We start from the raw sequence: 230,686 nt of genomic DNA on the forward strand, positions 1-230,686 counted from the left end.
CAGCACAGAGAAACAGGACTCAAGGCTTAATATCAACGATGCAATCGCCGGATTCACATTCTTCTGGCCGATAATCTGCAGAGTATACGCCACGCCGCAGGAGAGCACTCCCGCATACAGAAGGGGAATCCATCCGGCTGCCATTGCCCCTATTTGGGGCGTCTCCAACAGGAACATAAAGGGCAGAGACGCAATCCCGCACACAAAGAACTGGATACAGGACATCTTAACCCCGTCTACCTTGGGTGAAAAATAGTCAATCACAAGAATATGTACGGAAAATACCAACGCGCAGACAAAGATTAGCAAATCCCCTTTTCCAACGGTAAATTTCTCCGTCATACACAGAAAATATAAACCGGCAAGAGCCATAACAACCGCCGCCCACACCTTAACTCCTGTCTTTTTCTTAAGAAATATACCAAGCACAGGGACAATCACAATATAACAAGCGGTAATAAATCCCGCTTTCCCAGCCGTGGTATACTGGATTCCCACCTGCTGAAGGCTGCTGGCGGCAAACAAAAGCAATCCGCAGGCAATCCCTCCAAACACCAGATTCTTTCTGTCCTCACGAATATTTCCACCGCCGGCTTTGCTTTCTCCATTGCCTTTTTTATTCAACATCTGAAGCAGCGCAATACACGGAAGCAGCGCCACTCCTCCAATCAGACTTCTGACTCCGTTAAAGGTAAAAGGCTCCAGATAATCCATTCCCACACTCTGAGCTACAAACGCCGTTCCCCAGATAAATGCGGTCAATACCAATATTAATGCATTCTTTGTTTTCATTTTCAAATACCACCTCACAAAATTCTTGAGAGCTGCCACGGATATCCTTGACAGTCCCCTAACACAAGCCTTACTATTATAGCATACCTTAAATCATCTGTCATCATGGGAGATTCGCATGAAAAAGCATAGCATAAAATGTAAAAATTTTCTATTTTACTGCGGTTTATTGATGTTTCTAAGCGAGCTATGGAAACAATACTGCCTTACCTGCACCCTAAATCACGGCTCGTATAACTGGTGGTATTTCCCCTTTCAGTTGTGCAGTATTCCAATGTACATCTGCCTTATGTTTCCTATTATAACTTCAGAACGGCTCTTAAGCCTGATGCTGACATTCCTCATGGATTTCGGGTTGTTGGGCGGAATTTTTACATTTTTTGATACCACCGGCCTGTATTACGGTTACGCCCCACTGACCATTCATTCCTTTGGATGGCACATCCTTCTGATTATCATCGGGATTTACGCAGGGCGTTCAGGCAAGGCAGACATTTCCAAAAAGGGCTTTGCCAAAACTGCAGGCTTTTTCTTTGCCTGCTGCCTGCTTGCAACATTTTTTAACCTGGTTTTTCATCCATACGGGAAAATCAATATGTTCTATATCAGCCCCTACTACCAGATGGGTCAGATCGTATATCGGGATATTGCAGAAATGTTCGGAAATGCGTTTGGAATTGTATCCTACCTTGTATCTATTCTTATGGGGGCAGGGCTGCTTCACCTGCTTTGGACGCGTTATAGCGCACACGCTTGCAATCGTCAGGAATCTACTTGAATCTAATACTGAAGATTTGTATAATGAAAAAAGAATATAACAGCAAAAAACGGAGGTGCTATTATGCTGACAGAACAACTATTAAAATCCCCAGGATTCTTATACCAGATTGACTCTGCCTATTACTTTCTTGGCAAATGGATTTGCAGGAAATGTACGGAATTAGACGCAACCGACTGCGTCGTCATGTACCAGATGTGCCGCAATGGACAGGAGGAGCCTGACACCGGAATGTATTTCAACAAATTGCGGGCATACAGTGACTTTGCACTGGAGGTTCCCTGTAACCCTGCAAAGACAAGGACTGACATGACCGCACTCCTTGACAGCCTTTCCGATTCAGCCCTTGCCTCGCTTGACGCACAGTTTCAGCATTTTAAGGAGGATTACCAGAAATACAGCGCGCTATAACCGCTTCTCAAAATTACCGACTACCGCGGAGCCTTCCGTGAGAATCATAAACGCATTGGGGTCTATACTATGTACAATATGTTTAATCTGGTTCACCTCGTATTTTGATACCATAACGAACAGAATATACGAACGCATCTGTGTATAGGCTCCCTCTCCGTCCCAGGTAGTCACGCCTCGTCCGGTCTGCTCCATAATCGCCTTAGATATCCCCACCTTCTTGGTAAATATCATCACACTCGTATTAATATTCTGAATATGCACCTTGTCAACCGTCAGTGCAAAGACAGTGGCATAGATTAAGGAATATACCACAATTTCAATGTCGAACATAAAGAGACAGATTCCATATACCACCAGATTCAACAGGATATTGACCTGTCCCACGCTGATATTCCGGTATTTCTTCGCACAGCAGACACCAATAATGTCAGGGCCACCTGCCGTCCCCCTCCCTCTAAGAATCATACCGCTTCCAGCGCCTGCAATGATTCCGCCAATGATACAGGCTGTCAGATAGTCTTCAATAATCGGTGTCAGCGGCACAGGAACCAGTACCAGAAAGATACTGATTACAGTCGTACCAAACAAGGACTTCATCAAAAATCCCTTTCCCATTACCCGAAATCCCATGATAAACAAGGGCACGTTTAAAATATAGTATATGGCGCCCGCAATATCCATCCCCGGCGGCATCTGCACATGAAGCACGCTGACCAGGAATGTACGAATCAACTGGGCGATACCCATAAAACCTCCGTTATACAGGTCAAGCGGTGTAATCAGCATATTCAGACCGATTGCATAAGTCAGACATCCGAGCACGATATACCCATTCTGTATCAGACTTTCCTTCTTCTTACCATTCAATTTCTCCAACATAATTCCTTTGTCCCTCTCTTTTCTTTCGCATCCCCCGAAAATCGTTGAAACAAACAACCTTACCTCATCCTTTGTCTCTGTTCATTCCAACCCCTTTATCTTCGTTCATTCTAGCATCCATGAAGAAATTTTACAACTGTAATTCATGGAGAAAATTCTATTGGCGTTCCACACGAAACTGCAGTTCTGTAATATGCTCGTCCACTCTCGCAGACACATGGATATCCACCCACAGAAGCTCATACACATCACTTGCCATCCGGTATCCCTTCTCCTTGGCGTAATTAAGAAGCTTCGGCAGAAAATAATAATTCTGCCCGCAATCTCCGCGATAACTGAGGGTCAGATAATCCCCTCCCTGGATCACCGTATCCCCCTCCTCATCAATCATAAACACACCAGAATATTCTCTGCACCGGCTGTTTCTCGCACTTTCTTTTGGAATAACAGAGCCAATCCGGTTACTCCCTATAATATACAATGTTTCTGGATTCTTATTCAAAAGCTGTTTGATGAGCACATCCATCTCCTCATCCTGGCGGTATCCCTCATCAATATAATGGCAGCGACGAAGCCCTAGCCTTCGCAGCCTTACTTTTCCCATCTCCTGCTCGTCGCACTCTGACAACATCCGGATACGCTCATTTACATTTTTCTTAAGAAGCCTTAACTTCTCCTGCTTTTCCTGAATCATACGCAGCTCCTCCTCCAAAAGCATTCTGGTGGTGCTTACTGTATGGTCCTTAAGATAGACTCCAATCTGTTCCATAGAAAATCCCAGTTCTCTAAGCTCTCTTATCACATTCAGCCGCCAGATATCCTCTGTACGGTAAAGACGATACTGATTCTCCCCCCGCTTTGGGCTTAAAATACCGATCTTCTCATAATATCGAAGGGAGTCTGTACCGATATGGTACATTTTTGAAATCTCTCCTATTCTAAAATATTTGCTCATTTTCTACCTGCTCTCCTGTCTGCATCTCTAAAAATCAACCCTCACAAATTTTTAATATTTCTCTTGACCTTAGTATTATACTAAGGTTTAGAATATAAGGCAATAAGTTAGATTTTACAGGAGGTTTTATCATGAAATTAGAAGGAAAATCCTTGAAGCATGATTTCTTTCGCTTTATTATCCCATCGCTCATAGCCCAGTGGGTCTATGCCCTCTATACAATGATTGACGGACTCTTTGTCGCCAGAGGCGTGTCAGAGCTTGCTCTGTCCGGCGTCAATATCGCAATGCCCTTTGTGACCCTTTTATTCTCCGTGGCTCTGATGTTTGCCGTCGGCTCCTCCACCGTCATCGCAATCCTCCTTGGAGAAAAGCAGGAGCAGAAGGCAAAAGAGGTGTTTACTCAGAATATCATCACCATAATCCTTGTGTCAATACTGGTTACTGCCGCCGTCCTCTGGAAATCCGAAGAAATCGCCGCTTTCCTTGGCGCGACAGAGCTAACCTCCGGATACGTAAAGACCTACATCACCACTATTGCCTGCTTCAGCGTCTTTTTTATCTGCTCATATTCTCTGGAGGTGCTGATTAAGACAGACGGGTATCCCATGAAAGCCACTGTTATCGTCACGGCCGGCGCTGTTTTAAACTGTATTCTGGACTATATCTTTGTAATCCTCCTCCATAAAGGAGTCTGGGGCGCGGCATTTGCAACAGGGTTATCCCAGTTGATTGTGGTGCTTCTGTATCTGACCCATTTTTGCAGTAAAAAGACGCATATGAAGCTTACTCGATTTTCCCCATCCCTGTCCCTTGCCTGGCGGACCGTGAAGATTGGGCTGTCCTCCGGAATCACAGAATTTTCCGCAGGAATCGTCATCTTCCTTTTTAATCATGCGATTCTGGCATACCTGAACGAAGAATATATTGTCAGTTATACCATTGTTACCTATGTAAGCACCATTATCGTCATGTCCATGGCCGGCATTGCCCAGGGCATACAGCCGTTGGTCAGCTACTACTACGGCAGACGGCTTCCAGAGAAGTACCACCTTCTTCTCAAATATGCGCTCTGCTTCGGCGTTGTATTTTCCATTGCCTCATTTGTGATATCCAGATTGATTGCGTCTCCCTTAGTCAGCCTGTTTATCTCACCTGAGCTTTCAGAATTACGCAGGGAATCCGTGAGAGTTTTTTATACCTTCTCTTACTCCTTCCTGCTCTGCGGCGTCAACATTATCATAGGAGGTTTCTTTACGGCAATCGAGTATCCCAAGTCTGCCATGGCCATTTGTCTTGGCAGGGGATTCCTCTTTGTGGCCTTAAGCCTCAAGATTTTGACGTCTTTCTTTGGCGGAAACGGAATCTGGTGGGCGTCAGCGGTGGCAGAAGGATTGTGTCTGCTGCTTACGCTCATGCTATTCCTGCACTATAAACGCAGATGTCTGTTACAGATGCCGACATAATTTGACCAAATCACCTTGACGAAAGCTTCCTGCCATTCTATAATGAAGGACAGTGAAAAGCTTGTATAAGTTCATGATTGGATGAGCGTGTCTACCAACTGCCGTAACAGTTGACTACAAGTTCTGGGATAAGGAACTTATAGTTGTATTGTTATGGCTTTTTTGGAAAGGAGTAATAGAATATGAATTATGACGTAATTATCGTAGGGGCAGGTCCCGGCGGAATCTTCTCAGCATACGAACTAATGCAGAGGAACAGCCAGCTGAAAATCGCTGTCTTTGAGGCCGGAGTCCCGCTAAAGGACAGGCATTGCCCCATCGACGGCAAGAAAGTAAAATCCTGCATCAAATGTAAAACCTGTGCCATTATGAACGGCTTTGGCGGCGCAGGTGCATTTTCAGACGGAAAATACAATATCACTAATGATTTTGGTGGAACCCTTTTTGAATACATCGGCAAGGAGCAGGCCCTTGAGCTGATGCGCTATGTGGATGATATCAATACCAGCCACGGCGGGGAGAATACACGAATGTACTCCACAGCGGGGACCCAGTTTAAGAAGGTTTGTCTCCAGAACAAGCTGAAGCTATTGGATGCCTCTGTCCGCCATCTGGGAACAGACATTAACTATATCGTGCTGGAGCAATTATACAACGAACTGAAGGACAAAGTAGAGTTTCATTTCCATACTACAATAGACAGCCTGGAATGTTTAGACGACGGTTACCGCGTCCACTACAACGGGCAATCTGCCGACTGTAAAAAATGTATTGTGTCAGTAGGCAGAAGTGGAAGCAAGTGGATGGAGACGATCTGCAAAGACCTTGATATTCCTACCAAGTCCAATCGTGTGGATATCGGCGTCCGTGTAGAGCTTCCGGCGGTTATCTTCTCCCATCTGACCGATGAACTCTATGAGAGTAAGATTGTGTACCGCACCGAGAAGTTCGAGGACAATGTCCGGACCTTCTGCATGAATCCCTACGGCATCGTGGTAAATGAGAATACCAACGGTATTGTCACCGTAAACGGCCACAGCTATGAGGGTACAGAGCATCAGACCGAGAACACTAATTTCGCCCTTTTGGTAGCAAAGCATTTCTCCGAGCCCTTTAAGGACAGCAACGGCTACGGAGAGAGCATTGCCAGACTCTCCAACATGCTTGGGGGCGGCGTTATTGTCCAGCGGTTCGGCGACCTGGTGAGGGGAAGGCGAAGCACCGCGGGAAGAATCCGCGAGGGGTTAGTGACACCTACCCTTGCTGCAACGCCTGGGGATTTAAGCTTAGTGCTTCCCAAAAGAATTTTAGATGGTATCATGGAGATGATTTATGCCTTGGATAAAATTGCGCCTGGTACTGCCAACGATGATACTCTGCTCTATGGCGTGGAGGTTAAATTCTACAACATGGAGGTAGAGCTTGATGAGAATCTGGAAAGCAAATACCGCGGGCTCTACATTATAGGCGATGGAAGCGGGGTTACCCATTCCCTCTCTCATGCTTCGGCTAGCGGAGTTTATGTAGCTCGCCACATTGCTGAAAATATGTAATTCCAGAGTATCGGAGTACCCTTGGCTGCCGCATCTTAAGTATCAGTATGCGGCAGTCTTTTCATATCATTTTCTATTTTAAAAACAGCAGCCTTTCTTCTGGAAGCTTAAGATAATCCGGCATCCCTCTTTCTTTAAGCTCCGTCCACTTTTCTCTCTTAACAGACCAACAGACGGACTCCCCCGTCCCATGCTCTGGACGCAGATGATACTGCCTCTCAAAATGTAACTCCGTTATACTTTTCTCCTGCACCTTCATACAGTTTTTCTGACCTTCTCCCCACACTGGAACTAACTCGTGAGCGTGAACCCCAACATACGCCGTATCCTGTGGAATCCTCCTGTCCGTATGCAGAACAATGCCGAAATCCACCGCCTCCAGTTGATACGGACTTAGAAGCTTGGCTTTTGAAATATTCTTACATCCAGTCAGCCTTGCCGCCTCCAGCTTCACAGGATTGTCAAAAATCTCCCGACACTTTCCGAATATCGCCGTTCTTCCCTTCTCCATCACAAGCAGCTCGTCGCTGAAGCGATAGATTTCATCCCTGTCATGGGAAACCATAATCACCGTTCCCTCGTACCCTCTCAGCATCTCCAACAATTCCTGCTGTAATCTTTCGCGTAGGAATAAATCAAGAGCCCCGTATGGCTCGTCCAGCAGAAGCACCTCCGGCTCATACGCCATAATCCTGGCAAGGGCCGTCCTCTGCTGCTGTCCGCCGGAGAGCTCGTAAGGCATTCTTTTTTCAAGCCCTGTAAGGCCAAACCGTTCCACCATCTCCCTTACTTTCTTCTGCTTTTCCTCCCTCCTTCCCCTTAACCCTGCGGCAATGTTCTGCTCAACGGTCATCGTGGGAAATAAGGCATAATTCTGAAAAAGATAGCCAACCTTTCTCTGCTGGGGTCTGATATTAATTCTATTTACCGAGTCAAACAATACCCTGTCCCCAATCCGGATTCTCCCCTCCTTAGGCGTCTCAATGCCGGCAAGCATTTTCAGCGTCATGCTTTTCCCACATCCAGAAGCCCCAAGGATTCCAATTCGTCCTGAACTGCCCTCCAGCCGAAGCTCTATGGAAAAATCCTCTAATTTCTTCTTAATATCTATATATATTGCCATTTTCTACTCCTAAAAACCTACCAGCGGTTCAAATGCTTTGTCCCCCTTCCTGCCGCAAGATTCATCAGAAGCAAGACAATAAATGCAATCACCAGGACAACCGCCACCCACACTCCTGCTGCCAGGTAGTCGCCGTCCTGAATCACCATGGCAATTTTCTGGGCAATCGTTCCCGTCTTTCCTGGAATATTTCCCGCTAACATTGAAGAAGCCCCGTATTCTCCCAATGCGCGGGCAAACGTCAGTATCGTCCCTGAAGCGATTCCCGGCCAGGCCGCGGGAACCGTCACCCTCCAAAAAATCTTAGCCTCAGACATACCTAAGGTCCGCCCTGCATAAATCAGGTTCACATCCACCTGCTCGAAAGCTGCCCTGGCATTTCTATACATCAGTGGAAACGCGATCACAGACGCCGCAATGACACACCCAAGCCATGACTGCACCACCTTTACGTCAAAATTTTCATACAGAAGGCTTCCAAAAGGACGCCTTCTGCTAAATAACAGCAATAGGAAGAAGCCTGCGGCCGTAGGAGGCAGAACCAAAGGCAGCGATAGTATTCCGTCCGCCAACGCTTTCCTCCCCGACGGCAGCCTCATCACCCTTTCCGCCGCCAACAGACCGAGGAAAAAACATACAACCGTGGCCGCTACACCCGTTTTTAAGGAAACATAGAGGGGACTCCAATCCAAATTTTTTAAAATGTCAATTATCATCTATTCCACTTCCGTATCAAAATAATATGCCTCAAACACAGCCTTTGCCTTATCTGAGAGTATAAACTTCAGGAAATCATCGGCCGCGGCGTTCTGTGCCTCGTCTGCTTCTTCATTTACCACTCTTGCAGCGGGATAGAGCACATCTCCCGTCAAATCATAGCTTACGGCTTCCAGAATCGTAAGCCTGTCCTCATATCCATATGTATCTGAATAATATGTGGTTCCCACCTCACAGGAGCCCTCGATTACGGCGGTCAGCACCTTGCTTACACTGTCCTGCTCGCTGACTGGTACGCCCCCAAGGGCATATGAGATTTCCTCCGTGGTAATATCGGAAACATCTTCCACTTTATATAAAGTCCCAAGGTTCATCAGCGCCTGTCTCGTATACTGCCCCGCAGGAACGCCGCCTCCAGCCAACGCAACACTTTCGGCATCTGGTAAAGAATCAATTCCCTTCACCCGTGTACCGCTGTCCTTCCTTGTTACCACCACTAACTGGTTATTCACTACATTGGCCCGTGTTCTTTTTTGGGCAAGTCCTTCCTTCTCAAGCTCATCTATCTGCTTTGGGGCTGCTGAAAAGAAGATATCACATTCATAGCCCTCCTTAATCTGTGTGAGAAGCGTCCCTGAGCTGTCTGTATTGTATGTAATCTTTACCTCTGGGTGAGCCGTATGATATATATCCCCAAGCTCGGTCATTACCCTTTCAAGGCTTGCGGCAATAAACACCTGTATCTCCGTTTCATATGTTTTTTTCTTATTCATCGTGCTGTGTCCTGCACAGCCGGATAACGCGGACAGTAAGAGCATTACAAGAGCCGCTGTCAGAATTCTTCTTTTCAAACCTTTTCCTCCCACTATTTAGCATCACCGCAGAAAGCTACTTGGGAATGCTTCCCACCTTGCCCTATGCTCCCCCGCACTCTCCCTCAGTTCCCCTGAGAATTCCAAGTCCATGGCCCAGTGACGGCAAAATATACTCTAAACCTTCCCGAACCGCTTTTGGGCTTCCTGCAAGGTTGACGATTAATGTTTTCTTTCGTATCCCCGATACCGCGCGGCTTAACATTGCCCTATCCGTGATTGTAAGTGAATGTATACGAATTGCGTCCGCAATACCCATTGCCATCCGGTCACAGACCGCCTCCGTAGCCTCCGGCGTTACGTCCCGCTGGGAAAATCCCGTCCCCCCTGTGGTGAAGATTACACTGACCTGCCGCCTGTCTGCCAGACGAATCAGTTCTTTTTTAAGCCTGTCCTCTCCGTCCGGAAGAAGAAGGGCCTCCACCACCTCATATCCTGCCCCCTTTAGCATCTCGCAGGCCGCCGGCGTGCTCAAATCCTTTCGTTCTCCTGCATAGCACTTATCGCTTAACGTAATAACGGCTGCAGTAAAAGGCTTCTTCACATCAAAAGGAAGCCTTGTGATTTCATCCCCTGGATGAATCTCCCCGCCTTTTACCACCCTGGCAAATACACCCTCCCTTGGCATGATACAGTCTCCCATGGCTTGATGTATGGCACAATGGCTGTGACATTCCTTGCCAAGCTGGGTCAGTTCTACTAAAGCCTCCCCAAGCTGCAAACAGGTTCCCACCGGAATGTCCGAAAGGTCAAAGCCTTCTACCACCAAATTCTCTCCAAATGCACCGTAATCCACCCTGGCGCCTCTTGCCTTAAATTCTTCAATCTTCTCCAACGCCAGAAGGCTTACCTGGCGGTGCCAGGCTCCTGCATGGGCGTCTCCTTCGATTCCCCAACCCGCCCGAAGGACGGCGACTGGAGCCTCTGTTTTCTGTGTTCCTTTTTTCTTACTTGTACATATGGCCACGATTCTTCCCATATGCCCCTCAACCTCCCTATCTACATTTCTTTACCGTTACTCCTCTCACCTGTCAGCCGCCGATTTCAACCATCCTTCTGCACTCCGTCACTCCTTCCTCCGTCTCAAAACAGTGCATCTTAGGCTTACGGATAACAGCCTCCCAAATGGCGCCTTTAATCTCCTGATAGGCGCCCTCCCTAACCACACGTCTCAAATCTACACAATCTCCATAGCACAGACATGGCTTTAACTCCCCTTTGGCCGTAAGACGGATTCGATTACAGGAAGCGCAGAACTTTCTGTGGACAGCACAGATAAAACCAACACACCCTTCAAATCCTGGAATCCGGTAGTAAACAGCAGGCCCGTTTCCATGTATCCTGTCATCTTTCTCCATTTGGGGATATTTCTTCCGTAGCATAGAAAGTATTTCGTTTCCATCGACTCCTTTTTGTTTCTCTCCAAAACCGATTGGCATTAGCTCAATAAACCTCACATCCACAGGTATCTCCCTGGCAAATCCGGTAAGAGCCTCCCATTCAGAATCATTCACCCCTCTTTGCAGCACCGTGTTGATTTTCACCCGAAGCCCGCTTTCTACTGCCTTATAAATACCTTCCCTCACTCTCTCAAGCTCATCTAATCCTGTAATCTGCTGATATAGGTCTGCATTTAAGGTATCCAGACTGATATTCACCCCATCAAGACCATTTTCCAGAAGCTCATCTAAAAAATCTCCAAGAAGAACACCGTTGGTAGTAAGGGTTACCTGCTCAACCTTGGGAATTCTCCGAAGCCGCCCTATAAGCTTCGGGCATCCACGGCGAACCAAAGGCTCGCCGCCTGTAATCTTAAAGCGCCGGATTCCCAACTCTGCCGCCGCCTGACTGACCAGCTCTATTTCCTCGAAGGTAAGCAGCTCCCTTGCAGGCGACAAGGCAATTCCCTCTGGCATACAATACCTGCACCGCAGATTACACCGGTCCGTGACAGAGATACGCATATAGTCAATCTCCCTGCCCAAGCTGTCTCTCATAACTTCCACTCTTTCCGCCGGTCTTTTTTTCCAGACAGATATTATGTATCTCCATGCCTCTGTCCATAGCTTTGCACATATCGTATATGGTAAGAAGCGCCACCGATACTCCGGTCAGCGCCTCCATCTCCACCCCCGTCTTTCCTGCCACCCTTACGGTGCAGACCGCCTCAATCTCACATTCTTCCTTCAGCAAATGAAAATCAACGGACGCCTTGGTTATCTTAAGGACATGACACAAAGGAATCAGGTTTGCTGTCTGCTTTGCTGCCATAATTCCCGCAATCCTGGCAACTCCCAGTACATCACCCTTGGCGGCGGTTCCCTTTTCCACCGCCTCGTACACCGCCTTGCTGACTCGGATTCTGCCTCTTGCCTGCGCTGTACGGTCAGTGACCTCTTTTTGGGTCACATCCACCATAATTGCATTGCCTTCCCTGTCAAAATGACTTAACTCCATCTATCAAGCGCCTCCCTTCCCAAACCCACAGTTTGGAAACGTACATACTGGGCAGGACAGGCATAACCCGCCTTCGCCCAATACAGAAATGTCCTCTGCCTCCAAGGTTTCTCCTGCCATAATCCGCGGAAGCGCCAGATCAAAAATGGTACGTTTCGCGTACATCACACATCCTGGAAGTCCCATAATAACAATGTCCCCCGCAGAGCCGAGCTTTTGTTCTTTGCACTTATCTCCACAGACAGGCGCCTCCTCTCTTTCCAGGTACGCCAACAGAAACATAGCCCCCGGCAGCACAGGAGCGCCGTAAGTCACAATTCTTGCCCCTGTATTTCTGATGGCGAGAGGCGTGCGGTCATCTGGGTCTACACTCATACCTCCTGTACAGAGAATCAGGTCAGTCCCCTGGTCTGCCAGCCTTCGGATACAGGCTGTAATCCTTTCGTGATTGTCGTCGCTTAACTCATGTCCCACAAGCTCTACGTCGTATTCTGAGAGTTTTTCCTTGATTACAGGGGTAAAGGTATCCTGAATCCGCCCATGATAGACCTCATTTCCCGTGGTTACAATCCCCGCCTTCTTATGCAGATAGGGCTTCAGCTCAAAAATCGGGCCGCCGCAAACTGCCTTTGCCTGCTCCATCTTCTCTTTCTCAATCACAAGGGGAATAATCCTTGTCCCCGCAATCTTATCTCCCGCCTTTACAGGAAAATTCCCATGTCTGGAAGCAATCATCATCTCACCTAATGCATTGACATGGTTCAGGCGTTCTCGGTCCACCTTCAGCAGTCCATCGCAGCTTGCAATGACCTCAATCTTACCCTCTTTTACCTCTGACGGATGCATATGCTCATTTTCACAGAGAGAATAAAGGAGCAATGCCGCCTCATTTTCATGAAGCATGTTTTCCTCTTTTTCCCAGATATAAATATGATCTTTTCCCATACTCAAAAGAACAGAAATATCCTCTTCTCGAATCACATGCCCTTTGCGAAATACTGCATCCTTCGTCACACCTCTGATAATCTGGGTTACATCATGACAGAGCACCTGTCCTACCGCGTCCGTGGTCTTAATCTCTTTCATCGTATTCTCTCTTTTCATCTGTTTCGTATCTTCATCTTCTGTTTCGTATCTTCTCAATTATCCGCTGAATCTCCTCAAATCCGGCTGTTTCCTCCTTGTATTCTGTCCTGTCTCTGTCCGTCACAATCAGAAAACGCCCCATCGGATTGGAGACGGGAGCTCTTGAAATTCCTTCTCGGATTACCTCAATCTTGGGATAACTGCTTTCCTTCATCCCCTCTATGAAAATAATATCAGCCTCCGGAAACATTCTGATCAGGTCTTTCTCATTCTCTTTGAAGCCTGTCTTATGGACAAAAATACGAAAATCTGAAAAAACCGCCGTTCCATAGGCGCCGGCTTCCTTGAGCCGGTAACTGTCCGTCCCGCAAGCGTCGCAGGTAAAGTCATGGCCGTCATGCTTAATGACCGCCACTTTCATTCCTTCTTTTGACAGTTCTCCCACAAGCCTTGACAGTAATGTGGTTTTTCCTGAGTTCTTCACTCCGCAGACAGCCACAAGCCTCTGCCTTTTCTTTTCCGTTACAGCAGTATCACCCATACCCTGTCCCCCTCTGAAAGTCTGGGCGTCCCTGCGGGAAGCTCAATCAGGCAGTTACAGCCGCACATAGAGCTTAAGATTCCCGATGCATTTGAGCCATTGGGAATCCGTACCTTACCGTCCTCGTAGTATGCCCGTACATATCTGTCCACTGTGCTTTTTTTCGGAAACGTACTTTCTGATACTGCCTGGCTTCTCTTAAGCATCAGTTCCTTTTTTTGAGACATTTTCCCAAGAAGGGGGCGAACCAAGAGCTCAAGATTCACCGCAGCGCCAAAAGGATTTCCTGACAGACAGATTAGAAGCCCTCCCTGATACTGCGCGCACAGGGTCGGCATCCCTGGTTTTACGGCAACCCGCCAGAAAATCCGTTCACACCCCAGACGTTTTACTACATCATGCATAATATCTTTTTTCCCCACAGACACTCCGCCAGTAGTCACAATGATATCCGCCTGCTTTTTTGTTTCTTCAATCCATGCCGCCACGTCCTTCGCATCGTCCCCCAACCGTCCTGTGCGAACCACATTCATCCCAAGGGTTGTCAATCTTGTCACCAGTGTATACAGGTTGGAATCATAGATTTTTCCTTCTAAAAGAGTCTCGCCTGGAAGCAAAATCTCATCCCCTGTGGTAAGCACCGCCACTCTCGGCCTTCGGTACACCTTCACCTGCTTTAGACCAAGGCTTGCCAAAATCCCTGCCTCCACAGAGCCTAACGCCATGTCCTTGCTTAAAAGCTTTGTACCTGCCTTGTAGTCCTCGCCTGCATAGCAGTAATTCTCATATGCCCCAATAACTTCATAGAACTCTGCCACCGCTTCGCCGTAGTCCGTATCCTCCTGGCCGACAACACAGTCTGCCCCCTTGGGAATGGGCGCGCCTGTCATGATACGCACCGCCGTCCCACTGGTTACACATCTTCGGCTGACACAGCCTGCATTTACTTCGTCAATGACAGTCAGCCTTACGGGACATTCCTTTGACGCTTTTGCGATATCCTCGCTTCGCACCGCGTAGCCGTCCAAAGGCGAACGGGGAAAGGGCGGCTGGTCATGCCCTGCAAAAATGTCCTCGGCAAGCACCCTGCCTTCCACATCCCATAAAGGAATAGCTTCTGTCTCCTCTATCTTCTTTACCCTGTCAAGCAGCAGGCTTTGCGCCTGCTCAAGTCTCAATATCTGTCCTGCCATCTTAGCCTTGTATACTCCTCCATTGTATTAATATTCTGAAGCATTTCTTCAAAACAGCTCATTCCTGTGACGTCTGCGTATAAGATATTCAGACGCTTAAGCGCATTCCTGACCCGATAATCGCCTTCTTCAAGCTGCACCTTTAGCACATCCCCTATCTTTGTCTGATAAATAGCCGCCAGCGGATGGATACATCCCCCAGTCACAGGAACCACTCCGTCGTAAACTGCCACAGCGTCTTTCTTTCCTTGAAGCTGATTTTTTAAATAACGGAACAACTCTATTTTCAAAAAAGGCATGTCGCAGGCTGCAATCAGCATCCAATCACAAGTACACGCCCTAAGACCTGAGTACAGTCCGCCTATTGGCCCACAGTTTGGGTAAACGTCCATGACAATGGGACATTCACTGTGGTTCTCCTGTATTTCCTGCCCGTAAGACAGCCATACGCATGAAACCTCTTTTTTTAATTCCTTTCTTAGAAGCTGTGTGAAGGTTTCATTCTCATATGTAAAGCTTCCCTTGTGTCTGCCTCCCATTCTCAAGCTCTTGCCGCCAGCCAGAATCAGTCCTTCTGCATCCATGGCTACACCACCCTTCCCAAACTCCCCAATGGCTGTCATTTTATTTATCATAACATATTTTTCTAAATCTCGACATGCTTTATCTGAAAAAGTAGATTTTTCTAAATCCTCTTGACCTTAGCCCTCATTCTATCTATGATTGTAATATATCAAGATTCGGAAAAGAGGTATTCCTATGCATATAGCAGATTTACATATTCATTCCCGCTACTCACGGGCAACCAGCAAGGACTGTACTCCGGAAGTCCTGGATTTGTGGGCAAGACGAAAAGGCATCAGCATTGTGGGAAGCGGAGATTTCACCCATCCAGCATGGCGCCATGAGCTTGAGGAAAAGCTTGCGCCCACAGGAAACGGACTCTACGTGTTAAAAGACGAGTACCGACTCAAAGACCCTTTCCTTGGAGATACCATACAGCCTCATTTCGTCATTACCGGAGAAATCAGCTCCATTTATAAAAAATATGATAAGGTGCGGAAGGTGCACAGCCTGATTCTGCTGCCTGGTCTTGAGGATGCCGAGAACATTTCCCACAAACTGGAAGCCATCGGCAATATCCACTCCGACGGACGGCCTATCCTGGGCTTAGACTGTCACGACCTGCTGGAGATTCTTCTGGAAATGTGCCCTGAAGCAGTATATGTGCCCGCCCATATCTGGACGCCTCACTTTTCTCTGTTCGGCGCTTTTTCAGGCTTTGATTCTGTGGAGGAGTGTTACGGGGATTTGTCCTCACATATCCATGCAATGGAGACAGGGCTTTCCTCTGACCCGCCTATGAACTGGCGGGTTTCTGCCCTTGACCACTACCAGCTTATCTCGAATTCAGACGCTCATTCCCCTGCTAAGCTTGGGCGGGAAGCCAACCTTCTGGATATCCCTTTGTCCTACGAGGGGTTAAGGGACGCGATTCAGACCGGAAAAGGGCTTAAGGGAACCATTGAATTTTTTCCGGAGGAGGGCAAATATCATTATGACGGACACCGGAAATGCGGCATCTGCCTCGCCCCTGGGGATGCGGAAAAATATGGAGGCGTCTGCCCTGTATGCGGACGGAAGCTGACCATCGGGGTATCCCACCGTATTGAGCAGATGGCTGACAGAGCTGAAGGCTATGTAAATGACCATGCCGCCCGCTTTGAAAGCCTGGTTCCCCTGCCTGAAATCATCGGCGCCTCCGCAGGTTACTCTTCTGCAAGCGTCAAGGTACAAAGAGAGTATCAGAATATGCTTAAGAAACTGGGGCCAGAGTTCTCTATACTGAGGGAGATTCCCCTTGAGGAAATCCGCAGCGTGTCTGGTATCCTAATCTCAGAAGGCATCGGAAGGCTAAGAGAAGGACAGGTGACCAGAATTCCTGGCTTCGATGGACAATACGGCACCATCCGCCTCTTTACCCAGGAAGAAATAGACCGTCTGGACGGACAGTTGAGTCTGTTTGACGGGCAAACGAACCTTATTCCTGAAGGCGAGACAAGCACTCAGTCCTTAGGACAAGCTCTAAAGCCGGATATCCTGCCGAAAAAGGCGGCATGTGAAAAGGCTTTAGAATCACTTCAAGCTTCTCTAACAACTGAACGCCCGCAGAAAACTGTAAATGAGAGCCAACGACAGGCCATAGAGGCCATTGACCGTATTACTCTGGTAACGGCAGGTCCTGGAACCGGCAAGACCCACACTCTCGTCTCCCACATTCTGCATCTTCTGGAGACAAGGAGGATCAAGCCCTCCTGCATCACGGCAGTTACCTTTACCAATCAAGCTGCTTTAGAAATGCGGGAGCGTATCCGAAAACAACTTGGAAAAAGTACTGCCCCAAGGAAGCTTACCATTGGAACTTTCCACTCTATTGCCTGGAAGCTTCTTGAAGAAAACGGTAACGAAGCATTCCTTGCAGGAGAAACAGAAACAAGGGATTTGGCAAGACAGCTTATAAAAGATTTCGGTCTGGATATGAGTGTCTCCCGATTTCTGAATGTCGTATCAAATTACAAAACAAAACCTTACCGGCCCTTAGGCGCAGAAAATGAGGCAGCAACACCTCACCTTGCAGACGCATTGGAGGCATATCAGAATTTTCTTAAGGAATGGAACTTACTGGATTTTGACGACATACTAATAGAAGCCCTAAGCATTGCCCGAAACAACCCTCGCTTTTCCTATCTTCTGGTGGACGAGTTTCAGGATATAAGCCCTCTTGAGTATGAACTTGTCAAGGCATGGAATGAAGGCGGAAAAGAGCTATTTGTCATTGGAGATTCCGACCAGTCTATCTATGGCTTCCGCGGCTCTGACGCAGGCTGTTTTAAACGCCTGACAGAAGATTTCCCCAATGTCCGCCAGATTGTCCTTGAAGAAAACTATCGCTCAACGCCTCAGATTCTAACCTTTGCGTCAGAAATTATTTCAGAAAATCCAGGGGGTATCAGAAGCTTACATCCAAACCGACCGGACGGTAAACCAGTCAGGCTTGTAACGGCGGACAGCGCTGCGTCTGAAGCTATTTTCATAGCCAAAGAGGTCAACCGTCTGGCAGGAGGAATCGGAATGCTGGAGGCCCAGGAAGTCTTTCCCGAAAATGAAGGCCGTATCCAGAGCTTTGACGACATTGCAATCCTGTACCGAACCCACCGCCAGGCGGAGCTTTTGGAGAGCTGTCTTAGAAAAGAGGGCATCCCCTATCTTGTCCAAGGAAGGGACGATTACCTGACTGAACCTGCTGTCAGAGGAACCATAAGCTTCTTTCAAAGCCTGCTGCATCAGGGAAACCGTCTGGCAGGGCAGACAGCCTTAAAACTTCTATGGAACCTTGAGGAAGGGGAGTTGACGAATAGCATCTTTGATAATATGGCAGAGAAATATATGCCGTCGCTGAAAAAGAAAAAACCTATAAAGATCCTGGAGGAGTGGGTATCGGATTTGCATCTGGAAAAGGACAAAGCCCTACAAAAGCTGTGCCAGACAGCTATCTACTATCCGACAATGGCAGATTTTCTGGAGGCATTGGAGTTTGGGGTGGAAAGCGATTTGAAACGCTGCGGAAATAAACAATACAAATCCGGCGCTGTCACACTTATGACTCTCCACGGCTCAAAGGGTCGGGAGTTTCCGGCGGTTCTCATCTTCGGAGCCAGGAAAGGACTGATTCCATTTGAAAATGGACAGCATACAACGGACATAGAGGAAGAACGCCGTCTGTTCTATGTAGGCGTTACCAGGGCGAAGGAAACTCTGATTCTCACCACCTCAAAAGAAGAATCATCATTTTTGAAGGATTTGCCGAAAGAGCTGGTTCAAAAGGAAAAGGCCAGACAATATAAAAATGAAGGGAACGGTAAACAGATGAATCTGTTTGATTTTATGAAATAAAAAAGTCATTACTGACCACAGTGAAAAGCTGAAAAAAATTTTATAATGTCAATCGTGCAAAGTCTATTTCCCCTGACTTTGCACGATTATATTTACAGGCTATTCCTCCGCCTTCAGAAGCCTTATAAGCCTGCTGGTTCCAAGTCTATCGGCGCCAAGCCGCACAAATTCCTCTGCGTCTGCAAAGGACGAGATCCCTCCTGCCGCTTTCACCTTAACCCCTTTCCCTACATGCCGCTTCATCAGCTCTACATCCGCAAATGTAGCCCCTGCCGCAGAAAAACCGGTAGACGTTTTGATATAATCCGCCCCCGCCCTGGTGACAATCTCACACATCTTAATCTTTTCCTCCTCTGTCAGAAGACAGGTCTCGATAATCACCTTTAAGATTCTATCTCCACACGCCTCCTTGACGGCACGAATCTCATCTTCCACCTCTTTATACCGCCGGTCTTTTAAAAAACCGACATTCACCACCATATCAATCTCCGACGCGCCCTTTTCAATGGCATCCCTCGCCTCAAATACTTTCACCTCTGTGGTACTGTAACCATTAGGAAAACCAATCACAGTACAGACTGGCAATTTCTGCCCTGCATACTGGGCCGCCTGCTTCACATACGCGGCAGGAATACATGCGGACGCCGCCCCATATTTCATGGCGTCCTCCAGAATCTCCCTAATCTCCTCCCAGGTTGCCGTCTGAGAAAGAAGGGTATGGTCAACATATTTCATTATTTCCTGATTCATTCTCTACCCTTTCAAAGCCTTAGCTCAAACTTCTACATGCTCACAATCACTTCTGTTACAAGCTTTTTAAAATCAGCCGATACACGGTCCGCCGTCTCCTTAACCTCCTTATGGTCTAATTTCACGTCCGAGACGCCTGCAGCCAGATTAGTAATACAGGAAATTCCGCACACCTCAAGTCCCATATGCCGTGCCGCCATGGCCTCACATGCGGTACTCATTCCTACCGCGTCGCCGCCCCAGCCTCTGCACATTCTGATTTCCGCAGGCGTCTCATAATTGGGCCCCGTAAACTGCACGTACACACCTTCCCGTATCCCAATCCCACATTTTTTTGCGGCATGCCGGATAACCTTGCAAAGACGTCTGCTGTATACTTCGCTCATATCGGGAAAGCGCTGCCCCAGTTCATCAATATTCGGTCCAATCAAAGGACTGGGAACTCCTGTGGTAATGTGGTCTGTTATCATCATAAAATCCCCTGGTTTGAAATTCTCATTCACACCGCCTGCCGCATTGGTAAGCATCAGCTTCTTTGCCCCAAGCATCCCCATCAGACGGATGGGGAGAACCACGTCTGACATGGCGTATCCTTCATAATAATGAACCCTTCCCTGCATGATTACCACTGGCGTCTCTTTCACAAAACCAAACACAAAACGTCCCTTATGCCCTGAGACGGTGGATACCGGAAATCCCTGGATATCCGTATAGTCAACGACTGCTTCTATCGTAATCCCGTCTGCATAATCCCCAAGCCCAGAGCCTAAAATTACCCCTACCTCTGGTTTGAAATCCGTTTTTTTACGTACACTCTCTACACAAGCCAGTAACTTTTGATACATACCTTACCTCCTGATTCTTTTGCCTTTTATTTCAGAAAATGAAGAAGCGACGTGCCAATCGTATTCTTCGGCATACTGACGCCAAAATTCTCGGCAGCCGTGGCGCCGATTACCGCAAATGTTTCCTGTTCAGGCAATCTACCGCTGCCCTTCATAGACTTTGAATACGCTAAAAGAGGAACCTTTTCCCGCGTATGGTCCGTCCCTGTATACGTTGGGTCTGTCCCATGATCCGCAGAAATCATCAGAAGATCCTCCTCCCAAAGCGTTTCCAACAGAAGCCCCAGCTTCTCGTCAAACTTCTCCAGCTCGTCCCGATACCCCTCAGGATTCCTTCGATGTCCCCATTTCGCGTCAAAATCCACAAGATTTACAAAACAAAGCCCGTGAAAATCCTTCTGTGCTAACTCAAGCGTCTGTTCCATGCCATGAACAGAAGATTTAGACTTATGAGCCTGCGTTATCCCCTCTCCGTCAAAGATATCAACAATCTTCCCTACAGAAATCACATCAAAGCCGCTGTCCTTAAGCACATTCAACGCCGTCGCGCCAGAGGGCTTCAGCGCATAATCATGGCGGTTGCTTGTGCGCTCGAATTCCCCCTTCTTCTTACCGATATAGGGTCTTGCAATAACGCGCCCTACTCTCCACTCCTCCCGCAAGGTCAACTCACGGGCAATCTCACAGCATCGGTACAATTCCTGAAGATCGAAGGTTTCCTCATTTCCACAGATTTGCAGTACAGAATCCGCCGACGTATAGACGATCATATGACCTGTGGCAATCTCCTCCTCTCCAAGCTCGTCAATGATTGCCGTTCCGCTGGCGCTCTTATTTCCGATAATCTTATGCCCTGTCCTGCGCTCTAACTCTGTAATCAACTCCTGAGGGAAGCCATGGTCCGTAAATGTCTGAAAAGGAGTCTTTGTCTCAATTCCCATCATCTCCCAATGACCGGTCATGGTATCTTTCCCATTGCTCGCCTCCCGCACCACGGCCTGATAGCCCAGAGGGCTTTCAAGCGCCTCAACCTGCTTAAGAGGCGTCAGGTTCGCAAGCCCAAGCCTCTGCAGGTTCGGAATGCGAAAGGAGTCAACCGCCTCCGATATGTGGCCCAGTGTATTCACTCCAATATCACCAAATTTTTCCCCGTCCGGCATCTGCCCGATTCCCAGTGAATCGATTACGATTACAAATATCCTCTTATATTTACCCATTATTTCCACCCCCAAATTCTTTACAGGTACATAACAATACATATCTCTGCATATACCCTTTATGTACTGTCTCTCCTAAACACTTTTATAGATTCTCCGGTCCAACCCCCTGAGGCAGCAACTCCTTTAAGGTATAGACCTTATAATCCTCCGTGTCCTTTGCAATTAGTCTCCGAAGGGCTCCCACAGCCACGCGGACAGCCATATCGGTATCATGGACCACAGGATTGTCAAGCCCGGCCTTCTGCCTCTCCTGATTTGCCACAACAAGGAAACAGGCGCCCACCCTGACGCGCAGATGGCTTCCGGCCACAAATAATGCCGCCGACTCCATTTCCGAGGCCAGACATCCTAACTTCTTCCACGCCTCCCATTTGTTCAGCAATTCATAGCTGACCGGCTTGGTTTCCGGAGAGTGCTGTCCATAGAAGGAGTCCTTGCTCTGAACCACTCCTACATGATACTCCTGCCCAAGCTCACCGGCTGACTCCATCAACGCGTTAGTAATCCGGATATCCGCCACGGCAGGGAATTCCAAAGGCGCATACTCTCGGCTGGTTCCCTCCATCCGTATTGAACCGCTGGCAATGACGATGTCGCCGCTTTTTACCTCTGTCTGCATACCTCCGCAGGTTCCGACCCGTATAAATGTATCTGCCCCTGACATCACCAACTCCTCCATGGCTATGGCCGCTGACGGGCCTCCAATCCCCGTGGACGTCACACTCACTGCCACTCCGTCCAAATATCCTGTGTAGGTGACATATTCCCTGCTGTCTGCCATAAGTCTTGCATCATCAAAATACTTCGCAATCTTCGCACACCGCTTGGGGTCTCCTGGAAGCAATACATATCTCCCCACATCACCTCTGCCCACTTGAATATGATACTGTTTATCCGGATTTTCTGAATAGTTCATAAAATCTTCCTCCTTTTCACAGGTTGAATGAAGCTGTACATCTATGGACATCCTATTATCAACCATGAGTTATCTTTTGTATTCTTCCAACTTTTTCAAAGCCTCTCGAAGCTCTGCTTCCATCTGCTCAATCTTTTCCTTCTGTCTCTGATTCTCCTCCTTCTGTCTCTGATTCTCCTCTTTAAGCTCATCAATCATATACTGCACTGTATTCCTGTCCAGTTCATACAATTCCTTTGAAAACATCCCCATCACCTGCTCAATATTCTGACAGATCTCATAGACCTGCTCATACATTGTTTTAAAGTCCGGATACTTTTCAATCAATGCAATGATATCCTCCGGTTCATCACTGCTTAGAAAAGTAAGCCATCCTTCTAGCCGCTTCTTTATACTCTTATTTTGATGGTTTTGCTTATAGATGTCAAGCGCCACAAAAACAAATTCCTGCAAAAGATTTATTTTCAATCCTGTATCAGACTTCTGCTTAAATTTATGTAGATATTTGTCTGGAAACTGGTGGAACTCTCAGGAAGGAGGTGTCAACGTTGGGTGTTTTCATTTCTTTTTTTATCGCTATTGCGGCTGGTGTAGTTTGCCACTACATCATCAAATGGTTAGATAGCGATGATAAGAGCAACAAATAGCCTACTGGGTGCTTTGCCAGTATAAAAGTAAAGAAGAATCCCTACACTGTACTGCAATACAGTGTAGGGATTCGTTCTTTCGTCAACGTGGACTTTTCATTTCATTTTGCCTATTGGCATTATAGCATATGCAAAAATGTTTTTCAATATGCTTTTATTCAAAAATTTTATCCTTATCTGGTATCAATCAAATCAGCGTATGTAACATACAGAAAAGCGGGCGAAAGAGAGCGACAGCCTTCAGCGATTTATCGACAGGGTAAAATGCATCACATAGCTTACGGAATTAACCCCCGAAATTGTACACGAATTTATTAAGAAGATTGTCGTGTCCAATTCAGAATATATTGACGGTCAGAGATGCAAAACAGCGTAGCCGCAGGGTTGCACTGTCAACATAGTAGCATATTAAGATATTTCAGTCTTTGGGGCAACTTCCTTATGGAACGCTATCCAAATAACGGGGCTGTCCAAAAAACAACCCCGCTGGCTTTTATTTATCCTTCAATCAAATGGCAAGCCGCCATATGCCCCGGCGCAACCTCCCTAAGCTTTGGCATCTCACTAAAGCACCGGTCCGTCGCAAACTGGCATCTCTCCGCAAACCTGCAGCAATCCTTTGGATTAATCGGGCTTGGAATCTCTCCCTTAATCGGGATACGCTCATTGGCCTTCGCCTTCTTCGGGTCAGCCTCCGGAATGGCTGATAATAGCGCCTTTGTATAAGGATGCAGCGTATTCGAGAATAATTCCTCCGTCTCCGCCGTCTCCACAATAGTCCCCAGATACATAACCACTACCCTGTCAGAGATATATTTCACCACGCTCAGGTCATGGGCAATAAACAAGTAGGTAAGCCCCATGGTCTCCTGAAGGTTCTTAAGCATATTGATTACCTGCGCCTGAATCGACACGTCCAGCGCAGAGATTGGCTCATCACAGATGATGAACTCTGGATCAACGGAAAGCGCCCTGGCAATGCCGATACGCTGTCTCTGGCCGCCGGAGAATTCGTGTGGGAAACGGGACATATGGTCCTTATTCAAACCAACAGTCTCAAGCAGCTTCTCCACCTTTGCATCCACCTCGGCCTGGGACATGCCATGCTGCTTCAATCCTTCGCCTACAATCTCCTTAACCGTCATACGGGGATTCAAGGAGGAATACGGATTCTGGAAGATCATCTGTACCTTCTTGCAAAACTCCTTCTGCTCTGCCCTTGACAGCTTCATAATATCCTTTCCGTCATAGAGCACCTCTCCCTTTGTGGGATTGTACAGACGGATCATACAGCGTCCGGTGGTGGATTTTCCGCAGCCGGACTCGCCTACTAAGCTCACCGTCTCACCTTTGTTGATGGTAAAACTGACGTCGTCCACCGCTTTTAAGGTCTCCTTGCGGCTTATGTGAAAATATTTACATAAATGATTTACCTGCACGAGAGGCTGATTTGTCTCATTATTTGCCATTATTTCACCTCTCCTTTCTTTGCTGCTCTTTTCATATCTGTATCCGGCGCAAACTCATGCTGCAGCCAGCAGCAGGTCATATGCTCGTCGGAAAGCTGATACATCTCAGGCGGCGTATCAAGGCACACATCCATGCAATATTCACACCGCGCTGCAAACGGGCATCCAACCGGAGGGGAGAATAAGTCAGGAGGTGTCCCTTCGATCGGTTTTAATTTTTCTCCCTTCGCCGTATCCAGCCTTGCAATGGACTGCATCAGTCCCTTTGTATACGGGTGGCTGGTTTCATAGAAAATCTCATCCACAGTGCCTCTCTCCACAACCTTCCCGCCATACATAACAAGAACACGGTCGCAAAGCTTCGCAATAACCCCCAGGTCATGGGTAATCAGGATAATCGAGGTATTCAATGTTTTCTGAAGATTCTTAAGCAGATCCAGAATCTGGGCTTCAATCGTAACATCCAGAGATGTGGTAGGCTCGTCTGCAATGACAATACTTGGACTTCCTACCAACGCAATCGCAATCATGACACGCTGCTTCATACCGCCGGACAGCTCATGGGGATACTGCTTATACCTGCGCTCTCCATCAGAGATACCAACTAATTTCAGAATATCCAGCGCCTTCTGCTTCTTCTCGGCGGCGCTCATATTCTTTTTTCCGACGAAGACCTCTTCAATCTGCTTTCCAATCCTCATAGTCGGATTCAGAGAAGTCATAGGATCCTGGAAAATAAAGCCAATCTCCGTACCACGCATATTGCGAAGGGCTTTCTTATCCATCTTAAGTACATCGTCGCCCTTATAGAGAATCTGTCCGCCCTCAAAGAATCCCGGAGGCTCCGGATTCAGTCTCATAATACAGGAGGACGTAACGCTCTTGCCGCAGCCCGACTCTCCTACAATACCAAGAATCTCGCCTGGACGTACTTCAAAACTAACATCACGAACCGCCTTTACAACACCCCCATAGGTATGAAAGGAGAATGTCAGATTCTTAACTTCTAATAAATTTTCCATCTTCTTACTCCTTTCCTATTCTGTTCCTCTAAGCTTCGGGTCAAATGCATCGCGTAATCCATCGCCTAACAGATTCAGCGCCAACATCGTGGTACAAATCAACGCTGCTGGAATGACAACCTGATAAGGATGGATACGAAGCTGAGCGATCCCTTCTTTTGCAAGTACACCCCAGCTACATCCCGGCGGCTTAATACCAAGACCGATATAGCTTAAGAATGCCTCCTGGAAAATCGCACCCGGAATCGCCATAGTCAGATTCGTAATAATCAGACCCATAATATTCGGCAAGATATGCTTCACAATAATCACAAAGTCCGGCACACCAAGAATCCTTGCAGCCGCAACAAAATCAGACTCCCGAAGCTTAAGGACTTCACCACGGACAAATCGGCAGCTTCCAATCCATCCCACCATACACATCGCAATAATCAGACAGTGTACGCCGTTACCGATAACAACCATCAGAAGAATGGTAACAATCATACTGGGAATACCATACAGCACGTCTACCACACGCTGAATCAGCATGTCCACCTTGCCTCCGTAAAAGCCTGAGATACCTCCCATAATTGAGCCCACCAATGCATTGATGATACTCGCCGCAAAACCAATGGTAAGGGACACTCTCGCACCCATCCAGGCTCTTACCCACAGATCACGTCCAAGGGCATCTGTACCAAACCAGTGCACCGAAGAAGGAGACTGGCTCATCTTCTCCACACTCTGGGTGGAATAATCATACTGGCTGAACATAGGTGCAAATATTGCCAGCAATATATATATACTAATCAGACACAAAGAAAAAAACGCAATCTTATTCTTACAAATACGTCTCCACGCATCCTGCCAGTAACCGATATTCGGGCGGGAAATGGACTCCATACTCTTTGTATTTTTTCCAATAACTTTAAATCTGTCTTTTGCTATCTCTGCCATATCCACTCACCTACCCTTTCTTTCCACTGAGACGGATTCTCGGATCTACGATACCGTACAGGATATCTACAATGAGAATTGCTATGACAAGGAAAGCGCCATAGAAAATCGTCATTCCCAGAACCAACGTATAATCAGACATGTTAATACTGTCAACATAGTGCTTGCCCATGCCCGGAATTGCGAACAACGCCTCAATTACGAAAGTACCCGTAAGCACAGAAGCAACTGTGGGTCCCATAATGGTAATAATCGGTGTAATTGCATTACGAATCTGATGCTTGAAGGTAACACGGAATTCTGATAACCCCTTTGCCCTGGCTGTCTTCGTATAATCAGAGGTAACGACTTCAAGCATACTGGAGCGCATCAGACGCGACACAGACGCAAGAGTATAGAATCCTACCGCAATAGACGGCAGAATGGTATGTTTAAAGCTGGTATACTGCGCAACCGGAAGAATCTGCCACTTAATTCCAAAGAAATACTGCAGAAGTGAACCCATAATAAAATCCGGTATGGATGTTCCTATAATCGCAATCAAAATACAGACAAAGTCCAGCTTCTTTCCACGATTAAGGGCCGCTATAATACCCAATATAATCCCAAAAAAGAACGCAAAACATAACGCTCTGATTCCTAAGTCCGCAGAATACGGGAAAGATTCTGCGATAATACGGTTGACCGTACGTCCTTCATATTTCATGGAATATCCTAAATCCCCATGAAATACATTCTTCATATAAGTAACATACTGCACCGGCAGCGGTTTATCAAGTCCGTAATATGCTTCCAGATTCGCCTTAATCTCTGGTGTCATCTTCGGGTTTGAAAACGGATCACCAGGCAATAACCGCACCAACACGAATACAATACTCGTCAGCACGAACAAAGTTACGATTGCAAGCAGAACTCGTTTTAGAATATATTTTGCCATGTGCTTCTCCTTTCTCTCCATAGGAAATGTACAGTTATCTTTTAGCACATCTCCTTACCATTTGACAATTTTGATTATCCCACACCTCCGTCGTACTCAGGATAATCAAAATTGTCAAAGAGGGGGGACCACAATACGGGTCCCCTCGCTAAAAACTATTCTGCTAAATCTGCATATACAAGGTTAAAGTCGTATCCAACGAAATATACATTGAAGTTCTCAATCTTCGGATTCACAAGATATGTATCCTGACGAAGCTGAAGTGGTACTAACGCAGCATCTTCTTCGAGGAAGATCCTCTCGGCTTCAAACAGTAAATCCTGTCTTGCCTTAGCATCCGTCTCTGTATTGGAAGCCTCAAGAAGCTCATCATACTTCGGATTATTGTATCCGGAGTGATTGTACTGTCCGTCACTGATCCACAGCTCAAGATAAGAATATGCATCAGAGTAATCCGGAACCCAACCTGTAACTACCATGTCATAATCCAATACCTGTTCTCTTTCCAGTCTCTCTTTGTATGTTACCTGGTCAATCTCAACCTTAATGCCCAAGTTCTTCTCATACTGCTCTTTCAGAACTTCTGCCTGCCTCTTTGCGCCTTCTGTATCTGTTGTCAGAAGATTAATCTCAATGTCTGCCGGTGAAGAAACTCCAAGCTCGGAAACTGCTTTGTCAAGGTACTCTTTTGCTTTTGCATTATCGTTCTCAAGTGGGAACGGCTCAAACGGATAAGCCTCTCCATATGTAGTGTCTGCTGACGTTACATCCGGAAGGACAAGTCTCTGAGCAGCTACATAAGTATCGTAGTTTACAAGTGTGTTATACTCTTTTCTGTTAAGACCATAGTTCATCGCAAATCTTAAGTTCTTATTGGCAAATGGCTTACCCTCTGTCTGGTTCAGCATGATATAATCATCTGCTCCTGTGAAGTACGCCTCTGTATTAAATTCACTGTCCACATACTGAGATACCATCTCTGAAGGAACAACGGTAATATCAACCTCATCCTGCTCGAACATTGCAACGCCAGTCTTAGCCTCTGCTACGGTCTTGATGCAGATCTCATCAAGCTTAATGCTGTCAGCATCCCAGTAATTCGGATTCTTGGTCATGATCAGTTCATCGCCATGCTTCCACTCAGACATAACGAATGGTCCGTTATAAGCAGCCTTCTCTGGATCTGCCGCATACTCTGCGCCGTATTCCTCAACAAGATCCTTTCTTGCCGGTCCGAATGAACACATAGATACCATTGCTTCAAAATAGACTGCCGGATGCTCCAGCGTAATCTCAACAGTCTTATCATCCAGAGCCTTTACGCCCAACTCTTCAACCGCTACGTCACCAGTGTTTACGGCAGCGCCGTTCTTCAAAATATATCCGATAAACGCATAGTCAGAAGCAACCTCTGGGTCCATCAGCCTCTGCATACCATACACATAATCCTCAGCCTTTACATCCTGGCCGTCACTCCATTTCAAACCGTCGCGAAGGTGGAAGGTATATACAAGTCCATCGTCAGACACTTCCCATTTCTCTGCTGCATCACCCTTTACCTCACCCTCAACATTTCTTGTCAGACAGGCAAGGACATGAATATTCGCGGATGAAGCACTGATTGAGTTACTGTTCTGCGGGTCCATAGATGGAACGTCTTCACGCAGCGTATAAGTAATTCTTTTCTTTCCGCCGGATCCACTTCCTCCGTCATCAGAACTTCCTGAATCGGAATTCCCTTTTGATCCTGGCGTACTACAGCCCGTAGCCAAAGCGGCTGTCATAGCCATTGCTAAAATTGCGGCTAATACTTTCTTCTTCATAAGAATCCTCCTTTTTATAGTTCTATTAGCTCATGTGTAGCACCTATCAGGTTCTTATATCCGTCCTTAGTAACGATGCCCTGATCTTCAATGCGGACACCGCCCCATTCCGGAATATAAATCCCTGGTTCTACCGTCAACACGCTGTCCTTTGCAAGAACATTGTCACATCCCGAACCAAGGTTCGGAAGCTCATGCACGAACAGCCCTACCCCGTGGCCAATGCCCCGGTAATGATACGGAAAATACTCCGTATCGCGAATTGCCCTAAGAGACGCCTCATAACACGCTGTTCCGGTCACTCCTGCACGAACAGCATCTTCTGTATCCTCTGTCATCTGTCTACATAGGCGGTACACTTCCCTTTGTCTTTCACTAGCCTTTCCCACAACCACTACACGGGTCATGTCCGACAGATACCCCTGATACTGGCATCCATAATCCAACAGGACAAAATCACCATATTCTATAGCCTTATTCCCAGGAATTCCGTGAAGCAGGGACGTTCTTGCCCCTGACAACACGATTCCTCCGTAAGGCTTCGTATCTGCGCCCTCCGTCACCATATGGTGCATCAGCTTAGACGCAATCTCTTTCTCCGTTATACCGACGCGGATATCCTTTAAAATCTTTTCAAATGCCCTTGAAGCAATATCACACGCAACGGTCAGCTTCCAGAGCTCCTCCGGCGTCTTGACCGAGCGGAAACCTTCTATAATATTAGATGTAGGAACAAGCTCTGCATCCACATCCTCCTCAAATGCCTTCCATGTACGGTATGTGAGATAATCCTCCTCAAACCCAATCCTTTCGACGCCATTCTCTCCGGCAAGCCTCTTTACCGTCAGTCCCATGTTGTATCCGGACTTTGTCCTCCAGTCAACAACCTCATAGTCAGGACACTCTAACGCCGCCTGCTCTGTGTATCTTGGGTCCGTAATAAAATACTGCCTGTCCTCTGTAATAAACAGGAAAGAATCCTCCCCTGTAAAACCACTGATGCAGCGAACATTGGCAGGCTTGGCTATGTAGAACCCCTTAAGGCCCTCCTGCTCCATATAGGAACGCAGTTGTTCAATCCTTGTCATAAAAACACCTCATCATTTTCTATATACACTTCCCATATATAGCATCTATGTATACTAGACACCACAAATAACGTTAATCTATTAACGTTAATCTTTGTTAAAATATAAATAAATATTATTCATTTTACCATTTTAAAGCGATGTGGTCAAGAAAACAATGACAAACAATCTGTAATATCTGATGGAAAATTCATGAAAATAGCCAAAAATGGGGACTTCCAGCCTTGGCAGCCCCCATTTTTTAGAAAAATTTTAGAAAATTATCTGTTAAGATATGGCTCAGAGAAGCTGTGATTAAAGAATTCAATCAGCGGCCCCATAAAAAATGCGGTAATCAGCGTTCCCACGCCGGGCATCAGGCCGGCCAGCGTTCCCACCGTAACACAGATAAGGTCACACGCAATCCGGACGAATTTGAAGGGAAAACTCCATTTTCGTGCAATTACAATCGGTATGGCATCATAAACCGAAACTCCCAGGTTAGACGTCATATAAAGCGAGGAGGCAAAGCACATAACCAGAACGCCAACTGCAAGGAATACCACCCGAACCGCCAGATTCGGCTCTTTAGCAAAACTTGTAATGACTCCGCTGGCAAAATCTACAATATACCCTGTCAGAAACATATTCACCAGGGTAGCCACTCCCATATAGCTTCTGGCTACAAACATATCTACAACGAGCATGAGAGCGCACACCACTGTATAGAAGATACCGTAAGACATATTTGTCTTAAAGAAACGCCCCCAGACGCCTTGGGCAAAGCACTGAAACGGGTCTACGCCAAACAGCGAGCACTTAAAGAAGCCCACGGCGATTGCACATAACACGACGCCTACTGTCGTCATTACAACCCGCCTTTTAAAATTTTCCGGTATTTTCATAATCCTCCTCCTTTGCAATTTAACTGTAAATAATTTAATACACACTCCATTTACTGTCAAGATAAAATATCACTGAACTATTGAAATTCTTGCTGTTTTTATGTAAACTAGAGATATATAATAATCGTATTTTTTCATAGATAAGGAGAAAGCAAATGAAAAAGGCAATGAAACAATCTAAGCTCATTACGATTCTAAACGGTCTATCTATCTTTGCCCTCATATTGATGGCAATCCTTCTGTTGATTTACGCCAATGCGAATAACCAGCTCTCCGCGGCTAACAAGGTACGATATGACCTGACTTCTAACGCCAATCGGTTTATGGACGGCTCCACCTATTTAACAGAGGAGGTGCGCGCATATGCAGCCACAGGGGACAAGTCCCACTACGATAACTTCCAGAACGAAGTTAATAATCTGAAAAATAGGGAGGCAGGGGTTGCCGCCATGCAGGAGATTGGGATTACCGCAGAGGAGCAGGGGATGATTGACAAGATGTCCTCCCTTTCTAACGACCTGGTTCCCCTGGAAGAAAATGCCATGAAGAATGTACAGGAGGGAAATCTTAAGGCGGCGCTTGATTATGTTTATGGAGACGAATATAATACAACCATCCTTCAGGTGAACGAGTTGAAGGAGGAGTTCCTTTCAGTGCTGGAGACGCGGACCTTGAAGCAAATCCAGACATTGAATACGCGCTCTATGATTATACGAATATTTCTGTTTGCGGCCCTGGTACTGGTCATCATCATCCAAATGATCATCATGTCCGTTACTCGCAGACGCATCCTGAAGCCAATCATTGCAGTGCGGGATCAGATGGGAGAAATCTCCCGTGGTAATCTCTCCGCCGAATTTCTTTTGGAGCCGGATACCTCCGAGATTGGTATGCTGGTAGACTCCATTCATGAGACAAAGAGCGTATTAAAGCAATACATACACGATATTGATTCCAAGCTAGCTCAGATGGCGCAAGGCAGTATGAATCTTTCCATAGATACTGATTATATTGGAGAATTCCTGCCAATCCAGAATGCTCTGCGTCAGATCTTAGACTCTCTGAACCATGCCCTGTCCCAAATCAACCAGACTGCAAGGCTGGTTTCCGATGAATCCGAACAGGTAGCTTCTGATTCAAGGATACTCTCAGACGGCGCCATTGACCAGGCTTCTGCCATCGAGGAGTTGTCGGCAAGCATCCAGTCCCTATCTGGACAAGTGAATTCTACCTCCCTGGACGCTGACGAGGCTCGAAAGATTTCCGTGGATTCAGCCACGCAGCTTAACGCATGCAGCAAACAGATGGATAAGCTAACGTCTGCCATGGAGAAGATTTCCGAATCCTCACAGCAGATCAACGGCATCATTAAGACCATTGAGGATATTTCCTTCCAGACTAATATTCTGGCCCTCAACGCCTCCATTGAAGCTGCCCGTGCCGGCGTTTCCGGCAAAGGCTTTGCCGTGGTAGCCGACGAGGTACAAAGCCTTGCCAACAAGAGTGCGGATGCAGCCCAGGATATCACTAAGCTTATCGAACATTCCATAGAACTGGTAAAGTACGGAACTTCTCTTTCCGATGAGACTACAGAGGCGCTCTCTGTCGGTGTGTCAGGTGCACAGAGCACTGCTGACCTGATTCAGAAGATTGCCGACTCTGCACAGCAGCAGGCTCTGTCCTTGGAGCAGCTTACAGCAGGTGTAGAGCAGATCTCTGTTGTTATTCAGACCAATACGAATACTGCGGAGAAATCCGCTTCCTCTGCCAACGAGCTTTATAGGCAGGCAGGTGAACTCAAGCAGTCTGTACAGCGTTTCAAACTTCGCTGATTAAAGCTAAACGCCTTTTCTATATGATAATAAACAGGTCTGGCGGGAAATCCGATTTTAAATATTTCCTGCCAGACCTTTATTCTTTTTATCTCTCCTAATTTTTCTCCTGACTTATTATTTATCGTGGGGCTTTCCCTACATGGTATTCCGTCTTCATCATATACATAATACTCCTGGACGCAACATCCACAATGATAAATCCAAACGCAATCGCCAGACAGGTGGCAAACAATACCATCATTTCGCCAAAAGCCAGCTCAATATCCTTGCTCACGCATCCATACATCATATAGTATAGGTTGGGTCCCGGAATCAGCGGGAACACGGACGCCGTAAGAAAGATGGTAGAGGGCGCCTTATTAATTCTGGACATGAAAAACGCATAGAACGCAACGAATACCGCCGCCACCAGCGTGGCCAGAAAATTACTTGGCCTCAGGTCATAGACCAGGATATAGATGCCCCAGGTAAAAAATGCGCCGATACCTGAATAAAATACCTGCCGCCCTCTGATCTTAAACCAAAAAGCAAACCCGATACATGCAACCGTACAAGATATCAACTGAATTGGTATATTATGGTTCAGTATAAAACCTTCTGACGCCGCACCGTCAAGAAGCATGATAGCAAGGGCTATCCCAAACGCAATACCTGCCGCTCCTAACATAGAATTCATAATATGAAGCGCACCGGATATAAAATCTCTTTGTAATACATCACGGATTCCGTTTGTCACACCAAGACCACTAATCAGCAGCATAACGATTCCAATCATGACCCGATCCGGATGACCGCCGATTCCAAGGCGAATGGCTGTCAGAATAATCATTTCCGACAAGAAAGAAAGTATCATATTATAAACTAAGAGATTACTCTCCCTCTTGCCAAGCCAATCCCCCACAACCACAATCATAAGGGAAACAATCACCGCAACAACCGCATCCGTAAGATTACACCCAAAAAACACTGCAAAACCTGTTCCGCCCATAACGCCTGCGAAATACTTCACCGCCGGATGCTGCTGCTCCCTGTCCATAACCTCCTGAAATTTCTCTCGAAATACCTTCTCATCCGGTTTATTTGTACAGACGTACCGCGACAGGTTATTCAGATAATCCAGGCGGTCAAAATCTATGTCTGTTGACTCAATATGACGAATCTGTGTAATAATCTCCCCTTCCGGCGTCTCCACCGTTATTTGGAGATTACTTGGAATAGCATACACATCATATCTCTTAAACCCATAGCTCTTACACATTCTGTAGAGACTATCCTCAAGTCGGAAATTCTCCGCCCCGCTTCGCAGCATCTCCTCTCCTACGTCAAGGATCATCTGCACAATCCTGTTGTAATCCATGATAACATTCCTCCCTGAAAACAAACAAAATTCAAAACGGTTTTACTTTATCACAAATTCCGACAATATACAAGTAATAAAATTACTGTTTTTTTTGATAAATAATTGTGAACCAACTGTGTAAATGGTATAATTATAATATTATTATCATTTGAGATAAATCAGCCTCTGTATTGGGGACTGCGGAGCTGATTCGGACTTACAATGAGAATTAAGCAACATAATGTAAAGGAGTAATGCAAATGAAAAAAGCAATGAAACAATCAAAACTCATCGCTATCCTAAATGGGATATCTATTCTGGCCTTGATTCTGATGATCGTTCTTTTGGTATCCAATTCCAATGTAAACCAGAAGCTCAACAACGACAGCGAGGCAAGGTTTGACCTGACTTATAATGCTAATCGTTTTATGAACGGTTCCGCCTACCTGACCAACGAGGTGCGCGCATATGCAGCCACCGGCGACCAGGCACATTATGACAACTATTTTAACGAGATCAATAATCTGAAAAACCGTGATCTGGGAGTTGCCGCCATGCAGGAGATTGGTATTACAGAGGAGGAGCAGGCTATGATTGACGAGATGTCCGCCCTGTCCAACGAGCTGGTTCCCTTAGAAGAAAACGCCATGGCCAACGTTCAGGAGGGAAAACTTGACGAGGCTCTGGATTATGTTTATGGCAAGGATTACAGTACTGCAATCACTCAGATCAACGCAATAAAAGAGCAATTTCTGTCCACCCTGGATATAAGAACCAAAGAGGAGATCCAAAAGCTTAGCCGGCGTTCCACCATTATGCGGATACTTATCATTATCTCCATGCTTCTGGTAGGATGTATCCAGTTGATCGTAATGTATGTTACACGCAGGCGCATTCTGAAACCCATCATCGCTGTACGGGATCAGATGAGTGAGATTTCCACAGGAAACCTTTCCGCAGATTTTTCCCTGGAGTCAGACACCTCTGAGATTGGAATGCTTGTAGACTCTATCCATGAGACGAAGAATGAGCTGAAAAAAATATATATACGATATTGACTCCAAGCTTGCCCAGATGGCAAAAGGCAAGATGGATCTGACCATTGATAATAATTACCTGGGTGAGTTCCTTCCAATTCAAAACGCTCTCAGCCAGATTCTGGATTCCCTGAATTATGCGTTGTTACAGATCAACCAGACTGCTGGACTGGTTTCCGACGAGTCTGAACAGGTAGCGTCAGACGCACAAATTCTTTCCAATGGCGCCACGGAGCAGGCCTCTGCTATCCAGGAATTGTCGGCAAGTATCCAGGAGTTGACCGGACAGGTTAAGTCAACCTCCCAGGATGCAGATGATGCGCGAAGCTCATCTATTGACCTAGCGGAAAAGCTTAAGGCATGTAGCAACAAGATGGAGCAACTCACTTCTGCCATGGAGGATATTTCCGAATCCTCCATGCAGATTAGTGGAATCATTAAGACGATTGAAGATATTTCCTTCCAAACCAATATTCTGGCGCTTAACGCTTCGGTAGAGGCGGCGCGTGCCGGCAATCTTGGCAAGGGCTTCGCCGTTGTTGCTGATGAGGTACAGAGCCTTGCAAACAAGAGCTCTGTTGCCGCGAAGGATATTACCAAGCTGATTGAGAACTCCTTGGAGCTTGTCAGACATGGAACATCCCTGTCCGGCGATACCACAAAAGCCCTCTCTGTCGGCGTGACCGGCTCCCAGAACACAGCCGAGCTGATACAGAAGATTGCTGATTCTGCACAGCAGCAGGCATTGTCCCTTGAACATCTAACCGCAGGCGTTGAACAGATCTCTGACGTTGTTCACACCAATACGGTGACTGCCGAAAAATCTGCGTCAACTGCCAGTGAATTATTTAAACAGGCAGGAGAGTTAAAGAGATCTGTTCAGAAGTTCCAGCTTCGCAGGTAAGTCAGGTATAAAAGCCTTTTATCTGCAGGATGATAACCCTATAACTGCATATCGTTAAACAGGGGTGATTGGTAATGTTTTTTGCATTTCCAATCACCCCCTATATCTTTTATTCGCAGGTATAGCGTATTCCCAGAAGCTTCCGTATCCGATCCATCATCTCCATTACGGCTATGCTGTCTGAAAGAGGCATCTCTTTACACTCAGTCTCACCGTTTTCTAAAGCCCTTCGGCATGACTCCACTTCATATTCAAACCCTGTAATCTGCTCCGGTATCTCATACTGTTTTATCAGCTTTCTGTCAAGATCATAGGCGCTGATTGCCTCACAGTTATTGATATTCTCCACAACAAGATAGCCTTTATCTCCATGGATGATCCCCCTGCGGTCTGTAAGCGCCTCCATGTTGGAGTGCAGAAGCGCCATCCGCCCGTTTTTCCAGGTGAGAGTGATACTATTCTGCAAATCCACTCCCTGGTCGGAAAGGATCCCCTGCGCAGATACCTCCTGATAATCCTCCCCAAATACCATCAGCGCAAAATTAATGGGATATACCCCAAGATCCAGCAAAGCGCCTCCGCCAAGGTCTGATCTGACCAGACGTTCCTTATTTCCAATCGCATATCCAAGATTTGCAGTCAGAGAGGTAACCCTTCCAATGATACCGCTGTCCACAGCCTCGCGGATTAGCTCTCTTGAAGGCATATACCGAGTCCATATGGCTTCTGCCAGAAGCAGCTTCTTCTCTCTTGCTATTCTAACCACTTCTTTTGCCTGAGCACTGTTAATCATAAATGCTTTCTCACACAGCACATTTCTTCCATTCTCCAGACACAGCTTTACATGCTCGTAGTGATGTGAATGAGGCGTCGCAACGTAGACCAGGTCTACAGACGAATCCTTCACCATATCCTCATAGTTTCCATATGCTTTCGGAATATGATACTGCTTTGCGAAATCCTCTGCTTTTTCGAGGCTTCTGGATGCTACTGCGTATATTTCTGTTTTTTCCATTCTGCGGACAGTCTCCGCCATCTTATGGGCGATGCTGCCTGCTCCTAAAATTCCAATCTTCATTTCTTCTTCCCTCCTTCTGATTTTAAAATCCAAAATATTCATACCAACGGCTAACTATAACAGCTCTGTTAGCACAAATGTATTTTTGTATTTTCTTTAAATAGCTCTTAGGAATTCAAGTAAAGCTTTAGGCACTTTGCTTTTCACCTCTTTCTCCAGCAATCTCCCAAATCAAAAAGCTATTATTCTTTAAATATTCTTGCATTTGTAATAAATCATCTTCTGAAAATCCATAAGATTTATATATCTGATTCTCAGGTAACTTTCCCTCGGCAAAATCAAACCCACAATCATTAGCTCTCTCAAAACGGAACGTAATAGAATCAAATCCATATATATTTTTGCCAATTATACAAGGGAACCTTCCCCATGCAATATCCAAAAACATAACACAAGAAAAGTTCCCCATATAAACATAAACTATAAATTTTTTACCAATACACTATTTGTTCGCAATCGCTGCCTGTGCAGAACGTAACTTTGATAGGCGTTTTTTGCTGTCACACTTATATTGCTGTAATCCATACTTAGGACATATGTACGAGGACTTTCGTCCTCATCTTCATTCTCATCCTCAATAGTTGCATTGGCATGATTCTTTCTTCCCTCTACTTTGCAGACAAGTGATTGCGTTTCATTTGGCAGGAAATTCAAATCCCAACGATACCTACAATTATCTACGGGAATAATTTGCGAAACAAATTTATCAATGATACTGTCATCAAGTTTGGGATTGGAAAAATCTAATGTTTCCTCAAGTACGGCTCTTATTTTCTCTGTGTCAAATTCTATACCATCCTCACTATCGGATAGCTCATCCATCCGTGACTTTTCTTCCATATATTTATTAAGCTCTGATTCCGTCGTATCCTTCAGCGACCTAAATTCTTCTTTTGTAATTTCCCCATCAGCCCTCATGCTGATAAGATTATCAATCTTATTTTTTAACCTTGCTATTTTTCCCTCCAATGCTGAAACGGCTGCTTGATTGTTCTTGGTGTCTGATTGATAGTATTCATTCAAGAGCCTATAAACCTCTAATATCGCATCCCTACGCTCTTGCTCTGTCCAGATACCCTCGAAAATCTTCTTAGCCATAATTTCTAACTTCCAGTCGCCAACCATACGAATGTCGCAGTACCCTTCTGTATCAAGACCATTCTTTTCTCGGAAAGCCTTACTGCCATTGTTGACCTGATTATAACACTGATACCCAAAAACCTCATCGCCCCTCTTATTAGTCCGCCACTTGTTTTTTCGGAATGTTGAACCGCAACTGCAACGTAATTTTCTAAGCCATACATCTTGTGTTGATTTTTTTCCGTATGTTCTTTCTCCTTTGTTTACTATCATCTTTGTCGTCCGTGCCTTGCGTATTTCGCTACATTTATCCCAAACTTCCTCTGAAACAATCGGCTCAAAATCCCCTTTGACATACATATAGGTTTCTTCGTCAAGATTCTTTATCCGCTTCTGTTCCAAATAGTTATTGCTAAAGGATTTCAGATAGCAGTTATATCCTTTATAAGTGGCATTATGCAGGATACGCCCGATTTTTGAAGCAGACCAGCTCACCTGTCCATGCCCATCCTTTCTTCCAAGACGACAAAGCTCTTTTGCAATCTTAGTCTGACCTGCACCTTGTAAATACAAATCAAAAATAATCCTTACCGTTTCTGCCTGTTCCTCATTGATTACATAGGTGCTTCCCACACGGTCATAACCAATGATATTGCCGTTTCCATACAAAACACCATTTTCACGGCTGATTTTCTGTCCTGCCCGAACACGTTCAGAAACTTTACGGCTTTCCTCTTGTGCTAAAGTTGCCATTATCGTAAGTCTAAGTTCTCCGTCCCCATCCATTGTCCAAATGTTATCTTCCACAAAATAGACTTCGATTCCAAGATTTTTCAGCTCCCTTGTCGTTACCAAAGTATCAACCGTATTTCTTGCAAAACGGCAAACTTCACGGGTTACAATTAAGTCAAATTTTCCTGCCCTTGCATCCTCAAGCATCCTTAAAAATGCAGGACGTTTTTTTGCTTGTGTACCTGTTATTCCCTCGTCGATATATTTTTGCAGGACATTCCAGTTACTATGCCTTTCTGTCTGGTCATCATACCACTGTAATTGGTTTTCAAGGGCTGCAAGCTGAGCCTCATGCTCTGTTGAAACTCGTCCATAATACACAACCGTCCGCTCTCTGTTCCTATCCAAAAAAATGTAAGGATTATGCCTTGCTGCTATATTTTGCATAATGAATACCTCCTTGCTTTGTTTTCATAATCGTACTAAAAATCAAGCTGCTTGTGAAATGTGCAAATTATAGTGCTTGTAGATATTCATATATGTTTCCTTATTTACAAGCCCCTTTTCAAAAAGAAACTCAATTAACATAGCAGCAGCATACTCTTTATCAATCTTAATTTTATCCATTCTGATGCCCTCCTTTGAGAGAAATACTAATGGCAAGAGCCTTGTCTACTCTTGCCATTATGTTATCGGGCATCATTCCCATATACTGTTTTAACCGCTGCTTATCAATCGTCCGTATCTGTTCAAGCAGGATAATAGAGTCCTTATCAAGCCCCTCAAAATCCTTTACTGAGGTATGTGTTGGTAATTTTGCTTTTGTGTGTACTCGGCTCGTAATCGCTGCAATAATAACTGTCGGGCTGTGTCTGTTGCCTGTATTGTTTGAGATAATAAGCACAGGTCTTGTGCCGCCCTGCTCCGAACCAACAACGGGATTAAGTTCTGCGTAGAAAACATCTCCACGCCTGATTATTCTTTCCATAGTATCTGACCTCCTATCTGGAATAAGACAGGCGTAACCTGCCTATGTAGCAGCCAGACACAAGGAAGTATTTAAGGTCGGGAGAGCATAAAACAAAGCTCTGTTTCCATAGACCGCCTTGTATCTGGCATTATGATAGGAGCATCTCTATTTGTCCTCGACACCCCGAAATGCAAATGCGTCATAAACGCAGGGAAATCGCCAAACGGTCAGCAGCGAACTGACGCCACGGGAGTTCCACCCCAACTGTCGGTCTGACAGAGCCGCCCTCATTGCCTGCGACGGATTGAGTACCGTTCGGGCTGTGACTGGACGGGAGTACCATTATTCTCTTTGTGGGTCATGGCGAAATCGGGAGCTGCCCGATATTTTGAGTCGGTATTTGACCGCTCACCACCTTTCATCGCTATTCTGCTAATCGGCAGGTCATGGCGTACCGCTGCACACGCTTATGCTCATCACAATCACAAAGAGGAAGTATTTGGCGAATGACTATTCAGTTGTCAAGGAACAATCCCGTTTTCGCCATACAAAGGAAAACGGGGCGAAGGCTTTTTTTTTTGCCTTACACCCCATAGTCCTTGAAAACCTTCGATTTTCCCCTCTACTCAAAAAACTTTTTTTAATTTTTCTTTGAGCCTGTCCATCCGTCTGTAAACTGCTTTCTCCGTAGTATTGAGTTGTGATGCAATCTCATGTGTGGAATAGCCCTGTATTTTCATTACAACGATTTTCAGGGTAAGCCTGTCCACCATAATGAGGATTTGATAAAGCTGCTGATTTTCAATACTGTCCAGAAACTCCTCAACTGTCCTCACTTCGGGTTGTGCCGTATCCTCGGCAAATTCCTCAAGGTATGTATCTGCATCTAATAATCTGCGATAGTACCGTCTGTCGGAATTAAAGACCGCCCAATCGTGAATACGAAGCTGCTTGATGGTGTCCTCGCTAACGCCCAAGCCCCTCAACTGCTTTTCCTCGGCTTCTTTCCAGAGCCGCCATTTCTTTTCTTCTCTGCCATAATTGAATGACATTCTCGTTACCTCCAATCTGAATTTTTTGAAAATCCAAATTGGCAGGCGGCGAACGGCATCCAATCCCAGAAACAGCCTTGCGGCGTATTTCTGCAAAAAACGACAAAAGAAAAACCGCAAAGGCTGTCATACCTTCACGGTTTAAGGAGATTCTATTGCTAATATGTAGATATTTGACTTCTACTTGTTGGGTGCAAAGCCCCCTTGTGCTGACAAGGATTTTTTTAACGGCTTACCCATCCATCCTTTATATGGTATATGTAAATAGAAATCACTGCTTGCAGGCAATAAAAATCCCTCCAAACTTCAAAAAAGCGAAGTCGGAGAGATTTCAAAGTATGACAAATCAGCCCACCCGAACATCGTTTTTTTTATTCGGTGGGCTTGTCTCCTGTCTATGGTTATATAAAAAGCAGAGCCGACAAACTGTGATTCTCACAATTTCATCGGCTCTGCGTCTAAAGCGTCTGGCTCTTTGATGACTGTTACTTGTAAATTCTTTGCTTCAATCAATGTTTCCTGTCTGCATTTCGGACAGTAGAGAGGATAATTTATCAGAACAGTATCCTCCCTAACCCTATTACGGGTTTTATTTCCGCAAAGAGGGCATAATATCCATTCTGTTTTCTTCATTTTCCTATCTCAATCTCCCATTTCTTTTATTCATTTAATCCCTAAGATTCCAACTTGCATATAGGAACACCAGAAAATTTCTACATTCTTAAATCCACACTCTTGTAAAATATGAATTTGCTCCATGATAGTGATTGGATAATACTCTGTATTATATCTAAGAATATGATTTTGACATTCCTTTTCGCTCTTTCCATTATTGTACTGATAATTTTTCCACCGCTCCAAATACAGAGTTTTCATCATATCATTATTAGGTGCAAAATTTTCTACTGTGAAAAACAGACCGTTCTTTTTCAAGGCATTATAGCAATTTTTAATACTGATAATTCTATCTTCGTGTTCAAGATAATGATTAAGTAATATCGCTGTTATGACATCAAAATTTGAATCATACCCTAAACTTTGTATTGGAATTTGTAAAAACTCCATATTTGAAGAACAGATACGTTCTTTCGCTATTCTTAACATCTGGGGCGAATTATCACAACAAACCATATTCTTAACTTGAGGATTCTTGATTGCTATACTCGCCATTTTCCCTGTCCCGCAGCCTATGTCTAACCATGTGATGGGTGTTTGGAAAACAATCGTGACAATATCTGCTATTTGCTTAAAATATTCTTCATAATATGGCAAAGTAGCCGCTATACTCTTATCATATTCTTCTGGTAAAAATGCCTGCTTACAACACATAGAAACACCTACTCAAAATCATCTAAATAACACTGTAACTTTTCAGCAAATTTTCCGATATGTACGCCGTCAACAAACGAATGATGCACTTGCACTGAAATCGGCATCCATATCTTTCCATTTTTTTCATAGAATCTTCCCCAATCAAATAAGGGCGTTGCATTGTCTTTTTTCCCAGATTCCGTGTGGGAAATATGAGTATATGACACCCACGGAAAAGATGAAAACTGATAAATATCATTTGCCATCGGTGCAGTAAAATACTCCGTCTGATTCTCTTCCGTTTCCTTTGCCAAAGCAACATAATCTTCTATACTTTCCTGCATAGGGACATTGACTACCTTAAAAAGCTCTGTGTCTTTGTTAAGATATGTAAATGATGTATTGATAGTTTCAAAAATGGCGGGCTTCCCCTCCACAAAGCGGCATCGAAACGCTTCAATCTCATTTGCACATTTTGTCACCGCATAAACAAAAGAAAAAGTAAACGAATACCTTCTTTTCTTTACATACGATAAAAAATTTGTTATATCCACGTCAAAAGTCACGCAATACTGTGGCTGAACACTATTTCTAAATATTTCATAGTGCATCGCTCTTTCCCATGTAGATACATCAATGAACTGCATAAAACATCCTCCTTATACTGATTTTCTTTCTATTATACCCGATTAGTTGTATGATGTCAATACGTTGTATTATGTCTTTGGCTAAAAAAACGGCACTCGCTTTCACTTGCAAGTGCCACACAATAATCATTCAATATTCAATTCTTTTATAGCGTGCATAATATGAATCCTCATAGCGTTCTTTGCCCCTTCGGCGTTACGTTGTTCCAAAAATTCCATTATCATCCTATGGTCGCCTATCGTATCATTGATTGCCTTTTCACTCTGAATTGACAATACCACTCCTTTTGAAATAGCCTGATATAATATTGGCATGAGTTTATTCATAAATTCGTTATGGGTAGCTTGTGCAATCGCTTTATGAAAAGCATGTTCGTCTTTAGTTCTGTCCTTTCCACTCTTAATTTCATTTTCAATCTGCTTTCCATAATCAATTATCCTTTTTATCTCTGCATCTGTCCCTCTTATAGCCGCAAGATAAGCTGCTTCTGGTTCAAAAATCAGCCGCATTTCATATAGGTCTTTTGCATTTACTTTGACAGAAGAAAGTTGTTCCAAATCCTGTGGTTGTTCAAGTATTTTTTCAGTAACATAAGTTCCCTTACCACGTCGGATTTCCAGTATATCATAAGCAACTAATATTCTTATCGCTTCTCGCAATGTTGTCCTACTTACATTGAGTTCTTCCGATAAGTCTAATTCATTTGGAAGTTTATCCCCAACTGAAAAACGCTTTTCTATTGTTATCATCGACAAAATACTATCTGCAACGCTTTGGGAAAGCATTTTATTCTTCATGGCTGTACCACCTTTTTCTTTTTCTGAATATTATACTATGTATCATCCATAACTTCAAATGGAATCACATGCTATGTTTCATTTCCAAAGTCTCTCCATATAAAATCCCTCAATATTCAGCAATGCCATCCTCACATCTCGATTCAAATTCTTATAGATAATCCATTTCCCAATTTATACCGTTTGTTCTCCGATTTAGCATTTGTAGTTCCTATTCTTAGAGATTCTATCTCGTTTAATGAGAATTTCTATCTCTGTAAAATGGAACATGACAAAATTTAAGCATAGGCGGTGAACATATGGAATTTGTAAGAAACAAGAAAAACAGATACGGATTTGACTTCACTCCAATCGGTTTAGAAATCAAAAAAGCCCGTGAAGCCCAGAAAATAACACGGGAAAACTTGGCTGAAACACTCGACATCTCCCCAAGACACCTCCAAGCAATCGAACTTGAAGGAAAGCACCCAAGTCTTGGGCTTTTGACCTATATTGCTGAAATGTTCGATATTCCCATTGACCCGTACATATTTAAAAAAGAGACAGGCACAAAAAGCGTTATGCGAAAACGCTTAGATATGCTTCTGGATAAATTAGATGATAAGGATTTATCCATTCTTGAAGCAACTGCAACTGCCTTATGTAAGGCAAAAGAGCCAGAGGAATAAACCTCTGGTTTTTCTTTTGCCATATGCTTAATACTTTGGCACTCCATAACCGTAGATTGAACCGCCCCCGACAGGATATTGCTGCTGTTTGCAGGCATCTCCAGAGTTGCCCTCTACGGTGTAAACAATACCGTTCTCGCATTTCTCCACAATGCCCACATGGTCGATTGTCCCGTCGCCGTCCCAATCGAAAAAGATAATCGTTCCTGCCGATGGCTCATAGTTCTTGTCCTGCCATTGCCCGTTGCCGTTAAACCAATCAGCACCGTCCGAACAGAGGGAGAATTTCGGTATGATGCCGCTTTCCAGATAGCCGCACTGGTCGGCACACCACGAAACGAAGCAGGCACACCATTCCACACGCCCGTTGAAGCCGTACCAACTCCAATAGGGCTGACCGCCCTCATTGCCGAGCTGCGTCAAGGCAACCTCCACAATAGCTTGGTTGCCGCCGCTTGTAAATGCCCGTCCGTATGGATAGTACCGCAGCACATGGGCGGGATACTGCGTGTCGCCGTATTTTTCCCAACCTAACCTCTGTGCCTGCATGGTGGAAAACTCCACCGCATTGGCATAGGAATATCCGCCATAGTTGCTCTTTGCCCAAGAGATATAGCCATTCCCGAAGTTATATCCCTGCAAGGCGAGCTTGATACGCTCCATGTCAATGGGATTTTCCACCTCAGCGGAGATAAGGGCTGCCTTTAATTCCTGCACACCGCACTCAATGGAATACTCTGGGTCTTTAATCCCGTTCGGCTCATGGGGATACCTTGTGTTAAAGCTGCCCTCCGCCGCCTGCATGGGGTCAAGCCCACGCCCGCCGCTTTCCTGCATCATAACCGCCTTGATTAGCTCCACATATTCGGGGATGCCGTACTGCTTTGCATATTTCTGTATCAAAGGCTCGTAGGCTTTCACCTCCGCACTGACAGGGGTATAGGAAGTGCTGTCGCTGCCGCCGCCAAATAATGACACGGCACAGCCAAGCAGGACGACAATCAGAATTATCACGACAGCAACCCAACCGCCTGCGATAAGGGCGGAAATCAGAGCTTTTGTGCCTGCGATAATCGCCTTGACTGCGGCAATGGTAGCCCTTACCGTCGCTTTCGTTGCTTCGGCTGTTGCCTTTGCGGTGGCTTTCGCCGCCTGTGCCGCTTTCTGGGCGGCTTTGGCTGATGCCTTCGCCGTTTTCTGTGCCGCCTTTGCTGTCTGCTCGGTAGTCTTAATCGCTGTCTTAGAGGTCGCCTGTGCGGTTTTCACGCCTTTTTCCGTTGCCTTGACTGTCCCTCTGGCGGTAGTCTTTACCGTCTTTTCCGCATTTCTGGCGGTGGTCTTGATTGTCCTTTTTCCCTGCTGTCTTGTCTTTATCAGCGAATTTGCCGCTGTCTGGGGAACTTCGGGCTTCACAGGAACATCGGAAACAGGGGAACGGCTCACTGTCCCGTTTCGGATCAGAGAGCCGTTCTGTTCTGCAAACGCCTGTGCTTTTTTCTGCTCGGCAGCTTTCGCCGCTCTTTTCGTCTTAAAATCGGCAAGTTTATCCTTTGTCTTTCCGATATTCTCCCTTGTCGCCGCCACGCTTTTCTGTCCCTGCTTATTGAATTGGTGGATGCCCTCGTCTTTTATACGCCCCGAAGCATGGGAGAACTTATCGGCAGCATATTCCGTCGGGGAATTTTCCTCTGCGTAATAGCCCTGCTCCGCCTTGTCTTTAGTCTTGGCATAAGCGGATTTCATACGTTCGCCTGCAATGGCGGCTTTGTCTAAAGTTTTTATTGTGCCTTTGACCGCATCTCTGGTCTTTATATCAGCCATAAAAATCGACCTCCTTTCCCAGAGGATTTTGCGGTCATGCTAATTTACCTTTTTCGCCACGACTACAAGCCTGCCGTTCTGTGCGGAGTATTCGCAGGTAGAGAGAGTAATGAGCCTGTCGCCGTACTTGGCGGTCACGCCCGTATCATACAGGGCAAGCTCCTTACACTTCCCGACATAGGCGTTAAACTCGTCCTCATTCTCCGCATCCACAAAATCATAATAGCGGTAGCCCTGTGAGCTGTACGCAACGGTCTTGAATACGGCAACGATTTCATACTCTGCCTGCTCCGTGAGCGTGTCAAACTGGATGGTCTTGTGTCCCTCATAAAAGCTCTTGGATTTGTAATCTTCCAAAGCCCCGAACATCTTCTGTCCCTTAATGTGATGACCGTAAATAATGAGGTTGTCGCCCGTTAAAATGTCGCAGTCCTCTTGGATATAAGGCACTCCCAAATCGCTGTATTCCTTTTCAAAATTGTGCTTCAGATAAAAATTCGGGTTGTTCTTCGTCTGCATGACAGGGTAATTGACTGTCGTGCCGGTAATGGAAATCCAACCGACCATATCCTCATTCTGCAAATACAGCTCTTTGTATTTCGCCAGAATATCCTCGCCCTCGCTGACGGGCTTATCCTCTGGCGTTTCTTCCTCCGCAGGGGCATTTTCCACGACCTCGGCAATCTCCTCAAAGGCTTCCGTCTGCTCGTCCACCTGTGCATAGTGATGATAAATGTGGCAGCCGCAAAAAGCCGCTGCTCCTAAAAGGGCAACAGCGGCAGCAATACAAATAACAGATTGATACTTTTTCAAATTCATAGGCAATTTCCTTTCCTTATTTTCGCCCTGCTTTTTTGGCATACAGGGATACCCGCAGGGTGTTTCCTTGATTGATTGTTTTATTTACCTTGTTGGCTCTGTCTGCTTTTTAGGTGCGGGTAAATCCCTGCAATATTCGGGATACCTTACCTTGATGCCCTCCATGAAGTACGGGGCAAACTCGCAGCAGAACAATTCCTCTGGCGTGGAATATTTCTCACGCCCCTCCTCTGCATAGCCGTTCCAGAGGTTAAAGGCAAGGTGGCAGACCTTGACCGTGCCGCTTGTCTGCCATCCTGCGTGCATCCCCTCTGGCTTGATGCAGTCCGTCTTGAAGTCGAACATGGAATTGATATTTCTCCTTGTTTCCCCCGCAATCCCCATGACATAGAAAAATGCCCTGTGGTAGCAGTCGTTGACCTCGCATTTCATCATGTTCTCCAGAAAGAAATCACGGTGGGCTGTATTACGGAATCTTATCTCTGACATAAAAATCCTCCTTTCCTTAATTCCGCCCTGCTTTTTGGGCATAAAGGTATGCCCGCAGGGTACTTTCCTAACACTCCCCAAATTTTGTTGTCATCAGCTTATACAATTCCGTATTGCGAGGGAACTTATTGACAAAAGGCACAAGGGAACTGCCTACTTTCAAAAGTCCCTGCCCCGCACCGACATTCGTGATATAGCTCATCTGAAGGTCGGAGATATTCAGCAACTTCGCAAGCTCGATACGGTCTGTGGACGCTTGGTTGAGCATGATAATAAACTCGCTGTTGGCAAGCATCGTCCTCGCCGTATGGCTCTGCAACAGGTCGTCCACGTTCTGCGTGATTCCAGTACAGTACGCCCCGTATTTTCTTACACGCTTCCAGAGGGTAAAGAGGAAGTTAGCGGAGTATTCGTGTTGGAACAGCAGATAAATCTCATCAATGAAAATAAAGGTGTTCCTGCCTTTCGCCCTGTTCATCGTGATGCGGTTCAAGATGCTGTCAAGGACAACAAGCATACCGATAGGCTGTAACTGTTTGCCCAAATCAAGGATGTCATAGCAGATAAGGCGGCTGTGGGTGTCAACATTCGTATGCTTGGCAAAGGTGTTGAGAGAGCCGTCCGTGAAAAGCTCAATCGCAAGTGCGATTTCCTGTGCTTCTGGCTCGTTCTGCTTTAACAGTTCTTCTCTAAAGTCCTGCAAGGTCGGCGGTGTCCCCATATAGTTCCCCTGCTGATAGTAGCGGTACACGCTCGCCGTACAGCGGTCAATGATGGATTTCTGCTTTGCCCCCAGACTTGCACCGCCGATAAGCTGCTCGCACAAAGACAAAATAAACTCTGATTTTAAGATGACGGGGTTTGCACCGTCGCCGTAATCAGAGTTCATATCCATAGCGTTGATATGGTTTTCACTTGTCGCAGAAATGTGGATGACCTCGCCCTGCATGGCTTTTACTAAGGGAGAATACTCTCGCTCTGGGTCTATAATAATCACATCTGCGTTAGGGTCGGTCAGAATGATGTTCGTCATTTCCTCCTTTGCCGTAAAGGATTTACCCGCACCAGACACGCCGAGAATAAAGGAATTTCCGTTCAAGAGGTGGCGGCGGTTGGCGATAATCATATTCTTTGAAATAACATTCTGCCCGTAATACACGCCATCCTTGTGGTAGATTTCCTGCACACGGAAGGGGATAAACACCGCAAGGCTCTCCGTTGTGAGGGTACGCAGGGCATCAATCTTCCTTACCCCGAACGGCAGGGCGGTATTCAGACCGTCCATCTGCTGATATTTCAGCACCGCAAACTGGCAGAGATGCTTTCTCGCTGTCGTGAGCAGGGCTTCGGTATCATTGTCAAGCTGCTCTTTGGTGTCTGCGGTATGCACCATCGTCAGCACCGCAAACATCATCCTCTGGTCACGGGTCGTCAAATCGTCAAGGAACTCCTTGCTTTCCCTCCGCTGCTGTTCCAAGTCGTAGGGGATAACAGCGGAAAAATTATTGTTCTGGTTCTGCTTCCTCTGCCAGTTCGTGATATTCGTTTCCACCCCAAGCAGGCGGTTTTCCACCTCACGCACGGCTTCGTCCGTAGGGACGGGGACAACATCAACGGAGAGCATCATATTACGGTTAAGCTCGCAAAGCTCCGCCACCATGCTGTCCTTGATATAAGCGGCGTACTCTCTGAGGAAAATCACACGCCCGTATCGGTTGCCCATCTTGAAATAATCCTTCTCAAACTCAAAGGAGTCGGGGCAGATATAGTCCTTGAAATCGTGACCTTTCCGCATGGACTGCACCATATCAAAGGAAAACGCCGTTTCCTCGCCCGTGCGGTAGAAGTCATGGAAGATACGCAACTTATCATTTGCGTCCAGTTCCGTACACTTCGAGCCAAGACGGTTGAAATGCCCGATAAGGTCAGCACCGACACGGGCAAAATAATTCCTCGCTTCCTCGATGTTCTTCTTGCATACCGATACCGTCACATATTTGTCCTGCACGATGGAATTAGCCCCCGTCGCCTTGTCAAGCAGCATCTTGTTGTACTCCTTACGGTACTTATCCAGACTGTCCTCCGCCATTGGGATAAGGATTGTCTGCTCAAAATCCGCCTTGTTGAGCCTGCGGTTATTGATAGTGATTTTCGTGGTCGCCCCGCTGTCGAGGGCGTTTAAAAGCTCCGAGTATTCAAGGAACATCGCTTCCTTGTCCTCACGGCTCGCCACGGCATAGTTGATGTCCTCAAACTTAAAGGTCTTTGCATACTTGTTCTTTCCGACAAGGAAAATCCCGTCCTCCCAGATGGTTTTCATGGGGATGACCGCTTGTACCGATTTCGGCACGGCAAATTTTTCCTTGTCCTGCTTGAACAGGTTTCTAAGCGTTTTTATCATGTTCTGCCTCCTTACGCTTTTTTGATTTCTTTGCTTTCTTTTTTTCTGGTTTCTCCGCCCTGCGTTTCTGCTTCTGGGTCGGGGCGGGCAAGCCCTTTTCCCTTGCTTCGATATTCGGCTTCAACGCTTCATAGTAGAGGTTGTCTGGCACAAACAAAATCTTCTTCGGCATTAGGAACTCCGATTTAATCCATGCCCATACAAACTGCTCTGCGGTCATGCCGTTGTACCTGACAAACCCCATCATGGCAAAGGGGGAAGCCCCCAGAATACACATCCAACTGAGGGTTTCCGTGCCAAACCTGCCACGGAGCAGGAAATACAAGCCCACCGCCACGCCGCAGGCAAGGACAGAAAAAATGAACTGCCGCATGGACAGCCCGAAAAACATACTCTCCGTATAATTGCGGATTTCCTTATTTATCTTGACTTCCATATCAGCACCACCCCTCTTTTACATCTCCAGTCGATATAAAGAGGATGCTGCGTTTCGGGATATATGAAAATCCAGAAATGGCATCCCCAATTTCAAATATCTCGTTATCGTCAGCCTTTCCGAACCTTCCGACTAATCCTTTTTCCACGGGCAGGTCATAGGCTTCCGAAGTTTCAATGACTTCTCCATTTAACAAATGGATATGGTAGCTCTGGTAATACCTTGGTTCTTTTTTCATTTCGATTTTCCTTTCCTGATTGATAATTACAAGCCCATCATTTCCCTTACCACACGGTCTGCCATCTTGACCGCACCGACAAGGACGAGCATATTGAATACAAGCTCCCCGATATAGCTCCATACCATCGTGACCGCCGCCGCATCGGGATTGACGACAGGCGGGGAAGCCGCAAACACGGAAAAGATGATGCAGGCAAGCACGATGATTGCCCCCTCAAGGCACACGGCGGCATAGCTCTTGATAAAGCTCTTTCCGACGCTCTGGCTCGGCTCTCCCGCAAAGGCGGAGAGGGGGACAGGGGCGATGGCGGTATAAAGGTACAGCTTGAAAAACCTCCCGTACACCGACATAATCATAATGAACGACAGCACCGTAATGAACAGACCGCCGATGAGCGTGACCGCCCATAGGGGGATGCTCTCAAAAAAACCGCAGTCCTCAACGGCTGTCACAATCTCTGACGGAAGCACCGTCTGCTGTGCAGCACCGAAGCCTGCGGCGGTCATAATGGTTGATATGATGCCCTGCACAATCTTGAACAGAGCCATCATCAGCTCCAAGCCGTAGGTTACCGCACCTTTGGCAAGGGCAAAGCGGATAAAGAGCTTCAACGCCTGCTCTGGACGCTTGACCTCGGCAAAATTGCCGCAGGTACGCATCACGCCCACCACAAAGAACAGCACGAGCAGGGCAAGCCCTATCGCCTGCAACGCCCCGTGAATATCGACAATGACATTCCATATCGCACCGCCCTTGAAATTCTCTGGGGATTGGGTAATAAGCGTCCATATCTCGGCTAACTTCTCATTCCAAGTATTGAGGGCGTTCTCTAAATTCTGAACTACCCAGTTATCAGACACATAGACCACCTCCTGTTTTCTCTGGGTTATTTCCTATCTCGACATCACTTGCGACCTCATTGCCCCACACATCCCAACCGTCCGTTTTCTTCCTTGCGAACAGCTCCAGCTTTGGCAAATCGCCCATAAGCTCAACGATTTTCTCCCTTGCTTCATCGGGTTTCTCGCTATGCCCCCGCAGGGGGCTGATAAGGAACTGGTGTACCCTGTTGGAACTTCGGTGCGGTTTCCCTTTAGTGGCAAGCAGGCAGATTTCCGCATTGCCCCTCGTCCAGAAGCCCAGACCGAAAAACCATCCCCTGCCGCTCTTATTCTGCTTCAGCCATACAAAGGCAACGGTCTTATACTGGAAGCCCCATGCCTTAATCACCCGCAGGGCTTCCTGCAACTGTGGGAAAGTCGCCCACAAAAACAGTACGCAGTCATCAGCCGCCAACTCTGCAACGCCTAACTTGCAGATTTCATCAACGCTCATGGTCTGGTAGTGGTGTTCCGCAGCCCCCGAAAGGGTTTTCTGCTCATACCGCCACGGCGGGTCTGCATAAATGATGCCGTATTTCTTTACATTCTCGATAACTTAACCACCTCCTGATAAGGGATAGCGGGAGCAAGTCCCGCACTCGGCGGATCTGCTCCCGTTATCCTGTCTGTTATCTACCTGTCTGTTTCCATCAGCCTGTAATGAGGGTTAAAATCTCCTTCGCAAAGGTAATGACAACGCCGCCTGCAAGGGTCAGAAATCCGTTTGCCCTCTGGGATGGGTCGTGGGATTTCAGCGACAAGCCCACCTGCACGATACCGAAGCCGAGCATAATCATACCGACAGCCCTTACCAGACCGAAAATAAAGTCGGAAAGGTTGTTCACGACCTGAATGGGGTCGTTGGCGGCAAAGGCGGTCACAGATGTCCCAAGCATAAAGGTCATCATCATAACCGCCAGACAGTAGAAGCGGAAGCCCTTTCTAACCTTGCCAGTCATGGGCAGTTTCGTGGTTGCTTTCTTTTCGTTCTTCTTAAAAAGTTTCATAGGGTAAATCCTCCTTATAAATTAAATATTTCTTCCAAGTCCTCCTCGGACAGAAGCTCATAGGAAGTGCTGACAGCAGTTACGCTCACGGCGTCCTTTGGAATATCGCTGTCAAACACAAGGGTTGCGATAGCCTGCGTCGGCTCGCCGTGGATATAGGGCGGCTGACCTCCATCGGCTGTCAGTTTCACATTGGGGTGTTTCAAAATGTCGTACTTCAAATCCATGACGGGGCGTTCCCCACGCACAAAAAGAAGTGCGTAGCGGTTGTCAAGCATACGCACCTCGTCTGGGGTCAGAAGCTCACGCCCCGAAATCTGGTAGTTGGTCGAATAGTTCCCGCTGCGTCCCGTACTTTTCCCATAGGTGTTCGTGTCAATGGTCGCCTTTCCCAAAAGCTCCGACACATACTTATGGGTGCTTTGCTCGTTGCCGCCCAGATACAGAAATTCATCGCAGTTGCCCACGATGCTTTCCCACTGTTTCTCAAAAAGGGCTTTGAGCTGTGCCAGATTTTGCAGGATAATCGAAACCGACACCCCTCTGGAACGCATGACGCTCAAAATCTTGTCGAAGTCATCAGGCAGCGAAACATTGGCAAATTCGTCCATAATAAAATGGCAATGCACGGGCAGGCTCCCGCCGTACTTGTGGTCTGCCAGATAAAAAAGCTGTTGGAATAGCTGCGTGTATAAAATCGACACAAGGAAATTAAAGCTCGTGTCATTGTCTGGTATCAGTGCGAACAGAGCCACTTTCTTCTCGCCTAAAGACGGCAAATCAAGCTCGTCCGTGGCGGTGAGGGAAGCAAGGCTCTCCAGATTGAATTTCTCAAGCCTTGCGGCAAGGGTTATCTGGATGCTCTTTAGTGTCTTAGCCGAACCAGAATGATAATCACGGTAATACTTGAGTGCGATATGCTCTGGGTTTTCCATCTCCAGACGGTCAAACAGCTCGTCAAGGGGGCTGACATAGCTGTCGTCATCCTCACGGACTTCCCCTGCACGCAAAAGCTCCATGACCATCGGGAAATTCTGCTCGTCTGGCGGTGCTTCGTATTTCAGATAGAACACCAGAGATAACAGCAGCATACTCGCCGCCGTGTCCCAGAACGGGTCTTGCGACTGGCTTCCCTTCGGCGTTGTCGCCTTAAATAAATTCGTTACCAACCTCTGTACATCGTTATCGTTCCTTAAATATACAAACGGGTTATAGCAATGGCTCTTGTGCATATTGATAAGGTCGAGGACACGCACCTCGTAGCCTTTCTTTTCAAGCAGACCGCCGATGTCACGGACAATCTCGCCTTTGGGGTCAAGCACCACGAAAGAGGTGTTGCACTGCATGGCGTTGGGCTTGCAGAAAAACCTCGTTTTTCCCGCCCCGCTGCCACCGCAGACTAAGATATTCAGATTCCTTCGGTGCTTTTTCCCGTCAAGCCCGATACGGACATTCTGGGTTAATAGCTTGTTGGCAGACTGGTCTTTGTCACGGTATTTCTTATTCAATACTTTCGCATCGCCCCATTTTGCAGAGCCGTGTTCCTCGCCCCTGCGGTAGTTCCTGCGTGTGGAAAAATAAATGCCGATGCCCATCCCATAGGCAAGCAGAAAAAGAAGGACAGTCCTTACGCTGTCCTCACACACCGTTATTGCAAACGGGTCGCCTATTGCCACGGATAGGTTACTGACAATCTCCACGATGCCGCCGCCCACATAAGGGGCGGTCAGCAGGGCAAGCCACACAACAGGAATAATCCCGCAGAGGGCAAGAATTAAGCCCGTCCTATCATCGTTACCGTTCCTCATTGCACCTGCAATGCACCACCTTCACCCTTTTTGTCGGGGCGTGAGCCACCGTGCTTATCAGCTCGTCAACAGGGTCGGTGGGGCGTTCCTCCTGTATCTGCTGTGTCCGCAGGGTGTTGAGGGCATTAAGGACAATATTTTTATCATATTTATCCAATGCCAGATGGTATCGTTCTTCTTTCATGGTCTGCACCTCCCGTTAGCGTTCCTGCTCTTTGGATTTCGGCGGCTTGTTCTTCTCCATGCTCTTATACATATCGCTCTGGATTTCGCCCAGAACATCACGCATCGAGCCAAGCTCGCCCTTGAACGCCTGCACATCCATCCCGTCATATTCCTTCGGGAGTTTCCCGAAGCTGAAGCCTTTGGTATCCACGCCGTAGCGTGAGCTGACCATATAGGCGACGCAGAAGGATTTGAAGTCGGAAGCGTCACGGCTCTCATTATGCTTGAAATCAAACACCGCCGCCGACACTTCCTTTGCCATGCTCACAAAGAGCTGTTCCTCATTTAAGCCCGTGCGGATAAAGATGGTCTGCTGAGAGCTGTCATAAAAGGCGGGCAGCTCCAGTTCCTCCACGGGCTGAAAATTCACGGGGCTTGCGTCAATCATTGCCGACACAAGCTCACGCATGGTCTTTGCTTCCTGCGGCTGTCCCCTGTCTTTTGCCGAGGTCTGGGAAATGTCATAGACCACTTTGGCATTGTAGCCGACAGCCTTTGAGCCGTCGTCACGCTCATACTCTTTCCCCGGCTCAAGGATAGTGACTTTCTGTGCGTCCTTATCCACATAGACACGGCTCTGTTTCCAACTCCCGTAATCTTTAAGCTGCGTCGCTTCGGGCATCTGTGCAGCCACCAAGATGGCATTGTTTACCGAGTAGCGGTCAAACCGCCCCTGCACTTCAAGATACTGCTGAAACACCTTCCCGTCCGCCATCATTTCTGAACAGGTGGCGTCAATCTTCCCATAGGCTTCCTCCCTCTGGGCTTTCTTCTGGGCAGCCCATTCCTCTTTGTTAAAAGGGCGGCTGCCGCCGCTGAATACATCATAGATACTCATTTACCTTGCTCCTCGTATAATAAGTTTGTAAGCAAGAAAAACTGCTTACAGACTTATTCTTTTTGATTAGACAGAAGGATAATTCTAAACATCCTTTCCGAAGATTCTTCTTCAATCACGCTGGTTCATCCATTCTCTGTCTATTGGTTAATAAGTTACTTTATAGTCATGGTCCCAGATGTTACAATAAGTTCCATAAGAATTGTAGCTATGGTCATTGCTTCATCGCTCCTGCAAAGCGTTTGCTATTGCCAAGAAAGCATGCAACCCTAATACTGCGCTAAGACTTATTACACAAATGCTGCATCCTGGTATCTAGCCACCAGCAGGGTATTTCTTCCAGGTAATGCTCATAACGCGAGGTTTAGGCCGGCGTAGTGGTCTGGGATAACCCATGATTACTCTTCTTCACTTTTATTGAAAGGTGGTGATGATCCGTGAAAGAACATATTGATTACCTCTCAACACTGTTTGTTGGGATTGATATTGCATCCCGTGTTCATGTTATCTCTGCACTTGATTTCAACGAGGAATTCTACATCAGGATGAAATCTGTAGAAAACACTCAGGAAGGTGCAGCTTTTATTGAACAGATGATTTCTGATGTATTAAAACACAACCATCAGTTCAAATACGTTATGATCGGTATGGAAGCTACTGGTTTCTATGGTGTCCATCTGGCGAATTATCTTTCTGCCAGTGACCTGCTTGCTCCATTCTCTGTCAGAGTTTACTGTCTCAATCCGAAAGAAGTTAAGAACTACAAAAAGTCCTTTAACGATATCGGAAAAAATGATGGCATTGACTCTTATGTGATTGCCGATTTTGCCCGTGTGGGACGTATTGCAATCAAACCCTGGCGTGGCTCCCAATACCTTGCCTTACAGCGTCTTACCAGACACCGTATGCACATCACTGAATGTATCGCAAGAGAAAAGACTTACATGCTTAACAACATTTATCTCAAGTTCAGTGAATACGCATTACTCCGTGATGGGCAGCATCCATTCGCAAACAAATATGGTGCTACAGCCGAAGCCATTCTTACCGAGTACACAACGAATGAAGATATCGCAAAATCATCCGTAGAAGACCTCGTTGCTTTTATTAACTCCAAGAGCAAAGGCCGTATTGCTGATCCGGAAGAAACAGCAAAAATCTTACAGGCTGCAGCCCGCAACTCATACCGGCTTGATAAATGCCTCTATGAGCCGCTTACTATCTCAATCGCTTCTTCCTTTAACTGTATCAGTTCCTTTGAAAGAGAACTCAAAGCGATTGATAAAGCAGTCCTTCAAACAGTTCAGGGACTAAACCCTGACGAGTACACTGTACTGAATTCCATTCCTGGGATTGGTAAAGTTTATTCAGCCGGTATCTTGGCCGAAATGGGTTCCATTAAGGCTTTTCCTAATGCCAATGCCCTCGCAAAATACTGTGGTATCGTTTGGAACGATAATGACTCTGGCGATTTCGTAGCCGAAGACAAACACATGAGCAAAGCTGGCAACAGATATCTGCGCTACTACATCATAGAAGCTGCCGGAAGTGTTATAAGACACTGTCCTGAATACAAAGCTTTCTATGACAAAAATATGCTGAGACAAGAAACCATCAGCATAAACGAGCACTCGCGTTGACTTCCCGTAAATTTATACGTCTGCTCTTTGGTCTGCTGGACAAGGGCCAACTCTACTCTCCGGAAAAGAGTAGGTAATCCATACTGCATATCGAACTTACGTTCTTAATAGACCGTAGGTCTATTAAGGTTACCCTTTTCCAAGAAAATCTTTTTCATTTTCCTCTTGACATATTACCAAATTGCTTTCGATTTATTCGGTTTCTTCTGCTTCGGCGGCTGCTTATGCTCCGTCTTTCCTGCGGGCGGTTTTTTCGCCCTGTCGGAAGTTTTATCCCTGCCGACATTCGGGGAAACGTCCGCTTCCTGCTCCTTGCGGCTCTCCTTTATTTTCCGCAGTTCTTCCCTGACCGATGGCTTCTCATTCTTAGTCATAGTAGCCCCCTCTGCGGATTTCTTTGGCTGCTCTGAGGTAGGCTCGGACAGAGGGGATTTTCCTGTCTTTGCCACCGAGGGGTTTGGGGCGTTTTCCTCTTTCTGGGTCGGCTTGCCCATCAGGGCGTCCATGAGCTTTTCTTTCTCCGCTTTTTCCTGCACGCCGATGTCTGGCTCTGGCTGACCGTCCTTTGTGTCTTTCGCATCTTTTTCATTTTTAGCGTCTTTGGTGTCTTTCGCATCCCTGCTCCTTTCCGCTTCCGTCACAATCGAAGCGGTATCCACCGACGCAAGGTTGAAGCGTTCCACGATACGGCTGATTTTTGATGCGTCCTCGGCTCTGGCAATCACATCGACCTCCGCATTGGGGTCTTTGTTCTTACGGTCTGCAAGGACGCAGTAGAGTACGCCGTACTTTTTCGCTTCCTGCGTGAACTTCGGCAAATCGCCCTTCCTGACGGTAAAGACCTTTAACTCCTTGCCAGAGCGGAGCATATTCGTCAGCCTTGCTTTGCCTTTGGTTTTCTTTTCCTCTTTCAGAATGGAATAGAGAAGGATGGCGATGTTCTTCGCACCCGCCCCCGTGATTTTGGCTGCGACCTCAAATCCCTCCAAGCTCATCCTCACGACTTGTTCTGCCGCTTCGCCGCCTGTGTTCATGCTTCATCAGCTCCTTTCCTTTTTCTTTGTTTTCGTCTGCCCGTATGACCTTTAGGTTTTCCTTGAGGGTATCGCTGCGGGCTTCGATGCCCTCACACAATCTGACCTCCTTCCTTAAGAATTTCATACGCTCCGTGATTTCCGCAAGACGAGCTTTGACCGCTTCTTTTTCTTTGCCGCCTGCTTTGCGGCTCTGGGAATAAAGCCCCTTACGCTGTTCGGTCAGCTCCTTTATCTCGGATTCCAGAGAGCCTTTATATGACAAAAGCTGCCCCGCCGTGTCAATGTGGTTGCGGCAGAGCAGCCTTGTTTCGTTTGTGATGGCTTCCATCTTCATCAAATCGTCTTTGAGCAGATAGTGAAGCCGTGCATAATTCTGTTTCCTGTTCTTCGGCAGGATACCGAGCTTGTAGCAGTAATGGAGATATAGCCCACGCAAGCCGCCGATTTTCTTTGCGTCCTTCAGAGAGCCTTTCAGCCGATAGACCGTGACCTGCTTCTGCGGCTCGGCAAAGCGAGAGAATTTGACCGCATAGGAATTTTCCTTAATACGCTCCAAAATCCTCTCGTTGGTATAATCCTCTCCGAGCTTATAGAGCCGCTTGGGTCTTTTCCATCCTTTTCCGATGACCGTCCAGTATTTGCGGTTGGGGTCAAAGCTCATGCGGTAGCCCATCTCCGCCATCTGCCTGTCAAAGTCTTTGAGCGTGAACGATTTTGAGATGGCTTCGTCAATCGCCAGACGCACCACGTTGTCCCGTGTGGGTCGCCCCTCCTTTTCCGCTTGGTAGAGGGCATAGGGCTTTTTCTTCCCGCTTGGGTGTTCAATGACGGACAAAGAATACTCCCTGCATAATTCATCAGAACGCTGACGCAAGAGCCGCAGGTTTTCCTTGTTGTCGTGATAGTGCTTCCCGTCCGCAAAGGAAACGGAGTTGACGACAAAGTGGTTATGCAGGCACTCCGTATTCAGATGGGTAGCAACTATCACTTGAAACCTGCCGCCCCACATCTTCTCGGCTAACTTTACGCCCACCTCATGGGCGACCTCTGGCGTGACCTCCCCTGCCCTAAAGCTCTGGAAGCCGTGATAGCAGACAATCTCACTCGTGTCATTCCATTGTGCTTTGGCAATCATCATCTCGTCCCTTGCGGTGGCAGGGTCGCAGTTTACCCCCGTGACGAAAAACCGCTGCTCTGTCTTGTCCTTATTGGTGGCATACTCCATTACATCCACCATCGCCTGCAAGTCGGCGTCGCTGTACTTTGGGTTGGCGGTCTTTTCGGGATTTTCGGCATAGTCGATTGGGTGGTCGAGCCTGCCACGCACATCCCATATCTCGCAGACCGCCATCAGCCCTTCTGCTTTCTTGGGAGCAGATAACACTTGCTCACATCCAGACGGAAATCCCTCCACCTCTTGGCTTCCTCACGGAGCATGGGTGCGTCCACAAAGTCAAGGGCGTTTGCTTTCGCCGCAAGCTGGTTGATGCGGTTTCCGATAGCCGACAGCTCCCGCATGATTTTATAAAACTCTGGGTCTGGCTTCTCACAAAGGCGGTAGCCCATGACCATCGACTGGAGCAGTGCTTGTCTGGAATGACCTGACCTCTCGGCAAGGGAGCAGAGGTAGTCAGCTTCTTCCTCGGTCAGACGGAAAAGTATCTGCACATTCCTTTTTCGCATCGGCATCCTCCTTCCTCTCGGAGAGCCTGTTAATCTGCATCAGGCACATGAGGACAACGCCGACCATGCCGCCGAGCATCGTGCCGATGACAAAGAATAAAAACTCACTCATTCTTAGACTCCTTTCCTTATTCCTGCCGTGCTTCCCACGGCATACTTTGGCAACATCCTTTCCACGGGGTATTAGGGGCATCCCCTAACAAGCGAATTTTGTTTCCATCGCAAGATGGATAACCAAATTCAGTGCTTGGTAAGACGTGTTCTTAATCCCCGTCCTCATAACGGCATCCTCCGCACATCGGGCAGAAGTACGGACAGTCCGAACAGCAGCCGTCCTTTATATCCCCGTCCTCGGTGGTACATTCTTCACAGCCGTCCTCATTTTCGTCCTTAATATCGGCTTCGCCGCAGACAAAATCCTCATCAGAAAAGTCGATAAGGTCGGTGTCAAAGAGAATAATCTTTACCTTTTCCGCCGCCTGTTCGGGGCTGTCGGCATAGACAGAAATGGTCTTTTCATAGTGTCCTGTGAGCGTTACATCGAATTTCTTCATTCAAAAATTCCTTTCTTTTTTCATAATCGGGCTTCGTTTTCTGGCTTCTTTCTCTGGAAAAATCCTCACACAATCAACGGACATCACCCCTTTCACGGCAGGATTTTTGCTTTGCGATCCCCAGATAGGACATTAAAAAATCGTTGACATCCTTGCCGGCAGGCGGTGGTGCGTCAACGATTTTATAGTCTTTCTTCAGTAATTCCGTTAAGGCGGCGGTACAGAGCCTGCCAACCTTGTCATTATCCAAGTGCAAAACAATGGTCTTGATATGCGGGGTTTCTTCCAAAAATGTGGAGAGGGCAATGGGGATTTTACTGTCCTTTATCTCTTTCTTTGGCTGATACACGCCCGACAAAGAGAGCAGATTTTCCGCCTTGTAGTCCTTTCCCTCGCACTTTAGATAGGTGGCATAGGACAGTAAATCAATGGCGGCTTCAAATAAATGCACGGTATCGGAAGGCTCTTTTGCCAGAAGCCGAAACGAATACCGCTTGTCGCTGCCCGATGCGTCGCCCTTAAAGGAGCTTCCAATCGTACTCCGTAAAGCCGCATACTTTGGCGTACCGCCTGCGTCTTTCCCCACAAAAACAGCGTTGTGGTACTTCCTGCCCTCAAAGATAATGCCCTCGGCAATGCACTCTTGTATGAGCGAATAGTCAATGCCACGCCCGAAAAGGTACTCGGTCACTCGGTCTGCATTTGCGTTCTTCTGCGGCAGAAGCAGCACCTTCGGCTCGTCTTTCTTTGGGGCAGGGGGCGGCGGTTTCCAGTCTGCCAACGCCTGCCCTGTGAGGATTTCCACGGCTTCCACAAAGCCACATTCCTTGACTTTGATAAGATAATCAAGGGCGGAGTAGCCGCCGAAGCCCCTCGACCACCAGTACCATTTGCCGTTGGAAATCTTCAAGCTGTCGTGTTCTGCGGTGCAGTACACGTTGGTCGTGCCTTTGACCTTGATGAGATTGCTCGGCTCATAGGTGCGGAGATAGGAGAGCAAATCTATCTGCCTTGCCCGTTCCAACACATCAGGGTCAATCTGCACATAGGGTCTGTTACTTCTCATTCAATAAAATCACCTCCAGAAATAGAAAAAGCCGAGGGATTTTCGGGAAAGAAAACCTCTCGGCTATGTAAATCTGTATTTAATTTTAGATGTACAGGTCAGCGACATACGGGAATTTGCATTTTTTATAATTTTTCTATTTCTTTCAATGCTTTTTGAATATCCTTATAAACCAATGGCTGCATACTATCATCATAAATACATATATTTGCTTTATGAAGTGCGGAAAGTATATCATCCTTCAATTCTGGTTTATCCTTTGCAATAATCGGCAGCAGCTTAATACATTGTCTTGCTGTAATAGGTTTAACATCTGTTATGTGCTTTAAATAGTTATCAATGATTTCATCAATTTTATAATCTTTATCCCATTTTGCATTATAGGCAATCAGTGTAAGCCCTCTTGTGCGGATATAAGAATTATCACTGTCAAGCATTTCGCTCAATCTGTCCATATAAGGATAAACACAATCTGTTTCAATGCTTTCTTTTTGCAATTCCTGTAATGCCCTGTATGCAACATTATTATTTTTGTCGAACAATAATTCAAATGTTTCTGCTATATTACGTGACACAATATCCTCCTTCGCAAATCCCGATTTTCGATTCCAATCATACCATATATTTATGAAGATTTCCACTCTGCCAAGCGGTTTGAAAACTGCCAAGAGGAAACATATTCTCTATCTGGTTATGAAAAAGACAGCATCAGCTTCACGCCAACACCGCCTTTTCTATGGATACACTTATTGATTTTTGCCATTTCATTCCTTATTTTAGTCCCCGCAATCCACGCATCAGACGCACTTTTGCTTCTTTGAGTTTTGCAATGTAGCGGCTCGCATAGAGAAGTCCTGTGATTAAAGTGCCAACCACAAAACCAAGTGCAATACTGATGATAGTTTCATACGGCTCTGCCCCAGAAAGCCCTAAAAGGTCAATTCCTGCATAAACTGCCATACCAACAAGTGCAATAAGGAACATGGCACACATTCTTTTTGAAAAGAAATTCCTCTCCACATTATTATAATCTGCAATCTTCAACATCAGTTCCTCTGTTTTTGCATCCATATTATCTGTTCTCCTTTCTCCGTCCAATATCTCTCCAACCTCTACATCATAGTATTTCGCCAGTTCGATGAGCAAATCAAAATCTGGCATGGTCGTTCCGTTTTCCCAACGGGAAATACTCCGATTGGATACTCCAAGCAGTTCGGCAAGTTCCGCCTGTGTAACGGATTTTTCGCTCCGTAATTCTTTTAAGAATGAGCCTACCTTTTGTTGGTTCATATTTCTCTGCCTCCTTTCGCTTTCAAGAATAACATTTTTCGGAGATAAGTACAGGTCAGCGGCTGAGAACAATGCTTTTTCAGGCAGGACACAAGGTGAGATACCCGTGTTTTGCAGGAAAATTAGCTATTTTGAGCTGCAATGCTGTTTTCTCTGTTCTGATTTCCAGTCTTTATTGTATTTCCATATTGTGAATTTTTCAAGCCGCTTGGGGCATTACATTTCTGCCATACAGAAATTTTGTTTCCTCTCGGCTATGTAAAAGCGGCATCAGCTTCAACGCCAACACCGCCTTTTTTCTCGGTCAGTCCGTTATAAAACCCCTGCCTTTTTCAGATACCCCACGCTGTCATAGCAGCCACGGAAATAAATTGACTGCAACTCCATATCCATAAGCTGGTTTTTCAGCTCCATAATTCGGATAACAGCCGCACATTCTTCTCTGGTAAGCTCCGCCGCCTGCTCGCTGTCAAACACACCTAAAACGGTGGGGTATTTCCCATACAGGCTCTCAATCTCGTCCTGCACGGCTTTGTATTCCTCGTTTTCTTTCGGCAGCTTTGCGATAACAGAGCTGAGATATTCATTAAAAATATTGCTGTGGGCATCTACAAAAGTTTCAAATCTGAACGCACCAGACATCTCATACACCTCCGACATTCTCTAATTCTTCCCTTATTATACTGCCCAAAAATCAGCAATACAAATGTGCAAATCAGATTATCGCTCTCGGTCTGTATTTTTTCTTTCGGGCTGTCCTTCGTTCTGCTCTGGCTCGGAGTCTAAAACAGGCGTGTCTTTTTCGTCAAGGTTAAGCTCGATATTAAGGGCGTTGAGCCTGTCGGTCTTTTCCTTCAGCTCGTCCTCATAGGCAAAAGGCTTCATTAGCTCCGCCTTTGCATTGGAAAGCTGTTCAATGACCTCGGATTTCTGCCGCTTCTCAATCTCCAGATTGGGAGCAATCTTTGAGAGCATATTTTCAATTCGGGTCAGATTGCCCAGAGCGTCAGTGCCTAACTCTACCTTATATCTGCCTGCCCCGCACAGGTTTAGGCAAAAATGGGCGTTTACGGTATCATAAAAAACCTCCATCTTGAAACCTCGGTAGCTGCCGATTTCCACGGGATTTGACAGCGGATTTTCCTTGCAGACTGCAAGAAGCATTTCGCCTGCGTCCGCTTTTTCCTGATAGGTCACTCCCTTTAAGGTCATGGGGCAGAACTTGTCCTCGCCCTGCGGCTTGTGCTGTTCGGCAAGTGCCGCATCCTTTTCATAAGCGGCAATGCGTTCCTCAAACTTCTTGATGGTCTGCGGATAGTATTGCAGCACCCTGTCCTCAAGGTCGTAATGCTCGGAAAGATAGCTCTGCTTCAATACTTTCAGCTTGGAAACCTGTATATCCAAATCCATTTTTTCCTTGAAACGCTCGTCGCCTGTGGCAAGCATTTTTACCTCTGCAAAAGATAAAGCCACCTCGTCCACATCTTCGGCGGAACGCACGGGGCTTTTGCTCGTCATTATCTGGGAGATAAATTTCTGCTTGCCCTCCACCAACTGGTAGAGGTATGCGTCAAAGGTCTGCTCCGTCACATAGCGGTAAACCTCCACCTCTGGGAACATATTACCCTGCCTTTCCAGACGACCTTGGCGTTGTTCCAAATCCGAAGGTCGCCACGGGCAGTCGAGATTATGGATGGCAATGAGCCTGTCCTGCACATTTGTACCCGCACCCATCTTCTGGGTAGAGCCGAACAGCACCCGCACCTCGCCACTCCGTACCTTTGCGAACAGCTCTTTTTTCTGTGCGTCGGTATTGGCTTCATGGATAAAACGCACCTGCTCGGCAGGGACGCCACGGGCGATGAGCTTCTCTCGAATGTCGTCATAAACATTAAAGCTGCCGTCATTTTTCGGTGTGCTAAGGTCGCAGAACAAGAGCTGTGCCGCCTTTGTGTCGGCGTGTTCCTCCCAGATGCGGTACATATTGTCCACGCAGGCGTTTACCTTGCTGTCTGGGTCGTCTGGCAGCATCGGGTCAATCATCCTCTGGTCAAGGGCAAGTTTCCGCCCGTCATTCGTGATTTTGAGCATATTGTCGATTTGCGGCTCGACCTCCCTTGCCCGTACTTTCTCGGCTCGTTTGGCAAGCCCCGCCACCATTTCACTCTGGATTTCGCTCGGCTTCGTCTTGATATTGTGGTAATTCACTTTCGGCACGGGGAGCTTTAACATATCGGCGGTCTGGATGTCCGCCACCTCTCGGAACATCTGCATCAGCTCTGGCAGGTTGTAAAACTTCGCAAACCTCGTCTTGGCTCGGTAATTCGTGCCTTCGGGTGCTAATTCCAGAGCCGTGACCGTTTCGCCAAAGGTGGAAGCCCAACTGTCAAAATGCTGTAACCCATGCCTTGCAAGGGTGTCGTACTGCAAGTACCTCTGGACGGAATACATCTCCACCATCGAGTTTGAGATAGGCGTACCCGTTGCGAAAACTGTGCCACGGCTGCCCGTGATTTCGTCCAGATAGCGGCATTTCATAAAGAGGTCGGAGCTTTTCTGGGCTTCGGTCTGGGCGATGCCGCCCACGTTCCGCATCTTCGTGTAAAGGTAAAGGTTCTTGTAAAAATGGCTCTCATCAATAAAGAGCCTGTCAACGCCCAACTGCTCAAAGTCAATGACCGTATCCTTCCTCTTGGTGTCGTTCAGTTTTTTCAGCTTCGCTTCAATGCCTTTGCGTGTCCTCATAAGCTGCTTGACCGTGTACTGCTCGCCGTGCGATTTCTGCACCTCGTCAATCCCCATCTCTATATCGGCAAGCTGTTTTTCAAGCTGCTCCCTCTGGCGTTCCACGCTCATCTGGATTTTCTCGAATTGAGAATGCCCGATAATCACGGCATCGTAATCGCCCGTGGCAATCCTGCCGCAGAACTTCTTGCGGTTTGCCGTTTCAAAATCCTGCTTCGTCGTCACAAGGATGTTGGCGGAAGGGTACAGCCGCAGGTACTCGGAAGCCCACTGCCCGACAAGGTGGTTCGGCACGACAAACATAGATTTCTGGCACAGCCCCAGACGCTTGCTTTCCTGTGCTGCGGCGACCATCTCAAAGGTCTTGCCCGCCCCCACCTTGTGGGCAAGGAGCGTGTTGCCGCCGTAAAGGATATGGGCAATCGCATTGACCTGATGGGGTCTTAGGGTAATCTCTGGGCTGATGCCGCCAAAAGTGATATGGCTTCCGTCATACTCACGGGGTCTGGTGCTGTTGAAGGTGTCGTTATAATAACGGACAAGGCGGTTTCTCCGTTCTGGGTCTTTCCAAATCCAGTCCTGAAACGCCTGCTTGATGACCTCCTGCTTTGCCTGTGCCGCCGTGGTTTCCTTATGGTTGAACACCGCCTTTTTATTGCCGTTCTCATCATACACATAGTCAAAGATACGGGTATCCTTTAAGTTCAGCGTGTCCTCGATAATGCGGTAGGCACTTGCCCTCTTTGTGCCGTAGGTGCTTTCCGCCTTGACATTCCCGTAATCGGAAGTCTTATTCTCAATAAACCATTCGCCGTTCATTGGCGTGTAGCGTACTTTCAGCCTGCCTGCCGCAAAGCTCGACGGGGTTAAAAGCTCCGTCATAAACCGCTGTATATCCTCCTGCGGTATCCAAGTCGCACCCAGACGGACAGAGATTTCAGCGGCACTCAAATCCTTCGGGATGACCTGCTTTAAGGCTTCCACATTCACAAGAAGCCCCGCATCCTGCTTCGCCGCTATCTCTGCGACCTTCAGCTTTTCCCGCACATTGCCCGACAGGTATTCGTCTGCCGTGACATACCGTGCAGGCTCGGAGTTTGGCACTTGGTAGATAATGCCCTGCAAATCCGCTATGATTTTCTCCTGCGGCTTGCGTGTGAGCTGTGCCATATAGGGCAAATCCACACGGGCTTTCTCCCCGATGGAGAGTGCCAACGCTTCGCTTGATGTTTCCACATAGTCAACCTGTCGGTGGGGCTTTATCGTCCGTTTCGTGAACATATCCGCCTTGCGTTTGAAGTTCCCTTCGTCGTCAAGCACCTCAAGGGAACATAGCAGGAAGTAGCTTTCATCAGCGGCAAAGGCAAGGTAATTCCCTCGGCTATTGATAAGCCCGTATTTCTCCGTGAACGCATCATACAGGCGGTTCAGGTTTTCCTGCTCGGTCTGTATCATTTCCTCTGGGTAATCGTAGGTCTGGTAATCAATCAGCTTCCTCACGCAGTCCCGTATCTCCAGAAGCCCCTTCACTCGGTTTGCCGCCGTCATGGATAGGGCGGCGGGGGTCATGCGGCTGTTTTCACGGAAATAAATCTGACCGTCCACCAGAGCATAAGAAAAATTCCTCACGCTTGGGTCGGCAGGGATGGAAAGCTCCTGCTCGTCGGAGATTTCGTCAATCTCATTCTCCGCTTCTTTGATTTCCCCGTCTATCCGCTGCATTGCTTTAGAAAGAAGCTCGGACAGCGGCACATCCCGATAGGCTTTGCAGGCAGGCTCAAGCTTCCCGAAGCGGGTGCTTTCCAGTTTCATCTCGCCCAAAACCATCTCTGGGTGGGACACAAAATAGCTGTTCATCGTGACGCCGTTTTCATCTGTGTCAAGGTGTACCCAGTCTGGCTCTATATCTATCACACGGTCACGCTTCTGCAAAATAAGGATGTCGCTCGTGACCTCCGTGCCTGCATTTGCCTTAAAGGTATTGTCGGGAAGCCTGACTGCGCCTAACAGCTCGGCTCTCTGGGCGATATACTTCCGCACCTCTGGGCTTGCCTTATCCATTGTGCCTTTTGAGGTAATGAACATCACAACGCCGCCCGTGCGTACCTTGTCCAGAGCCTTTGCGAAAAAGTAGTCGTGTATGAGGAACTTCTGGGCATTGTAGCGGCTGTCCTCTACCTTAAACTCGCCAAACGGCACATTGCCAAGCACCACGTCAAAATGATTGTCGGGGAGCTTCGTGTCCTCAAACCCCTCAATGGCAATGCTCGCTTTCTGGTAGAGCTGCTTTGCAATCCTGCCCGATAACGGGTCAATCTCAATGCCGTGCAGCTTTGCTTTCCCCATGCTTTCGGGGAGCAGACCGAAAAAATTGCCTGTGGCACAGCACGGCTCTAACACGTTGCCCTGCTTAAATCCCAGACGGTCAAGTGCTTCATACATCGCCTTGATGACAACGGGCGGCGTATAAAATGCCGTGAGGGTGGATTCCATAGCGGCATGGTATTCTTCATCGGAAAGTACGGATTTCAACTCTTTATATTCATTCGCCCACGCTGCGTTGTTCGTATCAAATGCCATTGAAAGCCCGCCCCAACCAACATACTTTGATAAAGTTTCCTGTTCTTCGGGCGTGGCAAGGCGGTTTTCTATCTGAAGGTCATGGAGAAGCCTGATTGCCGCCATGTTGTTTTGGAACTTTTCTTTTGCACCGCCAACGCCTAACGCATCATCGGTAATGCGGTAATTCCTGCGTTCTTCAGAATGGGCAGGGGGTTCCTTGTCCTGTGTCTTTTCTGGCTCGCCAAAACGGATTTTTTCAACCACGATGTCATAGGGAAGCCCGTTCTCCACGGCAGGGTATTCCGCCACGGTTTCCGTAACAGGCTCTGCGGCGGCTTCTACTTTTTCTTCGGGCGGTAATTCCTTTTCCGCCTGCTGTTCCAGAAGCCTGCGGATATAGCTGATTTTCTCCACACGGTTTATCGGGAAGCCCACGTTATTCTGGAACGTGATGTCACGCAGCGACACATCGCCGCTGATTTCTCCCACGCTCTCAATGAGGTAGCTGCGGTTATCAATCGTGATTTTCCTGCCGATAAGGTCAGAATTATCCTGCTTTTCAGCCGTTTCGGATGGGGCAGGTTCTCCGTTTTGCTCGGTTTCATACTCGGCACTATTTAAGGTGTCGGCGTATTCCTGTGCTTTTTCCTCGGCAGGCACAAACCATTCCTTTTCAAAGGACATTATCTCGGTAAGGAGTGTTTCGTCCTCTGGGGTCAGCTCGGTATGCTGCATAAGGAACGGCACGAATACATCACGCCCCCAATGCAGGCTCTCCATCTTTTCTCGGTAGTAATCCTCGCCCTCTTTCTTCCACTCTGGGATAAACGGGCAGGCAGGGGAGAGGGAGTAGTCATAAAAATTTTTGATATGGGCAATCAAATCGCCCTCGCCGTCCCCAATGTCAAACCGTCCCTCATAGGTGTGTTCCTCGCCGCCGATAACGGCGGAGATTTCAAAGTCGGTCTTTTTGTACCAACCAACGCCCTTACTCTTATCCAGTCTTTCACGGTGCTGCTTTTCGTCCAGAACGCCAAGAAGCCTGTTTCCAAGGGCGAAGCTCAAATCGGTAAAGCGGTCATTCAAGTCCCTGTCATAAAAGGCAGGATGCTCGGAGAAGTCAATCGAAAGCCTGATGCTGTCTGGCTTTTCCTCGGCGGGTACTTCCTTTTTCTGGCTCTCTGTCACGATGACCTTCAGATGGTCGTTGGCAGGGTTTTCCTTTAACTTTTCCTCAAAATCGGCTCGGCTGAACTCTTTGCCGAACAGTGGGAACTCTGGGTTACGCAGGGACACGGCGTTTTCATCAAAGTCCGAAACCTCATATTTATCCGCCCCGATATACACGACATCGCCCTCGTGATAGAGGTAGCGGAGCGGGTGCAGCTCTCGTAATTCCTGTGAAAAACGCCACGCATTGCTACGGCTGTAAACATCGGTTGTTTTGCCCTGCACCAGAGAGAGGAAGTCCACAAGCTGCTGAACAGTGGCAGGGTCTGAGAGCTGCCCTTCCATTTCCCCTGCGGTCACATCGGAAAGGTCGGTGCGTCCCACTTCGGAAAGCAGACCTTTCTCATAACCGTCCAAGTCACGGATAAAATCGGACAGACGCAAAGAGAGCGTATCCCGCTTGTCGGCAGGCTGCAAATCCCGATGGGCATCAATAAAACGCTGCCTTGCCATTTTCCTCTGGGTGTCGATTTCATACTGCGGTGCTTCAATGCTTTCCAGATACTCAGCGTAATGGTCTTTCTCTTTGGCATTCAGATAGCGGTCATCCTTTATCAGCTCACGCAGACGCTTCTCCACCTTCGACCAACTGAGCCGCAGGTCGGGGTTGGTATAGGAGCCTTCCTTTTCAATGCCGATGCCTTTGCCATCGTGCCATTCGCCGCCCCTTGTTCCGTCTGGATAATCGTGTGTACCGCCACCGCTGCCATATTCCTTTTTAAGAAAAGCAATATTGCTTTTGCTGTCCTCGTGCTTTTGGAACTGGCGGTAGATGCGGTATTTGCCATCTTCAAAGCCGCTCCCCCTTACCAGAACGGAGTCAATATCCTCCTGTGAAACGGAAAAAGCAGAGGATTTTTCGTCCTCTGCTTCCGCTATCATTTCCATCTGTTCCTCTACTGTCGGGAGATTTGCCCTTATTTCTTCCTCGTTTGCAACGCTGCCCTGCCCATCAGCGGCAGGCTCTGGCTCTGCTAATTGAAGATTAGCTCGTTCAGGATTACTTCCTCCGCTTGGCTGCGGATGTTGTTCATCAGCCCTACCCACTGCATCGGTGCTTTCTCTTTGAGTTCCTCCGTCACTCCCTGCTCCTTGCAGAGCTGCTTCGTCAGAAGCTCCAACCTCTGCAATGCCGCCTGCTCGGTCTGGTGCAGGTGTTCGTTCAGCCTGCCCGACGTCAGCAGGTTGAGGTAGGTCACTCTCTTGTGCTGCTCCAGATAATCCCTGTGCATCATAGCGTACCTGCCAAGAGGAATTTCTGGCTCTGTCGGTAATGTGAGGTCGGGAATAAGGTAATCCCCCTGTCTGCTGTAAGTGATTCCGCTCATTATTATCGCTCCTTTCGGTTGGTGTCCTGTCTACATCATAACGGCTCTGGGGCTGCTGTGCAAAGGTGCGGTTTTGGTTTTTCTCCGCCATTTGCACATTTCGGATGGAGAAAGAGATTTCCCTGAGTGCCATTTCCGCAATGTCGCTTGTGGCGATGCCGATGGCGTTTAAGGTGGCAGGGGTATTGAAATCCGTAATCCCTGCAAAATCCTCACGCTCAAAGTATCCCTCCGTATCCAGACCGCAGCGGCTCATCAGCATGAAAGCCACGCTGTTTACGGCAAGCCGCCTGTAAATGACTTCGATATTATAGCCGTCCAGTTCCTCTAAAAAGCTGCCTTTCACACAGCCTTTCAACTGCTCCGCATAATCGGGCAGGTTGTCCTCCACGGCGTTCTCCGCCGTTTCCATTAAAACAGAAGCAAGGTCGCTCCCTTTCGTTTCCCCGAACCTGTCCGACAGCCGTTCCATGACAGCCTGCTCGTACCGCCTTTCCATCTGCCATATCGGGACGGGGCGGCTTCCATAGTAGCCCTCATGGGTGTCGGATATATCAAAATAATATTTCAGGGTGTTCCTGCGTCCTTTCGGGTCAAAGACCGCAATCCCCCTGCTGTCCTTGTTTACCCAACGCTTAAACTGCCTGTTCCAAGTTTCAAGCCCTGCAACGGCAACAGCATCGGGGCGTTGGGCATATATGAGAAGCTGCTCGTCAAAGCGGCACTTGTAATTGCGGCAGGCTGACGACAAAAAGTTCTGCCACGCCTGCGGGTTTCCCGTGACCGCCTTTCCCGTCCGCCGATACAGCTCCGTGATTAGCTGGTACTTTGCAGCCATCCTTTTTGCACCTCCTTATCGCTCCATATCCCTGTTTTTGTGTTTCCTGTCATATTCCCCGCACCTTGCGGAGATTTCCTCATACATCCTGTTCCGCATTTCACGCTCATAGGCTCGGTATTCCTTTGCCTTTTCGGTAGGCTTATACCATACGCTTTTTTTATCCGCTTCCTCCATGCTTTCGTAACGGTCATCAATCTGGTCGCTGTACCGCCTGTAAATGGCATGGGCTTCGGGTGCGTCCTTTGCATAGCGGTAACGCTCAAGGCTCTTATGAGAGCCACGAAGCTCCGCATACTCATAGAGCATACGGATGACCTCACGGTCAAGCCCTTTCTGCCCCTCGGCGGCATAAACCTCCGAAAGCCCTTTGCAACGCCACGAATGAAACGGGGCGGTGTCGTTGGAGCTGTGGGAAGATACATACACGCCGTCTTTCTTTACGGTGATTCGGTTGATAAGCTCGGTACTCACTTCTTACCACCGCCCGACAAAACAATCTGTTCCATAAATATATCAATCCTCCTGTCATTTCAGCCCCCGCCGTTAGGCAGGGGCATAGCTGATTTTATTCCGTTCCATTTTCCCTGCGAACTCCGCCAGAGAATGCCTTACACCGTCAATCTCCGCATGGGCTTCGTCTACATAACGGCAGAGGGCAAAATTATCGTCCCCGTTCCCATAAAACAGGCGTAGGAAACCGCCGTCGGGAACGGAGAAAAGTGCCTTGCCCCTGCTGTCGGTAAATTGTATCTCTTTTGCTTTGTTCATTCTGCACCTCCGCCCAGAAACGTAATGACCTTGTTCGCCTTGATGCTTTTTTGCAGGTCATTGATAATGCCGATTTCCGCTACCGTGATGCCCTGCATGGAGAGAATGTCGTCCATTGTCATAGCTGCAATGGCTTTCTCCTCGGTAAAGCCCGCTTCAAAGACCTTGTTTAACACTCTGACCGCTTTCTGGTTTACAGCCATGTTTCAATCCTCCTATCGTTCATACTCTTTCTTTTTCGGGGCTTTCGCCGCCTGCGGCGGTTCTTCTGGCTTCGGCTCATAGGTGTGTCCGTTTTTCCCCATACGTTCAGCAAATTCGCAGATATGGTAGAGATTGCTGCCCACCTCGGTGTGGTACTCGTCAATATAGCGGCAGGGCTTCTCTGCTTTTTCGCCCCAATCATAAGTGATGATGATTTTGCCGCCGTCTGGGATACGGAACAGCTCTTTATAATGAGGGTCTATAAAGCGGATGCCCTGTCCTGCTCTGGAAATGTGCTTATCAAGCCATTCCTTCACATAGCAGTAACAGTAGAAATTATAGTCGCCCCTTGTAGGATTGCAGCGGAGCAGGAAAGCATGTTTATCTGTATCCACACGGAAACCATACTCTGTACAATAGCTGTCCTTAAAAGCACTTTCGGGATTCGCCCTTGCAAAAGCCGCCATATCATAGCGGTTATGCAGAAGCCCCTTATCTTCACGCAGGGCATTGATTACATCATCAAGCCCTGACTTAAATTCATCGGTTTTCCATTGTTCCCTTGTGTCAAACCAAGTGGTATAAAAGCCATACCCAGAATGGGCAAAATCGCCACGCAGATGCCCGATGCACCCCGTCTGCCCCTCAAGCTGCATACTCTGGGCATAGGTGTATTTCTGTTCTTCGGGCGTTAAAGGTCGTATCTCCATCAGCGTTCCTCCCTGCTTTTTGATTTTTTCTCCTTTTCCTCCGTCTGGATTTTCGCAAGGGCTTCCTTCGCCCAATCGGGCATTTTCTCTGGCTTGATTTCGCCAAGCACATCGTACCTTTCCCATCTGGCGTGTTTTCCGTCCGCAAGGCAGGTTCCGAACACCGCCTGCCCTCTGCCGCCCCTTGCACCGTTACCTCCGTCCGCCAAAACGAGCTGATAAGCGGAATGTCGGTATTCATAACGGTTGACTTCGGCATTGATGACTACCACTTTTCCCACGATATTTTTATTCCTGTCATCTGGAATGCAGTCATCTATGGTAAACGGCGTCATATCAAACTTGAATTGTTCCTGCTCGGCTCTCACAAGCCCTATCTGCTCCTGCACCCTGTCTGTGAAAATCTGCATGGCTTCCAGATAATCATCAGAGCCTACCGCATCCGTCACCCATTCTGCGGACAATGGATTATCATAAGTGCAATAGCAAACTAAAAAGGGATATTCCTCTTTTAAATCCACGCCGAACACCACTTCCTTTTTTCCGATATGGATGCTCTGCGTGACCTCATAAGAGCCAATCATCCGTTTTTCTTCATTCTCCATTCGGCTGCTCCTTTCTTTCCTTTTTCTCCTTCTGCTCATCTAAAATCTTTTGGATACAGACATCACAGAAGATAACCGACCTGTCCTTATATCGGGGATAGGGGCAGGTCGTACAGTCATATTTCTTCTGGCTACCGCTCATAAGCATCCCTGCCTTTTGGTTTTGGGGCAGGCGTTTTATTGTACGGCATTTCACACTCCGACTGGTAGCGTTCGTTCAGCTTCTCCCTTGCGGCTTCAAGGGTATTGCAGTAGCAGCCCCAATAGTAATTGTCGCCGCCCTTGCAGTACCAACACACATAAGGGTTCGGGGCTTTCGGGTTATGACCGATGACTAATTCCGTACCCCCGATGGTACAGCCCTCTATGATTTCATAGCCCTGATTGATACGTTTTTCCTGTTCCATAAACACCTCTCATTCTTTGGCATATTTCCGATATGCCTTTTCGCCTGTCGCCCGCAGCTTCTGCACGGGGCGGCTTCCTAAAAGCTCTGGGTGGGTCGCCTGCAGCTTCCGCCTTGTCCTGCTCACACTCTCAAAGCTCGGCAGACCGAGGTATTTGTGCTGCGTCATTATCTCCGCAAGGGGCATCGCCCCCGCATCCTTTAAACAGACATTGCAGAGAGCAAGGTAAAGCACCATGTCGTCGTTTCGGGCGTCCCCGTTCTTCTCCAGAATAGCTTTTACTTTCTTTTCAATTGTTTTCAGATTCCTCATATCTTCCTCCAGAAACAGAAAGAGGGCGGCATCTTTCAGCCGCCCCGTTCCTGCAAAATCGGGTCACTTATTCTTTCGGTTACGGATATTCAGCCAGAGTGCCGCACCGCCGATAAACACGACAAGCACAATGGCAATGATTGTTTTCGCATCCATCCCTTAATCCTCCTTTTTCTTTCTGCCCTTAAATGCGGCAAATCCAAGAACGCCTGCACCGATGACGCAGGCTGCCGCAAGCCCGCCCCAGAGGGCAGGGTTGAAGTCGTCGCCTGTTTTCGGGGTGTCACGCAGCTCATTGTGCATCGTCACGGTCACGGTTTCGTCCGTCTTAACCGTCACTTTCTGGTCGGCAGGCAGGATATAGCCAGAGGAAGCCTTGTCACTTACCTCGGATACGGTGTATTCCCCAATACGCAGACCATCAATGACGATTTCGCCGTTCTTGTCGGTCTTAAAGGTCTGGTCATACCCGTTGTTTCCGATAACACGGAAAGAGAAGCCCTCCACCTTGCCGTCAGAAGAAGTCTTGACGATTTTAAGTGAGCCTTTCTGTGCTTCATTTAAGAAGCCTTTGCCCGCTTCATTCTCTACCTGATAGGTCTTTCCATCTTCCTCAACGGATACGGGATAGACATTCTCATCAAGCACGAAGCCTGTCGGGGCTTTCGTTTCCTTTACCAGATAGTTTCCGTAAAGCAGCTCCTTCATCTGGTAAACGCCGATTTCCACCTCGCCCATCTCGCCGAGCAGCTCGTCGTCCTTATCCAGTTTGCCATCGCCGTTGGTATCTTTATAAACCTCGAATACCGCACCTGTGAGCTTGTTCTCTGGGTAGTCCTTGTCTACCTTTGTCAGTTCAATGTTTCCACGGATATAGCGGTTGACAAGCCCGATTTCCACAACCTCGTCCACCTTGCCGACAGTCACGGCGATTTCCTCATCGGAGAGTACAAAACCTTTCGGGCTTTCAATCTCACGGACAATCCATGTGCCATACGGGACTTTCCCAAAAGAAAAACTGCCATCGTCTTTGGATGTGGCAGTTGCAATGGCATTTTCCTTTGTAAACTCTTTTGTATCCGTCTTAAAGATGCCGATGACAGCACCGCCCAGAGCCTTCCCGTCCTCGTCGGACTTCTTACCGCTTACAGAGCCGTAAATGATGTCGTTTGTGATAGCTTCGCCCTCATTGGCTGTGATTTTCACGGTGGCGGTGTCCTGACCTGCATATTCAAAATTTACAGGGTATTTCGTGTCGCTGACAAGATAAGCGGCGTTGGTGTTGATTTCCTGCACATAGTAATTTCCAATCGGCAGGTCGCTGATTGCCTTCCCATGACCATTTTCGTCAAGGAAGATAACCTCAATCAGACCATCGGCAGGGATGACCGTGCCGTCTGCGGCGGTCAAGTCCTCTGCGGCATACAAGCCAAAGGTAACATCAAAGATTTCGCCGTTTGTGCCGATGCCGTAGGCTTCGTCTGTTTCAAGGCTCTTTACAAGGTCGATTTCCACACGCTGACGCTCATTGACAAAGCCTGTGGCGGTTTCCGTCACTTCGATTTCCTGTCCCGCATACACAAGCTCTACGGAGTGGGTTTCATCATTCAGCACCATTCCATACGGGGCTGTGGTTTCTTTGACCTCATACTTGCCCAGATACAGCTCTTTGGACTTCGCCGTGCCGTCTTTTCCTGTGGTTACAGTATCCACGACCTCGCCTTTTTTCGCTCTGACTGTCCCGTCCAGAGTCACAATATCCTCGGCTGCGGTAATCTCATAGACCGCACCCTCCAAGCCGCTGACGGAGAAAATCGGCTGATACAAGCCTTTGTCGCCTGCCACGGTGGAAAATACCTCGCCAGATTTGGTTACGGTAATTGTGCCTTTCTGTGCCATGTTGGAGCGTACTACCTCAATGAGCGTGATGCCGCTTTCCTCCTCGGAGTTCTCCTGCACCACATCAAAATAAACTGGCTCGGAATTTAACACATAGCCATACGGGGCTTGCACTTCCACAAGGGAATAGCCCTTGCCGTATTCAAGGGTCTGCGGCGTGATAAGCTCGCCGTCCGCTGTTGTATAAAACGTGTCAATGGTCGTCACTTCTGGATAAGTGAAGGTCATTGTTACAAGATTTCCGTTCGGGTCGTAAATCTGGAAGCCTGCCCCTGCATACGGGATGGTGTTGCCTGTTTCCGCATCCTTTTTTACCACCTTGATATAGCTCTCAAAGTTAGCGTTGTTGATAAGGTAACGGTAGGTCTGACCGTCGGAATTGATAAATACATCAAACGGCTTCATCAGCTCACGCCCCTCCCATCCAGAGGTCTGCTTCACGGTGTAAATGCCATACGGCATATCCTTACTCTGGGCAAAGCCGTTTTCATCGCAGGTGAGGATGTCACGCTCGGTTTCCTTTGCGTCCCCGTAGCTGCCTGCGGATTTTAGGAATACCTCAAATACCGCACCTTCTTCGGGTGTTTCAATCTGCGTCTCGCCGTCGTCGGTGTGCTTGATGATGGCGATATTGCCCTTGATGACCTGCTCATTCACATCATTTGCGGCAGAATTATATTCCACGGTATAGAGCTTCGGTTCTGCCCCTACATGGTGTACGGTTTCATCAAGCAAATATCCCTCGGACGGGCTGATTTCACGGACAGACCAGTCATCGTCGCAAATATAATATTTGGTCGTAAACTGCCCGTTTTCATCAGTCGTGTAGGTGTCAACCAGTTCCTCGCCCTTGTAAATGCCGTAGACCGCACCTGCAAGGGTGGCGTCGCCCTGCGGCGTACTTCCTGTTTCCACATCCGTCTTTGTGACGGTCACGTTAAACTTCTTCAATACGTTGTGGAAGCTGCGGTTTGTGACCTTCTTCCATTCAATCGGGGCGGTCTGGGATGCAGGGACGACATAACGGATAGCCGTATCCACTTCCTCAAGCACATACGGGGTGTCGCCGCTGATAAGGACATCCTCAAACTTTGCCAGACCATTTTTATCCGTCACGGCGTATTCGTCCACGGGCAGACCGCTGAGCGACGTTCCGTAAAGGTGGAATTTCACGCCCTCCACAAGATTGTCCTCGGAAGTCTTGATGACCTCCAGACTGCCACGCTTTAGGACGTTGTTGAAATTAACCGTAGTGGTCTTGCCGCCAATCAGCGTGACCGTCTGGGTCTGCTGCGGCTCGTAACGGTCAAGGGACTGCTCGGTAATCGTATAAGTGGCGGGGAATAAGCCCTCCACGGTCAGGTTTCCGTTTTTGTCTGTCTTGACTGTCTTATCGAAGTTATCTCCTTTGATGCGGAAGGAAATGCCCTCCACAACGCCGTCCTCGGAAGTCTTTTTGAGAGCAATCGTGCCTGTCGGCGTTTCAATATTGATATACGCCTTTACACTGTCGGCATTCTCGACGCCCGTAATCAAGTCCTGCAAGTTCGGGTCGCCATAGGCAATGAGCTTGGCGGAGCTGCTGACCTTTGGCACATCGTTCCTTGTTGCAGAGATACGGACAGTTCCGCTTACCGCCTTTTTGGAACTGATAGTCAGCTTGTTCCCTGACTTCGACACGCTCACATTGGAATCGGAACTTGTAAAGGCATAATCGGACAGCACGCCGTTTTTATCCGTCAATGTGATGCTATATTTCCCGTCCTTATAGGCAAGCTCCTTTGTGATGTCATTTTTACCGCCCGACATAAAGCTCGGAATGGTGTTATGCTCTGTCAGCATGGAAACAATCTGGTCATAAGCCGCCCTCGCACCGCTGTTGGCATAATTTGAGCCAAAATGCAGGCTGTAAACCGTCTTGCTCGTCTGCTTATAGGAGCCTGTGGCTTCACGGCATCCCGTGACGAACTCCCACACAAGGGTCTGCGTGGCAAGCCATTTCTCATCATCGCTGCCAGATAAATTACCTTTGTTTCCCTGATACCCATAGAGCAGGGCAAGCCCCACCGCCTTTTTCTGGTTTGCAGAAAGGGCGTTCCATGTGTCGGAAGATGCCTTTTTCAACGTGTTCCCCGTTTTCAGCGGAACACCCGGCTGAATACAGAACGCATCCTCGCCGTCCACATACATACGGTACTTGTATTCGCCCGTGCCTCCTGCGGTATAGCCGCCGATACTGGCACTCGAATTGTACCGCATGGCGTTCCCGCTGCTGTCATAGGTGTGGGTGAAGCTGATTGTGCCGATGTCGCCTGCGGCAAACGCCGTAGTCGCAGGCATCACGGACAAAGCCGTGACTGCCGCCAACGCAAGGGCAGCGGCTCTTTGAAATAATTTACGAATTTTCATCGCTTACCTCCTGTTATTGTTGATTTGATAAAAGCTGTTTTACTGACTGAAAAAGCCGCCCATCTGGACGGCTTAAACATTTCTTTTTCTCGGTTAGTTACTGGCTGTATAAGGGGGGAGAGGTGTGGAGAGGGGGAAACTCAAAAAAACCATTCCTCCAGAGGGCAGACTTCTCCCCAAGTGTGCGGCTTACCTTTCGTGAGCCTTGTTCCGCTGTAAATGGCGGTTGTAGAACTCCAACGCCTTTACAACAAAATCCGCTTCCTGCCCTCTGGGTACGGACTTCGGGATGAGCTTGGTTATCCTCTCGTCACGGAAGGCAGGCTTTTCCTTCTGGTTGGGCTTTTCCTCCTCCATGATGGAGCTGATAACCTCGTCCGTGAGTTTCCCGTCCTGCATAAACTTCTTCATTTTGATTGCCTGTGCGAGTGACGGGGTAGCGTCGTTGTAGCTCATGGCTTCAAGCAGGGTGTATTGCTGTTCCTCGGAAAGATAGGAAATCTCCACCGCAGGGCGGAAAGCAATCTGCCTGTCGTCTACCATTTGCAGAATTTCGGGTACAAGCTCTGTTAGACGGATATAGCGGCGTATTTGGTCTTTACTTTCCCCTACAAGCTCGCCTAACTCGGCATCGGAACGACCACTTTGCAACTTAGTCGCCATTGGCGACGAAGTTAAATCACTCCTCTGTCCTTGCCGTTTCATTGCTTCTAACCGCATCTTATAGGCAAAGGCTTTCTCACTCGGCAGAATGACAGACCTCTGCAAGTTGCTCTCCACCATGACAATAATCGCTTCGTCACGGGTCAGCTCCTTCACTTCGCATTTCAGCGTTTCAAGCCCTGCAAGCTCGCAAGCCTTTTTCCTCCTGTGTCCGCTGATAAGCTCATACCGCCCGTCCTCTTTCAGACGGACAGTAGCAGGGGTCATTACGCCATTCCGCTTTACGCTCTCGACAAGCTGTTCCATATCCTCATTCATTAACACCTTGAACGGGTGGTCTGGAAACTCGTCAATCTCTGAAATAGGAATGTCCCGTATTTTGCTTAACGCCGCTTCCTCACGGCTCTCGTCCGTCTGGAAAAGGTCATCGTATGCGGTCAGCTCGATTTTGCTTCCTCTGCTTCTCGCCAAGCTCTGCCACCTCCTTTGCGAACTGTTCATAGGCTGCGGCAACCTTGCCGCCTTTGTCATAGGCAAATATGCTTTTGCCCTCTGCGGTAGCTTCAACCGCACGGATGGAATGGGGTATCTCGCTGTCAAAGACTTTGATTTTCTGTCCGTATGCACTCTTTACCGTAGCGGTAATCTCCTTAGAGATATTCGTGCGGGGCATTACCATCGTCATTAAGATACCATCAATCCGCAGCTTGGGGTTTATCTGCCGCCTGACCATTGACACGGAGCGAAGCAACAGCTCTAAGCCTTTCGCAGAAAGATAGTGGGGCTGTGTCGGGATAACCACGCTGTCAGCCGCCACAAGTGCATTGATGGTAATCATGCCCAAACTCGGCATACAGTCGATAAGCACATAGTCGTAATTCTTTTTGACCGCATTTACATAGGTCTTTAGGACACGCTCACGGCTCATGGCATTGATTAGCCTTACCTCGAAGCCCGACAGCTCAATGTTGGACGGTAACAGGTCAACGCCCTCGCTGTTGCGGATAATCCCCTGCGAAACATCAGGCGGCTTGTCGTCGATGATGTCCTGCATAATGGTGGGGAGCGTGACGGGGATGTCGTCTGGTCGGTTATAGCCCAGAGCCATTGTGAGGTTTGCCTGTGCGTCCGCATCAATGAGCAGCACCTTAGAGCCTTGCCTTGCCAGACCTACACCCAAGTTGACCGCCGTTGTGGTCTTTCCAACACCGCCTTTCTGGTTCGTCAGAGCAATCACTTTGCAATTTGACATAGATGCGTCCTCCTTTCGCATAAATTTAGCCGCTTTGTCAAAGGCGGCTATGTAACAGTACCAGAGAACGCAAAAAAGCCGACTGGCTTGTACCAATCGGCTATGTAATCTCTATCTTTCCATATTCAGTTTTTAATTCTTGCACAGGGCTTGCCGCACCTGCTCTATATCCCATTTCTCTGGAAACAGGACTGCCATAATGCGGAACGCATCATAAAGCCCTGCCACATAAGAACAGTTGGAATAATCTATGTTCTGACTGTCCCTGCAATCCAGAAGATGGTTGCATATCTGCCGCTGTTTCTCCGTCAAATCAAGTCGGATATAGCTTTGCTCCGCACAGCCCTCCGCATTGCTTTCCTGCTGAAAATCCATGTCTGACTGCAAAAGCTGATATACGGAGTTTTCCTTCAGATTTTCCAATGCTAATGTTACCAACTTTTCAAACTCCATGCCTCACGACCTCCCCTTAACCTGCCACAACCTTTAATTTCTTAATGGGAGCATTGCTGACCTTGAAGATAAGCTCGTCAACAGGGTCGGTATATCTGCCTTGCTGTATGAGCTGATTTTTCAGCTCGACAAGGCTATGTAACAGGATTGTCCTCTCTTGGCTGTTTACATACAAATGATTCAGTTTCTCCCTCATAATTGCCACCGTCCTTTTTTGCTTTCATTATATAAGGAAATGGCAGTCGGCTCAAATATGCAAAATCGGGGCAAAAAAATAAGCGTACCACTATCTCTAATGATACGCTTATGATTATTTAGATATAAACATCAACAGTCAAATCTTCCCATTGATTTTTTCTAAGATAGCCACCACTTGCTTTTCGGAAAGCCTGTGCTTCCTCAAAACTTATGGTAAAAGTCCAAAATGGTTTTCGCCTATCTTTGTGATATAGCCGCCTGTGCTGCTGCCAATCTTGCAATCGGCACACGGAACGGTGAACAGGATACATAATCCAAACCAATCTTATGGCAGAACTCTACAGAGCTTGGATCTCCACCGTGCTCGCCACAGATACCGATATGAAGCTTCGGATTAGAAGGTCTGCCTAACTTAAGAGCAGTCTCCATAAGCTTACCAACACCTGTCTGGTCAAGCTTCGCAAACGGATCATTCTCATAAATCTTAGCATCATAGTATCCTTCCAGGAACTTACCAGCATCGTCACGTGAGAATCCAAAGGTCATCTGCGTCAGGTCATTGGTACCGAAGCAGAAGAAGTCAGCTTCCTTCGCAATCTCGTCCGCTGTAAGGGCTGCTCTTGGAATCTCAATCATAGTTCCAACTTCATATTCAAGAGCTATACCTGCTGCCGCAATCTCTGCGTCTGCTGTCTCAACAACAAACTTCTTCACATACTTAAGCTCTTTGATATCACCAATCAACGGAATCATAATCTCCGGCTTAACTGCCCAGTCTGGATGAGCCTTCTTCACATTAATCGCTGCGCGAATAACAGCCTTTGTCTGCATCTTCGCAATCTCAGGATAGGTAACCGCAAGACGGCATCCACGATGTCCCATCATTGGGTTAAACTCATGGAGAGAGTCAATCAGAGTCTTAATCTGCTCTACAGTCTTGCCCTGAGCGTCAGCCAGCTTCTTAATGTCCTCTTCCTCAGTAGGAACGAACTCATGAAGCGGAGGATCAAGGAAACGAATCGTAACCGGATTACCCTCCAGAGCTGTATAAAGAGCCTCGAAGTCACCCTGCTGATATGGCAGAATCTTCTCAAGAGCTGCTTCTCTTTCCTCTACTGTATCAGAACAGATCATCTCACGGAATGCCGCAATTCTGTCCTCCTCAAAGAACATATGCTCTGTACGGCAAAGACCGATACCTTCTGCGCCAAGCTCAACAGCCTTCTTAGCGTCTGACGGTGTATCTGCATTAGTACGAACTTTTAACCTTCTGTACTTGTCCGCCCATGCCATAATTCTTCCGAACTCTCCGGCAATCTGAGCGTCAACGGTAGGAATAACTCCGTCATAGATGTTACCTGTTGTACCATCGATAGAGATTGCGTCTCCCTCATGGAATTCCTTTCCTGCCAGTGTAAACTTCTTATTCTCCTCATCCATAGCAATATCGCCGCATCCAGATACACAGCATGTACCCATTCCACGGGCAACAACGGCTGCGTGGCTTGTCATACCGCCGCGGACAGTCAGGATACCCTGAGAAGACTTCATACCAGTGATGTCCTCTGGGGATGTCTCAAGACGAACAAGAACAACCTTCTCTCCTCTTGCATGCCACTCTACTGCATCCTCTGCTGTAAATACAATCTTACCACATGCAGCTCCAGGAGATGCTCCAAGACCTTTGCCCATCGGTGTGGCAGCCTTCAGAGCAGCAGTATCAAACTGAGGATGAAGCAGAGTATCTAAGTTACGCGGGTCAATCATGGCAACAGCTTCTTCCTCTGTCCTCATACCTTCGTCTACAAGGTCGCATGCAATCTTAAGGGCAGCCTGAGCTGTTCTCTTACCATTACGTGTCTGCAGCATATAAAGCTTGCCGTGCTCTACCGTAAACTCCATGTCCTGCATATCTCTGTAGTGCTTCTCAAGAGTCTCGCATACCTTCTTAAACTGAACAAATGCTTCTGGGAATTTCTGCTCCATCTCGGAAATGTGCATCGGTGTACGTACACCTGCAACCACGTCCTCGCCCTGTGCGTTCGTCAGGAACTCACCGAACAGACCGTTCTCTCCTGTGGCCGGATCACGGGTAAATGCAACGCCTGTACCACAGTCGTCACCCATGTTACCAAATGCCATGGACTGTACGTTTACAGCAGTTCCCCATGAATATGGGATATCGTTGTCACGACGGTATACATTCGCTCTTGGGTTGTCCCATGAACGGAATACAGCCTTAATAGCGCCCATTAACTGCTCCTTCGGGTCAGACGGGAAATCATGTCCGATCTTCTCCTTATATTCTGCTTTGAACTGTCCTGCAAGGCTCTTGAGATCCTCAGCCGTAAGCTCAACATCCTGCTTAACGCCCTTCTCGTTTTTCATCTTGTCAATCAGTTCTTCAAAATATTTCTTACCAACCTCCATAACTACGTCTGAGTACATCTGGATAAATCTTCTGTAGCAGTCCCATGCCCAACGCGGGTTGCCGGACTTCTCAGCAAGTGTCTCCACAACATCTTCATTCAGACCAAGGTTCAGGATGGTATCCATCATACCTGGCATGGATGCTCTTGCACCGGAACGAACGGAAACAAGAAGCGGATTCTCTTTGTCACCGAATTTCTTCTCTGTAATGGCTTCCATCTTCGTAACGGCTTCCATGATCTGCTCCATGATCTCGTCATTGATCTTTCTGCCGTCCTCATAATACTGTGTACATGCCTCTGTCGTAATTGTGAAGCCCTGCGGTACCGGAAGGCCCAAGCTTGTCATCTCAGCAAGGTTCGCACCTTTACCACCAAGAAGGTTTCTCATGGTTGCATTACCTTCTGTGAACATATAAACCCATTTTGCCATTTGTCATGACCTCCTAAAAACTATATATTTTTCTAAGTCGCACATAATATTTTACTGGTTTTACCAGTATTCGTCAAGTATTTCCAATTAGTTTCCAGACGGAATTTCATACATCTTTATATTTTCCCTTTGTCTTTGCAAATTCCCGCGTATCCTCATAACTGTCGTATAGGCACTCTCTAATAATGTCTTCTGTCAGCATCCGCCTCCTGCTCATTTCTCTGACAGCCGAGAACCGACAGCATGAGCACAGGGTATTCTCATAGATATACGGCAGAAGCTCTTTAGGCAAATGTTTTGAGCCGCCCCGCTTAAACATGTCAAGGATTGCCATAAACGGCCCGTGCCATGAAATGTTTTCTTTATAAGTGACCGGAAGGGATGTTACCAGAGAAACTAAGATGTCATGATCTTCCTTTTGATAGTTATTGGCAAGCAGACAGATAACATCCTCTGTACGTTCTTTTCTATCCAAAAGCTCTATTGCATAATCGTGAACCTTTTTATCCCTGACAGATTGTAGAGCTAGAAATGCATTTTCCCTAAGGCATTCATCCTCTGACCTGGAATCCCGTATCACCGTCTTTGCATCCAGGAATTCAGGACATTTTCCCTTTTCCAAAAGCCTTAGAAGCTGCGAACGCAATGACAGGTCTGTCTCCTTCTGGTAATAAGCCGTAAGCTCTCTTACTTCTTCTGTCTTGCCGTTTTTTAACATCATAGACGCCGCCATGATTGGAACCGTCCTGCCGACGCGGCCTCCCTCCTTCAGGTTATGATATATATTGTCTGCGGTCAGAGCCTCCTGCTTTTTTCGTCGGGGTTCGTCTCCCTCGTTTTTCCAGCATTCCTCCTGCTTTTCCATAGATGAAAGATAGCTCTGTATCCCTCTGTTGTTCTTAGCTTTTTCCTTTATCCTCCTGCGGATATTGGCCTTACCGCACTTATCTTCCCCATACCATTGAAATGTTTCAAAATGCCAGTAACAAAGCCTGGGATTTTTAAGAAACAAAAAACCCAACTCCTCCATAACCTTAAAATATCGCTTTTCCCACTCGTCTTCTGTGTGCGCAAGCCTCACAACCGAGATACAAAGAACGCTGAAATTATAGCACAGCGGCGGTATATCTTCAGAAATATGCCGATTAGGATGTTTTAACATCTCATACATCATGCCAAAGTATTTTTTCAATATTCCAGCGGCAGACAGATTTCCGTCCTGGGCTGCCAACTCAAGAAAACAGCAGGCATAGGAAAATTCCCAACCATAATCAAATATATTTTTGTCAAGATAAACTGCCGCCGCCTCTACAAACGGCTGCCTGTCCGGAAAACACTTTACCATCTCATAGAGATGGCGGCTTTTTGGCCCCTCGCATTGGGCGTCGTAGGCAGATTCATGGGTACACGCCCACAATACTATATCTCGGTATTTCTCTAAATTCTGAGTCGTCTGCAATTCCTGGACACACCTTCCAAGCCCGCATTGCACAGTGCGTTTAAATTCCTTCTTCGTCATAACCCTTTACTGCAATAGATACTCGATAAACTTAGCCGCCATCTTTGGATTCTGGCTGTTGATTGGAACCGCCGCATAGATTTTATCGTAGGAGGTCATAGCCTCTTTCTCCAGAATATTTCCAGCTTCAAGCAGTACGCCGTAATCGCCGGCTGTCCCGCCGTAGGCCACTCCATTTTCACTCAGAAGCTCACCCATATTCATAAATCCCTCCTGGTCGGCATACTCCCAAAAGACGCTTTCCGAGCACACCAGCACATCCACGGCATCCGCACCCATCAGCGTGGTCAAGGCTGTCTTGCTGGTAGTGCCGCCCTTGTCGTCTGGAATGTTGGCTCGGATACGCACCACCCCCTCCTCCTTGCCGATCCCTGCATATTGGGCAAACTCTTCCCCAAGCCACTCTGCTTTCTGGCTGTCTCCCCCAATCACGACGGCATTCAGAAGAACCTTCGTATGCATCCCCTTGTACATAGTCACTCCAAGACAAACTAGGACAACCAGAATTATGGCTGCAAACAGCCATGACTTGTAGTACATCCACAGATATTCCAGCTTCTTGCCAAATGTCATAGTCCCCCAGGTTCCCTTAATGATATCTTCTTCTTTAATAACATCTTCCCTTACGTCTTCCTCGCTCATCCGCGCCTCCTATACGACCGCAAAAGCTCTATAACGTCTTTCTGACCCTGCAGGGATTCCCATAGGCAACCACATTTGCCGGAATGTCCCTGGTCACAATACTTCCTGCGCCGATGGTCGTATTCTCTCCAATCGTGACCCCAGGAAGGACGATTACATTTGCCCCAATCCAAACGCCATCCCCGATACGGACAGACTTGTTAAACTGCATCCCCTTTTTCCTAAGCTCTGCCTCCAATGGGTGTCCCGCAGTCACAAGGGTCACGTTCGGCCCAATCATCACATGATTGCCGATATAGATATCAGCATCATCCACCAGGGTCAGGTTGAAATTCACATATACGTTATCCCCAAAATGGCTGTTCTTCCCCCAGTTCGCCCGAAGGGGAGGCTCGATTACGCAGCCCTCTCCCAAATCTCCCAGCAGCTCCTTCAATATCTCCTGCTGCTTCCTGCGGTTGGAGGGTCTGGTCTGATTAAACTCATACATTAAATCATTGTATCTCCACTGGAGCTCGTATAAGTCTGCGTCTGTTGAATCATACAATTCCCCACTCTTCATAATTTCTTCTGTAACCATCTCTTTTCTCCCTTCTTACTGTTAATGGGTATTATACCACCGGAAAGAGGTTTCTACAATCACGAAAAATCCTTCACATCCTGCGCCTTTAATATTTCCCTTATAATACTCTCAATATCCCGTCCTGAAATCGTAATATCCTGAATCTCACACCGCTTAGCCACCGCCTCGATAATTCCCATACTGTCGGCCGTGTCCGCATCATACTCAAAGCTCAGACTATGGTTTGTCATGCCGAAAACCTGCACCCCTTCCATGGCAAACGTCTCTTTCTCACACCATGGATTCACATCCACCTCGAACTGAATCTGCTTCTTTCGATTGAAATCAAGCTTCACCTTCTGCATCTGGTCATCCAATATAACTTTTCCGTGATTGATTAACACAATCCTCTGGCACAGCGACTCAATATCCTGAAAGTCATGGCTGGTCACGATGAACGTGGTCTTCTCCTCCACATTCATCCGACGGATAAATTCCCGAATCCCTGCCTTTGACTCCGCATCCAGCCCAATGGTAGGCTCGTCCAAAAACACAATCTTCGGATCATGCAGAAATGCGGCCGCAATATTACACCTCATCTTCTGCCCCAGGGACAACTGCCGTTCGGGAATTGACAGCAAAGGGGCCAGCCCCATAATCTCTGTAAACTTCTCCAAATTCTCCTGAAACCTTTTTTCCGGAATATCATACAGCTTCTGAAACAGCCGGTATGATTCAATCACCGGCACATCCCACCAGAGGAGCGAACGATTCCCGAATACCGCGCCGATGCCCTTACTATTGCGAACCCTATCCTTAAACGGGTCCAGCCCGTTAATCTTCACACTCCCTTGTGTCGGCTTTAAGATACCGCAGAGCATTTTGATGGTGGTAGATTTGCCGGAGCCGTTCGGCCCCACATATCCCACGGCTTCCCCCTCCTCTATGGAGAAATCCACACTGTCCACCGCCCTAAGCACCTCATAATCCGGCGCAAACATAGAGCGCAGCGCCTGGCCAAGCTTCTGGGAGTTCTTTCTTCTCTTATATTCTTTCACAAGCTGTCTTACTTCTACCTGACTCATTTCCCTTTTTCTCCTGTTCTACTTCTGTCTCATGTTATACGTCCCTGTATCTTACGTCCCCGTACTGTCATATGCCCGCGAGCCCAGCCGCCAAAACACTGCCGCAACTGCCACAACTGCCGCTGCGCTTAATGGAAGCCCTGCCAGCACCCAGCTTCCGGTCTTTCCGGTCAGATATGCCGCCGGATAATATCCTACAAACCCAAAAGGCAGCACATAAGTAAATATTGTACGAATCACCCCTGGAAATGCACCGATGGGATATTTTGCAAATTCCCGACAAGTCTGTACCAGCACCGCCACATCCTCTCCCTGTACAATCCAGAAATTCAAGCAGTTGAATATGGTATAGATTCCTGTATTTATGGCAATTCCACAGATTAGATACTCTGCTAAAAACAGTAAAAGCCCCACACCAAAGCCGATTCCCAGATGCACCAGGGCATATACCATCACCCCTGCATAGATTGCCATACTGATTAATGCAGGATAGTGCATCACATCTCCCAAAACCTGAAAAAACACTGGCGCAGGACGCACCAGCAGGACATCCAGCCTTCCTTCGTGCACCAAATAGCTGATTCCCCATACGTTATCAAAATATGTCTGGCTTAAGGACTCCACCAGCGCACACATGGAGAACATCAAACAGATTTCATAGATGCCCCATCCTCCAAGACCTCCCACAGCAGAAGCGATGGCAAGCACGCCGATGAAGCCTGCCGCCTCACGCAGCACCAGGGATATGACCAGTATTACGGTATCCGCCGGATACTGAGTCATCTCCACTAATCCCATTCTCTGGTATCCCATCCAGAGCCTTATGTAATAAGCCAACCGTTTCATACTTCCTTAACCTCCCTGTACAACAATCCTGCGGATCGCACAGCTATAGAATATATGGGCCGCCGTCCACAAAATCAAAATCCAAACCACCTGAAGCCCAACAAACTGCCATGTCTCCTCTGGAAGATATTTCCCAAGATAGATATTCACCGGCACTGAAACCATTCCCGCAAAAGGCAGATAGTCAAGAACTCTAGCCAACCCCTCCGGAAACAAAAACAAGGGAACCACCCCGCCCGCCAGTATGGAAAACAGCGAGCTTTTGGCATAAGCCAGGCTGTAGGAGTGGTTGGTGTAAAATGCACACAAGCCTACCATAAATTCAAAGAAATACATAATTCCAATGGAAAGGCACGTACTGACAAGGAACATGGCAAAATTCCATACTCCAGCCGGCGGCGTCCCTCCCAGCACAAGGAAGCAGACTGCCGCAATGGGCAGTCCCTTAAATGCCACAAAAAACACAAACTCCCCCACACGCTTTGCAAACAAGGTAAAGAACAATGAGATTGGACGCAGAAGCTCCATCCCAATCTTACCTGTACGAATCCAGTTAGACAGCTCCTGGTTAATCCCTCCGCTAAACTGTGAGGACAGCATCCTAGACAGGATGACATAGGTTGTCATCTGTAGGGCCGTATACCCTGCCAGGGAATCCTGCTGGCGGAACACAAACTGCCACAGGAAGTAATAGATTACAATCGACGCAAAGGTTCCCGCAATATTGATCCAGAACGCTTTCACGTATGCGAATTTTGTCAAAAATGTCATCTTCACAAGACAATAAAATTTATCCATAGCTTCACTCCCTCTCTCTAATCCCAGGCCCAATCAGCCAGATTCCCTCACACTCCATCTCGTCTTTTGGCATAACCTCCACAATCGCCCTCATAGTAATCATCGCCAGCGCGCCGCTTCCGTTATACAGCTTCTTATCCCCCCTGTTTGCAAAGGCAAGGTTCACATAAGCAGTCCCGTCGCCGTACCGCTTATTCACCGTCAGATTCTCCATCTGCCCAATACTGTCATCCGGCAAGACCGACACAAACTCCAGACGGGACGGGTCATAGTTAAGGACCTTCCCGAATGCATTGACATTCACAGCCTCCTTAGCGGTAACTGCCAGAGTGAAGGTCTCCCCTGCTTTTACCTTCTCTCTTTCAGGGACCAGAGAAATCCTTCCGGATACCTCCCCTGTCTGCTTCGTGCCACCGTCAAGGGCGAACATAGTAAATGCATAGTCGTACACATCATAGACTCCGTTTTTGTTAATGTCCCCGCACCGTTTCTGAATCTGATCAACAAAATTCGCCCCATCCTTAACAGAAGTTCCAAGATAATTCTTCATGTTGATATAATCTCCCTCAGAAACCTTCTCATTCTTATTGGTGCTTCCTACTGCAAATGGCTTTGAGCCGTCCTTCTTATAGACCGAGAGCTCATGTGCTGCGAAGAAGTTCTTCTTTGACTCTACAATAGTAAGCTTTAGATAACGGGCGCTTACTCCCTCAAGGTTCACGGTCTTTTTGTTTTCGTCCACCTCACGATTCTCGTCATAACTCCATTCCTCATTCTCCTTGCCGTTCCGCTCTAAATTCCAGTGCACATTGTCCAGACTGGAATATACATTCATCCGTTTTACCGTACCGCTTCCGTAGCTGTCCCGCGGATAATACTCGAACTTATAAAGCTCGTATACTGCCCCAAAGTCAAAGATAAAGGGAAGCCTGTCTGTCACCACGTCGTCTGCCGCAAAGAACAGCCCCCGCAGGCTATGGTCTGTGGCATATTTAAGCGCGCCCGCCTCGTCGCCGCCCGTCCAGGTAATTGTACCAAGGGCGCCGATTTCATTTCTCCAGGGGTCAAGGAGTGTGCTCACCCTAATCTCGTCACTCCACGGAGAGTATCCCTTCTCATTCCTGGCCCGTACACGGTAAGTATGATCAGAATGATACTCCAACTCGTCATGCAGGTAGGAGCAGGCATTTCCCATGGTGTAGAGCCTTCCGTCCACCAGCATCTCATAGGAGGCGGCATCTAAAATCTTTGTCCATTTCAGCCAGATCGCGTCTGACGTCTTCTGTTCCTCTGGCCCATGAAGCACAGGAGCCGGAAGATTTTCATTCTCTATTTCCGGCAGTCGGGTTAATTCATTGGCAAACCCGACGATTTCCACAGTCTGGCTCACTTTCGCGGCGTCTGCGGGACAAAGCTTTACATAGAGCTTCGGCGCGGCCTTGACCTCCTTTAGAAGCCCTGCAATCTCAACCTCCTCCTTGGGGGCATAGGTGTGAATCGGCGGATTCTCGTCATAGAAAAAGATGGCCTCCCCCTCCTTAGGTACAGTTTCCCCAAAGGCCTCCCAGGCTGTCAGTTCTGTATTGCCAAATGAACTGCCTCTACTTTCAGTTCTCACGAATTCTGTCATGCAAAGCAGCTCATCCCCGTTCTTCGCAATAACTCCCTCTGGCTTCTTAGATAAGTGGACAATAAAAGTTGTGTTTTTCCTCTGCTCATACCCTTCATAATCCCCCAATGCCTTCTCTGCCCTCAATACAGCCCTGTCCTTCTCAACCGCAGAAGTATATCTCACAGACACATGATTTCCATAGGACACATGGTCAATCACACCGTAAGCCTCGTCTGCCTCCGTCCGGTTGCAGATGTATTTCCCGTCATCCTCATACACCGTATATTCACTGACGAGCCACGGCCAGAATTCCACAATCCGCCTGGTTCTGTCAATGGCTTCCGGCGTGTTGTTCTCCTCATACATGGGGAGAATTGCGCCGTTTTTAACGAATACCGGCAGCTTCCAGACAGGCGCGTCAAAATTGTTCAACACCTGACCGCCCTGGTATTTCTCTCCCGTCAGATAATCCGTCCACACCTCCTTCTCGTCTGGAAGATAGATACGGTTTCTCACATCGTTTCCCATCTCATCCGCCGCAACATTCTGATAAACCGGCGCCACCAGAAGGCTTGAGCCAAGCATGAACTGATACTGCACCTCTCTGCCGGCTGCATATGGGTCGTCTGGATATTCTAAGAACATTGCCCTCACCATGGGAAGTCCTGTATCATTGTTCCCTGTATCCATATTGGACGCAGATACCGCACAGGTATAGATATAGGGCATTAATTGTGACTTTATTTTCAAATACATCCTGTTAATTCCCGTGTAAGGATCCCCAAAGGTATAAGGCGCCTTCATATAGCTTCCCCATCCGTCCATATTCAACATCTGAGGAGTAAACGCCTTCCACTGGTAATCCCGCACTGAAACCACAGCCTTTCCCCCGAAGATGCCGTCCATATCGCTTCCGATATTGGGATTGCCGCTAAGAGAGCTTCCGATATAAGTAGGAATATGGAAACGGATATATTCCCAGTTCCCCCCTGTCTGGTCCCCTGTCCACACACTGTTGAAACGCTGTGAGCCTGCCCACCCGTCCAGAGAAATGATATTGGGACGGAAAGCTTTTGCAGTAGTGACGATATCGTAGGCTGTCTTTACGCCGTCAAGCTGGAAGGAATAGCCAGGCCCCACCCATGCAACATCCGTCTTAAGGGTAGTAGCCCCGCCTATGGTCACCTCTTTTCTAAAGTCCCGAAGGAGATGCCAGTACGTCTCTTTGTCAGTGTCAGGAGATAAGCTGCTCTCTGTCCAAAGTCCCGACGCCACCCCTTTGCTGTTGGCAAATTCTGTAAACCTTGCAAAATTTTCCACGTTGGCGTCCACCGCGGCAATCCGTTCCTGGCTGCTGGCGCCGTCTTCCCCTACGCCTCCCTGTACATAGTACCCGTTCTGTCCGTAGCCGCCGCCATATCCATCGTTAGGCAGAAAGTAGCCCAGAGGCATATCATAACGGAGGTATTCCAAAAGGACGGCTCTTGCCGAATATTCATAGGGTGCGTCCACCGTCTCCGGATAATTTTCGATTGCTGTTTGGGGTCTCTCTCCGTTTAGGGATTCGGAGTGTAGTCCTTCTGTAAGCCGGTAGCCTGTGGCCATACCGCTCTCATATCTGGTGCTTCCCTTGCTGGTATGGGAAGCGCTTCCCTTCACAATCCAAGCCTTGTCCCCTGATTCCTCTGACCATGCATCGCGGTTGTAGCAGTTTAAATGCCCCTCATAAAAGCCATACTCCGGAAGCAGCATCGGATTGCCCGTCACATGGTAATAGGCCCGTAAAATCTCCTGCACCACACTTCTCCTATCCTCTGCTGCAGATAAGAAATAATACACGCTAAAGCGGCCTTCTTTATGTGTTGTTACCACATTTCCTGCATTTTCTGCGCCGAAATCATAGGCTCCCTCTGCAAATGTATTGCGAAGCGCCCCGTATCCGGCAGTCGTAAAATAAAAGGGGTTCGGGGATGCCACGCCACCGTCCATCCAACTGCTCTCGTTGACAATCTGTAGCTTCCTTCCGGTGTGGAGGAAACGACCGTTCTGAGTTCCGCCTCCGTAAAAATCCTCCCCCTTCTGCCGAATCAATGTCTGAACAGCAGCGTCCTTTTCAAGTGCAAGAGGTTCTGCCTCCTCCATCACAAGCCGGTGTGCGAAACGAATTTGCAGCTTTGCCCCAGCCTGTTCAATAAGTACAGACGTATCCCCGCACAGGATGACGCTCATACCCTCCTTTTCAAAAACCTGTACTTCTGGTTTTGTATAGGCGTTTGACTCATCGGGACGCTGCTGAATCCGCGCCTTGTGTTTTTCATTTATGGGCTTTGCATAAGCCTCAAATTCCCCTGCGGGATTTGCATCATATCGGAAAATATTTTCCTCTAAAAATGTAATCCTTCCTTCAAAGCCGTTTTGAAAATCCAAGTGAACGATATTCCTCTTTTGCTCATCCACTTTGACGGCTTTCACACCGCCAGGCTGAAAATCTCTTTTACACATATGACTATAATACCTTTCTGTTATTTTCCTGGATTGCTTTTCTTCCCCATATCCGCTATACTAACTATATTATATTGTTGGATACATTTCTTCAATTTAACGAAGGAGAGGAAAGCCATGAATCAATTATTTAATTACGACAATCCCATTATGCAATTTATATCAAAAATTTTTGATCTTATAATACTCAATCTGTTCTTTTTACTTTTCAGTATCCCCATTGTCACCATGGGTGCGTCCTTAAGCGCCCTTTACTATGTATGCCTCAAGCTCCTTCGGGGCGAGGAGCCTTACATCTGGCAGAACTTTTTCAAAGCCTTCCGCCAGAATTTAAAACAGGCAACTGTTGTCTGGGTTCTTCTGCTTCTGGCTTTTGCCCTTCTGGGAATGGATTTTTATATTATTAATTCACAGGATACTGCTTTATTTGCAGTCCTACGGGTCTTATTGTGGGTAGTCCTTGGGGCCTTGTTCAGTATATCCCTTTACATCTTCCCAGTAATCTCCCACTTTATCTGCAGCACAAAGCAGTCCTTTAAAAACGCTGCCTATATGGCAATCGGCTTCCTGCCCTATACGGCGGTCATGCTTGCAATCAGCGGCGTCCTTCTGTATCTGTGTACAGTTTCTTCTAAACTTTTTGCAATGGTCATTATCATCAGCGGAATCTGCGGTCATTCCGTTATTGCCTTTACCTTCTGCATCTTCTTTGACCGTATCTTCCGCAAATATGAACCAAAATAATTCATTACTATATCTCTGTACAAAACAAGGGGGAAGGTTTTTGCCTTCCCCCTCTGAGATTTCTCTCATTTCTTCGATCTTCTTCAAATATTAACCCTTGATTCCGGACTGCGCCACACCTTCGATAAACTGCTTCTGGAAGATGAAGAACAGTACGATAATCGGGATGACTGCCATAACTGCCCCTGCCATCTGCATCGGGTATTTCGTCGTATACTGTCCCTGCAGCGTGGAGAGCGCCGGACCGAGCGTCATCATCTTCGGAGATGTATTGACAATCAACGGCCACATAAAATCATTCCATGCAAATTTCGCTGTAAAGATTACTAGCGACACGATTCCTGGCTTAGTCAGCGGAAGCATAATCTTCCAGAATATCTGATAACGGTTACATCCATCCAGGAGCGCCGCCTCCTCCAACTCCTTTGGCAGCGACATAAAGAACTGCCGCAGAAGGAAAGTTCCGAACGCACTGAACAGGTTCGGCAAAAACAGCGCCGGTATGGTATCCAATAACCCAAGCTTCTGAATAATCTGATACTGAGGGATTAGGAAAATCTGTCCCGGCACCATCAGTACAGACAGGATTAACACAAATATCACGTTCTTAAACGGAAAGTCAATTCTTGCAAATGCATACGCCGCCATAGAACAGAACATAACCTGTACTACCGTCGTCACGACTGTGGATATAATTGTGTTCAGGTACACCCTCGCAAACGGCAGCGCCGTTACAATCTGTGCATAGGCATCCGTCAAAAACTTCTTCGGGAAAAATGTGGGCGGTATCTGCATGGCCTCTCCTACCGTCTTAAATGAGGTAAGCACCATCCATAAAAACGGGAATACCGTAATTCCAACTCCAAGAAGAAGCGCCAGATGAATAAATAATTTCTTTGTATTCGATTTACTTTTCATGATGCTCCCTCCTAATCGTAATTAACCCATTTCTTCTGTCCCCAGAGCTGAACAACCGTTACCAGCATGATGACTGCGAAGATCAGGATTGAGATTGCCGCCGCATATCCCTTATATCCATAATCGAACGCCTTGCGGTAGAACAGCATTACCACCGTCTGCGTGCTGGCGTAGGCAGGATTCGTCTTGCCGATCATCATGTAAACTACGTCGAACACCTGAAATCCGCTGATAATGGAGGTAATCATTACGAAAAATATGGTTGGCGTCAGCATTGGTATCGTAATCTTAAAAAACTGCTGCAGAGAGCCCGCACCGTCGATGGCCGCCGCTTCATAGTAGGATTTTGAAATTCCCTGCATACCGGCAAGCAGAATAATCATATTATAGCCCACCGTCATCCACAAACCGACAATCATAATCATATACAGCGCAAGCTTCGGATCTGTAAGCCATCCTACGCCTTTGCCGCCCATTCCGCGAATAACGCTATTCAAGATTCCCATCTTTTCATTGTAAATCCACTTCCACACCATGGCAACCGCAGCCGCCATTGTTACAGAAGGAAGGAAATATAATGTACGGTAGATTGACGTTCCCTTAATCTTTGAATTCAGAAGCGCTGCGATACAGATTGAAAGGAATAATCCCACCGGAACTGTACATACAACATATTTCAGCGTATTACCGAAGGTTTCCCATACCTCCTTGTCCTGTACCATATCAACGTAATTCTGCACTCCTACAAAAGTCGTCATGTTAAACTTATTCACTTCATTAAAACTAAACCAAACATTCTGAATAAACGGCCAGATATAAAATACCAAAAGTCCGATGGTAACCGGCGCTATGAACACATATGCCGCAATCCAGTCCTTCCTCGCACGTTTACTCGCCTGTTTCTTCACTGTGCCTGTTTTTACTTTACTCTCAGCCATATCGTCACCCACTTAGTCCTTGCTATTTCGCAAGTAATGCGTCTGCCTCTGCTTTCAGTTCTTTACAAGCGTCTGCCAGTGATTCCTCACCGTTATATGCCTTCTGAAGATAGGTTGCCTCCAAATCGTAAAGCTCTGCTGCTACCATACATACCGGAAGCGGATAAGCCTTGTCTGAGTGATTGGTATAAGCTGCCAGGTTGTAATCCGGATTTGCATCCGCAAAATAGCCCTGTGCATCTGTCCTTGCAGAGATAACCACGCCTGTCTCTCCCTGAATCTTCATCGCGTCCGCGCTTCCGAGCCAAATTGCGAAATCGATTGCTGCCTCCTTGTTCTTGCTGCCCTCAAATACGGCATATCCAAGACCATTGATACAGTTATCCTCTACACCGTTAAATGTAGGAATCTCTACACAGTCAATCTTATCTGCGATTGCATCGTTTCCTGCATACTGAGGAACCATATATGAACCTGCAAAATTCATGGCAAGCTGTCCGCCCTCGAACATTGCGTCTGCTGACGTCTCAGAAAGGGCTGCTGAACCAGGAGAAAGCTCTTTCTCAATCATATCAATCCAGCACTGGATACCCTCCTGCGTCTTAGGATCATCATAGCCGGTCTCTGTCTTATCATCATTCAGGATATATCCGCCGTTAGCGTATACAGTCTGATAATACCATGTCTGGAAATCAACCGGACAAGCGAATGGATATACGCCGTCGTCAAGACCTGCTGCCTTTAAGTCCTCTGCCGTCTTAACCAGATCTTCATAGGTCATATCATCCGTCGGGTATTCTACGCCTGCAGCGTCAAAAATCTCTTTGTTGTACCACAGCGCATTGGTATCGAAATCCTTCGGAACTGCATAATTCACACCGTCGCGGACATAGTTCTCTACCAGAGTCTCCGGGAATGAATCATTAATGTCAGACGCGTCAATCGCCTCTGTCAAGTCAGCCAGAATACCTCCGTCTACATAAGAATCCAGATGAAGCACATTCAGCCAGAATACGTCCGGCGCCTTGCCGCCGCCTGCTGCTGCCTCCAACTTGGTCCAATACTCTCCGCCCTTGTAAGGTGTAAGCTGGATCTCAATGCTCACATCCTCATTCTCCTTCTCATAAGCCTCTACAAGCTTCTCCATTGCCGGCCTCTGGTTCTCATCCCAGATACCGAACGCCAGCTCTGTCTTCTTACCTGAACCGCCTGATGAACCGCCGTCAGAGCCGCCGTCCCCGCTGTCAGAGCCGCCGCAGCCCGCAAGCATCGTCGTCCCCATTGCTGCACACAGTCCAAAAGCTGCCATTTTCTTCAGATTCTTCTTCATAATCTTCACTCCTTCTTTCTTTAATAATTTTAAGTTTCTATATGAAGCCTCCCTGTGCTGTTCTTGGAATTTCAGAGAGGCAAGCATATCCGATTAATTTTTTCCAAACTCCTTAATCTTCACCGGACATCCATCATGATTCCTTGAGTATTCCGCTGCCAGCGCACAGTAATGGCTTTCCAGAGAACGTTCCAGGGAGGTCACATAAGAGCTTTCCTCCTTCTCACCGCTGATCATATCGATAAATTCCATCACCATACGGTCGTCTCCGCCGCCGTGTCCAGAGAAATCATCGGCAAGCGCTGCCACATCAATCGTCTCCACCGGCATGTCACTGGCAAACTTACGGATACTAATCTCACAATCTTGTGCTTTTTCTTTCATATCTACACGCAGCTCACCTTTTGTACCCATAAAACGGGCATATCGAGAGATATCCGGCGTAAATCCGCACATGGTAAAACTCATGGTAGTTCCGTCTGTCATTCTTAGGTTCACTACCTGGTGATCCACTACATTATTATTACAGTGGTATACGCACTGACCGAATCTTCCTTCCTGTATCGCTCTCATAATCTGTTCTTCTGTGGGACCTGACGGCACTAACACATCCAACGGCCAGATCCTGTTCCCACTCCGATAGCCGTACACTTTGTTGTCCAGATAAATCTTCTCTGCGTCAAATGGACATTCTTCTCTTACCCCGCATCCATCAAGGCACCGCTTTGCACAGCCTTTGGGAGCCTTCTCCTTCTTGAATAGATAGGTATCCCCATAGGAGGTCAGGGATTCGCAGGTCTTTCCTGCAAGCCATGGGTATAAATCCATATCATGACAGCATTTTTGCAGAATCATAGGACTGGTTTCTTCGGAATTGGCCCAGTTTCCACGTACAAAGCTGTGAGCCTGGTGGAACCAGCCAACGTTCTCGGCAGCCATAATTGATACCACCTCCCCAATCACCCCAGAATCCAGCAATTCCTTCACCTTCTGATAGATTGGCGTGTACCGCAGTACATGGCATACCACTACCTTCTTATCGTATCGCTTAGCTGCTTTTGCAAGCTCTCTGCACTCGGCAAGGTCAGGCGACACCGGCTTTTCAAGCAGCAGGTGGTATCCCTTCTCAAGAGCCGCCGTGGCATGGCCCACATGCTGCCTATCCTGGGTTGCAATAATCATAGCGTCGGCAAGTTTTTCCTGCTTCAGCATTTCTTCGGCGCTTAAAAAACACGCTTCCTTTGGCACATGATACTCTTTTGCAACGAGTTCCACCTTCTCTGGATCAATATCTGCGATTGCAACAATCTCCATCTTATCAGGATGAAGCTTTGCCGACTTTGCATAAAAATCTTTTCCCCTGCTGCCAAGCCCTGCAATCGCAACCCTAGTCACTTTGCTCATCTTTCCATCCCTTTCTATCATGATTCTTGTTATTTCCCATCCATACCATAGACAACTTCATATGTCTGCTTTCCAAAATCAACCGTCACCGCCGTACCGTCTGCGAACACCGTTCTCTGAATGGTGTAATCCCCATCCACCATCTCATGACGCACCATCTCACATTTTGCCACCTTCTCGTGGAGCTTACAGACAACGTCGCATCTCTTAATATCCTCCTTAAGACCTAACCCTAAAGTCTCAAAGGAACCATCGAAGTTCGGATACGCGCCATCCCTCAGAAGATAGGGGGCGCCGCCGTTTAACAGGGCGTACAGCATATAATCCTCATCATCGCTTACCCGATCCATCATCCACGGTTCAATTAAGCAGTCGTGATATACCAGGTTAAAAAGCGGCACCGGAACCCCGAATTTAGGGCTTCCAGGCTCTCGAAGCATGAAATCATAAGGCGCATAATGGCAGAACACCATACTTGGAACACACCAGTCGTTCACCTCCTCTGAGCTTGGCAGAATCCCCTTTGACATCAGATAGTCGAAGCACTGATTCCGCGCCTCATAGCAGTCCCTTCTGCTCATCCTATGTCGTGGATTGCTGCACTCATCCCCCTCATTACAGGTAAATACATCCAAATACGCACAATCCAAATGAATCTCATTCTCACGAATAGCGGCAAAGTTCCGTTTTACATAGTAAGGCGCCTGGGTACCGCACAGGAAGGACTGGGGGCCCCCCGCCCAACGCTGATGCTGGGGAATGGTCCCATCGGTCAGCCTGCATGCATAGTCTTCGTCAAAGCTTGGAGCCGACAGATAGAAATCCCTGTATTGGTCATGAATACCGAACATATATCCAAGCTCGTCCATGGTATCTGCCAGGGATTTCATCCCTGCCCAGCCTCCTGCCTCCTCACATGCCGGCGTATAGTCTGGATGCTGGTTATCGTATCCTGGCTGCGCCCAACCGTCCAGGTGCAGATATACCTTCTTAGCTCCTGCCTCGTGAAGCTCCCGCATCTGAGCCGCCCTCTCTGCAAATGTAGTGAGGTGGTTGTTCTTATCTGGCTCATTGGGGTCAAAAAAATCGGAATTCTCACATACATGGGTCTTGATTCCTGCATGTACGAACCCAGAGCCAATCAGCCGGTCAACCGCCGGCACTTTTGCAGCCTTCTCTCTTAAGGTGCGAAGCTTCCCTTGCTCGTTCACATATGTACGGTAAGCCTTGCACATATCATTGTAATCACAGCGGCTCATCAGCGTATATCGCATAACCCTGCGATATCCCATCCTGCCCAGGCTTGGCTCAAAGTAAACATTCACATGGGTATAAGGCCCTCCTGCCGGATGCTTCGCCTGGATTCCCCCATTCCACGGCGTCGTACAAAGAGCAAGGCAGCCCTCCCCTTCTTTGACCTGTCCAAACCAAGGCATATAACCTCCCGCAGTTCCGAAGAAGCCGTCAAACACCAACGGGCCAAGCTCAGTCTCCCATGTGTTGGGAATCAAGAGCCCCTGCTGGCAGTTCAGCAATGTATACCAGTCTTCCCTCTTATTTTCAAACGCCATGGCTCCTGGCCAATACACACGCTTTACCTGTATCCCGTCTTCACAAATCGGGATCCATTCAAAATAGATGTCTTCTGTCGTTTTCTCAATCCACACATAAGTCTCGAATGTATACGGAACCTGGCTCCCCTCTATAGAAAATCCCTGGTATCTGCTTCGGATTCCTACTCCAAGCCCGTTCTCTACTCGTTCATGGCTTATGGAGTCCGCATCCTTAAATTCTATCTTTCCACCTTCCCACTCAAAATGCGGTATATAGGATTCACTCCATTCCCACGCGGTTTCCTTCCTATATAGTGTAAATCGAAGGCTTTCTTCGTCAAAACATATTCTTATACTATTTACCTCAATACTTGTCATATCGTCCCTTTCCTTTTTAGTCATTATGCACGTTTTCTCTTTTATTTGTATAGTATTATATTATAATCTGCACAATTATGCTTATATTATCGTCTAGGCTTATTGTATAATCATCTCATTTCTGGTATTATTTATACAAGCACACTAATGTGTGCTTCCCTATGAAACACATAATTTAGTAATAAGTCACAATCAGCAAAGAGGTGATAAAATGACCTATATCAAAACCAAAATGCGCAAAGATATTCATATTGACTCCATCATCACTCTTCATTATTTTGAGTATATGAAAAATTTTGTCTTCCAGGGGGAGGCCCATGATTTCTGGGAATTCTTATATGTTGACAACGGAACAGTATCTGTGCGCTATGACGATACCTGGATGACACTGAACACAGGCGATATCATTTTTCATCAGCCAAATGAATTCCATGCCATTAAATCTATTGGTAAGAATTCTCCGAACTTGATTGCCATATCCTTCATATGCAACTCTCCGGCAATGAAGCATTTTGTACATAAGAGTTATACTCTCTCTGGAGATGAGCGGGCGCTGATTTCCCACATTATATCAGAGGGAAAGCAGACTTTTTCCACTCCCATGAACCTGCCCAGCGTAGAGCAGGTGAAAATCAAGGATAAGACTCCTTTTGCCTCCCAGCAGTTAATTGTTCTTTATCTGGAATTATTCTTGATTTCCTGCATCCGAAACCACCCTGAGAGTACTGTGTCCAAGTCTGCCATTCCTAAGGACTCGCCTGAGAAACAGTCTGCCAGACAGGAGCGCCTGGATAAGATCATCCAGTTTATGGAGGACCATGTCTGTGAACAGCTTAAGCTTACGGATATCTGCAATGAATTTTCCATCAGCCGCTCGGCTTTACAGTCCCTGTTCCATGACTCGAAGGAATGCGGTGTAATTGACTATTTCAATGCCTTAAAAATCCAACATGCCAGGGAAATCATTCGAGAGGGAACCATGAATTTCACAGAGATTGCCTATTATCTGTCCTATAGTTCACTGCCCTATTTTTCCAAGCAGTTCAAGGCAGCAACAGGTATGTCCCCGTCAGAATATTCTTCTTCTGTAAAGGGAATTACGGATGCTCTGGGTGTAAACCAGCGTGAAAATGAAACAGCCCCACGAAAACATCGCTCATAAGCAGATTACATTCTGCCAAAAAATAAGCTGCCACGAAATCAACTTTCATAAAGTTATTTCGTGGCAGCTCTTTTTAGATCTATTTGGCTGTCAAAAATGCTTTATATCCCTTATATGCTTCGTATACGTCCGCCTTGCTGGTTATCTCCCACGGCGCATGCATGCTCAGCACAGCCACACCGCTGTCGATGACCTCCATACCATAGTTGGCCATAATATAAGCAATCGTTCCGCCGCCGCCTACATCAACCTTGCCAAGCTCGGCATACTGGTAAGCCACCTGTGCGTCGTCCATCACCTTCCTAAGCTTTGCCAGATATTCGGCATTAGCATCATTAGAGCCGCCTTTTCCCCTGCTTCCGGTAAACTTATTGAATACCAGCCCCTTACCGAAGAATGCAGAACTGCGCTTCTCAAATGCCTCCCCAAACATGGGGTCATAAGCTGCGCTCACGTCAGAGGATAACATCCTGGAATTGGCAAGGGCGCGCCTTAACTTAAGCTCTGACTCGCTGCCCTCCAATGCAATCAGTTCCGCCAACACATTTTCAAAGAAACGGGAGTGCATACCTGTGGCGCCTACGCTGCCAATCTCCTCCTTGTCCACCAGGATACAGCATGCAGTCTTGTCCACATCCTCCACATCCAGAATGGCGAAAAGCGACGTGAAGCTACATACTCTGTCGTCCTGTCCGTAAGCCAATACCATACTCCTATCAATTCCACAGTCTCTTGCCTTGCCTGCTGGAACAATCTCAAGCTCCGCTGACGCAAAATCAGCTTCCTCCATATCATAGTATTCCTTCAGAAGCCGCATAACATTGGCCTTGACTGTATCCTTTTCCTCTTTATCCAGAGTCTCATCCTTCTCAATGGGACGGCTTCCAAACAGAAGATCCAGCTTCTCCCCCTCGATTACCTCGTTGGCTTTCTTCTCCAACTGTTTTGCCGCCAGATGCACCAGCAGGTCAGTAATAACGAAGACCGGATCATCCTCCTTCTCCCCGATATTTACTTTGACCACAGAACCATCCTTCTTCGCAATGACGCCGTGAAGGGCAAGAGGAATCGTTACCCACTGATACTTCTTGATTCCGCCGTAGTAATGGGTATCCAGATAGGCAAGCTCATCGTTCTCATAAAGCGGATTCTGCTTGATGTCAATCCGCGGTGAATCGATATGAGCGCCTAAGATATTCATTCCCTCAGAAAGCGGCTGTTTCCCTATATGAAAGGCTGCGATTGCCTTATTCATGCACACGGCATATACCTTATCGCCGGACTTTAACGGCTGTTTCGCCTCTTTTACCGCTTCTAAAGACTTATAACCTTTCTTCACAAGCCTTTCCACGGAAGCATCAATACACTCCCTCTCCGTCTTACCCTCATCCAGACACAGCTTGTACTCTCGGTTTACCTTCTCAAGCTCCTCCATTGCAGATGGAGAATAAGTTCTCCATACATTTTCCTGACTCATGACTTTACTTCCTCCGTTTCTTTATAAAATACGTTTCCTATTCTAACAGATGGAAACCTTCTTGACAATGAGGGGACGCAGTAAAACAGGATTTTACTACGCCCCCGATTCTCTTTTGAATAATTACTTCATCTCGTCTCTGACTTCCTTGAAGCACTTCACGATAAAGTCAATGTCCTCTTTGGTGTGGCTTGCGCATACCTGTGTACGGATTCTTGCCTTCCCCTTCGGAACTACAGGATAGGAGAATGCAACTACATACACGCCCTTCTCCATCATCCTCTTAGCGAATTCTGCCGCCGTCTTCTCGTCATACAGCATTACCGGCACGCATGGATGTGTTCCCGGAATAACGTCGAAGCCGCCGTCTACCAACTCCTTGCGATAATAAGCCGTAACCTCCTCTAAATGATCCCGAAGCTCGGTGCTCTCATCCAGCATATCGAACAGCTCGATACTTGCGCCTGCAATCGCAGGAGCCAGGGAATTGGAGAACAGATAGGGACGGCTTCTCTGACGAAGCAGGTCGATAATCTCCCTGCGTCCAGAGGTATATCCGCCGGATGCTCCTCCAAGAGCCTTCCCCAATGTACCTGTGATAATGTCCACACGTCCCTGTACGCCGCAGTATTCCGGCGTTCCGCGTCCAGTCTTGCCTACAAAGCCAACCGCATGGCTGTCATCCACCATAACCAGCGCGTTGTACTGGTCCGCAAGGTCACATACTCCCTTTAAGTTACAGATAATTCCATCCATGGAGAACACACCGTCTGTGGCAATCAGCTTGATTCTTGCGCCTGCCTCGTCTGCCTCCTTAAGCTTGGCCTCCAAGTCTTCCATATTATTGTTCTTATAGCGGAAGCGTTTTGCCTTACACAGACGCACCCCGTCAATGATGGAGGCATGATTGAGCTCGTCACTGATTACCGCGTCGTCTGCCGTCAGAATCGTCTCGAATAATCCTCCGTTGGCGTCGAAGCAGGAGGAGTAAAGAATCGTATCATCTGTTCCAAGGAAATCGGAAATCTTCTTCTCCAATCTCTTGTGAATATCCTGGGTTCCGCAGATAAACCGAACGGAAGCCACGCCATATCCCTTCTCATCATAGGTCTTCTTCGCCGCCTCGATCAGACGCGGATTATCGCCCAATCCCAGATAGTTGTTCGCGCACATGCACAAAAGCTCTCGTCCGTCCTCCAGCTTCACTCTTGCCCCCTGGGGTGAAACAAAGGGCGCTTCGCCTTTAAACAGGCCAGCCTCCTTAATCCCCTCCACTTCTTTCGTATAAATGCTTAAAATATCGTCTTTACGTGCCATCTTCTTATTATTCCTTCCTTCTTTAAAAATTAATCATTCACATGAGCCCAGTCAAGAATTACTTTTCCTGACTGTCCGGAGATCATTGCCTCAAAGCCCTTCTCATAATCCTTAATATCAAAATGGTGGGTAATAATCGGGGAAATATCAAGCCCTGCCTGAATCATTGTGGACATCTTGTACCAAGTATCCCACACCTTTCTGCCATAGATACCGCGGATATTCAGGCCGTTGAAAATTACCGTCTCCAAGTCAACTGTAGCGTCTGTCCTCTGCAGTCCCAGAAGCGCAATATTACCGCCATGCTTCATATTATGAATCATGTCATGCAGCCCTGCCTGTGAACCGGACATCTCAAGTCCCACGTCAAAGCCCTCTGTCATTCCAATCTCCTTCATGACATCAGTAAGCTTCTCATCCTTTAAATTCACGGTCCTGGTAGCGCCAAGCTTCTTGGCAAGGTCAAGCCTGTAGGGGTTCAAATCTGTAACAACTACATGCCTTGCGCCTGAGAACTTCGCGATGGCTGCCGCCATACAGCCAATAGGTCCTGCACCGGCCACCAGCACGTCCTCGCCCAGCATATCATATGACAGCGCCGTATGGGTGGCATTGCCAAATGGATCGAAGATGGCATACATCTCCTCCGGAATTGCAGGATTACATGGCCATACGTTGCAGGACGGAATTACCAGATACTCTGCAAACGCCCCGTTGCGGTTCACGCCCACTCCTTTTGCATCCTTACAGTTCTCCTTATGTCCCTCCAGACAATTCCTGCACTTGCCGCAGGTAATATGCCCTTCTCCAGATACCAGGTCGCCAATCTTAAAGCCCCTGACGCCTTCTCCAATCTCCACAACCTCACCTACATACTCATGGCCCGCTGTCAGCCCTACCGGAATTGTATGCTGTGCCCAGTCATTCCACTGATAGATGTGGACATCTGTTCCGCAGATTGCTGTCTTACGAATCTTAATCTTCACGTCATTGGGACCTACCTCCGGAACTGGAACCCGCTTCATCCACAGTCCCTCTTCTGGCTTCTCCTTCACCAGCGCCCACATCATTCCATCATTCATTTCACTCAATTCTATATTCCTCCTGTTCCAGCCGCCTCCCTAAACGGCTATTTATCTGATGCCATTATAACACTCCCTGACAGGACTTACAATGGATTCCTTTGTATATTTTGTTTCTTTTTTTTATCATATCATCCAAATATTTTACCATTTTGTACAGACAGTCCATGCAGCATATTATTTTATACAATATAGGCATTTGTATACAATTTCTATCTCTATAAAATCCTTAATTTTGTCTATAATGACATATTTTTCATATAAAAAATATTTATAGTTATTTCTCACTAAAAACTATTTACAAAATGATATTTTTTCTATATAATTAATACTGTTATTATTGATATATTAAGAACGGAAGGGAGCCTGGTGTTTCCTCTGACATCTTCCTCCATGATAATATATCAATGAATCGGGGAACATATTTTATTAGAGAGGAATTGCAGATATCTTCATCTGCAAAGAAAGGTAAGTGAACATGAAAAACGTATGGAACACATGGAACAGCATCAGCCTTGTCAAAAGAATTATCTGCGGGCTGATTATCGGTATTATCCTTGGTTTGGTAATTCCGCAGGCAACGGCAATCTCCATCTTGGGCAACTTGTTTGTCGGTGCTTTAAAGGGCGTAGCCCCTATTCTGGTATTCTTCCTTGTTATGAGCGCATTGTGCCATATGGGAGAAGGCCAGAAGACGAATATGAAGTTTATCGTCATCCTTTACCTGCTGGGGAACTTGATTTCTGCACTGTCCGCAGTATTGGCAAGTTATCTGTTCCCAATCACTCTGACGCTGTCTGAGAGCACAGCCGCCAGTGACGTAGCGCCTCCAAGCGGAGTGACAGAAGTTTTGACCAACCTACTGATGAACGTTGTTGCCAATCCGGTTGACTCTATTGTGAAGGCCAACTATATCGGTATCCTGGCTTGGGCTTGTATTTTCGGAATCGCTCTCAAGAAGGCGAACGACGGTACCAAGCAGGCATTAGAGAACATCGCAGACGCAGTAGCCACTGCTGTTAAGTGGATTATAAGCTGCGCGCCCTTTGGTATCATGGGCCTGATCTTTACTACCATTTCTGAGCAGGGACTGGGCGTACTGTTAAGCTATGGACGTCTGATTCTCGTACTGGTAGGCACTATGGCGTTCGTGGCGCTGGTTCTGAACCCGCTGATTGCATTCCTGTGTATGCGCTCGAATCCCTTCCCGCTAGTATTTAGATGCTTAAAAGACAGTTTTATTACCGCATTCTTTACACGAAGCTCTGCGGCCAATATTCCGGTAAATATGGAACTGTGCGAGAACCTTGGATTGGATGAGAATACATACTCTGTATCAATTCCTCTGGGCGCCACCATTAATATGGCAGGCGCGGCGATTACGATTTCTACGATGGCATTAGCCGCAGCCCATACCATGAATGTTTCTGTAGATTTTCCGACTGCCTTTATCCTCTGCGTATTATCCGCAGCCAGTGCAGCCGGAGCATCCGGAGTTGCAGGCGGCTCTCTGCTGCTGATTCCTATGGCGTGCAGCCTGTTCGGTATCTCCAACGATATTGCAATGCAGGTTGTTGGTGTTGGCTTTATTGTAGGCGTTATCCAGGATTCCTGCGAGACAGGTTTGAATTCTTCCACAGACGTACTCTTTACCGCCTGTGCAGAATACAGAGACAGAAGATTACATCCAGAGAATTATGCAAAATAAACTTGATAACTCTTTCCTGGTAATATAAATGTCATATGAAAAGTAATCATTTTACTCTGTAAACTGATTACAAAAGGGGGAGGCAGTAAGACTTCATTTTACTGCCTCCCCACTTTCATTTCTACCACTCGAATTTCTTTGCAAAATATGCGTCAAGCTCGTCTATCTTAACTCTTTCCTGCGCCATGGAATCACGCTCACGTACAGTTACGGCTCCATCCTCCTCGGACTCAAAATCGTAGGTCACGCAGAACGGTGTTCCGATCTCGTCCTGACGGCGATAACGCTTGCCGATATTGCCGCGCTCGTCATACTCGCAGTTATATTTCTTAGAAAGCTGTGCATATACCTTCTCGGCGCCCTCGTTCAGCTTCTTGGAAAGAGGCAGGACACCAATCTTTACCGGCGCCAATGCCGGATGGAAACGAAGGACGGTCCTCATGTCTCCGCCTTCCAGTTCTTCTTCATCATATGCGCTGCACAGGAATGCAAGTACCATACGGTCAGCGCCCAATGACGGCTCAATAACATAAGGAATATACTTAATCTTCTTCTCATCGTCAAAATAGCTCATATCCTGCTTGGAGGTATTCTGATGCTGGGTCAAATCAAAATCTGTCCTGTCGGCAATGCCCCACAGCTCCCCCCACCCGAATGGGAACAGGAACTCTACGTCCGTAGTTGCCTTGCTGTAATGGCTTAATTCCTCCGGAGAGTGATCGCGGTAACGAACCTCCTCCTCCTTAAGCCCCAGAGCTTTCAGCCAGTCAAGGCAGAACTGCTTCCAGTATGCAAACCACTCAAGGTCTGTATCCGGCTCACAGAAAAACTCTAACTCCATCTGCTCAAACTCTCTGGTACGGAAGGTAAAGTTACCTGGGGTAATCTCATTACGGAAGGACTTACCAACCTGGCAGATACCAAAGGGAATCTTCTTCCTAGAGGTACGCTGTACATTCTTAAAGTTTACAAAGATACCCTGCGCAGTCTCCGGACGAAGGTATACGACGCTCTTGGCATCCTCCGTAACTCCCTGGAAGGTCTTGAACATCAGGTTAAACTCACGAATCTCTGTGAAATTATGCTTTCCACAGGTGGGACAGGGAATCTCCTTGTCCTTAATGTAAGCCTCCATCTGCTCATGGCTCCACCCGTCAATACTGTCTCCTAAATCTATTCCATTCTCATGTGCATAATCTTCAATCATCTTATCTGCACGAAAACGCTCATGACATTCCTTACAATCCATAAGAGGATCGCTGAATCCGCCCAGGTGTCCGCTTGCCACCCATGTCTGGGGATTCATCAAGATCGCACAGTCCACGCCGACATTATAGGGGGACTCCTGTACGAACTTCTGCCACCATGCTCTTTTTACGTTGTTCTTTAATTCTACACCGAGATTACCATAGTCCCATGTATTGGCAAGCCCGCCGTAAATCTCGGAGCCTGGGTATACGAATCCTCTGGATTTTGCCAACGCCACAATCTTTTCCATCGTCTTTTCTGCCATATCCTCTTCCTCACCTTCTTAAATAATCTATATGTTACAATTTCTACTTATTATACCGTCAACACATCTTCATTTCAAGTGCTAATTACAGAATTGTTTCCAGTATTTCCAGTGATTTAAAGGATTTTCCCAGATATTCGGCAAGATAATCCGTCACAATCTCCTCTAATTCTTCCATCACTTCCTCCTTTACGACAAAGGTGTAAAGCTTCTCAATAGGGGATGAAACGATGTACTGCAGGGTATACAGGGTGGAGGGGTGAAGGGGTCTTGCATCCGAAACATGCCCCACCTCCATACATCGGCTGCAAACCAGCCCGCCGCGCTTTACGCTGAACATCATGTCCTGCTCCGTGCCTCTGCAGCAGACGCACTCAAACACCTGAGGCCCTTCACCGTTGACCGTCACCGCGCGAAGTTCATAGATTCGACGAATCAGACGGTTGGGAATATGTGGGTTTACAAGGGCGCGGCAGGTTTGATACAAAAGCTTTAAAAGCCCCGTCTCATCGTTTGCCTCGCGAGCATAGTACCCCGCCATTTCCAGAAAATAGAAACCATAGTACGCCCCCTCCACATCCAGCCGCAACTCCTGAAAATAATTGGAAATAGAGGCCGACATCAATGTATAAGATGTCCGCCCCTCATATACAGTAAATTCTCCGAAGGAGAAGGGGCTTGTCACCCCCACAAGGGCGCTGTTTGGCTTCCTTGCGCCCCTGGCAAACGCCGATATCTTCCCCCGCTCTTTCGTCAAAATTACAATCCTTCTGTCGTATTCACCCATGGGTGTCGCCGCAAGCACCATACCTGTCACACTAATCTGATTCACCTGCTGCCTCACTTTCATTCCTGATTGGACAGCTTTGGCTGTCCTCCTGTCCCATCGGGGCATACATGACGGCATGCTCCCTGGGCATAATTCTCCATCACCTGCCTGCAGATTGCCATTCCTTTATAATAGAGATAATCCTTAATGTCTCCCGTCTTAAGGAAACGTTTCCAGTATTCTTCCTCCATGCTATCACCTCGTCCTTAGTATCCTCTATACAGTTACTAAGATTAGGTTGTCCCGCAGGCATATGATTTTATTCTTCTTCCCGATATCCAAAATTTTTCATAAGAAAATCGCTGTCCCGCCAATCCTTCTTAACCTTCACCCAAAGCTTAAGGTTTACCTGCATTTCCAGCATTTTTTCAATCTCAAAACGCGCTGTACTGCCAATCTTTTTCAACATATTTCCTTGTTTTCCAATAATGATCCCCTTGTGGGAATCCCGCTCGCAGATAATCGTGGCGTCAATATGCATCACCTTTTTATTAGTCTTCATAGAATCGATTGCCACGGCGATTCCATGGGGAATCTCATCCTGCAGGCAATGGAGAGCCTTCTCGCGAATCAGCTCTGCCACAATCTGACGCTCTGGCTGGTCTGTCACTGTGTCCTCGTCATAGAACTGCGGTCCGTAAGGAAGGTATTTCATTACCACCTGAATCAGCTCATCTGTGTTATTTCCATTCCTTGCAGACACAGGAACAATCTCTGCAAAATCATAGATGTCCTTGTATGCCGCAATGGCCAAAAATACCTCTTCCCGCTTTACGCTGTCAATCTTGTTGATGACCAGCACCACCGGAGTTTTTACCTTCTTAAGCTGACTGGCAATATGCTGCTCTCCGGCGCCGATAAAGGTAGTTGGCTCCACCAGCCACAGCACCACGTCCACCTCATTGAGAGTCTTCTTCGCAACATTCACCATGTATTCGCCCAGCTTGTTCTTCGCCTTGTGAATACCTGGCGTATCCACGAACACAATCTGCCCCTCTTCTGTAGTCAGAACCGTCTGAATTCGGTTGCGCGTGGTCTGAGGCTTATTGGAGGTGATGGCGATCTTCTGTCCAATCAAGTGGTTCATCAGGGTAGATTTACCTACGTTGGGACGGCCAATCAAAGTTACAAAACCTGATTTATAGTCATTTTTCATATTCTCTCCTGTTTCTTTTAAAATTCCTCAAGCAATCAGAAGCCTGTCACCGTCTGGAACATCTCTTTGTTTTCTTCTATCTTCTCCTCGCTGCCGATTACGCAGAACTGGTCTGCCTCAAGAACAGCTTTTGCCACTTGAGAAAGAGCGCGGATATCCTCCTGTCCTGCGTCTAAGATCTGATTCCGTTCTTCTTTAATCATCTCGGCGCTCACCTTATTCATATAGAGGTTCATGGAACGCTCGCCTTTCTGTGCCGGAGTCATGGGATGATCGATATTGCTCATAGTACCAATAATATATTTCGTCATATCCCGCTCGCTGACGGTAAAATCCTTGAGAAAGTCCACTACCTTTTCGTAGACCTCCATCGTCCGTTTCAAGTTAGGGTCGCGGTAAGATACAAAATATCCCTCGCCAATCCTGTTAAAATTGCTCATACAGCCATAGGCTCCGCCTTTCACACGAATATTCTGCCACAGATAGTCGTAGCTTAAGATGACCTTCAAAATCTGCAAAGCCCCTGTATATGCCGCGCCGTAATCGATAAAATTCCCTGTCCTCGCCACGTACTGTACCTTGGACGCTGTCTTGAAGCCTTCGTTCTTCTTCTCACAGTGAATCACGCAATTTTCTTCCCCTGGCAAAGCATGATACAGGTTCTTCTTCATATCCTCGATATACCCTTCGATTCCTGTTAAGCCCTCCCTGGAAGCGGTATAGCTAAGCATCATATTATCCGGTCTGAAAAGCTTTTCTGCCAGGCTCTTTAAAATCTCTGTCAGGCGTTTCTTCTCCTCATCAAAATGTTCTTCGATATAGGCAATCGTCTGATAGAACTGGATTCCACTGGTCATATCCTTAAGCTTGGCAGAAGGCGAAGCATAAGATAAGGCGCGAAGGGCTGCCGTAGAATGTCCGGAGGACTGGAAACGCATCAGAAGCCTTGACTTCACCATAGCAAGAATCTCCTTAAGCCGCTTGGTATCCGTAAGCTTTGACGTTGTCAATATCTCGCTCATCATAGAAAATACAACCGGAAGCTTTCCATACAACGCCTTCCCCTTTATCTCAAACGTGGCTTTAAACGCCTTCTCCTGAATGTTGGTGACATCATTATAAAGCTCCAGGGATGTGCCGATTCCGCCGGTATGCACATTAATCTCGTTAAATAATTCCCCGTAATCGTAATTCTCTGTGTCAATGATACCGAGCACAGACTGGAGAATTCCCACATAGGGTAGTAGCTCCTCCCTGATACCGGAAATGTCAAAGAGTACGTCCAGATACCCGATTCCGTTGGTCTCTATCTCATGGAAAATCACCGGAACACCGCCAAGCTTCAATTCTTCGTTCACAATCGGCTCAATCTCTCTGGAAATATCCTCCCTTTTCAGCACAGGGATTCTCTCTAAGTCCTCCTCCTTCTCTGGTGCAGACTGGTACGCCTCAAGCTTCTCGGTATTCTTGACCAATTCTTCTACTTCTTCTTTGGTAAGCCCTTCCTTGTACGCCTTAAGCTGCTTATCAAGCTCTGCGTCCATCCTTGCTGTACGCCCCTTCTCAGGCTTAACAATCACCACAGCGCCGTGTGGATTGTCAAGGAGATATTTTCGTATCAATGCCTCATAATATCCGGTTCCCACCTGTTTTTTCAGAAATTCAAACGTCTCCAAAGCCTCCACATGGATAAAAGGCTCATCCTCGTCATAGAGCCAACTGTCCATCATCTGCAGGCCATACATCAAGCCCTTGGGATAATTGCCGAAATCCGCCTCTCGATAGCGGAACTCATGGTAGTTAAGCCCTGCCTCCAACGCTTTTTTGTCTATTCCCTTCTCTGCCAAATCCGAAAGTACACTCTCAATCAGGTCTACAAATTCCTGCTTCTGGTCTTCGTTGGCATTCTTGGAGATTACTGAGAAGATAGGCTGGTAAATCCCGTTGTCATAGGAGCCCATAATATCCTTGCCAATGCCTGCATCCGTAAGCGCTTTCTTAAGAGGCGCGCCCGGCGCAGAAAGCAGGGCATAATCCAAAATCTGGAAAGCAAGATACAGCTCCCGGTCCAAGCTGGTGCCAATTACCTTATTATAGGAAAGATAGGTATTATCCTCCTCTGACTCCTCGCTGGCTATGGAATAGGGAATCGTCTTTTCACACATTTCCCCGAAGGGCTCCTGGAATCGGATTCTGGAATCCACCTCTCTGGCATCGAAATCCCCCAGGTACTCTCTGTCAAGCCAGTTTAATTTCTCCTCCATATTCATATCTCCGTACAGGTAAATATAACTGTTGGACGGATGATAGTATTTCCTGTGGAAATCAAGAAACTGCTCATAGGTAAGCTCTGGGATTACCTCCGGATCGCCTCCCGATTCATTTGCATAGGAGGTGTCCGGAAACAGGGTATTTAAGATTACCCGATCTAGCACTCCCTCCGGAGAGGAAAACGCCCCCTTCATCTCATTATATACAACACCGTTGTATTCCAGTTTATCCGCAGGAGAATCCAACTTGTAACTCCACCCCTCCTGCCGGAAGATTTCCTCGTGCTTGTAGATATTCGGATAAAGCACAGCGTCCATGTAGACGTGCATCAAATTCTGAAAATCCTTGTCATTACAGCTTGCCACAGGATACACGGTCTTGTCCGGATAGGTCATTGCATTCAAAAATGTATTCAGAGAACCCTTCACCAACTCCACGAAGGGATCCTTCGCCGGAAAATTCTTGGAGCCGCACAGGACAGAATGTTCCATGATATGGGGAACTCCGGTGCTGTCACTGGGCGGCGTGCGGAAACCAATACTAAATACCTTGTTGTTGTCATCCTTCTCTATTAAAAGAATCCTGGCCCTGCTTTTTTTGTGACGAAGCAGATACCCCTTTGCCTGGATTCCAATCAAATCTTCTTCCTTCATGATCTCATATGCCTTCAAATCTCTGATACTCATCTGCTATACTCCTTCTTCTTTTACTGTTGCTCTGTTTTACAATACATTCTATCCAATTTTTCCCTACTCTACAAGAGAAATCGTAAAAACTTATTTAACTAATCAAATGTATTGCTAAAAACACAAGAAATCCCTGAGACTGTTTTACCCCAGGGATTTCATTTTTCCTATTCTGCTTTCATATTTCTTAAAACAAGTAAAGTACCCACCATCAATATAATTCCCAGCGGAAGACAGATAAACGCACTTTTGACAAAACCGGCAATGGCGTATGTCACAAATGATACGGCTGCTACTGTAATTGCATAGGGCAGCTGTGTGGTTACATGGTTCACATGGTTGCACTGAGCGCCTGCCGACGCCATGATTGTTGTGTCAGAAATCGGTGAACAGTGGTCGCCACAAACTGCACCTGCCATACATGCGGAAATAGAGATAATCATCATAGTCTCATTGGTTCCGGCAAATACGGCTACCACTATTGGAATCAGGATTCCAAAGGTTCCCCATGACGTTCCCGTGGCAAATGCAAGAAAGCATCCCACCAGGAAAATGATTGCCGGAAGCAGGTTCACAAGACCGCCGGCTGCTGAATCCATGATACCCGCAACATACTCCGCCGCGCCAAGGCTGTCCGTCATGGCCTTCAGCGTCCAGGCAAATGTAAGAATCAGAATCGCCGGAACCATCGCCTTGAAGCCGTCCGGAACACAAGCCATAGACTCACTAAACTTCAATACCTTTCTTACTGCGTAAAATGCAATGGTAACCACAAGTGCAAAGAAGCTTCCAAGCATCAGCCCTACGGAAGCATCGCTGCCTGAAAATGCCTCCACAAACCCTGCTCCTTCAAAGAAACCTCCTGTGTAAATCATTCCAATCACACAGCAGATAATCAGCACAACAATCGGAACCACAAGATCGATTACAGTTCCCTTGCTTTCGTCTACATCCTCCTCGGCATTGGCATAGGGCCTGTCAGGCGTCGTATAGAGATCCCCATTTAAAGCATTCTTCTCATGAAGCTTCATGGGGCCATAATCAATATTCAGAACAACGATTGTAACCATCATCACAAGCGTCAGAATAGCATAAAAGTTGTATGGAATCGCACGAATAAAAATAGAGAAGCCATCCTCACCCTCCACAAATCCCGTAACAGCCGCCGCCCAGGAGGAAATGGGCGCAATAATACACACAGGCGCCGCCGTAGCGTCAATCAAATACGACAGCTTCGCCCTGGAAACATTGTGCTTATCCGTCACCGGACGCATAACGCTTCCCACGGTCAGACAGTTAAAATAATCGTCGATAAAAATCAGCACACCAAGGAGAATCGTTGCAAGCTGCGCTCCCACTCTGCTCTTGATATGCTCGCTGGCCCATCGTCCAAATGCAGCAGAGCCTCCCGCCTTGTTCATCAGGCAGACCATGATTCCAAGCACCACCAGGAACACTAAGATTCCCACGTTATAGCTGTCGGACAATACGCCTACAATACCATCCTGAAATACATGAGTAATTGTTGTCTCAAAGGTAAATCCAGAATAGAAGATTCCCCCAATCAGGATTCCGACGAACAGGGAGCTGTATACCTCCTTCGTAATCAATGCCAGAGCAATGGCAACGATAGGCGGTATCAGCGACCAAAATGTTGCGTACATATTCGGCACATACTCCGCAGCTTCGTCTGCCCCCAATACGGTAACAGAGCCACATGCCAGAATACACAGGAATGTGAACACCCTTAAGAATACCCTTTTCTTTTCTCTCATTGTAAAGATTTCCTCTCTTTCCATTCTTATGTTGGTCCATTTTTATCCTAATATCAGGAATTAAAAATGCCATGAACAACGCTTTACTCAGAGCTCGCTCATGGCATAATCTACACAGAAATTATTATTGAACCGTTCCATCCACTGATGCTTAATACACATCTATGCCTTAACGGATGAAATCCACCCACCCGAAGGGTATGCGTATACCGATCTGCATGAAACCGTATATTAATACTTATATCTGGCAATCTTCACAATCTTATACCTATGATAGCGCTCCACTGATGTGACAGTCCGCAGCATCTTCTGACTGCGTCCCAGGAATGCGGATTGGGAGACCCATGGAATATGCTTCCTTACACTCCTTCGGCGGCATCCCCTTTCCTTCGTGACAGCTTCCCATTCTATCGTCACAAAGTACTAATGAAGACCGCGCCTCTACCAAGTTAGTTATTCATATAGTGCATTTATATCACTTTTCGGATGGCTTGTCAATAAAAGATTGACTTTTAACGATATTTTAACGATATTTTTCCACCCCATTTCTTACCAAACTGTCCAGTGTGGAGGTAAATATAATCCCATTATGATTTATCTTCTCAAGATTCATGCTGATATCTCTGGGCGCCGTCGCAAAAGCCTCCTCGTTTCTCTTAATCCGCCCCGTCTCCCATCCAAGCTCTGAAAACATTGCGAAAACCGTATCGTATGTATTCCTGTTATTGGATGAACCGAAATTATAGCTTCCGCCTTTCAATTCCCACGCCTTTTCAAGATTACGGATGACTTCATTTACATCAGTAATCCCACGCACGTCATTTACAGGATAATACAAATCCTTTGAAGTCTCAAGGCTTAAAATCAGTGTGCGAAAAAAATCTCCATGCTCACACTCCTGTTTCGTTATGGTGTCATACATCCATGACAGCCTAAGCAGCACACACTTTGGATTCTCTGCCAAACATACCTCCTCTGCCTTCTTCTTTTCTCTGCCATAGACATTAAGTGGATTTACCTCCTCATCTTCTCTGTGGGGTCCCGATATCTGGCTTCCAAAATAAATCTGGTCGGAGCTGCAGATGATACATTTAGCGTGAAGTTCTGCCGATGCTGTCGCTATGTTCCTGCTTCCGTCTACATTAATCCTCCAAGAACCTTCTGGATCTCTCTCACACATCCCCACATCAGAAACCGCCGCGCTGTGTATGACAAAATTGGGTTTGAAATCATGGAATACTGCGGATACCTTTTCTCTGTCAGTGATATCCATTTCCTTATGCCCTGGGGTGTAGAGCTCATATTTTTCACTATAGAATTCTGCAATTCTCCTTCCGAGAAAACCGGAAGCGCCCGTAACTAACAGCTTTTTCATATCTTACCTCTTTCTATGAATCTACTGGAAAACCTTGATATCTGGTTCTTAAGCTTCTTGTCTTAACTATGTAAATTTTTTGTCTAATTGCCGCTTTATATCTTCTCCCAAATCCTCCGCCCGATATCCGTGATAAATGATATCCATCTCATTTTGAAAGGCATAGTAATATCCATTTTTCTTCGCATATAATCTTCCTTTAATGTTGATCGCCTTATTCAATAAATCCTGTGCATCTTCATCATGCAAATCCATCCGACTTCCTATCTTTCCCTTTCCATAGGGATTTTCCCTGTGATATTTATGTTTTTTATCATTTGCATGATACCTGCGAATCCCTAATTCTTTTCGATAATATTCTATATGTTCATCCTTAGACAGATTCCGCAATTCTACTTCTTTCTCATGAACCGTTCCTTTTATTGTAATTTCTGAAAATATCTGGCCCGATAAAAGACTGACCAAAAAATTGCCTATTCCCTGCGCGCAAATCAACGATTCTTTCCCGTCAATCTTACAAACCAGTCTATCATCTTCCTGATATGTGCCCCTATTCGTTAAAATACCAAGCAGTAATGACCTTTCTTCCCTGCCTTTAAATTCCTGTATCAACTGAATTAATTTGTAATCAGGTCCAATATACGTCTGAGAATCGACTAAACCTGTTCTTATTTTCTTGATATTCGTTATCTCATCCTTTTGTATTCGTTTACAAATATCAAGAAATTGATGCATATATTGTACTGCAAGCTCTTTTGTAGCAAATGGATACTGAAATGATACATCATTAATTACGGCTATCATTCTCATCACCTTTCCAATCCCAGCTTTTTTATAACAACTCCAGAAGCGCGTTATCCCACTCGTCAAAAAAACCCTCCGGCCATTCATCCAGTCTCCCGTTTCTATCCAAGATCGGACACATAACTTTATGTTTATAAGAATCATCCACATCCTTATAAAAAAAGAAGAAGCCTGTCTCTTTGGGATCCAGTTTATTCTTTTTGACAGCTACACGAATTCCGTTGAGCACATGGTCGCTGTGTGTTTCAACAATCACCTGGACACCACCAGCCCCTGAAGCCGCAATTAATTCTCCTAACATTCTCTGCCCTTTTGGATGTATGTGTGCCTCCGGATTTTCAATTAAAAGGATATCACCTTGTTTTGCAGATACCAACCCAACTACTATAGGAAGCACATAAGTAATACCAAATCCTACATTTACGCTTTTGTATGAATTCGTTTTTTCCCTGCCTTCAATATATTCATACTTCAATTCCGCTGTTCTGGATGACATATCAATATTGATAATTGGTGATACCCCCGGAGATATAATATCAAGCCACGATTTTACCTGCTCCGCAACAGTGGTCTTGTCCACATCTCCGATTATAACCTTTTTATTTGCCACATTATCTCCGCCATATAGTTTCAAATATTGAATTGCAAATTCACCGTTCTTTCCAAAATGTCTTTCCGAAACATTATATTCATTCTCAATTTGATACAAAAACTGTGGTTCTATACGATAGGCAGATAAATAAAGCAGCCGCTCGGCCCAGCTCATAAACACCTCTCTCTTAATTTCAGAACATACTTTTTTCAACGGCAGCGCATCTTTTTCAAAACCATATCCAAAAAGAAATTTTTCCTCTGCCTTATCTGCCTGTATCCCTATGCCAATCTCATCTTCCTCTGCCTTTTCATAAAGGATATCCTGTCCGGTTCCAAGGTTTACATACCTTCCCTTTATACATAATGTCTCATCCGACAAAATGCTCTTTTTCGACTGCGCTAATAACAAAAGACTCTGTATAACTGTAGATTTGCCCATGCCGTTTAACCCTGTCAAAATGTTGACTGTAGAAAAATTTATGTGAAGTTTTTCAAAACATTTAAAATTTTTTAAATCTAATTCTCTAAGCATAAAAATCCCTCTACAAATTCTCTGGTCATACCAATTCGTTTGATAAACGAATATTGATCACCTGCTTTTAATGTCATTGCAAACTCGGTCTTTAGCAAAAGTTCTCCAAATTGATTTATAAACTTATCTTTATTTCTCACTATTTTTTGTAGCTGATTATCATCTAATTCACTGAAACAAATAGCCCAAATTTCAAAAATAGCTTTATTGATTGGTCCACGCCGAAAATTTTTATTATATTTTCTAAAAGCATATTTTCCAAAAACATTTCTACATACATTCATAACTCGTATGAATCGTTCTGTGACTCGCTCTATATCTTCTTCACGAAAAGTATTCGCTTTTTTTAATCCTTTTATCAAAAAGTTATTAATATTCCCTTTATATTCTTTTTTATAATCCAGCTCTGTAAATGCAAGAAAACGCAATACATACTCCCGATCCAACATCCTTTCCGGCTTTACCGCAAATTGAGTAGCTTCTTTAAATTCCTGTAGTTCTGCTAGCTCTTTAATTAAGTCAGTGCCTTTCCCTGAATACAAGGCTTGTCTTATCTCCTGAGCGTTTAGCTGAATCCCACCTGTATTAATTCTCTGAAAAATATTGAATACAACCTCGTCCGGAGTTCCTTTTATAACTGTATACGCAATGATTGAAGATTCCTTAATCCTTCTGATATATTGTCTGGGAAGATCATCGAATGTCATCCCGTTAAAATCTGATAAATACTGCAAACCTGTAAAACAATATTTCTTTCGCAAGCCATTCTCCTGCATATTCCCCACCAGATAATTTTGAAAAGAGGTAAGACGCTGTAAACCATCTATTACAATCCACTTATCCTCTCTGGCGGCATCAAAATAAAAAGCCGGCAACGGTATCTTCAGCATTAATGACTCAATCAACTGGCTCTGTTCTTCTTTACTCCACAGACCGCCATGCCTTTGAAATACAGGTGTCAGATCAAATTCCTCATTCTCCAGCCGTTCCATAATATTTGAAATATTCGTCGGAATCTGTGTAATATTTACATCCGAAGGAATAAATTGATCAGGTTCATTCATATCCGCCTTATACCCTTCATCCATATCTAAAGGGAGAAGCTTTATTCCTTCTTTCCTTAACTGATCAAGAGTGTGATTTAATAAGTCTTCATCAATTCCTGCCGTTTTGTTGTTTAAAATATCTGAGACAGCAAACAGACTAATCTCATTATTATTCTCTTTTGCAAAATCTTCGATTTCTTTTTTTATCTGGCTTGATATCTCCTGCATATCTTATATCACATCCTATTCTCTGCAACAATATTACATAGATTTCTCATTAAAAAACAGTATATCATAGCCTGAAATAAATAGATAGTTTTATATCACAATACAAGTGAAAGTCCCGCGCTAAATATTAAGCGCCGGACTTCCACTTGTACCTGCATATCTGAAAAGGCTGTGTAAAACAACTTTCCCAGAGCTTCGTATTTAATTTATCTTATGAAATCATATCACTGTATTGCCTAAAAACCTCAACCTATAGGATTAGTCCTCCCCATACAGAGTAACCAGCTTCTTAAGGTATGCATATCTCTCCTTAGCCTCAGCCTCGTTCTTAGCGAACAGCTTCTCAGCCTTCTCTGGATTCGCTCTCTTAAGCGCATTGTAACGAACCTCTCCGTCAAGGAATTCCTGATAATCTCCTGTTGGCTCCTTGCTGTCAAGTGAGAACTTCGCGCCCTCTGCAGCCGGATTGAACCGGAAGTTATTCCAGTATCCGCACTCTACTGCCAACGCTTCCTCTGTCTGAGCCTTGCTCATACCCTTCTTGATACCATGGTTGATACATGGTGCGTAAGCGATAATCAATGACGGTCCCGGATATGCCTCTGCCTCTGCGATAGCCTTAACTGTCTGGTTGAAGTCTGCGCCCATTGCGATCTGCGCTACATATACATAGCCATAGCTCATAGCGATTCCTGCAAGGTCTTTCTTCTTCGTCTCTTTACCGCCTGCCGCAAACTGTGCGGTTGCACCAGTCTTAGTTGCCTTAGAGGACTGTCCGCCAGTGTTGGAGTAAACTTCTGTATCGAATACCATTACATTGATATCCTCGCCGCTTGCCAGTACATGGTCAACACCACCGAATCCGATATCGTAAGCCCATCCGTCGCCGCCGAATACCCACTGAGACTTCTTAGCCAGGAAATCTTTATTCTTAACGACATCCTTGCATGTCTCGCAATCACATCCTTCTAACGCTGCAACTAACTTATCCGTAGCGTCTCCGTTGGATACGCCGCAGTTAAAGGTATCAAGATATTCCTTGCATGCTGCCTTAACTTCGTCAGAAGCCTTATCAAAGCCTGCAATCTCCTCAACCTGAGCTTTTAATCTATTTCTGATTGCCTTCTGTGCCAACAGCATACCGTATCCAAACTCTGCGTTATCCTCGAACAGAGAGTTAGACCAAGCTGGTCCCTTACCTTCCGGAGTTACGGTGTAAGGTGTGGACGGTGATGAGTTACCCCAGATAGAAGAACATCCTGTGGCATTGGCAATATACATTCTGTCACCGAATAACTGTGTAATCAGCTTCGCATATGGTGTCTCTCCACATCCTGCACAAGCGCCTGAGAACTCAAGCAACGGCTGCTTGAACTGGCTTCCCTTTACAGTCTCTGGTTTGAACTTGGCAACAACCTCTGGCTTCACCGGAATCTCTCTGCCGAAGTCAAATACCTTCTGAGAACCGATATTTTCTTCCATGTTCTTAAGAACAAGAGCCTTCTCGCCCTTCTTGCCCGGACATACATTTGCACAAGAACCGCAGCCTGTACAGTCAAGAGCAGATACGGACATGGTAAATTTCATACCTGGCATACCAATCATGTCGATTGCCTTTGTTCCTTCTGGTGCCTTAGAAAGCTCGTCCTCTGTCAAAGCGATCGGACGGATAACAGCGTGAGGACATACGTATGCACAGCGGTTACACTGGATACAGTTCTCTTCTACCCATACTGGAATATCTACCGCAATACCGCGCTTCTCGTATGCGGAAGAACCAGACGGTGTAGAACCGTCTACATAATCATTGAACGCAGATACCGGAAGTGAATTACCCTCCTGTGCATTTACCTTGGACTGAACATTCTTAACGAAGTCAACAACGTCTTCTCTTCCGCCCTTAACCTCTGGTGTGAATAAGCCCTCGTCAGCGCAGGATTTCCATGAATCCGGAACAGTCACTTCTACAACCTGCTTTGCGCCTGCATCAATGGCATCGTAGTTCATCTGAACAATCTTATCGCCCTTTCTTCCGTAGGTAGCCTTTGCAGCAGCTTTCATCAGGTCGATTGCCTCTTCCTCCGGAATGATTGCCGCCAGCTTGAAGAATGCAGACTGCAATACTGTATTGATACGTCCGCCAAGTCCAATCTCTTTACCAATCTTGATTCCGTCGATGGTGTAGAACTTGATGTTGTGGTCTGCGATATATGCCTTCACCTGTCCTGGCAGATGCTTCTCAAGACCTTCCATATCCCATGAGCAGTTCAGAAGGAAGGTTCCGCCGTCAACCAACTCCTGAACCATGTTATACTTGTCCACATAAGAAGGATTGTGACATGCAACAAAGTTCGCCTGACGAATCAGGTAGGTTGACTTAATCGCCTTCTTACCGAAACGTAAGTGAGACATGGTAACACCGCCGGACTTCTTGGAATCATAGTCAAAATATGCCTGTGCATACATATCCGTGTTATCACCGATAATCTTAATGGAGTTCTTGTTAGCTCCAACCGTTCCGTCTGCGCCAAGTCCCCAGAACTTACAGTTAATGGTTCCCTCCGGAGTTGTAACCAGTGCCGGTCCTGTTGCAAGGGAAAGCTTGGTCACATCATCCTCAATACCGATTGTAAATCTTGCCTTTTCAGCGTTATTGAATACTGCAACAATCTGTGCAGGTGTAGTATCCTTAGAGCCAAGTCCATAACGTCCGCAATTAACCGGAACAGCGTCGAACTTAGAGCCCTTCAGTGCGGAAACAACATCCAGGTATAACGGCTCTCCCTGTGCTCCCGGCTCCTTCGTCCTGTCAAGAACATTAATATATTTTACAGTGTCAGGAATTGCATCGATCAATGCCTGTGCGCAGAACGGTCTGTAAAGACGAACCTTTACAACACCAACCTTCTCGCCTGCTGCCATCAGGTAGTCGATGGTCTCCTCAATCGTATCACATACAGAGCCCATTGCAACGATTACCTTCTCAGCGTCTGCTGCACCGTAGTAGTTAAACAGCTTATAGTCTGTGCCAATCTTAGCATTAACCTTGTCCATGTACTCCTGAACGATTGCTGGCATAGCATCATAGTATGGGTTACATGCTTCTCTTGCCTGGAAGAAAATATCCGGATTCTGAGCAGAACCTCTCTGGCATGGATGATTCGGGTTCAATGCATGGTTTCTGAATGCGTCGATAGCATCCATATCTACTAATTCTTTCAGATCTTCATAATCCCATGTCTCAATCTTCTGAATCTCGTGAGAAGTACGGAAGCCGTCAAAGAAGTTAATGAACGGAAGCTTGCCTTTAAGAGCTGCGCAATGTGCAACCGGTGTTAAGTCCATAACCTCCTGTACGCTTGACTCACAGAGCATAGCCGCACCTGTCTGTCTACATGCGTATACATCAGAGTGATCTCCAAAGATTGACAGTGCATGGCTGGCAAGCGCACGCGCGGATACATGGAACACACCCGGAAGCTGCTCGCCTGCTACTTTATATAAGTTAGGAATCATCAGCAGTAAGCCCTGGGATGCCGTAAATGTCGTCGTCATAGCACCTGCTGCCAGGGAACCGTGTACTGCTCCCGCTGCTCCTGCCTCTGACTGCATCTCTGTTACCTGGACAGTCTGTCCAAAGATATTCTTTCTGCCTTCAGTTGCCCACTCATCCACATGCTCTGGCATAACAGATGATGGTGTGATTGGGTAAATAGCCGCAACTTCTGTATATGCGTATGATGCGTGAGCCGCAGCCTGATTACCATCCATGGTCTTCATTTTTCTTGCCATTTTCGTTGTTCCTCCTTATAATTGTGCAAATTGATATACCAGACCTTTTATCTGGTATAATTTGACGTGTGATTTTATTATAGTCCACACATTGTTAAAAGTCTAGTCATTCTTTCCCTTATTTTTGTTCCTTTTTCGGTACAAGTCAGTGTTTTTTCTCTTTGCAATCCAAAACAGAAATACCGCTGTGATTCCTAAAAGAATCGCCATAGCAATCCACGGCAGAGGACCTAAGATTGTCCACAGACTGTACTTGCGTTGCTTTGCCTTCTTAGGCGCTGTTTCCTCCTTAATCTCCTTTTCCGGTTCTCCTTTGAACCTGCCAGTATCTAGCTTCTCAATCGCCAGCTTCGCAATCACCTCCTGCCCCTCCTGGTCTGGATGAAGGCCGTCCTCCTGGGTGTGCTCACAAATTTCTGAGTCGAACAGATCAACGACCCGATAATCATAGTCCTCAGCATGTTCGTACATAACCTGGTTCATGTTGCAGATAATATCCTCAACAATGCCGTTCATGGCGCCTGGCAGCTCAAACTGGCTGACCGGATTGTAGATAGTCGTCACAACTAACTGCGCCGTACTTTTCCTATGAGCCGTTATGGTATCCATGGCAGCCATCCACTGTTCCTCAAATATTGTATAATCCCAGTTGTTCAGCACATCCAGAATCTTAACAATCAGCAGAGGATTTCCTTCCACCCCCTCCTGTAAGGCGTCAAACGCGTCGTAAACACTCAGAAACTTGCGTTCTGTCCCCAGTACTTCCTGTGCCGCATGTTTGAATTCCTGCATCAAGTCATTGGCCCCAATGGTCAAGGTAATAATGTCCGCGCGGTCAAGGGAAGAAAGAGCCTCCTCCATAGTCAGAATGTCTGAGTTAAGCCGCAAAGAATCCAGGCCATTTTTCGCAAATTTTTCACATTCTGTGGGAATTTTTGTCTCACCGGCCACCTGGTCTGCAATCAACTGTGTGTAGCTGATTAAATCCTCCTGCCCCTTTCCCCCATATCCTTTGGCGATACTGTCTCCCAATGCGGTACAGTAAATGGTATCGCCCTCCCATGCCTGCCCGTCTCCTGCAATCTCCTCTGCCTTACATGGAACCGACCCTGTTCCTGGCAAAATCATGATGACACAGATAAATAAACTAATCCACAATGCCAGGAATCTCCCTGACCTTCTCTTAATATTTCCCCCAAATTTCATACGAATCCTTCTTCCGGCACATAAGCTGACCCCATCCTATCACATTAAATAAACGACATCCTCCTCTGGCTTTGCAGCCGTCTCCATGCCAAGCAGGTACAGCACTGGCTGTTTGTTGCCAAAAGACACCGCCTGTTCATACTCAAATCTTGCCCGAACCTTGACCCAAGCGCCCTTCTTGAATCCAATTGGACGGTCAGATTTGCAGGGATATCCATAGAACTTCAAGTCGTCTGCACAGCATGTCATAATCTTGCGCACCGGAACGAACATATTCTCCTCCATACCCTTAGGCCGAAACGCCTGGGCCACAAATTCCACCTCTTTGTGGAGATACAGCTCTGGATGATCGTACGCGTCCACATACCAGATTCCAAAATCCGCCGAAGCTATCTGTATCTTTTCCCCTTTGACATCATAGGGAAGGTCTTCCTTTGTGGGTTGTATGATTCTTCCGTCCACCCCCTCGAAAATCAACTGCGCCATTGGATTCTGCACCTTAAGCGCTCTGCGAAAGCCCGAACGGTCTATCCCTTTTGGACAGCGGTTTACCACAATCAGCTCAGATTCTGTCAACTGCTCAATCAGTACATTTTTCATATTCTTAAGATACATATCCAGGGTGGTGCCATTCACGGTAGAATAAACCCCCTGTAACTCCCAACTTTTTGGGTACTTGATGCACAGCAAATCCTCCAGCTTCCACATTCCGTTATATTCGATTACCACCTGGGCGGGATGATAGTTTTTTTCGCAATTCTTAAAAAATGACGGACTCAACTGGTCGAACTCGTCGATTTTCAGCAGAACCATTTCACGGGATTCCAGGTATTCCTCCGGATACCCTACCTCACCTTCTTCGCACAGAATCAAAAGCGTAAGCCCAGGCGCAATCCACTCCTGCTCCATCAGCGTGTCCTTCACAAGCGTCGTCTTTCCGCTGTCCAGAAAACCTGTACATATGAATACGGGTGTTTTCATACAATCACCTTCATTTCTTTTATTTAAACTTAGATATGGAATAATTTCAGCAGTTCTTCTTCCTTCAAATCCGTCCCTATCACACATACCCGACCCGTGTAGTCGGCCTTGCCTTCACGAACTTCATATTCCTCCGGAACAAGATCAAACTGTTTCCATGTGCCGTCCGCCATGGGGATAATACCTTTTGAACGCAGGATTGTTCCATAGCCCTCCGTCTCGGACAATGCTTTCAGCAGGAAATCCAATTCTTCATCCGTGTACTTGTGGGCAGTCTCCTTACCCCAGCTTGTAAATATCTCATCCGCATGATGATGGTGGTGGCCGTGGTGATGATGACCACATCCACATTCTCCTTCATGCTCATGATGATGACCGCATCCACATTCTCCTTCATGCTCGCTATGATTTTGCAGAAATTCTTCTATCTCAGCCCCATGGTCAAGGGCACGACAGACCGCTTCACCTGAAAGCTCATCCCACGGCGTAGAGATAATCGCCGCTTCTGCATTTTCCTCGCGGAGTATATGAACACATTCCTCAATCTTCTCACCTGACATCATCTGGGTTCTGCTGATTACAATCGTAGACGCATGCTTTACCTGGTCCTCAAAGAACTCTCCAAAATTCTTAAGGTACAATACCGCCTTCTTACCGTCAACCACTGTGATTCTTCCGCTAATCTCAATCTCGGCATCCTTCTTCACATCCTCGATTGCTTTCACAATATCGGATAATTTCCCTACCCCCGACGGTTCAATCAGCACACGGTCAGGCTTGTATTCCTCCAGTACCTTTTGAAGCGCCTTGCTGAAATCCCCCACCAGCGTACAGCAGATACATCCTGAATTCATCTCCGTAATCTCAATCCCCGCATCCTTGAGAAAACCGCCGTCAATACCGATTTCTCCAAACTCATTCTCAATCAGCACCAGTTTTTCTCCGGTAAATACCTGTTCAATCAACTGTTTGATAAAGGTTGTCTTTCCGGCGCCCAAAAAACCTGATATAATGTCTACTTTCGTCATCTTCTATTCCTCTTTTCACCATTTTATACGACCAATATATTACCACAAACTTCCATCTGCCGCCAGAGCGTCGATTAAATTATTGCCAGAAGCACACCCTGATATACCGCCCCTCCTGAAACAAGACAAGACTTGAAATCCCTTATATTTTTATTATATCTAATATAGCCAAGGATAACAATAGAATCGGGTTAAATAAAAACCAGCGCCAAATCTCTTAGCGCCGGTTCTTTTACATCTAAAATAATTTTCAATTATAACTGCGGACCTGCCGGAACCAAAGCCTTTCCAGCCTCATTTCCTTCATACTTCGCAAAGTTCTTAACGAATCTCTGCGCCAGATCCTTAGCCTTTGTCTCCCACTCAGAAGCGTCCGCATAAGTATTGCGTGGATCCAGGATATTGGTATCTACGCCTGGAAGCTCTGTCGGAACGTCAAAGTTGAAGTACGGAATCTTCTTGGTTGACGCCTTCAGGATGTCCCCGTTTAAGATAGCGTCGATGATACCACGTGTATCACGGATAGAGATACGCTTTCCGGTTCCGTTCCATCCTGTATTCACCAGATAAGCCTTCGCGCCGCTCTTTTCCATTCTCTTAACAAGTTCTTCTGCATACTTGGTCGGGTGCAGCTCAAGGAAAGCCTGTCCGAAGCATGCGGAGAAGGTAGGTGTAGGCTCTGTAATACCACGCTCTGTACCTGCAAGCTTAGCCGTAAATCCTGACAGGAAATAGTACTGTGTCTGCTCAGGAGTAAGAATAGATACCGGAGGAAGCACGCCGAACGCATCTGCGGACAGGAAGATAACCTCCTTCGCTGCCGGCGCTGCTGATACAGGACGAACAATCTTCTCAATATGGTTAATCGGGTAAGATACACGAGTATTCTCCGTTACACTCTTGTCGTTAAAATCAATCTTTCCTTCTGCGTCCAGAGTAACGTTCTCAAGCAGAGCGTCACGCTTAATCGCATTGTAGATATCCGGCTCAGACTCTTTGTCAAGGTTGATAACCTTCGCATAGCATCCGCCCTCGAAATTGAAGATACCTTCATCATCCCAGCCATGCTCGTCGTCACCGATGAGAAGTCTCTTCGGGTCAGTAGAAAGAGTCGTTTTACCTGTTCCGGAAAGACCGAAGAAGATAGCGGTATTCTCGCCGTTCATGTCTGTGTTCGCTGAACAGTGCATAGAAGCAATTCCCTTAAGCGGCAGATAGTAGTTCATCATAGAAAACATACCCTTCTTCATCTCACCGCCATACCATGTATTAATGATAACCTGCTCACGGCTTGTAATATTGAATACAACAGCCGTCTCAGAATTCAATCCCAGTTCCTTATAATTCTCAACCTTTGCCTTAGATGCATTGTAAACAACGAAATCCGGCTCGAACTTCTCAAGTTCTTCCTCCGTCGGCATAATGAACATATTCCTGATGAAATGAGCCTGCCATGCCACTTCCATAATAAAACGGATTGACATACGAGTATCTTCGTTCGCGCCGCAGAAAGCGTCTACTACGAACAGCTTCTTATTGGACAGCTCGTTAAGGGCAATGTCCTTTACTGCCTTCCAGGTTTCTTCTGAAGCCGGATGGTTATCGTTCTTGTATTCATCGGAGGTCCACCACACGGTGTCCTTGGAATTCTCATCCATAACGATGAATTTGTCTTTCGGTGAACGTCCGGTGTAGATACCAGTCATGACATTTACTGCGCCAAGTTCGCTGACCTGACCTTTTTCAAAACCTTCCAGTTCCGGCTTGGTCTCTTCTTCAAACAACATCTCGTAAGAAGGGTTGTGTACGATTTCAGTGGTGCCGCTGATGCCATACTTGCTCAAATTAATCTCTGCCATCTTTCATAATCTCCTTTTTTCATAGTATACAGTTGCATGAATGATAACCATCTACGAATACCTGTACTGTCTGGAATCCACGGTATATCATTCTGGAAGTCAAATGTCTTACTTCCTCTGATAATAGTATACATAATAAAAAAATAAAATCAATAAAAATCATCTAAATTTTTCAAAAAAAGATAAATATTTAACAATCTTGTATCCACACACTCATCAAAGCAAGTTCAATCAATCCTACTGTTTACAACAAACCGCCAACCGATAAGAACAACGGTGCAAATACCAATGATACAACCGTCATAAGCTTAATCAGAATATTAATGGACGGTCCCGACGTATCTTTAAAAGGATCTCCCACCGTATCTCCGACTACCGCCGCCTTATGAGCCTCGCTGCCCTTGCCTCCGTGGGTTCCATCCTCAATATATTTCTTCGCATTATCCCAGGCGCCGCCGGCATTGGACATAAAGATTGCCATCATCACGCCTGTCACAAGGGAACCTGCCAGCAGACCTCCCAGAGACGCGGGACCTAACAGTAAGCCGACTGCCAATGGCGCAAGAACCGCCATAATTCCAGGCACCAGCATCTCCTTTAACGCCGCCGTTGTTGAGATGGCTACACAGGACTTATAATCCGGCTTATCCGTTCCCTTCATAATTCCAGGCTTCTCACGGAACTGACGTCTTACCTCCTCAATCATCTTGTACGCTGCCTTTGACACAGACTCCATGGTCATGGCAGAGAACAAAAACGGCAACATACCTCCGATAAACAGACCGATAATTACGCGGCTGTCCAGAAGGTCGATATTCTTAAGGTCAACCGCCTCTGCATAGGAGACAAACAATGCAAGAGCTGTTAAAGCCGCAGAACCAATGGCAAATCCCTTGCCCATTGCCGCCGTGGTGTTGCCCACAGCATCCAGCTTATCCGTAATCTTCCGCACATTTGCATCAAGACCAGACATCTCCGCAATACCGCCTGCATTATCTGCGATAGGACCATAAGCGTCCACCGCTACTGTAATCGCTGTGGTAGACAGCATGCCTACCGCCGCCAGCGCAATCCCATAAAGCCCGCAGAACTGATACGCCACAAAGATTCCAATGCTGATTAACAGAATAGGAATTGCTGTAGACTTCATTCCCACAGCAAGACCACTGATAATAGTGGTGGCAGGTCCCGTCTCTGACTGCTCTGCAATCTCTTTGACTGACTTATAGTCCCCAGATGTATATACCTCCGTGATAATGCCAATTAAGAGACCTACAATCAGTCCGGCAACAATGGCAATCGCCGCATTGAAGTCTCCAAAAAGAGATTTGCTGAACACAAACGCAACTGCCAAAACCAACGCACTTGCCACATAAGAACCCATCTTAAGCGCTTTGTGCGGGTTAGAATTCTCGTCCCCTTTTACAAAAAATGTTCCCAGTATAGATGCAATCAGCCCCAGACCTGCAATCAGCAGCGGATAGACCGCCCCTTCTAGCCTGTAGTACACGATTCCCAATGTCAGCGCCGAGATCAGAGCACCTACATAAGACTCGAACAAATCCGCTCCCATTCCCGCAACGTCGCCTACATTATCGCCCACATTGTCGGCAATAACCGCCGGATTGCGGGGATCATCTTCAGGGATTCCTGCCTCCACCTTACCTACCAGGTCGGCTCCCACATCCGCCGCCTTCGTGTAGATACCACCGCCCACACGAGCGAACAAAGCAATGGAGGAAGCGCCAAGGCTAAATCCAGACAGCACATCCACATTCCCTGTAATCAGATAGATTGTGCTTACGCCAAGAACCCCAAGCCCAGCCACGCACATTCCCATTACTGCCCCGCCTGAGAAGGCAATAGAGAGCGCGCGGTTCATCCCGCTCTCCTTCGCTGCATTGGCAGTCCTTACATTCGCCTTCGTCGCCACACTCATTCCGAAATACCCTGCTAGTGTTGAGAACACAGCGCCGACTACGAAGCATACTGCTGTTATCCAATTACCAATTCCGACACCAATCAGAACAAACAATACAACCACAAAAAAGATTAGAATCTTATACTCGGCTGTCAAAAATGCCTGGGCGCCTTCGCTGATCGACGCTGCGATCTCTCTCATCCGTTCGGTTCCTGCATCCTGCTTATTGACCTTGGCAGCTAAGGCAGCCGCAAAAATCAGAGCGATGATTCCCAGAATCGGAACCACATTCAAGAAAATTCCCATAATTTATCCTCCCATAGACTTATTATACCTCTATCTTATCATATATGCACAAATTGTCTATAGTTTTTTTGAAATTTTCGTGAATTTACACAAACATTTTTCGACCTATATATTTGTATATTTTTTAAGAAAAAGAAATTAATGGCCATGTCCGTGGCCATGCCCGTTCCCGCCATGGTGCCTGTTCTGCTGACATGTGCCTTGTCCTTCATTCTGTGCGCCTCCATCGTTCTGTACAGCGTCTCCATTCTGCGCGCCAGCATCACACCCGTTTTGCACTCCCCCGTCATCCTGGGTATTTTCTCTGTTCTGCAAATCATCTTCCCTGTTTCCAGACAGCTCTGCTATCTTATCCCAGATCTGGCTTATAGTCAGCCCTTCTATATCTTCCTGTGTGACAGATGGGTCCAATGCCTGAAGCTTCATAAATGCCTGGTATCTTCCAAGGGTCATCCCCGCCTCATGAGCCTCTAAAGCCTCCCCATGGCTTCCTGAGGAACAGTGAACATTTCCATAGGAAGACGCGCACGTATGAAGGTGTGCCAGCATCTCTCTCTGCTTCCCTTCCTCTGCCCCTGATACGGTAATGGCAATGCAGGAATCCTCTGCCAGATATGCTTCCTCACTTTCCTGGCTCAAAATCATATCCATTGCATCTCGGTAATCCATAAAACGAACATTCAACGAGGACATAATATGATATCCATCATTATTAAAAGTATCAACGGTCACCACCTTGTCAAAACGGTTAATTCCAAGCTCAATGGAGGGATTGACATCCACACTGATAGAAGATACTGGTATAAAATAGAGAAAATAGCCTCCAAAACCTACCATAATAAAGCTTAACAGGAAACAGGCCATGACCGCTGCCATCCGCCAGTAAGGAAATGATGCGCCTCTTTTATAGCCTTGGGTCTTCTGTACAAGAAATTCCCTGGTGCGCCTTTTAAGCTCATCATCTGCATGAACATTGTCGAATGCTTCCTTCAATCTTCTGTCACTCAAAACCTCTCACCTCCCAACTTCTCCCTGAGCAGCCGCTTAGAACGCGTCAGAAGTGTATAGACTGTATTCACATTCTTTCCAAGGATACGTCCAATCTCAGCGGCAGAATAATCCTCGTAATAGTGAAGGTATACCACATTTCTGTATTTTACAGGCAAAGAAAGGACCGCTGCCAACACTTCACTGTGCTCAGGCACCTGGTCCTCCATCTGTCCCGTCCATTCCTCCAACGGAACCGTATGGCTGTGAAAAAAGCTTTTGAGCAAATCCTTACAGGCATTGATTGTCACCCGTATAAACCACGCTTTTTCATGTTCAGCATTTTCAAAAACAACGGAACTTAGGACATACTTCAAAAATACTGTCTGAAATATGTCCTCGGTGTCATGATAATTCTTCAGATGTATCATACAGAGGCGCTGAATTGTATCCGCATACTGCTCCAACGCCCTGTTTACCTCCTGTTCGCTCCGCACAATAGAACCTCATCTCTTATCTGTGGTGTCTTCCGCCATGATGACCGCCGCCGTGATGACCGCCATAGGAGCCTGACCAGTTATCGCAGTATCCGTCGCCGTTATTATCCACATATCCTGATCCCTGATAACCGCCTCCGGACCATCCTGTCGTCTGGCTGCTTCCCTGATAACTCTGACTGCCGCCTCCGCCATAACTCTGGCTGGTGCTTCCAGTGTAAGCCGGCGTCTGAGTAACAACAGGTCTTTCGGATACATATCCTGACATGTTCACGCCTGTTCCATAGTTACCGCAGAAATTCGTTACGCAGTTGTTCCCAAAGTTACATCCCATATTCTGGTAATCACAAACCCAGCCGCTGTTCGTACCATAGAAGCAGCGCGCTTCTACCGGTTTTTCGGCAAATGCCACAATCCCTCCCATAGAGAGAGCCAGCACACAAATCAAGACAACTGTTACAACTTTCTTCATGATCTTCCTCCATTCTACCCAACATGTTTTTTTGTTCTGTCAGATCATTTCTGATCTCTATCTATAATACGACCGAGAAAGGGAAAACCATTCAAAATTTTTCATTTTATTTTTTATTTTTTTCCTTTGCCAGTAAAGCTGCTCCAAGAGCTCCGGCATATCTTCCACCCTTCGTAGGTTCAACCCTCTGCCCAATCTTCTCGGATAAAATTTTCGTAAAATACTGGCTGTGGCTTAAGCCCCCTGTCAGAATAATTTTTCCGGAAAGCTTCTTTCTCTGGCTAAGCTGCGCCACCTTCGCCGCAACAGAATCCACGACTCCCGCGGCGATATCCTCCCGACTCCTTCCTTCCCCGATGTAGTTGATTACCTCGGATTCTGCAAATACGGTACACAGAGAGCTAATCGGAAGAACGCAGCCTTCGTTCGCCATGTCAAACAACTCCTGAAGGGTAACACCTAAACGATTCGCCATAATCTCAAGGAACTTTCCCGTACCGGCAGAACATTTGTCATTCATAAGAAAATCCTGCACCATGCCATGTTCTACCAGAATCACCTTTGTGTCCTGCCCGCCCACATCTATGATGGCACAGTCGTCTCCTGCCATCTCTCTTCCGCCTCTTGCATGGCAGGTAATCTCCGTAATCACATGGTCGGCAAAATCTACCGCCACCCGTCCGTATCCTGTTGCCACTACCTTAGTATCTTCTGACAGAACGTCAATGCCCTCCTCCTTAAGCTTCTCCTTAATTGTCTGGGTCGTCTCCTTGCTGCTCCATCCCGTGGGAAGGACAAACTCCATCTCCTTCTCGCCGATCACAGCCACCTTAGACGCTGTCGAGCCTATATCAATACCTACATAATTCATGTCTTTTACCTCAATCTAAGAAACCGCAGGCGCCCCATATCAGGTTGCCTACAGTCCCTAACAATATCTGTCTCTCTTTGGATTCACATTCTTCTCAACCTCTGCAATCTTAAGAATCTCAATCCCATGTTCTACTGCACAGGCTTTTATAGCTTCAAGCTCATCTTCCCTGACCATGAGCGACACCCCGCAGCACTTGCTGGCAGCCCTGGGGGTAGGCGCAATCACAGCCCTAATCCCCAAAGCCTTCAATTCACGATGTAACCGCATGGCATTGTCATGATTGGGAAACAGCACATAATTCTGTATCTCAGACATATGTAAACTTCCTCTTAATGATTCAGCATTTCTATAAACGCGCTAACCCTGGTACGAAGCTGCTGCGCGTCGCTGTCCGTGTAGTCTGTCTCGATTCCAAGTACTGGAATACCTGCATCCTTAAGCCCACGCTCAACCAGATATCCTTCTGTATCGTACAGGTTACAGAACTTTAAGTTGACGTCAATGATACCGTCTGCTTTGTATTCCTTCGCAAGCCGCAGAATATCATCAAGCCTTCCAGTATTCGGTGTAAAACATGCACAGTTAATATTCATATATCTCTCTGCCAATGCCTCAATCTGGCCGGCAACCTCCGTCCTCGTCTCGTCCACCAGATGTTCAAAGTAACGTGTTCCTGTACACATCTCCTCACAGACAACCACACCGCCGCTGGTCTCAACAATATTATGCAGCTTCCAGTTGGGGATTGCAAGGGGCGTTCCTGTCAGAAGAATACGCTTGGTTCCCGAAGATATTACACTGACACCGTCCTTTATGCGTTGGTCAAGCTCGTCACACAGGGCGTTGGTCATCTTGGTAAACCTCTTGGGATCATCATAGAATGCAATCTGTGAAATCAACAACACGTCCCGTCCGCTGATTGGAAGCTTCTCATTCTTACGCAGCTCATACAGACGTTCTAAAGCTTTACGCTTTTCGTTAATCAGCTTAATACTCTCCCCTAACTTCTCAGCCGTAATCTGATTGCCGGTAAACTCCTCCACCACATTCTTAAATGTGGTAATCTCCTCTGCCCAGGCTTTTATGTCCTTTTCGCGCTTCATCTGTGGCAAGTCCATAATATGGATGGGGACATCCTCTCCTAAGATCTCCCACGCCTTCTTCTTACCGTCGCAGGTCGTCTCACCTACGTACATATCTGCAATCCGAAAGAAGGGGCAGGTACGGTCAAGTCTTGCGCCAACAGAAGCCTTAATCAGAGGACAGGTATTGGTAGGCAGCACCTTCTCCCCGCCTGGTACCCAAAACTGCGAGCCGCCGCATAGGCCGGTGGCGATCGCGTCTGCTGCAAATACAATCTCATCCGGTACATAGACACAGAATGTACCGAATACCTTACCGCCCTTCTTCTGATGCTCAATCAGCTCTGCCGGACGAATCCCATGGATATCGGCCACCACCATATTATAATAGTCCATTCCCTCCGGACGGTTCTCCTGTGACAGATAAACATCTCCGAATGCCTGAGGAAGTACTTCACATAACTGGTCGTGAGTCTCCAAATCCATTCCCAACTCCTCCCACATCTTGCGATAATCAGCCATAATTAAATATCCTCCTTTGTATCTCTCATATTGATGAGATAACCGTAACACGTTTGGCTGATATGGGCAACGGATTCTGTGCAGAATCACCATTGTTTTTTATAATAAATCCTACATTTTTATTCAATTTATCTATAAACCAAACAGTCCTCAAGCCTCCTGACTTGATGAATAGAAAATCGCCAGCGTTTTAAGCATCAAGTCAATATCAATAGGCTTTGACAGATGTGCGTTCATACCGGCGTCATGGGTCTTCTGGATGTCCTCCTCATAGGCATTGGCCGTCATTGCAATAATCGGAATCGTCTTCGCATCCTCTCTCTCCATGGCACGAATGGTCTTTGCCGCTGTAATACCATCCATCACAGGCATCATAATATCCATAATAATGATATCAAAAGTACCAGAAGGATTCATAGAAAATGCATCCACCGCCTCCTGTCCGTTCATTGCCGGCGTTACCTCGGCCCCTTCATCCTCCAGCATACACTGTGCAATCTCCATGTTCAGGTCAATATCCTCCACTAGCAGAACCTTCATTCCCACCAAATCTATCTGGACATCAACCATTGACTCACCGATTCTGGCATTCTGGTCAATATCAAACCAAATCTCGATAGCGAATTCTGTTCCCACGTTCAGCTTACTCTCCACTTCAATGGTGCCGCCCATCAGTTCTACGAATTCCTTAGTAATCGCCATCCCAAGTCCGGTTCCCTTATATGTAGTCCTCGTTCCGTCATCCTCCTGAGCAAACGCCTCAAAAAGATGGGGAAGGAATTCCTCCTTCATTCCGATTCCCGTATCCGCAAGCTCGAACCGGTACAGCGCCTTCTCATCTGTACTCTCCTTCTCCCATGCGCGAAAAAAAATCTTGCCTCCATCCGGCGTAAATTTTACAGAATTCCCAAGAATATTGATAAAAATCTGCCTCAGATGCAGTTCATCCCCAATCAGGCAGGGATGTTGAAATTTGCTAAGCTTACGCACCATCTCCAAATCCCGCGTCGCAAGCTGTCCCCCAATTATGGAGATACAATTATCAATACAGGTTCTCATATCGAAGCTTTCATGCTTCACCCTGGTTTTCCCCGATTCAATCCGGCTCATATCCAGCACATCGTTAATCAGCCCAAGCAAATGCTGTGACGAGCCGCTGATCTTGTTCAGACAGTCTCGAATCTTGTCGTCATTGCCGATATTCTTCATAGCAATATCCGTCATACCCATGATTCCGTTGATGGGCGTACGGATGTCATGGCTCATATGGGACAGGAAATCACTTTTTGCCTGACTCGCGCTTTTCGCCTCCTCAGCCGCATTTAAAAGAAGCTGATTCGCTTCCTCCTTCTGCTGGACTAACTGCTTGTCCGCCCTCCCCATCATGACTACAATAATGATGATAATGGTCATCGCCAAAAATACAATAAACACCAACGAAAAGAACCGCAAGGTACGTTCAAGCAGAATATCAGAATCCGCACCAAGCACAGCCGTCGGCACGAACAAAAGGACATGCCAGTTTTCCGCCGTAACCGTAGCATTTGCCACATACCATCTCTGCTCTGTGCCGTCCTCTTGGGTATACTTGAATTCTAATGCGGCATGGCCCTTCTCCTTAACCTCCCGCACAAAATCCTCCATTAATCCACCATGTATGATCTCACAATCCTCAACTGAAGCCATTACATTATTTTCTTCTATGAAACCGTTGGCAAAGGTATATTTGAACAGCCACATTCCGTCCCCATTAATCAGATATGTATAGCAATTTTCACCGAAGCCTTTTACCGTAGTCTTTTCCTGCACAGCCCCCAAATCCACGGCAACCGCAAGATGCGTAATCTCACCGCTACCGTCTTGTAACGCAATCGGCTCTCTTAACCTCTCAATACATAGAAAATATATAATATCGTCACGGTGGGGAACCATGACCACAAGCTGCTGCTTTTCTTTGGCATCTGCCGAAAGAATCTCTGTCTGCTGCCAAACGCCCTGCTTGCGGTCAGAGCAATAGTAATTCCCTTCCCTGTCAAAGGCAAACACAAGAGAGCTGGTCTCATCTATGAAATCTGTGGTAGACGCCACGGAATCCATCAAATCCTCTTTTGAGGTGATTGCCTTCATATTCAGCATATGCTCGCACGCATATACCTGCTGCCAGGAATAAGTAATCACACTGTCCACAATCTCGGCGGCCTTTTCCGTAAACTCTATGATATGGCCTTTGCGCTCCTCAAAAAGCTGCGCGTCAAGAAATCGTAAGTATCTGCCGGATACAGTCACCATCACCACAACCATAATAAGAATCAGCAGAAGGGGACCATCCCAAATCCCCCTGTATCGGATGCTCGACTTTTTTTCTTCAATATTCATGAAAATCCCTCAAATTTCCTACTAAAAACACACCCATCTTTCACTATATAGGTATCTTACCATATATTCCCCTGCAAATCAAATCCTCCTGATTCCCTCCAGGCACAAATCAATTTCCTCCTTCGCGTTTTTCATCCCGAAGGCAAACCGTACCGTCCCCTGGGGATAAGTATGGAGAGTCTGGTGGGCCGTAGGTGCACAGTGAAGCCCAACCCTTGTCATAATACCATACCGCTGCTCCAGTTCAAATGCCGCTGCTGCATTGTCTTTGTCAAGGAAGTCAATGGAAACCACCGCCACTCTATCATCTGTCCCCTTCTTGCCGACGATACGAATATACGGCAATTCCACGAGCCTTTCCAGAAAATATCCTGTCAGCTCCATCTTGCGTCTGTGTATGTTTTCAATCCCTACCTCCTCTATGTAAGAAAGAGCCGTGTGAAGTCCAATGATACCCGGAAGGTTCAGCGTTCCGCTTTCATATTTGTCCGGAAGCGCTTCCGGCATATAGAGGGAATCTGACTGACTTCCCGTCCCTCCCGCAATATACGCCTCCATACAACTGTCCAATTCCTCAGAGATTAGAAAACCGCCGATTCCCTGTGGCCCCAAAAGTCCTTTATGTCCGGTAAATGCCAGAAAATCTATTTTACACCCCTCCATATCCACAGGAATCGTTCCAGCGCTCTGGGCTGTATCCACAGCAAAAAACAGATGATGTCTTTGGCAGATTTCCCCGATCTCCTCAATAGGCAGGATGGTTCCGCAGACATTAGATGCATGAAGCATAATGACTGCTTTGGTATTACTCCTGACAGCCTCCTCAACAGACTCTGGCCGCAGGGTTCCGTCTGCTTCTGTTCTCACAATATCATACGTGACGCCCTTGCCTTCCATCTGCCTTAAAGGACGCATAACGGCATTGTGTTCTAACCCCGACACTAACACATGGTCGCCGTTTTTCAGAAAACCTTTGATAAAATAATTCAAAGAAGAAGTGATTCCTGCCGTGAAAATCACCCTTCTTGAATCCCTTACATGGAACAACCGCGCCAACTGGTCGCGGGTAGAGAGTACCATCTCTGCTACTTCATATGCGCCCTCATAATTCCCTCGATTAATGTTAAAAGCTCCATTTTTCAGCAGCCGCGCCATGGCCTCGGCCACACCCGGAGCCTTTGGCCACGAAGTACTCCCATTATCAAAATAGATGTGCCTGCCGTCTTCCATTCTATTCCCTTCCTTCTAATCCCTGACAATCATACTTAATTTCTACCAGCACCAGCCCCTCTGGCGGCGCCGTCACCCCTGCCTTTGTTCTCTCTTTTACATCCAATATTTCCTTTACTTTCTCCGGTATGTAAAAACCACGCCCTACACGAATCAGCGTCCCTGCTATGATTCGCACCATATTATAGAGAAATCCATTTCCTGTGACCCGTATCGTAATATCCTCTCCCTTTTTGTCAATCTCTATACCGTCAATCCTGCGGACCGTATCTTCCACATTGGTCCGCACATTGCAAAAACTGACAAAATCATGCTCTCCCACCAGAAAGGACGCCCCTTTTCTCATCTTCTCTATATCCATAGGATAGGATACAAAGGCGCTGTATCTACGCTTCAGCGGATTGGGAAACGCCGCATTATAGATATGATACTCATAGGTCTTTGTCACCTGCTTCTGATAGCGGGGATGCCAGTCAAGAGGCGCTTCCTCCGACCGGACAATTACAATATCCTCTGGAAGCTTCTGGTTCAACGCATACCCCAGTCTCTCAGGCGGAATCGGGGACTCTGTGTCAAATACCGCAACATTTCCTAATGCATGGACCCCCGAATCTGTACGGCTTGCCCCAATAACATGAATATCCTCTCCTGTCAGCTTACTAAGCTTGTCGTTCAATACTTCTTCAACGGTAATACCGTTAGGCTGTATCTGCCAGCCGCAGTAATCTGTTCCATCATAGGCAACCAATATTCTGATTCGTCTCATATCTTTGCTAACCCCTATCGTATGTTAAAATATCCACACATGCAGCGGCACATACCTTCCAATCACAACCACTGTAACCACATACACAGCCATAACCAGATAAGCCATATAGTCTCTGCTTCTGTAACGGAGAGGCTTCATCTTCGTCCTCCCCTCCCCGCCCCGATAGCATCTGGCTTCCATGGCCATGGCCAGGTCATTGGCCCGCCGGAAGGCAGACACGAACAAGGGAACCAGAATCGGAACCATGTTCTTGGCCCTCTGAATCATATTTCCACTCTCAAGGTCCGCTCCCCTGGCAATCTGTGCCTTCATGATCTTGTCCGTCTCCTCCAAAAGAATCGGGATGAAACGAAGGGCGATTGACATCATCATCGCCACCTCATGTACCGGCACACGCACCTTGTTAAGCGGATGAAGCAGCGCCTCAAGCCCGTCAGTCAGCTCATTGGGCGTGGTGGTAAATGTCATAAGGGACGACCCGATAATCAGATAAATCAACCTGACCGCCATATATACAGCCGTCACAAGCCCTCCCTCTGTAATGGTAAAAATCCATGCATGGAACAAAACTTCTCCGTTTCTCGTAAGAAACAGATTGAAAAGAACCGTGATCATCAACAGCATAATCACAGGCTTTAACCCTCTTACAATAAATGATAAGGGCACTCGCGACACCCGAATCACAAATACCAGAAACATCGTCGCGATGAAATACCCTGATATACTCCTAAACAAAAACAGGGAGATCAGATAAAAAAGCGTTGCAACAAGCTTCACCCGCGGGTCAAGCCTGTGTATCACACTCTTTGCTGGATAATATTGTCCTATGGTTATATCACGTATCATTCTTCCTTCTCCCTATGCAACATGCGCACAATCTCATCCGCCGCCTCAGAAACCGTGGTAACATCCGTCCTTACCGGAATCCCGCTTTTAACCAGGTCATGCATGATATAAGTAACCTGGGGCGCGGCAAGCCCTACCTGCTCCAATTCCTGATAATGCTCAAACACCTTCTTCGGTTCGTCATAGTACATAACCGTCCCTTTGTTCATCACGATCAGACGGTCCGCATATCTGGCAATATCCTCCATACTGTGGGACACCAGAATTACCGTCATATCACTCTCCTTATGAAGAAATGCAATCTGATCAAGAATATCATCCCTGCCTTTGGGGTCTAACCCCGCCGTAGGCTCGTCCAATACCAGCACCTTGGGACGCATTGCCAGAACGCCTGCAATGGCCACACGCCGTTTCTGCCCGCCGGACAGCTCAAAGGGAGAGGATTTATAATATTTCTCCTTAAGCCCTACCAGATGCAGGGCCTCAAGGGCTCTCTCCTTACATTCTTCCTGACATAAGCCCTGGTTCTTTGGTCCGAAGCATACATCCGTCAACACGTCAATCTCGAAAAGCTGATGCTCTGGATACTGGAACACAAGCCCCACCTCATTACGCAATTTTCCCATGGAATAGCCTTCCCCGTAAATATTCTCTCCGTTATAATACAAGGCCCCGCTGGTCGCACGAAGCAGCCCGTTTAAGTGCTGAATTAGGGTAGATTTTCCAGAACCTGTATGCCCGATGATTCCCACAAATTCCCCATGAGGAATTTCAAGACTGATATCATTTAAAGCTTTCTTCTCATATGCCGTTTTCTGGCTGTAAACATAATTCAGATGTTCTAATTTAATTGACATAACGCTTCCACCAATTCTTCTTTTCTTAGTATTCCGTCTGGAAGCTTAAGCCCTCTCTTTCTAAGCTCATCCGCCAGAAGAGTCACCTGTGGAACATCCAGACGGTAAGACTTAAGCTCATCCACCCGCGAAAATATCTCTCTGGGCGTCCCTGCCATCACCACATGGCCATGGTCCATCACGTAGACCTTATCTGCGTCTACCACTTCCTCCATATAATGGGTAATTAGGATTACCGTCACCTGCTTCTGCTCTCTTAGCTTCTGCACAGTCTTCAGTACTTCCTTTCTCCCCACAGGGTCCAGCATTGCCGTAGGCTCGTCCAGCACAATGCATTTAGGCTCCATGGCCACCACGCCCGCAATGGCAACTCGCTGCTTCTGCCCGCCGGATAGCTTGTTGGGAGAATGATGGCGGTATTCAATCATTCCAACTGCCTTCAGGCTCTCCTCCACCCTTGTCCAGATCTCGTCTGTGGGGACGCCTAAGTTCTCAGGCCCAAAGCCTACATCCTCCTCCACCACAGTTCCAATAATCTGATTGTCAGGGTTCTGGAACACCATCCCCGCAGACTGGCGTACATTCCATAATTCAGACGGGTCGCTGGTGTTGCGTCCATTGACCCACATGGTCCCTTCCGTCGGAACAAGAATGGCGTTCATATGCTTGGCAAGGGTAGATTTTCCGGAGCCGTTATGTCCCAGGATTGCGATGAACTGGCCTTCCTTCACGTCAATATCCACCTGGTCGATTGCCCGTGAGGTACCGATTACATTGCCCTCCTCGTCCCGTTTCTCATATTCAAATATCAGCTTCTCAGTCTGAACCATGTCCATGTGCCTGCCTTTCGTTTATTATCTCATTTTCCTGCTAGTCAAGTTTATCGAATATTATTGTATCATAAAAGCCCAAGAAATCCCACTCATTGGCCTTTGATTTTTCAATCTTATTTATTGAATAAACATGGCGTCCCCAAAGGAAAAGAATCGATACTTCTCCCTCACAGCCTCCTCATAAGCCTCCATCACCTTCTCCCGCCCTGCCAGTGCAGATACCAGCATAATCAGCGTAGATTCCGGCAAATGGAAGTTGGTGATTATACAGTCCAGCACTTTGAATTCATATCCAGGATAGATAAAGATGTCTGTCCACCCGCTTAAGGCCCGAAGCCTTCCTTTTTCGTCGGCCGCCGATTCCACAGTCCGGCAGCTAGTTGTCCCCACACAGATTACCCGCTTTCCATTCTCCTTCGCACGATTAATCTTTGCCGCGGCCTCCTCATCAATCTGGTAAAATTCCGAATGCATGTGATGCTCAGTAATCTCGTCCACCTTCACAGGCCGGAACGTCCCAAGCCCTACATGGAGGGTTACCTTTGCAATCTCCACTCCCATATCCTCAATCTTTTTAAGCAGCTCAGGGGTAAAATGCAGCCCTGCCGTGGGCGCCGCCGCAGAGCCTGTATGGGCTGCGTACACCGTCTGATAACGGTTCTTATCTGCAAGCTGGTGAGTGATATAAGGAGGCAGGGGCATCTGTCCCAGCCTGTCTAAAATTTCCTCAAAAATCCCCTCATAGGTAAACTGAATCAGGCGGTTTCCTTCCTCCACAATATCCACCACCTGGCCAATGAGAAGCCCTTCCCCGAATACAAGCCTGGTTCCGACCTTTGCCTTCCTTCCTGGCTTCACCAGAGTCTCCCAGATATTATTCTCTTTCCTTTTTAATAGAAGTATTTCAACCTTCCCATTTGTTCCCTCTCTTGAGCCAATGAGCCTTGCCGGAAGCACTTTTGTGTCGTTGATTACCAGACAGTCCCCCTCATGAAGATATTCCGTTATCTCCCGAAATACATGGTGTGAAATAACTCCAGACTCCCTGTTAAGTACAAGGAGTCTGGAGCTTTCACGATCTGCCAAAGGGTCTTGCGCAATCAATTCTTCCGGCAATTCATAATAAAAATCCTGTCGTTTCATTCTAATATGAATCCCTTCTTTTTTATTTATCCATTCCATTTACAGAAGTCCCATCTGTCATCTCATCCCTGGAAGCCATAGTATCCCCTGGGGACTCATGGGGCGCCTGGGGATATTTGGGCGGTATTGGTCCATATTCATTCTTATATGGAGAAACTCCATCATAGACTGACGGCCCGTTTCCCCCAGGCGGTCTTCCAAAGGGCGGCGCGGGCGGTATAGGCGGATACATCCTTGGCGCCTGATATCTGGTGATTACCTTAATCCGCTTACCATAAATGACTCTGGTATCACAGAGCATATCATGAAGCCCCCGTTTCTCCCTGTCAACCCCTGCCATAATATATCCGATTCCTATGGACAGGCCGCACAGAAAACGTCCGACCGTCTCCCGATAAATGACATTAATAAGTCCTAATCTCTGGCTTTTGTCTGCATAAACCACTCTTAAATTCATAAGCCTTTTTCCTGGCGTGGTTCCTGTGTGATAAGTAAGCAGGATAAAATACATCACCTGCACGAAATACAGAATGATATCCTTTAACGTATACTGGAACAATATCCTGGCCTTAAACACCTGGCCTGTTGCAATCGAAAAAATCCCGATCACCAGATTGACGAACACTAATCCAATCCATACAATCCCAAGGTCCAGAAAATATGCCGCCAGACGCACCCAGAAGCCTGCAAACTCCAACTCCTGATCGCCGCGGTTACCGTAATTGTTCTGCATAGTACATGGGCACCCCGCTTTCCATCTCTGCCGCAGTCTCTTTCAAGATCTCAGCCTCGGACTTTGGAATCACGCTTTCTATTTTTGCAAACAGAGATGTAAATAAATTAATCTCTCTCTCCTGCTCATAGAATTGGTAGACGCCAAGCTCGCTGCTCATGGCCGCTGTCATGTCTTCATACAGGCTAATCTCGTCGATCAATCCCTTCTCCAACGCCTGATTTGCTGTGTAAACGCGCCCGTCCGCAAGGGCTCTCACAGTTCCCTCGTCCATGCCGCGCCCTTCTGCCACAATCCCAACGAACTTATTATAATATTCATCCACCTGTCCCTGGTAGATTGCCATCTGCTCCTCCGTCATCTGGGAGCTGTCCTTATAGTCCCCGCTTGTGATGCTGAAATAACGGATTCCTAATTTCTCGTAGAGTCCGGTCATGTCAAATCCCGACATGATTACCCCAATCGAGCCGGTGGTGGTATTGGGATTCGCATAAATCTTATCCGACGCCATGGAGATCATATATCCGCCGGATGCCGCATAGTGAGCCATATAATCCCAGATGGGACGTCCTGTTTCTTCCTTATACTCCTTAAGCTTAAGATACAACTCCTCTGACTCATACACAGTTCCGCCTGGAGAATCCACATAGAGCAAAAGTCCCTTGTTGTCACTGTCACTCATAAGATTGTCAATATAGTCCAGCGTAGTAATATGCTGATACCCTGCAGGCACGTCGAACATTCCGGTCTCTGTCTGCTCCTGAATCGTTCCCTGAACCGTCACCACGGCAATATACTCGCCGCTGGGCGGATTGAAACTACTGCTGTTTGTCAGCAGCTCATCCATACTTTCTCTTAACATCCTCTCTGAAAATGTGTTCGTCAGTACGCTGGATGCGCCCACTATGATAAATAAGACTGCCGCTATGACCAAGCCGCCTATCTGCTTTTTATTCATTTCCTATCTCCGTTTCTAAGACCTATTTACGCAGTTCGATTCCCATACCTTCCAGTGCCTTCAAAATCCTGCCCATAGCCTCCGTCACCTCCGCATCCTCCAGCGTCTTATCCTGAGCGCGGAATACAATCGAATATGCCACAGACTTATATCCTTCCTTAATCTGCGCCCCTTCATAGAGGTCGAACAGTGCATAGCTCTCCAGATATGCGCCGCCCTTCTTCTCGATTACCTCTTCAACCTGGCCTACCAGAATCTCTTTTGGCATCACCATGCTGATGTCACGGTTCACAGACGGGAATTTTGCAATTCCAGTATATTTCCGGTCAAATGTGGCCCTCTCTACAATCTTTGGCATATCAAGTACTGCAATATAGGCTTTGGTTCCGATTCCGTAGGCATCTCCAATATCCGGATGAACCTCACCAAGATAGCCCACAACCACACCATCATAAATAATATTTGCCTGGCGTCCTGGATGAAGAAAAGGCTTACCGGAATTGGGGTCATAGCTCTCCTTCTTGCGCAGTCCTACTTTCTCAAAGAACTCCTCTACGACGCCCTTCATGCTGAAGAAATCTCCGTCCCCATACATTCCAAGGGTAAACTGCATCCGTTCTTCTGGAAGCTCTGTCAATGGAAGTGACTTAGGAAGGTATATATTCCCCAGCTCATACAGACGTACATTCTTGTTTCTTCTATTATAATTGGTCGCTAAGGAGGTTAGCATCCCATTTAAGGGAGTGGTACGCATAATACTGTAATCCTCGCCAAGAGGATTCATAATCTCCACCGTTCTGCGAAGGGGAGAATCCTTTGGAATCCTAAGCTTGTCGAACACCTTTGGACTTTCAAAGGAATAGGTCATGCCCTGGCTAAATCCACAGAATTCCGCGATATCACGGGCAATCTCCTCCACCCGCAGCTTAAAGGACAGCTTTCCGGTGGTAGCCTCGCCTCTTGGAAGGGTGGTGGGAATATTGTCATACCCATAGAATCTGGCCACTTCTTCCGCAAGGTCAGCCAGACGGAACAGGTCTTGACGGAAGGTTGGGGCAATTACCTCACTGGTCGCCTCATCAAAGCCAAGCCCAATCTTCTCAAAATAGCCAAGCATTTTCTCTCTGGAAATGTTTGTTCCCAACAGGCGGTTGATTTCTTCCGCGTCAAAGGGTACTCTCACCGGCTCTTTTTTCTTACCGTAAACATCCGCAATGCCGCCCACAACTTCTCCGGCTCCCAATTCCTCCACCAACTGGCAGGCTCTGTCAATGGCTGCCTGGGCGTTATTGGGGTCTAATCCCTTCTCAAACTTTCCGGAGGCATCCGTACGCAGGCCAATCTTCTTGCTGGACTTGCGGATATTAGTTCCGTCAAAACAAGCCGCCTCAAACAGCATGGTCTTGACATCGTCTGTAATCATGGAATTCTCGCCACCCATGATTCCAGCAATACCAATAGACTTCTCGCCATCGCAAATCATCAGCACAGACTCATCCAATTCCCTCTCCTGGCCGTCAAGAGTGGTAAACTTTTCTCCATTCTCGGCAGTACGCACAATAATCTGGCGGCCATTAATGGTATCCAAATCATATGCATGCATGGGCTGACCATATTCCTCCATCACATAGTTGGTAATATCTACCAGGTTATTAATGGGACGGATTCCCACAGACGCAAGCCGTCTCTGCATCCATTTTGGCGACGGGCCAACCTTAATATTCTTAACAACCCTTGCACAGTAGCGTGGGCACAGGTCGTTGTCTTTTACCGTAACCTTGATAAAGTCATTCACATCCTCCCCGTTTCCAGTTTTTGTCACCACCGGAGGATGGAAGTCCTTACCAAATGTGGCCGCCGCTTCCCTGGCGATTCCTACCACACTGAAACAGTCTACCCGATTAGAGGTCACTTCATACTCGAACACCACGTCATTTAATCCTAACTCTTCTACCGCACTTGCTCCCACCTTGGCATCCTCTGGGAAAATATAGATTCCCTCCTGGGGCGCCTCTGGGTACATATCACGGTTAGAGCCCAGTTCTTCTATCGAGCACATCATTCCCTGACTCTCGATTCCCCGAAGCTTCCCCTTCTTAATCTTCACTCCGCCTGCAACACGGCTTCCAGGCTCATGGCCGCCTGCGACCCGTCCTCCGTCCAACACCACCGGAACCTTGTCGCCCTCGTGTACATTATTGGCGCCCGTAACAATCTGAACGGACTCATTTCCCACATTGACCTGGCATACAATTAGTTTGTCTGCATCTGGATGCTTCTCTATCTTGTCAATCTGACCAATAACAATCTTATCCAAATCAGCATCCAAAACCTCATATCCCTCTACCTTCGTTCCGGACAATGTCATTGCATCCGTATATTCCTGAGCAGTTACGTCAAGCTCTGGAACATACGCTTTTATCCATGATAATGATGTATTCATCTTTCTACTCCTTTCTGCCCTTTCCCAATACATCTAAACAATTATTTAATTTTGGATGTATTAGAATTGCTTTAAAAATCTGATATCATTTTCGTACAATAGTCTCATATCGTCAATCTCGTACTTCAGCAGCGCAATACGCTCAAGTCCCACACCGAATGCAAATCCTGTATACTCATCAGGGTCGATTCCGCACATCTCCAACACATGGGGATGTACCATACCGCAGCCAAGAATTTCTATCCAGCCAGAGCCTTTACAGAAACGACATCCCTTGCCTCCACACTTAAAGCACGTAACATCCACCTCCGCACTGGGCTCTGTGAACGGGAAGTGATGGGGACGGAACTTGGTCTTTGTATCCGGCCCGAACAGCTCTTTTGCAAATACCTCCAAGGTTCCCTTCAAATCTGCAAAGGAAATGTTCTTGTCAATCACCAGACCTTCAATCTGGTGGAAGGACGGAGAATGGGTAGCATCCACCTCGTCAGAGCGGAACACGCGCCCTGGCGCAATCATGCGAATGGGGAGCTTCCCCTCCTCCATCACACGAGCCTGTACCGGCGATGTCTGGGTACGCAGCACAATATCTTTATTAATATAGAAGGTATCCTGCTCATCTTTGGCCGGATGCCCGTCTGGAATGTTCAGCTTCTCAAAATTATACAGGTCGTACTCTACGTCCGGACCTTCCACTACCTCATAGCCCATTCCGATGAAGATTCTCTCCACCTCTTCTAACGCAATCGTATTGGGATGCCTGTGGCCCACCATATTTTTCTTTGACGGGAGTGTGACGTCGATGACCTCCTGCTTCATCCGTTCTTCACGGATTGCCCTTTCCATCTTCGCCTTGCTTTCCTCCAAAATATTTTCGATGGCTGCCCTTGTCTCATTTACCAACTGCCCGACCTTCGGCCGTTCCTGGGGTGCAACATCCTTCATCCCTTTTAATACCGCGGTAAGCTCACCCTTCTTACCAAGGAACTTTACACGCACATCATTTAATTTCTCCGGCATATCGGCAGCTTCGATGGCCTTTAATGCCTCCTCTTTGATGCTCTGCAATTTTTCTTTCATCGCTTTTCTTCCTTTCCTGCTTATTTACAAGATTTTCCAGAAATCTGCCTGACGGCTCTTTCCGAAAATAATGACACAAAAAAAGCCCATCCCAAAAGGGACGAGCAATTACCCGTGGTACCACCCTGATTCCCGTATAGTCGCACAGACTCCTATACGGGCGCTCAAATATGCGTAACGTGCATCTACGGCATCTCCTACTACCCTAACCCTAATATATACATCCACATTCAGTTAAAAATAAATATACAGTACGCGGGAATGGATTCAAAAATGCAGCTCGCGCGGGAAATTCGATTCCTGTCTGAACCAAAGGAGACTTACAGCCTATTGATCTCCTCTCTCTGATGGAAAACAGTTCTCTACTTACACGGTCATCGCTTTTTCATTTACTTTTTAAAATTATAGCACAAGAAACAGTGATGTCAAGTCATTTTCATTTCTTTTCAAAAATCTTCCCCTCCATCAGCACATTAAACTCTCCGCCAATCAGGATACAATACATACAGAAATACATCCACAGCATAATCAGCACAATGGTGGTAAGACTGCCGTACATGTTGGAAAATCCTTTGAACACATCCAGATAGATGGAGAATACCCAGGAAATAACCATCCACCCCACCGCCGCAAACATGGCTCCGGGAAGCTGGTCACGAAACCGCCCTCTCCTGTTGGGCAGATACCGATAGAGCATAAGTGAAAATATCACCAATACTGTGGGCGTAATAAATACCCGCGCCGCAATCAACTGGTCTGCCAGCCTTCTAAGAAATGGAATATGCTCTGCAATAAACAGATTCAACGTATTACCGAATACAGATAATACCAGAAGCAGTATGATTACTACGATAAACAGCAGGGTATAAACTGTGGCACGAATCCGCAGCACAATATAATTTCGCGTCTCTTGGCAGCGATAAATACAATTAAGCCCCGACGCCATGGCAAGTACGCCCTTCCCTGCCGACCACAGGGCGACCAGAATGGTAACCGGAATGATTCCTGTAGACTGGTTATAAACCTGATTCACGATAGACGTTATCAATGTCTCCACAGAGGACGGAAACACCTGGATTACAGCAGTCATCACATCCGCCTTTGTCACAGGCGTGTACTGCACCATAGTAAGCAAAAGCAATATAATCGGAATCATACACAGCATGAAAAAATATGCCGACTGGGCGGCATAGGCGGCTACATGGTCTTCATTAAAACCAGCGGTAATGCTCGTAATTCTCTGATAGATATCCTTTAGTCTTTTCATAATATTCTCCCATATATTTGCTCTATATTCTACCTGATTTTCCATGATTTGTCTATCATAAGTATTGGTATTCTATTTTGCCTGACATCATATCATTATATTATATGAAAAAAATGTAAAAATATAAGCCGGAGTCCCTTAACTGTCTCCGGCTTTAATCTCCACATCATGAAAAAATAATGTCAATATATCTATGTAGTTTTTCCCTTTCTTGGCCATCTCGTTAGCGCCGTTCTGGCTCATCCCAATTCCATGCCCGAACCCGCCACCGGATATCACAAATGTATCTCCTTCTCTTTGTATGGTAAAAAATGCACTGGGAAGCAGCGACGAGCTTGCCGCTATGGCCCCGTCCTGTTTGACAATCTCATAACCGCTGCCGCCTAAAGCCCGCCGAATCTTATTCTCTGTATCCACGGTTACCGTCCCTATATCCCCCCTGGCGCATATTTGAAGAGCGACGCCTCCGGCGCCGGTCTTCGTAATCTCCACATTCTGGAGAGCTCCAATATTCACTCCGGTGTTTTGGCTAATCAGATTAGACAATGTCCCTGCCGGTATCTTTGCCTCCCACCGATACCAGGGAAGCTCTGCCTCGTAGTCTCCGTTCTCGTCTCTCACCTCCACTGACTGCAAATACTGGTTTCCCTCGTCGGGCTGTGTCCCCCATGCCTCAAGCCCTGCTGTTTTTCCACAGGAGGTAGAATAATAGTAGGTGGTCACAATCTGTCCCTGATAGCGCGCCACCTGCCCCTGAGTTTCCATGACCGCCTGATTCGTGGACTCCTGAGCCTGAGAATTCCCATAGACCTGGTAATCTGTGCTGTCGTTCACATGAGCCTCATATTCCGGATATCCAAAGCCTGCCATCTGCCGATAGGCATAACTCCTGGCGCAGACTGCCTGGGCCTTCAACGCCTCTAGCTCATAGGAGGGCGGCATTTCGCTTGGCACCACCTTACAAAGATAGGTTTCCAGTGGAAGTTCATTGATAATGACAATCCCCTCCGCCGTCGTCCTAAGCTCCAGTGTGCCGGCATAGGAGGGAGTCCCACAGCTTCGCTTAATACTGTTTAAGGTAATCTCTCCTCCATCCTTAGCGCTGATTCTGATATTGCCACTCTGAAATCTGGGATCGTCCGGCGCAAACGCTATGGTTTCGCCTGCCGCTGCCTCTTGACTTTCTTCTCCAAAAGCAATGATCAGGCCGCCCCCTGCCGATACAGAAACGCTTGGGTGAACAATATTTACATATCCGTCGGTCATCAAAAGCACCCGAATATTCGGGTTGTTGACTACAATCTCCCTCTTCTCCTCCTTAAGCGGTTCTTCTTTCTTCTGCTCTTTTTCCTTCTTTCCCAATATTCCTTCCTCTCGGTGGGTCAGCGCTTCCATTAGCCCTCCGATTATGAAAAGACAAAGAAGGATTAGCAGGCCGTACCAGAAGGGGTCGGAAAATTTTAGGGGGATTCGTCGGTATCTATTTTTCTTGGTGTATCTGATAGATCTTTTCAATGTACCTGTAACCCCTTGTCCAAATACTCTTTTCTCAATGTATGCCCTGTTTAGGGAAAATATTATAACCTCAAAGAGCTTTCCCAATTATATTTTGAAAGATTAGCAGCAACCCTCAAATAACCTTCTGGACTATTGCCAATACTCGGATGGCTCACCAGTATATTGATTTAAGTTTGTGAGTGCTTCCGGCTTGCTCGGTTGCTTATAATTTGAAGAATTAAAAAGGTGCAAAGCCTTTAATAATTCAATAAAGATTTTACACCTTATAGGTTACTGTTTACTTATTTTTAATATGCTATTACTCTTTGATTCTGTCAAGTTCCGTGATATTAACGCCTAAAGTTGACAATGTAACTTTCAATTCAATATAACGTTTGTGTATCTGTTCGTATGTTTCAAGATCATCATTCTTTTTAGCTAATATCATCCAGTCTTGAATCCTTGAAAATTCGTTTATTGAATCCCTAACAATATCTGCTTGACTCGGCATACCTTTCACCTACTTTCTATAAGTGCCGTTTACTTGGTACTTTCATTATAACAACCGGTAATTTAGGTGTAAAGCCTTTATTCCATTATCAAAGAACTTCATATAGGACGATATTGAATCTTTGGCAGATATTTGTCCTCTTTTAATTCTTGCAAATAAAAAATCGCTCAATCCTTGATATTGCTGGATTAAAAGCGATTTTTATAAGTGGAGCAGACGCTTTTCTATACGAACTTTGTTCGTGGGCGTCTGCTTTGTGATAAGGCATCCTCCCACTTCGTGGGTCCCTCCTTACCACAAGTAATGGACCTGGCGGGAGTTGAACCCGCGTCCGAAAGCCCATCCACCAGAGCATCTCCCATCACAGTCATTAATTTAACATTCCCTCTGCCAAACGCCTAATGACAGGCTTTTAGCTTCAGTAGCTTCATAAGTTCTTCCATCCCCTCAAAGCTTTGGAAACGAAGTGCTCCGCCTCGTTGAAGCCGGTGACTTAAGCAGCGGATGACTTAAGGCCGACTGCCGCTTAAATTAAGCAGCGTACGCTAATTCTCTATTGTCTGCGTTTATATTTAATTGGAACTTTTAACGTAGTGTCCCACTACGGATGGCTTCTCCAACTTCCAAACCTCCGTCGAAACCAGTACAAGCCCTAATCTTCATTGCTGTATATCTGGTTGCAGACTGTCTCTTTTTGAGATCTTATTGGATGATAATTATAATAATCACCATAGTCCTCCAATAAGTATATTCTATTATATGAACAAATATTCGTTTTTGTCAAGATGTTTTCAACACGTGAAAAAATTTTCTCAATCAAAAAATATTTTATGCTATAATTCTTTCATAAGATATAAGAATCTATTTTTACGAAAGGACTATTCCATGAAGAAAATATTAATGATAGAAGACGACCTGGACCTGCAGGAAGGGCTTTCTTTCTCCCTGCAGCTTGACGGTTACGAAACCACCTGCGCCTCCACGTGCAAGGAGGGACTTTCTTTGCTGAAAGCAGCTCCCTTTGACCTGGTTCTCTTAGACTGTAACCTTCCTGATGGCAACGGCTTTTACCTCTGCTCACAAATCCGCACATTCAGCCAACAGCCAATCCTCATGCTGACTGCAAGGGACACCGAGATGGATGAAGTAAAAGCCCTTGAGCTTGGGGTAGACGATTACATGCGCAAGCCCTTCTCCCTGGCTGTGTTAAAGGCAAGAATCAAGAAACTTCTCCAGCATAGGGAACAGCCTGAACTCCTCATTTCCAATGGCATCTCCATAGATAAGAGCTCCTGCACCGTAATGCGTGGAGCAACCGAAATCATATGCAGCCAGACCGAATACCGTCTGCTTCTGTACCTGATGGAGAATAAAAACCGTGTGCTGTCCAAAGACCAGATTCTGAACCACATCTGGGACAGCGACGGCAAATTTGTGGACGATAATACTGTATCTGTAAATATCCGCCGCCTGCGGACCAAAATCGAAGGCTTTACCGAGAAATCGACCGGATGCTGGACGCCGTCCTAAAAAGGGAACCGATTCTACACTCGGATTTAAAAGAAGGAAAGCTCTCCTTTCTGGCAGGGAAGGCCAAACGAATCCAGGAACATCTGCTGCTGGAAATCGAACAGGCAGAACAGGAAAAGGAGCAGGTAAAACAACTCATTTCCAACATGTCCCACCAGTTAAAAACACCTTTAGCTAATGTGATCATGTATGAAGAACTGTTGAAGGACTCAGCGCTGACGCCTAAGCAACAGTCACATTTTCTTGAAAAAATGCATACTCAGTCCGTCAAAATTGATTGGATTCTTAAGTCCCTGTTTAAGATGGCAAGTCTGGAGCAGAACGCTATTAATTTTGAAATCGAACCTCTCCCCATCCATGAAACCCTCATGGATGCTCTTAATACGGTTTATGAGCAGGCTCAAAAGAAACAGCTTCATATTGAACTGGAAAGCGACAAAAATCCTATACTCCTGCATAACCGCAAATGGACTGCCGAAGTATTTGCCAATCTTTTGGAAAATGCAGTCAAATACTCGGATACTGGCGGCAGAATTGAGATTACAGTGCAATCTCTGGAAATGTATACACAGATTTCCTTCTCCGACAACGGAATCGGCATTGATTCTTCCGAATATCAAGCTATTTTCCGTCGTTTCTACCGGAGTAAACGTGTGGAGAATATAGCAGGCTCAGGAATCGGACTGTATTTATCTAAAATGATTCTGGAAAAGGAGTACGGCTATCTGACGGTGGAATCGCAGGTAGGAAAAGGAAGTTGTTTTACTGTGTTCTTACAAAACTGTAAGAATTGAAGCAGCATTTTGTAGTATGGCTGTAATCTTAAGCTTATAAAATTGACTTCATAAGAACAATACATTCTATGAATGTACGAAGCAGAAAGGAGTCATCTATGAACATTTTAGAAGTATCACAGCTTGAAAAAGTTTATGGAACCGGCAAAAATGAAGTCTATGCCCTTAAAGGCATCAGCTTTACCGTCAGCCAGGGAGAATTTATCGCCGTGGTGGGAACCTCTGGTTCCGGTAAAAGTACCCTGATGAACTTAATTGGAGGGCTTGATACCCCCACCAACGGCTCAATCAGAATCCGAAATCATGATATAGCCTCACTGACCAGGAAGGAGTTGACCATCTTCCGGCGTGCGCAACATCGGCTTCGTATTCCAGAACTACAGCCTGATGCCTGTCTTAAACGTCTATGACAACGTTGCCCTGCCCGTCACCTTTGACAAAGGACGTCATGTAGACCACCCGTTTATTCAGGAATTGTTAAAAGAACTGGGACTCTGGGACAAACGCAGGAAATACCCCTCTGAACTGTCCGGCGGACAACAGCAGCGGGTGGCCCTGGCCAGAGCCCTGGCGAACAAACCAGCCTTACTTCTTGCAGACGAGCCTACCGGCAACCTGGACTCCCGAACGACGGCGGAGGTTATGGGCCTTCTGCGCATGAGCGCACGGAAATTCCACCAAACAATCCTCATGGTCACACACAATGAATTGATTGCACAGTCCTGTGACAGAAGCATTTCCATTGAAGACGGACAGCTTCTTAAAAAAGGAGGTGATAACCTTGATTAAGACGATAAAGCTGGCATTTTCCTACCTGAAATATTACAAAAAACAGACCTTGTCTCTGCTATTGGGAACCATAATGTCCGTTGCTCTGATGACAGGCGTAGGCTCATTGCTAAACAGCGGGAGAATTGCCGATATTGAACGGATTAGAACGGTTTACGGGGACGCTCATTATATGTTCGACATGAATGAGGGCGATTTTGACGATTTGCAGGAAGCCTTGCACACAAAAGATTTTACGGTTGAAAAGGCAGGAATCCTTACAGTCAAGAAAGAAGTGGAGACTCCTTACCCTCTCACATTTGTCTGCGCCGACACTAATTATATGGAGATGTTCCACAGAGATCTCCTTGAAGGCGCATATCCTCAGAACTCAGGCGAGGCCGCTCTCTCCGAGCGTACCATCCGCAACCTTGGCCTTAAAAAGACAATCGGCAGTACAATCGTCCTGGACAAAGATACCTATACCCTGTGCGGAATCCTCTCAGACCAGTGGGACGAAACGAATACAAAGATGAAGGTCTTCGTAAGCTCAGACACAGAACTTAGAGAAGACCATCCCTTTCTATATGTCAAATTTACGGAAAACGGCCGTGTACTCTCCCAGGCAACAGCATTTTCCAAGGATTTTCATTTTGATATTCACAAAATAAAACGGGTCAGCGAGATAACCGCCTATGTAGGCGGAGATACTACCCCTTCCGTCCTTAGCATCCTTAAGACTGCACTGTCGCTTCCAGAAGGGCGGCTTGCATATTTCTGGGGGACCTTGAACCAAAACTATAATCTGACGGAAAAACTGATTCTGGCCGCTCTTGGCATATTTGCCGCTTTCGTCATATTCAGTTTGTTCCAGGTGTCCCTTCGGAAACGCACGTCACAGTACAGCACCCTTCAGATACTCGGCATGGACGAACGCACCACCTTCGGCCTTCTTCTGTCAGAGCTGTACTTGATTTTATTTGCAGGATATCCAATCGGCGCGGCAGTCGGGAATCTGGCGGCAAATGCCTTCTATACCCGCATGGGCGATATTTTCGTAAATCAGAATATCGGCATGACAAAAAACGGCACACATACCGCAGATAACAGAGACGTGGCTGCGCAGATTGAAGTCCGTTCCGGCAGCTTTCATATTTCCTTCGGAGTCATCATAGGAAGCGCGCTGTTTCTGATATTCCTGATGCTGTTTGTAAGCCTCCTGCTCACTAGCCGGATGCGTAAATTTACCTGGATTGAAATGCAGTCCCAGAATACTTATGCCGGAAAACAGAGCCGCAGAATTTACAGTTTAAGGCACGGCAATATGATTGGAATCTTGAGCCGAAGGTTCTTATTTGAACGAAAAGGGATGTTTTTTAGTATCATCGTATCCCTTTCCCTGGCACAATTTTTCTTCCTTGGTACTACCTATGTAATCCAAAACGTCAGGATCCATAACGCTTTGACCTTCAAAGCTGACGACGGGCTTGCCTCAGATATTCAGGTATATACGGAATCATCACCAAACAGAGCGAAATGGATTACCGCTTGAAGGCAAATGTTTACGGTTACTCAGACCTGATGCTTCAAGAGCTTTCCCCCTATCTTCTTGATGGAACCATTGACCCTAAGTCCATGCTCAAAGAGGATACGGTTATCTTAAAAACCATCATGGACGGGCAGGGATACTATGACGGGATTGATATCGCTCCTGGAGACGTAATCCGGCTGAAGGTTTTAAAAGCTGCTGACCTGCCGGAAGAAGCATTACGATTTGAAGGGCCAGAAGACTGGTATCAGGAAAAAGAATTTACGGTTTCCGCTGTTGTCAGCAGGTCTTTGGGAAAAAATAATAATTATATTGGAGATTCCAACAGTACCGTGGGTATTATCATGACCAATCAACAGATGTCGGATTATTTCGGGATTGAGGGATATGACAGTATCGGTATTTCTCTGACAGAAGGGGCGGAGCATGACAAAGCTGCCGATAAGATTCGGGCTTTTGTGGATGGGACTCCCAACTGTCTGATTAAGGATTATACCTTGTTGATTGAACAGCAGGAGAACTACCTTCGCCAGAAAATGTTCTTCTTCTATGGGATTGCCGTTATTTTACTTCTGATCAGTGTTTTTCATATCCTAAACAGTATGCAGTATCTTGTGACAGCGAGAAAGCATGAATTTGGAATTCTTCGGGCAATGGGGATTACGGATGCGGGATTTTGTAAGCTGCTGGTAAAGGAAGGGCTGTGCTATGGGCTTTGTTCCGGATTCTTTATGACGGTTCTGTATGGGCTGGTGCATAAAGTGTTGTATTATGCATTGCAGCATGTATTTTTATTTCTGCACGCTAACGGAAATCTTCCCCTTCTGCCGATGGCGGGTATGATTGTGCTGAATATGGTGATTTGTATCGCGGCGATGCTATGGGCTGGAAATGAAGTCTTGGACGGGAATATAACTGAGGAGATTGCTTGGAGGTAAACGTTACTCAAATGCCTGCCACTGTACCGAAAGGCAAGCCTGCAAAACCTGCAGGAAGCCTCCGGTTACGGCAGCTTTGTTAATTTCACTTGATTATTTCTAACATATTTGCAATATCCTCAGTTGCCATTGTTACTTTTGACTTTTCTATTAGGATGTTTCCCCCTGTCATTATGTATGACGGCATTACTCGGATACCCTTATAATAGATTTCGTTCTTCCGCAATTTATAGGTGGAAACAGCGGGAATAACATTTTTCTTTGTTGACTTTTTCGCAATCATGTTAAAGGCTTTCTTTGCAACATCACCCATAAGCATAATAACCTTTATATTGGGGAACAAAGAAAGTTCTGCTTCTAAATAAGGCAAACTGTTTTCAATACTTCTTCTATCAATAGCATAGTCTGTCTTAGGAGTTTTGACGGCATTTGTGATATAGATACCCTTTTGCAATATATCTTGTATGGAAGTTACCTCTGTACCCGCCCCTTGCAAAAGGGGAATAGTTGTTTTCAGATAATCAGCATCAGGGATTCCATAAAAATCCTGTAAGGGGTCAGAGGGGACAACTTCATTTATCATAATTGCCTTAATCGAAAGTAGATCAATGTCAATATTATTAAGATATATACCGTTTGCTTTCCCTACTTTTGTTTCAAGTTCCTTTTTTATATTCATATCTTTATTCTCCTTTATGATGAGCTCTTGCGGCTTCATGTTTTGTTATCAATGTTTGACGGATAGATTTAGGCTGAATTATTGTTACTTTGTTTCCGAATGACATGAGAAAATCGTATAGCCAATTATTTTCCGGCAAGGTAAGCTTAACAGTATATCCCTTTTCGTGTTTTGTAATCGCTGTATCGTCCAGGGTATCAAATAACCTGTACCCAACATCTAAAGTAAATTCCAATTCTAAATCTATTAAATCTCCAATTTCCTCCGGCATTGGAAAAACGGAATGATATTGGTCTATATCTGCCTTTCTTTCAAAACGTACTTCGGTTAAAATTAGGTTTTTTATTCTTGAAAAACGAAACAATCTGTTTTCATTTCGTAACAGACAAAAGGCATACAAATACCACGCCTTATCCTTGTAAACTAATTTGTACGGATATACATTTCGTTTGCCGCTTTCCCCAGTAGCATTGTAGTAATCAAAGGTGATTTCACGATTTTCAAATATAGCTTGTTTTAGCTGCCTAAACATTCTATTCTCGATCTTTGCAGCACTTCCCCAACGTGAAAAATCTACATCAAGCCAATCTATTAAGCCAATTTGAAAAATTGCTCTAAGTTTATTCAAGCTGGTATCTACCTCTGGATATTGAACGGCTGACAGGCTTTGTAAGCTGGATAATATCTCTAACTTTTCACTATCTGAAAAAAAGGTTTTACCAAGGACATAATCATCAAGAAACTGTATACCGCCCTTTCTTCCCGTTGTAACATAGATAGGAATACCCGCACTACTTATAGCGTCTACATCACGATAAATTGTACGGACGGATACCTCAAATTTCTCTGCTAATTCGGGAGCAGTAGCATGTCCTTTATTTAATAAATAATACAAAATTCTAAACAGTCTGCTTTCCTGCAATTCATCACCTCCACAGCTTGATTATATTGTAATAACCTTGACAACGTCATGTCAAGGTTATTACACTTACTGTAATTTAGTAGAAAATTCAGTTTGAAATCCAGCTCCTATGCCCGTAAAGCAAGGAAAAAGCCGGTGACAATGACAAAGGCTCTGATTTGAGCAGAGAGAACGTCTACCGTGTAAATCTGGGAATACGAAAAAGACTTTTACTGAATTATTTGGAGCTGTACCCAAACGCCCACCTGCGGGCGGAATTGTAGATATAAACTATGACTTTACCGCATTGGATTTGATACTGCCCCATCCTGTCTATGCATGGATGGCATGGATATGTGTATTGAACCCTTCTGAACAGACCTTTGAGGAACTGAAACCATATATCCAAGAAGCCTATGAGTATGCAAAGAAGAAATTTAAGAAACGCAGGAAGTAATCCCAAAGCCGTTACATAACATTGGGAATCTGAGCAGGAGAAAACGCTCATTGGAAGTGCATAAAAAACACCTAAAATCATTGCCTTTCCAGAAGTAAAAGTAACATCTTTTTCATGATAACCCTGTTCATGTAATTGTGCTTTTATTTTTTCAAAATTTTCGCTATGCTTATCCATTAGAATTTCCCTCCTCAAATATTAACTTATCATTTTTTGTATACCCATTTCCCCCAAAAAATAAGTGCCCACAAATCATTCATTCCTGATTTCTCCTTTCATGGGCATGTCAAATTTAGAATAGAAATCATGCCCTAATAAAGGGTAATTTATTTTTATTTAAATGTCAATTATTTCATACTTTTTAGCCCAAAAATATGGCTCGCCGCCTTTCTTTGCCGTTATTATTATTTAACAGATACGAGTATAACATATTTCTGGCATTTTTACGAATAAAGATTTTTAAAACACCAGTAGCTATCTTATGAATTTTTATCATTCTGATGAACCGTGTTGACTTAATTGCAATTTTAGGTAATCTTTTAGATAATGCCCTTGAAGCAATAAGAAATGAAGATGATAGATTACGCGCTGTTGTCACATTATCTTTTGAAGCAGTAAAGGCATAATCAATCTATCGAAATGCAGACTGTTCATGTTGGCGGTCTGTTTTTTTATGGACAAAGCGGAAGAAATGCCGCTTTTGCAGTATACTATGGCTGTAACAGAAACTTACACACAAAAGGAAATGGAGATTAGCTTATCATTTGTCGTAAGGAGGATATAGCACCATGAAGAATACCAAACGCTGCCCTAAATGCAATTCACAAAATATTGTCCGTGTTCCCAATAACCAAAAACGTCATGCCAGCGGGAACAATATTTATACTTCGACCTTTACATTGATGAAAAAAATCCCGGTTATACGCTATGTCTGCTGCGATTGCGGATATGTGGAGAATTGGGTGGAAACGCAAAGAGAACGTGACGAGATTAAGCGCACATTTGGATAATGAAAGCAATTTGGTGATATGTCAAGAGGAAAATGAAAAGATTTACTGCATGTGCAAGATGTAAAAAATCTCCAAAGGCAATTAAAATTCTAATTTCTTCTTGACTTTTTAATATTATTAGCACTCACCTATTGACTTTGCTAACAATATATGTTATATAATATATATAGCAAATAAAACAATAAATAATTTTCATACCTTATGGGACATAATAAACCATAAGACATTTTTCAAGGAGGAATGATTTATGTTATTAGCAAACAGAGGTTTCAACAATTTATTCGACGATATGTTCAGCGACCCGTTTTTCAGCCGCTCTTACGACCACACATCTGCTCAGATTATGAAGACAGATATTCACGAGAAGGATGGGAACTATCTGGTAGAGATGGAGCTTCCAGGATATGCCAAGGAAGATATCAAGGCCGACCTAAAAGACGGATACCTTACCATCTCTGCCCACAAGAATATGACAAAGGAGGAGAAGGACGCCAAGGGTAATTGTGTACACAAGGAAAGATACACTGGCACCTGCAACAGAAGCTTTTACGTTGGAGACGCTTTGACACAGGATGATATCAAAGCTGCATTTAAGGAGGGCGTTCTTCATCTTTCATTCCCGAAGGAGGTTCAGAAGCAGGAAGAACTGCCAAGATTGATTACGATTGAATAAGAACTGAGTAACATTTTGGGAACATCATAGAAGACAATGTAAGGGGAGAACCTATATGGTATCTCCCCTTACATTTTACCTGATTATATTACAATCTGCTACTTAAAAAACTTAATCTTGCCAATCAGGGGCAGTTCCTTCCTGTCGCCCTTACATGCAGCCACAATTCCCATCACCATCAGGATAAAGAACACAAGCCCCAGGATATCGAAGATCCAGGAAAACATCCCTCCGCCAAAGTGTATAATCGAATGTAAGCCCCACACCCAATCACCCTCCAGCAAGTCCACCAGTGAGGATAATAAGAAAAGCACCAAGCCCTGATTCACATGATGCTTGACATACTGAGACTGCTTATCACCTGCAAGAAGGGGGATCAATACCAGGATTCCAAGGTAAGACAGAACACCCATAACTTTGTTCCTGCGAACTTCATTCTGGTCAAAATAATCCACTGATCCACACCCATACTGCTGGTAGCCTGCCTGTTGATACCCATACTGCTGATATCCTCCTGAACCATTCCCCTGCTGATCATTCTGACCGTAGCTTTGCCGGCTGGTCTGCCCATAGCCTTGCTGACCATATGTATATTCCTGTCCGCCGTTCTGTCCATAGCCTTGCTGACCATATGTATATTCCTGACTGCTGTTCTGTCCATAGCCCGTATCACTTCCACTTGCCTGGCTGCCGCCCGTATAACCGCCTGATACATTTGGTATCTGGGCGCCGCAGTATGGACATGACATGATTCCGTCATCCACCTTCGCACCACATTTCACACAATAAGCCATCTTTTTTGCCCCTTCCTCTCTTAGAATAATTCTATTGTATTCCCCACACGCTCAATGTGCAATCCCTTTCTGAAATATTTAGAAAATATGTTAAGAAAATACCACTGTCTCAATCGTCCAGTCCCAAAATTTCTGCCAACACCTCCACAATAATCTCGTTGGTACAGGATTTCACATATCCTAACATATGCAGGGAAATTTCATCCTGCTTCTGTGCCTCTGTAAGCCCATCATCCCTTTTGGTCTTTTCAATCAACTGGATTAGCTGAGGCGTCAGTTCCTCATAAGTCTCAATGGTCGTCTGTGTGACCATCCTTCTCAAATCATCTTTTCTGGTCGGCACCATGGATGTTCCTCCTTTTGCTAATTAAAACCTGCTTAAATATCCGGCGTTCTTCTATATCACCCAAGATTACGCACCTTGAAATCCCTCTGGGCCTCTCTTTGCTGGTCTTTTTTGGCAATATCCTGCCGCTTGTCATACAGCTTCTTACCCTTTGCCATCCCAACCTCGATTTTAACAAGGCTGCCTTTGAAATATACTTTAAGGGGCACAATCGCCACACCCTTCTCCTTCGTCTTTCCAAGCAGCTTGTTAATCTCCGACTTGTGGAGAAGCAGCTTTCTAACCCGCAGGGGGTCCTTATTGAAAATATTTCCCTTCTCGTAAGGGCTGATATGCATACCATAGATATAGACCTCGCCATTCTCCACACGGATAAATGACTCCTTAATACTGCATTTACCCATCCGCAGGGATTTTACCTCTGTTCCGTGGAGAGCAATCCCCGCCTCATAGGTATCCAGTATAAAATAATCATGGTATGCCTTCTTATTATTGGCGATCATCTTCCCGTTTGTCTTTGCCATATACATGACCTCCTCATATTAAAAATGCTTATTACTCAGCTATTACATCCACAATCTCAAAATCTATTGTCCTAAGCATCCGGTTGGCATCAAGGACGCGTACCCGTACCTTCTGCCCCAGCTTATATGCCTTACCAGTATGCTCCCCTGCCATCTCATACCGGTCCTCATAGTAATCGTAATGGTCGTCCGTCATATTTGTCACATGCACCATACCTTCCACCGTATTGGGCAACTCCACATACATCCCCCATTTGGTCATACCAGAGATTACACCCTCAAATTCTTCTCCGATGTACTGCCTCATATATTCTACCTTCTTAAGCTTCACCGTCTCACGCTCAGCCTCCTCTGCCCTTCTCTCCATTTCACTGGAATGTTTCGTTACCTCCGGCAGAAGCTTCTGATAATGGGCAAGCTTCTCCTCATTCATTCTCCCCCTTAAGTTGTCCTTAATAATCCTGTGAATCTGAAGGTCGGGATATCTTCGGATGGGTGAAGTAAAATGCGTATAATAATTCGCTGCCAGTCCAAAATGCCCGATATTCTCCGGCATATACCGCGCCTGCTTCATTGAACGCAGCGCCAAACGGCAGATTAACGCCTCCTCAGGCGTATCCTCCACCTTGGCTAGAAGCTTCTGAATCTCCTTGGGACGGATTTCATTTACACCGATATGCATGGAATATCCGAAATTATTGATAAATGTTGCAAGGGTTCTGATCTTCTCCTCATCCGGCGGCTCGTGGGTACGGTAAACAAAGGGCAGCTCTTGCCAGTAATAATCCTCTGCCACAGTTTCATTTGCCAGAAGCATAAAATCTTCTATCAGCTTCGTGGCCACATTACGCTCATAGGGCCGAAGCTCAAGAGGCTTCCCCTCCTCGTCAAGCACCATCTTTGTCTCTGGAAAATCAAAATCAATGGATCCGCGCTTGATTCTTCGTTCCCGCAAAATCAGGGACAGCTCCTCCATCCTCTGGAATAAAGGTACGAACTCATGATAACGTTCAAGCTCTGTCTCATCTTTATCCTCCAGAATCATTTTGACGCTTGTATAAGTCATGCGCGCATCCACATGAATCACCGTCTCTGCAATCTCATGGGAGATTACAAGCCCCTTTGGGTTTACAGTCATGATACAGCTAAGCGCCAGCCTGTCCTCCCCTGCATTCAGGGAACAGATTCCATTGGAGAGCTTGTGGGGAAGCATAGGAATCACACGGTCTGCCAGATAAACACTGGTTCCACGTTCCCTGGCCTCCCTGTCGAGAGCGCTGTTCTCCTGGACATAGTTGGACACATCTGCAATATGAACGCCCAAAAGGTAATTCTCCCCTTCTCTCGTAAGGGAAACGGCATCATCCAGGTCTTTTGCATCCTCTCCGTCAATGGTTACCATCTGCCATTCCCGCAGGTCTTTGCGCCCAGCCATATCGGCAGGACTCACCTCCTTGGCCACCCTCTCTGCCTGGGAAAGAAGCTTCTCAGAAAATTCCACTGGAAGGTCATAGCCTTTGACAATGGACATAATATCTGTGCCTGGGTCGTTAATATGTCCGATGATCTCTGTTACCCTACCCTCTGGATTGCGCCCCGCCTCCCCGTAGGAGGTGAGCTCAACCACAACCTTGTGTCCGCTGACAGCTCCCTTGGCCTTGTCAGCGGGCACGAAAATATCATAAGGAAATCGCTGATTATCCGGCAGGACAAACCCATAGCTTAGATGTTCTTTTTTCTGGAACAAGCCCACCACCTTGGTAAGCCCTCTGGCAGTAATCCGCACAATCCTGCCTTCCCTGCTTCTCCTTTGTCCCTGGTTCTCCTTCGTAATCACGAACTCTACCTGGTCTTTGTCAAAGGCGCCGTTCACGTCCTCCTCACTGATATAGACATCTGGATTGCCGTCCTCCATCACCACAAACCCGAAACCTCTTAAGCTGGCGCGAAATGTCCCTTTCAAATGCTTTGCCTCGCCTTTACAGTATTTTCCCCGCTTTGATAAATATATTTTTCCATCTTCTTCCAGAGCTTTTAGCACCTCTCTCAACTCGTCCCGCTGTTCCTTGGAAACCTGCAAAAGCATGGCAAGCTCTTTAAACTTCATAGGCACATACAGGCTGTCGCAAATTAGTTCATAGACCACCTTTTTTTTCTTTTCAAATGACTTGTCCATCTCTTGCAGCTCCTCCTCACTCTTAATATATATCTTCTATTATCCCCATATATACAAATAGACACTCCCATACAGGAGTGTCCCACTGTTCTCATAAAAATATGCCGCTTATGCAAATACTTTTAAATTCAACACTGCTGCCAGTACAATAAACAGGATCGCAAGGAACTTCGTGGACTTCACCAGCGCGCCCTCCATGGAACGTCCCTTGTTCTGTCCCCAGTAAGTATCCGCCATACCGCTGATCGTTCCAAGTCCCGCAGACTTACCCTCCTGCATCAGAACAATCGCTGTCAGTGCAATACAGTCTATTGCAAATATTATCATTAATATTATCTTTAGAATCTCCACCTTCTACACCTCCTACGGCTAAACCTTTTTTATTCTACCATAAGATGTCTAAAATAGCAAGAAGGGATTCCGATATTCTGCCACGTCCCCTAACCTTTCCTCAATCCGAAGAAGCTGATTATACTTCTCCACCCGTTCGGAACGACAAGGTGCTCCGGTCTTAATCTGTCCAGAATTAAAAGCCACGGCAATATCCGCAATCATAGAGTCCGCCGTCTCACCAGACCGGTGGGAAACAATGGTCCGATATCCGGCATTTTTCGCAGTCTCGATAGCATTAAACGCCTCGGTCAGAGTCCCAATCTGGTTGACCTTTACCAGAATCGCATTTGCCGCCTCCTGCTTAATCCCCTTCTTAAGCCTTTTTTCATTGGTGACAAAAAGGTCGTCTCCCACAAGCTGTATATTACTCCCCAGACGTGTGGTCAGCAATTCCCATCCCTCCCAGTCTTCCTCATCTAACGGGTCCTCAATAGACGCTATGGGGAATTCCTGGGCCAGCTCCTCATAGTATTCAATCAATTCTTCTGTCGAGCGTGTCACCTGATGTCCATGCATCTTACTTTCGCCCTCGAAAATATATTTCTTCACATTATTGTCATACAATTCTGTAGCCGCCACGTCCAACGCAAGCACAATATCCTCCCGCGGCCTGTAGCCTGCTGCCTGGGTCGCTTCTATAATAAAACGAATTGCCTCTCTGGCATCCGGAAGATCAGGCGCAAAGCCCCCCTCGTCCCCGACTCCAGTACTGTACCCGTGTTTCTTAAGCAGCTTCTTAAGCGCATGGTAGATTTCCGCGCACATCCTAAGTCCTTCCTTGAAACAGCACGCCCCTACCGGCATAATCATAAACTCCTGCACGTCAATGGTATTGTCCGCGTGTTTCCCACCGTTCATGATATTCATCATGGGCACCGGCAGGCGTTTTGCATTGACTCCGCCAAGGTACGAATAGAGCGGAAGCTTAAGGGCTGCCGCCGCCGCCCGCGCTGCCGCCATGGATACGCCAAGCATTGCATTTGCCCCAAGATTTGATTTATTCTCCGTACCGTCTAACTTAAGCATAATCTGGTCAAGCAAAGGCTGGTCTAATACATTTACCCCAATGACCGCAGGCGCAATCCTTGCATTCACATGGTCTGCCGCCAACTCTACTCCAAGACCACCAAAGCGTTCCTCTTTGTCTCGCAGCTCTAATGCCTCATACTGTCCGGTAGACGCGCCAGATGGGACGCTTGCCCTCCCCAAATATTTTTCGGCGGCCAGCACTTCTACTTCTATAGTCGGATTCCCACGGGAATCTAGGATTTCTCTTGCGTATACATCCGTAATTGGTAAATACTTATGCATCTCATTTCCTCCTGGTATAGTATTGCCTTCCTCCTATATTATGCGCCGCTTTTTTGATTCTAATGCAGATTCAATAATTCCATTGACTTTTCTGTATGTCAGCGTTACAATCGGGTGAGATATAAAAAGAATTTTTTGTCGAGGTTTATCATGAAATCACAATTTAAGAACTTTATCTATCTGACTCTAAGTACACTGGTAATGGCGGTTGGCATCTATTTTTTTAAATTCTCCAACAATTTTACCTTTGGAGGGATCACAGGTCTTGCCGTATTAGTCGCCAAGTCTGGCTCTATTTCCGCGGGAGATTTTTCTTTTGTGGCAAATATGGTCCTGCTGGTCATCGGCTTCTTTGTTCTCGGAAAGAAATTTGCGGCAAAGACCGCATACAGCAGTATCCTTCTGTCAGTCGCTTTATCGGGCCTTGAGCGCATCTGTCCCATGAGCCAGCCCTTGACCAATCAGCCCCTCTTAGAGCTGATATTCGCCATTGCGCTGCCCTCCATCGGCTCTGCCGTTCTGTTTAATATCGGGGCGTCCAGCGGCGGAACAGACGTGGTCGCCATGATTATGAAGAAATACACCAGCTTCAACATCGGAAATGCCCTGCTGGTCACAGACCTTTTTATCACGGTTGCCGGCTTCTTCGTATTCGATATCCAGACAGGATTGTATTCCTTCCTGGGTCTGGCGCTGCGCTCCTTCATGATTGACGGATTTATCGAAAGTTTGAACCTTTCAAAGTATTTTAATGTGGTCTGCAAAAATCCGCAGCCTATTTGCAACTTCATCAAAGACGAGATGCACAGAAGCGCAACCATCGTCCAGGCAAAGGGCGCGTTCAGCGGCGAGGACAAATACATTATCTTCACCGTAATGAACCGCATGGAGGCAGTCCGCCTCCGAAACTACATAAAAGAACACTCGCCGGATGCATTCCTGCTGATTTCCAATACTAGCGAAATCATTGGCAAGGGTTTCCATTCTATCTAAAACCAGAAGCCTTTGGCCGCCACTCTACTTGTAGTTTAGACAAAAACACACTATTCTACTGACGTTCGATTGCATGAAAGCTGATTTTAGGTTAAAATTTATTTGTACGGATGTGTTTGAGATTGATAAGAAAAAATTCGGCGCGTTTGTGGCAAAACTGCGCAAAGAGAAGGGCTTCACACACAAAGAACTTGCCGGAAGATTATTCATATCGGATAAAGCCGCCAGCAAATGGGGCATATCGTAATGCAAGCATAAAAATACAAGATACGGCAGAATCCAATTCACAGGAAATACCGTATCTTGCATTTTTTAATTCTAAAATCCTCTAGCCTACCATCAAGCCTTCCGCCTTAATCACAGCAACCACCTGCTCAACATATTTCTCACACAGCTCGTCTGTGGCCGCCTCTACCATCACTCGGATGACAGGCTCGGTTCCACTCTCCCTAACCAAAATCCGGCCGTCATCTCCCAAAGCTTTTGCAACCTCGTCAACCGCCTTCGTAACCTCAGGATTCTCTCTTGCTGTCTTCTTATCAGCCACACGAACATTCTTCAATAACTGAGGATAAATCTTAACAGGCTCAGCCAGCTTCCCAAGCGTCAGCTTCTTCTCAAGTATTACCTCCATCACCATAAGAGACGTAAGAATTCCATCTCCCGTAGTGGCATGCTTGCTGAAAATAATGTGTCCTGACTGTTCTCCGCCAAGAGAGAAATTATTGCGAGCCATATTCTCATACACATACTTGTCTCCCACAGCCGTTTTTTCATACTTAAGCCCCGCCTTGTCGCAAGCTTTATAAAGCCCTAAGTTAGACATAATAGTGGTTACAATGGTATTTCCGTTTAAGTGACCGCACTCCTTCATATATTTCCCGCAAATATAGAGAATCAAATCGCCGTCCACCACATTCCCGTTCTCGTCTACGGCAATACACCTGTCAGCGTCGCCGTCGTAGGCAAAACCAACGTCCAGCTTCTTCTCCTTCACATACTGCTGCAAAATCTCGATATGGGTGGAGCCGCAATTCTTATTAATATTCGTTCCGTCCGGCTCACAGTTAATCACATAAGTCTTAGCGCCCAGAGCGTCATACACGCTCTTTGCAATGGCAAAGGCGCTTCCGTTAGAGCAGTCAAGCCCAACCCTCATATCCTTAAAGGAACGGGTCGCCAGGGAAATCAGATAACCGATATAACGGTTTCTTCCTGCCGCATAGTCCACCGTAAGCCCGATATCCTCCCTCTTGGCAAGAGGAAGCTCATCCGTCTCCCCGTCGATGTAAGCCTCAATCTTCTCCTCGACTTCTGCCTCAATCTTATGCCCTTTCCCGCTGATAATCTTAATACCGTTGTCATAGAACGGATTGTGGCTTGCGGAAATCATAATGCCGCAGTCAAAATCATCCGTCCTGGTCACATAGGAAACGCTGGGCGTGGTGGTTACATGGAGAAGGTATGCGTTCGCCCCTGAAGCAGTAATTCCTGCTGCCAGCGCATACTCAAACATATAGCTGCTTCGTCTCGTATCCTTGCCGATTACCACCTTGGCCTTGTGGTCCTGTCCATAGTACCAGCCAAGAAAACGCCCTACCTTAAACGCATGCTCTACTGTCAAAACCTTATTAGCCTCGCCGCGGAAGCCGTCTGTTCCAAAATATTTACCCATAGTTATTAACTCCTTCATATCATTTGCCTGATTTACCGTTTTTTTTGCACAATTATCGCAAAATACTTTACTATTATATAAGGTTTGGGTGAAATATACAACTGCTAATTTAAATAAATAATTGAAGTTAAATGTGCATAATCTGCATATAATTATAATAAGATAACTTATATACTGCCACTATTTGTATGCGTGTAATTTCTATACGTATTGATTATATGCATATCATGTGTTATGATAAGAAGGAGGAAATACGATGCCTATCAATCTTCCCAAAGGTACAGAAAATAGCATCAAAAAACAGGCGGGGCTTAAATAATATCGCATTTTTTCAAATACAGGAGGTATAACCCATGTTATCAATATATCCGGCATGTTTCTTCAAAGAAGATAACGGTTATTCTGTCATTTTCCCTGATTTGGATTTGGCTACCTATGGCGAAACCATAAACGAAGCCATGTCCATGGCTATCGACTGTCTTGCAGGACGTCTCCACTGGCTTTTACAAGACGGCGAGCCGATTCCCAAACCATCCTCCATGAATTCTATCGACTTAGCAGCCGTTTCAACAGATTTGGGAATTGAACCTTTAGAGGCTTTCGTCAATCTGGTTTCGGTTGATGTGAAAGCATATGCAAAAAAGCATTTTGAAAAATCTGTCAGAAAAACCCTTACGATTCCGGCATGGCTCAATAATGCGGCACTGGAGATGGATATTAACTTTTCACAGGTATTACAAGAAGCTTTGCTTGCTAAAGTACAGGCTCGTTAATTTTTGCCATATATCCAATCAACACGAAAGGGACAGTCAATACCGACTGCCCCTCCGTCCTAATAAATTGGTACATCCTAATGATGGAACAGCCGAAGCCCCGTAAACGCCATCGCCATCCCATATTTATTACAAGTCTCAATCACATTGTCATCCCGCACAGACCCTCCTGGCTGAGCGATATACATAACGCCGCTTCTATGAGCGCGCTCAATATTATCTCCAAAGGGGAAGAAGGCATCCGAGCCAAGGGAAACCTCTGTAAGCTTGTCTAACCACTCCCGCTTAGCCTCTCTGGTGAATACCGCAGGCTTCTCCTTGAAAATCTCCTGCCATGCGCCGTCTGCGAGCACATCCATGTAATCCTCCCCAATATACAAATCAATGGCATTATCCCTGTCCGCCCGACGGATAGAATCCACAAAGGGGAGTCCCATAACCTGTGGAGACTGCCTCAGCCACCAGTTGTCCGCCTTCTGTCCCGCAAGGCGTGTACAATGAATTCTGGACTGCTGCCCCGCACCGATTCCGATTGCCTGACCATCCTTTACAAAACAGACAGAGTTAGACTGGGTATATTTCAGAGTAATCATGGAAATCGCCAAATCCCTTTTAGCCTCTTCCGTCAGCTCTTTGTTGTCGGTCACGATATTGGCAAAGAAATCGTCGTCAATCTTAAGCTCATTCCTTCCCTGCTCAAAGGTAATGCCAAACACATCCTTATGCTCTAAAGACTCCGGTACATAATCTGGGTCAATCTGGATTACATTATAGTTCCCGTTCTTCTTTGCCTTAAGAATCTCAAGAGCCTCGGCCTCGTACCCAGGGGCAATCACACCGTCTGACACCTCTCTCTTAATCAACTTCGCCGTATCTGCGTCGCACACATCCGAAAGAGAAATAAAATCCCCGAAAGAGGACATCCGGTCAGCGCCTCTGGCCCTTGCATAAGCACAGGCAAGGGGTGAAAGCTCTCCTAAATCGTCCACCCAATAAATCTTGGCAAGGGTATCTGTAAGAGGAAGCCCTACCGCCGCCCCTGCCGGAGATACATGCTTAAAGGACGTAGCCGCCGGAAGTCCTGTGGCCTGCTTTAACTCCTTCACCAACTGCCAGCCATTGAAGGCATCCAGGAAATTAATATACCCTGGCTTGCCGTTCAATACCTGGATGGGAAGGTCTCTGCCATCTGCCATATAGATTTTCGATGGTTTCTGATTCGGGTTGCAGCCGTATTTTAATTCCAATTCTCTCATCTGTCTCATCCTCCTACTGGTTCTTATTCACAATCCTTGTCTTATATTTCCCCGTGGCAATATCAATATACCGCACAAACAATGAAACCTTGTTCTCATCGTTCAGGCTGTCCCACAGCATATCCGTAAACGCGTCCATATCATCCAATACCCCAATCAGCTTTGGCTCGCCCTCAAAGCTTGGAAGCGGGTCGCCGTCACACTGGTACGTGTGAATAAAATGTCCTTCCCCCGCCGCCGGATTCTCATAGGCAAACGTATAGCGGTTACAGCTTTCGGGACTTCCGTGATTGCTTTTCAAAATCGACATGGCATAATTATAATTTCCGTTCTCGATGTGCATAATCCCTGATATCCTGGGCGTATAATTAGGCCCGTCCGGCTCGAATTCACGGCATCTAAGAGATTGCTCAAAAGTCATCTGGCTGTCCATTCCCTCGTAAATGGTATCAGTCTGATCTCCATTCGTCACAATGGTCTTATTCCCAAGCACCCGCACCGGCGCGTAGATTACCAGGCTTGGGTCCGTAAGCTTAGCAGGATCAAACGCCTGGGTACGGATTCCCTCTCCGTCCTCCACAAAGATACGGTTCCGGCTGTTCACGCTTCTCCCCATAATAAAATAAGCGGTAACCGCGCTTTTCCCGTCTGGACTCTTTCCAATAATAATACCGCGTCCAGGATATGAATTGCCTTTAAGTTCCTTGTCGATTGATAACATTTTCATACAAAATCTCCTTTTTCGATGATTTTTGACTTGTTAATCTATTATATATAAAATACTTCTCTTTTTCCAGTAGTATTTTCTATTGAATCCATGTTTTTAGAATGATACAATGTAAGTAAAAAACAGGGGGACAAGTTTCATGCGAAAACGTACATTTCTTATCTCCTGCGTATTTGCTTTTGCCTTGCTCACAGGCTGCAGCGACAATAAGGCAGACGAATATGTAGGAGGACAGATTACTTCCATCAAGGAAAATGGCTCTGACAGCTTTGCCACCATACTGGATGAAGGGATTGCAGAGAGCAACGATTCTTATGTCCTGCAGTTTCCGGAAGAACTGCGGGAGCCTTATCTGGAATTCATGAAGGATTCCTTCAGCTCAATTACCTTTGAGGTATCAAAGGCAAAGAAGATGAATGACGGAACTTTTTCCGTCCAGGTTACCTACACTCCGATTAACATTAAGAACACCGTGGAGGCCGCCAACATAGAACAGATTGCTCTCTTAGAAACCACAGAGCTTACTGGCGCAGTTACCTCCATCCTTGAGGAGGATACCAAGCTGATTAAGAATTCTCCCTCCCGCGAAGATGAAACCATCACTACACTGAACGTATATCAGGACGGGGATTCATATAAGATTTCCACGGAAAGCCTTGAGAACCTGTTTGAACAATCTCTATACGGAGTCATGGAGCCCTACAATCAGGTCTGCGATATCCTGGACTGCTACGACTTTGTAAAGGCTTACTTAGACGCTTCCTTCAAGGGTGAAGTTTCCCGTTTTGCCCTGCATACTGACCGCACCGAGGAGGAGGCCCTTGCGTGGTACGAGGCCGACGTCTTCGACCCGCCTGCGGACTTAAGCGAAGCCTATGTTTCCAGATACCAGGAAGCCTTAAAAACCATGATGAAGCAATGCCAATATACGGTTGGTATCCCCAAGAAGGAAACCGGAGTATACAGCTACACGGTTGAAATCAAGACCACGCCCAACACCAGCTTAGAAAGCGCATATACAGAATTCGAGGGTGGTACTTACTATTCGATTGATGAAGTTTCCTCCGGACTGGTAGCAGCTATGGAGAAATATGCGGCTGCTCCTACCTTTGGCGAGGAGACCTCCATGACGATCTCCTTTAACGCTTCTTCTATGTTAAGCGCAGGAGACGCGAATTCAGAACTGGCAACACTGGCCACCACCATATTCGTAATACCGTAGCATAAACTTATCAGGCTGCCAGGAAACACCATTTTCACATAACTGAATTGGGAATATGGTTTCCTGGCAGCCTTTTCATATGCTTAGAAAACCGTCTTATTCCATTGGTATACCTTCATATCCACGCACCCATCCACAAACTTTACCCCTTCTGCCTTAAGAAGCTCTGTCTGGCGGTTGCATTTCCCGCTGCCAAAGGCGCAGGACATCCTCCCCTCCTTCGTCACCACCCGATGGCAGGGAAGGTCGCTGTTGCAGGGAACCGCATGAAGGGCATAACCCACCACCCGCGCCCAGCGGCGGTTGCCGGCAAGCGCGGCAATCTGGCCGTAGGACGCCACCTTCCCTTCAGGAATCTGGCGGATTACATCATATATTTTTTCAAATGAGTTCTTTACTTCTTCCACTCTTTAATCCTCTTTAATCTTTCCCCAATCTCCTTTTCCTCCCCCTGTACCGTGGGATGATAATACTCCCTCTGGCTTAAAGACTCTGGCATACACATCATATGAGTCAGCTTTTCCTCTGTATCGTGTGCATATTCATATCCCTTGCCATATTCCAAATCTTTCATCAATTTTGTGGGCGCATTGCGAAGCTTGAGGGGTACCGGCTCAGCCCGCAGCTTCTTCACATCCTCCTTACACATTTCGCACGCCATATACAGCGCGTTAGACTTAGGCGCCATTGCAAGATAGGTGACGGCATGGGTCAGGTGTACGTCACACTCAGGCATTCCAAGGAAATGACATGCCTGATACGCCGCCACAGCCACCGAAAGTGCATGGCTGTCCGCCATTCCCACATCCTCGCTGGCGAAGCGGATCAGCCTTCTGGCAATATACAGCGGATTCTCCCCTCCCTCTAACATCCGGCACATCCAGTAGATTGCCGCATCCGGATCACTGTTGCGCATAGACTTGTGAAGGGCTGAGATAAGGTTATAATGCTCCTCCCCGTTCTTATCATAGAGCAGAGACTTCTTACTGATGCACTGTTCAAGCCCTGCATCCGTCACAAGGATTCCCTCTGGGCTGATTTCTCCGTTGGTTACTGCCATCTCAAGGGTATTAAGGGCGGTCCTGGCATCGCCGTTGGCAAACGCCGCAATCGCCTCCACCTGCCGTTCTGTAATCTGAACCTTCTGTGGGCCGAATCCCTTAGAGCTTTTAAGCGCATGGTAGAGAACCTTCTTTATGTCCTCCTCCCCAAGCGCCTTTAAGACAAACACCCGACATCTGGACAAAAGAGCAGCATTGACCTCGAACGACGGATTCTCCGTCGTGGCGCCAATCAGAACGATACTCCCCTTCTCCACAAAAGGCAGGAAGGCGTCCTGCTGTGCCTTATTAAACCTGTGAATCTCATCTACAAACAGAACGGTGCGAATCCCCATCCTGCGGCTTTTTTCTGCCTGGTTCATCACTTCCTTTATCTCTTTGATTCCACTGGTAACTGCGCTGAAATTAATGAAATCCGCATTGGTGCGGCTCGCAATGATTCCCGCAAGCGTCGTCTTACCAACTCCCGGCGGTCCCCAGAAGATCATAGAGGATATCTGATCCCGTTCAATTAACTGCCGAAGCATCCTTCCCTTTCCAAGCAGATGGGCCTGGCCTGCGAATTCCTCCAATGTGGCCGGCCTTAAGCGGCTTGCCAGCGGCGCCGTCTGCTCTCTGTCGTCAAACAATGTCATCTGTTCCATTTTAAGCCACTAATCCTCCACTTCCACCACAGTCATAATCTCTGTAACACTGCCGCCTGGCAGTTCATTGGTCCCTATGGTCATCCTTGCGGCCAGGCCCGCCTCGCCGTACAATTCCCGAAGCAGCATGGACGCACCGTCTGCCACACCGGTATAGCTTCCGAACTCATCAGTACAGCGGACATAGGCAATCATCTGCACAAACTGCCTTACCTTATCCAAATCACCCAGCTCTGCTTTCAAGACTGACAGGATGTTCAAGGCGCTAAGCCTTGCCCCCTCCTGCCCTTCTTCAACCGTCAAATCTTTTCCCACCACGCCGCTGACCTGAACCACACCGTTTATATGGGCTGTCTGACCTGCAAGGTAGAGAAGATTCCCCACCCGCCTTGCAAGGACGTAAACGCCTGCCGGCTCCGCTATGTCAGGAAGCTTTAGGCCCATTTCCTGTAACTTTTTCTCTACTCTCATATTTCTTCCTCACTTTCATTTCTCTTCTAAAGTTGAACGAATTCCCTTTACCCTGCTCATAAGCATCCGTGGCCTAATTCCTACATCTCTATCACCTTTGTGGCCACATTCTTTTGAAAGGCCGCGTCATGCTCTACAAACAGAAGCGTTGGACAACATTTCAGCAGCAAATCTTCAATCTGAACTCGCGACAGTACATCAATATAATTTAACGGTTCATCCCACACATAGAGATGGGCCTGCTCACACAGACTCTTTGCAAGCAGCACCTTCTTCTTTTGCCCCGCGCTATAAAGACTTACATCCTTTTCAAACTGCTCTCTGTTAAGCTCCAGTTTGCGAAGCACCGCCTTAAACAGACTTTCCTCAAGCCCATACTCCCTGGCCATATCCCTTAGATTCCCCTTAAGATATGAGGTGTCCTGGGAAATATAAGAAATCTTAAGACCCAGGCCAGCATGAACATTTCCTTCAAATGCAAGCTCCTCTCCCAGCAGCAGCTTCAAAATACTGGACTTTCCACATCCGTTTTTCCCGCGAAGACAGACCCTCTCCCCCTGCCGTATCTCAAAGCTGATGTTTGAGCACGCCTTCTTCTCGCCATAATAGACTGACACATCCTTAAATTCCGCCAGTTTATCCGCGTGGTAGGAAAGGGGGAAAAGCTTTAGAACATCCATAGTATCAATATTCTTAAGCAGCTTAGCTTTCTCCTCGATCGCCTGGTGCTGGCGGTTCTCTAATACCTTAGCGCGCTTCATCATCTTCGCAGCCTTGTGCCCGATATGTCCCCTGTCGGGACGAAGCCCCGCCACTCGCTGCCCCTTCTTACTTTTCTCCACCTGATCAGACCATCCAGAGGACTGTTTTGCAGCCTGCTTAAGCCGCTTCACTTCTGACTCCAGCTTTTGATTCTGTGCTGCCTCCAACTGATCCTTCGCCTCTTTGTTGGCATACCATGAGCTGAAATTCCCCTTCTGCACCTCAATATTCATCTTATTAATCGACAGGATATGATCCACACAGGAATCCAGGAAATTCCGATCATGGGAAACCAGTATGAAGCCCTTCTTCTTATTCAAATATTGTGCAATCTGCCTTCGCGCCTCCACATCCAGATGGTTGGTCGGCTCGTCGATTAAAAGGAAACGGGTTTCCCCAAGAAAAAGAGCTGCAAGCAGCACCTTCTCCTGCTCTCCGTAGCTTAATGTGTAAAATGGACGGTATAGGACCTCTGCATCCACACTTAGAAGATTCAACTCCCGAAATATCTGCCATTCTTCAAACTGGGGATTCATTTCCTCCAAAAGCTCAAGAGTCATCCTATCTTTTTCCTTTACCTCATAGGGAAAATAAGCGAATTCTGTACTGGATGAAATCCGGCCTTGGTACTTATATTTTCCTAAAAGAAGATTCAAAAACGTCGTCTTGCCCCGCCCGTTGCGTCCCACAAACCCTAATTTCCAGTCCGTATCAATCCGAAAGGATACATTTTTAAACACTTCCTCAAAACTGCCCTCATATGAAAAGCTTAAATCTACCACATCTATCATTGCCATATATGCGCACCTCCTGTATATCCGTATCCTGCTTTCTCATTCTCAATGTGATTCCTATGGTCTCCCTCAACGGGAAACTTTATAAAAGATACGAAAAAAGCTGCAAGAAAGTCTCCTTACAGCCTCAAGAAATACGCACAATGACCCACTCCGAAAGAGGCATTGCTTCTGTTACTATTTCCAAATGAAGGGATATCCGACTTTCCTGCTATCGGCACAACAAAAAGGCGGAATATCATCCCGCATCTCCTGTTATGCAGTTACACTTGTAATTAGCAAGAAGTCATCTTCATCCTTTCATCTCCAATCTGTTATGTTCTGAAAACAGGATAACACAGGGCAGATCAAATAGCAAGATATTTATTTCATGATTTTTCTCATAGCCCATAAGACGTTACTGTTCACACCCATGGTGTTCACAGTAACGAATCCGGCCTATTTAAAGTTGCCTTACGGCAAGAGGCCGGATTCTGACCCCATTACCGTACTGGCCTGTAGCCGTGCAGCGTAGTGCACGGCTCAGGAGTGAACAGTAACCATAAGACACCGGCAGACTGCACCAGCAAAATAACGGGTATTCCAATCCGGAACTTCAGATGGCGCGTCTTATGCCGGAATACCTTCATTCCGGCACAACTCCCAAGGCTGCCCCCAAGGAGGGCAAGCAAAAACAGTGTTTTCTCCGGTACCCGCCACCGACGCCTCACGGCACAGCGTTTATCATAGCCAAATGCCGCGAAGCCCATCACATTCATCACAATCAGAAAAGCTGCCAAAAGCCATAATATTTCCTCAGGCATCATCCCTCACACCTCAATCTCCTTTTTTATGGTAAAGGAATAGATAATCTTCTCCTTTACCTTTTTTAAGGTCATCTGCTCCAATGCCTTACCATAGTAGTCAAGCTGGGCATGGTATTTCTCCGCCAGCTCATCTGCCTTAAAAATCCTGTCAGTCTTATAGTCCAGCACCACCAGTCCGTCGTCTTCTTCAAAGTACACGTCAATGATTCCCTGTACTAAAATCAGCTCGCCCTCCTGCTCGTCGGAATAGATTTCCCTTGCGTCAACTCCCAGGACAAAGGGCTGCTCCTTCCAAAGCCTTCCCTTCTTCGCCGCCTCCCCCATCCGAAGCCCTGCCGGACTTTTAAGGAAGCCCAGGATATCCTCCGCACGGATACAATCCGCCATATCCTGTTTCATTTTCCCCTCCTTCGTAAAGCGTCCCACAACTTCTAAAAGGCTCTCTGCATCGTACTCCTTTGAAAAGTCCAAAAGCTCCATCAGCCTGTGATACGCTGTACCACGGGAGGCGCCGGTCAATTCTTCATCATCCTGGAGAAACTTTGGAACCAAAGGAACCACATCCGGCTCCTCGTAAGGCAGTTCCCCCATCTCCCCTATTTCCTCCCCTGCGGTTTCCAACAGATAGACTCGCTTCTTTAACTCTGATACTGTAAACTTCAACTTCTGATGGCGGCTCTCTGCATAGGGATAACGATAGGAAAACTGCTCATTAAGCGCCTGATGCATCTCTGGCTCATAGATCACCTCTGTATCCCACCTTTCCAGCATCGTCTTCGTGATACGGCCGGTAATCTCCTCCTTCACTTCTTCCCCCACAATGTCCTTAAAGGTCAATATCTTTTTTACTATGGGCACATCCTTGGGAATTCTCGCTAACGCAGGAAGAAGCCAGTCCCAATAAGTACCCGCCTTACTTAACCGACCAAAGGACAGAGCCTCCTCATCCTTTGCGCTGCCTCTGTCCCAGTCCGCCAGCTTCTTCTCCAAATTGGAGATTGTACCGGTAATAATCAGCTTCTCTTGTGCCCTGGTAAATGCGACGTACAATACTCTGAGTTCTTCCCCCAGACTGTCTAACGCCTCCTCCTTTTGCATCACCTTCTTAACGATACTAGAGCTCTTGGTTCTCTTCTCAATATCAATAGCAGAAAGCCCCACGCCCATTCTAGCATGAAGGACCACGCTGCTTCTGGCATCCTGCATGTTAAACCCTTTTCCCATGCCCGCCACAAACACAATGGGAAACTCAAGTCCCTTGCTCTTATGAATCGTCATAATCCGCACTGTATCAGACTGTTCATCCTCGATACTCGCCTCACCGTAATCTACATCATATTTCTGTAACTGCTCAACGTAGCGTATAAAATGGAACAGCCCCTTGTAGCTGGTTGACTCATAGGCTCTTGCTTTCTCCACCAGCATATTTAGATTCGCCTGACGCTGCTCACCCCCAGGCAGGGCGCAGACATAGTCCCCATATCCCGTTTCCTCCAGAAGTCTCCACAGCAGTTCATGAATCGGCGTATAGGGTACGATTCTGCGAAATACCTCCATCTGCCCCAGACATTCCTCAAGTTTTCTCCTAATTGTCGGGTCATTGCCCAAAACCCGATAGGAGGCGACTGCCTGACAGAAGGGAAGCTCCTTGTACTCACTCCTGACAACCGCAAGTTCCTCCTCCGTCATGCCGCCAAAGGACGAGGCGAGAACCGCCGCCAGGGGAATATCCTGACGCTGGTTGTCAAGGACGCGCAGATAATCCAGCAAAACACCGATTTCCTGGGTGGCAAAATACCCCTCCCTGGTTCCCGCATACGCAGGTATCCCTTCTCGGTTCAGCACCTCTGTAAACACATCTGCAAAGCCCTTCACACTCCTTGTCAGTATCACGATATCCGAGTAACGAACCGGACGCAGCTCCTTCGTCTTCTTATCCACAACCTGATGCTGCTCACAAAGCCTGCGTATCCGTCCGGCGATTGCGCGGGCCTCAAGCTCTCGGTCTGTAACAGGAATAGACGACGTGCCTGACTCCTTAACGTCCTCCTCCCATTCCTTAAGGTTACTGTCGATTACCAGCACTTCTGTTTCAAGATTTTCGCCATCCCCGTAATCTGCTCCCACGTACAGAGCCGCCTGGCTGTCATAGACAATCCCGCCAAGCTTGCTGGTCATAATCTTTCTGAAAATAAAGTTCACGCTGTCTAAGACTTCCCTCCTGCTGCGGAAATTCTTATGTAAGTCGATCCTCTGTTTGATGCAGCTTTCATTTTTTTCATCTTCAGACTCCCTAACCTTATAAGTATGGAATTTCTCCATAAAAAGCTCTGGTCTTGAGAGACGAAAGCGGTAAATACTCTGCTTCACATCCCCCACCATAAAGATATTGTAACGCCCTGACCACACCGACGAGATACTGGTAAGTATGGTCTCCTGTATCAGATTACTGTCCTGATACTCGTCAATCATAATCTCCTGAAACTGCTCTTGATACTCCTGCGCCACCTTTGACGGACGAAACCCCTCCTTTGTCTTCTCCGTGAGAATCCGCAGCGCATATTGCTCCATATCTGAAAAATCAATCATATTCTGGCTGCGTTTCTTTTCCTCAAACTTCACAGCAAACAGAAGCGTTAGCTGGGCAAGCTCCTTCATGGCAGGGCGGCATGTCCGCAGATCCTCAAGCATGTCCTGTGCGCTCTGGTAATAATACTGGCCAGCCAGGTCTTTTACAAGCCCCTTAACCTGGTCCCGTATCGCCTTGACCTGCGCCGTCTTATCCTCGGACACCGTCTTATCCCGATTAACGGCAAGACGCGCCCAGTGGATGTCGGCCATGGCCTCTGTCATTTTCTCAAAAGAATCATAAGACATAAGCCTCTCTATCAACTGCTGGTCACAAAGAAGCGTGGTCTCATAGACAGACGGGCCGTCAGCCTCCTGACAGATAGCAAGCCCTGTTTCCAGAAGACAGTGGGCTTCCCTTAGATATTCCATGGTATGCCCCATTGCCAGACGGATGGATTCGCTTTCCTCCAATTCTTCTATGGTCTCGGCGCCATATGCGTCCATACATCTGTGAATCCATTCCTCTGGATCTGGATAACTGCGGGAGAATTCATAGATTTTCAGAATCAGTTCTTCTATCTTCTTGTCATCTCTGCCGTTTCCATAGGCCACGGAAAAATCAAGAAACCGCTGGCTTTTCTGCTGATACTTCTCCTCCAACAGCTCTCCAAGCACCTCCTGGCGCAGAAGCTTAAGCTCCCCCTCCTCTCCGGTGCGAAAGCCCGGCTCTATATCAATAGCGTGAAAATGATCCTTCACAACAGACAGACAGAAGCTGTGAATCGTGGTAATCCGAGCATTATGTATCAGAGTTGCCTGCTGTTTCAAATGCTCATTGTCCGGACATTCTATCAGCTTCTTCTCGATCGCCCCCCGAATCCTCTCCTTCATCTCTCCGGCAGCAGCTTCGGTAAATGTCACAATTAGCAGACGATCTACATCCACAGGATTGGCGTCAACGGTCAGCATAGAAATAATACGCTCTACCAAAACCGCCGTCTTACCCGAACCTGCCGCCGCTGACACCAGAATATTCCTGTCCCTTAAGTCAATGACCTGCTGCTGTTCCTTCGTCCATGTTACACCCATAATCTATGTCTCCCCATTTCCATCGTCCGCCTTCATGGCTTTAAGAACTTCCTCCTTACTGACCTTCTCAATCTCCCGATATACATACCCAGGAATCCTCCGGTCAAATCCGCAGATATGCCTGTACCGGCAGTAATCGCACCCCGTTTCCTGTCCCTTACGATAAGGGAGGGCCTCGGTTATACCCTCAAGAATCTTCCCATGGGCCTCTTTAACCTTTCGGGCGGCATGAGCCATCATCAGACGAAATTCCTCCTCTGGTACGGCCTTCGAGCCTTTAGCCAGACTGCCGTTCTTGTTATATTTTACAGGAACAGCGTATGATTCTTCGTTCTTCGTATGATCCAGATGCATAAGCACCTCATCCCTTAAGTTAATCACCCCGTCTGGACGCAGCTCCTTTAAAATGGCTTGCTCTATCTCCTCTTTTGCAAGCTTCTCCACCAGCGGGTCTTTAATCCGGTAATAGAATACTCCCGCCGGAACCACTTCACGTTCAGGATGCCCCTCTTTTTCCAGCTTAACAGCCCCGTTCATGTACACCATAAGCTGAAGCTGCAAGCCGTGATACAGGGAAATAATATCAAACGCCTTACTTCCGGTCTTATAATCTACCACCTTCACATAGGTTGTGTCATCCTCCCTGCAGATATCCACCCTGTCAATCTTCCCGTAGGAGAACCTAAGCTCATATGCCGACGGGCGGAAGTCTCCCACTTTTAGCTGATGGGTCAGCGCCCACACCGTACACCCAAGCATCCGCTTCATGCGCTCAATCATATACTCGTCGCGGGCGGAGCGGTAGAGTACAGAATTACCGTAGCTGGCGACTGCTTCCTCCACACTCTCCTCTACATATTGTTTCCGAATTTCCTCTGGAAGCTCAACCCAGTCATAGCCCTTCTCCTCCACCTTCTTAGAATACCTCTCAAGGGCGCCATGGCAGACATTTCCCAAATCCACAGCCTGAAACTCGTATAGCTGCCTCTCCCGTAATCCTAACCCGTAAGTCAGGAAATGTGCGAAGGCGCAGGCGGAAAACTGCTCCACACGAGTAATGCTGTCCTCAAAATTCTCCCCATAAAGCCTTATGGCAGCACGCTGGGTCAATCCGTCCATGGGACGTCGGTAGTACCCCGCTGCCAACAGGCTCTTAACCTTCTTCTGCCATCTTTCATCCTTTTTGTACCAGGTATAAAGCTCCTTCCAGACATCATCCATGCCCTTATCTCCGTTTCGGAAGCCGCGAATCAGCCAGTCAAGCCCCAATTCCTCCGTCAACTCCCTTTCAGGCAGCTTCTTTTTCTCCTCATCCTGCACCCTAAGCTTTGGATACAGCCTGCGAAGCTCCTGAATCAAATAAGCCGGTCGAATGGTTTTACCAGCCGAAGATACCTTGCTGTAATAGATGAAAAGTCGCTCAGACGGCTTAGTCAGGTTCATATAGAGATAGAATTTCTGGACATATGCCTTCTCCTTTCCCCCCGGCGCAAGCGCCAGCTTCTCCTTCTGGAAATATTCCCTGTCACGCTCAGACAAAAGCCCTGTGCGAAGGAGGGCTCCTGGCAGATGCACGTCGTTGGCCCCCAGAAAAAACAAGGCGCGGATATCTTTAAGCCTGGTTCTCTCCACGTCTCCGGCCACCACCTGATCTGTACTGGGCGGAATCACACCTACTCTGGCCTCCTCAAGCCCCGCGTCCAAAAGCTGACAGTATTCCTCCAGAGTAACCGGCTCATCTCCCAGAAGCTCTACAAACTTATCAAACAACTCCACCACGATTCGGTACACCTGGGCATACTCCCTGGCAAGGGCAAGCTGGCCCGCAGCCTGAAACTCCTCCTCCTGTCTTTTCAGCCGAACCTGAAGGTTCTCCTTTACCATAAATTCATACACCCCAAGGGTGATATCCTTTACCGTTTTTTTTCGCTGCTTTAACACAAACATCAGGGAATCCACCTTCTCCACCAGTGCGACCCGACAATGATTCAGACGATGAAGCTCATCCTCCCCCATATATTTCAGACGGCGAAGCCATTTCTCCTGCCACCTTTTATAGCCTCTGATTCCAAGTCCCAAGACATAGTTCTCAAGTTCGTCCACTTCCTCAGACGAAAATCCTGCAAGACCTGTCCTAAGGAAACGAAAGACGCTCTCGTCGCTGAAATTCTTCTGTGCCATATTCAGAAGACTTCTTATGTATTCCACGAAAGAATTCAGCAAAATATTGCGCTTATGGTCCATGAATACCGGAATGTTATACAAATCGAAGGCTCGTTTCAGATAATCCCCGTAGGCTTCCATGCTGCTTACGATTACACCGATTTCCCGAAAACGAAGTCCCTCCTCCCGAACCAGACGACGAATGGCTCCGGCGGCAGCCAGCGATTCCTCCCAGGGGGTTCGTGCGGCATGAATACGGATAGCGTCCTGCTCTTGGCCAAATATCCCTGTCCTGTAACGGAACAGATTCCTTTCCAGAAATTCCATGGGTTCATTCCCCCGAAAACGGTATACGGGTCTTTCGTATCTGTAGACAGGGTCTTCCACCTCAATCCGGCTCTCTTTGGCAAGACGCATAAGCGTACACACCATATGCTTGCTAAGAGCAAACAACTGATAAGGATGGCTGTACACAAAGGGGTCCTCCCTCTCATCCATGATCACCGTCACAGCCACCTTACGGCAATGGCGCATAAGCTCCAGAAGCAGCCGATTCTGTACAGGCGTAAAGCCGGTAAACCCGTCCAGCACGACGACGCTGTTCTTAAGCATCTTTGACTGGCAGATTATCCGGCTTAAACTATCAAGTAATTCTTCTTTTGTGATATATTTCCTCCTCAGATATTCGGTAAACCCTTTATATAACACCTGTATATCTTTAAGCTTATAATAGAGCCTTGATTGGCTGCCCACAGATTCCATGACTTTAAGGAGCTCATCCTCTCCGATGTCATACTGGGTAAATTCTGAAATCACAGACTTGACCTCAGTAATATATCCAAGTTTCTTCATATTGCCCTTAAGCACCCAAAGCTCTTTTTCATAATCTCCTGCAATCTTCCGAAGAATCAGGTTCTTTCCCACATCATCCAGCACAGGAAGCATGTCACCGCCAATCTCCTCGAATACACGGTAGGCAAGCCTCCCAAAGCTTAAGACGTCGATATTCATGATTCCCCGTCTTGGATGGGCCGTAACCAAATCCTTCTGCGTCTGCATGGTAAACTGCTCAGGCACCAGCACTACATAATTCTGCTGTGGATGGGAAATGGATTCCTCCACGATATACTGGTACAAGCCGTGTGATTTTCCTGAGCCCGACGGCCCAAATATAAACTGAAGCGACATCTTTTCTCCTTGTATAATGTATTTAGGTTGTTCGAGGGATACCTATAAACCCTTAGACCTACTTCTTTACATCTCCAGTCTGATAGGAGATAATTGTTTTATTAGATTGAGAGGATGATCGTTTTCTCCTTGAGCGATTCTGCTCGTACTTGAAAGACTGATCCCTCTCTCTAATAAGCTTTCCGCGTATGAGTTGGATGTTGGTTGCCTTATGGCTTCTCTCCGTATTTAGCACAAGGTAGTGGCGCTTATTAGATGAGTGGTCTCCCAATCTGAAATCTTTTTTCGAGGTGTTCTTATGTTTTTGTGGGCATTGATATTGGTAAAAATAATCATGTTGCTTCCATGATGGATGATACTGGCAAAGTAGTATTCAAAGCTTTTTCCTTTCCCAATACTTCGGATGGCGGAAATGCGTTGTTTTCCAAACTCGCTTCTTATTCTTTAAACCCCTCTGATTTTGAGATCGGTATGGAAGCTACTGGCCACTACTGGCTTTCCGTTTACTCTTTCCTCTTTGAGAAAAGTTTCCTTCTCCATGTTATCAACCCTATCCAAACCGATGGATGGCGCAGGGGAACAGAAATCCGCAAACGCAAAAATGACATCATTGATTCCCTCCTGATCGCTGACCTGATCCGGTATGGGCAGTTCGTGGAAACCAGGCTTGCAGACGAAGCTCTGTTTTCTCTGCGTACCCTGACTCGCTTCCGCACTTATCTTGTGGAATCCATCAGTGATTTAAAACGGAAAGTTGTCTGTGTTCTGGATCAGGTATTCCCCGAATACCAGTCCATCTTTTCCGACATTTTCGGCAAGACCTCAAAAGAAATCCTTCTCCAGTTTTCTTCACCGATTGATTTTGAATCGGTTTCATCTGAAACCTTGGCGGAACTTCTTGCACAACTTAGCAGACAGAAAGTCGGCGCTGCGAAAGCGGAACAGTTAAAAGCTGCTGCATCCTCTTCTTTCGGCGTTACCTTTGCCAAAAACAGCTTCACGTTCCAGCTCAAATCACTGATCGAGCAGATTTCTTTTATTGAAAAACAGGTAACAGAAACGGAAGCGGAAATTTCCAGTATCATGGAAAAACTGGAATCCCCCATTACTACCATTACTGGAATTGGCACTGTCACAGGAGCGACCATTCTTAGCGAGATAGGCGATATCTCCAAATTTGACAGCCCCAGAAAGCTGGTGGCTTTTGCCGGTCTCGATGCCACTGTTACACAATCCGGTGAATTTGAAGCAGCCCACAATGTAATGAGCAAACGCGGATCACCTTATTTGCGGAAAGCCATTTTTCAGTCCGCTCTAATCGCTTCTTTTAGAGACCCCGTATTAAGTGTCTATTACCAGAAAAAGAGGGCAGAAGGCAAACATCATTTGACATGTGTTGGAGCTGTTGCTAGAAAAATGTGCAACATCATTTATGCCGTCCTAAAAAACAATCGGCCTTACGTTCCAAAAGTGTAAATCCTTTTAACCCATGCCGGCTTGCCTGACAGCAGGCCTTATTGTCATACTCTTTTTTACAAAATTTCTTTTGAATTTTTTCAATTATCTACTTGACTTTTAATAGTTGGTCTTTCTACTGAAGGATAACACATTGATTAGAACGTGAAATAAAGGATGCCTCGAAGTCTTCCTTGTCATATTCCACCAACCCCTTAAGCGGGTCTGCAATCTTGACCGTCTTCTCGGTATACCCTACCAATACCGCTGCATGGTCGTTAGTACTCCACTCCACAAAGGCTCCTTCTTCTGTATTCCACCCTGTTGTCGGCCTGCGCTTCTCCATGCCGATGGTCACCCATACGATCACGGGAATTCCCTGACACACTAGCTGATATAATTTCTCTGGCGTAGCCCCGTTCTGGTCGATGGCACGTCTGGAGCTCTCCTGCTCTCCCAGATAGGTGTTGGCGGCAGTTATAATCGCCCCTGTACCGCAGACATGACCGTCTCCTGCCGGATCCCCGATAAAATAATGATTCAAATCCGTTCCCAAAAGTCTCCCGTCCGCTCCATAGCGAAGGTTCTCAGGCGCTTTGGGCAGATACTTGTCCGACATCTCGGTCTTGTCAATATCGAAACCATAATAATTCAAAATCATGGTCAGCGCTGTAATCTCGCAGCCTTTGGGCAATTCAGGATTCTGAAGCACCTCCGGAAAAGATGGAAGAGAATAATCTGTCCTCCGTGGAAATGCGGTAATCGCTGTAATGATCTTTCCCTCCATTGTCACTATCCTGAGCGCACTCTCCATCACATCCGGCGCCAGGTCTTCTGATAGTTTAAGTCGTGAAAGCTCTGACTCTTTGTCACTGTCCTTCGATGACTGTTCCGCGGCATATACCGTCTTAGTCCCTGCAGGGTTTAAAAGAACCGCGGCGCAAGCGGCTGCCAGGCAGATAACAGCCGCTCTCTTGGTCTTTTGTCTGTTCTTCAAGCTAATCCTCATACTCCTTTTCCTTAAAATATTACGATTGTTCTTGCAATACTTCTCTCTATATTTTAAATCATTTTGAGGATATTCACAACAGAAATTTTTTACATCAGCATATTAATGAGGAAACTATCTCCCCCTTTTTGTTCTTCTTCGCTTACATTTGCAACCTCGCTTAAACGCTCCATTGCCTTCTGCAGCATGGCCTTGACCTTTGCGACCTCATTCTCGTCGCACATATCATTGGCCACTCCGTTTTCACAGTCCGACAAATCTTTTTTCAGCAGGCCAATCACCATCTGAACCTGGGACGCGTTTTTTGCCGAAGCCAACTGCCGCGCGCGTTTCCCCTGATTAAAGGCTACTCTTCCAGAACGTTTTTCAGAATCCTCTTCCTGATCATTCTCCTCTTTGACACCGTCAATGTTCTCCTGGCCTATGAGCAGTTGGTCTTCTCTGGGCTGCTGTTTTTCATTTACCTGCAAAGCGCTGCCGTTCAGCACTTCTTTGATATCTTCTGTCATGAGAGACGTTATCTTCTCATCTGCAAAAATCTCATCCAGAATGTCCTTTGGGACCTCCTGTCCTGCACTCCAACCAGGAAGCTTCTCTTTGATGGCACCTGACACCTCACGGGACAGCTTTTGCTCAAACTTGCTCAGAGTCCATGCCGCAGCCACACGGTCATCCCGCGCAAGGGTCTTGTAATACTCGTTGCGTTTACCGTGGTAGGCCTCCTCCTCTGCCTGGTTATCTCCCGACATCCCGTTATACTTATAGTATGCCATTTTCACATTTTCAAACACAAGCTCTTTCATCTCGTCCGATACGTCAATGATTCTTTTCTGATTGGGATCTCCTGTAATTAGCATTCCCTCCACACCGTAAGAATTCTTAAAATGTCCAGAACGCAGATCCTCAATTGTATTCACATATCCTCCTCGCATCCTCCATCTCTCCTTTCATCTTTTAACATCACGGCAAGAATAAACGTCCTGCCTTCTACCTTCCAGTCCACAGTCCCCTGATATTTCTTTGCCGCATTTCTAATATTCACAAGTCCAATACCATGCAGCTCTCTGTCAGCCTTTTCGGTTGCCGGAAAATCCGCCTGAGGTTTTCGGATGATATTCCCGTCGAAGCTGTTCTCCATACGCAAAAAAAGCAGTTTTCCCCTTTGAAAAGAAGCAATCCGAATAAAGGTCTCCGCTCCCTTCTCCTTTTTCTTAAGCTTCACACAAGCCTCCAGGGCATTATCCAGGGCATTTCCCAGAATAATCCCCATATCATAGCCCTTAACCTCCATCCTGTCTGGAAAAAGAAGCTGCTCTGTATGGAAGGAAAGCTCTGGTACTGCTCCCATGATTTCATGGTATTTCATGGTCAGAAGTGCATCCACCACAGCATTTCCTGTCCGAAATCGCACCTCCAAATCATCCAACCGCTTCTGTATCTCCCATAAATAGCCCTGTAATTCCTCCTGCCTCCCGTTTTTAGCGGCAAGGCTCATAACAATTCCAAGAGTATTTTTCATATCGTGTCTCATACTGCGAATACCAGAGTAGATTCTCTCCATCTCTCCCATATTCTCCTGCATACTAATGACCTGCCTCTGCAAAATGCTTCTGCTGTTCTTCTCCCTGTTCAGGCGAATGATATCCTGAAAGGCCTTCACCCCATACAGCAGCGACAATAAGGATACTAGAAGAATCGCAGGCAGCACCACAATCAGCATAGGATACCTGTGATACAAAAATTCCTGGCGGTCATCCTCCACAGAAATGATGATAATCCGAAGCAGCGTACACAATAAAAGCCCTGCCAGAGCCGGAGTCAGAATAAACATAAGCTCAGTCCTTCGGATTGCGTAGTCCTTCTCCCTGTAATCCTTAACGATTCTTCCAAGGGAGACACGAAGCAGCAGAACGATAGCCGTCACCTGTAAGAAATGCATTCCTGCCGTACATATTTCCGATGTAAGCTGAAGGGCTTTGACAGAGGTAATCAGCCCCTCTCTGACGCACCAGCTCCACAGACTCATTACCCCGTCCATGGGGTAGTCCATAAGTACCACCACTACATAAACACTAATCTCGATGACTGCCTGAAACGACGTCACAAGGAACAGGGTCAGAGCATGGGACCCTCGGTAAAAGCAGAACGCCAGAACTGCCAGGATACACAACGCCACGATTTGTTTTCCCATGGCTGCCAAGCCACCAAACTGGACAGACCAAAGATAGCTCATACACATCCTGGATATTGCGTATAAAACCATGACCCATACACCGCCATACCTGTTTTTCATCCGGTATTCCAGAAAGCTTCCCCAAAAATACTGTAGGCAATGCCCTTGTGCAAGAAACAGCAATATTTCGATCAGAAGAAAATATTTCTCCAGCCCTTCAGACAACAGACACTCCCCCATTCTGCAGATACCACATATAGGCTTTCACAAACTCCCCGTGTTTCTTCTTCGACAGATAAACCTTCCCGCCGCCCAAAAGACTAATGCTGTCCAATCCGTACTCCACAATGTACGCCATATTCACTAGATACCCTCTGTGGCACCGGTAGAAGCTTTCTCCCAACTGTTCCTCCAGCTCGTTCATAGCGGCATAAATTTCTATGACCTCATCCATGGTGTGAAGCTCCACCTTCTTCGCCCGACTTTCGATATAAAGAATCCTGCTCTGGTCTATCGTAAGATGGCGTTTCTTCGTCCGAATAAACAGACACTCCCGATTTGCTGCCTTTTTCTTCTTTACTTCATGAGCCGCGCGGCTCAATACCTCTGAAAGTTTTCTTTCTTCTATAGGCTTTAAGAGATAATGGAAGGCTGACACGTCGAAAGCTTCAAATACATACTCCTTAAGACCTGTAAGAAAAATCAGGATTGTCTCGATCTGCCTTCTGCGAAGCTCTCTCGCCGTCTCAATCCCACCTCTGCCCTCCATCCGGATATCCAGGAAAATAATATCGAATTTCTCAGCAGCTGCAAGGAGTTGTTCTCCATTGGCAAAGGTATACGCCCTATACTCTGGATTCTGGCTTTGTATGAAATTCACCATCTGCTTTCTGATGACAGGCTCGTCGTCCACGACTGCTATATTCATATCCTCACCTCTTTTGGATTGCTCATATTTTATATCGGCAAAAAATATAAATTTAATGGAAAAAAGGAATGAAAGGCTTTATTTGGGGGAATGAAAAGATAAAATTTAAGATGTTTGCGACTTTTTGCATCTTCTGATTTTTCCGCAAAAAGATAACGCCGAAAAGGGTGGATTCATAAAAAATCCACTCATAATCGCGTAACAGAAAACTATAAGCATTTTTTCATATAATATCGTTCATGCCCTGGGGGACAGTTTTTCAGCACACCAAACACTTCGTAGCCCTGACTTTCGTACAATCCCCGCGCTTGAAAATCAAAGGTGTCCAGATGTATAAGACAGGCTCCCTTCTTACGGGCAGATGCCTCCACCTGCGAAAGCAGCGTCTTCCCAAGTCCGATTCCCCTGTATTTTTCTGAAACCCAAAGTGCATCCACGTCCACACAGCCCCAACAATACATTCTGGCTATGATACCGCCCATAATCTCCCCAGACTTTGAAACTGCTTTCCTGCTCAAATCAACGAACAATTCTTCCTGTGTTGCCGGAACACAGGTCAGATTATAGGCAACCAGACCATCTATGATATTTTTCTTATCTTCTTCGCTGCACGAATAAATCTGATACATCATCTGCCTCCTTTTTCTGCCCCATGTTCCCGATTATACAACCATAAAACCTATGCTTCCCCGTCCACATTCCTTAACTTCTCAGCAAATTCATTGCTTAGAGTAATCTTCGCAACATAGAAGACATCGCCTGTCATATATACCGTCCAGTCATCCTCAATCTCCACCTGCAGCTCGCCGCCTGGCATATGAACGATTACCTTGTTGTTGGTCATGCCAAGTTTATACGCAACTCCCGCCGCTGCACAGGCGCCGGTTCCTGACGCCAGAGTATAGCCTGCGCCCCTCTCATAGATCTCGATAGCCACATTCTCTTTGTCAATCACCTTCATAATCTGCGTATTCACACGATTGGGGAAATATCTTGCCATCTCCGCATAATCTCCAATCTTGCACACCAAGGGTTTGGAAATCTCCCGCATAGGAATGATACAGTGGGGATTGCCGATAGATACGCAGGTAACCGGATACAGCGTTCTTCCAAATACCATATCCTCGTTAATCACTTCCCGACTCTCGCCCGTCACAGGAATATCGTCACTCTTAAAGGATAGTCGTCCCATGGATACCCTAAGACGGCTTCCATCCTCGTTCAGAAACGTCACCTCCACAGGGCCATTGTCTGTATATAATTTAAAATTCTTCTTCTGGACATAACTTGCGTTCTTCAGATATTTTGCAAAAATACGTACGCCGGTTCCACTGGTCTCTGACTCGCTTCCATCCGGATTCCAGACCTTCACATGCATCCCGTCCGCCTCAAGGATTGGTCCCTCCAGCACTCCGTCCGAGCCAAGCCCCGCGTTGCGGTCACAGATCATCTTCACATTCTCCCTGGACAGCTTTAATTCGTTTTTATTCGGATCAAATACTACATAATCATTGCCAAGTCCGTGATACCGCTCTAATACAACCTTCATATACATACCTCCATACATCTTTTACACTTGCTCTTTTGGGATACCTTTATCATAACAGGCATTATTTCCCATTTCAACACAATTCATGCCAATTATATTGCAAATACTGCCGTCTTACTATATGATATGATAAAAGTATAGGTATATTCAAATTCCGTCAGTGAGATAACATAATATATAGAATGGAGCGCATCAATGGAGCAATATGAAAAAAAGGGGTATCTGAACAGTGAATTCCGTCTGTTTCACCTGACAGACCAGGAAACTAAAGAGGTAGAATACCACTACCATGACTTTGACAAGATTACCATCTTCCTCAAGGGGAAGGTCAACTATATAATAGAGGGAAAATCTTACGAATTGAAGCCTTATGATCTTGTGCTTGTAAGACACAATGATATTCACAGGCTGGTAGCAGACAACTCTGTCCCCTATGACAGAATTATTGTCTATATCTCCGTTAATTTTATGAACGCCTACAAGACCGATTCCTATGACCTTAGCTACTGCTTCCAGAAGGCCTACACAGAACATTCCAATGTACTTCGGATTCCCTCGTTAGAAAAAAGTTCTCTGTTTGGCTCGATTCTGCGGCTTGAAAAATCTTTTCTGGACGACGGATACGCGGCGGAGTTGTTCCGACAGGTATTGTTCCTGGAATTCATGATTCATCTGAACCGAGCCGCCATGAAGAACCGTCTGGAATTCATTGATACGGATAACTGCAACTCTAAAATTCTGGATATCCTCCAGTATATCAATGAAAATCTGGATGGGGAGCTGGGCATTGAGATTCTTGCCGACCATTTCTATATCAGCAAATACTATATGATGAGACTGTTCAAGCAGGAAACCGGTTACACCCTGGGCCAGTATACGTCCCAGAAACGTCTCCTGCTTGCAAAAGAACTGCTCTTATCCGGTGTGCCAGGCACACAGGCTTGTTTTGACTGCGGTTTTAAAGATTACTCTACCTTCTCCCGTGCCTACAAAAAATTCTTTGGAGAATCCCTGCGGGATACCCAGGCGAATCACTCATTATGACGAAATCTTAAGGTTCTCGTATATCTCAGCCGGAATATAGGCCCGCACAAAAATCCCGTCCTCCTGATAATCTTCCTCCAACATCTCGCCATACCTGCGGATTAACTGGAGTTTTCCAGCGTCTTGATAGGGATACAAAAACTCAATCAAAATCTTCCTCTCTCTTTGTACAGCCTCGATTGTCTTTAAAAGCTCTGGAATTCCTTCCCCCGTCTTAGCAGACATCCTGACCGTGTAGTCCGCACGAAAATCCCGAATACTCTCTTGGTCCCCTTCCACCTTATCCTGCTTGTTAAATATGGTAATCACAGGCTTATCTGTGACTCCCAGACTCTTAAGAGTCTCATATACAGTATACATCTGCTCATCCATGTGAGGATTCGACACATCTGCCACATGGAGAAGCAAGTCTGCATATCGAGCCTCCTCCAACGTACTTTTGAATGCCTCAATCAGATGATGGGGCAGCTTTCGGATAAATCCTACTGTATCCGTCAGAAGAATCTCCTGACCGCTGGGAAGCCTCCTCCCTCTGGTCGTAGGGTCCAGTGTGGCAAAAAGCTTATCCTCCGCCAAGATATCTGCACCGGTCAAAGCTTTTAACAATGTGGACTTTCCCGCATTCGTATAGCCAACAATCGCCGCCACAGGTATGTGATTTCTGCACCTCTGCTCACGTGTGACCTGACGGTGACGACGAACATCCTTAAGCTCACGGTTCAACTGGGCAATCCTACTCTTAATCAACCGTCTATCCATCTCTAATTTCTTCTCCCCAGGGCCTCTGGTTCCAATTCCGCCTCCAAGCCTGGACATTGCCGTACCAAATCCTGTAAGACGGGTCTGACGGTATTTCAACTGGGCAAGCTCCACCTGCAGCTTACCCTCACTGGTAGATGCCCTGGCAGCAAATATATCCAGAATTACCAAAGTACGGTCCATCACCTTCGTATCCAGTTCATCCTGCAGGTTCTTCATCTGCACAGGCGACAGCTCGTCATCACAAATGATGCCGGTTGCGTCCAACTCCCACAATAAATCCTTAAGTTCTTCTATCTTACCTTTCCCGATATAAGTTGCGGGGTGTATCTGCTCACGGTTCTGTACCAGCCGCCCCACAGTCTCGGCTTTAGCAGTTTCTGCCAACTCCTTTAATTCCTCAAGAGAATTCATCGTGTCGTCCTGGTCTGAGATGCATACCCCAACCAGAATGACCCTCTCTGTTTCCTTTGCTAACTCAATCATATTATCTCGTCTCCAAAAACTGCTGCTCCTTCAATGCATTAGCATCCTCCGGATACTCGGCAACATATTCCGCAAGCCTGGCTTTCGCACTCTCCCAGTCTCCTAACTGTTCAAAGGCCACAATCTGATTATACTTCATCTCCTGGTCAAGCTTAGCGCTGTTGCCCTTAAGTCCTATTCCAAGCTGAAAATAATTCTGTGCCGACTCCGGATTCCCAAGCTTCAATTCACAGCTTCCCAGGAAGTTGTAGATTATACCCGTAAATGAAGACTCTGTATCCGCATCCAACGCCTTCTGAAACGCGTCCCGCGCACCTTCATAGTTCTCTGTCTCCCAACGTGCAATCCCGATTCCCCTGTAAGCGTCCCCTACATTGACCTCGTCCTCCACAGCCTGTTCAAATTGCTTAATCGCTTCTTCATACTGCCCATTTTTCAGGTATTCTATTCCTTCCTCGGAAGGATTTCCTTTTCTAAGCAACAGACACAGACAAAGGCACAGGCACAATAGGAGAAAAATCACAACTAATATCCTTGTTAGTCTTTTGATTGCTCTCCTCTTATTCTTACGTCTTCTTCGGTTTCCCTTTTTCATTAACTTTCCCCCGTCTGTTTCTCCTCTATATTTTCTTACCTTGATGAACAAAGTCCACCTGCCCGTTCGGGCATGTATCTCTTACACCGTATATTTTGAAATCCAAGCAGAGTTTAACAGCGCCATAAACATGACTCCCACCTCCGCTGTGATTGCCTGACTCATACTAAAATACCCCATGACCGAGAGCACCAGCACCAGCGCCTTGATAAACAGGGCAAACGTCACATTACGCTCAACTACCTTAAGGGTCTCTTTTGCAATCTTAATGGCATCTACAATCCTTCTAAGGTCATCCTCCAGCAAAATCACATCCGCCGCCTCAATCGCCGCCTCAGACCCCATGGCTCCCATCGCAATTCCAACATCCGCCCTTGCCAGAATCGGGGCGTCGTTGATTCCGTCTCCCACACACACTAAACGCTCCGAGCAGTCCTGGATACTCAGGAAATCCTCCACCAGCTCAAGCTTATCCTCTGGCATAAGATTCACATAGGCATAATCCATCTCCAGCTCTCTGGCAACCGGAATACTTCCGCTCTGTGTATCTCCGGTAAGCATGACAAGAACTGCGTTGCATTTTTCTCTCAGATAACCAAAGGTATCCTTTGTATCCTCTTTGATCGAATCCTCAATTACGATATAACCTGCATAATGCTCCCCGATGGCCACATAGAGCACGGTTCCCGACTGCTCCACCTCTGTACATAAAATACCCTGCCAGTCCATTAATTTTTTATTGCCCACAAAGACACGTTCTCCGTCAAAGATGGCGGTGACCCCATAGCCAGGCATCTCACGCATCCTGCACACTCTTCTCTTATCCACCTGCCTGCGGTACTCCAAAAGCAATGACTGGGCGATGGGATGGTTGGAATAACTCTCCACATGCGCCGCAATTCCCAAAAGCTCCTCGCGGGTCATATGGAACGCCCGCACATCCTTGACACGGAATACCCCTTCTGTCAGCGTCCCCGTCTTGTCAAAAATAAATGTATCTGCCTTGGCCAGATCCTCCAAATGGTTCCTGCCCTTCACTACAATTCCCTGCCTTGCCGCCGACGCAATCCCTCCGAGAAATGCCAGAGAAATGGACAAAATCAGACCACAGGGACACGCCACAACCAAGAAAATCAATCCTCGGTAAATCCATGCATCCCAGTTCCCGTAGGAAAACGTCAAGGACGGGTAAGCCATAATCGCAAGAGCACATAAGAGCATAACAGGTGTATAGAACCTTGAAAAAGCTCCAACAAAATTCTCACTCTCTGCCTTTTGGTCCTGTGCGTCCTCCACCATCTTCATAATCCTGGTAACAGCTGAATCCTCATAAGACCCCATCACCATCGCCTCAATCGCTGCGCTTAAGTTAATATATCCGCTGTAAATCCGATCCCCAGTTCCCACAGACTGTGGAAGCGACTCCCCTGTCAGTGCCTTGGTATCTACATCGGATATCCCATATGTAACCATGGCATCTGCCGGAACGCGCTCTCCAGGCTTAATAATGATTGCATGTCCCGGCTTTAGGGTCGAAGGGTCTACCTTGAACTCCCTGCCGCGCACAAGTCTCGTGGCATACTCTGGACGGATATTAATCAACTCCTGGATGGTACGCTTCGTGTTAGCCGCAGTATAGGAGTCAAACAGCATCCCCAATCCAAACAACGCCATGACAAATACACCCTCCGTATACCGTCTGGTACCAATGGCGCCAACCGTCGCAAGCACAATCAATGTATATTCGGTCATAAGCTTCTTTTGCATCAGGTTCTCCACCAGCCTTCCAAATGTCTCAAACCCGATAATCAGATACGCTGCCAGAAACCAGATAAATTTCACACTGTTATCCAGCGTATAGCGCATAGAAACTGCGATGGCGCCCCCATATACGGCAATCCCTGCAATATAGATGATACACTTTACCCTAAACTGCTTAGACATGTTACTCTACCCTTTTGCCCGATGTACGGCACATCGGAAAACTACTCTGTAATATGCTCCATACCCTGACTGATAATCGTCTGAATATGATCGTCAGCCAAAGAATAATATACGGTCTTTCCCTCTCTGCGGTTCTTTACCAGCTTCATCTGCTTTAACACCCGCAGCTGATGGGAGATTGCCGACTGAGTCATGCTCAAAATCTCGGCAAGGTCACAGACACACACCTCCGCCTTTAGCAGTACGCACAGAATCTTGATTCTGGTAGAATCCCCAAATACTTTATAAAAATCTGCCAACTCCTTCAGCAGTTCTTCTTCAGGCATCTTCGTCCTAATTCTACGGACGATATCATCATGGACACAAGTTACCTCACAGCACTCGGCCTCTGTCTTCTTCATATTATGCCTTCCTTTCCTTAGATATACCCAATGGCAGACAACTAGTCATCCCCCTGACATGGTGGTGGTGGGTGGACTTTGTCCAACAATGTATACCCAAAGGGCACACCGTAATGCATACCCTTCGGGTGGGTGGACTACGTCCAGCAAGGTATATAAATCTAAATCAATATTAATTATGCCAAACGGAGACCTTTATTTCAACCGTTTGGCATAAATTGAAAGTAAAATTAATATTTTCGTAATGATTTATTATTGCTTACCAGCATATAATACGCGAATCGAATTCAGGACGCAGAGCATAGCCACACCCGTATCGGCAAATACAGCCATCCACATATTGGCATACCCCAGAAATCCCAGAATCATAATCAAGAACTTAATCACCAAGGCAAATACTACGTTCTCCATGGCAATTCTTCCCGTCCTTCTGGCAATCCCTACCGCCTCTGGGATTGCGTCCACCGAGGAGGTCATAAAGACCACATCCGCCGCCTCGATTGCCGCGTCTGCGCCATTTCCCATGGCAGCCCCCACGTCTGCGCCTGCAAGAACAGGCGCATCATTAATCCCGTCGCCTACAAACATTACGGCACCATGTTTTTTACGAATATCCCTAAGATGCTCAAGCTTATTTTCCGGTAAAAGTTGTGCATGCACCTCGTCAATTCCAGTCTGCTGCGCCACAGCCTCTGCACTGTCCTTGGCGTCGCCTGTCAGCATTGCTGTAATAAGGCTCTGGGATTTCATCCGCTGTACTGCGCTTCGCGCCTCATCCTTGATGATATCCGCAATCACCAGATATCCCGCCAGTTCTCCGTCAATCGCCACCAACACCTGGGTCCCATAGGCATCCCCACAATATTTCTCCGTGTCCACCTGATACGTTTCCAAAAGTCCTTTGCTTCCGCACAATACTGTCCCCTCTGGAAATACCGCCCGAATTCCCTTGCCGGAAATTTCTTCTGCCTGCTGCGGTCTTACGAGCTCTAAGTTTCGCTCACGCGCCTCCGTGACTATACTGATTCCGATAGGATGGGTGGAATCCAACTCACAGTCTGCCGCCACCGTCAGGATTTGTTTCTCTGTCAGACGGTTCAGCGCCACTACCTTCTGCACTACGAAATTCCCCTTTGTAATGGTTCCCGTCTTATCCATAACAACGGCTTTTACATCCTTAAGCGCTTCGATGGCAACACCGCCCTTAAACAGTATTCCCTGCTTTGAACCTGCCCCAATTCCTGAGAAAAACGCAAGGGGAACGCTTAACACCAACGCACAGGGGCAACTGATAACCAGGAAGGTAATAGCCGTATAAATCCAGTAATTCCAGTCACCGGTAAAGACTGACGGAACCACTGCCGTAAGGACTGCCGCCGCCACCACTACAGGTGTATAAATTCTGGCAAATTTTGTGATAAAACGGTCGATCTTGGGCTTACTTGCAGCCGCATTTTCCACAGAATCGAGGATACGGGTCACCATCGACTCTGAAAGAGGCTTTGATACCTTAAGCTTTAGTACGCCCATATCATTGACACAGCCGGAATATACGTCTTTACCAGGAAATACTTTCACAGGCACAGGCTCTCCCGTGACAGGAGATGTGTCAATCTGGCTTTGTCCCTCCACAATCCTGCCGTCCAAAGGGATACGGTCGCCAGGGCGAATCAGGATGATATCACCTACTTTGGCATCCCTGGCAGGAATAATCTTCACATCGTCATCTTTAATAAGGTTTACATTCTCCGGACGCAGATCAACGGCTTCCATAATCTGAGAACGACTGCGGCTGACTGCAATATCCTCGAAAATCTCCCCCACTCTGTAGAACAGCATGACTCCTACTGCCTCTGCGAAATCTCCAATCGTAAATGCCGCAAGCGTCGCCACACTCATCAGAAAATTTTCATCAAATACATGACCTTTCGCCAGGTTCTTTACTGCCGTCCAAACAATCTCAAGCCCCAGGATTACATACGCCGCGATAAAAAGAAGCGGGGTAATAACGGAATCTGGCATTGTACGTTCCAGAACCCCGCCTGCAACGAACAGGACTGCACCAGCCCCTATAGCCAAAATGTCTTTTTTGTTCTCTGCAAATGGACTTTCCTTTTTATGTGCGGCCACATCCTCCTCACGGGGCGTCACCGTAACCTCCGACTCAATGGATGAGCAGATTCTCCGGTATTCAGGGAGCAATGCGTCAGGGTCGTCTGCCGCCACTGCTAACTGCTTTGTGGCAAATGTGATGGTCGCCATCTTTACTCCTGGGAGTTCATTAATCTGCCGTTCCATCTTTGCGGCGCAGTTGGCGCAGCCCAGATTGTCGAGAATATAGATACGCTTTGGGACGCCTGGGGGCAAAACAGAGGCAGCGTGAGGTAAAGTGGATTCGTGATTATGGCCGTGGTGAACGTGACTGTGATGTTCATGGGTATGGTGTTCATGGGTATGGCTATGGCCGCAGTTACATTCGTCTCCATCGGTATGACTTTCATGACTATGGCTATGACCACAGTTACAATTACAGCGATCTATGTTCTTCCTCTCTGTGTACTCCATTAATATTGTCCTCCTAGCTTAATAAAATCATATTTTAACATATGAACAATCATTCATATGTTCATAATTTAATATAATCCCAATCCCCGAATTTGTCAATATATTTCCTAAAATTTACAAAAAATCCTGATAAAAGTCTGTGTCTCTTTCCCACAAACTCTTATCAGGATTACGCCTGCTCATCGTGCTATAATCTTTATATAATCCTCCGTCTTGTCCCGCATAATTTGGAACCCTTTCTCCAAATCTTCCATGGACAACCGATGCGTAATCAGCTCAGACGGTGCAATCCGTTTCTTCTTAAGCCGTTCCAACACATAATGCCAATCGTCTGACTCCTCTCCTGTAAAGCTCGAATTCCAGGTACCCTTCACCGTAATCTGGTTTCGCAGTATCTTCCAATAGACCGCTTTCTTAAGACTCATATCCCCAAAGGGATTACCCACCAACATAATCTTTCCTGCAAATGAGGTCTGATTCACAGCCTGTATCAAAGTCTCATTCTTACCCACACACTCGAAAAATACATCCACGCCTACGCCGCCTGTCCTCTCGGAAAGCCATAAATCTACGTCCTCTCTTCGGATGTCGCAGTAACAATCCTTGGGAAGCCCCAGTTTCAAAAGCGTCTGCTTCTGAAACTCTTTATTTCCGAACACATATATATTCTTCACATTTGCATCTCTTAGAAACAGGTACAATAACAGCCCAATCGTGCCAACACCGCAGATTGCAACATTATCATTTACATCTACTCCAATCCTCCTCATGGCATGAACTGCAACAGCCATAGGCTCCAGCATGGCAGCCTCCTCAAAGGAAATGCTGTCCGGAAGCGGTATCAGATTATCTTCCGGAACTGCCCCATACTCGGCAAACCCGCCGTCCCTGCGTGAACCAAGATAGCTGTAATTCCTGCACATCTCATACTGCTTTTTAAGGCAAGGAGGGCACTCCCGACAGGGAATTAACGGGAAAATCCCCACCCTCTTTCCCTGCCAGGAAGCATCTGCCAAGGCACCTGTCTTTACTACCTCTCCGGAAAATTCATGGCCTGGAATCAAAGGGTGAGAATATGCGCCACTCTGGTAAATTCTGGGAATGTCTGAGCCGCAGATACCAGCTGCTTTTACTTTGACTAACACTTCACGCTCTTTCAGTATCGGTTCTTCTGCCACGTCGAACCTGATATCCCCTATATTATGTAAAATCCATGCTTTCATCTCTGTCTCCCCATTTTAAAATTTACTTTGTCGTCTAATATCTTACGGAATCTCTCCAAATCTTCCTTTGTTGTAATCTTAAAGTTCCCCTCGTCACCAGGAATCATCACAACATCCAGCCCTGCCAGGATTGCAGGCTCTGTGGAGCCGTTGATCTGCCAAATCTTATCTGGCAGTAACCGACAGTTGGCTTCATAATAAGAACCAAGCTGAAACACCTCCGGCGCCTGTCCGGCATAGATTTCACTTCTGTTTAATAATGCAGATATCTTCTTTCCGTCTGTGCTGGAATATACGGTATCCTTCATGGGCAGTACAGGCAGGACGCCGTCATGTCCAAAAGCACCGGCAATACAGTCCGTAATCTGCTTCTCTGTAAGCAGAGGACGGGCAGCGTCGTGGATAAAAACATAATCGCTGTCTTTGGCATATTCTCGGATATCTTTGAGTCCATTCAGGATTGAAAGCTGCCGATTTCCGCCAGGGCTTGAAAATCCTCTGAATTTCCCGCACTCCCCCTCCTCGGCAAGCCAGTCTTGAATCTGTCCTTGCCAGACAGGGTCTGCAACAATCTGGATTGCGTCAAGCTCATTATGGGAAGATAGGCTTTCTATACTGTATGAAATAATTGGTCTTCCGTTTACCTCAATGTATTGCTTGGGGATGTCAAAACCAAGCCTTGTACCTGTGCCGCCGGATAAGATTAATGCTATGGTCATATCTTCTTTTCCTTTCTTCTATATCAAATGCATACCCTGCTGTAAGGTAATAAATCTCCTAATAATCTACCATTTACTTTTCTCTTCGGATTGTCGGAAGCTCAAATTCGTCCCGTTCCACATTCACAGCCACAGCCATATCCAATCCTGAAGGCTTTCGATCATTTACCACAATCCGTTCTCCCATTGGCATTTCAAATAGTATTTCATCAAACCTTACAGAATGTTTTTCCAAAAACTGCAGGGTCTGTTCCCGATATTCCTTTATACGGGACGTAAATATGACAATTTTATCTTCTTCAGGCAATCCGTCCAGAAACTCTTTTGCCCCAGAAAGTAATGTGTCCTCCCCATCCGTTTTATAGCCATTATGTTTCAGCAATGTTCCATCCAAATCAAACACCCATGTTTTTGGGAGTGTAGATAAAGTCAATTCTCTTTCCATTATAAATTCTTCTCCTGTCTCTATATTTTCCCATTCTTCGATTCCATACTTCGCAGCATCATTATCCAGAATTGCTCTCGTCTCAGTTCTCATCTGTCTCTTTATAATACAACTTGTCCATAGCTTACACAACCCCTTAACTTAACAATTCCGTCAATACTTTTTTCAGACTGTAACAGCCCCATCTATAGAGCCTTGAAAAATTTCCCCACCGTGCCAATAAGCAACATCTATGTTCTTCCCTCATTCCAGATTAAAATGATACCAAAGCGATCCACCCATACAATCGCTTGTATATACAAAAGAGGAGGTTGGAATGAATGGTATACGGTTATGTACGTGTTAGTTCCAGAGAGCAGAACGAAGACAGACAGATGCTTGCATTGAACGAAAGGGAAGTGCCGGAAAAAAATATTTATATTGACAAACAATCCGGCAAAGATTTTAAACGTCCCATGTACAACAGAATGCTCAAAAAATTAAGAGAAGACGACTTAATTTATGTAAAAAGCATCGACCGTCTGGGACGAAATTACGAGGAGATTCTCGAACAATGGCGTATTCTGACGAAAGAAAAAAAGGTAGATATTGTTGTGATTGACATGGAGCTTCTGGACACCAGACGGGGCAAGGATCTGATGGGGACCTTTCTCAGCGATATCGTGCTGCAGGTGCTTTCTTTTGTAGCGGAAAATGAACGGAAGAATATCCGCGAACGCCAAAAAGAAGGAATCGAAGCGGCAAAATTACGGGGCGTACAATTTGGAAGACCCCGCCGCGACGTACCGGAGGATTTTATACAAATCTGCTGTAGGTGGAGAAGCGGACAGATTCTAGGCAAAGAAGCGGCACGGCTCTGCGATATGCCTTTGACTACATTTTACGGAAGGGCAAAAGAACAAATCAAAGTACTTAAGCAGACCTGGGAGTATTAATCTGTAATTTAGGGACGTAGTAAATAAATATTACTACGCCCCATTAATAAAAGCACTCCTACACTACCGCAAATCCCCTGCTGCCTTTACCTTCACCCGATTGGTATTCCCCTGGTAATAAGCAAGGGGCACATCCTCCACCTCGATAATCTCCACTGTCTCCCGAAGGGCCCCTGCTGCCACGGCAAGTTCTTTTGCCTCCTGCTTCGCCTGCAAAATAGCCTCCTCTCGCGGGAGTTCATTATAGTTTATCAGCTTTTCAAAAGTTCCGCTGACCTTCGATATGGCTGAGCCGATGGCATTGGCACATCCAAAGTGCTCTGGCTTTATCACCGAAGATGTCCCCTGTATCTTCTCTGGCAGCACAATGGAACCGCCGCCTGCCAGGATCACATCACAGTCCTCATTAGATACCTTCATGGCATCAATCCCATCCTCAGCCATACCGCGAATCACTTCCATGGCCTTATCCGCCAATTCTTTGGGAATCTGCCCAACCCTGGAGGCGTCTCCAAGCTTTGCCATTCCAAGCCGTACGGCAATATCCGTTGCGGTCATCACATTTCCGCCAAATACCATAGCTTTCTTTGTAATTTCGTATCCAACACTGTCAGGCCCCACCGTCACCGTCCCATCCTCCTTCTCTCGGACGATGGAACCGCCGCCAAGACCAATAGAAATCACATCAGGCATACGGAAGTTCGTACGCACGCCGCCAATGGTCACCGCTACGCTGGACTCTCGTGGAAATCCGTTCTGTATCACTCCAAAATCCGTGGTAGTGCCTCCCACATCCACCACAATGGCATTTTTCAGTTTGCTCAGATAGCTTGCACCGCGAATAGAATTGGTGGGTCCACATGCAACCGTCAGGATTGGGTACTTACGGGCGTGCTCCATCGTCATCAGCGTACCGTCATTCTGGGACAGATAAATATCCGCATTCGTAATTCCCTCATCCTTAAGGCTATTTGCAAACCCTTCTGTAAACTGCTCTGCCACCTTCCACAACGCAGCATTGAGAATCGTAGCATTTTCACGCTCAATCAGCCCCATTGAGCCGATTTCATTGGAGACAGAGATATGGACCTCCTCCCCCATAATCTCACGGCACAGCTTTGCCGCAGCCAGCTCATGGTCATTGCGCACTGTGGAGAAAACTTGAGAAATTGCAATAGATTTAACTCCTTTTTCCTTCATTTCCCTGAAAAAAGCTTCTGCTCCTTTGGTATCAAATGCCGCCAGCTCTTTTCCGTCATACTCTGAGCCGCCTCCTATGATGGCAATTCCTGTGGCTATCCGGCTTAAATCCTCCTCCCAGTCTACCATCGGCGGGACGCTTAAGGTTGCAGGCGCGCCAATCCTCAGAATTCCAATGGGAGCCAGATGTTTTCTCTCCACAATCGCATTGGTACACTGGGTAGTCCCAAGCATAGCCTGCCGGATGTCTTCCTTCTTAATGCCCGATAAACGAATCACTTCCCGTACCGCCCCCAGAATCCCTGTGTAAATATCCTCTGATGTGGGAAATTTTACCTCTGCAGCCACATTGAGCTTTTCATCAATCAAGACTGCGTCCGTGTTTGTCCCTCCCACATCAATTCCTAATTTATACATGCGCAAGCCCTCCTTTACAACGCTTCTCCAACGGAATATAGTCTGTATCGCATCCAAAATATCGGGGCCCTACGAGAGCAAGCCCTTCTTGCGAACGCCAAAGCTCAAAACACTTCAACCCCACAACCAGAACACGTTTCCCGTATTTTAATGCATCCGTGGTAACTGGTACAAATGTTTCCGTATCCACAAGACAGATTAAATCCGGCGTTGTCGCCACAATCTCCCCCTCCACAGCCGCAGTCAGATTCTCATTCTGAAACTCTATGGAAGCGCTCTTTCCTTTACACTCTCCTATTCCGCTAAGCACCACTCTTCCAAAGTTAAATCCTCCCCGTGTCTCACGAAGCACGTCTGCAATCTTTCCTTTAAAAAGCTTATATCCTTCTGCTAATTCTAAGAAATGCGCCTCCGGCGACTTTTCGCTGCTGTTTCTAACCAATCGGATTGCCTCTCCAAGCCTCTGGCTTCTTGTGACAATGTCCCGCACTGCATACTGTTTCATCTGCGCCCCTGTCATGGGATATAAGGAAACTGATACCGCACCGCCACAGCTCATGGTAACCGCTCTTGCAAGTTCTTCTGTCCAGTGGTTCGTCACCGTCTCGAAGATAACGCTGTTTCCTTTTTCATCCGTCAATGCCATGGGAGACGCACTCATTCCTCCGATGGTAAATGTCACCATTTGAAGCTCTGGAAATGCCCTTCCCATCCCATCGGCGTCCACCATGGGAAGCCCTAAGCGCGCACATGCAGCAATGGGCAGCATAGAGTTGACTCCGCCTGCCTCAATGGGCATAAAAGCATAGATTTTCTTTCCAAAAAACCGAGACACCATCTCAAAAAGCGTCTGATATTCCTTCCCTCCGATTCCTTTTTCTGCCAGCACTGTCGGCGCTCCCATCATTGCAATGGGGATTACCAACTCATCGTTTGGAACTTCATCTGGGCTTAAAAGTGTTACCTCTCCACATTCCTTTACCGCGCCAAGGGCAACCAACTTTCCAATATATGGGTCTCCGCCTCCGCCAGCGCCAAGCAGCGCTGCTCCAAGAGCAATATCTTCGATTTCCTTAACTCCTATTTTTCTCACTTTCACATCTCCTGTCTTATTTTCAAATATGTTTCAGTTTAGCATCTCACGAAAAAAAGTTCATTATCACACTGGCACAAAAAACCGGAATATCTTTGTCCTTTTGGACAAAAACATTCCGGTTCTAATATATTTTTATATTGAAGCTATTTTATAGCCAACAGCCTGCAAATCGCTACAGCCTGATAGATTTCCATTCCCTCCGGCATCTTGTTCGGTCTGTGTCCCAAAATATCCGTAATCCTCTGAAGCCTGTATTTCACCGTATTCTTATGGACATATAACAAACTTGCCGTCTTTGCAGCGCTGGCATCCCCATCCAGGAGATAGACGCTTAAAGTTTCTGAAAGACTTGTTTCTTCCTCGTCTCCCCACAATCCCTTCAGACAATCCATACATCGTTCTACCTCATCCTCCCCCTGGCTTACCAACTGACGACAATTCCCGACAAACTGTATCTCTCCTATGCAAAAATAATCCCGCCAAGGAAAGACTTTGCAGGTATCCCCCAGATACGCCTGATGATCAAGATAAGCCCTCCTTACATCTTTCGTGTCGGACAGCCCGCTGCACCGCGTCAATGTTATTGTTTCATCAATTTTGCGAACCTGCTCCAGCAGTCCCATAATCTGCTGCTGTGCCTCTTTTAAAGAGTAAGGGTTGCTAAGGAACAGCAAAAGCTTCCCCTCATAGATGTCCGCCACCACCGTATCCGCGCAATTATCCGCAAATATCCTAAGCGATGGAAGTTCTCTCTGTAAATAGACAGACGAATTTTTCTTGGAGCCGCAGACAATCCACATTTCTTGAATGTCCTCCACATGAATATGAAAAATGTCCGCCAGCCTCCTCATTTTCATCGGTTCATCCTGAAGTATTGCATGAACAAGCTCGTGAACTGCCACCTCACTGTGCTGCTGCCCCCAGATATTGACTCCAAGCCGCACCACATCTATAATCTGCTCGGTCAGCGTCTTGCCAAGAGGTCTCCCTTCCTTTAAGAGAAAAAGCTCCATGGCTTGTCCCCGTTCCGGATATAAAGTAAAACGACTTGCTTCTTTGTCTGATAAGCCGTTTTCTATGCCTTGCTTTATTGTATTTTCAATGCTTCTGGGCCATGCAGCCAGATTCAGTATCCGCATTGAGGAATCGCACAGTACCAGGGATGTGGCCGTCCGGTCGCTCAACATCTGCAGCACCGTATTCACAGACTGCAAATGGGCCGGCAAAACTGCCACTCTGTCCAGAATCTCCATCACAATGGATTCCTGCTCCATCCGGTCCCTGTAAATACAGTCCGTGACGTCACTAATGACCTCACTGTAGCGAAGTACTTTTTCCCCCTCCGGCATACAGATTAACACAAAATCCAACTCATCTGCCAGCTCAATAAGCCTTCGGTCCACTTTCGGAAGGTAGACTCCTACATAGAAAAGAATCAAGCCCGCCTCTCCGCCCTCTGCCATTCGGCGTATGTTCGCGCACTGCCCCTCAATATCCTCCAAGATATTCATGAAACCTGTAATCACAATCTCGCTGCCAAAATATTCTTCCTGAGGAAAAAGCTCATCAATCAAAAAATCTGGATCTACGGATTCTAACACCGAAATGGAGGAAACGATTTTGGTAAGCCCTCCTTGTCCGCCCAGAACCTTTGCCCGCCGAAGAGAAGGTAATTCTAACAAATCTTCTACTGTCACACTCATCAGTCCACCACCTGGTTCCCCTCGTTACTCTACAATCGTATACTGCAGATACTCATAAAGCAGCCTGGTTCCCTCTCTAATCTCCGGTGGAAGAAGCGCTCTTGCCACCATCTTCGGTTCCACCTTCTCCTCCGTCTCATCCTCCCGCTTAAGCATAGCATAGTCTCCGTCGATTCTTTCTACAATGTACGTACATGTCAGCATATCCTTGTCCTCCTTCACGAAGCATTTATTCCATGTCCCTTTCGATTAATAATGATAATCCCGACGCTCACACAGATGAGCGCAGCCAGATTCTTTACAGACAACACCTGCTCTCCTAAAAAAATTGCCGACAGCCCAACGCCAAACACCGGAATACTGAAGCCAAAAATCGCCACCCTTCCCACCGAGTTATATTTCAGCAGCTCTGCCCAAATACTGAACGCTACGGTTGACAAAAGGGACATATAGAGCAGCAGCAGCGAAGATTTTATATTGAAACCATAAACACTTCCTCCTGACACGACTCCAAGCAGAATCAGCACAGCCCCTCCAAACAGCAGTTGATATGCCGTAATGGTCACGGGCTTCTCCATATCCGAAATCATCTTAAGCGTCACGCTGCTAAGCCCATAGGAACATGCGCACACCAATACCATGCCCTCTCCCAGAAATGAAAAATCGCTGCCCCACGCACCTGGCTCCAGGTTGATGATTATAATCCCTGCAAATCCAACCAGACAGCCGGCAATTTTCTTCCAGGTCAGCTTCTCTGACTTCATCAGAAAATGTGCTGCAATAATTGAGAAAAATGCATTGGACGCGTTGATTACAGAGCCTTTCGCCCCTGTAGTGTGGGCCAGTCCGATATAGAAGCACACATACTGAAGCGTCGTCTGCAAAATCCCCTGCCCGAATACATAGGGGATAGAAGCCTTCTTCATCGTAATAATACGTCTCTCCAGTATACATCCAAGCAGAAACGTGAAAACACCCGCCAAAAAAAAACGATACCCTGCAAACAAAATCTGGCTCCCTGCATTTTCGATATGGAATAATTGATAGCCAATCTTTACACATGGAAATGCGCTGCCCCATAAGGCGCAGCACACCAATGCCAGAACTGTCCTTACAGCCGTATTCTGATAAAAACGCTCCATTATTCCTTCTCCGGATCCGGATATTCTACCCCTTTGGTATCTACCGTAACCTTTTTCATCTTCTCCTCCTTTAGCGGTCTGTCATTGTAGTCCGTCTCAGCGTCCGCAATCTTATTCACAACATCCATTCCCTCAATTACCTTGCCAAATGCGGCATAGGAGCCGTCCAAATGTGGAGAATTCTTGTGCATGATAAAAAACTGTGAGCCTGCCGAATCCGGATGCATTGCTCTTGCCATCGACAGTACACCTTCTGTATGCTTTAAATCATTGTCAAAACCGTTCTGGCTGAATTCTCCTTTAATGTTATATCCAGGACCCCCCATACCGGTTCCGTCAGGACACCCTCCCTGAATCATAAAGCCGCTGATTACACGATGAAAAATCAAGCCGTCATAATATCCCCGTTTTACCAGTGAGACAAAATTATTTACCGTATTCGGAGCAATCTCCGGATACAACTCCGCCTTCATAATATCCCCGTTTTCCATTTCAAATGTTACAATTGGATTTTCCATAGTCCATTTACCTCTCTTCCTTTTTAATCCATGTCCTCAAAAGCCTGAACTTTTGTGTCCGACCTTATCTATTGTATCGGATAATGAATCATTCGTAAAGTAAAGAATAGAAAATCATCCCTTATTTCCTTACAGTCCATACCTCTGGTACAACTGTTCCCGATAAGTCCTATCCAGACTGATTTTATTCAGCTCATCCAAAAGATCGTTTTTAAGAAGGTACTGAACTAACGTCTCCATACGATTTTCCTGCTTTTTTAATCGCATTTCCTTCTCCTGAAACTGTGATTCCTTCTCCTGAAACTGTGATTCCTTCTCCTGAAACTGTGATTCCTTCTCCTGAAACTGACGTTTCTTTTCTTGAAATTGAGATTCTTTCTCTTGAAACTGACGTTTCTTCTCTTGAAACTGAGACTCCTTCTCTTGAAACTGACGCTCCTTCTCCTTCCACTCATCCTCAAAAATCTCTTTTATCACATCACATACCATATTCTCTGCCTCCTCCATCGTCTTCTGATTAGCCCGCATAATCAAATCCATGGCTGCCTGGTATAGATTAGATTCTCTATGTATCTTGTACTCTCTCAACAACCTCTTGGTATTCGCATCCATTGCAAGATTTCTTTTTAAACTGCTCAACCACCTGTTTTCTCTGGGCGGAAGCTGCGTGTTTACTATAATCTGCATAGGAATCGGGTCATTTATAAGTACATAGATCCCTCTCTCTTTTTTTACTGCCTGGATATTTCTCTCTTTTTTCAGCAATTTCAACATCTTTCTGGGAAAATGGCTGCAAACAAAGGTTATTGTGATATCCTCCATAGAAATCTCATGTATGCTCTCTGTATTTGATTGATAGAGGCATGCATATCCATAAACCTTGTAGAAATCATCAATACTCAAATGATCATCCGGACTCTTGTACTCTATTAAATTGTGTTTACGGAAAATCTTTCCAATATTCTTTTGTACTGGCGTATCATCTGAGTCCTTAATCACAATCGTGTCAACACGAAGCGATTTCTTATATAACTCATGTTCTGAGCAGAAGCTCAGATGTGCAGATTCTCCCTGAAGCTCAATCTGGAGTGCTGCGTGAAAACCATCATGCCATTGTAAAATCTCATCTGCCATTCACTACCTCCATTATATTCAAATCTCAGTCTGTATGCAAGATATACAAACTATTTTGTAGCACGAAACCCAGGTACAATTAAACAGTCCACTACACCGACCGTATCATATTGTCCTTACTGTTTACCATCCAAAACCGGAAAAATTCTGATGAATATCAGATATGAAAATAAGATAATTCTATCCTACCATCTTATTAAGACTTTCACAACCAAATTTGTTCGACTTTTTTCGACATCATAAAGAAGGAGACGCCCTATGGTTCATACCTTAATACAGCGTCTCCTTTGAGAAATTTTTATTTTATATCTTTTCTATAATTCAGAAACTATATCACACATCCACGTTCTACAACACATCCATACTCCCTGACCGGAATCCCTCCAAATCCAAAGTAATATACAAATATCCCAGATGCTTGAGATATTCCGTTATCATTCCCCTTTTCTCCACCAGCAAATGCAAGTCCTTTTGATCTGTCTCGATTCTAGCAATGTCCCTATGGATTCTCAATCGTACATTGTAAAGTCCCAGACCCTTCAGAAAATTTTCGCCTTGCTCCACCTTGCGCATTTCCTCGTAGGAAATGGGCGTTCCATAAGGAAATCTTGTTGCAAGGCAAGGCGTGGAGGGCTTATCGGACACAGAGATTTGGTATTCCTTCGCAAGTCTCCTGACATCAGCTTTGGTAAACTCTGCGTCTGCCAGAGGGCTTAAGATTCCCATTTCGCGAACCGCCCGAATTCCAGGACGGTACACCTGGCAGTCGTCTTTATTCGTCCCCTCAAGTATTGTGGAAACGCCTAGTACTTTTGCCTCATCTTGTATCCTCTCAAAGAGATAGCGTTTGCAGCGATAACATCTGTCCAAAGGATTGTCCGCTATACCCGCACCTTCAAGCTCGTCAAGCTTTAATACTCGGAAAATGCCTCCCAAATCCTGCGCCACTTTCTGCGCCTCCTTAGCTTCCTTTGCCGGATGCAGCATGGTGTGCAGATAGATTCCATATACCTTTTTACCCGTTTCTTTGGCGGCATCGCAGGCAAGTTTTAATAAAAGGCTGCTGTCCACGCCTCCGGAAAACGCTACGATTAAGTCCTCCTGGGCACATTCATGTATTATTTTGCTTATTTTATCCTTTTTTTCCTGGCAGCTATTCATGCGACCATCCTTCATGTATAAGCAGCTTACCTGCTTCACAGAAAATCTTTTCCCACGCCTCCTGATAGGACAGCCCCTTCTCCTTACAAATCGACGCTACACTCTCGTATTCCGGATACACCCTCATATTTCCGTTGATTTCACATACCTTAACTTCTGCCTCGCCAAGAGAGGTCTTAAGTTTGCAAATCTTGCGTTTTAACACAGTACGCTCCATCTTCATTCTGCGGATTCCAATCGTAGTCGTCTCACAAAAAATGATTTCCTCCATCTTCGGAAGCATATCTTCACTACAGATTACATTGAGCTGATATGCAGGACGATTCTTCTTCATATACACAGGAGTATAATGCACATCCCGCGCCCCTGCTTCTAAAAGTCTCTCCATCACATATCCTAAAGCCTCCCCTGTACAATCGTCAATGTTACTCTCAAGCTTGTAAATACAATCTCTATCCTCAGAGTCAGGCTCAATCAGCATCCCCCGCAGAATACTCGGTCTTCCATAATCCCTCTTACCCGCACCCATACCAATCCGTTTCACTTTATATCTGGCTGGAAGCTGCTTTGAAGTTCGTACTGCCGCCACAATGGCCGCGCCGGTAGGCGTTACCAGCTCTGCTTCTGTCTTTGTCATATGCAGGGATATCCCATGCTGTGCGATGATATTGACTACCGCCGGAACCGGAACCGGAATGATTCCATGCTGGCATCTGACCGTTCCTCTCCCTTCGTATAACTCCTTTACAATGACACTTGTAATATTCAGGTTGTCAAGGCAGATAGCAGCAGCCACAATATCCACAATAGAATCTACCGCCCCCACTTCATGAAAATGCACCTCCTCTATAGAAGTGCCATGGGCCTTTGCCTCTGCTTCTGCTAATACGGTAAATATATTCGCTGCAATCCCTTTGGCACGCTCTGTAATTCGGGAGTTCTGAATCATAGATTTGATCTCCGACAGACCTCTATGTTCATGATGCGCATGTTCATGGCCTTCATGAGTATGTTCTTTATGTACATGGCTGTGTATATGCTCTCCTTCATGAATATGCTCATGGCTGTGCATAGAAATGTGTCCCTGGGTATGACCATATAGATACTCATTGTCATGGTCATGGCTCTCATGCTCCCCATCCAAAACTACACGGAAATCACAGGCATCAATCCCCGATTTTTTTACCCTGCCAATCTCTATCTCAAATCCCCCGACCGGAAGACTGACAAGCTGTTCTTTCAATATCTTCGGGTCTGCCCCCAGATCAAGCAGAGCTCCGACTGTCATATCGCCGCTGATTCCACTGTAACACTCCAGATATAATGTATTTCCCTGTTTTTCATTTAGCATCTTTTCATCCTCCTGAAACTACCAGTTTTCCAATTAGCCTTATGTAATTAACGTCAGCTCTCATTATACGACATTTCCATACAATGTCTAATATTAATTTTCTCTAACAGAGAGCAGGATTTTTTCAAATTTCTTTTCTGACAATATTTCATGTGTCACAAATTCTCCATTGCAGAAAAGTGAAAAAGTAGTAAATGGCCCAGGTGCGCTCTGCGCTGCATCTCTCGACTGAATATGTACCACATGAAAGTCAATTCCACATGCATGGGCCATTTTTTCAAGCAGCGGTACATATTTAGCCGTAAAAGGACATTGGTTGGTATAGTATAACACAAAACCCTTCGGCATATTTTCATGCTTATGCACAGTATTCTTGAAGCAAGGTCTGGCTGCACCTTCATCAAAAGGCAAGTACATCAACTCAAAATACGGATCGGCTGTATCTACTGTCTCAAACCCTTTATATTTCATATACTTAGGGTCAGAAAGAAATCCCTTTTTCTTGTTTGAGGATAGAACCACAAGACCTTTTTTCCCCTTTTCTTTGCTGTCTTCAATACACTTATCCAATAACAGGTTCGAGTATCCATGTCCTTTAAACTTGAATATCTTTGTTATTCGCTATTGCACAGCAAATGTGCTCTTGTTCAAGATTATCATGCGTCAATTTCACAAGCTCCACGATTCATTACCTCCGTAAATTTCATTGAGATTTCCCTTAAAAAGTTTAACTGTCTTTGTATTACCAAGTATTTCAGTATTACCCCGCCAGCTTCTCAAGAGCTTTGGTAAGCGACCGAAGCCGCATATCAGCATCTTCCTCATTCACACCTCTGACACCTATATAAAACTTAATCTTTGGCTCAGTCCCTGACGGACGGATACAGCACCACGCCCCCTTTTCCAGTTCAAAATACAATACATTCGATTTGGGAAGACCGGTTATACTCTTTTTGCCGTCTGTCATATCTATTTTCACATCTTTCTGGTAATCCCGAAACTGCATAACAGGAAGCCCGCCGATTTCCTTCGGCACATCCCAACGGATGTTTTCCATCATCGCCTCAATCCGCTTTGCACCGTCCTGCCCCTTAAGGGTTATGGTACACAGCTCCTCCTTAAAATACCCATAATCCTTAAACAGCTCATCCATTTTATCACACAAAGTCATTCCCCTGCTCTTACAGTACGCCGCCGTCTCGCCAAGGGCCATCACAGCCACTATGGCATCCTTATCACGGGCATGGGTTCCCACAAGACACCCGTAACTCTCCTCATAGCCAAATACAAACTCATGGCTTCCATTTTTTTCAAAAAGCTTAATCTGTTCCCCGATGTATTTGAAGCCTGTCAACGTCTCAATCAACTCTACCTGATACGCTTTCGTAATCTCCCGCGCCATCTTCCCTGACACAATCGTCGTGACCACTGCCCCGTTCTTTGGAAGGGTTCCTATAGCCTTCCTCTGGGCCAGTTGATATTCAAGAATCAGCATACCAGACATATTCCCTGTAAAAGCGATATATTCTCCGGTCTTCGTATCCTTTGCATACACGCCTAGACGGTCAGCGTCAGGGTCTGTTGCCAGCACAATATCCGCATCCACCTCTTTCGCAAGCTGTAACGCCAGGGCAAATGCATCCTTATCCTCTGGATTGGGGTAAGAAACAGTCGGAAAATTACCGTCCGGCGCCTCCTGCTCCTTCACCACATAAATATTTTCAAATCCAAGCTCACTTAACACTCTCCTTACCGGAAGGTTGCCTGTACCGTTAAGAGGTGTATAGACAATCTTCAGATTTTTAGCTTCTTTTCGGATGATTTCCGGATGAAGGACCAGTTTCTTAAGCTCCTCCATATACCTGTTGTCAATCTCCTCCCCAATCACCCTATAAATCCCTGACGCTATGGCGTCCTCCTTTTTCATGGTTTTCACCATCTTATAATCCGTTATAGCATTGACCTCTCCAATAATCTCCTTATCCTTTGGCGCTGTAATCTGTCCGCCATCCTCCCAATACACCTTATACCCATTATATTCCGGTGGATTATGGCTTGCCGTCACCACAATTCCTGCCGTACATTGAAGCTCACGTACTGCAAACGAAAGTATGGGCGTAGGACGCAGAGATGGGAAAATATAAACCTGAATCCCATTTGCCGCAAGGCACAGCGCAGCCTCATCTGCAAATTCTTCGGACATATTTCGAGAATCATAGGCAACCGCCACTCCCTTAGACTGTGCCCTCTCCTTAATTATAAAATTGGCAAGCCCCTGGGTAGCCTTTCGCACAGTATAGATGTTCATGCGGTTTGTACCCGCCCCGATCACTCCCCGCAGTCCTCCGGTCCCAAATTCCAAATCCCGATAGAACCGTTCTTTAATCTCCTTTTCATCCCCGTCAATCCTTCTCAGCTCTTTCTTCGTCTCCTCATCAAAGTACGAATCCTCTAACCAGAACTGATAAGTCTTTTCTGCATCCATCTTCCTGTCCTCAACTTTCTATGTTTACTCTCTGACAGCCACATCACAGGCTATTCATATATTATAAACCATATCTCACTACATATCCAGAGCAACCTTGGGGCCCTTCGCTGCCAAAAAAACAATTATTATTATATTTCTGTTCAAATTGTTTTCTTTCTCCATCTTTAGCCGATATATCTTATATACATAAGATTTTTATAACAGTATTCTGCAAAACCAATAGATAACGGAGGCATTTACTATGTCAACTACTTCATCCACCCTTATGACAGAAGGGGTGATCTGGAAGCGCATTGTCACATTTGCGTTTCCTCTTTTTTGGGGAAATCTTTTTCAACAGCTTTATAACACAGCAGACTCTGTGATTGTCGGCAATTTTCTGGGGGATGCGGCTCTTGCGGCTGTCAGCTCCTCCGGCAGCCTAATCTTTCTGATGGTGGGCTTCTTCAACGGAATCGCCATTGGAGCAGGAGTGGTGATTGCCCGATATTTCGGCGCGCGGGATGTACCAAACCTGCAAAAATCCATCCATACCACCATTGCTTTCGGTCTGATCTGCGGCTGTGCCCTCACCGTTGTAGGTGTACTTGCCGCTCCCCAGATTTTGGTTTGGATGGGGACGCCTTCTGCCGTCCTGCCCAACTCCATCACCTATTTCCGAATCTATTTTTCCGGCTCACTGGCATTCGTTATGTATAACTTCTTTGTGGGAATCCTGCAGTCGGTCGGAGACAGCCGCCACCCCCTAATCTACCTTATAATCTCATCCGGAGTCAACATTGTTCTGGATCTTGTTCTAATCGGCATATTCCATTATGGAGTGGGAGCCGCGGCCCTGGCTACGATTATATCTCAATTTATCAGCGTTTTTTTGTGCCTTCACCAGCTTCTTCACAGTCCGGAGGAGTTCCGGCTCTCCTTTCAGGAAATCCGTCTGGATAAAAATACGCTGCGGCAGATTCTAAGCAATGGCCTGCCTGCCGGATTCCAGAATTCCATCATCTCCGTTGCTAATGTATTTGTACAGGCAAATATCAACCAGTTCGGACAGATGGCTGTGGCTGGATGCGGCGCATACTCCAAGGTGCAGGGCTTCGTCTTTCTGCCGATTACCTGCTTCTCCATGGCTCTTACTACCTTCATAAGCCAGAATCTTGGGGCAGGAAAATATGATCGGGCCAAGAAAGGTGCAGCCTTCGGTGTTGGCTGTACCGTCGTGGGTGCAGAAATCATCGGGGTACTTATCTATTTCTTAGTCCCTGTGCTGATTACCATTTTTAACAGCACTCCTCAGGTTATCGCCTTCGGCACCAGCCAGGCACGGACAGAGACCTTTTTCTTCTTCCTGCTTGCCTTCTCCCACTGTATGGCTGGAATCCTGCGGGGCGCAGGGAAATCTACGGTTCCTATGGTCGTAATGCTAATCTTCTGGTGTATTGTGCGAATCGGGTATATCTCCATCCTAATTCGGTATATCCCTGTAATTAATGTGATTTTCTGGGCATATCCGCTTACCTGGACCCTGAGCTCGCTGGTATTTATCCTCTACTACCGAAAATCAAAACCTTTGGAGCCCAGATTTCACTCTTGACATTTGAACACATTTTTCATATGATAATAAAGTATTAGGCGCAGCCTTGATCCACGTCTGTTAGGGAAAATTCCTGACAGGCGTGTTTTTATATATTTGAACAGCAGCGCAATATATTTTATAGTATCAGGAGGAATATTTGTTATGAACACTGTTTTATCACTTATCTCCGTAATTGTAGGCAATTTTCTGTATGCATTAACTGTAAAGCTGTTCCTGCTTCCCGCCGGACTGGTGACAGGAGGAACTACTGGAATCGCTCTTACGGTCAACTATCTGACCGACTTTTCCATCTCATCCTTTGTCCTTATTTTTAATATAACAATGCTGGCTCTTGGCTTCTTCTGTCTGGGAAAAGCCTTTGCCGCCACCACCCTGGCCAGCACCTTCTTATATCCCTTGTCATTAGAGCTTTTAGACCAAGTTCTGGGGGACTACATACTGACTCAGGATATCCTGCTATGCACCATCTTCTCCGGACTTGGCATTGGAATGGCTCTTGGCATCGTCATTCGCTCAGGCGCTTCCACAGGCGGTATGGACATCCCACCCCTGGTGCTTCAGAAAACCGTAAGACTCCCTGTATCTATAACCATGTATGCATTTGACGTATGCATCCTGCTGTCACAGGCATTGTTCCGACCTGCGGAAAATATTCTGTATGGTGTTGTGCTTGTCCTAATCTATACCCTTGTGCTGGATAAAATGCTGCTTATGGGTGCAACGAGAACCGAAATTAAAGTCATCAGCGATAAATCCGATGAGATACGCGACGCCATCCTGACACAGATTGACCGAGGCGTTACTATATTAAACGGGGAGAGTGGTTATCTGCATAACCCCTCTCCCGTCATCTTAAGTGTGATTTCTAACCGCGAGCTACCTAAAGTGGAGAAGCTCATCCACAATATTGATCCAGAAAGCTTCATTGTTGTCAGCAGGGTCAGCGAAGTGAGAGGACGTGGTTTTTCACAGAAAAAGCTTTATCAATAGCCAGAACATAGAGCTCCATGCCCGTTAAAATAATCTCTTATTGGAATGGTATATCTCTTTAAACCGCAGAAATTCCTCCTCATACCGTTTTACATTGGCAGAAATAGGTTCTGTAACCTGGCTGCTTAGATGCACCATGCTCTCACATGCCTCCTCATAATTCCGGAAATATCCGCAACCCACCGCTGCCGTCATTGCTGCGCCAAGCCCCGCCTGCTCATTCCCCTGATTCCTATAAATGGGGCACTGATACATATCCGCCTGAAGCTGGCAAAACAAACGGCTGTTGGCGCCACCGCCGGCCGCGATCATACGTTGGGCCCTAATCCCCAGAGATTGGAAGATGGCATAGGATTCTTTCATACTGTACACAATTCCCTCCATAGTACTGCGAATCATATGGGCCCTTGTATGCTTTAATGTCATTCCCAGATAAACGGCTCTGGCATCCGGATCATTATGAGGTGTGCGTTCTCCGTTGAGATATGGAAGGAACAGCATCCCCTCACTCCCTGCCGGAACGGCCTCTGCCTCTTCTGTCATTGTATTAAAATCCTTAAATCCTAAAATCTGGTTTTTCAGCCACTTAAGGGCAACTCCGCCGCTTAGATGTGCGCCCATAATACTCCAAAGCCCTTCTTCCCCATGGCACCAGGTATTCGTCCGAAGCTTTGTATCATACAAAGGCTTCTCTAATGCACAGGTAAGATGACAGGCAGTTCCAATGGTTGACGCCATCCTTCCGCTTCGGATCATTCCATTTCCCAACTCCATCATCAGGGAATCCCCGCCTCCATATGCCACAAACGTCCCTGCCCGAAGTCCGGTCTCCCTTGCGCACTCTTTTGTCACCACGCCTGCCTGCCCATATGACTCACGGCTTACTGTCATCATGTCCCGCAAAATGTCCAACTTCTCCAATAATCCATAAGCCCAGTCACGTCTTTTCATATCCCACATACCTGTCCCGCTTGCGTCAGAGGCATCTGTCCCCAATTCACCGCATATACGGTAACGGATATAGTCCTTCGGCAAAAGAACCTTTCTTACCTTCTCATAGTTCTGCGGCTCATGCTCTCTCACCCACAGCAAAGAGGGCAGAAGAAAGCCTGTACTTAATTTGTTACAATATATCTCACCAAACTGCTCCCTGGGAATCACCCTGTAAATCTTCTCAATCTGCGGGCCTGACCGTTGATCTGCCCAAATAATTGCATTGCGGATTAACCTTGCTTCAGCGTCCAGCATCACAAGCCCGTGCATCTGTCCCGAAAAACCAATACCTCGAATTCTGTCTGCAAGTCCTTTGTCCGCGCTCAACATCTGGCGGATTGCCAAAACTGCAGCCTGCCATAACTTCTCCATGTCCTGCTCAGCCTGATTAAGCGCTGGCTTAAGGATATCATATTCACACTGTCCGGCTGCAACCGTTCTTCCCTTTGGATTAACCGCGATCGCCCTTACGCTTGATGTTCCCAGATCAATTCCTACAAAGCATTCCATAACTATCACCTTCTCATTATTTCTCCAATCTATACCTAAGAAGTCTTTGCGATAATATCATACCGTTCTTAGAATGTCTTTGTCGCAGCACTTCTTCATCATAAAGCCTAAACCCATAATCAGAACAAATTTCCGAGAGAATCTGATGCGTCGGAATATGTACGCCTGCAAATTGGGAGTCTCCAATATCCATTGTAAAGAAGCCCCCATTTTTTACTGAAATACTGAGCTTCTCAATGACCTTATCCATATCGCGGAAGTATCCTGCAACCATCTTAGGAATTCTCTCATCATAGGAGACTGGCTTAAGCATCTCAATATAGGGCTTCACGATTGGTAAAATAAGTTCAATATTTGTACGCTTGGATACATTGTTAATACCCGCAACAATACCTTTTGAGTGAAACACCGGAAGCTCCTTTTCATCACTAATAAAATCATTAAGTTTTAATTCTAACTTTGTGTTGCGAATATAGTTTGTTCCATTTAGATACGGAGGAGACGTAATCACACAGTCAAATGCATCTACATACTGATTATCGCGGGCATCCTCGCAGATTTTCACAGTACCGCATTTTAATCTGTCTCCATAATTTTTAATGTCAAATATGATTTCCTGCAACTTCTCTAAAAAACATTTAAAAACATCTTCTGCCTTATATTCCTTTTCCGTCGCATACCGCAAATCGCCACGCCGTGTCATCTTTGAAACTTTTACGACAATAGCGCTAAGCGCGATAAATAAAACATCTTTAATTACCTGGTCTTCTTCGCCAGAAATTAATGCTTTAATGGTCAAGAGTCCGTCTAGCTGCTTTGAATCAAAAAACTTTTCAAAACCATTCCAAGAACCATACTTCTGAACTTTACATTTGAGAACCCAATCAAGATATTTTTCCAATTTAAAAATAGTATGACTCTTACTGATAGCACTGACTCCATTAATCTTTGTCTCTATGACCTTCTGCATAAAAGGATTAGATTCACTGTAGAAAGAACTGATACCTTGGCAAGAAGCTACCAACGCAGTTGTCCCTGTTCCGCAAAAAGGGTCATAAATCCCTTTAATATTAGAATTCATTGAAAGCAGCTTGTGAAGCTCCTCTTTTATTAAGCAGGAAGAATATCCTTCTACATAAGAATACCATCTATGTATTGGTTCACTCTTATTTAGCGAGAATGTTCCACCTTTTTCTTTAACGAGACTAGTCATTGGTTATCTCCTTTGAACAGCAAGCATCTGCTTTTCCATACAGAAAGTCAGATAATATTGGATATTCATTTTCTCTGATTTCCCGAATTTATATAAGCATATAAAAACGCCCTTAGCCATGAGTTGCTCCCCACATCTAAGGGCATTTTTAATAAGGATTATTTGTTATCAAAAGACCTTTCAAAAGTCTGCAAACCTGCATAAACACTGGGTTTCTTTAACTTTCCACCCTATTCCCATTCAATCGTCCCACACGGCTTCGGCGTCAAATCATACAGCACCCGATTCACTCCCGTCACCTCATGGGTAATCCTCTTCGTAATATGCTCAAGCAGCTCAAACGGAACATTCTCCACAGTAGCCGTCATAGCGTCCACCGTATTCACCGCCCGCAGAATTACCGGATACGCAAATGTCCGCTCACCGTCCGAAACCCCCACAGACCGAAAATCCGGCACAGCGGTAAAATACTGCCATACCTTTCCCTCAAGCCCGTTCTTCGCAAACTCCTCCCGAAGAATCGCATCCGACTCCCGTACAATCTCAAGCCTCTCCCGCGTAATCGCACCGAGACACCGCACACCAAGCCCCGGTCCTGGGAACGGCTGACGATAAACCATGCCATCCGGCAGACCAAGAGCCTTTCCTACCACGCGCACCTCATCTTTATAAAGGAACTTAAGAGGCTCCACCAGCTCAAACTTAAGATCCTCTGGCAAACCGCCCACATTATGATGGGCCTTCACACCGTCGCTCTCAATAATATCCGGATAAATGGTGCCCTGGGCCAGAAATTCAATTCCCTCCTGCTTGCGCGCCTCCTCCTCAAATACACGGATAAATTCCGCACCGATAATCTTACGCTTCTTCTCCGGCTCTGCCACGTCCGCCAGCTTGTTAAGGAAACGCTCCACAGCATCCACATAAATCAGATTGGCGTCCATCTGGTTACGGAACACCTCAACCACCTGCTCAGGTTCCCCTTTCCTGAGCAGCCCATGGTTTACATGCACACATACCAACTGCTTTCCAATGGCCTTAATCAAAAGCGCCGCAACAACAGAAGAATCCACTCCGCCCGAAAGTGCCAGCAAAACCTTCTTGTCCCCCACCTGGGCCTGAATCTCTTTCACCTGCTCTGTGATAAATACATCTGCAAGCTCCTTCGTTGTAATACGCTCCATACTGTCCGGTCTTGTATTATTTCCCATAGTATCCTCCTATTCTTTGCCGTTAAAACAATACGTACACACCTTGCAAGGTTCAATCCCGATGGACTCTAACAAATCATCCAGTCTGTGGAACCGCAAAGTGGTGAAATTCTGCTGTTTTCTGATATCTTCAATCAACTGCGCATACCTGCCGGAGCATGGATTGGCATATTCATCCAGAACCTCCTGGGTACATTCATCTCCCTCTCTTTTCCGAATCATCTGTCTGGTAATCAACTCCATCTCAGACTTAGAGCGAGAGAAATTTAGATATTTACATCCATAGAGAAGAGGCGGACATGCCGGACGGACATGTACCTCCTTCGCCCCGCTGTTGTACAAAAACTCTGTGGTTTCCCGAAGCTGGGTTCCCCTCACAATCGAATCGTCGATTAGCAGCAGCTTCTTATTCTCAATCAACGCTTGTACAGGAATCAGCTTCATTCGGGCAATCAAGTTCCGCTGGCTCTGGCTGGTAGGCATAAAGGACCTGGGCCAAGTAGGTGTGTACTTGATGAAGGGCCTTGCATACGGAATTCCAGATTCATTTGCATAGCCAATAGCATGGGCAATTCCGGAATCCGGCACGCCTGCCACCACATCAGGATGAACGCTGTCCCCATCTCTTTTCGCAAGCATACTACCGCATTTGTAGCGCATTTCTTCTACATTTACTCCCTCGTAGGAAGACGTAGGATATCCATAGTAAACCCACAAAAAGGAGCAGATTCGCATCTCGTCGCGGGGCTCACGCAGAGTCGTTACACCGTCCGGCGTGATAAATGCCACCTCTGACGGTCCCAGCTCCCTGTAGTCCGCATATCCAAGATTAATATACGCATGACTCTCAAAGGATACACAGTACGCGTCCTCTTTCTTTCCTATTACAAGAGGCGTCCTCCCGTATCTGTCCCTTGCAGCATAGATTCCCTCCCTGGTCATCACCAGCATCGTCATAGAGCCATCCACAATATCCTGGACGTACTTGATTCCCTCCAGGATCGAATCCTTCTCACAGATTAATGCTGCCACAAGCTCAGTCACATTAATCTGTCCGTTTGTCATTTCCTGAAAATGAGAATGTGTATTCTCGTATAGCTGCTTTAATAATTCGTCAGAGTTATTCACCTTCCCCACAAATGTGATTGCAAAACTGCCAAGCCTTGAACTGATTAGCAGCGGCTGGGGCTCAAAATCCGAGATACATCCAATCCCCAGGTATCCCTTCATCTCGCCTACATCACGGTCGAATTTCGTCCGGAACGGTGAGTTCTCAATGTTATGGATTGCCCTGTTAAATCCATCCTCCCCGTAGGTAGCCATCCCGCCCCGCCGTGTGCCAAGATGCGAATGATAATCCACACCATAAAAAAGTTCTAAAACACAATCCTTCTTTGATGCTACACCAAAAAATCCTCCCATACAATATCTCCTTCTTCTCAGCTTCACAAATAATCTGCCATTTCCTTTTTCTATAGAGATTATTTACTTTCCTTATATGTCCATCCCTATCATATCACATATACCGGCAAATGGCACCCCCTAAATATGATAAGGTATGCCCTTCGGGTATAATCAGCTAGAGCAGCTCTCTTAGCTTCTGGTTCACAAGACCTGGATTTACTTTCCCATTCATTGCCTTCATAGTCTGCCCCACCAGCGCGCCCAAGGCTTTTTCCTTGCCTCCCCTATAATCCGCCACGGCCTGCGGATTGTCCTCGATTACTTTTTTAAGTGCTTCATAAAGAGCTCCTTCGTCATTGACCATCTTAAGGCCATGTTCTTCCACATAGACCTCAGGGTCAATATTATCTGCAAATATCTTCTCGAACACCTCTTTTGCAACCGAGCTATTGATGGCTTCTCTTTCCGTAAGCTCTACCAGCTTCGCCAGGTTTTCCGGTGAAAACGAAATCTCCTCCGGCTCCATATTGTTTTCCTTCAGAAGACGCAGCGTCTCCACCATCAGCCAGTTGGACACCTTCTTAGGCTTCCCGCAGATAGCCGAAGCCTCCTCGAAAATATCCGCCATATGCTTAGAGCCAGTGATGATCTCCGCGTCGTACTGGGGAATATCAAATTCCTTCTTATATCTCAAAAGCTTCTCCGTCCGAAATTCTGGCTGTCTTGCACGAATCTTTTCAACCCACTCGTCGCTAATGACAATGGGTACAAGGTCCGGCTCCGGAAAATAGCGATAATCCTGAGCATCCTCTTTCGAGCGCATGGCGTAAGAAGCTTCCTTGTTGTCATCCCATCTTCTGGTTTCCTGAATAACGGCCCTTCCCGCCTCTATAAGCTCAATCTGCCGGTTCCTCTCTCCATCGATTGCCCTGGCGATTGCTTTGAACGAGTTCAGATTCTTCATCTCCGTTCTTGTGCCGAATTTTTGCGTACCTGCTTCTCTCACAGACAGGTTGACGTCTGCCCGCATGGAGCCCTCCTGAAGCTTACAGTCCGACGCACCCAGATATTGGAGCATCATACGCAGCTTTTCAAGGTAAGCAATCACCTCCTCTGCTGAGCGCATATCCGGCTCTGACACAATTTCCACAAGGGGGACTCCGCTTCGGTTATAATCCACTAAAGAGGTATCGTCCCATTCATCATGAATCAGCTTCCCAGCATCCTCCTCCATATGCATCTCATGAATACGGACCTTTTTCTTGATATCTCCCACTTCTATCTCCACATATCCATTTCTCGCGATTGGCAGGTATAACTGTGAAATCTGGTAGTTCTGAGGATTGTCCGGATAGAAATAATTTTTACGGTCAAACTTGCAGATACGCGTAATATCGCAGTTAGCAGCAAGACCAATCGCCATGGCATATTCCACTACCTTCCTATTTAATACAGGCAAAGCTCCCGGCATACCTGTACAGACCGGACAGGTATGTGTATTTGGCGCGCCGCCGAATTCTGTGCTGCACGAACAGAAAATCTTCGTTCTAGTCGCAAGCTCTACATGGACCTCCAGTCCAATTACTGTTTCATACTGCTTTACCATGAGCCCCTGCCTCCTTCTATTTCAAAGTCTATGCTTCTCTGGGACTGCTCCAATGTATAAGCTGCCCTGATTATCTTATTCTCCTGGAAACAATTTCCAATCATCTGCATTCCAATCGGAAGACCTTTGGAATCCTTCCCCACCGGAATACTGATTCCCGGCAGCCCTGCCAGATTCACGGAAATAGTATAGATATCTCCCAGATACATCTTAAGGGGGTCGCTTAAGCTTTGGCCAAGCTTTGGCGCCGTAGTGGGAGCCGCCGGTGCGATAATCACGTCGAATCTTTCAAACGCCCTGTCAAACGCCTCCTTAATCAAAGCCTTTGTCTTTAATGCTTTCAGATAATAAGCGTCATAATACCCAGAGCTTAACACAAAGGAGCCGAGCATAATTCTACGCTTCACCTCCGCCCCGAAGCCCTCCGAGCGGGTCTTCTTATACATATTATGGAGCCCTTCATATTCCTCCGTTCGATAACCGTATTTTACACCGTCAAAACGGGACAGGTTAGAGCTGGCCTCCGCAGATGCAATGACGTAATATGCCGGAATCGCATACTGCACCAGACTTAAATCGAATTCCTCCACAACAGCTCCCTTATCTTTCAGCACCTGAACCGCTGCCAGTATCTTCTCCTTTACCTCCGGCTCCAATCCCTCTCCAAAATAATCCTTTGGAATTCCAATCCTCATACCGCTAACATCATTTACCAAAGCGCTCATAAAATCGTACCCTGCCGGACAATCCATTCCACTCTCTTTGATGCCAACGCCCCGATTCACATAGCTGTTCCTGTCAATGGACGTGCTGTCCTTGGAATCGTGGGATGCGATTACCTCTAAGATTGCAGCACAGTCCGTCACATCCTTTGCAATGGGGCCAATCTGGTCCAGAGAAGACCCATAAGCAATTAAGCCGTATCTGGACACCGTCCCATAGGTAGGCTTAAGCCCCACCACTCCGCAGAACGCACTGGGCTGACGAATGGAGCCGCCGGTATCCGAACCGAGTGCATACGGGCTCTCACATGCAGCAACCGCCGCACAAGAGCCACCGGAGGAACCGCCGGGAACATGGCTTAGATTTCGAGGATTTCTCGTGACGCCAAAATAAGAAGTCTCTGTGGTGCTGCCCATAGCAAATTCGTCCATATTGGTCTTTCCAATGAGCACAGCCCCCGCTTTCTCAAGATTACAAACCGCCTCCGCCGAAAACGTAGGTTTGAAATTCTCAAGAATTTTAGAACTGCAGGTGGTCAAGCGTCCCTTGGTACACAGGTTATCTTTTACCGCAACTGGTACTCCCGCAAGGGGACCTGTAAGCGTCCCCTCGTCAATCTGTTTTTGTACTTCTTCTGCCCTTTTAAGAGCGCCCTCCCGATCAAGAGTCACAAAGCTGTGAACATCCCCCTCCACTCTCTCAATCTGCTCAAAATACGCATTTACCGCGTCCGTCACAGACAGCGCTCTCTCCCTAATCTTCTTTCCCAACTCAACTGCAGTCAAACTCGTAACATCCATCTTCGCCGCACCCTCCTATCCAATCGTCTTTGGAACTTTAAAGCTGTTGTCTTTACTCTGGGGGGCATTTGCAAGGGTTTCCCTGCTGCCATCCTTCTGGCTTGCCGCATCCTCCCTAAATACATTGTTCACCGGAAATATATGAGACATAGGTATAACCCCTTCCGTATCCAGTTCATTTAACGTATCAATATAATCCAGCATTTTTTCCATATCTGCCTTGGCATTCTCCTTCTCCTCGCTGGATAATTCGAGTTTTGCAAGAATTCCCACATATTCAATGGTTTCGTCTGATATCTTATTCGCCATATTCTCACCCTCCTGAAATACATACGCCCGTTACAAAAAACGCCGAACTACGGCTTTAGCCTGCTCAAATCTCTTGGGAACAGTGTTGTCTCCCGCACATTATCCTCTCCAACCAGCTTCATGGTCAGACGCTCCAACCCAATTCCAAGTCCGCCATGGGGAGGCATTCCATACCGGAAGGTGTCAAGATACTGCTCCATTCCCTCCTCAGACATTCCTCTGGCCTTAAGCTTCTCGGTCAACATCCGGTAATCATGGATACGCTGTCCACCCGTGGTAACCTCCATCCCCCGAAACAGAAGATCAAAGCTTAGAGTATATCTGGTATCCTCCGGGTCATCCATGGCATAGAAGGGACGCTTCTTGGACGGATAATGGGTTACGAAAATAAAATCGCTGTCCCACTCCTCCTTGGCGTACCTGCCAATAAGCATCTCCTCCTCTGGCTCCAAATCAAATGGATTCCTTATCTGATGTCCGTATTTCTCGGAAATAAGCTCCTTCATTTCGCTAAACTTCATCGCCGGAATCCGAGTCACATTCGGCAGGGTAAGATCAAGAAGACGAAGCTCATTTCCATAATCCTTTTCAATAATTTCCATAGCATACTTAAGATACCCTGTCTCCATTGCCATAATATCCTCGAAGCCGTCAATATATCCCATCTCAAAATCCAGGCTTGTATACTCGTTCAGATGCCGCTTTGTATTGTGCTTCTCTGCTCGAAACACAGGCGCCGTCTCAAATACTCGGTCAAATACTCCCACCATCATCTGTTTATAGAACTGAGGACTCTGCGCCAGCACAGCCGGACGGTGGAAATAATCCAGCTTAAAGATATTGGCGCCTCCCTCCGCTCCTTTGGCCCCAATCTTCGGTGAGTGTATCTCCGTAAATCCCTGCCCATAAAGGAAATCTCTAAACGCCCTCACAAGCCCCTCCTGAATTCGGAATTTCCCTCGCTCGCGGATGTTGCGAAGGGCAATGGAACGATAATTCAGCTTTGCCTCCAGTGATGTGTTCAATTTCCATTTGGAGACCGCAAGGGGAGGCATCTCATCCGTGGGCTCGCTTAGAATCCGTACCTTCTCCATCCGAAGCTCTATGCCGTGTGGCGCCTTTTCATTTTCCTCCAATATACCCTCCAGCTCAATCGCCGCAGCCTCCTTAAGCTCTTTTAACCTAATATCCCCAGTACCTTCTTCATAGACTCCCTGAAGAAGCCCTTCCCTTTTTCTCAGGATTACGAATGCAACTGTACCCATATCGCGGATTGTGTGGACGGCTCCATTGACCTTCACCTTCTGTCCAGGCTTCGCCTGTGTTAGTAGCTCGCTGATTTCCAATGTACCCTTCTGTTTTACGCCTGTGTAATACTCCATAATTGTCCTCCTTTTCCCATCTGACTGCTTTTCATGCCATGTATTCCTTGATACGAAGCATCTTAGGACAACGCAAAAAGTCCCGAAATACATGACTGTATTTCGGGACGGATATCTTTTATTATCCGCGGTACCACCCGCATTGAATCCTCAGAAATCATACGGCAAAATCTAGTATACGATACGCAATATGAATTTCATCCTGCCTGACAGATTATCCTTTGGCATTTTGGATTCCCCTCTATAGAAACCATATACAGTATCCTGCACATGACTTCTTACGCTTAACGCGCGCCCACGTACCGACCTACTTTCCTAATCTCTGCTGTAAAACAACAAAGCTTAGGCCTGTTCAACCGATCAGCTCCAGAGTGTTCCCTATTGTTCTTATTCCTCAAGAAGCGCTCTCAGTCGGTGACGCCTCATTCCTGTCAAGTTCCAAAGAACAGAGTCTCTTTCATTGCTTTTCTAAAAATTTGTTTTATATCTTAGCACACTATTCTCAAGATTTCAAGCATTTTTTTTATTATTTTTTAATTATTTTTCGCAATAGTGACTCTATTAAATGCGATTACAAACACAATTCCTTTTACCACGGACGATATAGTCAATGCCCACCAGATGCCGTTCAGCGCCAGAGGCGTTGCCGCGAAAACCACCGCAAGGGGCACCCTTGCCACAGTAAGCAGAATACTGATGATACTGCACAGCTTTGTCCTTCCCAGCCCGGACAACGCCCCCACAGTCATCAGCTCTACGCACATAAACGCCTCGCTGATTCCCACAATCCGAAAATAATCCACAGATATTCCTATCACATCTCCTTCATGGAAGAATACTTCTGAGATTGACTTTGGCAGAAGGATAAATGCAAGTGTAATCAAAGCTCCCCATATCACAATCGTACGAAAGGAAATCCGATACCCTTTTCGGACCCTCTCCATCTGTCCTGCGCCATAATTCTGGGCGGAAAATGCATTGATAGCCGCCGCAAATCCATCCGCCGTATTCCAGGACACCGCTTCCACCTGTCCTCCCACACGCTGTACGGCAACAGCGCCAGGCCCGAACACTGCCACCATGCGGGTCAGAACCATGGAAATCACACAGTACACCGTCCCTTGTATAGCCGTAGGCACTCCAATCCGAAATACCCCTTTAAAAAACCTTCCCTCCACCAATTTCCAAACCTTCATGCCGGTCAGCACATTTTCTGTACTTTTTGTGTTCCACGCTCCCAGAATCATTACCAGCATAACAATAAACTGGGCTGTAACCGTAGCGATTGCGGCGCCCACTACCTCCATCCGTGGAAATGGACCAATCCCAAGGATGAGAACTGGGTCCATGATCATGTTGATAATAAGACCAATTATATTTGCTACAAGGGGTGTCTTAGAATCTCCCTGGGCTGTATAAATACCTGTAAGCACAACGGTCATATAGGAAAATATCACCATTCCGCAGGTAATCTGCATATAGCTTTTTGCACACCGGACCGCCTCCACGTCCCCAAGGTGGAACAAAGCTACCAAGCCGTCCGTGAAGCATACGCTGACCAG

The 230,686-nt window shown here is 46.6% G+C and carries 204 protein-coding genes, 1 other RNA gene, 3 pseudogenes, 2 riboswitches and 1 other annotated feature (2 of these 211 running past the window's edge); of the genes and pseudogenes, 32 read left to right on the forward strand and 176 right to left on the reverse strand.

Translation table 11 applies throughout. The features are described from left to right. A protein-coding gene (locus tag GN277_RS21795) for a DMT family transporter (protein WP_159753649.1) crosses the window boundary here: on the reverse strand, positions 1 to 792 show its 5' portion. It extends 123 nt beyond the left edge of the window; 792 of the gene's 915 nt are visible here — the first part of the coding sequence; the start codon lies at positions 790 to 792; its stop codon lies off the left edge, out of view. Between the two features lie 118 nt (positions 793 to 910). Between GN277_RS21795 and GN277_RS21800 the strand changes: the two genes are divergently transcribed. Together GN277_RS21800 and GN277_RS21805 are read left to right on the forward strand one after the other, a co-directional pair. Next, positions 911 to 1,570, forward strand: coding sequence for a TMEM164 family acyltransferase (locus tag GN277_RS21800; RefSeq protein WP_159753652.1), 660 nt, complete (start codon positions 911 to 913; stop codon positions 1,568 to 1,570). 63 nt (positions 1,571 to 1,633) lie between these two features. After that, the gene (locus tag GN277_RS21805) at positions 1,634 to 1,981 is read left to right on the forward strand and encodes a hypothetical protein (protein WP_159753655.1); all 348 of its coding nucleotides are present in this window, start codon (positions 1,634 to 1,636) and stop codon (positions 1,979 to 1,981) included. Here the strand turns inward: GN277_RS21805 and GN277_RS21810 are convergent. Together GN277_RS21810 and GN277_RS21815 are read right to left on the reverse strand one after the other, a co-directional pair. Beyond that, entirely contained in the window at positions 1,976 to 2,863 is an 888-nt protein-coding gene (locus GN277_RS21810) for a YitT family protein (protein ID WP_159753657.1), read from the reverse strand. The genes GN277_RS21805 and GN277_RS21810 overlap by 6 nt on opposite strands. A gap of 157 nt (positions 2,864 to 3,020) precedes the next feature. Continuing rightward, a complete protein-coding gene (locus GN277_RS21815) occupies positions 3,021 to 3,818 on the reverse strand; it encodes a MerR family transcriptional regulator (protein ID WP_159753660.1) in 798 nt (265 codons plus the stop codon). 131 nt (positions 3,819 to 3,949) lie between these two features. On the opposite strand from GN277_RS21815, the gene GN277_RS21820 reads away from it, so the two are divergent. Together GN277_RS21820 and GN277_RS21825 are read left to right on the forward strand one after the other, a co-directional pair. Next, positions 3,950 to 5,284, forward strand: coding sequence for an MATE family efflux transporter (locus tag GN277_RS21820; protein ID WP_159753663.1), 1,335 nt, complete (start codon positions 3,950 to 3,952; stop codon positions 5,282 to 5,284). 41 nt (positions 5,285 to 5,325) lie between these two features. Next, positions 5,326 to 5,421: riboswitch (purine riboswitch) on the forward strand. Positions 5,422 to 5,466: 45 nt separating this feature from the next. After that, positions 5,467 to 6,837 carry an NAD(P)/FAD-dependent oxidoreductase gene (locus tag GN277_RS21825; protein WP_159753666.1) on the forward strand — a complete coding sequence of 457 codons (1,371 nt, stop codon included), beginning with the start codon at positions 5,467 to 5,469 and terminating at the stop codon, positions 6,835 to 6,837. Positions 6,838 to 6,910: 73 nt separating this feature from the next. Here GN277_RS21825 and GN277_RS21830 read toward each other — a convergent pair whose 3' ends face one another. The 10 genes from GN277_RS21830 to mobA all read right to left on the reverse strand — a co-directional run bounded on the left by GN277_RS21830 (position 6,911) and on the right by mobA (position 15,461). Beyond that, positions 6,911 to 7,960, reverse strand: coding sequence for a sulfate/molybdate ABC transporter ATP-binding protein (locus GN277_RS21830; protein ID WP_159753669.1), 1,050 nt, complete (start codon positions 7,958 to 7,960; stop codon positions 6,911 to 6,913). Positions 7,961 to 7,977: 17 nt separating this feature from the next. Continuing rightward, positions 7,978 to 8,676, reverse strand: coding sequence for a molybdate ABC transporter permease subunit (modB, locus tag GN277_RS29550; RefSeq protein ID WP_204162775.1), 699 nt, complete (start codon positions 8,674 to 8,676; stop codon positions 7,978 to 7,980). Beyond that, on the reverse strand, positions 8,677 to 9,528 hold the full coding sequence (modA, locus tag GN277_RS29555) for a molybdate ABC transporter substrate-binding protein (RefSeq protein ID WP_244324834.1): 852 nt from the start codon (positions 9,526 to 9,528) through the stop codon (positions 8,677 to 8,679). Between the two features lie 64 nt (positions 9,529 to 9,592). Next, on the reverse strand, positions 9,593 to 10,528 hold the full coding sequence (locus GN277_RS21840) for an MOSC domain-containing protein (protein ID WP_159753672.1): 936 nt from the start codon (positions 10,526 to 10,528) through the stop codon (positions 9,593 to 9,595). A 52-nt stretch (positions 10,529 to 10,580) separates the two neighbouring features. Continuing rightward, positions 10,581 to 11,546 carry a GTP 3',8-cyclase MoaA gene (gene moaA / locus GN277_RS21845; protein WP_159753675.1) on the reverse strand — a complete coding sequence of 322 codons (966 nt, stop codon included), beginning with the start codon at positions 11,544 to 11,546 and terminating at the stop codon, positions 10,581 to 10,583. After that, positions 11,518 to 12,006 carry a cyclic pyranopterin monophosphate synthase MoaC gene (gene moaC / locus GN277_RS21850; protein ID WP_159753678.1) on the reverse strand — a complete coding sequence of 163 codons (489 nt, stop codon included), beginning with the start codon at positions 12,004 to 12,006 and terminating at the stop codon, positions 11,518 to 11,520. Before moaC ends, moaA begins: the two co-directional genes overlap by 29 nt. Before the next feature lie 3 nt (positions 12,007 to 12,009). Next, positions 12,010 to 13,092 (reverse strand): molybdopterin-binding protein, encoded by a 1,083-nt coding sequence (locus tag GN277_RS21855; protein WP_159757045.1) that lies wholly within the window; start codon positions 13,090 to 13,092, stop codon positions 12,010 to 12,012. A 31-nt stretch (positions 13,093 to 13,123) separates the two neighbouring features. Further along, complete coding sequence (mobB, locus tag GN277_RS21860; protein WP_159753681.1) at positions 13,124 to 13,633, reverse strand: molybdopterin-guanine dinucleotide biosynthesis protein B; 510 nt, start codon at positions 13,631 to 13,633, stop codon at positions 13,124 to 13,126. Beyond that, positions 13,615 to 14,826 carry a molybdopterin molybdotransferase MoeA gene (locus GN277_RS21865; protein ID WP_159753684.1) on the reverse strand — a complete coding sequence of 404 codons (1,212 nt, stop codon included), beginning with the start codon at positions 14,824 to 14,826 and terminating at the stop codon, positions 13,615 to 13,617. Before GN277_RS21865 ends, mobB begins: the two co-directional genes overlap by 19 nt. Continuing rightward, positions 14,808 to 15,461 (reverse strand): molybdenum cofactor guanylyltransferase, encoded by a 654-nt coding sequence (mobA, locus tag GN277_RS21870; RefSeq protein ID WP_159753687.1) that lies wholly within the window; start codon positions 15,459 to 15,461, stop codon positions 14,808 to 14,810. Before mobA ends, GN277_RS21865 begins: the two co-directional genes overlap by 19 nt. Positions 15,462 to 15,585: 124 nt before the next feature. Between mobA and GN277_RS21875 the strand changes: the two genes are divergently transcribed. Continuing rightward, positions 15,586 to 18,780: a UvrD-helicase domain-containing protein gene (locus tag GN277_RS21875; protein ID WP_159753690.1), complete on the forward strand. Its 3,195-nt coding sequence runs from the start codon at positions 15,586 to 15,588 to the stop codon at positions 18,778 to 18,780. Positions 18,781 to 18,879: 99 nt separating this feature from the next. Here GN277_RS21875 and deoC read toward each other — a convergent pair whose 3' ends face one another. The 5 genes from deoC to GN277_RS21900 all read right to left on the reverse strand — a co-directional run bounded on the left by deoC (position 18,880) and on the right by GN277_RS21900 (position 22,946). Further along, positions 18,880 to 19,530: a deoxyribose-phosphate aldolase gene (deoC, locus tag GN277_RS21880; RefSeq protein WP_159753693.1), complete on the reverse strand. Its 651-nt coding sequence runs from the start codon at positions 19,528 to 19,530 to the stop codon at positions 18,880 to 18,882. A 32-nt stretch (positions 19,531 to 19,562) separates the two neighbouring features. Further along, on the reverse strand, positions 19,563 to 20,375 hold the full coding sequence (locus tag GN277_RS21885) for a purine-nucleoside phosphorylase (protein ID WP_159753696.1): 813 nt from the start codon (positions 20,373 to 20,375) through the stop codon (positions 19,563 to 19,565). A gap of 26 nt (positions 20,376 to 20,401) precedes the next feature. Next, on the reverse strand, positions 20,402 to 21,592 hold the full coding sequence (locus tag GN277_RS21890; protein WP_159753699.1) for a phosphopentomutase: 1,191 nt from the start codon (positions 21,590 to 21,592) through the stop codon (positions 20,402 to 20,404). A gap of 85 nt (positions 21,593 to 21,677) precedes the next feature. Further along, positions 21,678 to 22,511 (reverse strand): uridine phosphorylase, encoded by an 834-nt coding sequence (udp, locus tag GN277_RS21895; RefSeq protein ID WP_159753702.1) that lies wholly within the window; start codon positions 22,509 to 22,511, stop codon positions 21,678 to 21,680. A gap of 69 nt (positions 22,512 to 22,580) precedes the next feature. Then, positions 22,581 to 22,946 (reverse strand): hypothetical protein, encoded by a 366-nt coding sequence (locus GN277_RS21900; protein ID WP_159753705.1) that lies wholly within the window; start codon positions 22,944 to 22,946, stop codon positions 22,581 to 22,583. A 501-nt stretch (positions 22,947 to 23,447) separates the two neighbouring features. Between GN277_RS21900 and GN277_RS32490 the strand changes: the two are divergent. Then, positions 23,448 to 23,534, forward strand: a pseudogene (locus GN277_RS32490) (DUF4368 domain-containing protein); the annotation flags it as partial. A 121-nt stretch (positions 23,535 to 23,655) separates the two neighbouring features. Here GN277_RS32490 and GN277_RS21910 read toward each other — a convergent pair. The 7 genes from GN277_RS21910 to GN277_RS21940 all read right to left on the reverse strand — a co-directional run bounded on the left by GN277_RS21910 (position 23,656) and on the right by GN277_RS21940 (position 31,320). After that, positions 23,656 to 24,627 (reverse strand): ABC transporter ATP-binding protein, encoded by a 972-nt coding sequence (locus tag GN277_RS21910; protein WP_159753708.1) that lies wholly within the window; start codon positions 24,625 to 24,627, stop codon positions 23,656 to 23,658. Then, positions 24,627 to 25,649, reverse strand: coding sequence for an ABC transporter ATP-binding protein (locus tag GN277_RS21915; RefSeq protein WP_159753711.1), 1,023 nt, complete (start codon positions 25,647 to 25,649; stop codon positions 24,627 to 24,629). Before GN277_RS21915 ends, GN277_RS21910 begins: the two co-directional genes overlap by 1 nt. 15 nt (positions 25,650 to 25,664) lie before the next feature. Continuing rightward, entirely contained in the window at positions 25,665 to 26,588 is a 924-nt protein-coding gene (locus GN277_RS21920; protein WP_159753714.1) for an ABC transporter permease, read from the reverse strand. A gap of 10 nt (positions 26,589 to 26,598) precedes the next feature. Further along, positions 26,599 to 27,525: an ABC transporter permease gene (locus tag GN277_RS21925; RefSeq protein WP_159753717.1), complete on the reverse strand. Its 927-nt coding sequence runs from the start codon at positions 27,523 to 27,525 to the stop codon at positions 26,599 to 26,601. Between the two features lie 155 nt (positions 27,526 to 27,680). Continuing rightward, complete coding sequence (locus tag GN277_RS21930) at positions 27,681 to 29,348, reverse strand: peptide ABC transporter substrate-binding protein (RefSeq protein ID WP_159753720.1); 1,668 nt, start codon at positions 29,346 to 29,348, stop codon at positions 27,681 to 27,683. A gap of 14 nt (positions 29,349 to 29,362) precedes the next feature. Continuing rightward, the gene (locus tag GN277_RS21935) at positions 29,363 to 30,436 is read right to left on the reverse strand and encodes a M24 family metallopeptidase (protein WP_159753723.1); all 1,074 of its coding nucleotides are present in this window, start codon (positions 30,434 to 30,436) and stop codon (positions 29,363 to 29,365) included. Positions 30,437 to 30,696: 260 nt separating this feature from the next. After that, positions 30,697 to 31,320 carry a YczE/YyaS/YitT family protein gene (locus tag GN277_RS21940; RefSeq protein ID WP_159753726.1) on the reverse strand — a complete coding sequence of 208 codons (624 nt, stop codon included), beginning with the start codon at positions 31,318 to 31,320 and terminating at the stop codon, positions 30,697 to 30,699. Positions 31,321 to 31,475: 155 nt separating this feature from the next. On the opposite strand from GN277_RS21940, the gene GN277_RS21945 reads away from it, so the two are divergent. Next, complete coding sequence (locus GN277_RS21945) at positions 31,476 to 33,152, forward strand: methyl-accepting chemotaxis protein (RefSeq protein ID WP_159753729.1); 1,677 nt, start codon at positions 31,476 to 31,478, stop codon at positions 33,150 to 33,152. A 121-nt stretch (positions 33,153 to 33,273) separates the two neighbouring features. Here the strand turns inward: GN277_RS21945 and GN277_RS21950 are convergent, their stop codons facing one another. Further along, positions 33,274 to 34,512, reverse strand: coding sequence for a threonine/serine exporter family protein (locus tag GN277_RS21950; protein ID WP_159753732.1), 1,239 nt, complete (start codon positions 34,510 to 34,512; stop codon positions 33,274 to 33,276). Between the two features lie 242 nt (positions 34,513 to 34,754). On the opposite strand from GN277_RS21950, the gene GN277_RS31230 reads away from it, so the two are divergent. Next, positions 34,755 to 35,552 (forward strand): HAMP domain-containing protein, encoded by a 798-nt coding sequence (locus tag GN277_RS31230; protein WP_322101266.1) that lies wholly within the window; start codon positions 34,755 to 34,757, stop codon positions 35,550 to 35,552. A gap of 16 nt (positions 35,553 to 35,568) precedes the next feature. Continuing rightward, positions 35,569 to 36,435 carry a methyl-accepting chemotaxis protein gene (locus tag GN277_RS31235; protein WP_322101267.1) on the forward strand — a complete coding sequence of 289 codons (867 nt, stop codon included), beginning with the start codon at positions 35,569 to 35,571 and terminating at the stop codon, positions 36,433 to 36,435. A 109-nt stretch (positions 36,436 to 36,544) separates the two neighbouring features. On the opposite strand, the gene GN277_RS21960 is transcribed toward GN277_RS31235, so the two are convergent. From GN277_RS21960 to GN277_RS22010, 10 genes are all read right to left on the reverse strand, one after another. After that, on the reverse strand, positions 36,545 to 37,513 hold the full coding sequence (locus tag GN277_RS21960; protein ID WP_159753735.1) for a Gfo/Idh/MocA family protein: 969 nt from the start codon (positions 37,511 to 37,513) through the stop codon (positions 36,545 to 36,547). Positions 37,514 to 37,640: 127 nt separating this feature from the next. After that, a complete protein-coding gene (locus GN277_RS21965; protein WP_159753738.1) occupies positions 37,641 to 37,895 on the reverse strand; it encodes a hypothetical protein in 255 nt (84 codons plus the stop codon). A gap of 38 nt (positions 37,896 to 37,933) precedes the next feature. Continuing rightward, positions 37,934 to 39,772: a recombinase family protein gene (locus tag GN277_RS21970; RefSeq protein ID WP_159753741.1), complete on the reverse strand. Its 1,839-nt coding sequence runs from the start codon at positions 39,770 to 39,772 to the stop codon at positions 37,934 to 37,936. 42 nt (positions 39,773 to 39,814) lie between these two features. Next, positions 39,815 to 39,952: a hypothetical protein gene (locus tag GN277_RS21975; protein WP_159753744.1), complete on the reverse strand. Its 138-nt coding sequence runs from the start codon at positions 39,950 to 39,952 to the stop codon at positions 39,815 to 39,817. After that, positions 39,945 to 40,313: a type II toxin-antitoxin system PemK/MazF family toxin gene (locus tag GN277_RS21980; protein ID WP_159753747.1), complete on the reverse strand. Its 369-nt coding sequence runs from the start codon at positions 40,311 to 40,313 to the stop codon at positions 39,945 to 39,947. The genes GN277_RS21975 and GN277_RS21980 overlap by 8 nt, the downstream gene beginning before the upstream one ends. Before the next feature lie 608 nt (positions 40,314 to 40,921). Then, positions 40,922 to 41,347, reverse strand: a complete 426-nt coding sequence (locus tag GN277_RS21990; RefSeq protein WP_159753750.1) for an RNA polymerase sigma factor — start codon at positions 41,345 to 41,347, stop codon at positions 40,922 to 40,924. A 435-nt stretch (positions 41,348 to 41,782) separates the two neighbouring features. Then, entirely contained in the window at positions 41,783 to 41,980 is a 198-nt protein-coding gene (locus GN277_RS21995) for a cysteine-rich KTR domain-containing protein (RefSeq protein ID WP_159753753.1), read from the reverse strand. A gap of 30 nt (positions 41,981 to 42,010) precedes the next feature. Continuing rightward, positions 42,011 to 42,676, reverse strand: a complete 666-nt coding sequence (locus GN277_RS22000) for a class I SAM-dependent methyltransferase (protein ID WP_159753756.1) — start codon at positions 42,674 to 42,676, stop codon at positions 42,011 to 42,013. 8 nt (positions 42,677 to 42,684) lie between these two features. Continuing rightward, complete coding sequence (locus tag GN277_RS22005; RefSeq protein ID WP_159753759.1) at positions 42,685 to 43,305, reverse strand: chloramphenicol acetyltransferase; 621 nt, start codon at positions 43,303 to 43,305, stop codon at positions 42,685 to 42,687. Positions 43,306 to 43,431: 126 nt separating this feature from the next. Next, positions 43,432 to 44,103, reverse strand: a complete 672-nt coding sequence (locus GN277_RS22010; RefSeq protein ID WP_159753762.1) for a FadR/GntR family transcriptional regulator — start codon at positions 44,101 to 44,103, stop codon at positions 43,432 to 43,434. Between the two features lie 299 nt (positions 44,104 to 44,402). Between GN277_RS22010 and GN277_RS22015 the strand changes: the two genes are divergently transcribed. Then, positions 44,403 to 44,771, forward strand: a complete 369-nt coding sequence (locus GN277_RS22015; protein ID WP_159753765.1) for a helix-turn-helix transcriptional regulator — start codon at positions 44,403 to 44,405, stop codon at positions 44,769 to 44,771. A 27-nt stretch (positions 44,772 to 44,798) separates the two neighbouring features. On the opposite strand, the gene GN277_RS22020 is transcribed toward GN277_RS22015, so the two are convergent. From GN277_RS22020 to GN277_RS22075, 12 genes are all read right to left on the reverse strand, one after another. Further along, entirely contained in the window at positions 44,799 to 46,592 is a 1,794-nt protein-coding gene (locus GN277_RS22020) for a lysozyme family protein (RefSeq protein ID WP_159753768.1), read from the reverse strand. 39 nt (positions 46,593 to 46,631) lie between these two features. Further along, on the reverse strand, positions 46,632 to 47,405 hold the full coding sequence (srtB, locus tag GN277_RS22025; RefSeq protein WP_159757048.1) for a class B sortase: 774 nt from the start codon (positions 47,403 to 47,405) through the stop codon (positions 46,632 to 46,634). A gap of 90 nt (positions 47,406 to 47,495) precedes the next feature. Then, entirely contained in the window at positions 47,496 to 47,900 is a 405-nt protein-coding gene (locus tag GN277_RS22030) for a DUF6075 family protein (protein WP_159753771.1), read from the reverse strand. A 67-nt stretch (positions 47,901 to 47,967) separates the two neighbouring features. Continuing rightward, entirely contained in the window at positions 47,968 to 50,301 is a 2,334-nt protein-coding gene (locus GN277_RS22035) for a VirB4-like conjugal transfer ATPase, CD1110 family (protein ID WP_159753775.1), read from the reverse strand. Further along, entirely contained in the window at positions 50,285 to 50,737 is a 453-nt protein-coding gene (locus GN277_RS22040) for a PrgI family protein (RefSeq protein WP_159753778.1), read from the reverse strand. Before GN277_RS22040 ends, GN277_RS22035 begins: the two co-directional genes overlap by 17 nt. Before the next feature lies 1 nt (position 50,738). Then, complete coding sequence (locus GN277_RS22045) at positions 50,739 to 50,975, reverse strand: hypothetical protein (protein WP_159753781.1); 237 nt, start codon at positions 50,973 to 50,975, stop codon at positions 50,739 to 50,741. 26 nt (positions 50,976 to 51,001) lie between these two features. Next, a complete protein-coding gene (locus GN277_RS22050; protein ID WP_159753784.1) occupies positions 51,002 to 51,838 on the reverse strand; it encodes a hypothetical protein in 837 nt (278 codons plus the stop codon). Further along, positions 51,831 to 52,412: an MT-A70 family methyltransferase gene (locus GN277_RS22055; protein ID WP_159757051.1), complete on the reverse strand. Its 582-nt coding sequence runs from the start codon at positions 52,410 to 52,412 to the stop codon at positions 51,831 to 51,833. The genes GN277_RS22050 and GN277_RS22055 overlap by 8 nt, the downstream gene beginning before the upstream one ends. 97 nt (positions 52,413 to 52,509) lie before the next feature. Continuing rightward, positions 52,510 to 52,866, reverse strand: a complete 357-nt coding sequence (locus tag GN277_RS22060) for a glutamyl-tRNA amidotransferase (RefSeq protein ID WP_159753787.1) — start codon at positions 52,864 to 52,866, stop codon at positions 52,510 to 52,512. A 14-nt stretch (positions 52,867 to 52,880) separates the two neighbouring features. Beyond that, positions 52,881 to 54,674, reverse strand: coding sequence for a VirD4-like conjugal transfer protein, CD1115 family (locus tag GN277_RS22065; protein WP_159753790.1), 1,794 nt, complete (start codon positions 54,672 to 54,674; stop codon positions 52,881 to 52,883). Continuing rightward, positions 54,661 to 54,858: a hypothetical protein gene (locus GN277_RS22070; RefSeq protein WP_159753793.1), complete on the reverse strand. Its 198-nt coding sequence runs from the start codon at positions 54,856 to 54,858 to the stop codon at positions 54,661 to 54,663. The genes GN277_RS22065 and GN277_RS22070 overlap by 14 nt, the downstream gene beginning before the upstream one ends. A gap of 15 nt (positions 54,859 to 54,873) precedes the next feature. Continuing rightward, the gene (locus GN277_RS22075; RefSeq protein WP_159753796.1) at positions 54,874 to 55,737 is read right to left on the reverse strand and encodes a hypothetical protein; all 864 of its coding nucleotides are present in this window, start codon (positions 55,735 to 55,737) and stop codon (positions 54,874 to 54,876) included. A 437-nt stretch (positions 55,738 to 56,174) separates the two neighbouring features. On the opposite strand from GN277_RS22075, the gene GN277_RS22080 reads away from it, so the two are divergent. After that, positions 56,175 to 57,377 carry an IS110 family RNA-guided transposase gene (locus GN277_RS22080; protein WP_244324712.1) on the forward strand — a complete coding sequence of 401 codons (1,203 nt, stop codon included), beginning with the start codon at positions 56,175 to 56,177 and terminating at the stop codon, positions 57,375 to 57,377. A 173-nt stretch (positions 57,378 to 57,550) separates the two neighbouring features. Here the strand turns inward: GN277_RS22080 and GN277_RS22085 are convergent, their stop codons facing one another. The 31 genes from GN277_RS22085 to GN277_RS22230 form a co-directional block, all read right to left on the reverse strand. Continuing rightward, positions 57,551 to 58,411: a PcfB family protein gene (locus GN277_RS22085; RefSeq protein ID WP_159753799.1), complete on the reverse strand. Its 861-nt coding sequence runs from the start codon at positions 58,409 to 58,411 to the stop codon at positions 57,551 to 57,553. Beyond that, on the reverse strand, positions 58,353 to 59,828 hold the full coding sequence (locus GN277_RS22090) for a relaxase/mobilization nuclease domain-containing protein (protein ID WP_330587410.1): 1,476 nt from the start codon (positions 59,826 to 59,828) through the stop codon (positions 58,353 to 58,355). The genes GN277_RS22085 and GN277_RS22090 overlap by 59 nt, the downstream gene beginning before the upstream one ends. Beyond that, positions 59,765 to 60,097 (reverse strand): plasmid mobilization protein, encoded by a 333-nt coding sequence (locus tag GN277_RS22095; protein ID WP_159753802.1) that lies wholly within the window; start codon positions 60,095 to 60,097, stop codon positions 59,765 to 59,767. Before GN277_RS22095 ends, GN277_RS22090 begins: the two co-directional genes overlap by 64 nt. Then, positions 60,045 to 60,209, reverse strand: coding sequence for a DUF3789 domain-containing protein (locus GN277_RS22100; protein WP_159753805.1), 165 nt, complete (start codon positions 60,207 to 60,209; stop codon positions 60,045 to 60,047). The genes GN277_RS22095 and GN277_RS22100 overlap by 53 nt, the downstream gene beginning before the upstream one ends. Before the next feature lie 151 nt (positions 60,210 to 60,360). Next, positions 60,361 to 60,651 carry a hypothetical protein gene (locus GN277_RS22105; protein ID WP_159753808.1) on the reverse strand — a complete coding sequence of 97 codons (291 nt, stop codon included), beginning with the start codon at positions 60,649 to 60,651 and terminating at the stop codon, positions 60,361 to 60,363. Positions 60,652 to 60,724: 73 nt separating this feature from the next. Beyond that, complete coding sequence (locus tag GN277_RS22110) at positions 60,725 to 61,717, reverse strand: DUF3991 and TOPRIM domain-containing protein (RefSeq protein ID WP_159753811.1); 993 nt, start codon at positions 61,715 to 61,717, stop codon at positions 60,725 to 60,727. Positions 61,718 to 61,842: 125 nt separating this feature from the next. Then, positions 61,843 to 62,292 carry a SufBD protein gene (locus GN277_RS22115; RefSeq protein ID WP_159753814.1) on the reverse strand — a complete coding sequence of 150 codons (450 nt, stop codon included), beginning with the start codon at positions 62,290 to 62,292 and terminating at the stop codon, positions 61,843 to 61,845. A gap of 196 nt (positions 62,293 to 62,488) precedes the next feature. Then, positions 62,489 to 63,007, reverse strand: a complete 519-nt coding sequence (locus GN277_RS22120; protein ID WP_159753817.1) for a helix-turn-helix domain-containing protein — start codon at positions 63,005 to 63,007, stop codon at positions 62,489 to 62,491. Between the two features lie 312 nt (positions 63,008 to 63,319). Beyond that, positions 63,320 to 63,667, reverse strand: a complete 348-nt coding sequence (locus tag GN277_RS22125) for a DUF6664 family protein (protein ID WP_244324835.1) — start codon at positions 63,665 to 63,667, stop codon at positions 63,320 to 63,322. Positions 63,668 to 63,727: 60 nt separating this feature from the next. Then, a complete protein-coding gene (locus tag GN277_RS22130) occupies positions 63,728 to 71,710 on the reverse strand; it encodes an LPD25 domain-containing protein (RefSeq protein WP_159753820.1) in 7,983 nt (2,660 codons plus the stop codon). A 15-nt stretch (positions 71,711 to 71,725) separates the two neighbouring features. Next, positions 71,726 to 72,184 carry a hypothetical protein gene (locus tag GN277_RS22135; RefSeq protein ID WP_159753823.1) on the reverse strand — a complete coding sequence of 153 codons (459 nt, stop codon included), beginning with the start codon at positions 72,182 to 72,184 and terminating at the stop codon, positions 71,726 to 71,728. Positions 72,185 to 72,256: 72 nt separating this feature from the next. Beyond that, positions 72,257 to 72,481, reverse strand: a complete 225-nt coding sequence (locus tag GN277_RS22140; RefSeq protein ID WP_159753826.1) for a hypothetical protein — start codon at positions 72,479 to 72,481, stop codon at positions 72,257 to 72,259. Further along, positions 72,478 to 72,684 (reverse strand): hypothetical protein, encoded by a 207-nt coding sequence (locus tag GN277_RS22145; protein WP_159753829.1) that lies wholly within the window; start codon positions 72,682 to 72,684, stop codon positions 72,478 to 72,480. The genes GN277_RS22140 and GN277_RS22145 overlap by 4 nt, the downstream gene beginning before the upstream one ends. A gap of 12 nt (positions 72,685 to 72,696) precedes the next feature. Further along, positions 72,697 to 73,395 (reverse strand): hypothetical protein, encoded by a 699-nt coding sequence (locus GN277_RS22150; protein WP_159753832.1) that lies wholly within the window; start codon positions 73,393 to 73,395, stop codon positions 72,697 to 72,699. Beyond that, on the reverse strand, positions 73,395 to 74,000 hold the full coding sequence (locus GN277_RS22155; RefSeq protein WP_159753835.1) for a hypothetical protein: 606 nt from the start codon (positions 73,998 to 74,000) through the stop codon (positions 73,395 to 73,397). Before GN277_RS22155 ends, GN277_RS22150 begins: the two co-directional genes overlap by 1 nt. Further along, positions 73,990 to 74,142, reverse strand: coding sequence for a hypothetical protein (locus tag GN277_RS29565; protein WP_204162776.1), 153 nt, complete (start codon positions 74,140 to 74,142; stop codon positions 73,990 to 73,992). The genes GN277_RS22155 and GN277_RS29565 overlap by 11 nt, the downstream gene beginning before the upstream one ends. Further along, on the reverse strand, positions 74,132 to 74,407 hold the full coding sequence (locus tag GN277_RS22160) for a hypothetical protein (protein ID WP_159753837.1): 276 nt from the start codon (positions 74,405 to 74,407) through the stop codon (positions 74,132 to 74,134). The genes GN277_RS29565 and GN277_RS22160 overlap by 11 nt, the downstream gene beginning before the upstream one ends. 9 nt (positions 74,408 to 74,416) lie before the next feature. Beyond that, entirely contained in the window at positions 74,417 to 74,719 is a 303-nt protein-coding gene (locus GN277_RS22165) for a hypothetical protein (protein ID WP_159753840.1), read from the reverse strand. 159 nt (positions 74,720 to 74,878) lie between these two features. Beyond that, positions 74,879 to 79,027, reverse strand: coding sequence for a SpaA isopeptide-forming pilin-related protein (locus GN277_RS22170; RefSeq protein WP_159753843.1), 4,149 nt, complete (start codon positions 79,025 to 79,027; stop codon positions 74,879 to 74,881). Between the two features lie 189 nt (positions 79,028 to 79,216). Then, positions 79,217 to 80,161 (reverse strand): ParB/RepB/Spo0J family partition protein, encoded by a 945-nt coding sequence (locus GN277_RS22175; RefSeq protein ID WP_159753846.1) that lies wholly within the window; start codon positions 80,159 to 80,161, stop codon positions 79,217 to 79,219. After that, complete coding sequence (locus GN277_RS22180; protein ID WP_159753849.1) at positions 80,115 to 80,942, reverse strand: ParA family protein; 828 nt, start codon at positions 80,940 to 80,942, stop codon at positions 80,115 to 80,117. The genes GN277_RS22175 and GN277_RS22180 overlap by 47 nt, the downstream gene beginning before the upstream one ends. A gap of 132 nt (positions 80,943 to 81,074) precedes the next feature. Beyond that, positions 81,075 to 81,395 (reverse strand): hypothetical protein, encoded by a 321-nt coding sequence (locus tag GN277_RS22185; RefSeq protein ID WP_159753852.1) that lies wholly within the window; start codon positions 81,393 to 81,395, stop codon positions 81,075 to 81,077. 16 nt (positions 81,396 to 81,411) lie between these two features. Further along, on the reverse strand, positions 81,412 to 81,591 hold the full coding sequence (locus tag GN277_RS22190; protein WP_159757060.1) for a hypothetical protein: 180 nt from the start codon (positions 81,589 to 81,591) through the stop codon (positions 81,412 to 81,414). A 239-nt stretch (positions 81,592 to 81,830) separates the two neighbouring features. Next, the gene (gene ppdK, locus GN277_RS22195; RefSeq protein ID WP_159753855.1) at positions 81,831 to 84,455 is read right to left on the reverse strand and encodes a pyruvate, phosphate dikinase; all 2,625 of its coding nucleotides are present in this window, start codon (positions 84,453 to 84,455) and stop codon (positions 81,831 to 81,833) included. 106 nt (positions 84,456 to 84,561) lie between these two features. Beyond that, entirely contained in the window at positions 84,562 to 85,974 is a 1,413-nt protein-coding gene (locus GN277_RS22200; protein ID WP_159753858.1) for a hypothetical protein, read from the reverse strand. Between the two features lie 6 nt (positions 85,975 to 85,980). After that, positions 85,981 to 86,616, reverse strand: a complete 636-nt coding sequence (locus tag GN277_RS22205; protein WP_159753861.1) for a hypothetical protein — start codon at positions 86,614 to 86,616, stop codon at positions 85,981 to 85,983. A 28-nt stretch (positions 86,617 to 86,644) separates the two neighbouring features. Then, complete coding sequence (locus GN277_RS22210; protein ID WP_159753864.1) at positions 86,645 to 87,196, reverse strand: sugar O-acetyltransferase; 552 nt, start codon at positions 87,194 to 87,196, stop codon at positions 86,645 to 86,647. Positions 87,197 to 87,255: 59 nt separating this feature from the next. Then, positions 87,256 to 88,263, reverse strand: coding sequence for an ABC transporter ATP-binding protein (locus GN277_RS22215; RefSeq protein WP_159753867.1), 1,008 nt, complete (start codon positions 88,261 to 88,263; stop codon positions 87,256 to 87,258). A 51-nt stretch (positions 88,264 to 88,314) separates the two neighbouring features. Continuing rightward, positions 88,315 to 89,109, reverse strand: coding sequence for an ABC transporter permease (locus GN277_RS22220; protein ID WP_159753870.1), 795 nt, complete (start codon positions 89,107 to 89,109; stop codon positions 88,315 to 88,317). A gap of 6 nt (positions 89,110 to 89,115) precedes the next feature. Beyond that, positions 89,116 to 89,907: an ABC transporter permease gene (locus tag GN277_RS22225; protein WP_159753873.1), complete on the reverse strand. Its 792-nt coding sequence runs from the start codon at positions 89,905 to 89,907 to the stop codon at positions 89,116 to 89,118. A 4-nt stretch (positions 89,908 to 89,911) separates the two neighbouring features. Then, a complete protein-coding gene (locus tag GN277_RS22230) occupies positions 89,912 to 94,021 on the reverse strand; it encodes a TIM-barrel domain-containing protein (protein WP_159753876.1) in 4,110 nt (1,369 codons plus the stop codon). A 117-nt stretch (positions 94,022 to 94,138) separates the two neighbouring features. On the opposite strand from GN277_RS22230, the gene GN277_RS22235 reads away from it, so the two are divergent. Continuing rightward, complete coding sequence (locus GN277_RS22235) at positions 94,139 to 94,765, forward strand: YesL family protein (protein ID WP_159753878.1); 627 nt, start codon at positions 94,139 to 94,141, stop codon at positions 94,763 to 94,765. A 90-nt stretch (positions 94,766 to 94,855) separates the two neighbouring features. On the opposite strand, the gene GN277_RS22240 is transcribed toward GN277_RS22235, so the two are convergent. The 5 genes from GN277_RS22240 to GN277_RS22260 all read right to left on the reverse strand — a co-directional run bounded on the left by GN277_RS22240 (position 94,856) and on the right by GN277_RS22260 (position 101,286). Further along, a complete protein-coding gene (locus GN277_RS22240; protein WP_159753881.1) occupies positions 94,856 to 95,683 on the reverse strand; it encodes a carbohydrate ABC transporter permease in 828 nt (275 codons plus the stop codon). 11 nt (positions 95,684 to 95,694) lie between these two features. Further along, positions 95,695 to 96,621 carry a carbohydrate ABC transporter permease gene (locus tag GN277_RS22245; protein ID WP_159753884.1) on the reverse strand — a complete coding sequence of 309 codons (927 nt, stop codon included), beginning with the start codon at positions 96,619 to 96,621 and terminating at the stop codon, positions 95,695 to 95,697. Positions 96,622 to 96,643: 22 nt separating this feature from the next. Further along, on the reverse strand, positions 96,644 to 97,951 hold the full coding sequence (locus tag GN277_RS22250) for an ABC transporter substrate-binding protein (RefSeq protein WP_159753887.1): 1,308 nt from the start codon (positions 97,949 to 97,951) through the stop codon (positions 96,644 to 96,646). A 93-nt stretch (positions 97,952 to 98,044) separates the two neighbouring features. After that, entirely contained in the window at positions 98,045 to 99,355 is a 1,311-nt protein-coding gene (locus GN277_RS22255; protein WP_159753890.1) for a Gfo/Idh/MocA family protein, read from the reverse strand. Positions 99,356 to 99,384: 29 nt separating this feature from the next. Next, positions 99,385 to 101,286, reverse strand: coding sequence for a DUF5696 domain-containing protein (locus GN277_RS22260; RefSeq protein ID WP_159757063.1), 1,902 nt, complete (start codon positions 101,284 to 101,286; stop codon positions 99,385 to 99,387). A gap of 211 nt (positions 101,287 to 101,497) precedes the next feature. On the opposite strand from GN277_RS22260, the gene GN277_RS22265 reads away from it, so the two are divergent. Further along, a complete protein-coding gene (locus GN277_RS22265; protein WP_159753893.1) occupies positions 101,498 to 102,448 on the forward strand; it encodes an AraC family transcriptional regulator in 951 nt (316 codons plus the stop codon). 79 nt (positions 102,449 to 102,527) lie between these two features. Here GN277_RS22265 and GN277_RS22270 read toward each other — a convergent pair whose 3' ends face one another. The 3 genes from GN277_RS22270 to tdh form a co-directional block, all read right to left on the reverse strand. Next, on the reverse strand, positions 102,528 to 103,925 hold the full coding sequence (locus GN277_RS22270; protein WP_159753896.1) for an aminopeptidase: 1,398 nt from the start codon (positions 103,923 to 103,925) through the stop codon (positions 102,528 to 102,530). Between the two features lie 123 nt (positions 103,926 to 104,048). Continuing rightward, positions 104,049 to 105,242, reverse strand: coding sequence for a glycine C-acetyltransferase (locus GN277_RS22275; protein ID WP_159753899.1), 1,194 nt, complete (start codon positions 105,240 to 105,242; stop codon positions 104,049 to 104,051). A 29-nt stretch (positions 105,243 to 105,271) separates the two neighbouring features. Then, positions 105,272 to 106,324 carry an L-threonine 3-dehydrogenase gene (gene tdh, locus GN277_RS22280; RefSeq protein ID WP_159757066.1) on the reverse strand — a complete coding sequence of 351 codons (1,053 nt, stop codon included), beginning with the start codon at positions 106,322 to 106,324 and terminating at the stop codon, positions 105,272 to 105,274. A 478-nt stretch (positions 106,325 to 106,802) separates the two neighbouring features. On the opposite strand from tdh, the gene sstT reads away from it, so the two are divergent. Further along, positions 106,803 to 108,032, forward strand: coding sequence for a serine/threonine transporter SstT (gene sstT, locus GN277_RS22285; protein ID WP_159753902.1), 1,230 nt, complete (start codon positions 106,803 to 106,805; stop codon positions 108,030 to 108,032). A 121-nt stretch (positions 108,033 to 108,153) separates the two neighbouring features. Here the strand turns inward: sstT and GN277_RS22290 are convergent, their stop codons facing one another. From GN277_RS22290 to ssrA, 37 genes are all read right to left on the reverse strand, one after another. Then, positions 108,154 to 109,545, reverse strand: coding sequence for a glycine--tRNA ligase (locus GN277_RS22290; RefSeq protein WP_159753905.1), 1,392 nt, complete (start codon positions 109,543 to 109,545; stop codon positions 108,154 to 108,156). Between the two features lie 85 nt (positions 109,546 to 109,630). Further along, complete coding sequence (gene recO / locus GN277_RS22295; protein WP_244324843.1) at positions 109,631 to 110,395, reverse strand: DNA repair protein RecO; 765 nt, start codon at positions 110,393 to 110,395, stop codon at positions 109,631 to 109,633. Beyond that, the gene (locus GN277_RS22300) at positions 110,392 to 110,565 is read right to left on the reverse strand and encodes a hypothetical protein (protein ID WP_159753908.1); all 174 of its coding nucleotides are present in this window, start codon (positions 110,563 to 110,565) and stop codon (positions 110,392 to 110,394) included. Before GN277_RS22300 ends, recO begins: the two co-directional genes overlap by 4 nt. 68 nt (positions 110,566 to 110,633) lie before the next feature. Beyond that, a complete protein-coding gene (gene era, locus GN277_RS22305; protein ID WP_159753911.1) occupies positions 110,634 to 111,530 on the reverse strand; it encodes a GTPase Era in 897 nt (298 codons plus the stop codon). Between the two features lie 35 nt (positions 111,531 to 111,565). After that, positions 111,566 to 114,487: an insulinase family protein gene (locus GN277_RS22310; RefSeq protein WP_159753914.1), complete on the reverse strand. Its 2,922-nt coding sequence runs from the start codon at positions 114,485 to 114,487 to the stop codon at positions 111,566 to 111,568. Between the two features lie 167 nt (positions 114,488 to 114,654). Further along, positions 114,655 to 116,262: a Na+/H+ antiporter NhaC family protein gene (locus tag GN277_RS22315; protein ID WP_159753917.1), complete on the reverse strand. Its 1,608-nt coding sequence runs from the start codon at positions 116,260 to 116,262 to the stop codon at positions 114,655 to 114,657. A 266-nt stretch (positions 116,263 to 116,528) separates the two neighbouring features. Then, positions 116,529 to 116,714, reverse strand: a riboswitch (Lysine riboswitch). Between the two features lie 71 nt (positions 116,715 to 116,785). Further along, positions 116,786 to 117,637, reverse strand: a complete 852-nt coding sequence (locus GN277_RS22325; RefSeq protein WP_159753923.1) for an SDR family oxidoreductase — start codon at positions 117,635 to 117,637, stop codon at positions 116,786 to 116,788. A gap of 66 nt (positions 117,638 to 117,703) precedes the next feature. Beyond that, positions 117,704 to 118,507, reverse strand: a complete 804-nt coding sequence (locus tag GN277_RS22330) for a hypothetical protein (protein WP_159753926.1) — start codon at positions 118,505 to 118,507, stop codon at positions 117,704 to 117,706. Beyond that, positions 118,470 to 119,567: an AAA family ATPase gene (locus GN277_RS22335; RefSeq protein ID WP_159753929.1), complete on the reverse strand. Its 1,098-nt coding sequence runs from the start codon at positions 119,565 to 119,567 to the stop codon at positions 118,470 to 118,472. Before GN277_RS22335 ends, GN277_RS22330 begins: the two co-directional genes overlap by 38 nt. Next, positions 119,552 to 120,841, reverse strand: a complete 1,290-nt coding sequence (locus GN277_RS22340) for a DUF262 domain-containing protein (protein WP_159753932.1) — start codon at positions 120,839 to 120,841, stop codon at positions 119,552 to 119,554. Before GN277_RS22340 ends, GN277_RS22335 begins: the two co-directional genes overlap by 16 nt. Positions 120,842 to 121,099: 258 nt before the next feature. Then, a complete protein-coding gene (gene nifJ / locus GN277_RS22345) occupies positions 121,100 to 124,633 on the reverse strand; it encodes a pyruvate:ferredoxin (flavodoxin) oxidoreductase (protein WP_159753935.1) in 3,534 nt (1,177 codons plus the stop codon). Positions 124,634 to 124,735: 102 nt separating this feature from the next. Next, positions 124,736 to 125,839: a GDSL-type esterase/lipase family protein gene (locus GN277_RS22350; RefSeq protein WP_159753938.1), complete on the reverse strand. Its 1,104-nt coding sequence runs from the start codon at positions 125,837 to 125,839 to the stop codon at positions 124,736 to 124,738. Positions 125,840 to 125,878: 39 nt separating this feature from the next. Next, a complete protein-coding gene (locus GN277_RS22355; RefSeq protein ID WP_159753941.1) occupies positions 125,879 to 126,820 on the reverse strand; it encodes a TIGR03943 family putative permease subunit in 942 nt (313 codons plus the stop codon). A 29-nt stretch (positions 126,821 to 126,849) separates the two neighbouring features. Further along, positions 126,850 to 127,848 (reverse strand): CobW family GTP-binding protein, encoded by a 999-nt coding sequence (locus tag GN277_RS22360; RefSeq protein ID WP_159753943.1) that lies wholly within the window; start codon positions 127,846 to 127,848, stop codon positions 126,850 to 126,852. Between the two features lie 254 nt (positions 127,849 to 128,102). Continuing rightward, on the reverse strand, positions 128,103 to 129,707 hold the full coding sequence (gene pckA / locus GN277_RS22365; RefSeq protein WP_159753945.1) for a phosphoenolpyruvate carboxykinase (ATP): 1,605 nt from the start codon (positions 129,705 to 129,707) through the stop codon (positions 128,103 to 128,105). 244 nt (positions 129,708 to 129,951) lie between these two features. Continuing rightward, entirely contained in the window at positions 129,952 to 131,934 is a 1,983-nt protein-coding gene (locus GN277_RS22370; RefSeq protein WP_159753947.1) for a sodium-translocating pyrophosphatase, read from the reverse strand. 138 nt (positions 131,935 to 132,072) lie between these two features. After that, the gene (locus tag GN277_RS22375) at positions 132,073 to 132,942 is read right to left on the reverse strand and encodes an anti-sigma-I factor RsgI family protein (RefSeq protein WP_159753949.1); all 870 of its coding nucleotides are present in this window, start codon (positions 132,940 to 132,942) and stop codon (positions 132,073 to 132,075) included. Continuing rightward, positions 132,939 to 133,418: an RNA polymerase sigma factor gene (locus GN277_RS22380; protein ID WP_159753951.1), complete on the reverse strand. Its 480-nt coding sequence runs from the start codon at positions 133,416 to 133,418 to the stop codon at positions 132,939 to 132,941. Before GN277_RS22380 ends, GN277_RS22375 begins: the two co-directional genes overlap by 4 nt. 16 nt (positions 133,419 to 133,434) lie before the next feature. Further along, positions 133,435 to 133,890 carry a hypothetical protein gene (locus GN277_RS22385; RefSeq protein ID WP_159753953.1) on the reverse strand — a complete coding sequence of 152 codons (456 nt, stop codon included), beginning with the start codon at positions 133,888 to 133,890 and terminating at the stop codon, positions 133,435 to 133,437. 106 nt (positions 133,891 to 133,996) lie between these two features. Beyond that, positions 133,997 to 134,761, reverse strand: coding sequence for an acyl-CoA dehydratase activase (locus GN277_RS22390; RefSeq protein ID WP_159753955.1), 765 nt, complete (start codon positions 134,759 to 134,761; stop codon positions 133,997 to 133,999). A gap of 57 nt (positions 134,762 to 134,818) precedes the next feature. Next, positions 134,819 to 135,079 carry a DUF3343 domain-containing protein gene (locus GN277_RS22395; protein WP_159753957.1) on the reverse strand — a complete coding sequence of 87 codons (261 nt, stop codon included), beginning with the start codon at positions 135,077 to 135,079 and terminating at the stop codon, positions 134,819 to 134,821. Between the two features lie 14 nt (positions 135,080 to 135,093). Further along, positions 135,094 to 136,368 carry a double-cubane-cluster-containing anaerobic reductase gene (locus tag GN277_RS22400; RefSeq protein ID WP_159753959.1) on the reverse strand — a complete coding sequence of 425 codons (1,275 nt, stop codon included), beginning with the start codon at positions 136,366 to 136,368 and terminating at the stop codon, positions 135,094 to 135,096. Between the two features lie 150 nt (positions 136,369 to 136,518). After that, on the reverse strand, positions 136,519 to 138,744 hold the full coding sequence (locus GN277_RS22405; protein ID WP_159753961.1) for an ATP-binding protein: 2,226 nt from the start codon (positions 138,742 to 138,744) through the stop codon (positions 136,519 to 136,521). A gap of 78 nt (positions 138,745 to 138,822) precedes the next feature. Next, on the reverse strand, positions 138,823 to 139,974 hold the full coding sequence (locus GN277_RS22410; protein ID WP_159753964.1) for an aminotransferase class V-fold PLP-dependent enzyme: 1,152 nt from the start codon (positions 139,972 to 139,974) through the stop codon (positions 138,823 to 138,825). A 1-nt stretch (position 139,975) separates the two neighbouring features. Further along, positions 139,976 to 140,740 (reverse strand): tRNA pseudouridine(38-40) synthase TruA, encoded by a 765-nt coding sequence (gene truA / locus GN277_RS22415; RefSeq protein WP_159753967.1) that lies wholly within the window; start codon positions 140,738 to 140,740, stop codon positions 139,976 to 139,978. 24 nt (positions 140,741 to 140,764) lie between these two features. Further along, positions 140,765 to 141,589, reverse strand: a complete 825-nt coding sequence (locus GN277_RS22420; RefSeq protein ID WP_159753970.1) for an energy-coupling factor transporter transmembrane component T family protein — start codon at positions 141,587 to 141,589, stop codon at positions 140,765 to 140,767. Further along, complete coding sequence (locus GN277_RS22425; RefSeq protein ID WP_159753973.1) at positions 141,586 to 142,446, reverse strand: energy-coupling factor transporter ATPase; 861 nt, start codon at positions 142,444 to 142,446, stop codon at positions 141,586 to 141,588. The genes GN277_RS22420 and GN277_RS22425 overlap by 4 nt, the downstream gene beginning before the upstream one ends. Beyond that, on the reverse strand, positions 142,431 to 143,282 hold the full coding sequence (locus tag GN277_RS22430) for an energy-coupling factor transporter ATPase (RefSeq protein WP_159753976.1): 852 nt from the start codon (positions 143,280 to 143,282) through the stop codon (positions 142,431 to 142,433). Before GN277_RS22430 ends, GN277_RS22425 begins: the two co-directional genes overlap by 16 nt. A 114-nt stretch (positions 143,283 to 143,396) precedes the next feature. Next, positions 143,397 to 144,422 carry a tRNA preQ1(34) S-adenosylmethionine ribosyltransferase-isomerase QueA gene (gene queA, locus GN277_RS22435; RefSeq protein WP_159753979.1) on the reverse strand — a complete coding sequence of 342 codons (1,026 nt, stop codon included), beginning with the start codon at positions 144,420 to 144,422 and terminating at the stop codon, positions 143,397 to 143,399. A gap of 22 nt (positions 144,423 to 144,444) precedes the next feature. Next, positions 144,445 to 145,155: an RDD family protein gene (locus GN277_RS22440; RefSeq protein ID WP_159753982.1), complete on the reverse strand. Its 711-nt coding sequence runs from the start codon at positions 145,153 to 145,155 to the stop codon at positions 144,445 to 144,447. Continuing rightward, positions 145,136 to 146,113: a signal peptide peptidase SppA gene (gene sppA / locus GN277_RS22445; protein WP_159753985.1), complete on the reverse strand. Its 978-nt coding sequence runs from the start codon at positions 146,111 to 146,113 to the stop codon at positions 145,136 to 145,138. Before sppA ends, GN277_RS22440 begins: the two co-directional genes overlap by 20 nt. A 22-nt stretch (positions 146,114 to 146,135) precedes the next feature. After that, positions 146,136 to 148,556, reverse strand: coding sequence for a phenylalanine--tRNA ligase subunit beta (pheT, locus tag GN277_RS22450; protein WP_159753988.1), 2,421 nt, complete (start codon positions 148,554 to 148,556; stop codon positions 146,136 to 146,138). Between the two features lie 60 nt (positions 148,557 to 148,616). Then, positions 148,617 to 149,636, reverse strand: a complete 1,020-nt coding sequence (pheS, locus tag GN277_RS22455) for a phenylalanine--tRNA ligase subunit alpha (RefSeq protein ID WP_159753990.1) — start codon at positions 149,634 to 149,636, stop codon at positions 148,617 to 148,619. 93 nt (positions 149,637 to 149,729) lie between these two features. Continuing rightward, positions 149,730 to 150,023: a binding site (T-box leader), on the reverse strand. 49 nt (positions 150,024 to 150,072) lie between these two features. Beyond that, positions 150,073 to 150,903 (reverse strand): YihY/virulence factor BrkB family protein, encoded by an 831-nt coding sequence (locus tag GN277_RS22460; RefSeq protein ID WP_159753993.1) that lies wholly within the window; start codon positions 150,901 to 150,903, stop codon positions 150,073 to 150,075. Between the two features lie 138 nt (positions 150,904 to 151,041). Then, positions 151,042 to 152,298: a SpoIID/LytB domain-containing protein gene (locus GN277_RS22465; RefSeq protein ID WP_159753996.1), complete on the reverse strand. Its 1,257-nt coding sequence runs from the start codon at positions 152,296 to 152,298 to the stop codon at positions 151,042 to 151,044. Between the two features lie 421 nt (positions 152,299 to 152,719). Next, positions 152,720 to 152,911, reverse strand: a complete 192-nt coding sequence (locus tag GN277_RS22470; RefSeq protein WP_159753999.1) for a hypothetical protein — start codon at positions 152,909 to 152,911, stop codon at positions 152,720 to 152,722. Between the two features lie 301 nt (positions 152,912 to 153,212). After that, positions 153,213 to 153,564: a transfer-messenger RNA gene (gene ssrA, locus GN277_RS22475) on the reverse strand. Between the two features lie 232 nt (positions 153,565 to 153,796). Here ssrA and GN277_RS22480 point away from each other — a divergent pair. The 5 genes and pseudogenes from GN277_RS22480 (at position 153,797) to GN277_RS22500 (ending at position 158,490) form a co-directional block, all read left to right on the forward strand. Then, positions 153,797 to 154,441, forward strand: coding sequence for a response regulator transcription factor (locus GN277_RS22480; RefSeq protein ID WP_159754002.1), 645 nt, complete (start codon positions 153,797 to 153,799; stop codon positions 154,439 to 154,441). Continuing rightward, positions 154,423 to 155,235 (forward strand): sensor histidine kinase, encoded by an 813-nt coding sequence (locus tag GN277_RS22485; protein WP_159754005.1) that lies wholly within the window; start codon positions 154,423 to 154,425, stop codon positions 155,233 to 155,235. Before GN277_RS22480 ends, GN277_RS22485 begins: the two co-directional genes overlap by 19 nt. 98 nt (positions 155,236 to 155,333) lie before the next feature. Beyond that, positions 155,334 to 156,024: pseudogene (locus GN277_RS22490) on the forward strand (ABC transporter ATP-binding protein). Next, entirely contained in the window at positions 156,017 to 157,555 is a 1,539-nt protein-coding gene (locus GN277_RS22495) for an ABC transporter permease (RefSeq protein WP_159754008.1), read from the forward strand. Before GN277_RS22490 ends, GN277_RS22495 begins: the two are co-directional and overlap by 8 nt. Further along, complete coding sequence (locus tag GN277_RS22500) at positions 157,552 to 158,490, forward strand: ABC transporter permease (RefSeq protein WP_159754011.1); 939 nt, start codon at positions 157,552 to 157,554, stop codon at positions 158,488 to 158,490. The genes GN277_RS22495 and GN277_RS22500 overlap by 4 nt, the downstream gene beginning before the upstream one ends. Before the next feature lie 85 nt (positions 158,491 to 158,575). Here GN277_RS22500 and GN277_RS22505 read toward each other — a convergent pair whose 3' ends face one another. Beyond that, on the reverse strand, positions 158,576 to 159,169 hold the full coding sequence (locus GN277_RS22505) for a uracil-DNA glycosylase family protein (protein ID WP_159754014.1): 594 nt from the start codon (positions 159,167 to 159,169) through the stop codon (positions 158,576 to 158,578). Positions 159,170 to 159,173: 4 nt separating this feature from the next. After that, a complete protein-coding gene (locus GN277_RS22510) occupies positions 159,174 to 160,091 on the reverse strand; it encodes a helix-turn-helix transcriptional regulator (RefSeq protein ID WP_159754017.1) in 918 nt (305 codons plus the stop codon). A gap of 256 nt (positions 160,092 to 160,347) precedes the next feature. On the opposite strand from GN277_RS22510, the gene GN277_RS31830 reads away from it, so the two are divergent. From GN277_RS31830 to GN277_RS22530, 4 genes are all read left to right on the forward strand, one after another. Then, complete coding sequence (locus GN277_RS31830; protein ID WP_330587508.1) at positions 160,348 to 160,527, forward strand: DUF6194 family protein; 180 nt, start codon at positions 160,348 to 160,350, stop codon at positions 160,525 to 160,527. Between the two features lie 500 nt (positions 160,528 to 161,027). After that, on the forward strand, positions 161,028 to 161,153 hold the full coding sequence (locus GN277_RS22520; RefSeq protein WP_159754020.1) for a GHKL domain-containing protein: 126 nt from the start codon (positions 161,028 to 161,030) through the stop codon (positions 161,151 to 161,153). Positions 161,154 to 161,315: 162 nt separating this feature from the next. After that, on the forward strand, positions 161,316 to 161,537 hold the full coding sequence (locus tag GN277_RS22525; RefSeq protein WP_159754023.1) for a hypothetical protein: 222 nt from the start codon (positions 161,316 to 161,318) through the stop codon (positions 161,535 to 161,537). A gap of 247 nt (positions 161,538 to 161,784) precedes the next feature. Then, positions 161,785 to 162,210, forward strand: a complete 426-nt coding sequence (locus tag GN277_RS22530; protein ID WP_159754026.1) for an Hsp20/alpha crystallin family protein — start codon at positions 161,785 to 161,787, stop codon at positions 162,208 to 162,210. A 98-nt stretch (positions 162,211 to 162,308) separates the two neighbouring features. Here GN277_RS22530 and GN277_RS22535 read toward each other — a convergent pair whose 3' ends face one another. The 6 genes from GN277_RS22535 to eno all read right to left on the reverse strand — a co-directional run bounded on the left by GN277_RS22535 (position 162,309) and on the right by eno (position 167,754). After that, positions 162,309 to 163,004 carry a zinc-ribbon domain-containing protein gene (locus tag GN277_RS22535; RefSeq protein ID WP_159754029.1) on the reverse strand — a complete coding sequence of 232 codons (696 nt, stop codon included), beginning with the start codon at positions 163,002 to 163,004 and terminating at the stop codon, positions 162,309 to 162,311. A gap of 109 nt (positions 163,005 to 163,113) precedes the next feature. Further along, positions 163,114 to 163,350, reverse strand: a complete 237-nt coding sequence (locus tag GN277_RS22540) for a hypothetical protein (RefSeq protein ID WP_159754032.1) — start codon at positions 163,348 to 163,350, stop codon at positions 163,114 to 163,116. A gap of 56 nt (positions 163,351 to 163,406) precedes the next feature. Beyond that, the gene (gene smpB, locus GN277_RS22545; protein WP_159754035.1) at positions 163,407 to 163,874 is read right to left on the reverse strand and encodes an SsrA-binding protein SmpB; all 468 of its coding nucleotides are present in this window, start codon (positions 163,872 to 163,874) and stop codon (positions 163,407 to 163,409) included. A gap of 31 nt (positions 163,875 to 163,905) precedes the next feature. Beyond that, positions 163,906 to 166,050, reverse strand: a complete 2,145-nt coding sequence (gene rnr / locus GN277_RS22550; protein WP_159754038.1) for a ribonuclease R — start codon at positions 166,048 to 166,050, stop codon at positions 163,906 to 163,908. 108 nt (positions 166,051 to 166,158) lie between these two features. Beyond that, on the reverse strand, positions 166,159 to 166,401 hold the full coding sequence (gene secG, locus GN277_RS22555) for a preprotein translocase subunit SecG (protein ID WP_159754041.1): 243 nt from the start codon (positions 166,399 to 166,401) through the stop codon (positions 166,159 to 166,161). Between the two features lie 48 nt (positions 166,402 to 166,449). Beyond that, positions 166,450 to 167,754: a phosphopyruvate hydratase gene (eno, locus tag GN277_RS22560; RefSeq protein ID WP_159754044.1), complete on the reverse strand. Its 1,305-nt coding sequence runs from the start codon at positions 167,752 to 167,754 to the stop codon at positions 166,450 to 166,452. Positions 167,755 to 167,904: 150 nt separating this feature from the next. On the opposite strand from eno, the gene GN277_RS22565 reads away from it, so the two are divergent. Together GN277_RS22565 and GN277_RS22570 are read left to right on the forward strand one after the other, a co-directional pair. Beyond that, a complete protein-coding gene (locus tag GN277_RS22565) occupies positions 167,905 to 168,747 on the forward strand; it encodes a YitT family protein (RefSeq protein WP_159754047.1) in 843 nt (280 codons plus the stop codon). Positions 168,748 to 168,820: 73 nt separating this feature from the next. After that, positions 168,821 to 168,994 carry a helix-turn-helix domain-containing protein gene (locus GN277_RS22570; protein WP_244324845.1) on the forward strand — a complete coding sequence of 58 codons (174 nt, stop codon included), beginning with the start codon at positions 168,821 to 168,823 and terminating at the stop codon, positions 168,992 to 168,994. 81 nt (positions 168,995 to 169,075) lie between these two features. Here the strand turns inward: GN277_RS22570 and glmM are convergent, their stop codons facing one another. Continuing rightward, positions 169,076 to 170,422, reverse strand: a complete 1,347-nt coding sequence (glmM, locus tag GN277_RS22575) for a phosphoglucosamine mutase (protein ID WP_159754050.1) — start codon at positions 170,420 to 170,422, stop codon at positions 169,076 to 169,078. 353 nt (positions 170,423 to 170,775) lie between these two features. Here glmM and GN277_RS22580 point away from each other — a divergent pair, with 353 nt between their 5' ends. After that, positions 170,776 to 171,195, forward strand: coding sequence for a type II toxin-antitoxin system HicB family antitoxin (locus GN277_RS22580; protein ID WP_159754052.1), 420 nt, complete (start codon positions 170,776 to 170,778; stop codon positions 171,193 to 171,195). A 77-nt stretch (positions 171,196 to 171,272) separates the two neighbouring features. Here the strand turns inward: GN277_RS22580 and GN277_RS22585 are convergent, their stop codons facing one another. Beyond that, positions 171,273 to 172,451 (reverse strand): phosphoribosylaminoimidazolecarboxamide formyltransferase, encoded by a 1,179-nt coding sequence (locus GN277_RS22585; protein ID WP_159754055.1) that lies wholly within the window; start codon positions 172,449 to 172,451, stop codon positions 171,273 to 171,275. Positions 172,452 to 172,464: 13 nt separating this feature from the next. After that, on the reverse strand, positions 172,465 to 173,178 hold the full coding sequence (locus GN277_RS22590; protein ID WP_159754058.1) for an IMP cyclohydrolase: 714 nt from the start codon (positions 173,176 to 173,178) through the stop codon (positions 172,465 to 172,467). 139 nt (positions 173,179 to 173,317) lie between these two features. Here GN277_RS22590 and GN277_RS22595 point away from each other — a divergent pair, with 139 nt between their 5' ends. Continuing rightward, positions 173,318 to 174,400 carry a hypothetical protein gene (locus GN277_RS22595; RefSeq protein WP_159754061.1) on the forward strand — a complete coding sequence of 361 codons (1,083 nt, stop codon included), beginning with the start codon at positions 173,318 to 173,320 and terminating at the stop codon, positions 174,398 to 174,400. Positions 174,401 to 174,483: 83 nt separating this feature from the next. Here the strand turns inward: GN277_RS22595 and GN277_RS22600 are convergent, their stop codons facing one another. From GN277_RS22600 to GN277_RS22630, 7 genes are all read right to left on the reverse strand, one after another. Next, positions 174,484 to 174,807: an MGMT family protein gene (locus GN277_RS22600; protein WP_159754064.1), complete on the reverse strand. Its 324-nt coding sequence runs from the start codon at positions 174,805 to 174,807 to the stop codon at positions 174,484 to 174,486. Beyond that, positions 174,795 to 176,105: a replication-associated recombination protein A gene (locus tag GN277_RS22605; protein WP_159754067.1), complete on the reverse strand. Its 1,311-nt coding sequence runs from the start codon at positions 176,103 to 176,105 to the stop codon at positions 174,795 to 174,797. The genes GN277_RS22600 and GN277_RS22605 overlap by 13 nt, the downstream gene beginning before the upstream one ends. A 9-nt stretch (positions 176,106 to 176,114) precedes the next feature. Beyond that, complete coding sequence (locus GN277_RS22610; protein ID WP_159754070.1) at positions 176,115 to 176,576, reverse strand: RidA family protein; 462 nt, start codon at positions 176,574 to 176,576, stop codon at positions 176,115 to 176,117. 80 nt (positions 176,577 to 176,656) lie between these two features. Further along, positions 176,657 to 178,135 carry a ribosomal protection-like ABC-F family protein gene (gene abc-f / locus GN277_RS22615; RefSeq protein ID WP_159754073.1) on the reverse strand — a complete coding sequence of 493 codons (1,479 nt, stop codon included), beginning with the start codon at positions 178,133 to 178,135 and terminating at the stop codon, positions 176,657 to 176,659. Between the two features lie 479 nt (positions 178,136 to 178,614). Further along, the gene (locus GN277_RS22620; RefSeq protein WP_204162778.1) at positions 178,615 to 178,938 is read right to left on the reverse strand and encodes a DUF1294 domain-containing protein; all 324 of its coding nucleotides are present in this window, start codon (positions 178,936 to 178,938) and stop codon (positions 178,615 to 178,617) included. A 3-nt stretch (positions 178,939 to 178,941) separates the two neighbouring features. Next, positions 178,942 to 182,598 (reverse strand): helicase-exonuclease AddAB subunit AddA, encoded by a 3,657-nt coding sequence (gene addA, locus GN277_RS22625; protein ID WP_159754076.1) that lies wholly within the window; start codon positions 182,596 to 182,598, stop codon positions 178,942 to 178,944. Positions 182,599 to 182,601: 3 nt separating this feature from the next. Further along, positions 182,602 to 185,949 carry a PD-(D/E)XK nuclease family protein gene (locus GN277_RS22630; protein ID WP_159754079.1) on the reverse strand — a complete coding sequence of 1,116 codons (3,348 nt, stop codon included), beginning with the start codon at positions 185,947 to 185,949 and terminating at the stop codon, positions 182,602 to 182,604. A 306-nt stretch (positions 185,950 to 186,255) separates the two neighbouring features. Between GN277_RS22630 and GN277_RS22635 the strand changes: the two genes are divergently transcribed. Continuing rightward, positions 186,256 to 187,425, forward strand: a complete 1,170-nt coding sequence (locus GN277_RS22635; protein WP_280178624.1) for an IS110 family RNA-guided transposase — start codon at positions 186,256 to 186,258, stop codon at positions 187,423 to 187,425. 115 nt (positions 187,426 to 187,540) lie between these two features. Here GN277_RS22635 and GN277_RS22640 read toward each other — a convergent pair whose 3' ends face one another. From GN277_RS22640 to dapF, 6 genes are all read right to left on the reverse strand, one after another. Beyond that, the gene (locus GN277_RS22640; protein WP_159754082.1) at positions 187,541 to 188,401 is read right to left on the reverse strand and encodes a C39 family peptidase; all 861 of its coding nucleotides are present in this window, start codon (positions 188,399 to 188,401) and stop codon (positions 187,541 to 187,543) included. Positions 188,402 to 188,502: 101 nt separating this feature from the next. After that, positions 188,503 to 189,330: a DUF3879 family protein gene (locus GN277_RS22645; protein ID WP_244324849.1), complete on the reverse strand. Its 828-nt coding sequence runs from the start codon at positions 189,328 to 189,330 to the stop codon at positions 188,503 to 188,505. Further along, positions 189,327 to 190,811 carry a sensor histidine kinase gene (locus GN277_RS22650; RefSeq protein WP_244324850.1) on the reverse strand — a complete coding sequence of 495 codons (1,485 nt, stop codon included), beginning with the start codon at positions 190,809 to 190,811 and terminating at the stop codon, positions 189,327 to 189,329. The genes GN277_RS22645 and GN277_RS22650 overlap by 4 nt, the downstream gene beginning before the upstream one ends. Continuing rightward, entirely contained in the window at positions 190,804 to 191,514 is a 711-nt protein-coding gene (locus GN277_RS22655) for a LytR/AlgR family response regulator transcription factor (RefSeq protein ID WP_159754091.1), read from the reverse strand. The genes GN277_RS22650 and GN277_RS22655 overlap by 8 nt, the downstream gene beginning before the upstream one ends. 209 nt (positions 191,515 to 191,723) lie before the next feature. Continuing rightward, on the reverse strand, positions 191,724 to 192,146 hold the full coding sequence (locus tag GN277_RS22660; protein WP_204162779.1) for a GNAT family N-acetyltransferase: 423 nt from the start codon (positions 192,144 to 192,146) through the stop codon (positions 191,724 to 191,726). Positions 192,147 to 192,193: 47 nt separating this feature from the next. Continuing rightward, positions 192,194 to 193,063, reverse strand: coding sequence for a diaminopimelate epimerase (gene dapF / locus GN277_RS22665; RefSeq protein ID WP_159754094.1), 870 nt, complete (start codon positions 193,061 to 193,063; stop codon positions 192,194 to 192,196). Positions 193,064 to 193,258: 195 nt separating this feature from the next. Between dapF and GN277_RS22670 the strand changes: the two genes are divergently transcribed. Beyond that, positions 193,259 to 194,107 carry an AraC family transcriptional regulator gene (locus tag GN277_RS22670; protein WP_159754097.1) on the forward strand — a complete coding sequence of 283 codons (849 nt, stop codon included), beginning with the start codon at positions 193,259 to 193,261 and terminating at the stop codon, positions 194,105 to 194,107. Here the strand turns inward: GN277_RS22670 and hflX are convergent. The 8 genes from hflX to GN277_RS22710 form a co-directional block, all read right to left on the reverse strand. After that, entirely contained in the window at positions 194,102 to 195,352 is a 1,251-nt protein-coding gene (gene hflX, locus GN277_RS22675; RefSeq protein ID WP_159754100.1) for a GTPase HflX, read from the reverse strand. The genes GN277_RS22670 and hflX overlap by 6 nt on opposite strands. A gap of 1 nt (position 195,353) precedes the next feature. After that, positions 195,354 to 195,947 carry a tetratricopeptide repeat protein gene (locus tag GN277_RS22680; protein WP_159754103.1) on the reverse strand — a complete coding sequence of 198 codons (594 nt, stop codon included), beginning with the start codon at positions 195,945 to 195,947 and terminating at the stop codon, positions 195,354 to 195,356. 81 nt (positions 195,948 to 196,028) lie between these two features. Then, positions 196,029 to 197,891 (reverse strand): heavy metal translocating P-type ATPase, encoded by a 1,863-nt coding sequence (locus GN277_RS22685; protein ID WP_159754106.1) that lies wholly within the window; start codon positions 197,889 to 197,891, stop codon positions 196,029 to 196,031. Between the two features lie 41 nt (positions 197,892 to 197,932). After that, positions 197,933 to 198,292 carry an ArsR/SmtB family transcription factor gene (locus GN277_RS22690; protein ID WP_159754109.1) on the reverse strand — a complete coding sequence of 120 codons (360 nt, stop codon included), beginning with the start codon at positions 198,290 to 198,292 and terminating at the stop codon, positions 197,933 to 197,935. 252 nt (positions 198,293 to 198,544) lie between these two features. Further along, on the reverse strand, positions 198,545 to 200,857 hold the full coding sequence (locus GN277_RS22695; protein WP_159754112.1) for a heavy metal translocating P-type ATPase: 2,313 nt from the start codon (positions 200,855 to 200,857) through the stop codon (positions 198,545 to 198,547). Between the two features lie 179 nt (positions 200,858 to 201,036). Beyond that, positions 201,037 to 202,080: a galactitol-1-phosphate 5-dehydrogenase gene (locus tag GN277_RS22700; RefSeq protein ID WP_159754114.1), complete on the reverse strand. Its 1,044-nt coding sequence runs from the start codon at positions 202,078 to 202,080 to the stop codon at positions 201,037 to 201,039. Beyond that, positions 202,077 to 202,799, reverse strand: coding sequence for an IspD/TarI family cytidylyltransferase (locus GN277_RS22705; RefSeq protein WP_159754117.1), 723 nt, complete (start codon positions 202,797 to 202,799; stop codon positions 202,077 to 202,079). Before GN277_RS22705 ends, GN277_RS22700 begins: the two co-directional genes overlap by 4 nt. 73 nt (positions 202,800 to 202,872) lie before the next feature. Next, positions 202,873 to 203,337, reverse strand: a complete 465-nt coding sequence (locus GN277_RS22710) for an NIF family HAD-type phosphatase (protein ID WP_244324851.1) — start codon at positions 203,335 to 203,337, stop codon at positions 202,873 to 202,875. Positions 203,338 to 203,564: 227 nt separating this feature from the next. Between GN277_RS22710 and GN277_RS22715 the strand changes: the two genes are divergently transcribed. Further along, a complete protein-coding gene (locus GN277_RS22715; protein WP_159754120.1) occupies positions 203,565 to 204,179 on the forward strand; it encodes a recombinase family protein in 615 nt (204 codons plus the stop codon). Between the two features lie 63 nt (positions 204,180 to 204,242). Here GN277_RS22715 and GN277_RS22720 read toward each other — a convergent pair whose 3' ends face one another. The 11 genes and pseudogenes from GN277_RS22720 to GN277_RS22770 all read right to left on the reverse strand — a co-directional run bounded on the left by GN277_RS22720 (position 204,243) and on the right by GN277_RS22770 (position 216,386). Next, positions 204,243 to 205,796 carry a hydantoinase/oxoprolinase family protein gene (locus GN277_RS22720; protein WP_159754123.1) on the reverse strand — a complete coding sequence of 518 codons (1,554 nt, stop codon included), beginning with the start codon at positions 205,794 to 205,796 and terminating at the stop codon, positions 204,243 to 204,245. Beyond that, positions 205,789 to 206,889 carry a DUF917 domain-containing protein gene (locus GN277_RS22725; protein WP_159754126.1) on the reverse strand — a complete coding sequence of 367 codons (1,101 nt, stop codon included), beginning with the start codon at positions 206,887 to 206,889 and terminating at the stop codon, positions 205,789 to 205,791. The genes GN277_RS22720 and GN277_RS22725 overlap by 8 nt, the downstream gene beginning before the upstream one ends. Before the next feature lie 146 nt (positions 206,890 to 207,035). Further along, entirely contained in the window at positions 207,036 to 208,595 is a 1,560-nt protein-coding gene (locus GN277_RS22730) for a PucR family transcriptional regulator (protein WP_159754129.1), read from the reverse strand. Between the two features lie 24 nt (positions 208,596 to 208,619). Beyond that, positions 208,620 to 208,799: a chorismate--pyruvate lyase gene (locus GN277_RS22735; RefSeq protein WP_159754132.1), complete on the reverse strand. Its 180-nt coding sequence runs from the start codon at positions 208,797 to 208,799 to the stop codon at positions 208,620 to 208,622. Between the two features lie 14 nt (positions 208,800 to 208,813). Next, complete coding sequence (locus GN277_RS22740) at positions 208,814 to 209,737, reverse strand: DMT family transporter (protein WP_159754135.1); 924 nt, start codon at positions 209,735 to 209,737, stop codon at positions 208,814 to 208,816. Beyond that, positions 209,737 to 210,255: a peptidylprolyl isomerase gene (locus tag GN277_RS22745; protein WP_159754138.1), complete on the reverse strand. Its 519-nt coding sequence runs from the start codon at positions 210,253 to 210,255 to the stop codon at positions 209,737 to 209,739. The genes GN277_RS22740 and GN277_RS22745 overlap by 1 nt, the downstream gene beginning before the upstream one ends. A 129-nt stretch (positions 210,256 to 210,384) precedes the next feature. Next, a complete protein-coding gene (locus GN277_RS22750; protein WP_159754141.1) occupies positions 210,385 to 211,389 on the reverse strand; it encodes a 3-isopropylmalate dehydrogenase in 1,005 nt (334 codons plus the stop codon). Between the two features lie 348 nt (positions 211,390 to 211,737). Beyond that, a complete protein-coding gene (larE, locus tag GN277_RS22755; protein WP_159754144.1) occupies positions 211,738 to 212,550 on the reverse strand; it encodes an ATP-dependent sacrificial sulfur transferase LarE in 813 nt (270 codons plus the stop codon). After that, positions 212,543 to 213,901: a nickel pincer cofactor biosynthesis protein LarC gene (gene larC / locus GN277_RS22760; RefSeq protein WP_159754147.1), complete on the reverse strand. Its 1,359-nt coding sequence runs from the start codon at positions 213,899 to 213,901 to the stop codon at positions 212,543 to 212,545. Before larC ends, larE begins: the two co-directional genes overlap by 8 nt. A 93-nt stretch (positions 213,902 to 213,994) precedes the next feature. Beyond that, a pseudogene (locus tag GN277_RS32210) lies at positions 213,995 to 214,583 on the reverse strand (YoaP domain-containing protein). A 78-nt stretch (positions 214,584 to 214,661) separates the two neighbouring features. Further along, positions 214,662 to 216,386, reverse strand: coding sequence for a phospho-sugar mutase (locus GN277_RS22770; protein WP_159754150.1), 1,725 nt, complete (start codon positions 216,384 to 216,386; stop codon positions 214,662 to 214,664). A 244-nt stretch (positions 216,387 to 216,630) separates the two neighbouring features. On the opposite strand from GN277_RS22770, the gene GN277_RS22775 reads away from it, so the two are divergent. Together GN277_RS22775 and GN277_RS22780 are read left to right on the forward strand one after the other, a co-directional pair. Then, positions 216,631 to 217,980, forward strand: a complete 1,350-nt coding sequence (locus GN277_RS22775) for an MATE family efflux transporter (protein WP_159754153.1) — start codon at positions 216,631 to 216,633, stop codon at positions 217,978 to 217,980. A gap of 144 nt (positions 217,981 to 218,124) precedes the next feature. Continuing rightward, positions 218,125 to 218,973, forward strand: a complete 849-nt coding sequence (locus GN277_RS22780) for a YitT family protein (RefSeq protein ID WP_159754156.1) — start codon at positions 218,125 to 218,127, stop codon at positions 218,971 to 218,973. Positions 218,974 to 218,997: 24 nt separating this feature from the next. On the opposite strand, the gene xylB is transcribed toward GN277_RS22780, so the two are convergent. The 9 genes from xylB to GN277_RS22825 all read right to left on the reverse strand — a co-directional run. Further along, positions 218,998 to 220,476 carry a xylulokinase gene (xylB, locus tag GN277_RS22785; protein ID WP_159754159.1) on the reverse strand — a complete coding sequence of 493 codons (1,479 nt, stop codon included), beginning with the start codon at positions 220,474 to 220,476 and terminating at the stop codon, positions 218,998 to 219,000. Positions 220,477 to 220,492: 16 nt separating this feature from the next. Beyond that, positions 220,493 to 221,689, reverse strand: coding sequence for a TRM11 family methyltransferase (locus tag GN277_RS22790; RefSeq protein ID WP_159754162.1), 1,197 nt, complete (start codon positions 221,687 to 221,689; stop codon positions 220,493 to 220,495). Positions 221,690 to 221,919: 230 nt separating this feature from the next. Next, positions 221,920 to 222,873, reverse strand: a complete 954-nt coding sequence (gene guaA / locus GN277_RS22795; protein ID WP_322101298.1) for a glutamine-hydrolyzing GMP synthase — start codon at positions 222,871 to 222,873, stop codon at positions 221,920 to 221,922. 36 nt (positions 222,874 to 222,909) lie between these two features. Beyond that, positions 222,910 to 224,322 (reverse strand): amidophosphoribosyltransferase, encoded by a 1,413-nt coding sequence (locus tag GN277_RS22800; RefSeq protein ID WP_159754168.1) that lies wholly within the window; start codon positions 224,320 to 224,322, stop codon positions 222,910 to 222,912. Between the two features lie 157 nt (positions 224,323 to 224,479). After that, the gene (gene gatB, locus GN277_RS22805) at positions 224,480 to 225,910 is read right to left on the reverse strand and encodes an Asp-tRNA(Asn)/Glu-tRNA(Gln) amidotransferase subunit GatB (protein ID WP_159754171.1); all 1,431 of its coding nucleotides are present in this window, start codon (positions 225,908 to 225,910) and stop codon (positions 224,480 to 224,482) included. Continuing rightward, the gene (gene gatA, locus GN277_RS22810; protein ID WP_159754174.1) at positions 225,904 to 227,433 is read right to left on the reverse strand and encodes an Asp-tRNA(Asn)/Glu-tRNA(Gln) amidotransferase subunit GatA; all 1,530 of its coding nucleotides are present in this window, start codon (positions 227,431 to 227,433) and stop codon (positions 225,904 to 225,906) included. Before gatA ends, gatB begins: the two co-directional genes overlap by 7 nt. A 15-nt stretch (positions 227,434 to 227,448) precedes the next feature. Beyond that, positions 227,449 to 227,742 carry an Asp-tRNA(Asn)/Glu-tRNA(Gln) amidotransferase subunit GatC gene (gatC, locus tag GN277_RS22815; protein WP_159754177.1) on the reverse strand — a complete coding sequence of 98 codons (294 nt, stop codon included), beginning with the start codon at positions 227,740 to 227,742 and terminating at the stop codon, positions 227,449 to 227,451. Positions 227,743 to 227,789: 47 nt separating this feature from the next. Beyond that, a complete protein-coding gene (aspS, locus tag GN277_RS22820; protein WP_159754180.1) occupies positions 227,790 to 229,124 on the reverse strand; it encodes an aspartate--tRNA(Asn) ligase in 1,335 nt (444 codons plus the stop codon). 533 nt (positions 229,125 to 229,657) lie between these two features. Next, positions 229,658 to 230,686, reverse strand: the 3' portion of a protein-coding gene (locus GN277_RS22825) for an MATE family efflux transporter (protein WP_159754183.1). Its footprint extends 327 nt past the window's final position; the window shows 1,029 of its 1,356 coding nt (coding positions 328-1,356); its start codon lies off the right edge, out of view; its stop codon occupies positions 229,658 to 229,660.

It is taken from the genome of Sporofaciens musculi (genome assembly GCF_009830285.1).
Lineage (GTDB): Bacteria > Bacillota > Clostridia > Lachnospirales > Lachnospiraceae > Sporofaciens > Sporofaciens musculi.

Excerpts from the sequence above, each read along its gene's own strand:
- GN277_RS21800 (WP_159753652.1), top strand. The coding sequence starts at position 911 with ATGAAAAAGCATAGCATAAAATGTAAAAATTTTCTATTTTACTGCGGT.
- GN277_RS21805 (WP_159753655.1), top strand. The coding sequence starts at position 1,634 with ATGCTGACAGAACAACTATTAAAATCCCCAGGATTCTTATACCAGATT.
- GN277_RS21810 (WP_159753657.1), bottom strand. The coding sequence starts at position 2,863 with ATGTTGGAGAAATTGAATGGTAAGAAGAAGGAAAGTCTGATACAGAAT.
- GN277_RS21815 (WP_159753660.1), bottom strand. The coding sequence starts at position 3,818 with ATGAGCAAATATTTTAGAATAGGAGAGATTTCAAAAATGTACCATATC.
- GN277_RS21820 (WP_159753663.1), top strand. The coding sequence starts at position 3,950 with ATGAAATTAGAAGGAAAATCCTTGAAGCATGATTTCTTTCGCTTTATT.
- GN277_RS21825 (WP_159753666.1), top strand. The coding sequence starts at position 5,467 with ATGAATTATGACGTAATTATCGTAGGGGCAGGTCCCGGCGGAATCTTC.
- GN277_RS21830 (WP_159753669.1), bottom strand. The coding sequence starts at position 7,960 with ATGGCAATATATATAGATATTAAGAAGAAATTAGAGGATTTTTCCATA.
- modB (WP_204162775.1), bottom strand. The coding sequence starts at position 8,676 with ATGATAATTGACATTTTAAAAAATTTGGATTGGAGTCCCCTCTATGTT.
- GN277_RS21840 (WP_159753672.1), bottom strand. The coding sequence starts at position 10,528 with ATGGGAAGAATCGTGGCCATATGTACAAGTAAGAAAAAAGGAACACAG.
- moaA (WP_159753675.1), bottom strand. The coding sequence starts at position 11,546 with ATGAGAGACAGCTTGGGCAGGGAGATTGACTATATGCGTATCTCTGTC.
- moaC (WP_159753678.1), bottom strand. The coding sequence starts at position 12,006 with ATGGAGTTAAGTCATTTTGACAGGGAAGGCAATGCAATTATGGTGGAT.
- GN277_RS21855 (WP_159757045.1), bottom strand. The coding sequence starts at position 13,092 with ATGAAAGAGATTAAGACCACGGACGCGGTAGGACAGGTGCTCTGTCAT.
- mobB (WP_159753681.1), bottom strand. The coding sequence starts at position 13,633 with ATGGGTGATACTGCTGTAACGGAAAAGAAAAGGCAGAGGCTTGTGGCT.
- GN277_RS21865 (WP_159753684.1), bottom strand. The coding sequence starts at position 14,826 with ATGGCAGGACAGATATTGAGACTTGAGCAGGCGCAAAGCCTGCTGCTT.
- mobA (WP_159753687.1), bottom strand. The coding sequence starts at position 15,461 with ATGATAAATAAAATGACAGCCATTGGGGAGTTTGGGAAGGGTGGTGTA.
- GN277_RS21875 (WP_159753690.1), top strand. The coding sequence starts at position 15,586 with ATGCATATAGCAGATTTACATATTCATTCCCGCTACTCACGGGCAACC.
- deoC (WP_159753693.1), bottom strand. The coding sequence starts at position 19,530 with ATGAATCAGGAAATAATGAAATATGTTGACCATACCCTTCTTTCTCAG.
- GN277_RS21885 (WP_159753696.1), bottom strand. The coding sequence starts at position 20,375 with ATGTATCAAAAGTTACTGGCTTGTGTAGAGAGTGTACGTAAAAAAACG.
- GN277_RS21890 (WP_159753699.1), bottom strand. The coding sequence starts at position 21,592 with ATGGGTAAATATAAGAGGATATTTGTAATCGTAATCGATTCACTGGGA.
- udp (WP_159753702.1), bottom strand. The coding sequence starts at position 22,511 with ATGAACTATTCAGAAAATCCGGATAAACAGTATCATATTCAAGTGGGC.
- GN277_RS21910 (WP_159753708.1), bottom strand. The coding sequence starts at position 24,627 with ATGGCAAATAATGAGACAAATCAGCCTCTCGTGCAGGTAAATCATTTA.
- GN277_RS21915 (WP_159753711.1), bottom strand. The coding sequence starts at position 25,649 with ATGGAAAATTTATTAGAAGTTAAGAATCTGACATTCTCCTTTCATACC.
- GN277_RS21920 (WP_159753714.1), bottom strand. The coding sequence starts at position 26,588 with ATGGCAGAGATAGCAAAAGACAGATTTAAAGTTATTGGAAAAAATACA.
- GN277_RS21925 (WP_159753717.1), bottom strand. The coding sequence starts at position 27,525 with ATGGCAAAATATATTCTAAAACGAGTTCTGCTTGCAATCGTAACTTTG.
- GN277_RS21930 (WP_159753720.1), bottom strand. The coding sequence starts at position 29,348 with ATGAAGAAGAAAGTATTAGCCGCAATTTTAGCAATGGCTATGACAGCC.
- GN277_RS21935 (WP_159753723.1), bottom strand. The coding sequence starts at position 30,436 with ATGACAAGGATTGAACAACTGCGTTCCTATATGGAGCAGGAGGGCCTT.
- GN277_RS21940 (WP_159753726.1), bottom strand. The coding sequence starts at position 31,320 with ATGAAAATACCGGAAAATTTTAAAAGGCGGGTTGTAATGACGACAGTA.
- GN277_RS21945 (WP_159753729.1), top strand. The coding sequence starts at position 31,476 with ATGAAAAAGGCAATGAAACAATCTAAGCTCATTACGATTCTAAACGGT.
- GN277_RS21950 (WP_159753732.1), bottom strand. The coding sequence starts at position 34,512 with ATGGATTACAACAGGATTGTGCAGATGATCCTTGACGTAGGAGAGGAG.
- GN277_RS31230 (WP_322101266.1), top strand. The coding sequence starts at position 34,755 with ATGAAAAAAGCAATGAAACAATCAAAACTCATCGCTATCCTAAATGGG.
- GN277_RS31235 (WP_322101267.1), top strand. The coding sequence starts at position 35,569 with ATGGCAAAAGGCAAGATGGATCTGACCATTGATAATAATTACCTGGGT.
- GN277_RS21960 (WP_159753735.1), bottom strand. The coding sequence starts at position 37,513 with ATGAAGATTGGAATTTTAGGAGCAGGCAGCATCGCCCATAAGATGGCG.
- GN277_RS21970 (WP_159753741.1), bottom strand. The coding sequence starts at position 39,772 with ATGCAAAATATAGCAGCAAGGCATAATCCTTACATTTTTTTGGATAGG.
- GN277_RS21975 (WP_159753744.1), bottom strand. The coding sequence starts at position 39,952 with ATGGATAAAATTAAGATTGATAAAGAGTATGCTGCTGCTATGTTAATT.
- GN277_RS21980 (WP_159753747.1), bottom strand. The coding sequence starts at position 40,313 with ATGGAAAGAATAATCAGGCGTGGAGATGTTTTCTACGCAGAACTTAAT.
- GN277_RS21990 (WP_159753750.1), bottom strand. The coding sequence starts at position 41,347 with ATGTCATTCAATTATGGCAGAGAAGAAAAGAAATGGCGGCTCTGGAAA.
- GN277_RS21995 (WP_159753753.1), bottom strand. The coding sequence starts at position 41,980 with ATGAAGAAAACAGAATGGATATTATGCCCTCTTTGCGGAAATAAAACC.
- GN277_RS22000 (WP_159753756.1), bottom strand. The coding sequence starts at position 42,676 with ATGTGTTGTAAGCAGGCATTTTTACCAGAAGAATATGATAAGAGTATA.
- GN277_RS22005 (WP_159753759.1), bottom strand. The coding sequence starts at position 43,305 with ATGCAGTTCATTGATGTATCTACATGGGAAAGAGCGATGCACTATGAA.
- GN277_RS22010 (WP_159753762.1), bottom strand. The coding sequence starts at position 44,103 with ATGAAGAATAAAATGCTTTCCCAAAGCGTTGCAGATAGTATTTTGTCG.
- GN277_RS22015 (WP_159753765.1), top strand. The coding sequence starts at position 44,403 with ATGGAATTTGTAAGAAACAAGAAAAACAGATACGGATTTGACTTCACT.
- GN277_RS22020 (WP_159753768.1), bottom strand. The coding sequence starts at position 46,592 with ATGGCTGATATAAAGACCAGAGATGCGGTCAAAGGCACAATAAAAACT.
- GN277_RS22030 (WP_159753771.1), bottom strand. The coding sequence starts at position 47,900 with ATGTCAGAGATAAGATTCCGTAATACAGCCCACCGTGATTTCTTTCTG.
- GN277_RS22035 (WP_159753775.1), bottom strand. The coding sequence starts at position 50,301 with ATGATAAAAACGCTTAGAAACCTGTTCAAGCAGGACAAGGAAAAATTT.
- GN277_RS22040 (WP_159753778.1), bottom strand. The coding sequence starts at position 50,737 with ATGGAAGTCAAGATAAATAAGGAAATCCGCAATTATACGGAGAGTATG.
- GN277_RS22045 (WP_159753781.1), bottom strand. The coding sequence starts at position 50,975 with ATGAAAAAAGAACCAAGGTATTACCAGAGCTACCATATCCATTTGTTA.
- GN277_RS22060 (WP_159753787.1), bottom strand. The coding sequence starts at position 52,866 with ATGAAACTTTTTAAGAAGAACGAAAAGAAAGCAACCACGAAACTGCCC.
- GN277_RS22065 (WP_159753790.1), bottom strand. The coding sequence starts at position 54,674 with ATGAGGAACGGTAACGATGATAGGACGGGCTTAATTCTTGCCCTCTGC.
- GN277_RS22070 (WP_159753793.1), bottom strand. The coding sequence starts at position 54,858 with ATGAAAGAAGAACGATACCATCTGGCATTGGATAAATATGATAAAAAT.
- GN277_RS22075 (WP_159753796.1), bottom strand. The coding sequence starts at position 55,737 with ATGAGTATCTATGATGTATTCAGCGGCGGCAGCCGCCCTTTTAACAAA.
- GN277_RS22085 (WP_159753799.1), bottom strand. The coding sequence starts at position 58,411 with ATGAACACAGGCGGCGAAGCGGCAGAACAAGTCGTGAGGATGAGCTTG.
- GN277_RS22095 (WP_159753802.1), bottom strand. The coding sequence starts at position 60,097 with ATGCGAAAAAGGAATGTGCAGATACTTTTCCGTCTGACCGAGGAAGAA.
- GN277_RS22100 (WP_159753805.1), bottom strand. The coding sequence starts at position 60,209 with ATGAGTGAGTTTTTATTCTTTGTCATCGGCACGATGCTCGGCGGCATG.
- GN277_RS22105 (WP_159753808.1), bottom strand. The coding sequence starts at position 60,651 with ATGAAGAAATTCGATGTAACGCTCACAGGACACTATGAAAAGACCATT.
- GN277_RS22110 (WP_159753811.1), bottom strand. The coding sequence starts at position 61,717 with ATGAGAAGTAACAGACCCTATGTGCAGATTGACCCTGATGTGTTGGAA.
- GN277_RS22120 (WP_159753817.1), bottom strand. The coding sequence starts at position 63,007 with ATGAACCAACAAAAGGTAGGCTCATTCTTAAAAGAATTACGGAGCGAA.
- GN277_RS22125 (WP_244324835.1), bottom strand. The coding sequence starts at position 63,667 with ATGTCGGAGGTGTATGAGATGTCTGGTGCGTTCAGATTTGAAACTTTT.
- GN277_RS22130 (WP_159753820.1), bottom strand. The coding sequence starts at position 71,710 with ATGGCTGCAAAGTACCAGCTAATCACGGAGCTGTATCGGCGGACGGGA.
- GN277_RS22140 (WP_159753826.1), bottom strand. The coding sequence starts at position 72,481 with ATGAACAAAGCAAAAGAGATACAATTTACCGACAGCAGGGGCAAGGCA.
- GN277_RS22145 (WP_159753829.1), bottom strand. The coding sequence starts at position 72,684 with ATGGCTGTAAACCAGAAAGCGGTCAGAGTGTTAAACAAGGTCTTTGAA.
- GN277_RS22150 (WP_159753832.1), bottom strand. The coding sequence starts at position 73,395 with ATGGAGATACGACCTTTAACGCCCGAAGAACAGAAATACACCTATGCC.
- GN277_RS22155 (WP_159753835.1), bottom strand. The coding sequence starts at position 74,000 with ATGGAGAATGAAGAAAAACGGATGATTGGCTCTTATGAGGTCACGCAG.
- GN277_RS29565 (WP_204162776.1), bottom strand. The coding sequence starts at position 74,142 with ATGAGCGGTAGCCAGAAGAAATATGACTGTACGACCTGCCCCTATCCC.
- GN277_RS22160 (WP_159753837.1), bottom strand. The coding sequence starts at position 74,407 with ATGGAACAGGAAAAACGTATCAATCAGGGCTATGAAATCATAGAGGGC.
- GN277_RS22165 (WP_159753840.1), bottom strand. The coding sequence starts at position 74,719 with ATGAGGAATCTGAAAACAATTGAAAAGAAAGTAAAAGCTATTCTGGAG.
- GN277_RS22170 (WP_159753843.1), bottom strand. The coding sequence starts at position 79,027 with ATGAAAATTCGTAAATTATTTCAAAGAGCCGCTGCCCTTGCGTTGGCG.
- GN277_RS22180 (WP_159753849.1), bottom strand. The coding sequence starts at position 80,942 with ATGTCAAATTGCAAAGTGATTGCTCTGACGAACCAGAAAGGCGGTGTT.
- GN277_RS22185 (WP_159753852.1), bottom strand. The coding sequence starts at position 81,395 with ATGGAGTTTGAAAAGTTGGTAACATTAGCATTGGAAAATCTGAAGGAA.
- GN277_RS22190 (WP_159757060.1), bottom strand. The coding sequence starts at position 81,591 with ATGAGGGAGAAACTGAATCATTTGTATGTAAACAGCCAAGAGAGGACA.
- ppdK (WP_159753855.1), bottom strand. The coding sequence starts at position 84,455 with ATGGCAAAATGGGTTTATATGTTCACAGAAGGTAATGCAACCATGAGA.
- GN277_RS22200 (WP_159753858.1), bottom strand. The coding sequence starts at position 85,974 with ATGACGAAGAAGGAATTTAAACGCACTGTGCAATGCGGGCTTGGAAGG.
- GN277_RS22205 (WP_159753861.1), bottom strand. The coding sequence starts at position 86,616 with ATGAGCGAGGAAGACGTAAGGGAAGATGTTATTAAAGAAGAAGATATC.
- GN277_RS22210 (WP_159753864.1), bottom strand. The coding sequence starts at position 87,196 with ATGGTTACAGAAGAAATTATGAAGAGTGGGGAATTGTATGATTCAACA.
- GN277_RS22215 (WP_159753867.1), bottom strand. The coding sequence starts at position 88,263 with ATGAGTCAGGTAGAAGTAAGACAGCTTGTGAAAGAATATAAGAGAAGA.
- GN277_RS22220 (WP_159753870.1), bottom strand. The coding sequence starts at position 89,109 with ATGAAACGGTTGGCTTATTACATAAGGCTCTGGATGGGATACCAGAGA.
- GN277_RS22225 (WP_159753873.1), bottom strand. The coding sequence starts at position 89,907 with ATGGATAAATTTTATTGTCTTGTGAAGATGACATTTTTGACAAAATTC.
- GN277_RS22230 (WP_159753876.1), bottom strand. The coding sequence starts at position 94,021 with ATGTGTAAAAGAGATTTTCAGCCTGGCGGTGTGAAAGCCGTCAAAGTG.
- GN277_RS22235 (WP_159753878.1), top strand. The coding sequence starts at position 94,139 with ATGAATCAATTATTTAATTACGACAATCCCATTATGCAATTTATATCA.
- GN277_RS22240 (WP_159753881.1), bottom strand. The coding sequence starts at position 95,683 with ATGAAAAGTAAATCGAATACAAAGAAATTATTTATTCATCTGGCGCTT.
- GN277_RS22245 (WP_159753884.1), bottom strand. The coding sequence starts at position 96,621 with ATGGCTGAGAGTAAAGTAAAAACAGGCACAGTGAAGAAACAGGCGAGT.
- GN277_RS22250 (WP_159753887.1), bottom strand. The coding sequence starts at position 97,951 with ATGAAGAAGAATCTGAAGAAAATGGCAGCTTTTGGACTGTGTGCAGCA.
- GN277_RS22255 (WP_159753890.1), bottom strand. The coding sequence starts at position 99,355 with ATGAGCAAAGTGACTAGGGTTGCGATTGCAGGGCTTGGCAGCAGGGGA.
- GN277_RS22260 (WP_159757063.1), bottom strand. The coding sequence starts at position 101,286 with ATGACAAGTATTGAGGTAAATAGTATAAGAATATGTTTTGACGAAGAA.
- GN277_RS22265 (WP_159753893.1), top strand. The coding sequence starts at position 101,498 with ATGACCTATATCAAAACCAAAATGCGCAAAGATATTCATATTGACTCC.
- GN277_RS22270 (WP_159753896.1), bottom strand. The coding sequence starts at position 103,925 with ATGAGTCAGGAAAATGTATGGAGAACTTATTCTCCATCTGCAATGGAG.
- GN277_RS22275 (WP_159753899.1), bottom strand. The coding sequence starts at position 105,242 with ATGGCACGTAAAGACGATATTTTAAGCATTTATACGAAAGAAGTGGAG.
- tdh (WP_159757066.1), bottom strand. The coding sequence starts at position 106,324 with ATGAATGATGGAATGATGTGGGCGCTGGTGAAGGAGAAGCCAGAAGAG.
- sstT (WP_159753902.1), top strand. The coding sequence starts at position 106,803 with ATGAAAAACGTATGGAACACATGGAACAGCATCAGCCTTGTCAAAAGA.
- GN277_RS22290 (WP_159753905.1), bottom strand. The coding sequence starts at position 109,545 with ATGGCAGAAAAGACGATGGAAAAGATTGTGGCGTTGGCAAAATCCAGA.
- recO (WP_244324843.1), bottom strand. The coding sequence starts at position 110,395 with ATGAAAGTGAGGCAGCAGGTGAATCAGATTAGTGTGACAGGTATGGTG.
- GN277_RS22300 (WP_159753908.1), bottom strand. The coding sequence starts at position 110,565 with ATGGAGGAAGAATACTGGAAACGTTTCCTTAAGACGGGAGACATTAAG.
- era (WP_159753911.1), bottom strand. The coding sequence starts at position 111,530 with ATGAAAAATGACTATAAATCAGGTTTTGTAACTTTGATTGGCCGTCCC.
- GN277_RS22310 (WP_159753914.1), bottom strand. The coding sequence starts at position 114,487 with ATGAGTATCAGAGATTTGAAGGCATATGAGATCATGAAGGAAGAAGAT.
- GN277_RS22315 (WP_159753917.1), bottom strand. The coding sequence starts at position 116,262 with ATGAGAGAAAAGAAAAGGGTATTCTTAAGGGTGTTCACATTCCTGTGT.
- GN277_RS22325 (WP_159753923.1), bottom strand. The coding sequence starts at position 117,637 with ATGAAAAAGCTGTTAGTTACGGGCGCTTCCGGTTTTCTCGGAAGGAGA.
- GN277_RS22335 (WP_159753929.1), bottom strand. The coding sequence starts at position 119,567 with ATGCTTAGAGAATTAGATTTAAAAAATTTTAAATGTTTTGAAAAACTT.
- GN277_RS22340 (WP_159753932.1), bottom strand. The coding sequence starts at position 120,841 with ATGCAGGAGATATCAAGCCAGATAAAAAAAGAAATCGAAGATTTTGCA.
- nifJ (WP_159753935.1), bottom strand. The coding sequence starts at position 124,633 with ATGGCAAGAAAAATGAAGACCATGGATGGTAATCAGGCTGCGGCTCAC.
- GN277_RS22350 (WP_159753938.1), bottom strand. The coding sequence starts at position 125,839 with ATGAAATTTGGGGGAAATATTAAGAGAAGGTCAGGGAGATTCCTGGCA.
- GN277_RS22355 (WP_159753941.1), bottom strand. The coding sequence starts at position 126,820 with ATGAAAACACCCGTATTCATATGTACAGGTTTTCTGGACAGCGGAAAG.
- GN277_RS22360 (WP_159753943.1), bottom strand. The coding sequence starts at position 127,848 with ATGACGAAAGTAGACATTATATCAGGTTTTTTGGGCGCCGGAAAGACA.
- pckA (WP_159753945.1), bottom strand. The coding sequence starts at position 129,707 with ATGGCAGAGATTAATTTGAGCAAGTATGGCATCAGCGGCACCACTGAA.
- GN277_RS22370 (WP_159753947.1), bottom strand. The coding sequence starts at position 131,934 with ATGGGAATTTTCTTGAATGTGGTTCCGATTCTGGGAATCATCGCTCTG.
- GN277_RS22385 (WP_159753953.1), bottom strand. The coding sequence starts at position 133,890 with ATGAAGAAAGTTGTAACAGTTGTCTTGATTTGTGTGCTGGCTCTCTCT.
- GN277_RS22390 (WP_159753955.1), bottom strand. The coding sequence starts at position 134,761 with ATGAATTATGTAGGTATTGATATAGGCTCGACAGCGTCTAAGGTGGCT.
- GN277_RS22395 (WP_159753957.1), bottom strand. The coding sequence starts at position 135,079 with ATGTCTGAGATACAGAATTATGTGCTGTTTCCCAATCATGACAATGCC.
- GN277_RS22400 (WP_159753959.1), bottom strand. The coding sequence starts at position 136,368 with ATGGCTGATTATCGCAAGATGTGGGAGGAGTTGGGAATGGATTTGGAG.
- GN277_RS22405 (WP_159753961.1), bottom strand. The coding sequence starts at position 138,744 with ATGAATATTGAAGAAAAAAAGTCGAGCATCCGATACAGGGGGATTTGG.
- GN277_RS22410 (WP_159753964.1), bottom strand. The coding sequence starts at position 139,974 with ATGGAAGACGGCAGGCACATCTATTTTGATAATGGGAGTACTTCGTGG.
- truA (WP_159753967.1), bottom strand. The coding sequence starts at position 140,740 with ATGAGACGAATCAGAATATTGGTTGCCTATGATGGAACAGATTACTGC.
- GN277_RS22420 (WP_159753970.1), bottom strand. The coding sequence starts at position 141,589 with ATGATACGTGATATAACCATAGGACAATATTATCCAGCAAAGAGTGTG.
- GN277_RS22425 (WP_159753973.1), bottom strand. The coding sequence starts at position 142,446 with ATGTCAATTAAATTAGAACATCTGAATTATGTTTACAGCCAGAAAACG.
- GN277_RS22430 (WP_159753976.1), bottom strand. The coding sequence starts at position 143,282 with ATGGACATGGTTCAGACTGAGAAGCTGATATTTGAATATGAGAAACGG.
- queA (WP_159753979.1), bottom strand. The coding sequence starts at position 144,422 with ATGAAACGACAGGATTTTTATTATGAATTGCCGGAAGAATTGATTGCG.
- GN277_RS22440 (WP_159753982.1), bottom strand. The coding sequence starts at position 145,155 with ATGCAGAACAATTACGGTAACCGCGGCGATCAGGAGTTGGAGTTTGCA.
- sppA (WP_159753985.1), bottom strand. The coding sequence starts at position 146,113 with ATGAATAAAAAGCAGATAGGCGGCTTGGTCATAGCGGCAGTCTTATTT.
- pheT (WP_159753988.1), bottom strand. The coding sequence starts at position 148,556 with ATGAATACATCATTATCATGGATAAAAGCGTATGTTCCAGAGCTTGAC.
- pheS (WP_159753990.1), bottom strand. The coding sequence starts at position 149,636 with ATGAAAGAAAAATTGCAGAGCATCAAAGAGGAGGCATTAAAGGCCATC.
- GN277_RS22460 (WP_159753993.1), bottom strand. The coding sequence starts at position 150,903 with ATGAAAAGACTAAAGGATATCTATCAGAGAATTACGAGCATTACCGCT.
- GN277_RS22465 (WP_159753996.1), bottom strand. The coding sequence starts at position 152,298 with ATGGAAGCGCTGACCCACCGAGAGGAAGGAATATTGGGAAAGAAGGAA.
- GN277_RS22470 (WP_159753999.1), bottom strand. The coding sequence starts at position 152,911 with ATGCCGAGTCAAGCAGATATTGTTAGGGATTCAATAAACGAATTTTCA.
- GN277_RS22480 (WP_159754002.1), top strand. The coding sequence starts at position 153,797 with ATGAAGAAAATATTAATGATAGAAGACGACCTGGACCTGCAGGAAGGG.
- GN277_RS22485 (WP_159754005.1), top strand. The coding sequence starts at position 154,423 with ATGCTGGACGCCGTCCTAAAAAGGGAACCGATTCTACACTCGGATTTA.
- GN277_RS22505 (WP_159754014.1), bottom strand. The coding sequence starts at position 159,169 with ATGAATATAAAAAAGGAACTTGAAACAAAAGTAGGGAAAGCAAACGGT.
- GN277_RS22520 (WP_159754020.1), top strand. The coding sequence starts at position 161,028 with ATGAACCGTGTTGACTTAATTGCAATTTTAGGTAATCTTTTAGATAAT.
- GN277_RS22525 (WP_159754023.1), top strand. The coding sequence starts at position 161,316 with ATGAAGAATACCAAACGCTGCCCTAAATGCAATTCACAAAATATTGTC.
- GN277_RS22530 (WP_159754026.1), top strand. The coding sequence starts at position 161,785 with ATGTTATTAGCAAACAGAGGTTTCAACAATTTATTCGACGATATGTTC.
- GN277_RS22535 (WP_159754029.1), bottom strand. The coding sequence starts at position 163,004 with ATGGCTTATTGTGTGAAATGTGGTGCGAAGGTGGATGACGGAATCATG.
- GN277_RS22540 (WP_159754032.1), bottom strand. The coding sequence starts at position 163,350 with ATGGTGCCGACCAGAAAAGATGATTTGAGAAGGATGGTCACACAGACG.
- smpB (WP_159754035.1), bottom strand. The coding sequence starts at position 163,874 with ATGGCAAAGACAAACGGGAAGATGATCGCCAATAATAAGAAGGCATAC.
- rnr (WP_159754038.1), bottom strand. The coding sequence starts at position 166,050 with ATGGACAAGTCATTTGAAAAGAAAAAAAAGGTGGTCTATGAACTAATT.
- eno (WP_159754044.1), bottom strand. The coding sequence starts at position 167,754 with ATGCATAAGTATTTACCAATTACGGATGTATACGCAAGAGAAATCCTA.
- GN277_RS22565 (WP_159754047.1), top strand. The coding sequence starts at position 167,905 with ATGAAATCACAATTTAAGAACTTTATCTATCTGACTCTAAGTACACTG.
- GN277_RS22570 (WP_244324845.1), top strand. The coding sequence starts at position 168,821 with ATGAAAGCTGATTTTAGGTTAAAATTTATTTGTACGGATGTGTTTGAG.
- glmM (WP_159754050.1), bottom strand. The coding sequence starts at position 170,422 with ATGGGTAAATATTTTGGAACAGACGGCTTCCGCGGCGAGGCTAATAAG.
- GN277_RS22580 (WP_159754052.1), top strand. The coding sequence starts at position 170,776 with ATGTTATCAATATATCCGGCATGTTTCTTCAAAGAAGATAACGGTTAT.
- GN277_RS22585 (WP_159754055.1), bottom strand. The coding sequence starts at position 172,451 with ATGAGAGAATTGGAATTAAAATACGGCTGCAACCCGAATCAGAAACCA.
- GN277_RS22590 (WP_159754058.1), bottom strand. The coding sequence starts at position 173,178 with ATGAAAATGTTATCAATCGACAAGGAACTTAAAGGCAATTCATATCCT.
- GN277_RS22595 (WP_159754061.1), top strand. The coding sequence starts at position 173,318 with ATGCGAAAACGTACATTTCTTATCTCCTGCGTATTTGCTTTTGCCTTG.
- GN277_RS22605 (WP_159754067.1), bottom strand. The coding sequence starts at position 176,105 with ATGGAACAGATGACATTGTTTGACGACAGAGAGCAGACGGCGCCGCTG.
- GN277_RS22610 (WP_159754070.1), bottom strand. The coding sequence starts at position 176,576 with ATGAGAGTAGAGAAAAAGTTACAGGAAATGGGCCTAAAGCTTCCTGAC.
- abc-f (WP_159754073.1), bottom strand. The coding sequence starts at position 178,135 with ATGGCAATGATAGATGTGGTAGATTTAAGCTTTTCATATGAGGGCAGT.
- GN277_RS22620 (WP_204162778.1), bottom strand. The coding sequence starts at position 178,938 with ATGATGCCTGAGGAAATATTATGGCTTTTGGCAGCTTTTCTGATTGTG.
- addA (WP_159754076.1), bottom strand. The coding sequence starts at position 182,598 with ATGGGTGTAACATGGACGAAGGAACAGCAGCAGGTCATTGACTTAAGG.
- GN277_RS22630 (WP_159754079.1), bottom strand. The coding sequence starts at position 185,949 with ATGTCGCTTCAGTTTATATTTGGGCCGTCGGGCTCAGGAAAATCACAC.
- GN277_RS22655 (WP_159754091.1), bottom strand. The coding sequence starts at position 191,514 with ATGAATATAGCAGTCGTGGACGACGAGCCTGTCATCAGAAAGCAGATG.
- GN277_RS22660 (WP_204162779.1), bottom strand. The coding sequence starts at position 192,146 with ATGATGTATCAGATTTATTCGTGCAGCGAAGAAGATAAGAAAAATATC.
- dapF (WP_159754094.1), bottom strand. The coding sequence starts at position 193,063 with ATGAAGGTTGTATTAGAGCGGTATCACGGACTTGGCAATGATTATGTA.
- GN277_RS22670 (WP_159754097.1), top strand. The coding sequence starts at position 193,259 with ATGGAGCAATATGAAAAAAAGGGGTATCTGAACAGTGAATTCCGTCTG.
- hflX (WP_159754100.1), bottom strand. The coding sequence starts at position 195,352 with ATGATTGAGTTAGCAAAGGAAACAGAGAGGGTCATTCTGGTTGGGGTA.
- GN277_RS22680 (WP_159754103.1), bottom strand. The coding sequence starts at position 195,947 with ATGAAAAAGGGAAACCGAAGAAGACGTAAGAATAAGAGGAGAGCAATC.
- GN277_RS22685 (WP_159754106.1), bottom strand. The coding sequence starts at position 197,891 with ATGTCTAAGCAGTTTAGGGTAAAGTGTATCATCTATATTGCAGGGATT.
- GN277_RS22690 (WP_159754109.1), bottom strand. The coding sequence starts at position 198,292 with ATGAAGAAGACAGAGGCCGAGTGCTGTGAGGTAACTTGTGTCCATGAT.
- GN277_RS22695 (WP_159754112.1), bottom strand. The coding sequence starts at position 200,857 with ATGGAGTACACAGAGAGGAAGAACATAGATCGCTGTAATTGTAACTGT.
- GN277_RS22700 (WP_159754114.1), bottom strand. The coding sequence starts at position 202,080 with ATGAAAGCATGGATTTTACATAATATAGGGGATATCAGGTTCGACGTG.
- GN277_RS22705 (WP_159754117.1), bottom strand. The coding sequence starts at position 202,799 with ATGACCATAGCATTAATCTTATCCGGCGGCACAGGTACAAGGCTTGGT.
- GN277_RS22710 (WP_244324851.1), bottom strand. The coding sequence starts at position 203,337 with ATGAGAACTGAGACGAGAGCAATTCTGGATAATGATGCTGCGAAGTAT.
- GN277_RS22715 (WP_159754120.1), top strand. The coding sequence starts at position 203,565 with ATGGTATACGGTTATGTACGTGTTAGTTCCAGAGAGCAGAACGAAGAC.
- GN277_RS22720 (WP_159754123.1), bottom strand. The coding sequence starts at position 205,796 with ATGTATAAATTAGGAATTGATGTGGGAGGGACAAACACGGACGCAGTC.
- GN277_RS22730 (WP_159754129.1), bottom strand. The coding sequence starts at position 208,595 with ATGAGTGTGACAGTAGAAGATTTGTTAGAATTACCTTCTCTTCGGCGG.
- GN277_RS22735 (WP_159754132.1), bottom strand. The coding sequence starts at position 208,799 with ATGCTGACATGTACGTACATTGTAGAAAGAATCGACGGAGACTATGCT.
- GN277_RS22740 (WP_159754135.1), bottom strand. The coding sequence starts at position 209,737 with ATGGAGCGTTTTTATCAGAATACGGCTGTAAGGACAGTTCTGGCATTG.
- GN277_RS22745 (WP_159754138.1), bottom strand. The coding sequence starts at position 210,255 with ATGGAAAATCCAATTGTAACATTTGAAATGGAAAACGGGGATATTATG.
- GN277_RS22750 (WP_159754141.1), bottom strand. The coding sequence starts at position 211,389 with ATGGCAGATGAGATTTTACAATGGCATGATGGTTTTCACGCAGCACTC.
- larE (WP_159754144.1), bottom strand. The coding sequence starts at position 212,550 with ATGAATAGCTGCCAGGAAAAAAAGGATAAAATAAGCAAAATAATACAT.
- larC (WP_159754147.1), bottom strand. The coding sequence starts at position 213,901 with ATGCTAAATGAAAAACAGGGAAATACATTATATCTGGAGTGTTACAGT.
- GN277_RS22770 (WP_159754150.1), bottom strand. The coding sequence starts at position 216,386 with ATGGATGCAGAAAAGACTTATCAGTTCTGGTTAGAGGATTCGTACTTT.
- GN277_RS22775 (WP_159754153.1), top strand. The coding sequence starts at position 216,631 with ATGTCAACTACTTCATCCACCCTTATGACAGAAGGGGTGATCTGGAAG.
- GN277_RS22780 (WP_159754156.1), top strand. The coding sequence starts at position 218,125 with ATGAACACTGTTTTATCACTTATCTCCGTAATTGTAGGCAATTTTCTG.
- xylB (WP_159754159.1), bottom strand. The coding sequence starts at position 220,476 with ATGGAATGCTTTGTAGGAATTGATCTGGGAACATCAAGCGTAAGGGCG.
- GN277_RS22790 (WP_159754162.1), bottom strand. The coding sequence starts at position 221,689 with ATGACTAGTCTCGTTAAAGAAAAAGGTGGAACATTCTCGCTAAATAAG.
- guaA (WP_322101298.1), bottom strand. The coding sequence starts at position 222,873 with ATGGAGCGTATTACAACGAAGGAGCTTGCAGATGTATTTATCACAGAG.
- GN277_RS22800 (WP_159754168.1), bottom strand. The coding sequence starts at position 224,322 with ATGGGAGGATTTTTTGGTGTAGCATCAAAGAAGGATTGTGTTTTAGAA.
- gatB (WP_159754171.1), bottom strand. The coding sequence starts at position 225,910 with ATGGTAAAGCAGTATGAAACAGTAATTGGACTGGAGGTCCATGTAGAG.
- gatA (WP_159754174.1), bottom strand. The coding sequence starts at position 227,433 with ATGGATGTTACGAGTTTGACTGCAGTTGAGTTGGGAAAGAAGATTAGG.
- gatC (WP_159754177.1), bottom strand. The coding sequence starts at position 227,742 with ATGGCGAATAAGATATCAGACGAAACCATTGAATATGTGGGAATTCTT.
- aspS (WP_159754180.1), bottom strand. The coding sequence starts at position 229,124 with ATGGAGTATTACACAGGCGTAAAACAGAAGGGTACATTGGAAATCAGC.